Raw genomic sequence first — 183,760 nt, forward strand, 5'->3', positions numbered from 1 at the left:
AAACAACCTCTAAAAATTTAATTTGATGGTGTATATCGCTTATCTAGTTTGTCACGATGAGACTGAAAAATATCTTCGAGAGAAATATCATAGTTGTTGGCAATCACAATAAGGTTTCCTAGAACATCCCCAAGTTCTTCTGTTAATTCTTGTTTTTGTTGTTCTAATGTTCCCGTACTTTCATCTGGTCTGTCTCTACCAATTTCAAGCTCTCTTATAGCTCTTGCAACTTCCCCTGTTTCCTCAGCTAAAAAACCAATTCGAATAAAAATGTCTAATTCAGACCATCCTCGTTGTTCATAATACGCTTTAACCCATTCCTGAAACTCAATAACATTCAAGATTTCCCCCTCCTTTAATAGTCCCCTTTTAGCCTATCAGAAAAAACTATATAATGAGAAGGAAAATCAATATATTTATAGTTTATCGGAGGTTATTAATTTGGAATGTATAGCGGTTTTTTGTGGTTCAAGTAATGGAGCGTCTGATATTTATAAAGAAGGTGCCATTCAATTAGGAAAAGAATTAGTCAGGCGTAATATTACATTAGTGTATGGTGGTGCAAGTGTGGGAACTATGGGGGCGGTAGCTGATACTGTCTTAGAAGAAGGTGGGAATGTCATAGGTGTTATACCAAGACTTCTTGAAGAGCGTGAAATATCTCATCAAAATTTAACTGAATTATATACCGTAGATACCATGCACGAAAGAAAAGCGAAAATGGCAGAATTAGCGGATGGATTTATTGCATTACCCGGCGGTCCGGGAACTTTAGAAGAGTTTTTTGAAATATATACATGGGCGCAAATTGGATTACACCAAAAACCTTTTGGGCTTCTTAATATTAATGGATACTACAATCCTCTTGTTGACCTACTTGACCATATGGTAGAGCAACAATTTTTGCAGGAGAAATATCGCTCATTAGCTTTATTAAATTCAAATCCTAAAGACTTAATTGATAAATTTAATACATATGAACCACCAACAATAAAAACCTACAACAAATAAACAGTTAAGATAACAATTAGGTCATCTGTGAACAATGAACTTAAAGTAAAGGGTAGCGTATCATCAACAAACAGGAGATATTAGGGATAAAATGTAGGGAGTAAAATCATGAAAAAGTATTATTTCGCAGTGACATATGATGTTTGTGAACACAATAATATTTATATAGATATGAACGAATATCATCTAGATTCATCTGAGGAACTAGACACTCAAGTAATGGAATTAGCAAAGGTTGACGTTGCCCCCGTGGTTAAGGTTTATGAATCAGATACAAATGATTTTAATGATGTTAGACTATACAAAGAATATAAATTTAAGGAATACGACTGTGGCTGTCAAGGGTAGTCCTTTTTATACTAAACAAGTAGAAACCCTCACTATATTAGACTTATTCTAAATCGTAAACTAGCCAGTCCTTTTATGTAAACAGATTAGCTATGGAAATCAAAGAAAGGCTAGGAATCACAACATCCTAGCTCTCCCCTTCTAACTCACCGCTTAACCACATCAAAGTTCTCCCCAACTAACAACCAATTTTGAGGAAAAGCGAGACCGAGCTTCCAGTAGCTTACACCGCGCAGACCCAATCGTTTTACAAGGTCAAATTTTGCTTGGATTGATCGGGCATCTTCAAACCATACCTTGTGTGATTTTCCCTGTTCATCAACATAATCAAAGTGTGGTGCCTGTGCCTGATTGTCATATTGAATGGCAACACCATATTGCCTAGCAAGCTCGATGGCTCGCTGCGGACTTACGGCACGTGCATACGCACCTCCTGCTACATACGGTAATGTCCAGTCATAGCCATATAAGTTTTGCCCCATCATAATTTTAGAGGCTGGCATTTCGGTTAAGGCATACTGTAAAACTTTTTCCACTGGTCCTATTGGTGACACTGGCATTGGTGGACCACCAGAGTATCCCCACTCGTAAGTCATGAGCACAACGAAATCAACAATTTCCCCATGTGCCCGGTAATCATGCGCCTCATACCACTGCCCAGGCTGATCTGCTCTTGTCTTTGGAGCCAATGCACTAGAGATTAACAAGCCTTCTTTCCGCAACCTTGCTGCAGCTCTTCTTAGAAAATTATTGTAAGCCTCTCGTTGGTCTCCTGGTAAAAATTCAAAATCAAAATGCACATCGGTATACCTTCCAACACGCCGTACTTCAGCTAAGATGTTATCTAACAACAAATCTTGAACAGCTCTGCTCTGTAAAATATCTCTGCCAAGCTCTCCACTAAATTGACCGCCTTCTAGATTCGTGACAACCATCATTAAAGAAGCTCCCGTTTCGGCCGCAACTTCTGGGATCCCCTGTAAAGGCATTGGCTCTAGACTACCATCTCTTCTTGCCTCATAACTAAAAGGTGCAAGATAAGTCAAATAAGGACCACTTGCTCTAGCATCATTAATTAACGTTGGGTTCACCGTGGCTCCCCTCGGCTCGATATAGGCATTTATTTCCGCTCTTCTTTTCGGGATAGGTGGGATGAATAAGCGAAGGCCTATCGGTAATGGTGTTTCAGGGTTGATTCGATTCATTTGAGCAATGGTCGTATAAGGGATACCAAACCGTTGACCGATTGCCCACCATGTATCTCCAGGCTTCACCCAATAAAAGCTCCCCCAAATCGGAATGACTAAAGCCTGCCCAACCACTAGCTGATTCGCATCAGCTATTTGGTTCGCTTGCACTATATTTGGAATCTTCGTATGGTAAGTTTGCGCAATTCTCCAAAGATTCTCCCCACTTTGAACAACATGAATCTGCATGAAAATCCTCCCTTCTATTTATAAGCCTATGAGAGAGGGCAAGTACACTTAACCAGAAATAAAGCAGGACCGTTTACTACTGGCCCAATTCAAAAAAATGGTTTTAAATTTACCTTTTGCAATCTAATGAAGCAGCTTGATTACCCTTTGTTCAGGCATTCGAATAAGGGAAGCTTTTCATGTCGAGAAGTGAAATTATGGAGTTGTTAGCTCCTTGAGAGTTTTCAAGTAGTTTTTTATCGATGATGAGATTCAGTAATCAAACAAGCTTCAAACTTAATTATCTTCAAACCTCTTTTAATTGTATAATATTAACAAAATTTATATATACAGGAAAATGAAATCATAGTATATTAATTTTGTAGTTTACTATTTTATAGAAGAAATTGATAGAGTAAAAAAGAAAACAGTAAGAAGTTTCGTTGCATTGGCTTTTGTTTTTATTTTTAGTTTCATTGGAATATCATCTGTTCTGCTTCAGAAGAAATTAAACTGGATATAATGCAGAATATAACATAGTAACTACTCTTACTGGACCAAAAGATAAACAATACTGTACTAAATTAGTATGGCAATCTTATTATTATGGGGCTAAAATAAATCTAGGTGATAGATCACTTACCAAAATTACTGTTCCTCCAAGTTGGTTGAAGGATACAGAATATTTAACTTTCAGAAAATCAGGATTATAACTATTTAATAATAAGTAGGTGAACTAGTGACAAACTTTATTGTCGTGATAATTACAACGTTAGGTATCCTCTTTGTTGTCAAAGGGATTACTTTTATCGAAAAAAATAAGAGAGAAGGTATTCTAACAAATCTAATGTATTTAGTTTTTGGCGCCCTACTTGTAACTTGTGTTGCGCTCGCCACGTACAATACATGGTTAATGTTTGATGCTCCTAAAGACTGGAATGCGGCGTTCATCTTAGGTGGATCTCTTATAGTGAATATCTCTATAATCTTTAGTTTTTACTATTATTCTGGGAAAACAAGTAAAGCTTAGAATTTAAAGTCTCACTTTTATTCCTAACCGATGTGGTTGATGTGGAAAGAGTATACGATCTTGATGACAAGAGTTATTTCAATATCCTACTTGATGATTCTATTAGGAAATGGGTATGTCGTCTAGGTTTGGATAACACCAAGAAATATATACAATTCAATGACAAAGACCGAACTACTTATAACATTGAGAAGGTATCTGATTTGATGAAATATAAAGGTAAGATGATTGAAGTAGCTGAGAGTTTTGATTTAGTTGCTAACTAAATTCTTCTAATAATAAAAGCAAGCTCTGTATTCTTAAAGAGCTTGCTTTTTCTATTATATCGAGATTAAAAGTGAGAAGTTCTATTAAATTAACTGATCTGTTATTACCCTTCTCATCTTATTCGCAATATATTTATTTTTATCCATTTCTATTAAATTATTCATCCTCTATTTCTCCATATCGAGTCTTAATCGTATATTCATAAGACCCATCTTCCTTTAAACGATAAGGAATATCTTCAGATTGGAAGCCTTTAACTAAATAACTTTTCATTTGACTATGAGCTACATTTATTTGGTCTGACAAATGTTTCATATAATCATAGTCATAATTAGAAGTCATTCCAATTCTTTCTATCTCTCGAAGATAAATACCAATTTGCTCAGTAAACTCCACTAAACCTTCATGATGTTCCTTAAATCCTGATACAGGTTTTAAACTCTCTATTTCCTCACCAAGTCTATTATTCTCTGTTAGCATATTTTGAACCCATTCCAAATTTACATTAGGTAAATCTTGAGTCAACGGATTTACGTAGAGTGTTATAAAATTACTATATTCCTTAGTGTTATCAAGATAACTTTTCATTTTTTGATGGTGATATATCTGGTATTCATTATAAATTCTCTGAGGTAATTGAAACAGGATACTGGCTAGGATTAGAATAATTAAACCAGTTCCAAATCCTAGCCTTTTTTTATTCCGGTATTTTTTATAATTCCCTTGTTCCTTCTGAAATTCTCTAAAGTTTCTTTGTGTTTGCGTTAGGCCCATCTTCTTATCCCTCTTTATTTCTTAGTAGTTATAATTACTTACTAACTATTCGACAATAAGCCTCTAATTCCTGTACAATTTTACCAATTCAGATAAAAAAAGGGACAAAAAAATGGATGCAGTCTATAAGTAACGGGTTCAGTTCTAGGAGAGAAAACTGTAAATAAAGTATCAAATAGGAGTACAAATCGCATAGCGTTTTGTACTCCTATTTCTATTGATATAACAACATTAATTGAATTTTAACACCTAAATTCACATAGTAAATAGCAAGCCTTTTAACAAAGGTACATAATTTTATGTCCATCTTAGAATTAAGGTGCTAAATCGTGTGTTAATCACTATGTTATTTTGTGCGTGATATGTGGAGCTATATGTGCTTTGTTCTATCTTTTCGGAAGGTTTTCTGGGATTTTATGTTAAAATATAGACAAAGAAACTGGATAGTCTTGTTCAACTAACGGGCAGTAGAGTTTAATAATATTAAAGGGTATTTCAAATACAAGAAGGGGGTTATTAGAATATGGGAAAATTAAAATTTTCCTTCTATTTAAGTTCTGTATTATTGATTGTTATTCCGATATCCATTGTGCTAATGACTGATGTTCCATTCCATTCAAGTTTTAGTCATATAGTAATAGGTATAGCATTTATAATATTTACACTTGGCAAGTCGATAACCATATTTGAAAAAAGAAAAGAAGCCAAAAGTTTTGCAAAAGATGTAGGAGCAATAATAGGACTATCTATTGGATTCATTGCCTTTTTGCTATCTAATTTAACAATCTGATTATACAAGAGGTTAAAGTTTCAGGAGATATTGCCAACTTCTTGTTAAGCTAAAGGGTAGCGAATGTTTAACAGTTGATAATAAAATAAGTCATGGAAACTGTATGAAAACAATCTCTACATCCAGTATAATTAAAGAAAAAGGAGGAATACGCATATGAAGTGGCAAGAAGTCAGAGAGTTATTCCCAAATCAATTTCTTCTAGTATCAATTTTGGATTATCATGAAGAAGGCGATAAAAAGGTTGTTGATGAAGTAGCACCAATACGTCCAATAGCAGACGAAGATGCTAATAAAGAGTTTTTTAAAGCCGAAGAAGGTACTGTTGTGTACCATACTTCAAATAAAGAGTTTGTTATTCATATTCGCAGAGATCCCCTAATGAAAGTGAGACGAATTTAATGAAACTTTCATATGATGGACAACTTATTACAACATCTTTGATTGTTACTTATAGAGGGGAATCTATTAGAATTGATGATGTCATCGTTGATACTGGCTCGTCACATACTGTTATTTCACCTGATATATTAGAAATAATCGGAGTCACTTACGAGAATGGTGATGAAATCTACGAGGCATATGGAATTGGTGGCAGCGTACCATTTTATACAAAAGTAATGGATGAAATCAAAATTGATACTTTTTCTGTGCAAGACTTTGAGTTAGACGTTGGTATGTTGCCTAAAGGACATAATGGCTTGCTCGGCTTAGATGTACTAAAGGAATATAGGTTTATTGTGGATATGGATAAGTTAGAGTTATATCCTTCAACTTTGTAACCGAAATTATTATTTGTTTTAAGGATTTCTTTTGGAAAATTAAATAGTTAAAATCATTCTTGTAATTATTGTGAATTTGTTCACTTAAAGTAAAGGGTGCTTTAGTTGAAGAAGAAAAATAAATAATACGATAAAAACGCTCAGAAAAAATTTCTGAGCGTTTTTGCTTGCTGTTTATACTGTTAATTATCGTTCGGAATGTTTGCTATTATTATGTTATATCTGTTGCTATTAGCAATTTTCCCTCCCGAAACTGAACCCGTTAGTCTATAAGCATCCTATTTTTTACCGAGATATTTAGTATCGGAACAAGCAAAAGGTAAAGCTAAGATGATAATACGAAGGTGATGTAGTTCTAGTTTTTTGTAGGGTAATCTCATCACCAATACCAGGCACCCAAAATCACCCAATCACCACTGCTCCACCTGAATAAGCTCGTTACTATATTCCCAAAGCCTATCTATCTCAACTTGGTTATAGGAATATTTGGAGGAAGAAATGATTTCATTATCCTCATTGAAATATTTCCCCGTGACATGTTGTAAATCAGGGCTCGCTGCCAGATAAACATATGTCTCTGCCATCTTTTCTGGAGTAATAGAGAACTTTCGCTTCACTTTATACAGCTTCCTCATCAAAGCAGGTACGTGTTCCAATCTTCCTTCATCCAACTGTACACTAGGAACGCGAATGGCATTTATCGTTATCCCTTTTGTCTTCAAAACCTCTGCCGCTTTATAGGTAAACATTAGCTGTGCTAGCTTTGATTGATAATAGGCCTTTGTAGGAGAATAACTTTGCTCGCCATTCAAATTATTAAAATCAATCCGCATCAAAGGATAAGCAAGTAAGCCTTTGGAGGCAATCGTAATCACCCTCGCCTTTCCTTTCTCTAGTAAATCCAATAATAGATTCGTTAGCAACACAGGGCCTAAATGGTTTGTAGCAAAAATTGTCTCTACCCGATCTTCTGTTAAACTCGCTTGTTTCATAGATAAATCGAAATTCGCTGCGTTATGAATTAACACGTTAATTTCGTTCCATTGCGCTATTATCTCATTCGCAAGGTTTTTAATGCTCGCTTGATAAGAAAGGTCTCCTTTGAAAAAGTAAACGTGATTGTTTTTCGTTTCCTTAGAGATTTCCTCCACAGCCTTTTTGCCACTTCCTTCATTCCGACTGACGATGATCACTTTCGCACCTAATTGCGCTAACTGAAACGCTGCCCTTTTACCAATGCCTGCGTTAGCGCCCGTTATCACACAGACCTTACCTTGCATATCCAAATATTTTTCCATCATAGATCCCTGGATTCATTACCAGGTTACACCTCCTACGTTTTCTTATTGCTGTCTCTCCACACTCTTAACTCTATTAGACGATGTTAGAGAAATGTTCGCTCTAGCTCCTTCTTCCATTCAAAGTAACGCGCATACCTTTTTTGGTACCAGCGATCTATGTAAATACCGCCCGCTATCCATGTTGCGCCTCCAAGAATGATGATGACGATTAATGATAGTTTATTATTCATCCATTTTTTGTGGAATAATCCAGGTCCATATAAGAAAAGCTGGAATTGCTCCGAACTTAGAAACACAAATAAACCATACTGTTGAAATCATCCAATTTGGTCTTTCTTGTCGCATTTCATTTTTCAATTGTTGTTTGACTTTTAATCTTTTATTCTACTTCCTAGATTTCTTCGACATTTTCATCAGCCTTCCTTCTAATATTCTAATTTTCATCCGATTCCTCTCTGAAGGCGGTAGAGTCAAAAGACGTGTATGATAATAAATAATACGTTTTAATTAGGTATTTTGAATTATATACTCCCGTCTTCTCCCTGAGATAGTAATGCATCTATATACTCATATCTTAGTATTCTTACTGAATATCTTTAAAAGGAAATTTAACTATGGTAAAATCTTGATGTTATTTGGTGAATTTAACCATATCCATCCACTTATTACAAAATAAACTCTTCTACACTAGTAAAATTCTTCTGTTCATCCATATATCTACTATTAAACAACTCTGGATTTATAATATTTTCACTATATTAAAAGGAGGGATTAGGATTGTCTCGGATTATGTTCAACAGTAATTACATAGCTGATATATCAACAGAATTAAAATATGTAAGTAATCGTTTATCAGGTATAAAAGGGGATTTCCATTCACAAAAGCAAGCCATAGATTGGAAAATACGTTCGCGTCATGGAATTAGTTATCGCTTAAATAGGATAGATGAATCACTTAGTGACGTTGACGTTCAAATTAAGAAACTAGTTAACTTTATACAACAATCCATCGTCTATTACAACAATTGTGAACAAAAGGTAAAATCAAACTCTGTTCAATTAGAATCTACCCTAAAAGAAATTCACAATATGGTATTAGATGGTTTTTCAGGGGATGAAAATCCAAGCATGTTTAAACAGTACATGACTGCAATTGAAGGTTCAGTCATAGGTACTACTGGTATCCTTGCAAAATCAGTTTTAGAAAGTTTGAATTATAAACTAATAGAAAAAAATGGTGTTACCTATTTAAAACTATCTAGTTCAATATCGAATTACAAAGAACTTAGAAAATTATTCCTGAAAAATATTGATGCTAGTAGTCCATGGAGAAAAGAAAGCATCCGCCGAATAATGGAATCATCCAAATATGGAGATGGAATCGTACTGTATAATGAAAATCAGCCAAAGAGCCCAATCCCAAATCAAGATAGAAAAATATTTTCCGAAACAAAAGTACAGGCGCTTAATGGTTATGTAAAGAGGCTACCGTATAATCCAGCCAGAAAAGTTCTAAGTGCTGCAGGTACTGGAGCTGCTGATAGTATAAAAGGAAATGTTATGTTTTGGGATGATTTCCGTGGATGGAAAGATGCCTCTAATTTCACGAAAATCGGTAAGTCTGCTGGCGCACTTGGTAACGTATTAATGATCGGTTCAAATTGGGCTAAGGCGCATGATGAAAATGGTAACTTCGATTCATCCAAATTCGTTGTAGATACTGCTGTTGATGTTGGATCTGCTGCAGCTGCAACTGCAGCTGGTGCAGCTGCAGGGTCGCTGTTTTTACCACCACTAGGTACTGTAATTGGTGCTGGCGCCGGTTTTGCCGTAAACATGGCCTTTAATGCCCCTCTTTTGGGAGATAAGAGTGTTGTCGATGTCACTAAGGACTTTGCAAATGAAATGGTTGATGAAGCAAGTAAGGCAATTGATGATGTAACAGACACAATCGGCAATGTAACTAGCAATATCGGTAAAAAACTAGATAAGGTTTTTTGGTAGGGGGACTAAGTATGAAAACATCGGTTAAAGATAGTATTAAAAACGTATATTTATTAGAAGAAGTTGCTTATGGACGCCTAAGCCCAAAAGGAATAATAAGCTTCTTTTGGGGAGCAACCATATTTAGCCTTTTTTTAACAATTATTTCTTTTAGGGCACTTAATGTGGAAAGCATCGAACCAATATGGAGTTTAGCTGCTAAAGTAAACATAATTGTACTTGGTATTCAGATCTTAATAACACTTTTATTTAGTAATCAAAGACTCTCCTATAAACTACAAAAATTGCAATTAATACTAGGAGTAGTAACTGCATTTAAATTTTCTATAGAGTTTTACCTGATATTTTTTTTACAGAGTGCTTACAAGAACGCACCTTCCTTTATATTCTTTGTAGGGGCGATCTCATTTATTGGTGGAATCCTTTTTCTACTTCTTTCTGTAATTAGAGGAGCTATCCGCTTGAAACAAGGGCATTTCAAAAAGGGTGGTAGCGGATTATATAACTTTAAAGAATCCAAACCTTATGTCAGCATCCCTATCATTTTTGCTTTTTCCATCATGGGGGGATTAATAGGAAAGGCCTCTGCCTCTTTTTCTGATATAGGTTTACTTGCTATTCTTTTAATTACTTCTATCTTTTTACAGTTTGCTGTCGCCATGGCTCTTCCTGAATTAATTCTATTAGCCTACTGTAAATTTAAATATAAATCTTTTAACAAAATTCCAAAGTACATTCAAGGGGCGAGTTAAAAATGAATGTAAAACGTGCTCCAGTTATTTTTCATAATGTGATAAGTACAACTGCTATATGTCATGTAAGTGAATGGCATTTGTTGGCGTCAGATTTGAGAAATGCTGTCATTAGTAATGGTTTATACGGAACAGGACCAATCCTTTACCAAATTAAGGACTTGAATAAAGAAAACCAGAAAGCAGAATATACTTTCTATCTACCTATCAATCAACCTATTGATATGCCAGAAAATGATAAATTCCGTTTCATAAAAAAGTTAGAATTTAAAGATGGGTTGGTATCTAGACATGCATATCTCGATGAACCACTAGATTTCACCTATGGCCTTCTAGGAGAAACAGCAAAATTAATGGATGTTAACTTACAGGAACCTTATTTTCATATTTACTTGGATGTCTACGGAGATGGAATCATTGATGTCTATGCACCGATAACACAGGGGGATTTAAATGATTAATCCGAACGAATCCATCCGATTTACAAATGTTGTTGCTAGAAAATACGAATTTCATTACAAAGATTTCGAGATCGCAATGAAGGATTTCACTGAACAGGTCGCTAGAAACCATACCATTAAAGGTCCATTTTTTTATTCAGTAAATAATGTACCCAAAGATGAAATCATGCTAACTGAGTTTTTTATGCCTATAAAAGAACATCAAGTTAATAATTTGGAGGCTGTGGAGTTTCATAGTTATTTTAGTGTCGAGGGTATGATCTCCATTCCATTACATAGCGATTTTGAAAATAACACAGAAACTGCTTACGCATTACTCTTGGATTATATGGAAAAAAACAATTATGAACAAGTTACTCCCTTCTTCCATATTATTTCTGGAGACCGCAACTTTCCATATGTTTTTATTAAAGTTGGTGCTCAGTAATTTCCGTAGTAAATATTAAATGCAACTTAGTCCCGTCAAAAACATGTAGGTACTTAGATTTACTAAATAATACAATTCTAATTATTAAAGAACAAAACCACTGTGCACTATTATGTCACTGTGGTTTTAGTTTATATATGCTTAGTTTACATCTATATGCATGAGTTCATCCCACCATAATTAATCTGAATCCTACCACTTTGGTAATTTGAAAAAACTGGTAGATAATCTATAGGTAGAACCCTAAAAGCCCAGGCCCAGGAATAAAAAAAGAGCTTCAACTTTTCAAAATAAACCACGACCTTCATCACACCAGATTATTAACCGCCACTTGAACAATTTGTTTTTCTCCATTTTTTTCAAATGTTTTATATGTGTGCATCCTTATCTTTTGTGCGACCTTTTGTGAAGGAATATTTTTAATTGTTGTATAGGAAAACACTTTAGGATATTTCAATGTATCGAACGCATATCGCCTACAGGCAGCTGCTGCTTCCGTTGCATAACCCTTGTTCCAATATTTCTTGATAATATGAAAGCCAATTTCCGGGACGTAATCCTTATCAATTAACTGCATCGTTATACCACAATCCCCAATGAACTTATTCCCATCTTTTAAAATAACCGCCCATAAGCCATGGCTATGCTTAGCATAATTATCAATGTTCCACTCAATCCACTTCTCTACCTCTTTAATGGTGAATGGCTTGGGATAATATTGCATAGATTCTTTATCACTAAGCACCTTCGACAAATTTTCCGTATCCTCTAAAACTAATTCTCTTAAATACACTCTCTCTGTTTCTATAACTTTCAAAAATTCCACCTTCTCCTTTTGGAAATGAAAACAATCATTTCTTATACATACGACTATTTTAAAAGAAAAGATTCAAAAGGAGCTGCCACATCGACAACTCCTTCTTCTACGAGGCTTTCAACAAAACAACCCCAAATGAGACGGCTTAATTACTAATTTGCCAACTATCCTTTTACCCCCAATGAATTAGTCTGCAGAATCTACTAGTTAGCAAGAATTTGCCTCTAACTAAAACCCCTCCAATTTCATGCACCTTAAAAACACTAGTCAGTAACCTGTAGCAGTTTTATATACTCAACAACTTCTTCATCGGCACCTGGGTCAATAGATACAAGCGTTGTATTTGTAACAATATCCTCCAAGTCTTTCCGAACCTCTTCTTTATCCATATCATCAGGAGGAGTAGCGCCACCATACCAACGTCTTGGAACATTATAAACATTGATGGTACCATCCCCATTGCCACTATACGTTACAATCCCATCGACTATACGAGAACCCGTTAGCTGGATAACATCCTCGGGATAGCTAACATCGATGTCATCCTCGGGATTAAGTGGTGTGCCAGCCGGAATATGTCGAACATACAAATCAGTGATATCCTGATTTGGCCCAAGCTGCATCCAAACTCTAGCGTATTCGATTTGTTGGCTAGAATACTGGGATAGTGTTGTTTTATCCCCCTTATCACTTGCACGAAGGTCACTGTTTTCATAGTCTTGTATTAACATTACAGAAAAGTCATCAATAGTTGATACCCAATTAACGGAATCGATATGATACTGCTTGTTTATCTCAGGTACATCCCCCATAATTTGCTCAGCCATATCAAACATAGCTTTGGTTCTTTCATCCTTATAAGGCGTACCATTTTTAAATACATCATTAACCTCTCGTGCAAATGCTTTGGTTTCAGGAAGTATGTTAACAATAAATTCTGTTCTTCCAGTTTCATCATTTTTCCAGATCTTTGTTTCATAATGTGTGTTATCGATCGAATAATTTTCATTCAAATATGTTTCTATGTCAAAATCTATGGAACTACTATCCGACTCATTCTGTGCTGTATCGCTTCCTTTTTCTGATTCATCACCAGTTATAGATGATGGTGATTCATTTTCAGAATCCTGATTTACTGTACTGGATGAATCAGTAGAATCCGTATCGGTATCTTTCTGTTTGGCTGTGGTATTAGAGCATCCACTAACTATTGCCAAAAATATTACAAGCACAATTATGTAAGAAACCTTTTTCATTTTTTTGCATCTCCTAGTCATTTATTCTGGATTAACCTGCATGCTTCCATAATTAACTAACTTAACATAAGTGTACCAGATTATAGAGCAGAAAGATGGATAATTATGTTAAAATGAGAGTGACTTTGTCGAAGAAATGATTTACACTTTCAAAATACAGTAATCTTTAGAGTAAGGAGTTCCGAAATGTTATATGACGATAGATACCATATGCACTTGGGCTATTATGAAAATGGTTTTGATTTAGAGGCTATTGCTTTTAAAAGACAAGCACAAGAAATTTGGGACATCTTCTTTGACTTCGAGCAATATGGTATGAAAAAAACTATTCAAGAATCTGAATTAAAAGGATTTGGCATCAAAATTTTTTCCATTGAGATGGAGGAGCTTGATTATCATTTCGGAGCCAAAACATTTGAACAGTGGTTAACTAATCAAAGAATTATATAGAAACTTATCTTTTAGAGCATTAGTTTGCAAAATGGCAGATTTCCACCAGAATAAATAATATAAAAGGGGTTTAGGATGAAATACTTTTCGGATGAATGTAGCGATATTGATGGACATTCAGAACAATTAAAACAAATGAAAAGCCGTTTTAGTGATGAAACAAATACGTTTTTAGCTACGAACTCTTTCCACGATGCCCACATAATGGATATAAACATAAAAAATCTGTTTAATCCTGATGTCGGAGGAGAAGAGGATGATCCAACACTTATCGAGGCCCATCTATTACATTGGAATGGAGATAAGTATGTTGTTAAGTGGCATGGTGTAAACAAATATTTAATGGATTATGATATCCACAGAAACACGTATGAAGATAGTGATAAAATAGCATTTGATGGGCAGCGAGGATTGGATGACTGGATTACCGATGAAATTACAGCCTACGACGAAGTGTATCTCACACATAAGATTATCCTTGCATCAGACACAAAAATAGAAATTCGATTTAAAAAAATAGATATAAAAAAGATAGGAGTAAAGCCTAGTTAACTATTGCTTAGGAGACATCGTTAATACAGTATGGGTTTAATTTATCTATCATCCATTTTGGAGGTTATTTTTATGAATTATAGTCATCGTCCTTGGCCCGTTCCAAGGAAACCTTGGGTTATGAAACAGACATGGGAGCATTTACTTTTTGCACATTGGAAGATTGATGTAGATGTAATAAGACCCTATATCCCAGACTCTTTAGATATCGATACATTTGATGGGCATGCCTGGATTGCTGTAGTCCCGTTTAACATGAGGAATATCCGTCTAAGATACCTCCCGGAAATACCATTTACTTCAAGCTTTCCTGAAATTAACGTTCGGACATACGTTTCAAAAAATGGAAAACCTGGAGTTTATTTTTTTAGCTTGGATGCTACTAATTTCTTAGCTGTACAAGTAGCAAAACGATTCTTCTATTTGCCATATCAGCACGCAACTATTTCAACCAGACAGGACGGAGAAACTATCCATTATCATTCAAATAGACCTAAAGAAGAAGGAAAATATGAATTTACAGCCTCCTATCAGCCAACATCAGACATTTTCTTTGCACAAAAAGGCACACTAGAACACTGGTTAACAGAAAGATATTGTTTATATACGACACACCATAACAAACTATTTATCTCAGAAATTGTTCACGATCCATGGCCATTACAACAGGCAGAAGCAAAAATAACCTGCAATACGATGGTCCCAATTAGTGAATTTCAATCAGAACAAAGCGAACCATTACTCCATTATTCCAAAAGTATAGACGTATTATTATGGGGAATAGAAAAGGTATAGTCGGAGCAAGGGGACGGTTCCCTTGCTTCCATTCTTAGCTCCTAAGATATTCCTCTTTCAGCTTAGTTATCCTATTAACACTTTCATTGATTCTCTCTTCACTTATTTCCCCGTCACGAACCGCTTCTTTAATACGTTCGATTACCTGAACAACTTTAGTATAATCATGCGCAACCAAGAGAATATCACTCCCAGCCTTAATGGACTGAACGGCAGCTTCACCAATATCGTAATGCTTCATAATTGCACCCATCGTCAAATCATCCGTTATCACAACACCATCAAAGCTTAAGTCGTTTCGAAGGATATCTGTGATCACCGCTTTAGACAAAGATGCAGGGTAATTCTGATCTAGCTTGGGATTGAGTATATGCGCAACCATAACAACATCCGCTCCACTTTGAATAGCATTCTTGAACGGCACCAATTCAAACTTTTCTAGCTCTTTTAAAGGCTTAACCACTTTCGGAAGCTCCATATGAGAATCTACCGAAGTATCTCCATGGCCTGGAAAATGCTTGATAACAGCTATGATGTTCTTTGATTGTATTCCATGCATCGTTTGAATTCCCATTTTACTAACAAGACTTGGATTATCCCCATAGGATCTGTCTCCTATCACTGGATTGTTCGGATTACTATTAATATCCAGAACTGGAGCAAAGTCAACATTAAACCCAGCAGACTTCAATTGCTCCCCAAGCTTAACACCAATATCATAAGCATAATCAGCATCTCCCCTTTTGCCTATAGATGCGCTAGAAGGGATTTTTTCTACACCTGGAACCCTACTAACCTCTCCCCCCTCCTGATCAACACTTATCAATAGGGGGTGCCGATTGGACCGATTGATTTCTTTAAAACGTTGGATAAATTTAGCTGACTGTTGATAGCTTAGTAGGTTTTCAGAATAAAAAATGACTCCGCCTATATGGTACTCAGTAATTAACTGTTTATTATTGGCTTGCATAGAAGTTCCCTCTACCCCTGCAATAATCATTTGCCCTATCTTTTCATCGAAACTCATTTCAGTCTGATCAATGGATGTCTGTTCACTGTCATCTAACTGCTGCGTGCTAACTATCGATATATGATCAACAGCAGGATTATCAGCTTCCTTTGTTGGCTTAGGCAAAATCCATTTCAACTCATAATTAGCGTTAACTAGATACGAAAGGATAACCTGGTCATGTATCTCGTCTTGGTAATACTTTATTTCCTCCGCTTCCCCAAGCATTTTTATGATGTCTTTGTAATGGATCTCCTTTAGATTAGAACCCCAGGACCTCAAATCCATCACTACATTATTCTTCACACCTATTGTCGCTACATGATTTGGATAATCCTCATAAGTAATCGTATCTAGTGGAGATTCCTGTTTCGGGTCACCCCACTCCCTTGTCACTTCACTTACCTTTGTTTTACCAGCAACAAATGGGGCTATTTCAATTTTCCCTTCTTTGGCTAAGGAAACAGTATGGTTTATGATTGTTTCTGCTGATTGATTGTTCTCCTTTTCACTAGAAGAAGAATCTTGTTCCGTCGTTTCAGAGGAAAAATTTTTCTCTACTTTTACAACATGATTTTCTGTATGATTCATTATCCTTTTATCATTAGCTATGAATAGTACTAACAAGCAACCTATTAAAACGAAAGATAGAATTACTATAACTAGTATTGATTTTATCTTGGACGACTTTTTTGTTCTTCTTTTTTCAATCAATTATTTACACCACCCTTGGTATGACTTCAATCGAAAATAAAAGATCTCTATATAAACCATATCACTAACCGGTTAGTTTGTATAACAACTCCTTGAGAATACAGCATTCTCATTTTTCATTTATATGTTTATGCCCATTAGCTATCTCTTACAACAATATGTTTCCTTTGGTTAACTGATTACAGCCACAAGAATGTACCATTTCTGCCATGTTTTTTACCAGGGGTTGCCACGAATTTCACCATAATAGAACAACGAGTTTACCAATAGAAAATATACAATAAAAAGCCTATTCCTTTTTTATTAGAATAGGCTGAAATTTTTCCGTAGGATTATTTGTATTGAATAGTACACTTTTCTTGTTAAACATAGGCCCCGTTGTATTAATTCACAAACTTAATATTTTTTTATAAAAAAACATCATAGCCATCAATTCAGAGCCATGATGTTTATTGTTTAATATCTTTAAAGTTCCTAGCATTGTGGATGATTCGAACTACTTCTACTGCATCATTATTAATTCTATAAATTATCCTGTAGTTAGATAATACTTTTTCTCTAATCTTTTCATCTTTCAGTTCCGGAACAATACGACCAGAATTAGGGAAAACAGCAGTAGTTTCCATTGCATTCATAATTATTCTTGCAAACATCCATTTGTGACATCAATAAGACGAAAATGAAAAATACCCACTTCCTATAGAATTTATTATTGCTAAATTTCAAGATCTCTTTTCCGCATCTTTAAAAGAGAAAATAAGAACCAACTATCCCATAAATGCTGTCAACAAGAAAAACAAAGAGACTGACCACAGAAAAACAATAAAGCTGACGAGTGTTTTACAAGTCCATATTGGTGATGGGTATCGTCTCCTTTAATTGCCTTAATCAGTTGTAAAACAAATAAATAACCAAATATTAAAAATAATAAGACGAAGAATAAAAGCAATTCCATTAACACCCCTTTCTAAACTCAACTGTTCTTTATGTAATTGATTTTTCCCTTCTTCTAGATAAGTACCCGTTAATTTAAGATCAACACTTCACAACCTCATAAATATCTTACTAAAATCATACCAGAAGATCGCTATAATTTGGTCATTTTTTCCACAAAACAGAAATTGTTTGCTGCACAGTAAGAGTCAAATACGACAAAACGACCACCCCAAAAAGTGATCGTCTTAAATCAATTGAATTGAGTAAACAGTATCGTTGTACTGTCCAGTAATTGTAAACTTTCAAAACATTAATTATGTTAAGAGATTATGTTTCCGCATAACACATGGCACGAGACTTCATTTGGTATGTCTACGTTTGACCATATCGAGAAGTCTTAATTGGTAGCTTTCTTATTACTCTCAGTATATCTACACTTAGGAAACCCTTTACATCCATAAAAAACTCCATACTCACTTTTTCGCTCTATTAGCGGTTTTCCGCATTTCGGGCAGACCTTTGATATGTTTCCCGATAGAATCGCTACCTCGCGCTTCTTTTCCTGTGTTTTAGTTTCCATTTTTTTGACTTCAGCAGTTTGAATTACAGGTTCCAGAACTGACTCTGTATTTTCAAAACATGATAGCATTGTCATCAAATTATCCGATGATATCTCATTATTAACTGTATCGCGTGCAACTTTCACAGGCTTACAACTCCATACTTCCTTGTCTCCTATAATATATAGACGGTATTTAGCTCTTGTGGCCGCTACATTCACAATATTTTTATTTACCCAGTTTGCCGCCTTTACAGATGATTTATCGCAACCAAGTAAGAATATAACCTCATCTGTTCCTTGTCCTTGGAATGTATGAACAGTTCCGATGTTTTTATCTTTTAACCATTTGCTTACACGCGGTTCACGTCTATAGAAATCAGATTTGCGCAGTGCATCAATCATTCCCTTCTTCACGGATGTGAATGGTGTAATAATAAACATTTTTGGTATATCACTACTGTCTTTCTTGAATTTTTCTTCGAGAAGCTTTAGAACAATCTGACCTTGTGAAGGTACATAATGGTTCTTATTGCCGGACTGTTCCTCACCTTTAACATTTATCCAATATGACTTATCCAAGATAAAGGTCTTCACAGCAGTTTCCTTTGGTGGCGCTGTCTGCTGTTTCATAGTGTCATCATAAGAAAGGTGATTTGATATGCTATACATCGGATCTATACAACGTCTATGTACAGTCAGCGGACATCCAACCCACTCCTTTTCTTCATCTTCTCCGAGAAAAGTGCCATAGCTATTAATATTATCAGCAAAGCCTTGTACAGATATTTTTTTGTCCTTATATGGTGTAAGTAAATCAGAGGTAAGAAGATTTTTAATCATGTCTGTTTCTTCCGTTACAACTGGCTCAATTTGCTTAGGATCCCCAACAATTATAGCTCTTCTGCATCGCATCAAAGCTCCAACCGCCATCTGAGGTTGTGCCTGCCCTGCTTCATCCACAATAAGCGTTCCAAGTGTACCCGGACGCTTTATATCACGTAAGAAGGTCTGTGCAGACGCAAATGTAGTTGATATAACCGGGGTAATGAGAAATACATTCTGAATCAATGCTGGGAAGGCATCTATTCTGTCTTTCTCACCCATACGTTCATCACAATCATCATACATATCCCATGCGATCAAAAGATTGATAACATTTTGCCTAAATGATTTAGAAGAAATTACAAATTCCTTATGAAGTTTACAAGCATACAAGAACAGCTTTTCACGTTCCCTGTTGTAATGCTCTGTAAACCAAGGATTTGTAACCTGTGCCAACGTTGATGCCCTTTCATCAAGCGATACATATCCATCCATAAAAGATGAATTAATAGGAGTAAGCTTCTCTGCACCTTCGCTATGTCTGTTTAAAAGATTATGATAGCTAGCAATTTTTGAAAGGCCGTCTTTTTGCTTTTTCAAAACTTCAATCTCAATCTTTTTCTCTGATATCAAATTGTCTCGTGTAGAATCTTTCTTCAATCTTCCGAATAGTCCCCTAGGTCTTGATTCCTCAAGTTTCATTACATATGCATAATTTTCTTTTATTTTTTTATCAAGCTCATCCTCAGAAATATTCTCATTAGTCAATGGCAAAAACTTTGCATAGTCACACAGGATTTCCAACTCTTTCTCAAGTTCTTTCACAATCTTAAGCTGTCTAAGAAAGCATTCTCTTTGCTCTACATATTTCTTTCGATGTTTTTCACGCACATTGTTAAGCTTATAATCCTTAATAAACTTTTTAAGCACAGATACACAGTACTTGTTTATATTAGCACGTTTTCCAAACGGAGCTGATACAAGACCCCAGCAGTCATTTCTATTTAGGAGTTTATTAGCATAGCGCGTGAAATAAATATCACGCACTTCTTTTATTTCACCAGATATCTTTATTTGCTCAATATCTTCTGATTTTTCGACGTCAAACAAATTATGAACTTCATTCAATCCTGACGCCACCGATACATCATCATCTTTTGAAGGTTCAAGACTCTTGAGAATGTCATCACTTTTAGGAAGGTCTGCAGTGATATTTTCAACAGCCGAATTATTACATGATGCCACTAACATTCCATATTGATTGATTTTATCATTCTTCAGCTTAAAATAAGATGGTGCATACTGAAAATATCCCTTACTACCCAACGGTCCCTGTGTAAATGAACACCTCTCATAAGCATCATCCGGATCTGAATGTGCTGCTTCCGCTAAGAGCTCAGCTCTTTTTACTATATTACTAGATACGATTTCTTTGAGAAGTGTTGTCTTTCCGGTGCCAGGAGGACCATTAACAGAAAATACTTCCGTGTGTGCTTTTTCATCTATCGCAAGATTTACTGCCACCTGTTGCATAAGAGCAGGCATGAATTTAGCAGGCCACTTTCCTAGTGGAGCATTTTTGATATTAAGGGTATTGTGAAAGAAATTCATCATCTTCTGACGGTCTTCCTTTGGAGAAATAGATATACAATTTACTGGAGTAATTCCTGCAGTTTTATTATGTGCAGACAAAATATAATTTATCACTTTACGCTCATAATCTGAACCTTCTCCAAATTTACCTGATTTGATTTCATCTATGAGCAAAACGATATCATCCAAAAAAAAGCTTTTTCCTAAACTTGCATAATCTTCTGGATTTTCGTCTTTATCCTTTGCCTCATTATTCTTGTATCTGTCATAGATAAAGAGTCCACTATAATCAGAAGGAAGTTCCGGTGCTATTGTCTTCACATATGAATTATGAATATCTGAAAACACAGAAGGCAATACAGCAAATAACTCCTCTGCTTCCTGAAGCCAACTATCATACTTTTTGGTCTCATCCTCATAATCAATCGAGTTCAAAGAAAATCCATTGACTTTTTTATTCCATACAGAAATAGCCCACAAAAGTGGAGATAGCTGGAAGGAACTCTTCTGATAAATGCCTTCCGTATCAGTTTTAAATGAGAACCATGCAATCTCGCTTTTTTTCGGATAGGCTATGTCTGGCTGTTCATCATGATTCTTCACAAAATTAGCAAGATAATCAACCATGTCATTTCTTTTAATTCTACCAAAAAGGAATGACAAATCTGCCCCCTCGCCAGGAAATCGAGAAAATTTCTCCTTATCGTTCTTTAATTTATCAGAAAGATCAATCGAAGGCTCGTTTAGACTGGTAAATATTGAAATCTTGCCCAAACTACTATCAATCAGTTCACCTCTTGTAATCTTTTTTACTACTTTCTTATTGTCTTCACTCTCTTGTGGAATATCTACTTGATTTAAAAGTTCTATCGTCTTCCAATAATCAAGTATTTCAAGTACTTTCTTCTTCTCTATGTTTGTCATTTCTACTCTCCTAAACTGAAAAAATCACTACTATTACTTACTGTTATGACATTTTTCTTCTGATAATATCTTCATAAGGTGATGAATTTACTTAATTCTGAGGAGGTATTTTTTATAACCACTTCGAACAACTTCCACCCTATTCCTTTCCTGTGATATTTTCCATGTACAAAGAATAATACGATAGTGCTGCCCTCGCTTTTTGTTGCTATGACGCCAATAAGATCTCCATTTTCATATGCTCCATTTATTTCAAGTCCATTTATTGTGCCCTCATTGTTAATAGGCTCTGCTAAATTTGAAAATTGATAATAGAATAAGAAATAAGGAAACTCGATTGGGTTTCCTCAATTTTAATTTTCTATGGTTCACACTGAAACTGTATGTGCATCTTCATCTATCAGATAACAAATGTCATAATCCTGAAATCTAACTCTATGTGCTTTTTCATATATGCTTCTTTCAGTGCTAGGCTTTTCAGTATCGGTTTTTTCAGTATTATTTTCACCATTTGATTTGGTATCGCTTTTCTTTTCTTCTGGAAACGTATTATAAGTAATAGCTACTTCTACGTCATTAGGATACCAATCATCTGGTGAATAATCTTTATCTCCATCAACCGAAACAGATTTAACTTCGCCATCTCCTGTTACCCAACCAGTAATCAAATCATCAAGTTTTTTTGTTTTAATATTCTTGAAACCACTATCCTAAAATTCTTTTACAACATCTTTGTAATCTTTACCTTTTGTGTACTTGAACCTGATGGTGTCTGTGCTTCACCCTTGTGACTTTTCGATTCACCACCATCAGAAAAAGCTAAGTTAATAAAAACAATTAAAGCAATAAAATACCAACAATTCCTAAAATACGAAACTACGTTACTATTGATTATCTAAATAATCTTTTCTGCATGATGCCTGAAAAATTCTAATTTCACTGTTTTTTCCTCTATTTCCATTATATCAAATCAATCAGATTCTCTCTTCAAAATCCTGCTATTGTATCTAAACAGGAAAAATCCATTGACTTTAATGTGAAATTCTACATTTCCCTAAGATTAAAGGGGGTATTTGTAAAAAAGTAAACTATTTAACATTGTTTCAGAAAGTTATCTAAAAATGAAAAGCTTTACTGCACAGTAAGAGTCTACTATGTAAGAAAGAGTTAACCTGCCCCATATGGGAGAGCTTATCATATTGATTACATTTTTTGTTTTCTTATAAATCATACTCAGTCGTAAACACTCTTTCGTTCATTGATGTACTTTTTGTCATTTGGTTGTAAGTGCTATGTTAGAGGTGATAAATTTCAATGGCTGTAATCAGTTAACATGACAAAGAACAATCTGTTCGAAGTTGAAACGAAAAAGGGAGATGTGTCGTCTACTTAAGTGGAGGTGATAGTTTTGAAGAAAGCCGTTCTGTTTATTCTTTCCTCATGTCTCTTATTAGCTTTATTGGCATGTTCTAGCGAGAATAAACAAGTAAGTAATAACGATGAACAAAACGTAGTTCGTAACGAGTTGATCACAGAGGACGAAAACGAACGTGATGTAAGAGAAGTGGTTTATAATCAATTATCATCAGAACAAAAAGAATGGATTGATGGTAATTGGAAGGATGGAAAGGTCTCTAAAATTACCTTGACCAAAAATATGATCACTCAACTTGATGAGAAGTCATACGAAGGAAAAGAAGTCTATATAATCGATTTCCCTACTAAAAGTAAATCAATCCCAAATAACATGATTGTCTATGCAGATGTAAATACTTTTGACTACATCGGAAATGGTCTTGTGGATTAAAATACTTAATAAAATTCATACAAGTAAAAACAATAATATTCCCCATTGAGGCCTTGCATTAAAAATAGCACCCTCTTATTCATTTACTGTTCCAACTAAAATTGAACACAATTATTGAAACATACCGAACAGCCAAACAAACAGGTACGTTGGAATTGCCACGATAATCCCTCCTGCAAGTAAATAACTAATAGACTTTATGATGAATATAATAACATCATAGATTGCCCCTGCTAAGTCATCAACAAATCTCAACACTACTAAAACCTCCCACAACTACTACTATCTATTTTAACATTATTTTCCTATTAAATTAATTACACAGATCAATTTAAAAATGTAAACTCCCTTCATTGAAGAGCTTTAAATGTGCAATCCTCTTACCGAAGCAAAATCATTTTCACCGCACAAATACACATTTCTAGTAAGTAATAATCAACAATTTTGTTTCGATAATTCCCAAACAATCATTGTTTCTATATATCCCACTTTTTTCATACCAAGTTTTTCTAAGACACGAATTGAACCATAATTGTCTTGCATTGTATCAGCTATAACCTTTTTTACTTTAGATGTATTCAAAGCCCATTGAAATAATGCTCCAACAGCTTCCGTAGCATAACCATTATTCCAATATTCTTTAAGAAAACCATAACCAATTTCCACTACTCCGCTTTTATCTGGCTTCCCTTTAAAGCCTATATCACCAATTACTATATCGTCTAATTTACGAACAACCAACCAACTCCCCCAGTTTTGCAAAGAAGGGTCTTTATTTAACTGCTCCAAATAGGTTGAAATTTCAGGTCCATTATCGTAGTTTTGATTCCTAGCAAATTGAACTGTATCTACTGTACAAGGTATAACTTTTAATCTATTAGTTTCAAGTTCCATTAATGTGTCTCCCTTTTATTGAAAAATCACTCCTGTGAATGGAGATGATTCACAAAACATAGAACGATCCCCTTTTTTCGTCTAAGTGTAATTGATCATTATTTTCAGAGTAGTTAAATTAACATTTCTTATTCACTGACCTACGATTTTACTCAATAAGGGCAGTATCTATTGTTCCAGATACGCTCCCTATAGTTGATCAACAACTTCTCCGTCATATTTACTATATTGGTTCTGAATTCGTTTAATCTAAGCCTTTTTTGAAAATTTGAGAAATATAAACTGAAGGAACAAGTAGAACAATATAAAGTTTCCTAAGATTCCTCCCATACTAACATCCCAACGTGTAAATCTTCCAGAGAAGATATTTTGTATAAGAAACTTGGCGCCACTTTCATTATATAAAGTTAAAAATTTAAACGGAAAACCATAGGAATAGGCATATATTGTTGCGTGAAAATGTTCGGGAGTCGAGTCTGGAATTAACAATGACAATAGAACTATAAAAATAACAGAAAGCCAAAAAATTGATTTATTGAAATAATCCTTTCCCCAGCCCTTCTTTCTATATAAAAAAAACATTATAATAAATGTACCAATCGCTGCAGTCCATCCATAATAAGCTTCAGCAATATTACCGATAATTGGATATAAAATAATGTAACTAATTAAGCTTAAAGCTACTTCAAGCACAATAAATATAAAAACAAACCGAAATGATTCTAATATAACTTTCACTTTTTTCTTCCCCTTTTAAAAGATTAGATTAAAAAAGCTATATCCATCTCAACGTATTTGCCTCTCCACCACTATAGGAGCTACCACATTCGACAGTCACTTGTTAAGCTAAATAGTTAAAAACCAACCTACACTTCTGGCCGTAAGTTCCACATTGCGGTAACAGCTTGTGCACTAGAGCAACGGTCACTTTAATATACCACTTAAAAATGGCGGAGAAATAATTAAGACTACGGAACAAATTATTAGTATTTTAGAAACTTTAGGTGAGAGTTTTTTCCTACCTTTACCTTTATACCAACCAGAAAACTGCCATCTATTTCTGTAGCAAATGAAAAGGAATACATAAATCCCAAGATAGGCAGTCCACCCATACCGTTCCATGTTTATACCGAAATCAGAATATAATGTTCCAACCAGATAACCTAAAATACTGCCAAGAAATAAAAATATCAAAATAATTCGAACCAACTCTAATAATACCCGCAAATCAGAGCCCTCCTACCTAAAATAGTTCTACTCATCCAATTTTAACATAATTATCCATTTATTGATTGAGTTATTTGAATAATCTTCTTCAACATAACTCCCTCTCCTCGTTACTTTAGGTTAAGTATTTCACAAGTTCAATCATAGGGATTATGTCAAGAGGGTTTATTATACTAATACCTGCATGTCTGCAAAATTTATTATTACGCTATAATAAGTTAATTGTTTGTGGTATTTAAATAAGGAGGGAGGGGAATAGAGCGACAAAGAGTTTAGCAATGCATTTTATATTTTTTATAGTTTTTTTTATTATTTTACTTGTGAATAATTTTGATTTTAATCATCTTAATAAGACTTTTTGCTTGTTTTATTTCTTATTTGGATTGTTATAACAGTTACCCTATTTTTAAAGAATATAAATCGAGAAAGTAATTAGTTTGAAATTTTTACAATTCCACTTCATCAGTACGAAAAATGGTTGTAGTACCCCCTGTTCCTAAGCAAGGGTAAGCAGGGGGACGGTTCTCTTGCTTCCAGTAACTAAAAAAATTATGAATGAATACCATCGGAGAAAAACTACCTAACTTATATCGTAAGCTTATTCCCTAGTTCTTTTCGGCACGCTAGATATAGTGCTATTAACCAACCAATTAAAGTCCAACCGAAAAATACATTTATAGCTATAATAGAAACCCTATTCCCTTTTTTTCTTTGAATTGCTACAATAGTTGGAATGAAGTGGATTAACCCAAGTAATAGTAACGGAAGTATTCCTAATACTGCCTCCATAATGTTTCACCCCCTCAATTTTCAATCCTAATTTTCTTGAAGCTTCTTTACCATGACAATTACTATAGCTTTCTAAAGTCGAGTCAAGTATACTTCATGAAAGGGAAATTCTGTTTATTACTCTACACTACTATAACTTCAATTGCCTATCACCATTACAAAAACACTAATACTATTTTAGCGAATAACTAATCTTCCTGGAATATTACCTTTTTCCTATTTTATCCAGTCAGTTCATATAGCAACTGCCATTTAGTGAGAAAATAGCATAGGAATTCCTTTACTTTTCTTTTAGTGTAAAGCGTTTAATAAAATTGTGTGCTTATCCTGTTGGAGCACCCATTTGGGACATTAATAAGACAAAAACGAAAAATGCTCCACTCCCAAATGAGATGATTATTGCTAAAGTCGCAATGGAATTTTTTTCTATTTTTTTAGAAATAGCTATAAAACCAAGGATCAAAGAGAGAACAATGGACAATGAAACAAGAAAAAAACCGAAGTCAGGATGGATTCTCATGTCTGCAAAATTTATTATTATACTATAATTAGTAGATGACGAAGAGAGGAATTTTATAAAGTTCGCCAAATTTAAAATGAAGCCTCGATTCCAATGGGGAGCAATAGTGATGAGTTACTCGTAATGTCTGGTATTCCTTGGGGCGCTTTTAAACATTGGTAAATTTAGTTTTTGAACGATTTCTGGCTCTATTACCATCGCTCCCCACCAGTATCCTTATAAAACTTTAATTGCTCTCCACTAAAAGTAATAGGACAAACAAAATTTAGAAGGTAATTTTTGAAAATTACTCTCCATTTTTCATCCCCTATTTAACATGTCTTCTTAAATACTGCCCTTAATGCAATAATGTCTACGTTTCTTGTTCCAGATAAGCACCAGTAAGTGAAATATTATTCATCACTTGGCTTTGTTACAGTTTTTGTTATATTCACTTCCCAAGAAATGATTGTCGTACAATCTCTTACATTATTTTCTTTAATGGTTTGTAGTAATGCAAGCTGTTTCACCTTTTATTTTTTGACAATCAGCTAGAAATTGCTCTTCTTGAAATAAGTTTAGGATTGTTGCTTCAAGTCTTTTTAATGTTTGTTCATATGAAAGGGAAAATAGGATTTGTATTTCCTTTTTATACCTTGAGAATTGTTTTATTACTAACGCAGCACTTTCTGCTGAATTATGTGCATCTAAAATAACAACGAATTCCCAATTTTGCTTATTATCTAGCCATATCAAACACCCATCTTCGTTCTTATACTGTCCTGCACTTGAATTCCCACCATATCGCCCTAGAGATATTTGGTTATAATTTTTGATATTCATATCGTCTACGAAATTTATTAGACTTCCATTCCAACTGAACTCGATAATAGGTTTTTTCATCTGTTAATCATTCTCCAAATATACTTTAATCCGGTTGCATAGTTTAACAACTCAGTAATGATGATATAAAATTTATTTGTTTTTAAACAATAATTCTTCAATAGATTGATAGGCTACCTTTAAAAACAAAAATACTGAAATCAAGAACAAAATACCTAATAAAAACTCATAAAGATATTGAATATAACCACCAATAAATGGGATATCAATTATCAATGGTAAATTCATATTTCCTATCTTATGGATACCAAACACCAATATCAAACTTATAATCATCTTCATTAACAAGTTGTATAAATTATTCAATGCTTTATTTCCCCTTTAGTCTCTTCTTAAATAAATCTACCCGATAGTCTACCAGCGACTGGGTGTTACACACACAACCTTTAGTCAAACAGTTTATTCTGAACATCTGGAAAGTTATCCAGTTGGAGCACCCATTTGGGACATTAATAAGACAAAAACGAAAAATGCTCCACTCCCAAATGAGATGATTATTGCTAAAGTCGCAATGGAATTTTTTTCTGTTTTTTTAGAAATAGCTATAAAACCAAGGATCAAAGAGAGAACAATGGACAATGAAACAAGAAAAAAACCGAAGTCAGGATGGATTCTTATTAGTCCATATAACAATGCAAAGAAAAATGGCATTGAAAAAACACTCAAAAATAATGACCAGTAGCTTATCCAAGTGAACTTTTTCAATTCAATCACTCCTCAAAAAAATTAACTACTCTGCTACGTCACTTTAAAATCAACACTTCACACCTTAATAAATCTCCATACTTAAATCATACCAGAAGATACAGAGAAATTATTCATTTTTTTCCAAATTTACGGAGATTATTGTTAGCGTATTATAGGTCAAATACAACAAGACCATCACCCTAAAAGTGATAGTCTTTAACGAATGAATGGTATATAGTTACTAGTAGTTTTGTACTTCTAAGCAAATCCTTTATTTATTATTAGGTGTTCATGCTCAAAAAAAGCAACCCGTTAGTTCAGCAATCTTTCCTTATGCTTCACCCATTCCGAAACCAAGTAAAAGAAGATATCCTATGATGATAAGTGCAATAACATTAAGCAATAATAATACCCATTTACTAACACCCTTTTTACCTTTTATCGCAAAAATGGCTCCTAGTAATGGGAATAAGAACATGGAGATAATTGCTATTTTACCTAATGATTCAAAAGAAAAACCATTTATCATCAAAGAAAACAATACAATAAATATTCCTAAACAAATGGTTGAAAGAACATTGTAATTTTTCAATTTAACTCCTCCTCATTTATATCTATTTAACACGAAACTTTTTAATTACTTCCTTAACTCTTCAGCCCTTTAGTCAAGATCTTTTGCATTATCAATTTTAACATAATATTCCAGAAACCTTTAAAATCCAAAAGAAAAAGACCGCATTTTTGACGATCCTATTTTCGATCCTATAATTTAAGTATTATGTTACACAAACTAAAGTTATAAGAAAATCCAGCCTATCAATAAAAACTGAATTCTCTTCTCATGTTATTAATTTTTAGTGCCATGTTTACCTGTTTTTCCACTCAAGTAATCAACATCATATAGGATATTGTCAACCCTTTTAGATATAAAATGTAATGCACCTTCCCCATCATTTTGTGGACATTGTACGTTTTTCCAATTATCCAATTCTTTAATAGATCTCCGGTTTCGATGATAAAATCGAGAGTCTCTTCAGGAGTAACTTTAACTCTGTATTCTAGTTTTCTATACCTGGCAAAGGATAATTTACACTTGTTTACAGGTTTAGCACCTTACTAGACCAATAGTTACGAAAGATGAACCGACAATCTGTATTTCATTAAGGTTCATGTTGTATCGTGGCAGTCAACGGATGATGTTGTTTTATTTCCTGTATGGATAGATTTAAACTATAATTCCCATGTTCTAGAAGTTTATCAAGAAATAGATTCAATTGCTCTTGGGATTTAACTTTTATTTTCAAATGGTAACAACCTTTCCCTGATACTCGGTGACCTTCAACTACCTCATTCCGTTCTTTAACAAAACGAATAAACGAATCATGATTAGCTGTTTTCATATGAATAATTACAAACGCTGTATAAGGCAGCCCTAATTTCATTTCATCGATGATTAGGGAGAAGGCTTTAATCACACCACTTTCCTCAAGTTTTTTAATACGATTCCCTACTGCTTGTCCCGTCATATGAATTTGTACACCTAAGTCTTTCCATTGAATACGTGATTTTTCTGTTAGCAACTGAAGTATTTGAAAATCAATGTTATCAAGTTCCATAATAAATTCCTTTCATCATGAAATTATTTGATATAAAAGTGTTTCATCAAGGTATCGATAAAAATTAAGATATCATTTATCATTTTATTATATTAAATTTTTTGATGAGGTGAAAAGAATGAGCACAGCTTTAATCATTATAGATATTCAGAATGACTATTTTCCAAATATAAAACAGGACCTCCAGTTTTATGGAAATCCTGTTTTGTAATTTTATTGCGATTCCTCTTTATATGCTGCCGATTTTGGTTAATTTGTGAAAGATTACACTTAAGACTGTAGGAAAGCGTTTGTTTAACAAGAACATTCGTGTATTCACCTAATTGGCAGTTATATGCAATAAGCAGTAACATGATTTTCTACTTTTATGAAATCACAAAAAGGGGCTTATCCTTCTTGTAGATAAGCTCCCGTATCTTTGAGTACAACATTTCACATTTTTCTAATTCTCAACATCTGTTTTGAAAGCTGTCTAGTCAGAGATGAAAATTCACATATATTCCTCAACTAATTCATAGCACCTTTCTTTTGTAAGATTTGCTAGCACAATCACATATTCTAAGTGTTCCTGAGTACCGCCTTTGTATTCCAATGATGCTTCCAATGCACTATTATCTCTATAATCTATCCAATTCCGTTGTTCTTCTCTCAATTGTTCCATCTCTTCTGGAGGGAGCTGCTCTTCTAAAACTCCATAAATTTCATTCAGTAATCCATCCCATATTTCCAATCTATCGTTTGCCACTTTTTTCTCAGCGTAAGTCGATGGGTCTGTTGCTTTTAAATCTTCCGTTTCTTTATTGGTATCATTTAATTTTTTGAGATATTCATTTTTTAAACTCGCTTCCGCATTATCATCCTTTGCATTTGTACTACTATTTTCAGATGCGGTATCATCTGAATCCTGCTGTACGGACTCCTCTGGCTCACTTTGGGACGTACCTTCATTTGCTTTGGGTGAATCTATATCTTCTTTTATTGCTTTTGTAACAGAATCGTTTTCTGAGGAAATAGTTGTGGGTTCGTCGGATGTATTTCCACATCCTACTAGCATAAATATAGCAATATATAAACAAAGAATCTTTATTGACATCTTCACTCTTAAAATCATTCCCATCATTATAGTAAAAAATTTAAGATTTTCAGGTAGTATTTATCACAATTCGTTAGCAATTATAACATTAAGCTACCTCTTTATTTGAACAAAGGGCGACTGCTTGTTCCGCAAATGCACCCGTTTGTTTAGGTACATCACTTCACAAACTCGTGCATTTTTATACGTGTCCCTTGTTTTCCAAAGAGAATACTTAGATATCGTTATCCAAGCATTCTCTTTAATTAACTTTTCCTGATTGCATTTTTCTTACGTTGTCGTTCTATAAGTATAGGTGCTATATTTAGTAAGATAGAAACAATTGTCAAAAACCAAAATGCCCTTGCCATACCAGGTATTACATCCGATAAAGCCGCCCAATCTTCTGCTTCTACCCACCGAGTTAGATAACTGTAATCCGCACAAATTGTTAATGCTGTAAATGATAACCCCATCGCCATCGCAAGCTTATAATCCTTGCCTGCTTTATACATATAAAGGTTTATTATAGTTGCTACGATTGCAATAACCCCAAAAATTACCCACATTACTATTCCTCCATATACTTTTATATTAAGATGAATGTTTATCTAAAATATATATTAATTCTTCCGTTATCCTATTTTGAAATCCAACTGGATGGATGAGGGACAGCATTCGTTTTTTTGTTTTACGCAGTATGAGTCTACCATACGTAAAAGAAGATGAAGAGAATTGAAACTCCCATGTTATAGGTAGTTCCAAATTAACATTCGCTCAAAACATACTTCGACAAAAATTGTAAAATTCCTCCAACAAAAAATAAAGAGGTATCCGTATTTTTTTTGGTACATCGTTTTGAATTGATCTGACCTTTAATTGACAGCTTTTTACGCAAACACACTAGATTGTTATATTCTATGTATGATTGCACAGTATCGTTGTACTGTGCAGCAAATGGCTTTGTGTATTAGTTGCTCTTGTTCAACACATGGCAATATTCATAAAAAAGTGGATACAGCCTTGGGGACGTTACTAAAATTGTTTTATAAAATCGTCAATCCATTTTATATCCGTAGAAAAATCTTTATTTACTTCAACCCAATGTTGAAAGAATTTTGCTTTATCCTTTTCCCATTTAGGATACGCTTCTTTAAATCTGTTGATAAATAATGAATTTCCAGCAAGGATTGCGTGATCTTCATGAGATAATTGTAATCCCCATTCTCCGTGTGGTGAATAGAGAGAATTCTCGACCACAAAAGGAATAGATTGATAGCCTTCATAGTCAATATTACTCTCTACAACCCAATGTTGTGGTGCCAACTCAGAGTTAAAGTCCTGCGAGAGGTTAAAACTATCCCCTTCCGACTCAGACCCGAAAAATGTTCCCTGTCCAAAATATTCGATTGTTTTCATAAGGGCATCAAACTGATTTTTGTTAAGATAGTACCCGTTAGTTGGGAATATAAGCACTTTTTCGTTAAGGATTTCTTGAAATGGATAACCAAATGGGTCTGATTTAATAAATACTTTATGGAAGGCATCCTTTAACCGGGATATGCCTTCGACGCTTTGTAATCTTTGCATTTTCATCCCACTTTCCCTAAAGAAACTTTATTTTTCTAACACCTTTTATGCCTTTTATATTTATGGTAGGAGGTCCGGCACTGGATTTATGTGATGCTTAAAAGTAAGACAAATACCTTGATATAGATTATAAACTAAATTAAACCATATGAAACAAAACCTTCCAATTCAAAGTTATTGAAAGGTAATTTGGCGTGTTTATAACATTGTTATTATTTACATGTATTTCAACTTAAAAGGAAGATACCGGACCTTTTCAACAACCTCTTTTTCAACTTCTTCATCAATCATTGTACTGTGCATCGGTCTAGCAAAAAGTAATTTACCTTTTAGTTGGACATCATTTATTTTTTTACAAAACCTTGTATTTTTTGGAAATTAATGTATAGTTAATACAAACAGAATAGATATAACTAGGGGAGTCCAATAAGTTGGGCTGAGAAAGAAACACGTTGAAGTTTCTTGACTCTTTGGACCTGATCTGGATCATACCAGCGTGGGGAAGTTAGAAATATCATCATTATTGAATAAAACTTCTACATACAAAGCCGGTCCATCCTTTTATGGATCTGGCTTTTTTATGTCTTCTTATTGTATTACCCACTTGATATGTTCTTGGTCTTGTCCCTTATTATTTTGAAAGGGAGAGATTTATCTAATGTCAACATCCACACTAAACGAAAAAAACATTTCCATCATGTCTAGCTTTTCAGGGAGTAAAAAAGTATATGTAGAAGGTTCTAGACCGGACATTAAAGTACCGATGCGCGAAATCGAGTTAAGTCCGACTACAGGCACCTTTGGTGAAGAAGAGAATCCACCAGTCCGTGTCTATGATACTAGCGGACCCTATACAGATTCTAATTATTCGGTTGATATTACAAAAGGGCTTCCTAGACTTAGAAGCAAATGGATACAGGAAAGAAATGATGTTGAAGAATATGAAGGTCGAGGAATAAAGCCCGAAGATAATGGATATAAAGATGAAAATGATTCACGTGCCAAACATAACGTATTTCCCGATTTAAAAAGAAAACTATTACGTGCAAAAAAAGGGAAGAATGTCACACAACTTCATTATGCTAAAAAGGGAATTATCACTCCCGAAATGGAGTTTATCGCAATAAGGGAAAATGTGAAACCTGAATTTGTTCGTGATGAAGTAGCAAGAGGACGAGCAATTATCCCTGCTAATATAAACCATCCAGAGACAGAACCTATGATCATAGGACGAAATTTTCATGTGAAAATTAATGCGAACATTGGGAATTCTGCCGTTTCATCTTCCATTGAACAAGAGGTTGAAAAAATGATCTGGGCAACACGCTGGGGTGCTGATAATATTATGGATCTTTCAACAGGGAAAAATATTCATACAACACGTGATTGGATTATTCGAAATTCTGCTGTCCCTGTAGGTACTGTTCCTATTTATCAAGCACTTGAAAAAGTAAATGGCGTTGCAGAGGATCTAACTTGGGAAATATACCGTGATACATTAATTGAACAAGCCGAACAAGGGGTAGATTACTTCACTATTCATGCCGGTGTTCTTTTAAGATATGTACCGTTAACAGCAAAACGTTTAACAGGTATTGTATCCAGAGGCGGATCTATCATGGCACAATGGTGTCTCTATCATCATAAAGAAAGCTTTTTATACACTCATTTTGAAGAAATCTGTGAAATTATGAAAACTTATGATGTATCATTTTCTTTAGGAGATGGATTACGCCCTGGATCGATTGCAGATGCAAATGATGAAGCTCAATTTGCAGAGTTAGAAACTCTTGGAGAACTAACAAAGATTGCTTTAGAACATGATGTACAGGTTATGGTTGAAGGTCCCGGACACGTTCCAATGCATCTTATTAAAGAAAATATGGATAAACAACTAGAAGTGTGTCAAGAAGCACCTTTCTATACACTTGGGCCACTGACCACTGATATTGCCCCTGGATATGATCACATTACATCGGCTATTGGAGCTGCCATGATTGGTTGGTATGGTACTGCTATGCTTTGTTATGTTACGCCAAAAGAACACTTAGGTTTACCAAATAGAGATGATGTACGAGTAGGTGTTATAACATATAAAATCGCTGCACATGCTGCCGATTTAGCAAAGGGACATCCTGGAGCCCACAAAAGAGACGATGCCTTATCAAAAGCTCGATTTGAATTCCGTTGGAGAGATCAGTTTAATTTATCTTTAGATCCAGAACGTGCATTAGAATTTCACGATGAAACACTACCTGCAGAAGGGGCAAAAACAGCACATTTCTGTTCCATGTGTGGACCAAAATTTTGCAGCATGAGGATCTCTCAGGATATACGTAATTACGCTAAAGAAAACAAGCTGGATACAAAGGAAGCCATTGAAAAAGGAATGAAAGAAAAAGCTAACGAATTTAAAGATGCTGGAAGTAAATTATATCAGTAATTCCCTATCACATAGCGGTCCCGTGGGTACACTTATATGATCTACTGGAGAGGATATTGGTCCTCTCCTTCTTCCCACTCTCATAGATAACAAAAATCCGCTCCAAATTTTTCTGTATGTTTAAAAAGTCCTACTAATTAGTTAAGTTATTCTTAAGCGTTTATTACGCCATAAGTAAATGACGATCTCCTGATTCCACCTTACTACCACCAAAACAAAATAAGGGCTGCAACTTCGACAACTCCTCGTTCCACTTTCTCCCCATTACTACAATATTTAAAAGGTATTCTATTAAAGGAGATTCTTGCTTATTAAAGAATTTCTTATAGATCACTAGAGCTGTAAGTACAATTAGAACAGCTACCATAAATTGAAAAACTACACCCGCAATCAATTGGAAATTGTCGATTGTCATAATTCACTTCTCCCCCTAGTTAACTCAACCAGGTTCTTTTCTTTAATTATATGCCTCTTTCAGTAGCACTTGTTTATTGGTGGGAATGATTTTATTCGTGAAGTCTAGTAGAATGAACCTATCAGTCAAACAAGTAACAATGACAACGAGGTGATCACACTGTTTGAAGTAAGGACGTACCCTGAGTTTTCTTGGTCGCTGTCTCGTCATAAGACACTACTGAATTGCACGCGTAAGTATTATTATGATTATTACGCCAGTCACAACGGCTGGTTATATGACTCTTCTGCACTGGCGAAGGATGCTTATCGCTTAAAAAAACTAACAACATTAGAAATGTTCTTTGGCCAAGCTTTACACAACATTATCCATAATGTTATTAAAAACTATTTATCTAGTGGAACTATTCCCACTGAAAAAGAATTAATAGACAAGCTGCGCTATCTGCTAAATTTGGCCTTTATCGACTCTACCCAACGGAAAACCTTTTGGACAGCAAAACCAAAGCACTATACGATGTTTCATGAAATCTATTACGGTGGCTCACTTCCGCCTGAGAAAGTAAAGGATATTCAGAATCGATTAGCTGTATGTGTTACTAACTTTTTAAAGAGCAAAACCTTCCAGGACTTAACAAGCAGTAAACAGATGCGCTTTATTGAATCAGAACGATTTCGTACGATGGACTTAGATGGAACGAAAGTATTCATTGTGATGGACTTTGTCTATCGCGATATCGATAACGGAAAATGGATTATTGTAGATTGGAAGACAGGTAAAGAATCAGATGATGATAAGAGCCAGCTTGCCCTTTATGCGCTTTACTTACAAAAAGCCTACAAGGTTCAATCATTAGATGAGATTGAGATTCGAAATGAATATTTACTTACCGGTACAAACAGAAGCCATAGTCTAACCAAACAGGACCTTGATAGAGTGCAAGAGTTATCGGGGATGAGTGTACAGGAGATGCTTCGTTTTCTGGAAGATGATGAGAAAAATAAACCATTAGCTCTCCAAGCTTTCCCTAAGAATGAACACCCTAAGAAATGCAGTAGATGTAACTTTAGTGAATTGTGTGAGATGTATTGATGCATGGGGACGGTTCTTTTGCTTGCGCTTTTCTAAAAAGAAGCAAGAGAACCGTCCCTCTGCTTCTACGTTTTCTTCCCTTCCATAATGGGAATACTGTCAACGAGGTGAATTTCGTGGACAAATTCAAAATAGATAATTACCCCAATCATATTGATCTACAAATTGGTCAGCACGAGATTATTATTAACGAACGCTATGAATTCTTCTATAACCTAAACGATGTTTTTATTGCCCTATGCTTTCTAGTAGGTAGTATTCTTTTTCTATGGAATTCCTTGGAGGTCTATGCAATCTGGCTGTTCATTATAGGAAGTGCTCTGTTTTTAATTAGGCCTTTATTACAATTCACTAGAAGATTCCATTTAAAAAAGGTTCAAACAAAAAAAGACTTCCATTCATCATGAATGGAAGCCTTAGTCTACCTTTCAACTTACATATCGAACTTTGCTTTTACATCCGCAGGCAATGCTTCTGCCTGAACTTCTTCCCAACCTTTTACAAAGGCTCCTTTTGCGGTTATCTTTAAAAAGGCATGTTCCTTTAAATCTTTTCCTGCACTAAATGCTAACTCTGTTTTTTCCCCATCTTCATCGTAGCCAGTTAAATCGTAGTAATACCTTCCCTCATCTACAACAGGATCTTCATTGATTTGAACATAAACATTTCCCACATTAAGGAAAGGATTCATACGATCTTTTTCTCCTTTTGGAACAATCACAAAAAAGCTAACAAAGAGAACTACCACAACCATAATAATAATTCCTACTGACTTTTTCATTATTCCATCTCCCTTTTCTCCATTTAACTAACACTTAATCTATCTTCTTTAAAAGACCATTCTCTTTACTTGCTTCACATAGAAAAACCGGACAATTAAGAAGTAAATCACCTGAATCAAAGCAAAACTTCCTAATACAAGGGAAGATTCTACTGTTAAATTGTAATGAAACATACGGGACAAAGCAGTAAGCGCTACAGCACCATGAATTAATGCAACAACAATTGGTGCGAAAAATAGAAGGGCCACTTGGCGGTTCACTACCTTATTCAACTCAGTCTCTGTTAATCCGATTTTGGCGATCGAACGGAACTTGCGCTTTTCTTCATCTAAATCAGTAAATAAGCGGAAATAGAGAAAGCTTCCAGCAGAGACAAAGAAGACAATGCCAATAAATAAACCGATAAATAACATTGGTCCGAACGCTTTATTAATTTCATAGATGCTATAATCAATTGCGAACGTCTTATGCTGTAAATTTTTCTCTAAATCAAATTTTCTTCCAGCTTCAATGACCTGATCTGTTTGTCCTTTCTCCGCTTGCCATACAACACTATGATCACTTCTTACTGGTGAACTAAGTTGTTTAAAATTCTTGTCATTTACCACATAATACCCGTTCATCGAGGTTAATACTTTCGTTTCGACCACCTGATTAGGAACAATTTCTTGATCTCCTTCTAACGGAATACGTAGTTTCATCAGCTTTTCACTAGCCTTTGGTCCAGAGGAAATGATGGCACCACTCTGCTCTACTATAATTGCTTCCTTGTCATCTGGGTGAAGCTCCTTTTCCTCAATTAATGCCGCAAAACGATTATAATCGGAAGCTTTCACTATGAGAACTGTCTCGCTTTGTTCTGTTGTCGTAAAATAATTTAACTCCATCGCTTCCATCTTTGCATCAATACTTTCCCCTTGCAAGATAGAATTGATCTCATTTATATCTTCTTGTACAACTGCTTCACTGTCCTTTAGATACGGATTATACGTAATAGTGAATGCATTTATTTGTTTCATTTCTTTCGTTAAGTAAGATTGAAACCCATACAAGGAGCCAATTGCACTAAAAGCAACCGTAGAGATGATAGCTACCATGAAAAAGGTTCTAGCATTATCTTTCATTCGAAAGGAAAGATCAGAAAACAGTAGCATATTCGTTTTCCGCCAGAAAACCGATTTATTCTTTTTCAAAAGACGGATAACATATACACTTAATTGGGTAAATAACAGATATGTTCCTAGTGTGACAACGATAATTACTGGGATCATTGCAAAGACAACCGTTGCCCCCTTAACATAAAGAGCCGTACCATATCCTCCGATTAGTAGGAGTGCCGCTAGAATAGATAAAAGAACAGAAGCTTTCGGTTCTCCTTTCGACTGTTTATCCCCTTTGATTAAATCGACCAGCTTATTCGTGCGCAATATAAACGAAACAAAAATCGAGATACAGAAAAATAGCAAGATAAAGCTTAAAAACGTTACAACAATCGCTACTGTTGGAAAGTAAAAATTAAGTGATTCATCAATGATTAATACATTCTCTGCAACGAGGAGAATGGCTTTTGCGAATACCAAGCCAGCAAGAATTCCACTGACTGTAGAAAAAAAGCCTATGATGATATTTTCCAAAAACACCATCAGCCGAATTTGCTTACTGGAGGCACCAAGCATCATTAATAAGCCAAACTCTTTTTTCCTCGACTGTAAAAAAGAACTCATCGAGTATAGGATAAAAAAGAACGAGAACAAATAAATGATTCCACCAGCAATTCCCATACCTAATAGTACGTTGTTATTGATCTCCCCCTCTAAAAACGCAGGGTGAAAGGCGAAGATAGCAAAGGTGAAGAAAACCATTACCGTGAATAGGCTACTAAGGAAGTAGGCCATATACAATCGTTTGTTGCGCAACACATTGTTAAACGCGAACTGACGAAAAGTCACTGCCATCTCCTCCCATCAATGAAAGCATATCAATGATTTTCTGGAAAAAAGCTTGTCTACTCTCGCCACGATGAATTTCAGAATGAAGCTTACCATCCCGGATAAAAACAACGCGATCAGAGTAGCTTGCCGCCTGTGGATCATGTGTAACCATTAACAGACTCGTTTTTTCCTCCTCATTAATAGATACGAGCATTTTCATGACATCCTTTGATGCCTTTGAATCGAGGTTTCCAGTTGGTTCATCGGCCAACAGTAGTCTAGGCTCATGAATCATTGCCCTAGCAATCGCTACCCGCTGCGCCTGTCCTCCAGATATTTCGTACGTTCGCTTGTTCATAATCGATGCGATACCAAGGTTCTCCGCTATTTTCTGTGCTTTTTCCTTCATTTCACGCACACGTGTACCATCTAATGTTAGTGGTAGCACGATATTTTCTTCGACCGTCAATGTATGCAGTAAATTGAAATCCTGAAAAATAAAGCCTAGTTCGTTTCGGCGAAATTTAGCTAAATCATTTTTCTTCAGCTTATGTGGATCCTTGCCATCAATTAATACCTCCCCGGAAGTCGGGGCATCGTTAGTGGAAATAATATTTAGTAATGTCGTTTTCCCACTTCCAGAAGGGCCCATAATCGCGACAAATTCACCTTTTTCTATTTCAAGATTAATATCTGTAAGCGCTCGATAAGCTACTTTACCTTCATAAACCTTACTCACCTTTGTCAGTTTAAGCATAACCCTTTCTCCTCTCTTACAACTTATAGCCAAAGTATAGCCTAAGCTCTTGCATGTAAACTATCGATTATGCTTTCAGTAATCTTACATCGATGTAAGGTTTTGTGTTTTTGAAAAAATGATACGGATCGTGGTACCCTCTCCGACAGCTGAATCCAATTCAAGACGGTGCTCTAGCCTGTCAGCGACCTCCTTTACCAAATAAAGTCCCATACCAGTTGATTCCCGATATTTCCTGCCATTTTCCCCGGTATAAAACTTACGAAAAACCCGCTTCTGATCGACAATAGGGATACCAACGCCATAATCTTTCACTTCCAGCACCGCCTCCGCTTCCCTTTCATAAATAGAGATATCCAGTTGCTTTGTTTTTCCAGTAGAATAGTTAACGGCATTTTGGACTAACTGGGTGAAGAGGAAGAAAAGCCACTTCTCATCCGTCTCGACCGTTATTTTCTCGTTTTCTTCGTTTAATTTTGGATACACTTCATTCCGTATGTAAAAACGCTTATTTTCCTGGTTCACGTCATGTACCAGCTTGGAAAGGGTGACTGGCTTAATTTGAAAATCTTCTGTAATCGTACGGAGTCTTGCCATATAGAGGACGGTATTCAAGCCATTTCGCATCCGGTCCGTTTCTTCACGGATGCTGGACGATTCTGGTTCATCGAGTGTTTGTGCAGTTAGTTCAATAACAGAAAGTGGTGTCTTCATTTGATGCACCCAACGATCCATAAATAACAAATGCTCATCCTGTCGTTCTTCTGCTTTTTGGAGTTCATTTTGATACAAACGATACTGGTTCATTAACAACTCGTCGAGCGCTTCGGAAATAGGAGTATGATCGGTAATCTTAAGTGATTCATCCAACGTTTTTATTGGGTTCTGTAATCTTTCGTAAAAATTTTTTCTACTTCTATATCGATAAATAAGAAATCCGGTTAACAGCACTACCGATAGAAAAAAAGCGTACATACTAACCCCTATCCCGCGGTAACCATCTAACCAGAAAAGAAGCGGAGCTATTACACATTGGCAGAGCTGGATTACAATCAGCAACAGATGCTCACGAATAAATAATCTCATGCTTCCCCTTCTTTCCATGTAATACGCAAGCGATAGCCTGCCCCTCGAACTGTCTCAACAGCATGCTCAATTCCTAGCTCTTGAAACTTATTGCGAACGCGAGTTATATTAACGTTCAACGTATTTTCATCGACATACGCTTGATCATCCCAAAGCTTCTCCAATAAATCCTGCCGACCAGCAACGCGTGGATAACGCTCCAGCAAGCTTTCGATAATATCCGTTTCTTTCTTCGTTAATTGCGCCACTTTATCGTTAAATCTCAGCTCTAATCGCTCCGGATACAAGCTAAGGCCCTCTTGGGTGATGACCCTTTCCTCATGCTTAACCGCTGCATATTCTCCATATGCCCGTCGCAGCTGGCTTCGGATTTTAGCCATCACAATATCGGGATGAAATGGCTTCGTAATAAAATCATCGCCACCATTTTCTAACGCCATCACTTGATCCATCTCACCTGTCCGTGCCGAAATAAAAATCACTGGACTAATCGACTCTTTACGAATTTGCCGACACCAATAATACCCATCATAGCTAGGTAGATTAATATCTAGTAACAGCAAATTAGGCTGCACATCACGAAACGTACCCATGATATTTTCAAAATCAGTCGCAATTATCGCTTCATACCCATACTTTTCTATATACGCACGCAAATACTCTGCAATCTTCTTATCATCTTCCACAATCATAATTTTTTCCACATTTGGACTCTCCCATCCAATAGTTACTTCCAATTAAATCTAACATAAGTATCCCAAATGTGGTATTAGAGGTGCAAGGGGACGGTTCTTTTGCTTACAAAAAAGAACCGTCTCCCTGCTTCAAGTGTTGACATGTCGTTAAAAATAAATTACATTTAGTTAAAAATATATTGCATTTAGTTAAAAATAAGTTACAATTAAAACATAGTCATTAAGGAATGGATGGTGAACAAATGAATAAAAATGGCGAATTATTCAACAACATTCCTGTTCTTAGAGCTGAAAAGAAGTGGTCACAACAAGAATTGGCTAATAAAGTGGGAGTTACTAGGCAAACTATTGCATCCATTGAGGCTAATCGATACAATCCTTCGTTAATTTTAGCGTTTGAAATCGCTTCTGCTTTTGGCAGAGAGATCCAAGAAGTTTTTCAATATAAATTATGAAATGGAGGTACTACTATGCTCAACTTGATAGGTATGTTTATTTCTTTGTTAGGAATTGTTACGTTTGGTTTTGTCATTCGTTTTATGAAACAAGAAGGGAATGATGAAAGAGGTGATAAAATACTAGGAAGAGCAGGGATGCATGGACTTGTCTCCTTCTTGCTCGGCTACAATATAATCTTCCTCATAAATGCTGTTAACGTATTAAACGGAATACAATACACCTTTGCATTAACTTGTCTACTAGCCCTGGTCCTTATTACTTATAGTGGAACCATTCTCTTCCTAAGAAATAAATACTGAATCTAGGATTAAGAAACTCCGATACCGTGATGAACACAACACCATAAATAATTATGAATAACAAATAGAATGCTTGGATTTTATTTATCCAAGCATTCTGTTTGTTATTCTTTTTATTATACTAAGCTTCCGTTTGTGACCGCTGAGAGAGATTTTGCACAGTTTTTGCTTGATGAAATGAAACACTTTTTTCCAGTTAAGGACTCCCCTTTTTATGGATGGTCACGTAAAATGTATATATACTAATCATTTATGCATTTTAACGATGTTGTGCTTGTTCCACTATCGGGCAGAATTATTAAATAAGAAAAGATTATATGTAATAGTTTTTAAGGAGGAGTTTTATTATGGTAATAGATTTAAAAGATAACAAACAGGCACTTTTTAGACCATATGAGGAAAAAGACTTTGACAAAGTACAAGATTTAAATAAAGAAGAAAAATGGACTAATTTAGTTGAAAACACTTAAATACAAAGGAAGCATGGAAAAATTCAAATGTAGCGTATGTTATTGAAACAGAGAGTGATGATGTAATTGGCTATATAAGAGGCTTTACTGATAGCCGAATAAGCCTATTCATTTGTGAATTGCTAATTGCCAAAAATCATAGGGGATTAGGATTAGGAAAAGAACTTCTTTGCTATGTACATAATCTATACCCGAGTACAAGGCTTGAATTACTTGCAAATAGTTCATCTCGTTCATTTTATGAAGCACTCGGTTTTCGTGCCTTTTATGGATTTAGGAAATCAAGTCAAGAATAAGATGTTTTTCTTATTGAACAAACGGGGGGCATTAGCTAAACAGAGGAACCGAGGTGAAGAAGTGCAAATACAAATTTCATTAATCATATTAATAATAATAATTTTGTTGCTTAGAGGAACCAAAAATGGCAGTATGAAATTTACTGTTAAAAGGTTTTTATTAGGTTTAGTTGTAACTATTGTAATTATTAACACAATAATGTTTTTCATCTTGAGATAGATTAATTTGTGAACTATTGTACTTAAAGTAAAGGATGCTTATCTTTAGAACCGGTCCACTATTTAGGCAGCTTTATATAATAAAGTAAGAACTTATAATAACCTAAAGTTGGATAGTAATGTTAGTAGTTTAGAGGTGAAAACAATGCAGATATATTTTCAATCAATGAAGAAAAATGTATTTTTAATTTTAATTACATTTGTGCTATTGATTCTTACATTCGGATTTTGGTATGGATTGCCGTTATACGGATTATCTGAGTATTTTTTTGAAACCGATATACCAAGATTTATATCGTTTGTTTCTATTTGTTTGGGCGTTGGTTTTTGCTTTTCTTTATTTTTCATCCCATTTCATCTATCTTTTGCGAAAGAATACGCAACTAGTAAACAAAAAAAGATGTTAAAAGTCCTTTTCATTACACAAAGTATTTTAATTATGCTCGTTGCGATGCTTTTTTAAATTTTTTATTTAATTGTATCCTTTACAGCTATCTAAAAAAAGAGTAGTTCACAATATGTGTAGTGTTTCACTTACGCTATCGGGTGCTTATCTTCAAGAAGGATTAAGCACCTTTTTTTATTAAAGTAAAGGGAAGAAAAGTTGAACAATAACCGAGAAAAAATGTTAAACTATAACTAACAAATTCATGAATTTAAAGGAGACAAAGTAATGAAAATCAAAATGCTCATTTCTCTAACATCTTCACATGAACAAAAAGAAAATAATAGTATTGAAATGGTAATGAAAACATTTGAATCAACGATTCGCCCTGTTAAAGGAGACATTATTGATGATCCCGGATTTGACTCAAGATTTCATAATGGCTATGAGGTTGTAAAAGTTACTATAAATTATGAGACAAATGAATGCTATGTATCTCTGCAGCCACTTGCAATGGAATTAGAGGAAATTAGTATCAATGACTATATAGACAAACTAGTAGCAAATGAATGGCGTATTGTTTCAAAAGAAGAACTATTAACTCGCTAAAAGAGAAAGATTTACCGCATTTCCACTATATCTGCATCGGGTGCGATAGTGCGATAGTTCAACTTGGGGACGGTTCTTTTGCTCCCACTTTACTAAAAGAAGCAGGAGAACTGTCCCCATGCTTCTTTTTCAATTATACCTCATTAAAGATAAGCACCCGATAGTGACACAAGCAAGATAATAAAAACTTTACGTTTCTTTAACCATGCAAGAAATAGATTGCAAACATAATTAGAAGGGAAATTAATATACTCTTCAGTTTGTTCTTTCTCCACATATCAACTACTGATACAGTACCACCGACTGCAAGTATTATAATTCCAACCGTATTCACTACATCTGTTCTAAGAAAACTACCAATCTGAGCTATAAAGATACCAACAATCGGAAACCCCATTGTGAAAATAAAACGAGGTGTCTTAAAATCTCTTTTTGCAGATTCCCTATCATCCACATTCATCTTCAAATAGGTTCTAGTTATCATAAAAATAGGGATTCCCCACATAATAAAAAATGAAACCAACCTGTCAAAATCGATATTCAAAAAACCCCTCCAAGCTGAATAATCACTAATATTTATTCTAACATAAATGTCGCAACACTTTGTAAATAATGGAAGTTAAACGTTTAATAGGTACCTTACATCGAGAATGTATTGCTAATCACGCAATAATTTTAAAAAAAATGACTAATAAATTGTCCTACAATTCATTAGTCATTTTAGCCCTCGTATTTATTGTTTGCGATAGGTAACGGAACCCCTCAGGAACTGTCCCTCCGCTTTTTAACATCACATATATTTGTCCACAAATCCCCATACAGTGTTCCAGTACAAGGCAGGGTTTACGGTTACTGCTTCGCCATGGCCAGCCCCTTCAATCACAAGCTTTTCTTTTTCTACTTGTGCTGCCTCATAAACCTCATCTAGCATTTCATAAGGCACGAAGGAATCTTGATCTCCATGAATAAATAGCATTGGTGTTTTACTCTTGGCAACTTGTTCAACTGCCGAAGCCTCATACAAACCATATCCTGCACGCATTTTAGCAACTGTATCAGCTGCATTTATGACAGGAAACTCTGGTAAATTAAACAAATCCTTCAGCTGATAAGTAAATACACCGCTAACCGTAGAGTATCCGCAATCCTCTACAATCACCTTCACATTAGACGGTAGCTCTTCCCCAGAGGTCATCATAACGGTAGCTCCACCCATAGATACGCCTAACAATACAATTTCTGCTTCAGAGTCTTTTTGGATAATTTCATCAATCCATTGCAGCATATCAAGGCGGTCATGCCAGCCCATTCCAATGTAATTTCCTTCACTCTCGCCATGTCCACGAAGGTCAGGCGCTAGCACATTATATCCTTTATCATGAAAATTACGAACCCATCTTGTCATATGTGAAGCACGACCACTATATCCATGTGTGACAATCGCCCATTTATGATTAGCTTCGTCATTTTCATAAACATCTGCATGCAGCGCTAACTCCAAGTCATCCTGAGATACAATCGTAAGATCTGATGGTTCATTTTCTTTCGCAAACTCTTCATCTGCCCAGTCTTCGGCTTCAGCAACGCTAGCCACCACGGCTTCGCTTTCTTGTAAGTGTTCATTTCCCTCTAAGAAATCTTTTTCTTCCTGTGCATTTAATGCAAAATTATAAAAATAATTCCCAACAGCCCCGTAAGCAACAACCAAAAGGACAACTACGATGGATAATACAATGATGAATTTCTTCTTTTTCACGTTATTCTCTCTCCTACCAGTACTGTTTACCTATTTTTTTAAAACAGTACCACTATATTATAAAAAAAACATAAAGTCCCCATCACTAATTCCCTATCAATCCACAAGTGAGGAGATAATATATTAAACTTAATTTCTTTTATTATATAGGAAAAAAAGTCACGAATGCACGTACAAAATATTTACTTTTGTAAGCATGGGGACGGTTCTGTTGCTTCCCTTTTTAACAAACATTCTGCTTTTTCAGAAAAGGTATTACCTCCCTAAGCTCTAACAAATATTATTGTGTGTAATAGAGTCCGTGATCGACTGGCACACTTTATCTAGGCAAGACCACTTAATCAAACGTTTGTTTAATATCTCCTAAATCCCATTACAGCAGCCCAAACCACAACCTAATATATTCATATAGGCTCTTTACTTGCACCTAATATCAGAAGACCTGTACACGCAAAAAATCTAGTTCCCTTATATAAATACTGGAACTAGATTAATTGTAAACCATTCCCATTAAGGGAATTCTTATAATTTTCATATATACGTTGGAGGGGATAACTATTCCCTCGCCTCCTCCATCCTTTAGCTAAGATAGACAGTACCTTTAAACTTAATGTCTATCTTTTCTGATGTTTCTTTCATAACCTTTTTGACAAGCTCTTTCGCTTGCGATAGTGCATCTAGCATTCCGTCTGCTTCGATTTTCACCTCTTTGGTATCGGTTACATTATTTAGTAAGAAGATATATTGCTTCATGATGTGTTCCACCCTTTTCTATTTAACTAGTACGTACATTTATAATACAATAAATAGTAAGCGGTTTCAATACCTTTTTGAATTTTTTTAAAGGTTATAAGTACAAGTTACATTATCTGACTCTCGTATATACCTCTTTACTCAGTAACCACCGCTTCCCATGATTAATAGAATTCCTAAAATCACTTCTGTACACACTGAAACGATGGTCTTATTAATTTAGGCCTTTTTGTAATCATTAATACTTTTGGCAAAACTATATACACTACACAGTAAATATCATTTCACAACGAATGCTCTATATTAGTGCAGATATTTCGCTGCTGCGCACAATACCGCAACGATTCCCCTCGATTAGTGCAGATATTCGAAGCAGCAGCAGCACAATACCGCAACCATTCACTCTCAACTCTATCATTACCCAAGCAAACACAGTCCATGAAAGTAACCAATTACCCACTACCAACTATCCTCTACGCTTCACCCAAACCGCCAATTCATAAGCTCCTAGTTTAGTAGATAAATCAATTTGGCAGCTAACGATCCTGCTAGCTTTACTCAAGTTACTTAAACATTTTTGCCATCTTCCAGTAGCAGGCATTTCGACTAGCCGATCCTGGTCTGTCGGGTTAACAAAGACAACAATATCCTCCTCCACCCCCATAAGCATAAAGCCCAATACGGGGTCAGGTGCTACAATCATGTGCAAATGATCATCAATCTCCCTAACAGTTTTCATTCGAAACAAATAATATTTTTTCCGTAAAGCAATAAGGGAACGAACCCAGTCCACGTTGTCATCGTGAAACGCCCGACGCTCCCAATCTAATTGGTTAATAGCATCTCCAGATAGATAGCTATTTTCATCCCCCTGCTTCGTTCTATAAAACTCCTGCCCCGCATGCAAAAACGGAATGCCCTGACTAAGAATGACCAATCCAGTTGCAAGCTGATGCATTCGTATCCGAGCATGATCATCAAGCTCAGGATTCGATAACAGTAACCTGTCCCATAGCGTATGATTATCATGACATTCCACATAATTAACCGATTGTTTCGGATCTAGAAACATTGCAAAATTAAAGCGTGACTGGCAACATCCCGACACTAATTGGTCCATACGATTGTGATGCTTGCCGTGCCCATTTACAAAGCCCGTATCAACTGCGTCAAACTGACTCCCCTTCACAACATCCCGAAACTGATCATTGAAAAAGCTGATCCCAAGTAATTGATCCGCTTGTGCCAAACTAGCCATCTGCTCTGCAGCTAATTGCGTATCAAGCTCCCAGCCTTCTCCTAGTAAAAGAATCGGCCTATCTACCTCTAGGCAATGCTCGCGAACCATCTGCATCGTCTTCACATCGATTAATCCCATCAAATCAAAGCGAAACCCGTCCACCTGATACTCCTCGATCCAGTAATTAACACAGTCCAAGATCAACTTCCGCACCATTTTTCGTTCTGTAGCAAGGTCATTTCCAGTCCCACTCCCATTACTCAATTGGCCATCCGAATGATATCGGAAGTAATAACCAGGTACTAGTTTTTCCAATGCAGATTCTGCTTGGTCAAACACATGGTTAAACACAACATCGATAATGACAGCCAAGCCTTGCTGATGAATAGCATGAATCATTTGCTTACATTCCTTCACCCGAACAGAAGGTATCGTCGCATCCGTCGCATAACTACCCTCTGGCACAAAATAGTACAATGGATCATAGCCCCAATTATAGCCATCCTTAGGGTTCTCCTCATCAACACGTGCATAGTCCTGAATCGGCAAAAGCTGGACATGCGTACAACCTAACGAAGCAATATAAGAAAGTCCGGTTGATAAGCCTGCCTGTGTACATGTGTTTTTTTCTGTTAAACCTAAAAATTTCCCTTTATGCTTTACTCCACTACTTTCCGCAACCGTGGCATCGCGAACATGCAACTCGTAGATGACTGCTTCTTCTGCAGGGATACTTGGATAGAAAAGCTCTCGAAATTGATCAGGGTCCGTGCTAGTAAGATCCAACACAACACTAGAACCACTGTTGGCTGTCATCGCTATTGCATAGGGATCATTTACAAGCTGCTCCTTCCCATTAACCGTAACAATATACGCATACAACGCCCCATGCCAATCACCTGCGACCGTTAAGTGCCAGGCACCACAGGACTTTCGACTCATAGGGTGTGTGGTGTTGTTTAATAATAGTTTTACTTCGACTGCTGTTGGTGCCCAGACGTGAAATGATGTCTGGCTTTTCGTGTAGTGGAATCCTAGCTGCTCCTCGCTAGCGTCATATACGTCATCAAACCAGGCAGTACGAACAACCTTTCTTGGGTAAATTGGAAAAACATGATCCTCCCAAATCAGTGTTGCATCCTTCCCAAGCTCCATCGGCTTCGTTAACGTAATCTGTGCCATCCTATCATCATTAACATCAACTGAGTCGATAGCTAAGCTTGCTTCTTCGATTAACACCTTTGGTTCACAATCGTTCCATCCACTAACTTCCGATAAATCAACCGTCAGCCTATCCTTTTCATCCAGCCAGGCAATTGTCATTCCCACGGGCTAACCCCCTCGTATTTTTACAAAAAAAACACATTCTTTACCCACATATTCGATCCGATACCTTACATATACTGAACCATCTCACCTTTTATTTTTGCTGTAAAAAAATCTTACCGTATTTCCACAAACCTTCTCAGGAAAACAATCATGTATCTCACTTTCGTTAATATAATATACTATCAAAACAATTCTCTTCTTAGACTCCTCATTCCTATTTTTTTCATTTCTTACAACTACAAAGTTATTCATACGCCTATACACAACTATATTATGAACAAGGAAGGAAGCTTTTGATGCGAATTCCCATTTCAGATCAAGCGATTTACTTATTTCACCAAGGAACGAATTATTTCAGTCACCATCTACTTGGCTGTCACGAAACAACACATAACAAGCAGAAAGGATTGCGTTTTGTTGTTTGGGCACCACATGCATCAAAGGTAGTACTAGTAGGCGATTTTAATGATTGGAAAGGTGAAGAACACCAGTTAGAAAAGGTTAGTAGTACTGGTTTATGGGCGGGGTTTTTTACCGAGATAAAAGCAGGTATCCCCTACAAATATAGGATTACCGCCGCTAACGGGCAAGTGCTGTTAAAAGCAGATCCATATGGTTATCAAGCAGAGCTAAGGCCGAGAACCGCAACACTTACGCCATCTTCTGCTAAGTATATGTGGGGCGATGGAAAATGGGAATCACGAAAGAAACAGATTTCTGTCTATGAACAGCCCATCCTTATTTATGAGCTTCATTTCGGATCATGGAAAACAAAAGCAGATGGCACCTATTACACGTATGTAGAAATGGCGGATATCCTTATTCCTTATGTGAAGGAGTTAGGCTACACCTATATCGAGCTACTACCACTTGCAGAGCATCCGTTTGATTTGTCCTGGGGCTACCAAATTACTGGCTACTATGCCGTTACGAGTCGCTATGGGAAACCGGATGAATTTAAGTATTTCGTAGATGCGTGTCATCAAAACGACATTGGCGTAATCATGGACTGGGTGCCTGGTCATTTTTGTAAGGATGAGCAAGGCTTAAGGCAATTTGACGGGGAACCACTCTATGAATACGCAGATCCTAGAAAAGCAGAAAAAAAGTCATGGGGCACACTTACCTTTGACTATGGTAGACCAGAGGTGCAGAGCTTTCTGATCTCCAATGCGATATATTGGCTCGAGGAATATCATATTGATGGCCTTCGGATAGATGCTGTTGCGAGTATGCTCGATTTGAATTTTGATCGCCCTGACGACGAGGAACCACTGAAAAATGGCTACGGCGGAACCGAAAACTTAGAAGCACTGGCATTTATCAAAAAGCTAAATGAAGTTGTCTTTCAGTTCTTCCCTGGTGCGCTCATGATGGCGGAGGATAGCTCTGATATGCCCGGCGTCAGCAAACCAACCTATTTAGGCGGACTCGGCTTTAACTTCAAATGGGATATGGGCTGGATGAATGACATGCTCACCTACATGAAGTATGACCCGGTTTATCGCAAGTGGCATCACAACTTACTCACCTTCTCGTTCATGTACACCTATAGCGAAAATTTTGTTTTACCCTTGTCACACGATGAAGTCGTCCATGGTAAAAAATCGTTATTAAATAAAATGCCCGGTGATCAATGGCAGCAATTCGCTAACCTCAGACTCTTATTTGGCTACATGATCGCCCACCCAGGTAAAAAGCTCCTCTTCATGGGAGGTGAGTTTGGGCAATATATTGAATGGCGTGACGAGTATGAATTAGACTGGCTATTATTTGACTACCCCCTGCATGGCCAGCTGTTTGATTATGTGAAAGCATTGAATCATTTTTACCGCAACCAACCTTCTCTCTACAGACTAGATCATGAACCAGCTGGATTGGAATGGATTGACCCGAACAACAATGAACAGAGCATCCTTGCTTTTAAACGAAAAAGCAAACAACCTTCTGAGGACCTACTTATTGTTTGTAACTTCACTCCCTCTGTATATGAGGATTACAAAGTCGGCGTAACCGATCCAGGCACATACGAGGAAATCTTTAATTCAGACTGTTCAAGCTATGGTGGCTCAAATCAAATCAACACGAACAAGCTCATTAGTATCCCAGAACCGTGGCACGAACAAAGCGACCATATCAACATAAATGTACCGCCACTGGCAATTTGTTTTTTCAAACTGTTACCCAAGGAGGACCTGCTATGAAAAAAGAGTGCGTAACCATGCTATTAGCTGGTGGTGCCGGAACAAGATTGGGAAAGCTGACCAAAAATCTTGCCAAGCCGGCTGTTCCATTTGGCGGAAGGTATCGAATCATTGACTTTCCGTTAAGCAATTGCCTTAACTCACGTATGTTCACAGTCGGAGTCGTCACCCAATATTCCCCACTCGTACTAAACAAGCACGTTGGCGTCGGAAAGCCATGGGACCTAGACCGGATGAATGATGGCCTTACCGTGTTGTCCCCTTTTACCGGATTTAACGGTGGTAACTGGTACTTAGGTACAGCAGATGCGCTCACAAAAAACCAAGCATTCATCGAAAGCTACGACCCTGACTATGTGCTCGTCCTATCTGGTGATCATATTTACCACATGGATTATGAAAAAATGCTCGCACAGCACAAGCAAAACAACGCCGATGTGACGATCTCTGTATTAGAGGTGCCATGGAAAGAAACGTCACGCTTTGGGATTCTCAATACAACCGATGATATGAAAATCTATGAATTTGAGGAAAAGCCAACAAATGCCAAAAGCAATCTAGCATCGATGGGAATCTATATTTTTAACTGGAAGCTGTTAAAGGAATATCTCGAGATGGATCGGAATTCTACAGATTCGGATCATGACTTTGGAAAAAATATTTTACCAGCCTTATTACACGATGGCCACAAGCTATATGCCTATCCATTCAAAGGCTATTGGAAGGATGTTGGAACAGTTGAGAGCTATTGGGAAGCACACATGGATTTATTAGAAGAAGACCTAGAGCTTTTCTTGCACAACAATGAATGGCGCACCTATTCCCATGATTCTAATTTTGCCCCACAGTTGATTGAGGCAAATGCTGACGTCCATCAGTCCCTTATCAATAACGGCTGTATTGTTGGCGGTAAGCTAGACCGATCTATTTTGTTTGAGGATGTCCATGTTGCAGAAAACTCTTACGTTAAGCAATCGATTATCCATCCAGGTGTTCGAATTGGTGCACATGTCCATTTAGAACGTGTTATTGTCCAAGAAAACGTCGTTATTCCGGATAACACAACGTATATCGCCCAGGCGGATGAGGAACCTATCGTCATTTCTCCTGACTTTTTCGAACAAGCTACCTCGTCATGACGGGGATCCGAGTAGAAGGCATCCAATAGATTACTAGAAAATAAAAAGCGAGGGTGCATAGATGAAGACAATGATGGGGTTAATTAATTTAAATAATGAGCATGATTTTCTAAATGAACTTACCTATTTTCGCTGTGGTGCTGCAGTGCCGCTTGCAGGAAGATTTCGGCTAATTGATTTCACACTATCGAACATGGCTAAATCAAACATTCAGGAAGTAGCTATTTTTACAGGCAACAAATATCGTTCTTTAATGGATCATCTTGGCTCCGGTGCAGATTGGGACTTAGACAGACGCCACGGTGGCTTGTTTATTTTACCACCTGATTGGAACGATCCAACCGATATTTCCAAGGGAGATTTACGACATTTCCATAACAATCTCGACTACTTTGAACGTGGAAAATCAGATTATGTGCTGATTAGCGGAAGTCAATTTGTTTCAAACACCGTTTACCAGGATCTGTTCGACTATCACATCGAAACAGGCGCAGACGTGACGCTACTTACAACAACCTATGATTTATTACCAGAGCACCATGCCTGTGTAAAAGTAAGGGTTGACGAAAACAATTGGGTTACCTGCCTTTCCAATGATACGAAAAACAGACACGTTTTTACGAATGTTTACGTGATGCGCAAGTCGTTGCTATTAGAGCTGGTCCAGGATTGTATCGCGAATTATAAAACCCATTTCTTTTCCGACGGGGTAAAAGCAAACCTAGATCATTTAAAGGTTAATGCCTATCACTATGATGGCTACAGTGCGATTATTAATTCGGTTGAAAGCTATTACAGGCAAAACATGGCCCTCCTAGAAACCGAGTCATACAAGCAATTGTTTTCAGAAGGAGCTCCCGTGTTAACGAAAATCGGCAACCAGCCCCCTACGAAATATCGTGGAACATCCAAGGTCAACCAATCGCTAATCGCCACAGGATGCGTCATCGACGGTACAGTAGAGAACAGTATTTTGTTTCGTGGTGTGGAAGTACGTGATGGAGCAGTTGTTAAAAATTCGATCATTATGCAGCGTTGCACCATTGAGCAAGGCGTTCATTTAGAAAATGTCATCCTCGATAAGGATGTTCACATAACCGAGAATCAGGCACTGAAAGGCGCCAAGGAAAAGCCTTTTGTGATTGCGAAAAGAAAAACAATATGAGGTGCATGTCATGGAGAAAAAAATCTTATTTGTCGCATCAGAGTGCAGTCCTTTTGTCAAAACAGGTGGGTTAGCCGATGTAATCGGTTCTCTACCACAGGCTCTGAAAAATCAAGAAACAGATATAAGGGTCATCCTCCCTCTATATGAAGACATTATCACCAATTATTTTGACAACATGGAACAAGTCGCAACGATCCAAGTTTCTGTTGGTTGGCGTAAGCAAGAGGCCGTTATTTATCACTATACACATGACGATATCCCCTACTACTTTATTGGCAATGACTATTATTTTGCCCGAAAAGGAATTTATGGCTATTACGACGACGGGGAGCGATTCGTCTTCTTTTGCCGAGCTGTTGTCGATGCCTTGTCTGTCCTTGACTTTCAACCTGACGTACTGCACGGCCACGATTGGCAGGCTGGTCTTGCTTTGTCCTTCGCTAAAATTTTGCAGCCAATTGACGAGCTGAAGACGGTGTTTACGATTCACAACATTAAATATCAAGGGATTTTGCCAATCGATACGTTCGATGAGTTATTTAGCATCCCGCGTGAACATATACCTGGTATCGAGTGGAATGGACTGTTGAATTGCATGAAAAGCGGCCTATTTCATGCAGATAAAATAACGACGGTTAGCCCTACTTATGCAGAAGAAATTCAAACACCCTATTACGGGGAAGGACTGTATAGCCTGTTAAAGGAACGGCAATCCGATCTAAGTGGCATTTTAAACGGGATTGATGTGGAACAATTCAACCCAACTAAAGATCCTTATATTCCGAAAAACTACAGCGATTGTAGGGAGGATAAATCAGAAAATAAACAGCTTCTCCAGGAAAAGTTAGGACTTCCAATCGATGGCGAAATCCCACTGTATGTTTTAATTAGTCGCTTAGTGGACCAAAAAGGACTCCATCTCCTTCAAGCTATATTGGATGAATTTTTGCAGCATGATGTCCAGGTCGTCGTATTGGGTACTGGAGATTATGAATTTGAAAATTATTTCTATCACGCCCAACAAAGGAATAAGCAAAAATTTGTCGCCTATTTAGCCTTTGACGAGGGCATTGCCAGACACCTTTATGCGGCAAGTGATTTCCTACTGATGCCTTCCTTGTTTGAGCCATGTGGTTTATCGCAGCTCATTGCCCTGCAATACAAATCGGTGCCGATCGTTCGCGAAACTGGTGGGTTAAAGGATACGATCACCCCCTATAACGAGCTTACGTCGGAAGGAAATGGCTTTAGCTTTACGAATTATAATGCGCACGACCTGCTTCATGTTTTAACTTATTCCCTTCGCATTTATCACGACCAAGAGCATTGGAAAAAGCTACATGATAATTTGAATAAGTGTGACTTTAGCTGGAAAACTTCTGCTCAAAGCTACCAAGCGCTTTATGACAGCTTACTAGCGTCTGTTCACGATGCTTAAGACACGATTACTGGCTAAAAAACGCCGTAATGTGTATAGAGGAGGCTATTATACTTTGAAAATTTGGACGGTTGGAAAATTGGTACGTTTAATTACGAGCTATACTGATGACATGTACGGGAAGCAGGTACGCGATGCAACCAATCAGGAAATCTTTCAAGTCGTATGTCGATTTGTTAACGAGAAAGTGAACAAGGACTGGGAGCACACCACGAATGGATACGATAAAAAAAGGCCGAAGCAAGTGTATTACTTATCGATGGAATTTCTGATTGGACGTCTATTGGAAAGTAACTTACTAAATGCCGGTGCACTTGATACGTGTAATGAGGCACTGAAAAAGCTAGGCTTTGACCCATCAGTTGTCTACAACCAGGAGAATGATCCAGGACTCGGAAATGGTGGATTAGGCAGACTTGCTGCATGTTTTCTAGATTCATTAGCCTCCTTGAGCTACCCTGGTCATGGACACGGCATCCGCTACCAGAACGGAATGTTTGAGCAACGATTTATAAATGGCTACCAAACCGAGTTACCAGACTATTGGCTAAAGGACCCTTATCCATGGGAGACGAGAAAGCCTGATGAAGCAGTTGAAATCCAATTCGGCGGGAATGTCCAGATGATACCTTGTCAGGACGGTTCCCTAGAATTTAAGTATCAACATACAGATAGACTCTTAGCCGTTCCTTATGATGTGCCAGTTGTCGGCTACCAAAACAAAGTAGTCAATACACTACGTCTCTGGAGTGCCGAGCCAGTTGGTGCTGATGAGGATTCAACAACGAGTGAAGCTGACTATTATCATCAGTTAGATCATGACCATACGATTAAGCAAATTTCTAACAACCTTTATCCAGATGACTCGACTGAACAAGGCAAACAACTGCGTATCAAGCAGCAGTATTTTCTCGTTGCCGCTAGTCTAAGCAAGATTGTGAATGATTATAAAAAGAATGTGCGAATGTCTCTCGCTGATTTCCCAAAAAAAGTAGTCATTCAAATTAATGATACCCATCCTAGCCTAGCCATACCTGAACTGATGCGGATCTTAATGGATGAAGAAGGATTGGAATGGGAGGAGGCTTGGCAGATTACAACAAATGTATTCGCCTATACAAATCACACCATATTAAGTGAAGCATTAGAAACATGGCCAATCTCGATGATCCAACCAATCGTGCCACGGCTATATATGATTATCGAGGAGATCAATGAACGCTTTTGTCAGGGAATCTGGTTTGATCACCCTCCTTTACGTGACCAAATCCCACAAATGGCAATTATTGCGGACGGGCAAGTGCACATGGCCCGACTGTCTATCGTCGGAAGCTTTAGTGTCAATGGCGTAGCTAAGCTACATACAGATATCATTAAAAAACAGGAAATGAAAAACTTTTATAGCCTATATCCTACTCGCTTTAATAACAAAACGAATGGTATCACACACCGCCGCTGGTTACTGATGACAAACCCAAGACTGACTAATCTCATTTCAGAAACAATCGGTTCGAAGTGGATTTCACGTCCAAGAGAACTAACCCACTTACTTCGTTATATTAAGGATCGCTCCTTCCTTGAGGAGCTCGGCCAAATCAAGCAGCAAAACAAACAAGACCTGGCAAGCTATATTCATCAAACAACTGGCATTGTCGTCGATGAACATAGTATTTTTGATGTCCAAATCAAACGGTTACACGAGTACAAACGGCAGCTGCTGAACATTTTTCATGTCATTTATTTGTATAATGAATTAAAGGAAAATCCACAGCTAGCGATTACACCAAGAACGTTTATTTTTGGTGCAAAAGCAGCTCCTAGTTATTATTTTGCCAAAGAAGTGATTAAGCTAATTAATACGGTCGCCTCGATTGTGAACAACGACCACAGCATAAGGGGAAAAATAAAGGTTGTTTTCCTAGAAAATTATAACGTAAGCTTGGCCGAAAAAATTGTTCCTGCGGCCGATCTTAGCGAACAAATCTCTACTGCTGGGAAAGAAGCATCTGGCACTGGCAATATGAAAATGATGATGAATGGTGCGATTACGATTGGAACATTGGACGGTGCCAACATTGAAATCAAGCAATTAGTCGGGGATCCTAACATTTTCATGTTTGGGCTTCGTTCCGAAGAAGTGTACGATTACTATCAAACTGGTGAGTATGAGGCAAATGATATTTATCAAAATGACGAGCGGATTGGGCAAATATTAGATCAGTTAAAGGCAGACAAGTTTTTCGGAAAAGACGTTAACTTTTCAAGCATCTACTACCATCTACTTTCTAACAATGATCCCTATTTTATCTTAAAGGATTTCGATAGCTACGTGGAAACCCAACAGTTTGTTGACCTAGCCTATCGAAATCACGACAAATGGCTATCCAAAAGCTTGGTCAACATCGCCCACTCCGGCAAATTCTCAAGCGACAGAACCATCCAAGAATATGCCACCGGAATCTGGAAAATCAAAAAACAGTAGGGACAGTGGGGACAGGTCCCTTGTCCCAGTTTCTAGTAACAAGCAAGATGTAGAAGAAGGAAAAAGCATAGTAATAGGGGAGGTTGTCCCTGTTAAGCAACCTCCCCATATATCCCTTTTCGTATTAACATTTATGATCATAATTGCTATGAAACTCTTACCTATCTTTCGTTTTGAATTTCTCCTAGTGTACACTATATACGAATCCTTCCTGAATTTAGTAGGCTACTAGTTTCCATATTATTAAACTAATTTTTTTGCAAAATAATTCTATCCACTTAAAAGTTATGCCATTCTAAATGTTTTATATCAGCTATTGTAGAAACCTCATTCTGAAACCATTCCATATTACCAGCAAATTTTTCTGAGCATGAAACCGAAATTGAAGTAGCTCGTTTCCCCTGTACACATCTGACATGGCAAAGGTAAGTTGTAGAACTGTTTGGTGTTTTCTTTACGCTACTGTAATAAGGTGCAAGTTCATATCGATAATCCGCAGCAAGACTGTCAAAGTACCGAGTAGAAACCGCCTCTTTTAGCTTTGAATATGTGTACTGATCCAGTCCCCAACGAATAATTCCACTGCCATCCCCTAGCTCTATTTCTACCTTTAAATACCTTCCTATCTTGTCTTTTGATACGTCAAGAATGCGAAAATATTTCACTTAAGAACACCCCACCTAATACTTGCCTTATGAAAAATAGACCTAAAGATACTAACTATCAAGCACTCTCTTTATTTAACTTTTTCTGATTGCATTGCATAATTCCTATTTCTTACCTTTTCGTTCTAAAAGTTTGGGAGCTATTTAGTAGGATAGAAACAATTGTCAAAAACCATATTACCCTTTCATAATTAGGTACTTCCCATAATGCAGACCAATCTTCTTTTTTTACCCAATCCGATACAAGACTGTATTCTGCACAAAGTGTTAATGCTGTAAAGACAATCCCATCGCCATAGCAAGCTTATAATCCTTTCCTGCTTTAAACATACAATATATTTTTATTTATGGCGTGAAATAATTCTATTGCTAACCTTAGTTTAATATCAATACTTCACATTATCATAAGTTTCCGTAATAAAATTTTACCAGAAAATAGAAAAAAGTCAGTTATTTTCCCAAAAATTCATAGATTGTTGCTCCACAGTATTTAGGTATATACGACAAAACGATCACCCTAAAAGAGTGATCGTTTTAATGAATTTTACTTAGTTGCTAGTATCGTTGAACTATATCTGCATTTACTTCACCTTGTTAGTAATGCTTTTCAAACATAAACACGCGTTCTGCTTATTATCAATTATATACTTTAGAGACACTTAATGTCTTTAATTATACAGAGATTTAATCCTTTATACCTCAATCTGTCTTCTGCACAACGAGAATGTATAGAGCTTTCGCCGGGAAAAATTTCTCTGTTATCTGAAATCCGGCATCTTTCATTTTCTGCTCCATTCCTTCCAATGTAATTCTCGGTGCTTTCTCGGAACTTCCTTTTGGTTGTAGTTCAAGACAGATTAAATAGCCATCTTTTTTTAATACATTTTTCATTTGATCTAACAGCGGTGCCAGGGGCTGTATTTCATGTAGTACCAGAGAAGCAATTATCATATCGATAGAGCCATCAGGTAAAGGAAGTGCCTCCTCCATACTTCCCTGAACCGGGACAATATTCGTGAGCTGTTCCTTCAAGGCTTTCTCATTTATTATTTCTAGCATGGAAGGATCAATATCCAGCGAGTAAACATTGCCTTTGATTCTTTTCGCCGCAGGGATGGAAAAATAACCGGTACCTGCGCCAAAGTCCAACAAGCTGTCCGTTTCCTTTAAAGGAATCATATTTAGCAGCTGTTCCGGGGAGAATTCTTTTCTTCGTTCGGGACTTTCCAAGTACGATACTTTTCCTTTACTGTGCTTGCCATTAAGGTGATGCATATATATCCTCCTTTTTTAAGGGTGCTGTTTATCCTGGTTAAATTTCTGTTCTATAAGTTCTGCGTTCACTGACATGGCAGCCATAGAGCCCTCTGCTGCCGCAATAATTAATTGAGAGAGACCGGCAATTCGCGTATCTCCACAAGCAAATACACCTTCCGTATTCGTGCGTTGCCAGCTGTCGGTTTCAATTCCTCCATACTCGTTTAATGTATATTTAAGTGTAGAGCTAAAAGAAGCAGCCTGTTTCCAATCCGCAGTTATAAACCCTCCTTCACGGTGCACTGTCGTACTATCTTCAAGCTGAATTTTTTTCAGCATCCCGTCTTCTCCAATAAAAGTGGTGATCTTCTTTTCATTTAAACTGATTCCGTAGCCTTTGAGCAATTCTTGTTCTTCCAACGAAACTATCTTATTACCATTGGTAAAAATAATTAAATCGTTCGTCCAATTGGATACCATTTTCGCCATATGAAGCGCTCTTTGATCATTTGCAATCACTGCAAGCGGCCGATCTCTTAATTCCCAGCCATCACAGAAAGGACAGCTGAATAGACTCTTGCCATAGAACTCTTTCACCCGTGGGATATCAGGAAGCACTTCCTTAAAGCCAGTTGCGAGAATGATTTTTTTTGCGCTATATACTTCCCCATTTTGTGTCTCCATCTGGAACGAGGTATTTTCTTTATTAATACGATGCACCCGTTGCTTTTCGATCCTTACGTCTGGGTACTTGCCTAATTCTTCATGGGCGACTCTTTTGAATTCCTGAGGATCAATACCGTCCCTTGTGATAAACCCATGAGATTCTGAAACAACTGCATTTCTCGGTTTGTTGTCATCGAACAGGATAGTTTTACGTCTTGATCTTCCAAGAACTAATGCAGCATTAAGACCAGCTGGCCCTCCGCCAATCACAGCGCAGTCTAGTATCATCTAGTCCACTCCTTTCATTTTTTCCTTTTTTGTTATTTCTGTTTGGCTTCTGCCTCTTTAGCAATATTGATTAAAAGCTTTGATTTCAGTTCAGCTTTCATATTTTCCTCTGCCTGCCTCATTACGTTCTCAATCAGACAACCTTCATGATGAATGGAGCAGTCGAATAAGCTAGTATCTCCTTCAGTCGCATGAATAACATCTAAAAAGGATATTTCATGTTTTTTTCTGGAGATTTTATAGCCCCCTTTCGCACCAGGCGTCGACTCAATCAAACCTGCTTTCGCAAGTTTGGTTAATATCTTAGAAAGGTAAGTCGGGGAAAGATGCTGCATTTCGGCTAATTCCTGCACTCCCACCGCGCTGTCCTCTGGCTGCAGCATTAAATGAACCATCGTATGCAAGGCGTAGTTTGTCGCGTTTGAATATCTCATAGAACCCCCCAAATACCGATATTAAAGACTCTTAATATCTTTAATTAAAATGAGTTTATCACTGGAAGCGAAGGAAGTCAACATTGTGGTTTTTAAACTTCGACTAAACTGCTCCGTTACTTTTAAGTACAACTTTCACATATTGATTTTAACATAGTATTCCAATCATCTGTTGATATTCAAAAGAAAAAGCCAATTTTGACGATTCTCTTGTTTAACTAACGAACCCGTAACTTTAAGTGAAGACTATCATAAAAGCTCCAAAAGAAAAAGACAGATATGAAGTTTTTTGCTTCTTTACTGTCTGCTTAATCTTTCTATTTCAGATTCAACTTTATAAACTCTTTTATTCAATACTTCGGTTTTGTCATCAATATGTTCAGCAATTTTCTCTGTCAAGCCCCTAAACTTTCATTCAAGTTTTGCTGTAACTTTTGTTGCCCTACTTCTAACCTTGTTTGTCCCGTTTTTAGTTCGCCAATGTTTGTCTTAATGTCTTTCAGCTCATTTAAAATCTGTTTTAATATATCCTCCATAGAACCTACCTCCGCTCCAAATACTCTAAACTAATGATATCATCTATTAACTATTTAACCATATATAAATGAATGTATTCATGGCTTAAAATTCCAGATGTCATAAACCTGTGCTTGTTAAAGAAACGTCACCCTTTACTTTAAAATATTCATGACTCCCGTTAGTTCCATTAGGATTAGATTAATCTAAAAAAATATCACCCTTATTTAAATTTAATGTATGATTGTTAATGGTCACTATATCGTTACTATTCCATTCAATGTCAGCCTTGTGCATATTAATATCTTTATAAATATTCTTTTTAAACCACAATGGACCATCTAGTACTCCCAATACTGATATAGCACTGGCTGCTCCGCCATTTATTGTATAAAAGTCGATTTTATAATTAGAATCGGGCGACTGTGTCGTTTCAATTGGTTGTCTCGTAATTGTAATCACACCAATTCCCAATAAGAGAACTGCTGAAAGAGAGAAGGAAATTAGCACCGTCAGCCAACTCCTAACTTTCGCTCCCATACTCGCTTTGTATTTGGATCCCATAATTCCTAAAATAAAAGTGGAAACAGTCATTAACCATAGAACAGAAATAGGTGGCGCTATTGACCATATTTGGTTAATAGACGCATATAAAGAATAGAGAGAAAGAACCAAGAGAAATAAACATAAAAAGAATGACCATAAATTATATCTTTTTTCCAAAAAAAACATCTCCTCGTATAAATAAAAAAAACTTCACTTAAATTTTGTTCTTCAATTAACCTGTTAAGTCAGTAATATTTAACCCCTACTAGATAAAATGTCGTAACATCATCGTTGTTTTCAATGTTATTCGCTATAATTTCTAAACCATAAACCTTAGCAGAAAGCTTTGAAGCTATTGCTGCTACATTTACTAAACGATGTTCCGCAACGTGTTTTGCACCAGCTGCCGTATTATAAATTACTCGCTCTGATACATTAATTTTATTTAGATATAGACTACACTCCTGAAGCGCCTTTGGATGAGAATAAACTGTATCTATACTCCTTATGTCTGTGCCTTTTAAAGCTAGTAGACAGTGATGGGTATTGAGATTATATTTTTGCTTTACTATGTAATTATCTGAAAAAAGTAACTCTTTCACTTCTTTAACAAATCCAGAATTGGATGTCTTAACTGGTAGTACGGCAAAATCTGACTGATTTTTTTGTACTGATTCTAAAGCACTAGTGAAACTGTTACAGTACAAAAAAGAAACATTTTCACCAACCATTTTAATAGCTGCCGTTTCAGCATAAGAACCTTTTAAACCACAAATAGAAATAATCATTTATCTCCTCTTTTTCCTATTTAATAATATTAAGTGAGGGTTCCTATAATCTGTATCCCCTAGATCCCCACCCGTACTTTAACAAACCTTACCTTGTGATAACCAAACTAAAAAAAACACAACAATCGCAGCCCAAATATTGACCCTTCCCCTCACAATCAACAGTACAAAATACTTATTCAATAGATTCTCGTTAGGCTTTGTTCCATATTTTTCTGAAGTGGTGATAGTTTTGGATTACCATTAATTTTAAAGTGAAAACTTTTTAAAAATGATTTGATATTAAACACTAAGAACCAATACTTTTCGCTATCAATCTGCTGTTTTTGAACTTTTAATTCATTGGGTAACTGTTCGAGCAATTCTTCTATTTCTTTTACATTCAATCCTCTTTCTAGCATTTCAAGAATAGGAACTAGTAACCTTTCATCCTCATCGTGAACATAGACACTACTGGATATGAGAACCTTACTCCACAATACTCTTAATATTTCAGGATAATTTTCTTTATCTAACTTTGGATTCTTCACCAGCTCATCAAAAGTGTCAGCTACGTGTGCGATACTGTGAGCCCATCCTTTACCAGGGACATAACCTCTTATATCTTTCTCAAGCTCAATGTACTTAATCAATTCCTCTTTAGTGGTATCAATTGTAGTTTTAGGCAAAAAGTTTTCTTGACTATCCCGTCCCAATATTAATGCTATTAACAGCGTAGAAAACGCCCTTGTAAACACGGTGTCTGTTTCCTTTTCACCAATTCCTTTAAACATTAGTTCATTAATACAAGCATCTAAAAGTTCAGTTAAGATTTCCGCTTCTATTTCATTGCTTTCAATAATTAATCTATAAAAAGTGCTATATATCAACTGGTCACGGAGTTCACTATCCTTTGAACCAATATGCTCCAACATAGATTTTAATATTAAAGTTGTCTCTAACTCCTGCCATTGGCTTCTTTCATATTTGATTTCAGTTAAAATAGACTTCAGTTCACTTTCGCCCAATGAGATTTTCCCCAATGACAAATCCATTAATTTCTATCCCCTTTATTCTTAAAATTTAATAGCTATTTAGCCTGCCAGTTACATAGTTATACACTTTAATATTAACATAATATTCCAACTATCCACTCCAAAAATAAAAGATCACCTAGTTAAGATGATCTTCTTGTAATTAATTTGTACCGGTATATTTAATAGAAATCCTTTGTTGATGTATAAGATCTTACCAAATTAGCAAACAATTACACATGCTCAATAGAATAATATATTTTGAGTATCTTCCTTTGAATATCAACGTACTTCTCATAAGCTGTAATGAATTCATTGATGTTACCTATTCGGTAAAATTCTATTTTCGTTAGTTCATTAGAAAGATATTTAAGATCTTTATCAATTTGTTCATCTTCGATTAGATCTGCTGCTTGTTGCAAAGCAAAAGGTTTCTCTGCTAAAACCATAATAAGTTCGCCTTTTCTATTTTCGTTGTTTTTCTGAAACAATTCCAACAGTTCCTCATTACTCCCAGTAAAAAAAGAGTTGAGGTTTCTGGCTTTTGGAATTTCCACTTCTCCTGTTGGACTTACTGATTTTGCGGCTTTTTCAATTAATTCGATTGCATGTTTGGTTGATTCATCAATAGGGGCTCGATTAAAGTAGTTTGAATAAACTTGAGTATCAATCTCTATATCAATTTCGTTATACTTCGGTTCTGGTTTGCTTTCTTTTTCTTTATTCACAGAATCTGTTTCATTATTTTCTAGATCAATTGGTTCCTCAATTGCTTCCTCATCTGTCATTACATTTGTAGCAATTACAAAAAACAAAAATGCCAATAAAACAATTAATATTTGTTTCTTTATAATAGCCCTCCTTATTTAAAAGAGTGATTACTTTGTTCCGCATTCGTGCTTGTTAACTTAATAATTTTCTAGGGATTTTTAAACTTGCTATCAACTTTAACAAGAACATAATTTTCACTCCACATTTGTGTAGTAGCAACTAAGCGTTCTTCATTTTTTTTGAAAAATAGACCCGCACCATCTTTATTTTTAAATTCCCAACCATTTGAAATAATCATTTGTTTAATGTTTTCATCAGCTTTCCTAATACCCTCATTTTCATTTTTTGTGATATACCAAATCGTTTCATCTTCTTCTGCAATTTCTACTACCTTATTATCGGATTTCTTCAGTTTTTGAATTACTTCTTTTGCTGTTAAATTCTCTATAGGAAGGGGAGGATAGTATGACTTGTTTACAAAGATAAAACCAACAATAATAACTATTACAAACCCAAAAATAAATAAACCCTTTTTCAACTACTTACCCCCTTATTGGTTTCAAATCATTAAATCCGTTAGCTCTTCTGCTCCGTTACCTAATTACAATTATTCACATAACAATTTTAACATAAAATTCCAAAACATCTTATTACTTTCAAAAGAAAAGGAACGCCAATTGACGTTCCTCTTCAGTAAAACTTGCAACCCTTAGCTAAAAAATAAAAAGACTTTAGATTTTCTAAAACCCAAGCCTTTATTCTAGATCAAGTATATCGGTTATTTTATCTTTTAATAGTGGTATTTTTATTTTAAGAACGTTCCATACAATTCCCGTTATCTATAGCTGAATGGCTCCGTTTAACACATCTTCTTTCATACTCCAATGAATCGAATTTTCTGTTACAACATCGACTTTAATATCGAGTATGTCTTCAACCTCTTGTTTAAATCGAATCAAATCAAACAAACTTCTTCCTTGCTCAAATTCTACAAGTAAATCAAGATCACTTTTAGGTCCGTCTTCATACCTTGCAACAGAACCAAAAACACGTATATTTTGGATACCATGATTATCAGCTACTTTCAGAATTACATCACGTTTTTCTTGAAGAACATCAAATACCATAAAGAATCCCTCACATTCTTTCTCTTAACAAGATTATATCATGCCTAAAAAAACGTCTGCACATATTTAACAGTTTCTTTTGATTGACCCTCTATACTTACTTCAGAGCAATAATTGGGACTGATTCCTATGTTTTCTTTCTAACAATTCCCACATCAACCATCCGCATATAATTCCAACTAAAGGAAATATGACCAGGCTGATTAACAAATCTTTTAAAACTTCAATAGTTAAATAGGATGTAAAATTCATGCCAAAATCAAGGACACTTGTAACAATAAAAAATAATATTGCAGTTGTAACTCCCCATCCAATCACACCTTGGGTAATAATAAAATGCGTTTTACCTTTTTTCTTTATTTCGGGCCAAGACATTTTATTATTAATCATATTTATTTCTCCTTTCCGTTTATTGTACCTATTAAAACGCTTGCTGAAGCTATCATTGCTATACTTCACATAATCAAAACAAAAGATATTGTAAGCCAATCCAACACACACTAGCTTGTTTTTAGAACGACAATTTATTTATCTTTATCAGAGTTATTGATTACTTGTAAAGAGTTTGCTACCCAATAAAGTATAGTAAAACATAAAAGAGCAAATAGATTTTTAATATTTGTTTCTATATCAAAATAAAGGATGATTAAGCATCCAAACGGATAAAACATAATTGCACTGTTAATATTATAATTTTTAAAAAGCTTCTGCTTCATTTGTATCGCCCCAATATTTTATATGACTTTAATTCCATCCCTAACCAGCCTCTTTACTTTATCAAAGAAAGACGAATATCCTTGCTCAACATTTGCTCCCTAGAAGAATATATCCTTTAGATAGGTTCCGAAGTTATGCCCAGCGGAATACATAGTTTTACATAGCTGAACAGTCATTTCTATTAAAGTGGTCATTCCATACGTCCACACATATATTGATAGTACTATTGTTATCAAAAACAATAGCTGCTGTAACTGACGACTCAATATAAATACCTCCATTATCTATTAATCAAATATTTCACTATTCATTTGCAAAACTAACCTACCTACCAAGTTACTTTAGTACAACTATTCACATATTAATTTTACCATAAGGTTCTATAAAACCAGGTTGCTTTCAAAGAAAAAGGAACGCAGATTGACGTACCTCTTGTTTAACCCTTGTACCACATTTGTGATATAAGATTAGCCAGATTTTTTGCTTGACCTTCTTCTATATGGTTTTTTTAGTTTAATAAGATCTTATTACTTTCACTTATTTTTCAGTACTTTTTGTTATTTAAACTTATTACAATCTTAGCAATTCCCATTGCCATAAGACCATTAAGTAAAGCAAATAAAGAAATAATTGGATAAGCATTATCAGCGAAAAACATCATTATCAGTGTGATTATGCTAAATAGAACAAATAGAAAACCTATTATGTACAAAGAAATACCGATAAACAAATATACACCACCAATTACATATTTTAAAAAAGTACTGTAGGATTTATCCCGTCAACTAGTAAAAAAGAGAGTCTCCAGGTGTTCCTCCTTTTCACTCCTCAGGATTAAAAGCTACCTACCATCACGATGAGAGTCCCCGATTTCAAGAAAAAGCAATATGGAAAACGCAAATAAAACCCGCCACAATATTTTCCAACTAATAAAGCCGCTTTGAATAACCTTCTTCTAGCCTTTTCTGAATAGAATCAACACTAGTATTTGGGAGATTAGCGTGTTCAAATATTATTTTTGCAGCCGACGGCAATAAGGCTTTATCTGTCCAAGAATTAGGTTCCCATAACCCCGATCGTTTAAAGGCTTTTGCACAATGAATAAAACATTCTTCTACCTCAACACCAATACCCAAGAGAGGTTTTTTTCCTTTAAACGACATGTTCTCAAGCAATTCATTGTCTGTAACCAAAGTGGCTTTTCCATTAACTCTCAATGTTTCACCTAAACCAGGAATTAAAAAGAGAAGACCTATTCTTGGATTGGATAAAATATTACGCATAGAATCTATTCTTTTATTTCCAGGTCTTTCAGGTATGACTAACTGCTTGTCACTTAGAACTTTTACAAATCCAGTCTTATCTCCTCTTGGTGAAACATCACAAAATCCAGATTCATCAGAGGTTGAAATAACCACAAATGGCGATTTTGAAATGAATGTTGAACAATGGTTATCAAGATATGTTATTGCTTTGTTATTTACTAATTCACTAGGAAAACCAATAATGGAGCGTAATTCTTTTTCTGTTTGAATCGTATTTTTAAACTGATAATATTCTTTCATATTTACACCTCTATATGATCGATCTTATCCTAATAGCAACATTTCTTCTTTAACAGTTCTGACATTTACTTCAATCAGATAAGTACGATCCCCTTCTTGATGATAAGCATTACTTTGGCTTAACTACATAATTTTACAATTCTCCATAAGAGCTAGAATTGTAATTAACAAACCTGTTTTATCGATTCTTTTATAATCATATGGAATATCATATAACTTCTCATATTGTTCATTTCAAAGTATATTCATGCAATGGGATTTATTTTTAAAAATATGCTTAGGTTGTAGATAACACTCGTTTGGATATATTACATAACGTGTATAGCTACCGCCTTCATCAACTATATTATGTACACATTAAAAAGCCGCACTGTCTAAAGGATCGTGCCATTTTGCAAAGATTAGGGAATGTTTGCTTCCTCACAAATTACATTAACCTATTTTTAGGCGCAAAGATCTTTTTAGTAAGTCTTATCGTTAACATAACCATTTTACCAATTAACCAAAAAGGAAAATATAACATAAATACCATCAGACCGTTATTTACTAGCATTAACAGCAAGTGGTCTCCCTTGTTGTTTTTCTCTTGGTAATATTGGTCTACTTCTTTGTATTCTTCCCTCAAGCGTTGAATGAGTCCTTCCTCCTTTCCCATATCTTTGTTTCTTTTTCAAATTTCATAGTTCTACTATTTTGATACCTAATTACACCGGGTAAACTATTCAACTCTCTTACCGTTACTTTTTTTATAATCCTTGCTATCCCAACCCCAGTTTAAAAAAACAGAGATGGTGGCAATTATAAAGGAAGTACGTACATTATCAATCAAATTCAACTTCTGTTCGGTGATCACATCTAAGATTATAAAAAAAATGCACCCAAATATAACAGTCCCTATATACATTCTCATTTTGGACTTTCTTAAAAATTTCAACACCAAGAATTACCCCCATACAAATTACGTTGTAACATTTATTACTACATTTTATAAAAACTATTTCAACTTGGGTCAGTTAATAGAAAAAACTTTTATTCTTGAATGATTTCAATTTTCTCAGAGTCTTGATATGGAGGCGAACCCTGCATTACATATTGTTCTCTCTCAAATGTCACTTTAACTTGCTGTCCTACAACAAATCTATCAATCTCAACCTCATCCACTAAAAACCAAGAACCATTATTAAGTCTTGCTAAGGTTCCTAGTTTACTATTATTTGCAATATCCTCTTTCGTCACATCAGGAATAACTAATACTGCTGATCCTATTGAGTGATTAGATTTAATATAGCTAATAATACCTACTATCTCGACAGAATCCTTGATTTCATCATTCTTAAGAGTTTCTTCAGAACAACCGGTTATCGGTATTAAGATTCCCATAAATACAAATAAACTTCTAAGTAAATTCATTAAAATCTTCCTTTTTAAAGATAATCTTTACCCTTGTTAAGTTCATTCTACTTAGACCTAAAACCAATACTTCAAAATTCTTGGAACTCAAACCAATAAATACTCTTTCCACCATTCAAATTGCTAGTTTATTTGGAGTTCTTCTTCATAATCTTAAATATTAGCATTCCTATTGCAACAAACGCTCCTATAATTATCAATAGAAGTATTAAGCCAGGTATTCCAACAACTTACCATATTAATCCTCCTACCAATCCTTCATTTTTAATGATTTTAGATATCACTAAGTTTCTTCGTTCACTACCTCTGTTTAAATATAGATTTTTAACTTCTCATCACGATACCTTGCAAATGGACCGTGTTTATTGTTAATCCAAGCTGATATCAATTAAGTCAAATCATAATTTCGAGCTCACTTTTAAGCTAAGTTGTTCTTATGATTAAATTTTGCATAAAACTCCAAATGCACCATTTTTATTTCAAAACAAATGAAAAGGAACACTAATTGAGGTTCCTCTTGTTTATCTCTGGCATCCGTCTAGTTCAAGAACTATTTCTCCCTAATTAGATTTCCATTTTTATCATAATACTTGTAATTTCGATATTCATAGCTATGTTTATTTATTTGTGGCAGATCAACCCAAGTTATAGATGCTTGATATGGAGTAAAACTTTGATCTAATGTTTCCCCATTTATATCTACTTGCATTCTCGCAATCTCATTTTCATGATTCGTCACAAACATTATTTTCTTAGAACTTTCCATTAAATCTCCTAATGAAGGCAGAAACATACTAAACGCTTCATCCTTTCTAGATTCAATATGCTTCCAGACGTAGTTTCCTTTCTTATTTTGTTGAAACTCTATATAAGATGGACTATTGTTTGATAGAAAGCCCACTATTCTAACTTTATCGAAATCATCAATTTGAGTAACCTTAATTTGCTTATTCTCATAACCTTCAATAGACTTAATGACTCTAACTATGGAGTCCTTATCATTTCCATATAGCTTTTTTGAATGATAAAAATAGAAAGACACAAAGACAAATAACAGTGCTGCTATAATTATTCCTATTTTCTTCTTCCCCTTACACTATTAACCCTCACTCTTATTGCACAATCCTACCCAATAGTAAAATAAAGATTGCTGCTTATTCAGCATACGTTCCCTTTAGCTTAAGATTATTTCTTCGTATCTCTCAAAAATTCAATAGCCTCTTCTACTTCATAAGTTTTTAATTTTATTTTTTTCATTTCACCACCGCCAGTTTCAAAAATAAATACTGCTGGAGTGTTTTCAATTTCATAATTAGGATACTTTTCTTTAGCTCGTGCCAAACTTGTTATATATTCCACCTCAACAACAGAATATTCTTTATTAGCAAACTCACCAAACGTACCACTTATATTGTTTTCCCCTTCAACAACAAGAACATAGTAATTCGTTTCTTGATTATTGCTAGTCGAACAGCCTAAAATAGATAAAACCAATATCATATTTAACAAACCTAACGTGATTTTCTTCATGTTTCCTCCCTCCACATTACTACTATGTTAATCGGACAAGTGTGCAATTCCTTCTTTATAGAAACACTTCCGTTTATGAAAGATTACTGAATCTTAAAGTCATATCCTATATAATTAAATACTTTTTTGAATCCTATATTCTCTGCAACCGCAATCGATTGCTTGTTAGACTCCATACCGAATCTCACCGATAGATTACTCTAATTTACATCCTCCCTTTTCACTAAATATGCCCCTTTGATAAACTCCCCTTTAATTTAAAGTGTCTATCTTCACGTTGCTCTTTTTATAATCACATTTCTTTTTTATTTTTAATAAACGGGCTAATACCTGTTCCAATCGCTGTACCAATAAGAGCTGAAGCGGAATAGAACCCAATCGCCATTCCTTCCCAACGACCGATTCCAAAAATACTATATATTAAAATTCCAACAAATATAACAAAAAAAGTAGCAGATACCATATACAACACCATTCGTTTTATAAACCTTGCCAATAAGCAAATGACTAAGGCAGCAACAATACAAACTAAAATAATCGGCAACCACCCTTCCAAATAAAGAGCATCCAAGACAAACACCTCCTAACTTAAGTATGTCTTTAAACAAATTCACTCTGATTTTATTCCTTGATCCAACCGTTATAGATCTTCCTTTTATAGGTATAATTCCTTTATTCTTAAAAACAAAATACTACCCATTGTTGAATAAGTTTTACTGAGAATGAATATAGTAAGTCGTACCTAAAATTTTCTATATCAATACCAATTTTAACATAAAATTCCAGTAAACCACTGTATAAAATAGTAGTTCACCATTAATTAATCACTGAAATGAATGGCAATGATTCCTATCAAGCATGCACTTTTTAGACTTTTCAATAATAAAAAAGGTGTTTATCAATTAGTTAACACCTTTTTTTGCGATTAAAGTTAATTAAACTAAAAGCTTCAAGTGATTTTTTTCACAAATGTAATTATAAACTTATTAGCTCACTATCTATTTCTACAATGGAAGTATTCTCCGTTTTGAATTTTGTCATTTCTTCAAACGAAGTATTGGTTAAATAGCATTGAATACACATAATGACAGCACTATGTGTAACAATTCCAACATTCTCATCATTCCTATTTACTATTCCTCTAATAGTAGTTAAAACACGCTCCAGCATATCTTGGTATGATTCTCCGTTGTGCGGTTTAGTATGTCTTCGATTATTAAACCAATTATCATATTCGGAAGGAAATAATGATTGTACTTCATTCCATGTTAAGCCTTCCCACTGACCTAGATTTATTTCTTCTAACTTAAAATTTCTGCTGTTTTGATTGCCCTGTTTTGCTGACTTGAATATATTTTTGAGATTTCATAATTGGACTCTATTATTTTTTCACTTAACTGTTCTGCTTGTATAACACCATTAGAATTAAGTTCAATGTCTTTACTCCCCTGGATTTTGCCTTTTAAATTCCAATCTGTTTGTCCATGTCTAATCAAATACAGCTTCATTGTTATCCTTCTTAAGGAATCCCGTTACCATGAATGACTTGATGATTAAAGGGAATGTAATACAAAATATGGAAACATATGATACAATTAGGTAATCAAGTTTTACAATATAGACAATGTTTCTTATTCAACGAACAAGTTATGCTAACGAAAAGAAAGGGGGATAATTGTGATTTCACTAAAATTGAAAACATCAATTAGCATTATCCTTAGTCTCAGTATGTCTGCATATGTAATGATAATTCCTAATCCAAATTACTTTGTTATTGGTTTTTCTTGTTTAATTGCGGCAATTTTGGCTGGTTGGTCAATTGCAGATGTTATTAAAAATAATACTCAATCAAACGATAGCATCAGCGCAGAATAAGCTAATTAAAATTAAATGGTACTTTCTACTTTATACAATTAGAATTCCGATTTTTGGACCTAATATCAACATTAAACCTTTTTCAAGAGCCTATTATTAAAAAGGTTAATAGTAAACACCTCCTGTTGTATACACGAATTAATACTAATAAAAGTTCCCACGCATTACTTATCTGATTAACAAAGTACAATGATAAAAGGAACGTCCCAGCAGTCTTTTTTGTTGTTACAATAGATAACACCGTAAAGTTAAAGTGTCCTATTACATGAAAGCCATCTACTTTTGTATTATTATTTCCAATCAAATCAATAAATAATTTAGAGAAAGTGGGGTTATGTTTTGAATAAAAGTTTATTTTATTTGATGTTATTGATAGTTGCAGGTTCATTTATTCTTAATATTTTCGTAGATAGTGAATCTACTTCAACCACAATCAATATTATTGGGTTGATTGTTATGGTTGTTGTGGTGATTTATTCAAGGATTATGTTTAGTCGTGATTCTAAAAAGTAATCCTCTCGTTGATGTTTTGGAAAAGTTCAGAGGATCTCATTTAGGAGTTAAAAAAGAGAGTTGTAGGCACATAGTTATAGCGGTATAATAATATTTTATCAAATGAAAATAAGGGGCGGCTCTATGGATACTAAAGGCATTGATACTTCTATAACATACGAATACAGCGAATATCCAGACGTAAAAGCGGGGCGTTGTGATAATTGTGGACATACCCTATTCAAATCATCAGTCGGTAAAGGTAATTTTCTAAGAGAATGTAGAAACTGTGGCATGAAAAAGAATATATAATGCTTCCTTTATAAACTAGATTTTTTTGTAAACTATCCACTATCATTAAGTAAGACAGCCGAAGCAACCATTTGCTTCGGCTATTCGGCAGCATTTACGAAATTATTTTAAAAAATACTAAAAAACAAGAAGGAGCGATTTTGCTTCTTTTTTTTGTTCCTAATTTCACTATCCACTAATACCAGTTTAAGGATCATACTGTATTAATACTAGTGCAATTGATTGTACAAAAGTACCGGATCAGGAAAGGAGATCATATTGACAAAGAATTGACTATTAACAATAGTAGTATCTATCCTTCTGTGACCGCTAGATTGGATGATACAATTTTTGCTTGATAAAATGATACACTTTTTCCAGTTAAGGACTTCCCTATTTTATGGAAGAATGTGTATGATGGGTTAAGGATGATGCAACCACTATTTGTCTTTTCATCATCAATACTCACGAAACCGTATATATATACTAATAAATATGCATGTTAACGTATTAGTGCTTGTTGCACTAACTGGCAGTAATGTTTAATAAGAAAAATTTAATAGGGGTGAAATAATTGGATTTTCTAATATTCGCAACACCTATAGCAGCAATTATTTTATTTGTTAATTGTGTCTCATTAGCCAAAAAAATAAAAAAGGGCGATGAAAATACTACTAAAGAAACAGGTTGGGGTGCAATTTCGTTTGGGGTTATAATATTTGCATTAGTTTGGAGTATCTTAATAGTCTCCAATTTGTAGTGTTGTTCAATTAACGGGTGCTTATGTTCAATATCTCCAATATCTAGAAGAGCCAAAATATACATTGTTTTATGCATTAAACTGTATATTTTGGCTCTTTGTTTTTTTACCTTCATTAAAAAATCAGGGCACTGCTTAACAGATGTCTTGTTATAAGTGGCTGCAATTCACTATAAAATAGGGATGTTAATTTCCAGTAAAGTGTGTCAGTTATTCTAGCAGATTAAGGGTGAAATACATCAAAACCCCCGGTTAACGGGAACAAATTCTCTCCCTTAACATCGTCCTTCCTTCTACTTCCCCTTGTTTAGTTCACTCTACATTCATTAGATTACAATTTAACAATTCTTTCATTAGCAAAGGAGTATTAAATCACACTCGCTCATTGTCATGATTTTATACGGTAAGGTGAATAACAAAGAACACAAATATATACTTGTTTGAATAAAATAATGTATACTTGGCTCTTATTAGATAATAGAGTTATTGAACTAACGCATCCTTTAGTTTAATAAACCACTAGGATTAATTATCGCAAAATTAAATTAATCTATAATTTCCCCACTTAAAAACTTTGTGTCACAATAAGGACAACGGTATATATCATCTAAATCTGTGTCAATGTCAAATCGTAATGGAAGTCTATTCTTACATATTGGGCATTTCCATAAGAGAAAATACATGATGAAAAAGACTACCATTAATAAAATACCAAGGATAGTTATCCATCTAACCCCAAAAAAACTATTGATGATATTAAGAGGAATGGCGATAAATACACACAGTAATGATACTTTCCTATATTGCATTATGTCTCTAACCTTTCGTACCTTTTGTGAAATAATTATCCCCCCTGAATTAATTAGGTAAATTATATCTCATTTTAAATAACTACTAATATATGGAATTTGAAAATTACCGTTCCTTTACACCATAGAATCCTTTTTTCATTAGCAACTTTCCCTATTCTACATTATCACCCAGTTAGTTCATAGTTCAATAATGATTGTTTATCCTTAAGAATTCAAATCAGCTATTTTCTTAAATACTAAGGAATATGTTGCCTCAATATGCTCCTTTGTCTTTTCATCATTATATAATCCAAACCCTACTCTATCTGCTCTCTCCGAATTTTTTGGTTTATACACTCCTTGTATATAGGCTAATCCAGGTTGCCAATCCCATGAATCGCTATACTCAATATCTTCCACAGATGTAAATGGGATAAGACTTTTAGTAGCAATGAAAAAATATGGAATAGTAGATTTCAAGTAAATAGTTGCATATTGACTCTCTGAAGCCTCAGGAAATTTTTCTTTCATAATAAAGACTGCATCATAAGAATCAACTTGCTCTTTAGACAATTCATCAAAAGATATTTCATTAAACTCAACCTGTTCTTCTCTAACTTTTGGTGATTCTCCAATCACAGCAATTTTTAATGATTTACCGTTATATAAATTAAATTCTGTATTCGAAGAACTATTTAAAGATATTGAACCTTTATTTTCTTCAGAATTATCTTCATTTAGCTCTTTGGTTATCTCACTGTTATCCTTATTTTCGCAACCTACTACCGAAAAAAGAATTAAGATAAGAAAAATAAATAGCTTTTTCAAAATACAACCTCCTAGTAACCTTAATTTTAACGCACGCAAATCCAATAATGCATATTCAACATTACTGCTCTTTACTTTAATAAGAGAGGCGAATACCTTGATCAGTACTCGCAGCCGTTAGCTTAAAACTGAGAAATTAACCAAAACAACAATCACACAATAAATACAAAAATCAATAAACTGATTGCAAATAAAGTAAAAGCAATCTGTATGAGTATGTACATTGTAAATTCAAAGGTTGAAAGTTTATGTTGTTTTTTCGTTTTTTTAAATGCCTTAAAAAGAAAGCGGAACTAATAACAAGAACTACAATAGCAATTGTTCGTAAGACTTCTGCAAAAATGGTCAAGCTTATTAGCTACTCCTTCCCCTACTTGAAGTGCATTCCCTAACTATTGTTAGTTATTATCCTTTACTTACATATGTTCCACCCACAAAATCGTGAATTGCTCTTTTGTCTTCACGAAATATGACCATAAAAACACTAACTACTATGGATAATCCAAACGTGACAATACCAATAAGGTGAAAACCTACAAGTTCTCTCATTATGGTATTGGATAATTTTACATTACCGCCATCTATTCGTTTTAATTTGATATTACAAATTCTTTTACCAATGATATATCCAGACCATAATACGGGGATGACAATTAAGTATATTACATAAAATATATCCCAGCTCATTCCTTTGTTGACATCCATACTGTATTCACCTGTAAAGGCATAAAATAAAATCCCAAATAATATTGAAATGATGATAACATCTAAAAAACTTGCTAATAATCTTTCGCCAAACCCAGCATATCTTTTCAAAAATTGTTCTCCCCTTTTTCATTTCCTTAGTCAATTGTTCAACTAGCAAACATCGTTAAAATGCGAATTATTCGTATATATCCACTTTTTCGTGATCATCTATAATGTAAGACAAACAAATCATACAAACTCTTCCATAGAAAGGGGAAGTCCTTAACTGGAAAATAGTGTTTCATTTTATCATCATCTCTTTCAAACGGTCACTATCCTGCCATTATCTACAGTATGTTCTCCACCGTATTAACAAGCGTCATCTACTTTTCTTTTTTTTTCCAAAAATAGAACTATAAAAAGGATAATGAGAGCACATACTAGCAAAATACTTCCCAATAAAATATAATCAAAAAATGATGCTAATAAGAATCCGGCCAAAATCATAATGGTAAGCAAAAATCTCCAAACCATATATTTAAAGGTCATTTCTCCTACCTCCCTTTTATCTTTGTCTTCACTTCTAATCTAACAATCCTGTTGGTACTTTATATAAAACTTACATATATACCTCTCTCTACATACCACTTTGGTTTAATTTCCTCTTAAACATATAAACCAAATCTGACATTCCATTATATTTATTCCGAATCACATTTAAGGTACATATCACAGTTGAGAAAACGCACATAAGTAAAATTGTTCACGTTTCAATTTTAACACAAATTTCCAGTATATCTTTATAAAATCAAATGAAAATGATCTTCGAATTGCGAATCTTTTCGTAATTCAAATGGGAGTTAGAGGACGTGCTAATAAGCTCTTTCACTTGAATTCTGTCCTATAGTGAACCTTATTAAAATGAAACAGTGCAGCACTGCAAGACAGTTAACTGTTATTTTAAAGTAAAATGCAGACTCAAATAAGAGAATATCTATTTAATCATAGTCCCAATTTCAACACCAAAGAAATTAACAAAGAGCCAAAATACATTTTAGTGAATTAGATAATGTATTTTTGGCTCTTTGAAGCATTTGTTTTGTTGAGCTAACGCCTCTCTATTCGATTTCTTTATGGTCTTGACCTTCAACAATTACTTTATACTGGTCATTACGGATTGTTCTCGTTTCTTCACTACTCTCGATATACAAATCTACTTCAGACCGAATCTCATCTGCAATGTCTGAAGCATCTGGATTTTTAGCGTTCAGTGATGTTTTTATAATGATCTGAAGTGGATAAGGATGAAATGAAAATGCAAAACCTGTAACTGGGTAATGTTTAGTTTCCATTAATGCTTCTCCAATATTACTGATTGCACCTGTTCTTTTCCATCGTTTTTCTTGCTCAAGAGCTTTGTTCTGTATTTGACGAACATCTACTGTTAATTCATCACCATATGCACTAGCTTCTTCCCTGATTATTTCTTTAAGTTTATCTAATCGACTTTCCGATTCAGGGACAATAACGTTCATATAAACACCTTCAATATTATTAATACGAACTTGAATCGGATACATTAACTCATATCCTTCTGCTTCTATACGTTTTGTTAAGGAAGTAGTTAATTCTTTACTATCTTGTTGACCCTTCTTAATCTCAGCTCTACTTCGTTCCGTTTGGACTTCTTTTTCTTCTTCAAGTGGAACAAGTGTTACATCAAACCCATTAAGTTCCATATTATGTAGCTGATTTTGTATCTGATTTGACATTTCACGAACGTTACCAGACGAGCCAATGACTCCAACAAGCATTTCTTTATCTTCCATATTAAATTCTAGACCCCCGATACGCAGTCCGTTTGCAGCTATGATAGGTAGTACCTTTTCTCCCAACCTGTCTTGTTCTTTCAAACTTAATTCCTTTTCTTCTAGGAATTTACTAATATACGGAATCTTTGCAACAACATTTTCTACAGAAGGAATAAAAAAGGCACTTCCTAATAGCATCATTAAAATTGCAGCGACAGTTAATCCTCTAATTACAGATCGTTTTCTACTCTTTGGTTGTGTATTATCTAATTGACTAAGTACTTTTCTCTGATGGAGTTTTGTAAATCTTTGTTTTTTTATTTCTTCCGGGTATTCCCATTTATTTTTCAATAACATCTCCTCCTTCTATATATTTTCTTAAACTTTCGCGGGCACGGTAAAGTCTAGTTTTAACCGTACTAGATTTCACACTAAGTACATTGGCAATCTCACTTATGGACAACTCTTCATAATAATATAAGATAATTACCTCACGAAGTTTTACGGAAAGATTTAAAACTCTATTAAAAAGGACCGCATTTTCCTCTTTCTTTAAAATACCAGACACTACGGAATCTTCAACAAGGCCGCTCTCCTTTTTGATCAATGATTGTGGAAATACATGTCGGAAATACCTACTTCTTACATAATCTTTACAATAATTCACTGTAATTCTATATAACCAAGTTTTGTAGGTAGAACCATTCTGAAATGTATCAAGAGATTTATAACATTTGAGGAAGATCTCCTGCGACAAATCTTCAGCTAGCTGCCTTTCTTTCACATATGTAAAGGCGACACGAAGCACCATATCACCATACATCTCCATAAGACTGATTAAAATATCTTGATTCGATTCTTCTTTTAAATGTTTGTCATGCATAGCACCTTCTCCTTTACTTTCATTCCATTAGACGAAGATTAGGGGGTACAGGTTCCCTTGGCAATTATTTTTCTTGACTTTATTTCTTAACAAAAAAAGGCTGCACCATCTGATAGAGGTACAGCTTACTCAATTATTATTTATAAAACTAACTACTATTCATCCCTTTAGTGCCATAAGACTTTGTCTTTGCTGAATTGCTTCCGTCTGATCAAAATAGATTTCCACCTTTTACAAACGGGATAAAAACTACATAATTGGCACCAATAAAAATAAGCCAAAATAAGACCGATTGAACTCGATGCTTGAAAAGAATACTGTCTTTAATGCAACCCCAAAAATATTAAGCCATACATCAATGGATTGAAAAGCATCTGCTTTTTCCCACCATCCACTTGTAGGAAAAATACACTGCCCATTATTAATGCATACACGGTAATGGTTAAAAAGTTGTAATGCCAACTAATAAATTCACCTATAATGCAAACAGGATATAATGAAGGAACCACAGCAATATTTACGCTGTGTCTTTATCCCCCAGTTAAGTAAAATATATCGTTATCAGGTAATTAGCTAATTGGCTTTTTCAGTCTTTCCATTCTAGATGTTCTAATTGTGTAATATTCCTAATCTTGCTCATCGACTCTATACAATCTATGAATGACTTTGAACAAGGAAACTCCAAAGTTTTGTATTGCTTCCCTAAAACACATTCAAAGTACCCTGTATATTGCTTATTTTCGGGATTATACCCATATCTAATGAGCAATTTATACTCATAATCTAATCCTGGCATTTTATCGAAATACCGAGTAGATACTGCTCTTTGTAAACTTTCGTATGTAAAAGTGTCTAGCCCCCAGCGAATTATTATCTCTTCATCTGAAAATATAGTATTTACCTTAGCAAAAGCACCCTCTTCGTCTTTTGAAACACTTAGTATATAAAGCTGTGGAAGTACAGAAATGCTTGACAAAAAATCACTTCCTTCATCATTAATTAACCTGCCAAATAGTTAAATTAGATTATTAATCACCCAATACAAGTGTAGAAAATGCAAAAGTATTGCCGTCAATTTCACATCTAATCAATAAAGCATGTATTAGCTTCCCTTCTATTGCATAATCCTGATACGTATCAAAATCAATGATTTCCTCAAATGAAAATGTTGCAATACCTTCTTCAACGGTACTTACGGACAAGGGATTTACAGCATATTCAGAAATAATATTAGCGTTTTCGTCCACTACATAATCATAAATTTCAATTTCCTCTGTTTTAAAATTCAGAGCTTCGACTTGAATTTTGTCACCGTATGCAACTGTTGGTAAATCACTAAATCTTTTGCCTACCATAAAATCTTTTAGTCTCTCTTCCATTTCTTCTTGTTCCTTATTGTTTATATCCCCATAATATATTGGATTTAATTCCTCTGAACCAGAATGAATTTTGATTTTAGGTTCTTCCGTTCCACTTACACAAGCAGATAACATTGTTGCAACTAATAGAGAAACTATTATAACTAACAATCTTTTAGGCTTTTTCAACATAACACACATCTTTTCAATAAAATTTTTCAATATAAAACCACTGTCTTGGTTAGTAATCCTACTCCATTAGATAAACAATCCTTGTCCTTTCCATTGGTCAAAGCTGTTCTGGTAACCTATTCAGACATAGATTTCATTTTTTTCTATGATGATAAGTAGTTTAATGCTCTTTTGAGGTCAACGTCTTCTTTAGCCCCCTTATGATGAGTGTTATTCTATTTATTTTCCCTGCTGAAAAAAGAGGTAGTGCAATGGGCTTTATTGGGTTTGCGATGATATTTGCCCCTGCCCTCGCCCCAACCTTAGCCGGTTTTATTATTGATTATGTATCATGGCGATGGTTATTTATTGGTTTGGCACCTCTTGTATTAATTGTTATTTTATTAGCCTTAAAATTTTTAGTTAATGTTTCTGAAACTGAAAAATCAAAACTAGATTTAATAAGTGTTATTTTATCAACAATTGGTTTTGGATTTATATTATATGGTTTCAGTATCGCTGGTAATAAAGGCTGGAGTACCTCGATAGTTATATTTTCATTACTGATCGGATTATTGTGTACTGTTTGCTTCTGTATTCGCCAACTAAAATTAAAGGATCCATTGTTAAATTTATCAGTATTCAAGAATAAGGTATTTACTTTAACTTCATTACTCAATGTGTTAGTAACCATGATCATGTATGCAGATTTGATCTTATTACCTATTTACTTGCAAACAGGTAGAGGTTTTACAGCATTTGAAGCAGGTCTTTTATTGTTGCCTGGGGCTGTCATCAACGCTCTGTTGTCCCCAGTCACTGGTAAGTTATATGACAAAATTGGTGCAAAGCCACTATTTATTATTGGACTATTATTTATGATTCCTTCTATGTGGGCTGTAACAGATTTAACAGCATCGACGTCTTTCATGTATCTAATGATACGTACTATCATTTTGCGTATTGGTTTAAGTTTCATTACGATGCCACTCAATACATCTGCATTGAACGAATTACCTAAACAGTTAGGGTCACATGGCTCTGCGGTTGTAAATACTGTGCGTCAACTAGCAGGAGCAATCGGAACAGCTGTAGTGGTAACCATTTATACAGCAAAAGTTAACAATTATAGATCAGAAATGATAAATGATATTCCAGCTGCTTCTACCGGAGAAATTGAAAGTCTCTCTTCTATTCTAGGTTCGAGTGATGCATATTTCTTTATGATGATATTAGCAGTTGTCGCATTACTATTAACGTTATTTATGCCACAGAAAAAGAAAAGTACTAAAACAACAGGACCTGTCCCATCTAAATCCATCAGTACAAGCAATGCAGAGTAAAATGGATAGAAAAATAGTTGAGTACTAAAAATAAAACAAGCCTCATCTTTAAAGATGTAAGGCTTGTTTTCATTTAAATGAAAATTTCCGAAACAAAATAAAAAGTTATAGTTTTCACCTCATGGATAAAGAATCAACCCTAACTAGTAACTTAAGCATGTTCTTTTCAGTCAGCTTAAATGGAATTTATCTACTGCGCAGCAAAAAAGGATAGTTCTTGTTTACTTAAAACTTCCATTAATTTAGTGTATATGCTTACTATTCAAAATTAAACAGTTCTTCAACAGACACATTAAATACTTTTGCAATATCAAATGCTAATTTTAAAGAGGGATTATATTTTCCGTTCTCAAGTTTTCCAATCGTTTCACGTCTAACACCTACTGCAATCGCTAAATCTTCTTGTGATAGACTATGTTTTGCTCGATATTCTTTAATTTTTGTTGTAAATGCCATCTTCAATATCCTTCTTTTCTCTTCGTTCAATCAATTCCAAACTAATAATAAACGTTAATAGAGATACAGCAAATGTGATAACAAATAGTAGTCGTAGCACCGATACATTATCGATAACAAATGAAAAAGTAATTACTACTGTTGTGAAAATAAAGCCAAGGAAAAAAGCTTTCGTTGCAGCACTTTGAACATTTAGGATAAATAGTTCATCAGGTTCCACCTTTGAGTATAAAAAGAAAAAGAAAAAGACAAACATGAAATAGGCCACACTCATATCTTCTCCCATGAAACTAAAAGGTCCTAAAAATCCTATAAAACCCAAAAAACCTAAATACGCTAATTTATTTTTCATAATATGAAGCACCTCTTATGTGATATATTTATAACATTATGTTATAAATATATCACATTCGCAAGATAATTTATTGAAGAAATTAAATTATTTTAATCAACTTCCCGTTTGTTTAAGTGTACTATCTCATAATATGAGCAAAGGAAAACCCTATTTAGACTGGATTCTTTTCTCTATACTACCAAGTCTGTTTAAAACTTCTTTGAACTGGAAGTCAACTTTATCAAATCGTTCTAAGATGATTCTAAGCAATTGGTCATTATCCATTAAATCACCTCTTTACATAATTCAATTATATTATAAGAATAAAACATTATTATACTAATCAAAGATAGAAACTAAAAATTCAAGTTAATCCCCTTTAGGTAAACAACTCAATTTTGATTTAAAATAAATGATTTCAGCGTCTCCCTCATCTAAGTTATCAACCACCCCACTCTTAACGAACCCATTTTTTTCAAATACACTTTGCATATTAATATTAGAGCGATTAGTGGAAGAAAATACTTTGGTTGTTGGGGATGAACTAACCAAATAGTCCATCAATAAACTTGCGTATCCTTTTCTTCTGCTAGATGGTGAAACAATAATTAGGGAAATAAAAGCACATTCAAAGAAATTAACATTATATATCAAAAAACCGACGAAATCTTCGTTTTCTTTCGCAACTATACATTTTCCAAACTTTATTGAGTTCTCAATATAATTTCTTCTACTTGTATTGCCTATCACTTCACCGTCTATTTGTACTATTTTCTCTAAGTCATCGATACTGGCCTCAACGACATTTATCACCTCACTACCCCCTCTATGATTTTTATGATTTAGTACTCACGTGTTAAGCGCACATTGATATACAGTACCCATTCCAAAACATTGATCTAGTGCACCCTTTATCATTGTTTACATGTAGCCATAGAAAAGCTGTTTAAGGACTTGATTTGGAACCTCTGTGGTTAGATTTGTTTTGAAATTTATGTTTAAAGATGTTCTAAATACACAATCCCCATAAAAATGAACCAAGTTAATACTGGTATTGCCAAACTTTTAATTGCTTGTAAAGGCTTATAATCATCATGCTTTTTTTGCAGAAGTCTATCCGTAATAAAAAACAAAACAGAAGCACCTAAACTATAAAATAACAATACAAGACCAAAAACAATGTGTAGAATCCCAGACACAATTACTTCAGATTTATCATTTTCTATTTTTGTTGAAACAAAATGACCAATTTTATCACTCATCATAGATGCTAACACTCCATAAATTAAAATGACTGGAAAGCTGTACATCAAATAAATAGGCGTTACTAATACAACAGCAAATAAAAAATTGGGTAGTGAAGTGATAGCCTCACCAAAAGGATTTGGGTCGAATAGCCCTAGCAAAAAGGCAAATAAAGAACCGGAGATAGACGCCGAAATAATTTTTCTTGCTAACAGTTTGACCACCTCCATAATTAATTTCCCACTCTGTTACAATTTTAACATAAATATCCATACAACTTATTTTTTAATAGAAATTCCCACTACAATTAGATAGTGTTTTAATAAACACTATCTCAGTCGACAGAAGTTTATATCACCTAGTTAAATCTGGTTGTAATAAAATACGCTTTACTTCTGTTTCAAGCTCCGCGAATCAAAAAATAAGCATTCCAATGGATACGCCAATTGGAATGCTTATTTTTCACTCTTTAACCAGAACCAAATAAGAAGGTAGTAGCTAGCCGCTCTTCGAAAAGGAAATTCGCTTTTTAGTCTGTAGAAGTACTTATGTAGCATACAAAATCCTTTTGCTTTTACGAATGATGTAAAATCTATACAACCGATAGTCCTTATTTAGGCATATACCAATAGGAATTCATACCCGAAAGCTGTTGAATGGAGCCCTTCGGCATTTGGAAGGTCGCATTCCATACATTTAGATAATCTCCTATACCGAACAACAAACTGAATGATGCAAAAGAGAAAACGAGATCCGTTATTACCAAGTCATAGGGAAGAAATATCCAGATAAGCAGTGGTAACACACCGAACACAAGATTAGGCAATAATGATAAAAAGATAAACCTTGCCTTTGATATTGGTGCTGTGGAAACAACAAAAGCCATTAAAGATGCCGGACTAAACCATAGCTCCACTTCTTTATTCTTCGGAAAAACAATGGCGTGCAGAAATTCGTGTGGGAGGATCATTAGAAATGCCAATATAATTCCCCAAAAGTTAAAAATACCCATTTCAAAAATATTGTCCGTTAACAAAGATTTTAAAAATATGGCTAACCCAATTAATATAAATACTGGGATAACAAACAATGATGCTACAACATTCAGCTGCAACATAGAATCTGGTTCTTTGAATTTTACTGCATCCGGAGGTAGGTTGCCCACCGGAAGTTGATCCTTATCTTTATATATTCCTTTCCATACTAACTTCATAACACAACTCCTGACCTGAATGATTTCTTTTATTAAATGAACAAAACTAGATTAATATATTACTCGCTTTTAGCGAAAAGGGCATGGAGGTTCAATGCTTTTATTATACTAAAGCTCCTATACCAACTAAATGTTCTATCCGGATTTAGTACCAACCATCACAATCATACCAAAAATAACTTTCCACACTATAAAAAAAAGAATATATTATATTATGATATGAAACAAATCGTGCATTAAAAACGTACTAAACTTTTGATCTATAAAAAATTTGTGGTGGATGTTTTTAGTTTGTGGTATTTATTCAAAGTAATTATTACACTACTATTTATATATGTAATAGTACTACTATCCGTTAGTATTGATAAATTGAGTTCCTTTTTGGATAAAACTATATTCCATTCGTTAAGTAGAAAGACCAAGAAACTCACTTTCATTTTTCTAACAATCGTGTTTCAGTTTTCTTTCTTTAGCAATAGCTGTCTCGATCCTACTAAACTGGAATTATATTGATACACTATTTCTATTTGTATTTATATTTTTTGGGCTATTATGGTTTCTAAATATTTCCGAAACTTCTAGCCATAATGTTGCTGAGGTACAGAATAAATATTATTTAGGTGGTCACTCAGACCATTCTAAAATAAAGTCTATTTCATTTAACTTCTCTGCATATGCAACTGGCACCATAATATTTTCTACTATAAGCTTAATCATGACTTTCGTTCACTACTATTCTTATTTTTGATAAACCATTTATTTTAATTAAAAAATATTGCCCTCATTATTTCCTACATAAGTAAACTCACTGTCAAACGGAGTTCTAGTTTAAAATAAATATTTTAAGGTAGTTCAAAATCCCCCTATCTATTTAAATGGTACAGAAAAGAAAGGGACAAGGGACCTGACCCTATGTCCCTTTTTGTACTTATATCAGATTTCCAGCATCTAGATAGCCATGACCTTGAACATTGGGTGCTTGTCCTAAGTCTTCGCATGCATTTATTAGTCTTTGCTTTACATCGTCTGGTGTCAAGCGTGGTTCGTTTTGTAGTAGTTGGGCTACTACACCTGCACAAATTGGTGTGGCCATTGAGGTTCCTGACAGTGATATATAGTTGCTACCTACACGTGACATCGGATTGGTTCTATCAATATAGGATCTTGGAGAGCGTAAGGAAACAATGTTTACCCCTGGTGTTAAAAGATCGGGTTTGGTTATTCCATCAATTGTCGGTCCACGGCTTGAAAATTCAGCAACAACATCATCAGAGCGATCCACTGTATTATTATCATTTGCAGCACCTACTGTAATTACTTTAGGACTTGTTCCAGGACTTGCAATCGTTTGAGATGATGGTCCGGAGTTACCTGCTGCTGCGCAAACAACCATGCCATTATCCCATGCTCTATTTACAACTTTAACTACAGGGTCGTCATCAGCAGATTGCGTAGCATTAGAACCAATTGATAAAGACAGGACGTCAATATTAAATCTTGATTGATTCTGGATACACCATTCTATCCCGGCTATTATTGTTGAAAGGGAACCAGACCCCATTTTATTCAGAACTTTTACCCCAACAAGGTCTGCTTCTGGTGCCGGTCCTTGATATTTCCCCTGTGAGGAAGCACCACTTCCAGCAGCGTCCCCTGCACAATGGGTACCATGCCCGTTATCATCATAGGCTTCGGTTCGATTGTTAATAAAATCTTGAAAGCCTATGATTCGGCCTTCTAAATCAGCATGAGGATAAATACCAGTATCGACAACAGCGATCGTTACTCCATCACCTGTTAAACCTGACTGTTTCAGTTGATCAGCATTAATCGATGGAGATGCCGTATCAAGTAATGTCGTCACTTCCCTATCATAGTAAACCTTTTTAATATGGTTACAGTTATTTAGTAAGTGCTCAATATTTTCTATTGATAGATTTGCAGAACAACAGGAAATAGAAGGGAACTCTTTAAGCGTTTTCCCTTTCGCCTTTTTAACATCATTCAAGCCATAATCAAACGTATGATCCTCAAATTCAATTATAATTGGTAATCTTTTCGCCTTTTTCTTTACACGTTCAATAGGACGATGCAAGAAACATGGAACTTTCCTAAATGGTCGATAAAATTGGATCAGCTCTCGGCGAATGTCCTGATCTAACTTATTGCCCATTCTACGAACAAGCTGAATAATAGAGAAACCTAGCATAAACACCATTCCTTTTCTTAAAATTGCGTTCAAGACATCGTACGCAAAAGTAAGATTAGTGAATGGTTGATTCATAACAGTTTCTAGTAAAATAGGTAGAAATCTATCATTTAGAAGACTTTTAACCTATGGACAGTCCTTCGTTTTACTTACTAGTTTTAAATGTATACAAAAAACAGAGCATGGAGTCATCCTCACTCCATGCTCTGAATCAAAATAATCCATCAGTTTATATATTTCTTAGTGTATTGGATTAGCCGTAATATTTCTCTCAAACTAAAAAAGACTATGAATAAAGTACTGCTCTATAACCCCACGCAATCACTCTCCAAGAAAATTCCTTTTCATTTCTGGATAGGCTTTTACTTTTATAAAAAGTACAAATAATATAAATGGAATACATAACAGCAGCCCTAACAACACTATTGGCCCATAAATAAAAGCTCCTACTATTATAACAAAAGAATAAATAATAGGAATTAAATACACAAGTAAAAACAAAATATTCATAACAAGTAATGAAAGATATTTTAACTTCTCTGTTTTATCCTCTGAGTTGTTGCTCACTTGTTTACACTCTATAATTTCACCAATTGTAATACCAATAATTTCCACGAAAAGATTTAATCTCATAAACTCTCCCCTTGTGCCGCCTGGGAGTCGACACGCACTTTGCTCCTATAAAGCGTTTTTGCATCTGCTATCACGGACTCCATATTTGTGAAAGTCGATTTCCTTTTTGCCATTCATTAAATAATAAACAACCGCTCTGACTTATCCTGGACGTTATCACGACCAATCAGGTTTTTGTTTTTAGCGATAAATCAACGCATTGTTTTACTTGTCGAAATATTTTATGCATTCCAGTTCTTCAGTTGCTCTAACACTATTACCATGGTTTACTAGTTTTTTGTTTCCTACTTATTTTATCATTATGTAGACATCCGAAACAAAACCTTTTGATCGCATTTAGAATAAACAACTAGATTATCATGTTCCATTTCGATGTATGGTGCTTGTTCCCAATGGACTGAAGCATTTTTGCCAGGTTCACCGAAAACTGCAGAGACTAGCCAGTTTCTACCTGGTACTATTTTTGATTTAATCGTTGGAATAGTTGTTCGGGAATGCATAACGTTTGTATTCGAATTAGGGAATATCATTTCTACCGTACCCGTTTCCAATAAATTTTTAATCCCACTTATACCCCAACTGGCTTTCGCTAAAGCTTCCTGATCATTTTGCACTAATTCGATATCTATACTTTTCCCACAGTGATTATCTACATCCATGGCAAAACCACCCTCAGCACTATCCAAATAACGTTCAGAATCAATACAATGGATACGAACATGCCACGGTAAACCAGGTATTATCCATGAAGAAACAACAACATCTGACCATGGCTTCCATTTAGTATATACAATCCCATTTGCCACACTTTGTTCTATACAAGACCGTTTTACGCGAAACAGGTTATCTCCCTCTTCGCTTAACGCTAGCATCGAGTCAAAAGCACCTTGTTCTAATCCCCACTCGGCTCTAGGTACACTGAATCCAAAGTAATTGGAATAGGCAAACTTTTCATATTTTGCAGATGTATGCGTATGTTCATTTGTTTCTGAGTGACCTGTATTAAACGCAACTACATGTTCCTTGTTATCCTGCCTGCAAAAAATTAGATTTGGGCTTTGTTGAATGGACGTGTCGTTCAAACTAGGTAAAGGCTGTTCAGTTGCATCCCAAAAAGGATGATTATCGTTCAATGCCAAGATTAAGAACGTCTTTAATCCCCAATACGGAGAACCAGGAGAATTATAGTTTTCGGCCATAACTAAATTAGGATAACGATAACCGATAGTCAAAATGCCATCTCGGTCAAATATCGGCTGCTTAAACCACCAACGTAAGTTACTCAATATTAGACCTTTTAGTTCTCCATAAGAAAAAGCATCAACCTCAGCAAAAACGAATGCACTCCAAAAAGCAGATTGTGAAAAACGATATGTCATACTTCTACCATAGGGAACTGCCGAGCCGTCTTTAGCAAACCAATAAATAAAATCATTGGCAAATAGACTTGCTCGTTCTTTATACAAAATAGCTCGTTTTGGATCTTCATTCTCCATTAGTTTTGCGTAAATCAGACTGTAGAAATGAATAGCAAATGGAACATAATAATCGGAATGGCCATTAATACCATCAGCATACCATCCATCAGATAAATAAAATTCTTCGATTCTATTTAAATTTCTTTCTATCAATTCCTTGTTATAAGGGACATCAACTGTTTTGAAACCAAGATTTACAAGGATCGGGAAGAACAGCCAATTACAATCATGAACAGGATGATCGTCGACTTGTTTTAACCAATTCACCAAGTTTGTTTTTTCTCGTTCTGATAAAGGGTCCCATACTCTTTCTGGAACGAGCGCTAAGGTTAAACCAAATGCCGCCATTTCAACGATACGCTGATCATAGTCATGAATATCTCCCCAGTACTCTTCATGTGTTGGATTAGTACCATTTTTAATCCCTTCTAAATGCAAATCCCACAAATCATAATCGTCCCCACCTGCTAAAAGAGGGGCTAGCCCCCATAACACTCTGGAGAACCCTTCCATTTGTGCCACTTCATCGGGATAAGCTGCACTTGTATTGCCCAGATGGAACTGGGAACGCCCTCTACTGTATGTCGATTTAAGTGGCTCACATATTTGTTTTAAAGCAAGTTGAAGATCTTCTTTTGTTTTCAATTTATTTTCCTTAATTGGTAAGTCAAAAGCTTTCACGTTAACCTCCCTTTCTTATGGAAAGTAATACCTTTTCAATTGTCAACGTTTACAATTTATGAGTGAGCAACTTATTTTTATTTCGAGTAAAATATGATTTCACTCTTCTTCATAGAAATTGAAAGTTAACTGTTACATGTACATGCCTACTTGGCTGTTTGACTAGCAAACGAATGGCTATATATTCCTCCCTTTCACCAAAATGATTGAGAAATGTAAGCTCTTCTTTCGAGTAAGCTAGCTGTTTCTGATCAAAGTTAATCCGCAATTTATCACTCACCACGATACTCTCCGCACTCTCTATCAATGCTAGTTTAGGGATAATAAATTGCTCTATAATTGATTTGGGCTGAGTTCCAAACGAATAAGTATCCTCTACAAGCAAACTTGGCTTTTGATCTCTTACCCACGTAAACTTCCTTGTTAAGTCTGTTAGGTTGTCATTCTCAAATGCCTTGGATAAATCCAACTCCCATTCTTGGCACTGTGACTCTATATTAACCTTGTTTATCGATGCCATATATTGGCTACCAGGAAGCTGTAACTTTCCATCGATAATTGGAAGCGAATGCCCTTGTGCCCCATTACATAAATAGGAATAGCGCTCCTCTTCATGGAAATAGGCTTTTGTATATAACCCTGATCCTAAATCTTTTAATAAAACTTCTCCATTGCCATAAAGAATAAAATGGCCAACATCATTGTGATTGTGTGGTTCATCGTTATGTCCACCCTTGGCAGCAAAGGCAAATCTCCCTGCATCAGTCCATACCCTTGAAATAAACCAGTGAGCGTCTTTTAAATAATACGTTGCCTCCTGCCAAGGCTCTCCTACTACCTCATCATTTACCCATAACAAATTCCGAATAGCGGGTGCCCACCTGCCACAATGATCTATTATACTTTTATTACGAAGTTTAGCTTCTGGTACTTCTATATCTGGGTAGACTCTACTCAGGTAATGACTAAGACCTAGCATTACAGCTCCGTTTTGTAAAGAATCAGAGAAGTTGACAACAATGTCATCATCTAAAAAACATTTCTGTTGAAAAAGCGCAATCTGATGAACTTTTTCATTGTTAAATAGATTTATTTTTCCATCTGTTACTTTTATTAGTAAATCCGCAAAGTACACATAGAAACCAAATCCATACTGCCAGTACCCATAGCCTTCCTTACAAGCACCATCGTCTTCGAAGCCATCTAAATAACAATCCATCGTTTTCATAACTTTGTTTAATACGATAGACAAATCTTCCCGATCTTCTATTACATACATAGCAGCATTCCCTATCGATCCAGCACAAACTGCTGCCCAATTATGGTCTGCGGTTTCCCAATCAAATGGCCCTTGTTCTAGATAAGGGATAAAGACTCGTTTATATACCTCTTGCCTTATTCGCGTAATCAACACAGCATCTAATTTATCATTCATTACATGTGAAATTTCACTTAGTGCAAAGGCTGTTTCAGCAGCAAATAAATCTATTGTGAAGGAATCCCCCTTGTCCCCCATTTTGTTATTTAAGGAGTAGTGAAAGTTTGTTTTAAGTTCGACTTCATCCACAATATGGGCTGGTAAGCACCAAGTAAACTCATTACAAATATCCCAAATTGTTTCCTCTAGCAATCTTTTATAGTGTGCATTATCAGGCTCAATTAAGTACATCATTCCAAATGCAGTTAATCTCATTCTTCGTAAAAAATAAATTCGCTCATACTCTTGTCTTGAGCCCTCGGTTTCAAAAAGCCTAAACAAAGACAATGACAAGTGCGGATATTCAGATTGGGCTAACTTATCCGCTTCTTCTTTTAGTTCACCAACTAACGTTTCATAAAGCACGTTATGATTTCTTAATTTATCCCACGCTGCCTGCTCATATTGTCCATAAAAAAATGGATGGTCTATCTTTTCTTTCGATATAGGTATTTCCATCATTCTCACACCAGACCTTTATGCTTTACTTCTCCTGTAGTCAGAAGGAGTGCAACCAAGATGATTCTTAAACAATTTAATAAAATAACTCTGATTATCATAGCCTAGCCTTTCACAGATTTTTCCGATTGGCTCTGTCGTTTGATCTAGAAGTTCCTTTGCCCGTTCAATTTTTACAGATGTAACGTATTCCACAAACGTCTTTTTCATTTCCTTTTTGAACAATCTACTAAAATAACTTGGATTTAAGAATAAATGGCTAGCCACCTCATCTAAGCATAGTTTTTTCTCTATATTCTTTGTGACATAAACGCATGCATCCATAATTTCTTTATGCTTCGATTGATCTGTAACCTCTGTTTTGATATTTATTAAGGAATGAAAATAGTTAATTATCCATTCTTTTAATTCATGTAAATTATCAATATATAAAATCTCTTGGTGCAAAGCTTCCACATTAAAGCTAGATTGGAAATATTGTAATGCTTGCATTTTAACCTTAAGTTCAAGTAGCAATTTAAGAAACCACTCTTTGACAGATTCTAGTGAAAACTCTTTTTCTTTAATAAATTGTGTCCACTTCGAAATAGTAGGTCTAATGCTATTTAGATCTTGTTCAAAAATTAAATTTCTTAACTCCATAGATGCTTCGTCGTACCAAGAAAATAAGTCCTCCTTGTTTGTTTCTGTATAATCAAGCTTCCTGGTAATACTTCCCGTATCCATATAAAAACGTTGATGATTACTTGAAAGCAAACTTTTTAGTTCACCCTTTAATTCCTTAATCGTTACATATTCGCCAATCAAAAATGAAACAGAGATATTCAAATATTTGCTAAAGCTATACTGTATCTTCTTAAGCATCACTTGAGCATTTTCATAATTATTTTCTTTCAAGGTTTGTTGAACAGGGTATAAAATAAATGATTTATTTTCTTCAAAACTCATATAAATGATGTTCGAGTTCGTTTCTTCAATAATCTCGTTAATCACATTTTGCGCGACGAATTGAAGCGTGTCCACAGACGTATAAAGCTGCTTAGCAGATAAATAGTTGTCCATCACACATAGAATTGGCATATAGTTGGCACGTTTCAAATGAAAGCCCAAATTATGATGCTCCCCATACCAATCCTGACTACGATTAGAGTGATAGATAATCTCTCGTAAAAAATTAGACTTAGCAAATTCTTCATTCTTTTTAAGTTGATTTTTCATTTTAACATCATTTAACTTCCGCTTTTGTTCATTATCTAACCTTTCTTTATAAGTCAGCAACATAGACGATAGATCATCCGGATCGAGAGTTTCTTTTAAAATGTAATCTTGAACATTTAGTTTTATCGCTTTTTGCGCATATTTGAACTCATTATGACAGGATAGAATAACTACCTGAAGATTTGGATTCTTTTCTTTCAGTTTTTGGGTTAATTGGATGCCATCCATCTTTGGCATACCTATGTCCGTAATTAAGATATCTGGCATATCTAATTGAGCGTTTTCCAATGCACTTAATCCATTTTCATGGGTGCTTTGCAGCTGAAGTCCAAGTGAATCCCACTCTACCATCTCAGATAGAAACTCTAATGCAGGATAATCATCATCGACAAGCATTACTTTATACATAGTGTTTACTACCTCCTCTTGGGATAAGCAAGGTGATCTTTGAACCACTATCTTTTTTACTTTCAATGGTCATTTCAAATTCTGTTCCAAATGACATGACCATACGCTCATAAACATTTACTAATCCAATACTAGAAAATCCATTTGTACTTAGTTCATCCACATCAGCAAAATCATGTGAAGAAATTTTCCTCTGAAGTTTTTCCTTCGTTTCTTCATCCATTCCTTCCCCATTATCTTCAATAATAATTTTGAACTTATCATCGTCTACTCTAGCATGTAAATGAATATCACCAGTATGTTGGCTAAATCCGTGAATAATAGAGTTTTCAATAATTGGCTGTAAAATTAACCGAGGAACTTTTTGTTCGTATGCTTCATTGGACACATCTATACGTAAATTCACATTTCCTCTGTGTCGCATGTTCATTAATTGAACGTAATCTTTTACCATCGACACTTCATCATACAAAGTAATAATTGCTTCATCACTTTCAATTGTCATTCTCAACAGCTTGGATAAAGAGCTAATCATTTTAGCACTCTCTTTATCCCCACCTTTAAAAACTTTCATCCGAATCGAATTCAATACGTTAAATAAAAAATGAGGATTTATTTGAGCTTGTAGCATCGCTAACTCGGCTTTTCGTTGCCTACTTTGCGTGTCTGTTATTTCTTTAATCATTTCATTGATTTTATCTAACATTTCATCAAATGATTTCGAAAACGTCCCAATTTCATCCTTACTATTAATTTTCGATCGTATAGTTAAGTTACCTTTTCTCACTTTTGAAACAACATTCCCTAGAATGACAAGTGGTCTAGTAATTCGATTAATTAGTATGGCTAACAGTCCAAAAAATACAGCAAATAATACAAGTTGTAAGACAGAAACCTTGTTATAGATGGCATTCATTTCAGAAATTGCATTACGATACGGAATAAGTGAAACAAGCTTCCAATCCGTGTAAAACTCTTCCTGAACGGTTATAAGATAATCCTTACCAGATATATTTACTACATTTTTCAAACTATTAGACTTCATCTTCTTTAATGTAGAAAATGTCTGTCCAATCCTTGCCGTATCATTATGAGATAAAATAACATTATTCGAATCTAGCAAAAATACTTCCTCACCATTTGTACTATCTCGATTTTCAAAGATTTGGTTGATTTTATTTTCAAGAATGGTAACCACTACATATCCATATATTTGTGAGCTACCATTACGTAACGTTCTCGCTACAGAAATTTGGTAAGGGTTTTTTTTCTTCTCTGATTCAAATATTGTTGGCTGACTACCAAACCAAATGGATTCATAACCATGCATTGCTTTAAGGTCATTGAACCATTCTTCTTCAAATAGACGTAGTGGGTCATAATCATTGACTTCATAATTCGTATAATATTTCCCATTCGTTAACAGAATCGTAACGTATGATTTTTCCCCTACCAACGTAATGTTTTCTATCGTTTTCATGACAGTTTTGTCCGAGATAAATTGGTTATAACTTTGATTCCCGTTTTCATTCTCATTTAAAGGTGTTTTGGCCCGTGCTTTTAAAATTGAATTGATCTCTGAATCTAGTTGTATAAAGTTTGTAACGTATAACATATCATCCAAGAGCTTCGATACATACTCACCAGTCAATTTCAACTCATTATTGGCATTGAGAATCGCTTGATCCTTTACCGCATCTCTTGTTAAGAAATTATAAATACCTAACGTTATAACTACTGGAATGACAATACAAATGACAGATGTTAGGATAACTTTAGATCGAAATGAAAGGGGCGTAGATCTACCTGTTTCTAACCTCATATCCATCCTCCTAAAGAAAGGTGGGGGTAGAAACGGAAGACCACACCCCGTTTACATTTATTCTTGATTATTAGCTATGATTTCATCAGCCTTTGTTTTTAACGCTTCAATTGTCTTATCGATATCTTGCTCCCCGTAAATTAACTTCTCATATTCATCATTTACCAGTTGATAAATTTCCGCTTGATAAGAAGCAGGAGAAACAATCTTTGATGATTTAGCGTTAGTTAATACATTGATAAGCGATTCCTTATCCACTTTTTCAGGACTTACTGTACCACTTAAGATCGTGTCAATAATCCCTTCAAGGTCCGCATCGCTCACTTTGTTCCAAGAAGGAATACTCTTGCCTTGGACGATTTGTCCTTCTGTTGTGTACCAACGAATAAATTTATATGCTGCTTCTTTATGCTCTGAGCTCTGAGCAACGGACATAAAGTCTGTAGTAACTGGTGTATAACCTGCAGCATCACTGTCTGCATTTGTTGGATACGGAGCGACACCTACTTCAAAATTTAATGGGAACTGATCTGTACCACCTAGTTCCGTGTTCATCCAGCTACCTATTAAAATAGTACTAGCATCTTGGTTAAAAAATTGGGTACGATAGTGAAGTTTTTGAGATAAAATGTCTGTATAAGGTGTGGCAGATTTATCTTCTTTTTCCATTTCAAGACGCATTTCTAATGTTTTTCTAAAGTATGGGTGATCAAAGTTGTGTGATCCATCTTCATTGATGAATCCAGTTTCGGTTTCTTCACTTGCGAGGGCTAATTTCATATATTCCATCCATCCACCATCTTGGGGACCATGGAAGTACGTTCCTACGTGTTCATCTGTAGTTAGCTGTTTTGCATAATCCTTGAACTCATCCCAAGTCCACTCTGTTGGAACTTCAAGACCTGCTTTTGCTAGATGATCTTTGTTCAGAAGTACATACCATGGGTTAAACTTACCAGGTAGCGCGTAGTACTTATCATCAATCATTGTATCTACCTTATATTCTTCCGTTACTGTAAAACCTTCTTCATTAATAAACTCATCGATTGGTGCTACTATACCTAGCCCTACACGTTCGGCATATGACGCAGGATCACTGAACATTAAAACGTCAAGCTGCTCACCAGATGCTGCTGCCAAATCAAGCTTTTGCAAAGCCTCGTTTGTATCACCTTTCTCACTTAGAATAACTAGATCCACATTAATATTAGGATACTCTTCTTCAAACGCCGCTAACGTTTCCTTCCAATTATAACTAGCTTCGTTACCATGAGTGTGGAACTTAATCGTGACTTCCTCTCCACCATCACCCCCTGATGATTTCGATGATTCCGAATTTTCAGATGTAGATGCCTCTTCATCCCCATCGCTTGAACTACAACCTACAAGAATTCCAATCAAAAACAGAAAACTAAGTAAACCTACCAAATATTTACTTTTCAAACAAATACCCCCTATAACTATATCATATTTTGTAAGCCCTTACACAGAAATTATAGCAAACCTAATTAAATTTAAATGGAAATAATTTTACTTGTATTAGTAATAATTTTACTTTTAAATTTGTGGTTCCATTCCGATAATTTGTTGTCTTCCCTATAAATAGTTCGATTTTAATATAGTTCAGATACGTTTTCCTCTAATTGCTTAAAGATCTCTACACCGCACCTGACAAAAGACTCTTGTATCATCATACAATCAAACCACTATCCATATAGTTCAAAACGAGTTGATAGAAGTTTTTATACGATGACTGTGGCAGTTAATCTCATCCCCTGTCCTATCACGAAATGTTAACAATCCATAGGCAAAGAGGATTAATCTAGACTAGATTAACCCTCAGGTAACATAGTTAAAGCTATGTTTATCTTTCACTTCCAAGCGATTCTTGGTGACTAAGGCATCTGAAAACAACATTTTTATTACCCTTTTACACCACCTAATGCAATTCCCTCAATGACTTGTTTTTGACCAATAATAAATACAATTAATAATGGTAAGATTGCAGACACAGCCGCTGCCATTATTAAGGAATAAAATTCACCATTAATGGTTGTAAACTTTTGCATAGCTAGCTGGATTGTATATAGTTTATCGGTTCTTAAGAAAATTAATGGATTTTGATAATCATTCCATGTCCAGATAAAGCGTAAAATTGCATATGTGGCAATCGCTGGTTTGACAATAGGAACTGCAATTCTCCAAAAAATCTTCCAATGGCCAGCCCCATCAATTTTTGCTGCCTCAAGCAAATCATTGTGAATACCCATAAAGAACTGACGTAACATAAAGGTTCCTAGTACACTAAAGCTTCCTAACAATACTAATCCAAGGTGACTGTCAAATAAACCTATATTTCTAAACAATAGAAATTGTGGTACTAAACTAGCTTGAGGTGGGACCATATATGTTGCTAGCACAATGAAAAACAACCAACCTCCTGCGGGAAAACGTACTTTCGAAAATCCGTAAGCAGCCATTGCCGAAACAGTAACGGAGAGTAAAGTAGTGGAAACAGCTACTTTAATAGAATTCCAATAATAGAGATAGAATGGATAATCACCGAACCAAACATCTTTATAGTTACTTATGGCATTCCATCTTTCCGGTATCCACTCAATCGGAAACTTAAATACATCCGCTTCAATCTTAAACGACGTAGATAACATCCAAATGAACGGTAGTAAGAATACTAAACTACAGAAAAAAACAATAATAGTGATCATTATCTTTTTTATATCTAGCTTTGACCTCTTGTTCATCATGCTCCCCCCTTAATAATTAACCCATTTCTTTTGCGCAATCCATTGAATGATAGTAATGGCAAATACTACAAGGAACAATATGACCGCAATAGCGGAAGCATAACCGATTTCTAGGTTAATAAATGCTGTATCATATAAATACCAAACTAGCATACTGGTTGAATTTAATGGCCCACCACTAGTTAAGACTGCAATTAAATCAAACACTTTGAATGTTGCAATAATACCTGTAATTAATAAGAAAAAGGATGTCGGTGAAACTAAAGGTACTGTAATTTTTCGAAATTTGTACCATGTGTTTGCTCCATCAATCTCAGCTGCTTCATACAATTCTTTCGGGATCGACTGTAACCCTGCAATATATACAATTAAGTTAAAACCTACAGATATCCATAGATGAATCATCATAACAGATATTAACGCAAATTTTGGATCAGCTATCCACAGTGGTGGATTTTCTATTCCAATAGACATTAAAAATTGATTTATTGGCCCTGCTGTTGGATGAAATAATACTTGCCACACTACCGCGATAGCAACGACACTGGAGATATATGGCATAAAAAATGCTACTTTAAAGTAACTTTTTAGGTAAACATGCTTATCGATAATTATCGCTAATACAAGTGATACGATCATCGTTAAAGGAACAGTCAACACAAAAATTGCATTATTTAACAGTGACTTCAAGAAAACACTATCACTAAATAGAGCTTCAAAGTTAGCAAAACCAACCCACTTTAATTGATCCCATCCCGCAATAAATTTCCAATCAGCAAATGCTAGTATGAATGTAGCGACAATTGGTAGCAATGTAATAATTGATACACCGATAAACATGGGACTGACAAATAAAAAGCCTGCTAAATTTTCACTTCTTTGAATTTTTGATCGTTTCAACTTAATTTTTGTTTTTCCTAGTGGAAGTTGTCTCTCTTCTTTTGCTTCCAAATAAATCACCTCTTCTTTCAAATTAGGCTCTTTTCGTAACTATAGTAGCCTTCGTCACAAATTCTATAGACTCTGTAGTAATACTCTTATTTGGGTAAGTACTACTATAACTCGCTTTGGCAGAACTATTAAATTATCGAACAGTAATTTTTGATAACGTTTTCATTTATTGGGAGATTCAATGTTTTTTTCGATATGATGAAATAAATGGTGTGAGAAAAACATAATGACAAAACTTAACCCACTACCTAAATATAAAAAAGATATTGCAGGAATCACTGCACAAATAAACAATACCGATACAACAGATACAAACATTGTGATCGTACGAAGTGGATAGGTTATCCCAATAATTAATGCTGATTTAAAATGCTTGTATACACTATTTTTATATTGTGTAAGAACAGGAAAAATATATAGAATTACTAAAGAATATAGTATTGTTACAGTTGCTAGACTTCCTAGTAAAACATATTTGATAACTCCACCGAATGATCCAATTAACTGAAAATCAATAAAGATAAAAATACCAACTACAGTTAAAAGAGCCCCTACTACATTAGATTCTTTGAAATCTCTTTTATAATACTGCAGAAAAATTTTAAAAATGTTATGTCCATCATCTCCATTGATCCACTTTCTAGTTACTGCGAACATAGCAGCCGTTGCAGGAAAAATACCTAATACTACTCCTCCAGCAATAGTAAATAAAATCCAAAGCAAATTAATGTAGGCTAGTCGATAAATCCATTCACATAAACGATAAATCCCTCCTGATAATCCTGCATTTGTCTCCATGTACTCCCTCCTTTTCTTAGGTGCTGTACGTTTGTTTAGACAACTAAGTTCCTTATATTTCTTACAACCCGCCTTATTTTTTCCTATGTTTATTAAAGATTTCCTATTTCTAATTTTAGTCACTAAATAGTTTCTTAAATAGATAATTTTTTTACCTCTTATCATTATTTTTTTACTAATTTGTAAGAACAAGTACAAAATCCTGTTAGGTTCGTGGAAAAATATTAGTGAACTTTATTCATAGGAAAAGGACTATCCTGAAAATTTTAGGATAGTCCTTTTATGAACTAGAACGGTATTAAGCCTTCCTTCGCTTATGAACGAAAACCATAATTCCTGCTCCAACTAGTAGTATTGAACCTAGTAATAAGTAATTATAGATGGAAGTTGCTGTAGTAGGTAACTCTTTATTTCCATCATGATCACTCTCGCTGTTTTTATCGTCCCCAGTTTGCTGATCACTACCGTCACTCTGATCTTGGCCATCGCTCGGGGCTTCTCCATCTGTTGGTTTCTCTCCGTCTGTCGGTTCCTCTCCGTCTGTCGGTTCTTCTCCGTCTGTCGGTTCCTCTCCATCTGTCGGATTCTCTCCGTCTGTTGGTTCTTCTCCGTCTGTTGGTTCTTCTCCGTCTATCGGATTCTCTCCATCTGTCGGTTCCTCTCCGTCTGTTGGTTCCTCTCCGTCTGTTGGTTCTTCCCCGTCTGTTGGTTCTTCCCCGTCTGTCGGTTCTTCCCCATCTGTCGGTTCCTCTCCGTCTGTTGGGACATCATTTACCCCGGTAATAATGTCCATACCATCTAAAGTAAAGCTGCCACCTCTAACAACTACTTTAGCTGTATGTTCAGTATTTTCAAGACCTTTAATAGAATATGAGGTTTCACGATCACCTTTAGCATAAACTCGATAGTTATCCTCCACTAATTGATCATCAATATAAACATCAAGTAATGAATCAGACGTTGCACCAAACAAATGAAAGCCCGTGCCTTTAAAGTCAAAGATCATACTATTGTTACTTTCTTTCGGAGCGCCATAAATATTAACTCCTCGATAGTCCATGTAAGTCTCCTGGGCCTGATTATCACCTAAGGATACTTTTAACGTATGTTGTGTATCTTCAAGGTCCCTTACAGAATACCTGACAGTGCCATTTTCTGAACCAATGTTGCCTACAACTTCACCATCCAGTTCAAACTGATACTTTGTCTTATTTGAATCACCAACAAGAAAATCAATTCCTGTTCCAGTGAAGTTTACAAAGATATATGGATTGTCTGAGAATGCTGCCCAGGCATTCTTACTATTACTTCCCCATGAATGTCCATTTTCCCTGTAAGCGTACACTGTATTCTCATCGGTTCCTACTTCAGCATCGTCTGCTATTGGGACAATAGCAGTAGGTCCCAATTTATCAACTGAAGAAAGGTCTATCTCATCTTCCGTCTCGATTTCCGCTCTGACAAAGCTGGTCCAACCTTCTTTTGCTACTACTTTTAATGTGTGTTCTGCTTCTTCAAGGTTCTCTGCTGAGAAAACCTCTTTTACAACACTACTGTTGTTTATATAGCTTGTTTCTCCAACAAGCTCATCATCTAAGTACACATCAGCTATTCCATTATTAGGATTCGCTTCCCCATACAATCTGATTTCATTGCCTTTGAATTTAATCTCAAAAGATTCACCATCAGATCCCCAAGCATTTCCACTATTTGAACTCCATTCTCCAGAAAAGTAAACCTTGTTTAATGTTCCTTGTTCTGTTGTTACATCGGTATGTTTCACTATTCTTCCGTTCCAAACTGGATAATCTGAATTCGTAACCATTTGCGTACGATTATAATGTCCATACCCTGCTTGAATAAAGTCCCACTGTCCAACATAGCCAATTGGATTCATCGGATCATCATTGTTAAGGGCTTGTTCTTCTGTTTCAAATATTCTTCCTTGTGCATTATCAAATTTAACTGATTGATAGGGAAATCCAGCGATAGGAGAAATACGCAAGTTATCAATTAGTGTTTCGTAATACCCAGATCCTATTGCCACTCGCCCAGCCATTACAGTTGAGTCCTCATCCGTATAGGAAGCAATTTTCTCTCCATCCACATACAATGTAAATACATTCTCTTTTGCTTCAAATTCCATGTTATGCCAAACAGTGTTATCAAAATCAGCAATTGTACCTTCTGAAACTACTTCACCTAGCTTTAGAATTTCATAGCTTCCATCCACATGAACACGTGCGTTATATGGTGCTGTTGAATCTGCATAACCAGATTTAACTTGACGCACACCAATTAAGGCGTAATTACTCCGGCCCTCTACCATTGGTGTGTGAGTATCTAGTAGGAAGTCATAGGAAACTTTATAATTTACCCATCGATAGTCACCTAGTATAGTGTTTGGATTAACATCGGAGGCAGTGCCATCCTTTCCACCCCAAACGGACCAGTCAGCACCAATAGTGTCTACCGTCATTTTCTGCTGCAGCATATTACTATGAGCCGTTGCATCTGGAATATTTAATTTCGTAGTTTCAAAGCTTTCGACATTGGTATGTTGTCTTGCTTCTTTCACTACCTCAAACGCCCCTATTTGATCAGTTGTGTAACGTGGTGTACCACCGCGGCGTTCAACATAATCTCTACCTTCTTCATCCAGTCCATATTCATCGTACTCAAAGTCGTCTTCATAAGGTAATGGCATGATGGTATCCTTTGATAAATCAATCGGGCCTGATTCGTACCCAAAGTCCTTTACCGCTTCTTTATTCAAAGTAGTAATCGTCACGATTGAATATGGTTTAACTTCCACTTCATATTCACCGTTCACCGGAGTAATCTCGTTAATATTTTTAAACCAGTTCGCATCATAGTCTTGACCTTCGTCAGCCCCACGCGTTTCCCATACATATACTTTTTCATTTTCTTTCCCATTTAGATTTTGTGTTTTGATCGTATATTTACGGGTATCATCTGTATTATTCGTAAATACCGTTGTATAGTCATCTGTTTCAGGGTCTTTTAATGTCATATAATTATGGGTACTTGAGTCGACCTTTACTCCGCCATCTCCTTCCGTACCATCACTAAATGTTGCCCCTTTCACATACATCCAACGTTCATTTTCAGGTGTAGAGTGATCATCATACCCAACAAAGTTCATAAAATGTCTAACACCTTGTAACCCTGCATCTGCTTCATAAAAACCAGACCACGGATCAAATGCACTGATTAAGTGTTTTGGGTTATATTGAGCGCCTTGATAAAATGCTGCTACAGAAGGTTGAAAATCGAAGGACACCGCGGTCAATTGGTTTTCTCCTGCACCTTCCCAATTGTAAACAGATATAATTCGAGAAATTACATCGACCACTCCTACCGTTCCACCAAGTCCATTATAATTAGGTTGCATATTTTCACGGTATCTGGCATTAATCATTGGAGCTACACCTTCCGATACCCAAACCTCTTTTGGTTGTTTACCATCAGCAATCAACTTATTTTGTAACTCTGTTAGCTCACTTGAACCATTGATATCATAATGTGCGCTAATTACATCAATCTCATCAATTAAATCCGGGTTATCAAGTAGTACGCGACTAATCGATTGTGTATCACGATACCCATCTGCCGCTACTAGTTTAATATGCTCATAGTCAGATTCATAGTTTGGTTCTTGTTTAATAGTAGAAGTGAAGTATTTTATCCAATCAACCTCCACTCTACCATTACCATTGATAGCCCTTTCATTCTGAGAGATTCCAACATAATCAAGTTTAAAGCCATATTCATCATAAACAGCATCAATAGTTTGTTTATACCATTGATATCGGTTCTTAAAATCACTGTTGGCTACACCATTCCAAGAAAAACGCGGTTCACCCCAACGTAGAATTTCTGTTGTAATGTCAGGATTAATTGATTTAGCATCTGCTGCAAATTGGAAACCTGCACCTCTAAGAACATTAGCTGGTTCATCGGCATAGCGCATCGTTGCCGGCTCTGTACCAGAAGATGAGTTCACATCTCCACCTAACTCCACTTTTACGTGCGTTAATCCTGCACCTTTTTCTGGATTAAATAAATGATTCATTATCTCCCAATATTGATCAGGATGCTCTTCTTTATAATCTAATAAGAGGCGGGAGGTATTATTAGCTGATACTGCCCCAAAACCTTTAAAGCGATTGTATTCATCTACGTCCGTACCATCAATTGTGATTGTTTTAGTAATATCTTCTGCTTTAGACTGATTAACTTTAATAAAAGCAAACGAACCAATCAAAGCAATTACTACCGTTAAATAACCAAATAACTTAAGTAAGCTTTTTCTTTTCATTATCATTTAAATATCTTTCCTTTCCCTAATTTCGGCATAGAGATCACATAAATGCAAAAAAGTAATAGAAAACGATTACGTCACCTTTATCTAGAATTAATACATTTTGTCCACACAACGTGCGTTTTATCGTACTGACTAGATGATAAGGTAAATCCATGAATTCTGTGTTTTTCTAAGGAGAAATGAAAGGTATTTCGTTTGGATTTAAATCCCTCCTTTTTAGGAATAATGAATATGTTAGCTGAATCGGGACTTCCCTATCAGTTCTAACCCTTGAAGGTAAATTTGAACATTATACGAAAGGAATTCTAGAGGAGTTGTTGGTAGCGTTTTCATTGTTTCATATAACACGCCTTATCTTATAACAATATATTTACTTTATTTATAACTTTTTTGACTTTTTATGTTTAGCTACATTTTTATGAGCCGTATTTAAATCTCCTACTCTACTAAGAAGAGCCTATGCACCACCATCGACTGTCAAAATGTATCCATTCATTTAATTTGACGCTTGGCTTTACTAGGTAGGATTGTCAAGCTATATCCTAACGCGTCTCACATGTTACATTGGGACCGTTGGCTCTGGTCAATATTATATAAACTGGTAAACTAACACATTTCAGAAATAACAGCAGATACGTTATTCATTGCCCCCTATATAAAAGGAATTTAATGTTAAAATATAAAAGAAATAGGAGTGGTTTTGTATTTTGAAATTAAATAGTCAGTGCTTTAATAGAAGAAATCAAGATAGGAGAAATGATTATGGATACAACGCAACAAAACAGTAATGCTTGGGATAAGAAAGTTGAAGAAGGTTCTAGATACACCCAGTCTGTAAGTAGCGATATCATTGAAAAAAGTAAACATGGTGAATGGAAAATAACAGTCACCACTGAAAAAACAGTCCCAAGGAATTGGTTTCCTAAATCTATCGAAGGTTTAAAAGTACTTTGTTTAGCTTCTGGCGGAGGGCAACAAGGACCAGTTTTGGCTGCAGCTGGTGCAGATGTAACCGTTACTGATCTATCTAAAAAGCAATTGGAACAAGATGAGAGGGTCGCTGAACGTGATGGATTAACCTTAAAAACGATACAAGGTGATATGTCAGACTTAAGCGACTTTGATGATGAGTATTTTGATATTGTTGTTAATCCTGTTTCTAATTTATTTGTAAAAGATGTTCGCCCTGTATGGAATGAAGTTTCCAGAGTTTTAAAAACTAACGGCATCTTAATTGCTGGATTTACTAATCCTTTATTATGGATTTTCGATGATAATCAAGAAAGAAAAGGGATTCTTGATGTAAAACATTCCGTCCCCTCCTCTACATTGGACTACTTACCTACGAGTGAAATTCAAGACTACCTTGATTCAAGTCAAACAATAGAATATGCCCATACTCTAGAAGATCAAATACAAGGACAAATCGACGCTGGGTTTGTTATTTCAGGCTTTTATGAAGATGATTTTGGCGGAACAAGGATTTTAGACAATCACATTAAAACGTTTATCGCCACAAAGGCTATAAAGCTTAAGATTGATTAATCCTCCATCGCTCATTAAACGAGGGTTTTCATTGGAAGCAGACAAAATAAAAACTGAACGGGACAAGGGACCTGCCCCTGTGTCCCGTTAGTCTTGCTCCGATTAGCTTAGCAAGAAATGTATTTTATCTAAAACCAACATATTATTTTACTGCTTATCTTTAATAGTCTTAGAATTGAAATGCAAGAAAAAACTTAGCATAATTATCGTTAATAAGATAGCTTCATAATTAATATAATTGCCCCTGACAAGAGAGTATAAAAAAGAAGCTACGCCAAATAAAGTAAAAAATCCTGTGATTCTTAATAGCCACTTAAGACTTACTTTATTTATAAACATCATATTCTTACCTCCACGTCTATTGGAAAACAGGGCGTTGTTTTCTATTTGTTAAATCACTGAATGGAACGGGTAATAGAACGATATCACCTTGTTTATACATCATTCCAAACCTCATCATCAATGTCATTACCCCAAAAATCTAGGCCACTTTCGCTAGCCTTTGCTAAATCCTCAGATAACCTTTTTCCCTCTTTATTTTAGGGTACTCTGCAAAATCTAAAATTATATCCACTTCATGTTCAGATATCTCATCAATAATTTTAAGTAAACGCTCTTTTGCTGTATTCATGTTGCGTTCACCTCTTCCTTACATAGAGTTTATTTTTATTATATCAAGAAATGTTTCCTTTAACTGTATTTTAGGATTAAAGTGATCTTCAAGAAACGCACCCGTTAGTTGAAGAGTAGATTCAGTTCAGTTTTTCTAAGATTAAATAATCCTTAGTTTTTAATATAGATATATCGTATTCATTAGCATAATCAATCAAATCATCATAAATTTTTTCTGGATAGAAATTAACAATTCGTAAATTAAACCCTTTAGATGTTTGTACAACTACACATTTCTTACTCCAACCCACACGTTTAAACTTCATACCAACAATTTGATTAGGACAAATCTCTTTTCTGTAAATAAGTTTTGAAAAAATGCGGATTTCAAAACTTATGGAACTTTCCACTATCTTGATTTTGAATTGAATAAATAAGCATAAGATAAGATATGCAATAAGTACAATGTGAACGGATATTGTTTTTATCGGAAATGCCACAAGTATTGATAGCAAATTTAGTGCCAGTAAAAACAATAATAACCCTTTTTGTGTTGTTGCATTAAATACCATAACCATTCACCCCTCTTAATCACCTTTCTGTTCAACTATTCTGCCCTTTAGTTTAAGATCAACACTTCACAATATCACAAACCCGATACTTAACTCTTACAGAAGATACCATGGAATTAGTATGGTTTTTTGAGAATATTTTCGTCTTTAAGTAAATTACTATATTGTTTATCATTAATAATAAGTGAGTTTGCTTCTATAAAAAAACAGTCTTTGTTGTTTACCTGAAAAAAGAAATTAGTTGGGGCTGTTAAAGCTTCAATCTCTTTTAGGTCTGGATCCAAGCTTTTAATATATATTTGACCAAAACCTTCTGGCCGGTAAGTAATTTCAGACAATAGCAAATGATCATTTTCTTCGAATGAATTTAATCTAAAGCTTTCATACTCAGGTTCTTGATGTACATAGTAAGACAATACTTGATTAAATTGGATATATGTCTTTAGCAATTCCTGATTCTTAGTAGAAACCAACTTTAAACTGATCGATTCCTTCATATAGTCTATTTTGATATCTACAATTGACCAATACTCAGCATGATTAATAAAGATGTTGTTTATTTCATTATTTTCTCCGGAATTATTGTTCAACTCGCAACACCTCCTATTTTTTAAACTTGTTAATCATTTTCAATATAGTGAATTGTTTCGGTTGTAAGTTATTTATTATTATGGAATGAATACAGTTTAGCATGAGCCACTATATTCGGTATATTTAGTACTATGACAATTAGAACGACAACACCCAATATTATTGAAGCTGTTTTTTCATTGTGACAGTCCCCCTATCTTTATCAGAATAGTTGCTTCTCCCCCTCACACCATAGTTCCAACTCAAGCACTATTCCTTTACCCTGCCGCGTCAGTCTCCTTCATAAATCCACTCTTATTTTAACATAATTATCCAACTGTCTTGTTCTACAATCTGATCCTAACATTAGTACGATCTTTATAAAGGTTCACGTCAGATTACTGAATTGTCATCTAATACTTTAGTTTTTCTAACTCTTTCCATACTTCAAAAGCTGGTTGAAATTTCATCTAATTCTCTAACCCTCATCTCTTCTTTCAAATCCTTTTTGTCACATCATTTTTTTAAACTTCTAAGTTAAAAAGCAAAAAAATAAGAAAAATGGTTTACTTATTCAGTTAAACTGTATACAATAATATTAAGTTCAACTGTACAGTCAAACTGAATAGTAGGTGATTATATGAAACATAAACTTTTACCATTATCTGAAACCATGCACTATATTTTATTAGCTCTACGTGAACCACTTCATGGATATGCCATTATGCAAAAGATTGAAAAAATGAGTAATGGCACAGTTAGCTTGGCTGCTGGCACGTTGTACGGGGCGATTGAAAATTTAAATAAGCATGGTTGGATTGAACCAGTATCCGGAGAGACTGGTAGACGAAAAGTGTATAAAATTACAGACAAAGGAATAACAATTTTGAATGACGAGCGCCAAAGATTACGCCATATTATATCCCTTTATGAAATGAGTGAGATCGATGAAGAAGTTTAAATTGTTTTTTAATATTGTAGAAGAAGAGCAATGGTTAAATGAGCAATTACAAAAAGGTTATCGATGTACAAACATTAGTGGATTAGGAATATATACGTTTGAAAAAGCTAACAAAGCTTCTATTATACGATTAGATTATCAGGATTATTTATCAGCAAATAGATTTGAAGAATACAAAACGATATATGAGGATTTTGGGTGGACACATATAAGAGGTTCACGATTTGGTAGTATTCAATATTGGCAAAAAACAGCTGATAGTCAAAATGAGATTTTCTCAGATCGTCAATCATATGTACATTACTATAAACGATTAATGAATTACTCATTATCACTAGCTATTTCACTTTTGATGATTAGCTATATGATATATAAGGATTCCAGTTTGTATGAGACGAAAGGGCTTTGGGATATGGAAGGATCTTTATTTTGGAAAGCGTTCTTATTCGAGACACCGTTTGTCATTATAAAATTACTGCCCTTAATCATGGTTATATTATTTGGATTCAGCTACCTACATGCATATCGTCAATACTCCCTATTAAAAGATAAATAGTATTGCGGTGAAAAATAAGATGGAATAAGCAATAAAAAATAACTTTAACCCCTCCAATATATCAATTGTTGGAGGGGGTTAGATTTTCCTATAAATGATTCTATCAATATGACATTCATTACATATGAAACACTACTTTCCCCATGCCCATTTAATGATTACGATGAATGATATAATTCATTAGCTGCTTCAAAAATGGAGTGTCGTGAGGGATCTTTTGCAAGGACTCCAATGCTAGGCAGTATTGCTCCCACATCGCCTTCTTCGCACCTTCCATACCGAGAATCGATACAAAGGTGGACCGACTATTTGCTAAGTCCCTTCCAACTTGTTTCCCTAAAACATCTGTATCCCCTTCTACATCTAGTAAATCATCCTTAATCTGAAAGGCTATACCTGCATGATAGGCGAATGCTTTTAATGATTCGATTTCTGTATCCCCTACATTAGCGAGTATCGCTGGCATGACTAGAGAAGCCTCGAATCCTATTCCCGTCTTGTAAAAACACATCTGATTCAATTGCTCTAACGTTAGCACTTTCCCTTCAGAGTCTAAATCAACCGCCTGGCCTCTACACATCTCAGCAGTTATTTGAGAAGAGTATTTTATTAAGCGCAATACCACTTTCGGTTCGAAATCATCCAAGGAGGCTTGCTCTTCGTATGCTTTCTGTGTGAGAAAAAGGCCTGCTAATTCCGCTGTGGCTATGTTATACATTTCATGCAAGGTTTGGCGTCCTCTTCGAACCGGAGCGTTATCCTGTGATGGCAGATCATCAAAAATAAGGGAGGCTGTATGCATGTATTCCAGTGATTTAAGCAATGGGGTTATCGCTGACTTACTCAACCCGTAAGTATTAACTCCCATTGACCAAGTGATGATTGGCCTTAATCTTTTACCATCCCCTTGTAAACTATAATTTGCTGCAGCGACAATCGGTTCACCCATTAAACTATCCTGATCTTTTTTTGGGATAAACAATAGGCTATTTATATGATCTCGAACAGTTCTAACCGACTCGATAAACTCATCCCGCTCCTGCCTATCCCTTTCTAAGCTTGTAATAATATTGGTACGAAGCAGTTTATCAAAAAAGTCTACATCATTTGCTTTATGAACCATCTGTTGGATTAGACGGTTAAATTTAGCATTCTTTGGGGCAAATAAGGCCATCACCTGATTATAGGTTTTCACACCATTCTTTTCCTTAAATCGCTTCAAGCCATTAATCGCACGATTCAACATGACCTCTACGGCATGTTCACTAGAATGATAGACTTGTTCGATTAAATGAGAAATAACTGTCCAATACAACTCAAACGGGTTAATCAAATCCTGGCGTTGATTGTGATATTTCATATAGTAAGTATAGGGAGTTACGGCTTCTGCCTCCAAATCCTCAAACATATCAGCAAAATCGTCAGCCAACTGATTATATATCCCATAATAAAAGGTTCTATCCTCAATGTCTTTATTCTCGGAAGCACTAATGACACTACGAACAATCATCCGAGAGGAAGAAGATTTTAAGATAATCGGAATAAAAAGCTCTTCATTTGTATAATCTGGATTGGATATATCCTTTAGACGATCCACTTCCTGTGATTGAAAAAATAAATAGGACTGTTTGAAAAAAATATCAACGGACTCTGCATGCTGATAGTTCTTTATATATTCAAAAGCTTCATAGAGTTCAGAGTGGATGTATGTTACTAACTCTTTATTTTTCCCCGTCCAGCCTTTTAAAGAAGGGACTGTTCCTGTCACAAGTGTGGTACGTATCATGTCGGAATACTGGTGTTTCTCTTTCGGGGATAAGACGCTAGCATCTAGAAGGTCATCAATGAAGGGATATGTTAGTCCATAATAGTAACCTAGCCGAATAGCTTCGTCGAGCCTTTGTGTTCGTTCTTCTCTAGATACCTCCTCCCCCATTTCATCGAGCACATGCATGACTACACCTGCAATCAGCTTAATGAGTTTACGCTCGGCATGAACAGCATCCATCCCCTCAGGAATGTTGGAAGAAACAACTTTCAACTTCTCCATCACCCATATTAAGGCAGATTCTATACCTTCTTGCTGCGCTAATCGATACAAACCATTGATTCGAAATAAATCAGGTTGATCCTCTCCGTCTGATGACGACGAATGAAAGGAGTCTCTTATGTTTTCCACCACACGGTTAACCTTGTCATGCGTTTCTTTGGAGTCCGGGTCTTTCCCTAAGTCTCGCATAAAGATATATAAGAAACTGCGCTCCAAGTATTTTTCTAAACTACCGGTGCGATCTAGCCATTTCATATAATGCTCATACTGTTCTCCATCTGGTTTTCCTATGCTTGAAAAAAGCGATGTTAACGAAAACCTACGAACATGTTTTTTTCTCCAAGCTTCTATAGCTTTAGTCAAGCTTGGAATATAATCATGCTGCACCACCTGCTTCTGAAGTGATTCAAAATAATGAGCAGCCTTCTGCTCCTCTAAATAATAGTAATCTTCTGGACTATGTTTTAATTTATTATTCATACACTTATTACCTCTACTCCTGAGTTCTCTTCTAATTATATTCAATTAACCTATAAAAATAGTAGAGAAAACAATTCTTTATCATTAAACCAAAAATAACACCTTTCCAACCAGAAAGCGACACAAAAATGGGACATAGGGTCAGGTCCCTTGTCCCATTGAACCACTCCTTCAGCAAAATGAACTATGTTAAGCCATCGTTTATTCTCTCTAACAAAATATCTATTTACCTTGTGAATTCAATCCAACTCTTCCATTAATTCATCTTATAAAACCGGCATCATAACTCTAATCTTTGTACCTCTATTTACCTCACTTTGTACATTAATTGACCCACCATGTAATTGGATTAGTTGTTTCGTAATAGCCATTCCCAACCCTGTACCATTTTCAGAATCTGTTGTATTCGTTCCACGATAATACCTACTAAATAAGTGGCGAATAGTATCTTTGTCCATACCAATACCATCATCTTCAACATTTACACAAAACAACTGATCTTCAATTGTAAAGATTGATATACTGATGTTAGTTCCCGGTGGATTATGTTTAATTGCATTTGCAATCAGATTATCCATTACCCGCTGAAACCATTTAGGGTCCACAAATGCCTGCAAGGGTTGATCACTATTATGAAATATAAGTTTTTTATCTGCATTCTCCGGATTGTTAAGAAACTGAATAATCGTTCTCCGAATAAATTCGGTTATATCTATCCCCTCCTTCATTATAGGAAGAGATTCGTTTTTCAATCGATAAGTTAAGGTTAAATCTTCTAATAACCCTTTCATATATTCAGATTTCGCTGCAATAATGCTTGAGAATTCTCTAGTTTCCGCTTCATTCCAGGAATAGTGATCAGATTCTAACATATTTGCGTAACCCGAAATAGAAGCTAGTGGTGTTTTTAAGTCGTGAGAAATTCCACTAATCCATTCATCTCTCGTTCGACTAATTCGAGCTTGTTGGGATTCATTTGCCTTTAATGTTTCAGTTAACTGTGAGAGTATGGTAATTAAATCCTTGTAAAGACGGAATTTCTTTTTCAATTTCCCTTTTTTATTATACAAAATAGACTGATTGGTCAATGGATCGACTGGTTGGGTATAGTGACCTTCACCTAGGTTCTTGATCCACTTCATTAAAGAAAGTAATGGAGACCCAAACTTATGGCCATACCAAAAGGTACCAAATATTAATACAATGCCCACCAATACTGTGATGATAAAAAAACTTTTACTAACTAGTGTATTGTTTTTTAGCTTAGAAGACAACTTATCATTTCCAACGAGCAATATGCGGTTGGTTTGATCATCAACATGAGTAGCAACCGAATGATTATTCTTTAACTTAGTTAATTCTAACAACTTATTTATCTCATATTTCGTTGCTTCTTTTTCCCCATAACTATCTAATACTTTCCCATCTACATTAATTAGTTGAACCCAACCATTATGTTCATCTACCTCTTTTTTCAACATATCGGAAAGATTTAAAGAGGCTTCCCTAAAATTAACTTGATTCTTTATTCTGTCTAATGCCTGTACGCTCCAATGATGTTGTGCAAATATAACGATGTAAGATTTACCTTCCAACGTTTCTATATCCCAATAGGAATATTCTGTATCCGTATTGTCCAAAAGCAATAAAGGAGAAATTTGACTATTATCAAAGCTTGAAACTATTTGCTCCGGTGTTTGAAAAGACCCAATTACTTTTCCTTTCTTTGTTAACACTAGCAACCAACCATTCTGCTCCCTTGCTAATGTTTTAATATCATTATTAAAATGTACATTCCCATTTTCAATATTTATATTTCTTTCTATAAAAAAACCATCAGATTCCGCCAAATCTTCCATTGTTTTTTCACGAATGATAGAGAAACCTATAATAGCCCAAACAACAATAATTAATAAAAAGAATAGAAGAAAAGTAGACACAAACTGAAAGAGAAATTGAATAGTAAACCTCCTATGAATATTCATACCCTTTCTCTTCCTGGAACAAATTTATAACCAAGTCCTCTTACTGTCACAATATAGTTAGGATTACCTGGAGCTTCCTCAATTTTCTCCCTTAATTTCCTAATATGTACCATTACTGTATTATCTTCATCTATAAACTCTTCTCCCCATACACTTTCATAGAGTTGATGTTTGCTAAACACTTGGTTGGGGTGTTTACAGAAAAACAAAAGGAGTTGATACACTTGTGCAGGTAAATCTATATGTATTCCTTTCACATTAACCTCAGCAGCTTTCGTGTTAACGACGATATCACCATAATGGTATATATCCTGTTGTACGTGGACTGGATTGCTGCTTTTACGCCTTAAGTGCGCTTTGATCCTAGCAACTACTTCTAAAGGATTGAATGGTTTCGTAATATAGTCATCCGCTCCCACTGCAAAACCTGAAAGTTTATCCAAATCCGTAGTGCGCGCGGTAAGAAAGAAGATTGTGGCATCCGTGAATCCTCTTATTACTGGGCATATTTCAAACCCATCACCATCCGGTAACATCACATCTAATAAAATTAAATCATACTCCCTGTCCTTACATAGTCTTATAGCTTCTGCTCTGGTTGATGCCGTATCAATATTGGTGAATAATTCCTTATTCAATATCGTTTTTAACATATGTAATATTGCATATTCATCATCAATAATTAGTAGTTTTGCCTCTTCCATTTTACACACCCCTGTTCAGAGATTCCTATCCATTATGATACCATTCCTTTGCGAGGATTATTTTAGAATTAAGGAAAAATTAAGGTTGCATACGAAGCCTGTTAAGAAAGAGGCTATATAATACTTTTATGACAATAAAGTGCAATCCAATTTCTAGGATTTTAATTACGATAGTCAGAAGACCCGAAAAGGAAGAAGGAGGAAAACATAATGTTCAGTATTGGAAAAAGAGAATTTATTAGTTTATTTAAGGGGATAAAATCCATTGTTATTATTGCTATCTTATTAGTTTCTGCATATTATTCAACTAAACTTGCAGAGCTATTGTTATCTACTGGGATGAATATATCTGCAGAAGAAAGACAAAACATTTATACAGTAGGTATTCAGTTTCTCATTTTGTTGTTTGGTCAATTATTTGTAATGGGCCTCTCACATGATGTCATGAACAAGGAACTGCATGAACGAACCATCCGTTTTTTGGTATCAAGAGTAGCTAGATCCCAAATCGTAATTGGTAAATTCTTAGGTATTTGGTTATTTTGGTTAACATGTTTATTTGTCTCTTTTTTAATCGTCTGTGTGTTTGCACAGACATTTGACATAATTGCTTTTCTTCAATTGACTAGTTTGCTTACTTACCAAATTTCATTAACTATTTTACTATCTGTCCTAGTACCCAAACCTGGATTTACTATGTTCCTAGGAATTCTAGTAGGGATCGCCTTTCCAATTCTTATCGCATGGGTGACATTAACTTCAAACGTCTGGGTTGCTTGGATGAGATATATAACTCCTTTTTATTACATACAGCATCCAAATTTCGCCTTTCTCACTAATTTACTGTTATCTTGTGTCATGCTCATTATCTCTATAGAAATTTTCAAAAGGAGGGATTGCTAATGTTCGCCATTGAAACAAAGGACTTAAGTAAATCATTCGGAAAAACAACAGTTGTAAAGGGGATCAATCTACAAGTTCAGACTGGAGAAGTTTTAGGTTTCCTTGGCCGGAATGGTGCTGGTAAATCCACCTTTATTAATATGCTGACAGGGATTATTAGACCTACATCTGGCTCATTTTCCCTATTGGGCATTGATGGACCAAGTGACCATGTAAAAAAGAGGATAGGAGTGATGCCGGATTATTCCTCCCTATATGGCAATTTAACAGCAAAAAAACATTTAAAATATTTAGCTGGTGTTTCAGGAAAAACTGTTACTAATCAGCAATGTATAGACGTTCTTCGTTCTGTGGGATTAGAGGAACACGCAAACCAGAAGGCTGTAAAGTTTTCCATTGTTATGAAGAAAAAGCTAGGTATTGCACAAGCAATTATACATGATCCAGATCTGATCTTCTTAGATGAACCCACGTCCGGTTTAGATGCAGAATCTACAATTGAAATACAGCAGTAAATTACAAAACTGCAAGAACAAGGTAAGACGATATTTATGACCTCACATAACCTTGATGAGGTAGAAAAAATTTGTTCAAAAATAGCTATTATGAAGGAAGGAACAATTATTAAGATTGGTACAATGGATGAGTTAAGATCATTTTATCAATCCACCATTATCGTCACATTTAAACACTCCGTTTTTCCTAAGTCTGAACAACATACTTTAATAAACTGGCTAAAATCTATCGGAGCTCATTTAGAATTGAAAGACCACTATTTTACTATCCATGTAGAAAGCGAGAAAAAGATTGCCGAAATTATTAGGGCACTAAATAAATGTAAAATAGATATTTACCGTGTAGAAGTAGAAGAACCTTCACTTGAAGAAATATTTTTGGATGAGAGAGATAGCTATTTATAATAAGGTTATTTCTTATTAATTTTAAATCAACAAGCTATTTTCAAAATAGCCTCTGTCTGTATTTCTTTATACTTAACACAGAACACCTTTTAGAGGATCGTCAATCGGCGTTCCTCTTATTTTGAAATCCAAACGATTCATTGGAATTTCATGTTAAAATTAACACATGTGAAGTTCAAACAACAGGACAGGTTACTCCAACAAAAAAGAGAATGGAACAGGAGACTTAATGATGGAATTTTTCTTATATGATTTGGTTGTAGCGCAAAATATTGATAGTAAGAGTGATGAAGAGCTGGAAAAGCTTGAGGATAAATGGATGAAAAATCTAAGAAAATACAACGAAATCTACGGTACCTTGTCTGAAAGATTACCTCAAGATATTTTTAACCACTTTAACTCTTGGGGGTTTCATGATTATCAACTGGTTAAAATGGAAATAGAACATACGAGCCTTCTCCATTCAGATATTCATTTCACTCTTTCTAATAATAACAAATGGAGATTGAGTTTTGAAGATGTCTCTTTCTTTCAATTTAAACACTTAAATTATGATAATAATACCCCTATATTTAATCGCGAAGTAGATAGCTGGTTGTACGAGGAATTTTTACCCTTTGATGAATCAACATTATCATTTGAAGTCACTTTCTCTTCTGGTGGAAATATATTATTACACTTCCCTGATAAATCAGTCTCCTTAAAAAAAATAAACGGGACATAGGGTCAGGTCCCTTGTCCCATTCCGACATTCCAATGGTGCCTGTCACCACCCGAATTAGCTCGTTTTTTGTCGAGGCAGTGCTACTCTTCTATTTTATCGTTTCGATTGCTTCCGTAAATAGTTTGCGTAGTTCTTTGAAATCAACTGGCTTTGTTATATAAGCATAAGCGCCTTCTTTATATGCTTGTTTTATCGTTTCCTCCATAGCATCAGCACTCACTGCGATAACAGGTATTCCTTTTGTTGATGGTTGTGTTTTCAGCCTTCTTAATACCTCAAAACCATCTAAATCAGGTAAGTTTAAGTCTAATAAAACAAAATCTGGTTTTTGATCTGTTATCTTTTCTAACCCTTCTTCGCCAGAAGTAACACAGCACAACTCAATATTCCCAATAAAATCTAGCATCGCTTTCATAACGGCTATATTATCAGGATGATCTTCCATATATAGCACATAAAAAGATTGGTTGTTAGGACTCCATTTATCTTCACTATGGTCTACTCGTTTATAGTTCACTTTATTTATTTTATTAAAACAAACCCAAAAAGTAGATCCATTCCCCTCACTCGAGGCAACTCCATAACGTCCATTCATTCTTGTCGTTAATTGGGCAACAATAGCCAAACCTAATCCTGTCCCTTTCCATCCCTTTACATGGTTTTCGCTCCGATAAAAAGGCTCAAAAATTAATTCCTTTTCTTTTAGAGCAATACCAGGTCCATTATCCTTCACTTGGATGTTTACCGTTTCTTTATTTTCACCATCACAACAAATCGTCACGGAACCATTTGGATTACTATATTTAACCGCATTGTCTAAGAGATTCGTAATAATTTGATTTAACCGTAATGGATCTGCATCAATATAGACATCTTCCGCAACATTTTCTAATTGAACATCTACATGTGATGATTGCGTCTCTAGAATAGATCCTATGCATTCCTCTATGAAAGGCTTCAGTTGAATTACTTCTGTTTGAATCGGGATACGCCCCGTATCAATTGCCGTAAAGTCTAAAATTTCTTCAATTAATTGTAGCAGCTGTTCAGATGCATGATACATTTTTGTTAACTTCTCTAGATGCTTTTTACTTAAGTCGTTTAACAACAAGATCTGTGTATAACCTTGAATGGTATTCAGCGGTGTACGCAGATCATGACTCATTTGTGATAAAAATATACTTTTAGCATGATTTGCTTTTTCAGCATTTATTTTTTCGGTCTTTAAAAATTTCTCTCGCTCTTTCTGACGTGCCTTATCTATGAGAAGTTTCTCGTTCTTTTCCTTTAATGCGTTGTTTTCCTTCTCTAAATTATCAACCCTTTCTCTTTCTATAGGGCTAAAAGGAAGATACTGCTTATCATAAAATGGAGATTTTGCAATGGCATCATCGATCATTACATATTCATGTATTTTTAATAACTCATTTTGAAAAAAGGACGGTGTTGTAAGTGCATTATACGTACAAACAGATATGACTTCTTTCCCATAAATAAAAGCATCACATTTACTTTCATATTTTCTAATTTCACTAATTGATGAACGATCAACAATTACATTCCCCCATGTTCTTGTGTTTATACCGTTCTTGGTGTTCTCTAATACAATTCTTTCAAATTGACTAAAGCTTAAATCTGCATTAAAGCCTTTTTCGGAAAGATAGAAACTATCACGATGGATATAGATTAACCGTTCTAGTGATGCTCCCGTATAACCAATAGCTACTAATCTTTGTTTAATGGTACGGTAATTACTTCGAGATTCCGCCAATATAATTGATTCCCCGTTGTCCAAACCTTCCACTATATAAGCAATAGCATTCTCCATATACGACTCTTGTTCATTAAACATATATAAAATATGGGCACCTTTTCTCCCCATAACCTGGTTAGTTAATTGCAGCAGTGTATAATCTGTCTGCCTTTGCAAGTTTGATACCACTATCTTTCACCCTCCCATTCCAACAAAAACCTTCCTAGTTGTTATTGTAATAAAAACTTCGGTATCAATAAAGAAGTAAGAATCTCCTAAAAACAAAAGAAAAGAAGCATTAATTACCTGAATAAGAGTAATTAAATGCTTCTTGAATTAGGATAGTTCCCTCATTAATTCATTTTTTTGTAGTTTCGATACATGGGCATAATCCGGATAATTTTTAAAGTGAGCGAAATACGTTTCACCTTCCAACGATAGATGAGAAATAGCATGGATATTTACAATAAAAGACCGATGTGTCCGAAAGAACCTCTTGTCTAATTGATCCAACAAAGTATTCAACGATTCATTCGTCTCATATTTCTGATTATGCGTATGAATAATCGTTTTTCGATTTTCTCTTTCTATAAAAATAATATTTTTAAGATGAATAAAATAAGATATTCTATCCATTTTGATTGTGATGATATTCTTTGAATTTTGCTGCTTATTTGTAGATTCTGACGCTGATTTCACCTTATCTAAAGCCACATATAGTCGTTCTTTCTTAACAGGTTTCATTACATAATCAACAGCAGCTAAATCAAATGCCTTCACTGCATATTTATCGTAAGCTGTCGTAAAGATTATTTTTAATGCTGGATTCATTTTTAAACAAGCAGAAATTGCTTCAACACCATTTAACTTCGGCATGTCAATATCAGCTATAATCAAATCGGGACTCAGTTCCATATTTAAATTTAGCAAACTTTCTCCATCATCTGCTATACCAATTATTTCAAAAGTATCAATGGGTTCGATAAAGCTCATTAAAATGTCTTGAGCTTCTGAATTATCCTCGGCAATTACTACCTTTATTCTAGAACCGATAAACATTACCCCCGTTCTAACACAGTTATAGCATTAATACTAGTTGGCCAATAGTTATTTCTTACCTAATAAATATATATTAAGTGTACCATCAATTATCCATATATTCGCAGCTCCTAGTAAACTTTCCAAACATTACCTTGTGTATTCCTTTCGATCGTTAAATCACTTTTATTCCAGTTCGACGAAATTCTATTTCTTGTTCTAAAAGAATAATAAATTTTCTATCCAAATTCAGATCCACCGAACGTTTATATGCATCTATCAATTGGTCATAACTTAGATGATACATGTAAATTCCCCTTCATTACATTTTTTAGTAGATATTCACTATATTACATTCTTCAAAACTTACTTTCTCTTAAATCAGATACTTGTTAATCAACAAATGAGGTATTTAAAACGCAATATAGTTCATTTGGGAAGAATAAATCCGCTTTTCTCCTTTTTATCTCTATTTCGTGAATAAAGAAAAAAGGTGCCAACCATATAGAAATTGGTTAGCACCTTTTTTAATTAAAAGAGATCCAGCAAACGGGCCCAGAACCCTTTTTCTTCCTCTACCGGTTCTTTTGTCTTTTCTTTCTCTTCTACCTTAATACTTTCGGTTTTCAAAACAAATTGAACAGAATTGATTTTCACGTTCTTTGGTGAAACAAAGGATACAGCTTTAAAATCAGATTTATCATATTCCTCCATCATCTGATTCACTTCCTTTTTCATCTGTTCAGGTAAATTACTCGTAGACTCATCAAGCTCAGCTGTTCCGTTGTGAAGCTCATTCACTCCATTTTCAAGTTCTCCCGTTCCTTGAGACAAGCTTGCAATCCCATGGTCAAGTTCTGCATAATTACTAGATAACTGGCTGACTCCTCCAGTGTATTCAACTAGACCGGAATGGAACGTTCCATACTGAGAAGCTAATTGACCTAATCCTTCCTTCAGCTTCGTTAAGGACTCCGCAACATCCATGTCTTCTTGTGCAGTTGCTAACTCACTCGCCATGCCTTCTAGGTTCTTAACCATACCTAAAAGAGAGCCGTTAACCCCATCCAACGTTGTTCCTACTGCATCAAAACCTACTTGGACTTTCGCATACGTTTCTTTTGCAGTGCGTGCCGTCTTATATGTTTCTAACAATTTCCCAATCACTTCTTGATCTGCATTACTTTTTTGAAGCTGCTCGGCTTGTTCCTTAGAAAGCTCATAAGCTGGAATCGCCCCTATTGCTTTATCTAGTGTGCTATAAGCAGTAGCGAACTTATCCTTTAATGTGCCTAAGCCATCTGCTGTACCTTTAAGCCCTTTCGCCATTTTCCCGAGTCCATCTCCTAGCTTTTGCAAACCACTAAGATCGATTTCTTCTGAGCTGTTAGCAAGAGAAGCGTTCGTTTTTTCTAATGCCTGCTTGATCTGCTTCGATCCATTCACAAGCTCTGACGAAGAAGCATTAATCGCAGCAATTCCATCTCGATATTGCGCAGAGCCCCCTCGTAAACTAGTTGCTCCACTATTTAATTCTGATACACCATTTTCTAATTTTCCGACACCATTATTAATCTCATCAATGGCATCTGTTAACATCTCCATCTCACCTGTCATCTCTTCAATATTCGGAGAATCAATCGGCATCGAAGAAGGCACAGCTGAGATGTCAATACCATCTAACTCAAATTCCTCCACATCTGCTTCCAAGACTAACTCTTCTTCTTTTTCCGGCATCACAGTAAACGATACTTGTTTATTTTTGCCCGCATTGGCAAGTGTCGCTTCTGGTGCCTCGATATTGTGATAGTTATCTAAATTAAGAGATAGGGAGATTTGTAGTAAATAGTTTTCAAAAAACACTCGATCTACTGCATCATTCGCAGAAGTTGCGATTCTTATTTCAACATGCCCACCTTTTCCTGCAAGCTCTGTTGGGCTGACCTCTTTCCCATCTAACAAATAAGTAATTGAAATATCCCACGGCAAGGGTTGCTCATTCAGATTCCCTTGATAATAAAATTTTCCCTCTGGGGCATTTATCTCTACTTTATTACCTGTTTGTTCTAAAGGGGATAAATTTGTTAAGTTTTTCAAGCTCGTATACGGACCGTAATCCACGATCTTCCCTGCTTCTTTCATATTTAAAATGTTAACAACATAAATCTCTTGTCTTTCACCAGTGGCATTTAGCTTCGCATAAACCACTTCCTCTTTTGAGGAGAATTGACCATTTCCCTGTGGTCCCTTCTCCCCTTGTACACTGTCCTCCGACTCAGCCGAAACAAGAAGAGACGGCAGTACCAAAATGAAAGTGATAAAGACAAGTAGAATCTTTCTTATTCTCCTCATGATCATTTCTCCTTATAAAAATTTGCTTTCCAGGTTGTTTTCACTATCACTTTATCAAACACGACCAACATAGCTGGTAGTAAGAAAACGACCATAATAAACGAAAGCAGTGCCCCTCTACCGAGTAACAATCCAATCGATGAAACGACCGGATTAGAGGAAGTAATCCACAATATAAAGCCGACACTAGACAATATGGATGCAGAAATACCAATTGCAAAAATCTTCTCATCCAACGTTTTCTTAACCGCTTCTAGTGCAGACATTTCCTTGCGATCCTCTTTATAAGCATCTGTTAACAAAATCGCATAATCTACAGTTGCTGCTAGTTGTATAATACTAATCAGCAAATAGCCGACATATACCAAGGAGGCATCTGTAAAGTATGGAACAGATAGGTTCAACCATACGGCAGATTGAATTGTAGATAGTAGCACTACAGGTATCGATATCGATCTAAAGGTAACGAATAGGACAAGCGCAACAGTGGCAATCGTCAAGGTATTCACTAATTTATTATCCTTTTGAACAATATTTTTAATGTCATATAAGGTTACACTTTCACCTACCAAATAGACCTTTTCCTCATAATATTTCTCTGCTGTTTCCTGTACCTGTTCAATTAACTGGAATGCTTCGTCTCCTTCTGTTTTTGTATCCGTTTGAAGGATGATTCGACTATAATTTTCTGAATAAAATTGATCTGTTATATCCTCGTTCAAATATTCTGGTGGAATCACTGAACCTACTGTGTTCACATATGCAAGTGCACTGGTCACATGATCAACGTCCTCTAAGTCATTCACTAATTCCGCTTCCTTTGCGGTATCCCCTCTTGGAACAAGTAATACCATTGGGGTACTCTCACCAAACTGTTCTTTTATCGTTGCCAAATCACTGCCTGCCCTTGTATTTTCTGGCTGTTCACCTATTCCGTAGATGAAACTAGTTTGGCTTTGTGCAAGAAATGCTGGAACAATCAATAGTAATACAAGTATTAAACTAGGTACACGTAATTTCACAACGATACTTCCTTTGTTTTTTAAACTTGGAAGTAATGGCTTATGCTGCGTTTTATCGATCCATTTATAAAATAATAATGTTAATGCTGGTAAGAACACCATCACACTAATAAAGCTTAGTAGAATCCCTTTTACAAGATTAATCCCTAAATCGGAACCAATTTCAAAGTTCATAAAAGATAAGGCTATAAACCCAAAGAAGGTTGTGGACGCACTTGCCGCAATAGCTGAAAAGGATTTTTTCATAGCAAGCTGCATCGCTTCCTTAGGATCTGCTAGTTTTTTCCGATAGTCGGAGAAACTATGTAGAAGAAAAATAGCATAATCGAGTGATACGGCTAACTGTAAAATAGGTGCCACCGACTGGGTAACGAACGATACTTCCCCAAGAAAAATGTTCGTTCCCATGTTAATAAGTACGGAAACCCCAATAGCTGTTAAGAAAAGGATCGGCTCTAGCCACGACGTAGTAGAAACGATTAATATGAGAATAATAATCGGAACTAATAAAGCCCCCGCATACATCGATTCCTTTCCAGCCATCTTTTGCTGGGTAGCTGTATTAAGCGATTCCCCTGCCATCGCATTATCTTCACCAATTAAATCATAAATCGCATCGGTAATTGCCACTTCTTCCCCTTCACGGATACTGAAGGAAAATAGGGCATTGCCATCCTTATAATAATTTTCTACCGTTTCCTGATCCGCCATTTCCAGCGGTTGTTTAATATCAATCGTATCATCTAACCACGTAACGTTAGACACCCCATTGATGGCAGCGAGCTTTTCTTTAAAAGCAAGCGCCTCCTGTAACGTCAAGTCCTGCATCATGACTCTATTAGTAGGAACACTTCCATCAAATTCCTGTTCCATGACATCCATTGCTTCCGTAGATGGCGCATCCTCCGGTAAGTAATCTTTCATATCGTAGTTTACCGAAACCGTAAACTGTGCTAGCGAACAGAGAATTGTAAGCACCATAAACGTGATTGCAACGGCCTTTTTATGCTTGATAATTTTTGCTGCAATATTTATTATTACTCACCCTTTCTTGCATGTTTTTAAGACTCACTTTATCATTATAAGAACACAGTGTTGTCTATTCAACAAACAGTTTACTATCATTTGTGATTTCAACGACACATTTGGAAAATATGTTGGAAAACAGGAAAAAGAGAGGGAGATACCATGGCGTCCTCCAAATTAGACAGACGCAAAAAGTACACAAGGATGGTTTTAAAGGATAGTCTGATGAAGCTTTTAAAAGAAAAGCAGATTTCATCCATTACTGTAAAAGAAATTTGTGAGCTGGCCGACATTAACCGCTCTACCTTTTATTCCCATTACGCAGACCAGTTTGAACTGCTCGACAAAATGGAGGATGAAATAATTGAGGATATGAGAGGATATTTGAGCCAATATCCTTTTGATAAAGAAGAGGACTCTCTTCAAATAATTGAGAAATTAATCGAGTATTTTGCTTCAAAGCAGGAAATGTGTCAAACATTACTTAATGAAAAAGTAGATACAACTTTTCAGAAAAAAACGATGGTATTCGCTCATCAAGTTTTTATGAAAAATTGGAATGAGGTTAATAACCTCGACAAGGATGTTTCAGAGTACTTAAGTACCTTTATTATTAGTGGAAGCATTCATGTAATCAAAACTTGGTTGAACAGTGACATGGATCGATCGCCAAAGGAAATGGCTGAGATTATTAATAACTTAATCAATAAAGGGCTGTTAGGAATGAAGTAATTTTCCATATGCCTGGTATGAAAAGAGGCTATCTCAAAAGTTTGTTAAACCTTCGAGACAGCCTCTTCTAGTATAATCTACGACTTAAATTTTCTTCTTACAACCCACATACTAATTCCGCCTACTAAAAGTAACACCAACCCTACAAGTAGGAAGTTGAAAGTGTTGGTAGCAGTGTCAGGCAATGGTTGTTCTTCATCATCATTTGAATTGCTATCAGCTGTTGACTTATCCACGTCTGCAGCAAAAACGCCGTACGTAGAAAAATGTGATACCTCCAACGTAACATTACCGTCTTTTGCAGAACCACCTTGTTTCTCCCAGTTATCGTTTGCTTCATTCAGATAATAAATGCTCACATCTTCCGAATTAAAGCTTTCTTGATCATAATCTAGCGATAGGCTGAAAGTTCCGTGATAACTATCGTCTCCTGGGTATGTAAAGACAAAGTCATAAACATCCCCTGCTTGCTTAAGCCCATCTGGATCAGCACTTACCTTTTTAATTAAGAGCGTTGTTCCTTCTGGAAGGTCGTCAGGTAATGTTATTTTTGAATTGCTACCGTTAATAGAAATGACAGTACCAGCATGCACTTCTATTGTTTCACCTAACTCAACCGTAATCTCCTTACTAGGAGCTTCTTCTCCTGGAGTTTCATCACCTTCATCTGGTGTCTCATCTCCATCCTTAGGTGGCTCATTCCCGTCTCCCGGTGGCTCTTCTCCATCACCTGGTGGTTGTTCTTCTCCTGGCGGTTCATTCTCATCCCCAGGAGTTCCGTCTCCATCCCCTGGTGGTTGTTCTTCTTCTTTAGCTTTCGTAAAGTTAACCTCATAAGTTTTCGTAGCCTTTTCATCCTCAGATGTTACGTTTATCATAGCTTTACCTGGTAACGACGTCGGCAACACTAGCTCGTAACTTGCAAATAAATCATGCGTTACAACTTCAACACTTGGAACTGTGGCGTCTGCTTCCAGCTCCATGTCATACGCTAACTTCTCGGATTCAAATCCTTGTAATGATTCGCCATTGATTAGAATGTCGTCAAGTAAAGCATTACTGCCAAGACTAGGTGTATCGCCAATCCCCATTAATTCGATTTCCCTAATCGCAATACAAGCATCAGCCATCGCAGTTAAATTGGCCCTAACCATACTGGTCGTAAGCGGCGTCATGTTAATTACTGCTTCATCTTCTCCTTCAACATTTAACTCCGTATTAGGGATGGCAATCCATTCACTTCCATTCCAGTATTCCAAGTTTACGGACTCTGGTGGTCTCGTACCACCATTATCATCATAAAAAGTAAATTTCACCTCTGTAATTTCCTTCTCTTCTCCAAGATCAATTTGAACCCAATCATTCTCCCTCCAGCTATTCGGATCCCAATTCGTCCACCTAGCAGAGCCTTCTTTTACCCCATCATTTAGGTTATTAACATGATCCCATTCCCCTGTAAACGAGGCACTGGCCTTCGGAAACTCTGACCCAGTATTCAAAGCTAGATTTTCAATTCCAGCTTCTAATACTTGAACGTGTGCGACCGCTTTAACGCCTGTACCTTTGACAGAGCCATTTACCGTAAATTTATTCGTGTCCTCGTATAATTTTTGGTCAATATCCTCCCATGTAACTGGCACCGTTACATGCGCACCAACATGAAGTTGAGCAACCACTGTTTCTGGTAAATTTGGTCTTTTTCCTGGTATTGTCTTAACCTTACTTTCCTGAATAGTTGCGATCTCACTAACGTACACGGTAGCTTTTGCTTTAACGGATGCACCTTCAACAGAGCCTTCCACAACAAATTGACCTTCTGCTTCGTAACTTTCTTTAGCAATCTGATCCCATGTAACAGGCTTAACAACTGTTTCGCCATCTCCATACGTGGCCATTACGCTAGTCGGTAATACAGGTTCCTTACCAGGAGTCGTCCAAACCGTTTGCAATTCTATACTTGTGATTCCTACTTCAACAATTGTCCAAGTTTGATTAGCACCAGCATTCGCTTGCCACAAACTAACCGCAGCACCAGCTTCTTTGGACTGGCCTCCTACCTCCAGCAATGTACCACTTGCTTCATTTATAAAGGTATATTCGTTCCCATTTGTCGATAATATCCATCGCTGCGTACTTAAATTTTCATCAGCTGCCAAGACAACGGAACCATCTTGATTCGTTAACACATTGCCCGTTTCCGTATTAACTATTTCATACATTTCTTTATTTGAGTAACCATCCGTCACTTTTTCAAAAGTCCATTCTTGGCCCACTTTATTCCTCGAAACATTTTCTTGGACAACAGACGTTTGATCTTCCTTCTTATCAAGCACTAAGCCACTATTTTTATTCACTAGCTTATAGGCTACATCTTCTTTTACAACCCCTGCATCTACATCGACACCCGAAACGTCAGAAATTACAAATGTTGTAACAGATTTAGGCGCCACTGTGGTGGAAAGACTCTCATCAACAACTTTAACAGAAGCCTTCTCCGCAATATTATCAGTAGCTGATGTCACATATGGGGTTGCTGCTGCTGTGTCCCCGATAGTTTCAAAGCCGGATATATCAATATCAATTGGTTGTGCTGATTCTGATTGATTTGTGTACACCACAACAACCTGTTTACCTTGTTTATCAATCGCAGCCAATGTATTAGTATCATCAGCATTAATCACTTGATATCCAGGACGGATAAATTTAGAATAGTTCCCCATCGCGTAATACTTTTTGTTTTCATGCCATTCTAATGTAGAAAAATCTTCCGGGTCAAAATCTACTTGGATCAGACCCCAGTTCATATTTTCATGCTCTGCATTCATATTTTCTTCATCTTCAATCGCTTGCCAGAGTACCCAAGCTTGAGACTCTAAATTACTAAGGTCTGACGTAATCCGTTCCGATAGGGCAAGACCTGGTTCGATGTTATCAAAGTCTTGCGGAATTCCGCCTGGACCTAGGTCTACCTCAGACATCCATAATGGCTTGTCTTCAATCTTAGCTAGATCTCTAACAGCTGAACGAGCGCCAGGCCAATAAGTATGAACGTTCATTTGTCCGACATTCGCCTTAGTAGCATCATCATATTGATACCAATTATTTCGAAACTTCTCTGGATTTGTCTCATCCATCGCTGCGACATTTACATCCAGATTTAATGCTTCTATTTGTTTGCTTACTTCGTTGATCATTTTTGCCTGTGAAGCAGGATCCCAGTGTGATCCTTCTTGTCTTCCTTTTGCTCCCCAATAATCGGTGTTTGGCTCATTAACAGGAGAAAGTGTGCTTATATCGATATTCATCTCTGTTTCGAGATGCTCGACTACTCTTGTGAGGTATGTTGCAAAATTTTGATATTGATCTTGTTGAAGGTTATCTTCTGCAGAATTCCAGTTACCTGATGTAAAGCCACTTTGTGTCATAAAATAAGGTGCAGAGTTAGAAAATGCTTCAAACGTATCTGCCCCTCGTGTTTGAGCAGCTTTTAGCCACCATTGCTGATTTTTATCTTTATTAAAATTCCAATGCTCAGGATTGGTTGGATCCCACCAGTCTTCTTGTTCTACCCAATCATCTCCAGCATTGTCTGGTGGAGAAAATTCAGCTGGACGATTCCAATACCCAGGTACCGCTCCCCCTGGACGCATGTAGGGCTCTGTTTCCGGTGAATCTTGGCCACCAATATTATAGCGAGCAATGTTAAAGTTTAAGCCATCCTCACCAAACAAAGCATCCGCTAATTCATTTCTAATTTCATCTGGCCATCCACCAGTTACATTGGCAAACCAAACAAGTGCCGTACCCCATCCATCAAAAGGAGCATGCTGGTAGCTCGGGTCTAATTTAATTGTTTTGGCTTGATCTTCTGCATTTGACTCTACTGTTGTTTCAGCTGCGACTGTCATAGGCGTAACTAATCCAAATAAAAGAATAGCAATCGACCCTAAAACAGTTAATTTACTTAATAGATTCCTGAGATGCTTTCTGTACAATAGATCTCACTCCTTTATTATTCACTTTCTCTACAGCATATGTCTCTCAAAATAGGATAGCTAGATTAGTAGTAACACTATACGAAACGATAAGTTCAAACACCCCTTTCCTTGACATAAACAGTATCCTTCAGAGACCACCCCCTTTAATCCAAACCAAAATAAAGCGCTGTCATTTGCTTTTATGTAAAGAATGACACAGTTAAGATAAAATCTGCGTCACCTGGTTGCGATAATTTGCTCTGCTCTCCATTATCCGCTCTATTACAACTCAATCTTTGCGGTATTTTTCTCCACTCTCCATTATCTGCTCTATTACAACTCAATCTTTGCGATATTTTTCACCACTCTCCATTATCTGCTCTATTACAACTGAATCCCTACGAATTCACCAGTTACTGCACAATCTATCCCTATCGCAAAAATAAAAGCACCTATGTAAAAAGGGGAAAGCAATGTTCCCCCTTTTCCAGCCTCACCCTTCTGTTAAAATCAAGACACCTCTAGCCTCCAACGAAACCGTTCCTGTCACCTGATTACCTTGAAGTAGCTCTTGATATTTTTTATTCCCTAGATCAATCGCCACTTGTTCTTTATTATGATTGAGCACAAACAAGTAAGTCTGTCCGTCCTTCGCTCTTTCCGTTGTCTCGACTCCTTCTGGTACACGTAAAAGTGGCGAGATTCCCTTCTCTTCACAAATGTTATCCATCAGACCTTGAAGAAAATCACTGTCAGGACTCGAAGCCACATAATACGCTTTTCCTTTTCCAAACTGATTGGCGGTTACGACTGGCATTCCTTGATAAAAGTCGGACCCATAGGTAGCAAGCACTTCTGCCCCTTCAGAATGAATTAGATCAAACAGGAGATTGCAGCTATACTCCCCTTTTAAATTCCCCCAATTTTCCTTCATCACAATTTGATTCGTCTCATCTGGATGTAGCGCATCGATTTCCTCTGCCCAAATGCCTAACACATTCCGTAGTTCACCTGGGTAACCACCGAGCGTAACTAAATCATTTTCATTCACAATCCCACTAAAGAAAGTAGTCAGGAATGTACCACCATTTTCGACAAATGCCTCTACCTTGGCCGCATACCCGCTTTTCACCATATAAAGCACCGGCGCAATCACGACATCGTACTTCGATAAATCCTCTTCGACTCCAATCATGTCAACCTGGACATTCAGTTTGTACAAGGCATCATAGTATTTATGAACCTCTGACACATAATCTAAAGCAACAGACGGTCCACTCGTTAGTTCGGTTGCCCAACGGTTTTCCCAATCATAGACAATCGCAACCTTCGCATTCACACGCGCATCTAATAACGTATCACCTAAGCTTCCTAGTTCTTGCCCCAATTGTGCAACTTCCTTAAATACTCTCGTATGCTCATTACCAACATGTTCAATCACGGCACCATGGTATTTCTCACAGGCTCCAACAGATCGTCTTAGTTGGAAATATAAAATCGTATCCGCACCACGCCCAACTGCTTGGTAGCTCCATAAGCGCATCACACCAGGACGTTTTAAGGAATTATACGGCTGCCAATTTTGTTGACTTGGTGTTTGCTCCATCAACATAAACGGCAATCCACTTTTTAATCCACGCATTAAATCGTGTGTCATTGCTGTAAAACTAACCGGCGTATCAATCGATGGATAGTTGTCCCAAGACACTACATCCATTTCCTTCGCCCATTTAAAATAATCAAGCATCGGAAACGTTCCCATTAAATTCGTCGTGATTGGTGTATTAGGAGTATGCTTTCGAATCGCATTGTACTCTAGCTTATAACAGTCTAGTAAACTGTCAGACATGAACCGGCGATAGTCGATCGAGATGCCCTGGAAGTCAGAAACCTCCCCTTCTCGTTCCTCGCTCAGGATATTTGGTGCGACGATTTCATCCCACTCATAGAACGTATGACCCCAAAAGCCTGTGTTCCAAGCCTTGTTGACCGCTTCGATTGTTTCATATTTTTCACGAAGCCATTCACGGAAAGCATCCTGACATTGATCACAATAACAATAGCCTCCATACTCGTTCGACACGTGCCAGATAAGAACTGCGGGATGGTCTTTGTATCGTTCCGCTAGCTTCTCCGCAATTCGCTCAGCGTATTTTCGGTAAGTAGGACTATTCGGACATGAGTTATGTCTGCTACCGAACTTTCTTTTTCTCCCATAAAAATCAACACGTAATACATCTGGATATTTCTTAGCCATCCAAGCTGGATGAGCCGCCGTACTTGTTGCTAAACACGTGTAAATTCCATTTTCATGGAGTCGATTAATCTTATCGTCTAACCATTCAAAGTTATACGTATCCTCGTCTGGTTGATTTAATGCCCAAGAAAACACATTTAATGTGGCAACATCAATCCCTGCAAGCTTAAACATCCGAACATCTTCATCCCAAATTGCAGATGACTCCCACTGCTCCGGATTGTAGTCTCCACCATGCCAAATTTTCGGTAACTTATCATTAATCATAAATGCCACTTCCTTTCTCGATTTTCATTACTAGCCAAGCACTAACTAATTGAATAGATTCTTCTATCACCCTATATTCTTATGTTTACTCTCCTCTACACCTTTGTCACCTTAAATATGGTAGAGGAAAAGTCGCCAACGAAGGAATCTGATAAATATTTTTCAAGCTGAATACCAGCGTTCATTAACTCATCACCATAAAATGTCGTTTCTATTTCATTAATACGATACTCGTAGTTTGGATCTAGTCCAGCTAGAATTAGTCTCTTAAACCCAGGATTAGGATCAGCTAACACTTGGTAATACCCAACTAACGCTTCTGTCTTATCCTCTGAAACAACCATCCAACTAGTTTCATTGCTGTTGACTACAAACGGGCTTGTTAGTCTGTAAAATTCTCCTGTTTGAATTAAGCCTCGATTTTCCTTATAAAATGCTGTTTGCTTCCTAACTTGCGCCTTTTCCTTCTCAGTCATTTTTGTTATATCTAGTTCATAGCCAAATGTACCGAAATAGGCCACGTTTGCTCTCGTTTCGAGGCTTGTTATTCTACCTACTTGATGATTAGGAACAGCGGAAACATGGGCACCCATCGCACTAATCGGATAGACCATCGACGTACCATATTGAATTTTTAAACGTTCTACAGCATCTGTGTCATCACTCGTCCAACCTTGTGGGGCGTAGTAAAGCATTCCCGGATCGAAACGACACCCACCACTTGCACACGACTCAAATAGAATATGTGGGAAATCAGCTATTAGTCGTTCATATAGCTGGTAGACACCTAAAATATAGCGGTGAGCCACCTCCTTTTGTCGATTGGCAGGTAATGACAGAGAACCGATCTCTGTCATAAAGCGATTCATATCCCACTTCACATAGGAAATTGGTGCTTCCCTTAACGTCTTTGCCATTAGCTCATAAATATAATCGACAACCTCTTGACGGGAAAAATCTAAGACATACTGATTTCTACCATGAGATAGCTTGCGTTCTGGTCGATGAATAACCCAATCAGGATGCGCTTCATAAAGCTCACTCACCTTCGAAACCATTTCAGGCTCGAACCAAAGGCCAAAGTCTAATCCTAACGCAGTTATTTTCTTTGCAAGACCTTCTATACCATTTGGCAATTTACGTTTATTAACAAACCAATCCCCTAGTGATGTTGTGTCATCATCTCGCTTCCCAAACCAACCATCATCAAGAACAAATAACTCCACACCTAGCTCTTTTGACTGCTCTGCAATCTCGACTATTTTCTGTTCATCAAACTGGAAATACGTTGCTTCCCAGTTATTTATTAATATTGGTCGCTCCTGATCACGCCATCTCCCTCGTGCAAGCCTAGTGCGATACAGCTTGTGGTAAACCTGACTCATCCCATTTAATCCATTATTCGAATAAACCATGACTACTTCTGGTGCTTGAAAGCTTTCTCCCTTTGTGAGCAACCAATTAAAATCAAACGGATTAATTCCGATCATTACTCGACTAACATCATAGTGATCAACCTCTACCTGTGCCAGAAAATTTCCACTATAAACGAGACTAAAGCCGTAAACATCCCCATGCGTTTCTGTTGTCTCTGGCCTTTTTAACGCTAAAAACGGGTTATGTTGAGAACTACTCGTTCCTCTTGCACTACTTATACTCTGTATCCCTGGGACAAGCTGTCTCTCCTTCATATGCCTTTCTCTTGCCCAGGCACCTGACAGCTGCAGCATCTCAAAATTAGAATCTGGCAAATCGACACTTGCACTCATTACTCTTGTAAGATTAACCGGCTCATTTCCATGATTGATAAATGTTACAGATCTAGTAATCGCATCTAATGACTCAAATACACTATAGGAAAGCTTCATTTCTACGTTGATCACAGCATCTAGTAAGGAGATTTCTAGTGTAGTAGCTTCTTCCTCCCTTTCTACATACGTTGCTGGTAAGCCTTCTAGCTGCTTTTTCCCTTTATAAACACAATGCGTGTTGTATTCAAAATTAGTCGTTCTACTCCCGTTTTCTTGTAACAATTGAAAAGCAGGTTCTCTGAAATCGGTGTTTCCAAACGTTGGATATTCCTGTTTAATCAAATCCAACGAAAATTCCAAGTTTCCTTCATACTCATAATTCGTGTTCGGTCTATGGGAAACATGATACAGGCGTTCAAATGAGTCTCGGTGTCTCAGCCTTTTCCCATAATAGATCTGTCCCAATTGGTTATTTTCTAATCGTTTAAAAATATAACTAACATTCTTCGTTTGCAGATGGAACTCGTTTGTTTGGTTATTAAAATGAATCGTCATAAAATCCCCCTCAAAGTAACACAATGAATCGTCGTGCTTATCCTTTCACTGATCCCATCATACCTGCAACAAAGTGCTTTTGCATAATGAAGAAGACAATCGCTGTCGGTAATGTAGCAATCACGATAGCTGTCATAATCACACCATAATCTGGTGCGTAACTTGAACCGAGGTTAGAGATAAGCAGCGGAATCGTTCTCTTCTCAGGTGATTGCAAGATTACTAGTGGCCATAAATAGTTATTCCAGCTATTCATAAAGGCGATAATCGCCGCAGCTGCATACGTTGTTTTCATCGTTGGTACGTATATACGGAAAAAGATACCGAGCTCACTTAATCCATCAATTCTTCCAGCTTCAATCAATTCCTTTTGGAACATTTTCGTATTTTGACGGAAGAAAAAGATAAAGAATGCTGTCGTTACAGTCGGTAAGATTGCTGCAGCTAATGTATCAATCCCGATCCAAGGCATCGTATCGGATACTCCACCAAACAGACGATATAACGGAATCATAATCGCAGCAAACGGAATCATCATAGACACTAACAAAATCGTAAACGCGATATCTTTCCCACGGCTGCGATACATCTCGAATCCATAGCCAGCCAAGGAAGCAATTAACAAGGTTAATACAGTCGTAATTACCGCTATAATTGTTGAATTCACAAATGCCGGCACCATATCTACCGTTGCAAATAATTCTTTAATATTGGCAAAGAGGTGTGTGCCAGGTAGCAGTTTACCTTGTGTAACATCCACTGATTTATTGGTCATGCTGACGAGCATCCATAGAAATGGAAAGATAGATACAATCGCCGCTACACTTAAGAAGCAATACGTTGCTATTCTTTTTATCTTCTTCATTTGTCGTCACCTGCCACTTTAAACTGAATAATAGATAAGACTACGATCAAAATCACGACAACATAAGATACCGTTGCGGCATACCCAAAGTCAGGCGTATATTTAAAGGAAAGGTTGTAAATATATTGAGAGATCGATAGTGTTGCGTTTCCTGGGCCGCCTTGTGTAATATTCATTACCTCATCAAAAATTTGAAGTGTACCTATCGTCGAGGTAATCGATGTAAATAAAATAATTGGTTTTAATAGTGGAACAGTAATTTTAAAGAACTGCTGAATCGACGATGCTCCATCCATTTTTGCTGATTCATAAATAGATCGATCAATATTTTGCAATGCTGATAAATAAAAGATCATATTATAACCAGTCCATCTCCACGTAATCGCCATGATAATCGTCACCTTTGCCCAAAACGGATCTGTTAGCCACTGAATCGGCTCTTGTAAAAGATGTAGGTTCATTAAAAACTTATTGACCATTCCATCTGTCGCAAACAAATATTTAAAAATAACAGAGTAAGCAACCAATGACGTTACACAGGGTAAGAATATCGCCGTTCGGAAGAATCCTTTGAACTTAAGCGTTGCATCATTTAACAAAACAGAAAAGACCATAGCAAGGACGATCATAATTGGCACCTGTACAATTAAAAACGTAAACGTATTCGTAATCGCAGCGATAAAGCTCGGATCATTAAATAGTCGAGCATAATTGTCGAACCCGGTATAGGTAAGGTTTGCACCTGCCCCTGATTGAAAAGACAAAATAAAGGCCTGGATCATTGGATAAAAGTAAAATAAACAAATGGCTAAAATGGCGATAATCGTAAATAACCAGCCCACACCATTTTTCCTCCAAAAAAACCGGAAGCTACTTTTCTTCAATGGCGTACCACTTGATTTAGAAAGTTGCATGATGCTCTACACCCCTTTATAGAAAAATGCCGAGGGTATCACCTGTTAAAAGCGGGTGAGATACCCTCGGAACTATTATTTGGTACTAGCAATTATTTCACTTGCGCTTCTGCTTGTGTTTGGGCATCTTTTAAGACTTGGTCTAAGTCTTTGCCATTCAAATAATTCTGCATTTCAGCTATAAGAATATCTTCGATTGCATAGGTGTGCATCCCATAGTTAACTCCTGGAATCTCTTTCGTCCACTCAGAAAAATCTGAAATGATCTTTTGGCCACCGAAGAACTCATCTGCAGCATTGTACGCGTCGCCTTCCGCTGCAGGCTTATAAGTACCAATCGCACCAATTTCTGTAACAAGATTTTGATAGAATTCTGTGTTAGAACCAAACGTATCAGCAAGGAATTCAGCCGCAGCTTCTTTTCCATCTACATTTAATACGTACCATGAGCTACCACCTAAGTTAGATGCATTAACAGCTCCATCAATTGATAATTTTGGTGGTGGAACAACTGCCCATTTTCCAGATTGGTCTGCTGAAGCTTTCACACTAGGTGTTATCCAGTTACCTGTTGGTACAGAAGCAACTTCACCTGAGTTGAATGCCCCAACAAATTGACTCCAATCCGATACAACTTTTACTGTATCTGATTCCATTAATTCTTTATAAATCTCAAAAGCTTCTTTCAACGCCTCATTATTAGCTAAGTGAGGTGTTGAACCATCTTCATCTAAATACCAAGAACCAGCCGTTTGAATCATCATACGAAGCTGAGCTAAATCGTTTGGATCTAGGGTTAACATACTTTTCCCTGTTGCTTTTTTCACTGCTTTTGCAACTTCGATGTATTCTTTCCACGTAATATTCGTTACATCTTCCACCGTATAACCTGCTTCTTCTAAATAGTCAGTACGCACATATAAACCAGCTACACCTGAATCAAAAGGTAAACCGTACTGTTCACCATCTAAACTAGTTGTTGCGACTTTATAATCGGCAAAATCATCTGGATTAAAGTAGTCTGAAATCGGGACAAATGAATCTGGGTATGCTTGTAAAAAACTTTGTGCGCGATAATCTTCAATTAACACAATATTTGGCATTCCTTTTGTTGTCCCAGAACTAAGACCTGTATTCAATTTTTGAATAATATCATCTTGTGCATTTTCAATGACTTCGACTTCCACATCCCCAGTGTAAGCCTCTTTTGCTAGATCAAGCGCTGCAATATTGAAGTTTGGATCCCATGCCCAAACTGTAATTTTGTCAGTACTTGCAGCTTCTTTACCAGTATCTTCCCCTCCATCAGTATCCCCACTCGAATCGTCAGATGAGGAACATGCTGCAAGGATCAAAATAAACATTGCAGTAAATAAAAATAATAACTTCTTCTTCATTAACAAAACCCCCTATATTTTTATTTAATGTAAGCGTTTACTAACTTACACTTTGTAGTATATCACTGTAAAAAAAAGACCGTTAGCACGATCTTTAGTGTTTACTTTGATTTTTTTTAGGTATTTGGTCAAGTAATGTATGTGAATTTCTGAATAATAGTATTATTTTTAGAAATTGGTAATATATTTTGAAGCGCTTTCACTATTTACTAATGGCAATTCAATAACAACAGTTGTTCCTTTATCTAACTCACTTGAAATCTTCACCCCGTAGTCTTTTCCAAACAATAGTTGAATCCGCTCATGTACATTGCGCACCCCGATCCCACTAAATAGCTGACGTTTACTTTTAAAGTTTAATGGTAGGTTCTTGGCACTATTCCCTTTCGTATCCATCCCATCACCGTTATCGATTACCTCACATACAAGTCGATCTTCCTTCCGAGCAATAAGCACCTGAATGTAGCCCTCCTTCTTTTTGGAAAAAGCATGAAAGAATGCATTTTCTATAAACGGCTGAAGAACAAGCTTTGGCAGTAGATAATCCCGACAATCTGGAGATACAAAATAATTTACTTGAATTTGTTTGCCATACCTTCCATGGTTGATCTTGACATAATTTTCTAAGTTAACTACTTCCTGTTTCACCGGAATCATTTCATTAATGTTCGTTAAAGAACTTTGTAATAATGAAATTAACGAATCGATCGTTTCAGTAGCTTTTCCTTCTTGGCCTTGCTGAACCATAAACTTAACAGAAGTTAGGGTATTATATAAAAAATGCGGATTAATCTGATGCTGTAAGACTTCTAACTCTACTTTGCTTTGCTTCTTCTGCGTTTCGATTAATATACTGACATAATCATGCAGTTCATTAAGCATATAGTTAAATGCACTCGCAATCTTTTTCGCTTCGTATCCATGACTAACGCTAACCTTCTTACTAAAATTATATTTAGCCATATTGGATATCTGTTGAACAAGCTTACTCAACGACTTAGTCATTCGCCTTGTAAAAATAAACACAACAAGAACTGCTAAGATCACGATCCCAATACTAATCAATACAATTTGTTTCGGATTAACTAAGTTTTCTATTAACGAATTTGTATCAATTAAATTAACTAAATACATGTCATATGTAGGAAGATACTTAGATAACAACATATATTTTTCCCCGAATACTTCAACATTTTGATAGGTAGAAGTAGAGGTTGGATCATCGTTCTTTTTGGAGTAGTCTAGTAATTGCGTTGATTTTTCTCCAACCTTATTTTTTAAATTACTAGAAATAATTGTACCTGCTGCATCTAACAGTAGAATACTATTGGCATCGCTCGTATAGCCGTCGTAAAAACTTTGTAGTTCACTCTCTTTAATAGAAATAAACAAAGTGCCGTAAACGTTCCCAGTCGATCTCTCTGTTAGGGCTTTTGATGTCACGATCATTGGTGGGTAGGTAGCAGTACCTGGATCATATTGATAAAGTATCTTATCAGGTTGCTCCAACGCGCTTTTGTGTGCTTGATGTTCCCTTAATTGTTTTTCTGAAACAGACCAAAAGGAATAATTCATATTAAACGGATTTGGATTATTTTTTCCAAGTACAATCATATTTGCTTCATATGGTTCTAAAATCGGATAAATCGGATCCATTTGCTCCAAAATATCATGGGCAGATCTTCCCATTGCAAGCGAATTTCCCTCTGGCTCTGTTAGCACTCTTTTAATTGTTCCGTTATTCTGCACCTTAATAGCTGCACTCACGACAGCATAGCTATACGATTCAAATTTGGTCGTAATCTGGTTGAGAACTTTCGTATTTGTAATCCCAAACGTTTTAACAAAAAGAGCCCCAGACATACTAATCGAACTGTAGGTAATCAATATCGATACAGAGACAATACTAACTACCGTAACAACGAAGATCTTGACGAATAAATTATTGTTCTTGATTGTTTGAATGAATCTACTCATACCACATACCTACATCCCTTTCCGAAAGCCACTCGGGGACATGCCTTTTACTTTCTTAAAAACTTTACAGAAATAACTATGGTCGGAGTATCCAACCATCGCACTTATATCGGAAATGGAAATCTCACTGTTCTTTAAATAATCTGCTGCCTTATTAATTCGAACTTTATTAAGATACTCGCTAAATCCTTCGTGATGATGGGTACTAAAGTAGTTGGATAAATAAGAAGGGTTAAAGTGAAAATGGTTAGCTAATTCCTTTAAACTAAGCTGTTCGGTACAATGCTGCTCAATATAGTGCAACAACCGATGCATTTTTAAGTCGTCCTTCCCCTCATTCGAAATGGATAGGATTTGACTAACTTGTGCGATAAAGTCCTGTAAAGTAGCAATCGCCTCGCTGCTATGCTCTGCTTCGTTAATGGCAGAAAAATACTTATATTTATCTTTCTCTAATTGATCAGTATCGTATTTCATATTACCCATCAAAACAATCACATTGAACATTACATTACCTAAAAAGGACTTAAATTCAACGCGATCAGTCGTATATTGTTTCGTCAAGGTAGTAACGTGTCTAGATAAATATTCACATGCTGCGGAAAATTGCTCCCTTTTAAATAACTCGATAAAATAGTCTAAATCAAACTTGGGGTTCGACTGACCAACCTTTGGGATCTCATCATAAATAAGCACTTGATCGTCTAAATAAAATTGATAGTTTTCTAACATCATAAGGTTGTTGTTGTATATACTTTGTAATGCGTGAAGCGATTGAAAAGATATGCTTAATATCCCTTTAGTTCTCTCATTTCTCTTAAGAAGATCATGGACAGCATCCTTAACCTGTTGAAATTGAGTATTATCAAAGTTTAAGAGAAAGATCGTCTCTTTTTCCTCTTCTTTAATTAAATAAATAGTGATACCGCTTACAATTCGGGTTAAATATGATATAATTTCTGCTTGATTTTCACCCAATGGTTCTCCAGTCACTTTAAATATACTAAAGGTATGGTGTGCAAATTTACTTGTAATCCAACCTTCATCTAGCTGTACATCGTAGCCTAGTAGCAGCTTTTTGATAAGCGGTTCAACAGATCGGTCCTCTTCTTGATCATTAGACTCAACATCCTCCGGAAGACGCTCCACAATTTTGCTTAATACTGTCAAAAGCTCAGGTCCATTTATTTTCGGCTTTAAAATATAGTCTGACACCCCGTTATGAAAAGCCGAGCGAACATAATCAAAATCTTCAAAACTACTTAACACAATAATCTCCATTTGAGGGTAGCGTTTTTTTACTTCTTTGACCAGTTCCATCCCATCCATGACGGGCATGACAATATCAGTAAGGATAATATGAGGCTGTGACTTGTCCATCAGCTTTAAAGCCTCCTGGCCGTTCGAGGCCTCTCCAACAATTTGGAAGCCTTCTTCTTCCCATTTAATATAGTTAATAATTCCTTGTCTTATAAGCATCTCATCATCCACAATTAACACTTTCCACAACTTTTTCAACTGACACTCCCCCTTACTCGGTGTACAATCAGATGATTGTCTCGGACGCTACTAAAGTATTTTCAACAATTAAATATTGGTGATAAGACTACTACTTTTGTAAATAATGTTACATATTTAGTACAATTCTATTTTATAGTATAACATTTATTGATCTTTATTTCGGAAAAGTTTCTTGAGAGTCAAGTCCCGATTATCGTTTATGAGATTAATAGCTTATCGTTACTTTGGCGCTTAATAATTGTATTTACTTACAATGGACTCTCCTACAAATCAGGATCAGAGTAAATGTATATTAACTACCTTATAAAAGTAAAAAGGTACTAGCTAATACAATTTAGCCAGTACCATTAGAGCAGTTATCTTCTTTCGTTTTTAATAAAAAGCGCAACGATTGACGACATATTCCAATCATTACGCAAGAACCCAAATTTATTCTAACCTTTAGTTATCCGTAATTCTAATAATACCTTCCTTGTCTAGATACATCCGCTTATCCGCTATACTATATAATTGATCCATTGTTTCCCCATCGCAAGGATAGCGACTAACACCTATACTAGCAGCTATTCGTATTTGTATTTGGTTAGATAACTTTAAAGGGATTTCTAATTTATCTTTTATTTTTTCTATAATAGGCTCTGTTTGATTTTCACCTAGTAATAAAACAAATTCATCGCCACCTAATCGAGCAGCATGATGATAATCCACCGTTACCTCTTTCAATATATTCGCAAAATGTTGAATAGCTTGATCTCCAGCCTGGTGTCCGTATGTATCATTTATTTGCTTTAATTTATTCAAATCTAATAGAACAAAATCAAACTTATCTTGCTTTTCTAATAAGGAATGAACTTGTTTTTCAAATGCAGCTCGATTAAATAAATCTGTTAAAACATCATGATAGGCAAGATATTGCACCTTCTCTTCTTTCATTTTGGCTTCCGTAATATCTTTTATCATGACGAATTGAAGCGTTTTTCCATCCACAAAAATAAAATCAGAATCTATTAATAAGGTTATTTTTACACCTAATCTATTTTCAAATGATACTTCTAGGTCTTCTAGTTTTATTAAATTATCAAATAAATGATGATGTTCCTTAATAAAATGAGTCTGATTAATTCCACGTAAAAATGAAAGTAGCGATGACTGAAACAGTTCCTGTCTTTCCACTCCTAGGTACCTGGCTATTTGTGGACTCGCCTCAATAACTGTTGCCTCTTTATCCATGATAAGTATCCCTAAAGGAGATCGTTCAAATAAGATATTATAACGTTTTTCATACGAGGATAAATAATCGTATTTTGACATACTAAGAAAGATAGAAAATGCCCAGAATAAAGTTCCATGCGGGATAAAGTAAACTACGAAACTAAACGATGTATTTTGAAGAATCAAACCAGACGCTAACAAAACAACAGTCCAAACAAAAAATAACATTATTCCTTTGAACCATAACTTCGCTGCCTTATTCCCCTTTTTCATTTCTATTACCGATAAGATCAGATTAATAACAAGGTAAGCAAAATCAATTATCCATAGTAAATAGAGACCTGGTCCAGGAGTATACAATGAGGTTTGTTCATCATAGTTTTCTAGCATCCACGAATCAAATGGAATCATTGCTAACATAACGATTCCTGGGACAAATAAAAGCTTTAAATATCTGCCCTTTTTACTGTTATACATGTTCGCATTCATTAACCAGAGATGTAGGGATAATAACCCACCGATGGCGATCGATCCATTAATCCAATAATTAGAAATCTCATCGAGATAGGTGGGAGAAACAATGCTGGCTGTGAACACACCGAAAAACCAACTTGATGTAAATAGAAATAGTAAACTACAGGTAATGTGAGGAGCACTGTGGCGGTTATAGCTATAAACCATACCCGCCATGAAAATAAAAATACTAGCCGGAATGAGGTACAAGATGCTGAAAAATAATATATTCAAAAATTTCACCTAACATTTTTTAGACATTAATAAACACTAACATTATATTTTATTATAGTTCATTTTTACTAGTAGCGAAATAACTTTTTGTAACTCTTTATAGTACTATTTAGGAACTATATATGTTTTATATCTTAAATATATAAATATTGAAACCAAATTTCTTACAAATAAAAAGATACCTAGCATGATAACGAAAGCTAGATATCTCTAAAAGATATTAGTAAATAAGTCTTCGTATAAAACCAAATGCACGTAACTTTACGTAAGAAGAACTGACCTTTCTATTTTATCAAGCTCATTAATAAATGCTGGTTTTCGCTCGTATGTTTTCTTCAGTTCTGCTACAATAGTTTGGAATTTGTCTTCCCCAAAAGCATTCTTATATGCTTCTAATTTTCTGCAAACACTACGATACATTTTGCGATCAGTAGCCTCTTCTGCTTCCTTTTTTAAATAAGTAGTAAATAATTTTTCCGCTTTATCACGATAATCACCTAACAAGTATGGATAAAGCTCTAAAATAGAGATTGGTGATTCTTCACAGTAGAATAGGATTTTATCACTACGATCCTCCGTTTTCGCTATATACACATAAATGTTTGGTAAATATCCAGTATCTGCGGTTTCAAAGGTATTGAATATGTTCTCCACTGCATCTTTCCACTCCACAGGTGTATAGAGTTCCTTCAGTTTATTATAAGATTCGTATTCATTCGCAAAAACAAACTCTAAGAGAATCTCCTTTTGTTTTTCTATGTCCTCTAAACCTTCGTAAACCTGTAATCGGTATTGCTTCCACTGTTTGACAAGACCAGGGTATTTTTCATTATTTTCTTCCCCTTCCTCACAAAGTTGCAAGGCAGCCTGATAGTTTTTATTTTCTAATTCCTTCTCAATTGCTAGTTCCCTAAACTCACTATACTGCAAATTATCATGAACAAATTGACCAACCTTTTCAAATTCACCATTACGTTCCATAATTTTTAACTGGATTCGTTTGATTTCCTCTTGCTCATAACCTGCTGACCAGGAAGATGTTTTGTTTATTTGTGATAGGAGCTTTTCTAATGTCGCTTCTAGTTTCTTTCTTGCTGATTCACGTACCGAATAAATGGTACAAACATCTAACAATTGAAAACGTGTATCACTCCATCCATCATAACGCTTATGCATTGCTTCCTTTAATAGGAGCTGAAAGATGGTGTCTTGGGCATAATAATCAGAAGAAACAAGCACAAGAGAAGATGCATCTTCAAGCAGACTAATGCATTGATTGACCATGTATGCAATTTCTCCACCTGAATCATCAGTATATTGAAGCATATCTATAACGACAGAAAGTGTTGTGATCCCCAATCGGACCGTTATCTCTTCTTCGCCTGTAATGAGTTTATCTCTGCCTTTATCCAGTACCATTTCTGCCCCTTGAAGTGCAGCATGAACATTACGCCATGAGATAAATCCTCGTCTCTTATTCTCATTTATATATTTTCGAATTAATTGTTTACTAGCCTTCACTTCATCATCAGAGGCAACTATTTTATATTCCACTTTCTTTTCAACTTCTTCATCGCTCTCGATTAAATACATAACTAATTCCACCAAGTCTTGCTTTGAAAGTTTCGTAATCTTTTTATGTAGATCCAAGCTAGGACTCTCCTTCCCGGAAAAGCAATAATAATAGGTTCAGAATTAGTTTACATAATTTAATGAATCCTTAGCAAATTTAAAAAGCACCAAACTTAAATAAAGTGACTCTTCGACAAAAATCGGGTGGTGACAGGCACCTATATGATATCACCTGTCACCACATCGATATAACGTATCGATTCGCCAGTCTTTCGATCGTAAGGTTTATATACCAAGTTATAAACCTCGTCATCACTTTCATAATCCTTTTCCCATTCTAGTTTAAAGTCTAAACGCTCCAAGAATATTCGGATTGCTTCTTGTTCAGAAATAGCTGGTTTAGAAGGAATTTTCTTTAATTCCTCTAGATCGAATTTAGGACCACTATAAAGCTCCACTTTACCTGTTGTCCGATTTACAGTAACCATTACAAACCCGAACTGAACCTTGACACCATTACCGTTTTGTATAGTAAATACATAGGAGTTCTTTAACAATTCTTCCTCGTCATCTTCCCTTTCGTTCTCTACAATTAGCTTCATATATGGTAGATATTCCGGAATTGCTGTCTGCAAGAAATCAATGGCTCTCCCATAGCATTCTTCATGACTAAGGTTTAGCGTACCCTGCTGTTCCTTAAACCAGATAAAGCTGCGTACTTTTCCAGTCTGTTTCGAAATGAATGCTTTTACTGTATCATCATTCCTTCTTTTAAAGAAGTCGACAACAGATAGATCAGTCTCTTCCATTTCCCAGCCTTTTTCCCGCCAGACAATTCCAGTCTCATCTCCTACATCAGATTCACGAATAACCTCCATCGAATCTGTAATACCGATAAGGCTTTCTAGTGTAATGTCACCCTGTTCTCGCGCAGCCTGAACGGGTAGATCCACGTATGTTTCGGTCTCTTCTTGATCATGGATAATCGAAATAGTTGGATCCGTAACATCTGCTTTATATTCCATAAAGGGTTCTATATCATACACAAGGCGGAGTCCATCTTGTTTAACACGATGTAAATCAGTGTATAGCTCTACAATCATAGGTTGCAAGGATATCTTTTCCTCTACATCTTTCTTTAGCGTTTCCTTCTCTATTAATCTAGTTGGTATTTCAGGTGTAGGCTTTATCCCATTGTAAGCAAAACGAACTATATTACCTTCTGAATCAACATCAATAAAACAACCTGCTTGAGGTAACGGTAAATCCATGACTAGCTGCTCGTAATAAAACCGCTCTACATGGGATAAACTACTTGAACTATAGAATGATAAGACAGTTAAAGCTTCAGGATAATGTTCATTCAAAAACGTTTCTGCACACTGTCTTCTTTCTAAAATGGATAAAGCCGGACCTTCACTTACATCCTTATTAAGATCAATTGAAAGATCCGTTAATTTCCCATCTAAATCCAATGAGATAGAAATGCTCTCCTCTTGCTCATCATTTGCCCAAGCAAACATAGCCTCTCCTTCACCATTATCTTCTACAGTATAATCCTCTAACTCTAGTTTAAGATGATTTGGTATATCTACTAACGATAATGCCCTCTGTTTTAATGCTTTCTTATCCATCCATATCCCTCCACGTGATCTTAGTATCTTTATATACGTAATACATGAGGTTTAGTTTCGGAATAACTAACATTATCATATAGACGCTTCCTAGGTTAACTTAATATCACTAAATCTACTGGACACCTATCCAAAGAAGTAGTTATTACTGCAGAGTCTATAAACATTACGACTAAGCAACATTAGTAAAGAAAAAAGCCTAATAAAAGAAACACAACCATTCTGAAGCTAAATAAGCATTACCCAAAAATATCTGGGTAAAGTAAACATGCATATAATTTTACAAATCAATTTATTTTGATTAACATTAGCTTTGTAATTTATGGAAGGAGAGAAACTTATGAATAAAGATAATGAACAGCTATTATCTTCCTATACACTACCAAATGGGGTGGAACTTAAAAATAGGATGATTATGGCACCAATGACTAACTTCTCATCTAATCAGGATGGCACTGTGACAGATAGTGAAGTAAAATATTATGCTCGTCGTTCTGCTGGGGTAAGCATGGTAATTACGGCATGTACAAATGTAACACCAAATGGACAAGGGTTCCCAGGCGAATTCGCTGCTTACAGCGATGAGTTTATCCCGAGTTTAAAGCAATTAGCGAATGGCATTAAAGAAAAAGGTGCTAAAGCTGTACTCCAAATTTTCCATGGTGGCAGAATGTGTCCACCAGATTTAGTAGATGGCGATGTAGTCAGTGCAAGTGACATTCCTGCTGAAGGAGAAGGCAACCCAACACCACGTGCCCTTTCCGAATCAGAGGTAGAGGACTTAATCGAAGCCTTTGGCGAAACTACTCGCCGTGCAATAGAAGCAGGCTTTGATGGAGTAGAGATTCATGGCGCTAATGGATACATAATCCAACAGTTCTTCTCCCCTCATTCTAATAGAAGAGAAGACCGATTTGGAGGAAGCCTACAGGAACGAATGACGTTTCCTTTAGCAGTTGTAGAAAAGGTTAAAAGTGTTGTCGAAAAGCATGCCACTTCTCCCTTTATTGTAGGGTACCGCTTTTCTCCTGAAGAACCAGAAACACCTGGGATCACAATGGATGATACCCTTACTCTAGTAGACAAGCTAGCTGACCAAGGCTTAGATTATCTACATGTTTCCCTTCAGGAATTCTTTTCTAAGCCAAGAAGAGGCGTAGAAGATTTAACTAAATCCCGTATTGATTATTTATTAGAAACAATTAATAATCGCGTTCCCCTTATTGGTGTAGGTTCCATCTACAGCGCACAGGATGCACGTCTTGCAGCAGATACAGGAATTCCACTTTTAGCTATTGGTAGAGAAATTATTATCGATCCAGACTGGGTTCAGAAGTTAGCTGAAGGTAAGGAAGACGAAATTGTTACAAAGCTTAACAAGGATAACCAAGAACAACTAGTAGTACCTGATCCACTTTGGAATATTATCTCTAATACACCAGGATGGTTCCCAGGAGTATAAGCAGGACACTAAAAAACTATTTTTATAAAAAGGAGTCAGGTACAATCATTTGATCATACCTGACTCCTTTTTTCTTATAAGCTATTCCTTAATAATCAGTCCAAGTAATTTAGAAAAACCGATAGCTTGATTAGTAGATACCTTACAGCCAACTAAACTATCATGCGAAACATTTATTTCTTCAAAGGTACAAGTACTTATATCAATGCCCTTAAGTTCAGTATATCTAAAATCAACATCATTCAGATCACACTGATGAAGGCTGATTTTATTCCATTTAGTTTGAAAGAAGTTAGCACTTTTCAATGATGACTCCACAAAATTCACTTGTTTTAAGCGAGATTCTGCAAAGTTACTTAAACTAAGATCACAGCCTTCAAATAAAACATTCCCTAGGTTCGCATTTGATAAATCTAACCCTAAGAGTTTACTACCTTTAAACTCCACTCTATGTAAATTACCACCAACCAAACTTACATTGGATAGATTACAGTTTTCAAAAATAACATCTGTCATGTCTACATTGATAAATGTACTATTAAGAAAGGTAACATTTTTAAAAATAACAGTCGATAAAATAAGATTGTCCACAGACTCATCTTCAACTTCCGTATTAACGATTGAACTACTTATTAATTCAGGCTCTTCTTCATAAAAAACATCTTGAAAGTTAACACTTTTTAATTCTGCTGGTACTTTCGGTTTTTCAATCTTGGTTACTTTTGACATCATACACCCCTACATTATCTTATAATCTAATTATTTTACTTTACAAGAAAACCCAAAGGAATATAAGACTTTATTTTTCACCAAAACTGTGTGCAACCTGGGACACAGGGACAGGTACCTTGTCCCTGATCTTGCTAAAGACCCTTTTACTCCACAGGTTTTAACTCGTCTTCCGTAACCCACTTGTGATTAACAACTTTCTGTCCATCCTCTGTTTTAAAGTTAATCATATAAACCGTTGTTTCTTCCGAAGAAACTATCTCTTGTATCGTGCCTTCCATCCCCATCATATGATTCGCAGAGGTTTTAACTTCCGCACCTGGTTGTAGAGTATCCTCTCCCACGTCGATCAATTCTTCGTGAATAATCCACTTATGACTTTCCACCCTTAAGTGATCGTCTGAAGGGGTATAGGAAGTGACATATGCCGTTGTTTCATAGGCGCCAACGATTTCGACTTCAACACCCTCCATCATCTCTCCCATGTGATCTGCCTGGCTAATTGCTTTAGTGCCAACAGGATAAGTTGGGTTTTCAGCTACCTTTAAATTTTCTGGCACCTCTCCAGAACCTTGCATAACCATATGAGAATGGTCCATTTCTTCCTTATTATTAGTGGCACATGCGGATAAAACAAGCATAGAAGTCAATATTATAATTCCTGTTTCCCATCTAATTTCCCTCATTATTGAAGCTCCTTTTATCCAATGTTCTCGTAAATAGAGTGAAGGTAGTTTATGTGATTTTGGCTAACTGCATACTTTCTTAATAAATCAGAAAAACACCAACAATTTCATTTCCACCTTTTCAAAAAATAAAAAAATCACACAAACATTGTTAACAACAACATTTGTGCGATTCTATTTTTATAAAAATATATATCCCTTACGTTACATCTAAAAGGACTTATTTCTGTGAAACTGTCTCTTTACTAGTCGCTTTTGGATTACGGATCAGATAATCGAATGCACCTAATGCTGCAGTTGCACCTGAACCCATTGAGATAATAATTTGATTATAAGCAGTGTCTGTGCAATCACCTGCTGCAAATAATCCTGGCACACTAGTAGCACCATGCTTATCCACAACGATTTCACCGATACGGTTTTTCTCCACTGTATCGTCTAACCAATCTGTATTTGGGATTAGCCCGATTTGAACAAAGACACCTTGAAGGTCAACATGTTTTTCATCTTGTGTTTCACGATCCACATAGCTAATTCCATTTACATTTTGATCACCAGTAATTTCACTAGTTTGCGCATTTTTGATAACCGTTACGTTCGGTAAGTTAAACAGGTTATCCTGAAGGACATTATCAGCTTTTAGCTCTGGTGCAAATTCCAGAACCGTTACATGGTTCACAATACCGGCAAGGTCAATAGCCGCTTCGATACCAGAGTTACCGCCACCAATAACTGCAACATCTTTCCCTTCAAACAATGGTCCATCACAATGGGCACAATATGCTACACCTTTGTTTTTGAACTCTTGTTCTCCTGGTACACCGATATTACGCCAGCGAGCACCTGTAGAAATAATAACACTTCTACTTTTGAGAATAGCACCATTTTCAAGCTCTATTTCGAAAAGATCTTTCTTTTCAATACGACTAGCACGTTGAGAATTGATAATATCGACATTATAATCTTTCACATGCTCTTCTAGGCTCGCTACAAGCTTAGGGCCTTCCGTTTGCTTCACACTGATAAAGTTCTCAATGCTCATCGTATCTAATACTTGACCACCAAATCGATCTGTTACGATACCTGTACGAATCCCTTTACGCGCTGCATAAATTGCAGCACTTGCACCAGATGGTCCTCCACCAACAACGAGTACATCGTATGGCTCTTTGCTGGATAACTCCGATGCATCTGGTCCTGTACCTAATTTAGAAAGTATATCGGTAATTGTCATGCGACCACTACCAAATTCCTCCCCATTTAAGTGGACAGTAGGAACCGCCATGATATTTTTACGTTCTACCTCTTCTTTATTTGTCGCACCATCAATCATGGTATGGGTAATGCCAGGATTTAAAACACTCATCATATTTAACGCTTGTACAACATCAGGGCAGTTGTGACAACTTAAGCTAACGAAAGTTTCAAAATGATACTCACCAGAGACTTTTTTCACTTGGTCAATAACACTTTGATCCACTTTTGGAGCTCGTCCACTAACCTGCAGTAAAGCTAATACTAATGAAGTGAATTCGTGCCCTAACGGAATACCTGCAAATGTAACACCTGTATCTTCTCCTACACGATTAACACTAAAGCTAGGTGTTCTATCTAACGTAGTTTTCTCAATCGTGATCTTAGGTGACATGGCAGCTATCTCATCTACAAGTTCCAACATTTCCTTTGACACATCATCAGATCCAACACTCACCTTAAGTTGGATCTCACTTTCAAGTAATTGAAGGTATTGGTCTAATTGCGCTTTTATACCTGCTTCAAGCATTTATATCGCTCTCCTTAGATTTTACCTACTAGGTCTAGGCTTGGTGTAAGTGTTTCAGAACCCTCTTTCCATTTAGCTGGGCATACTTCACCTGGATTTTTACGTACATATTGTGCTGCTTTAATTTTATCAACAAGGATACTAGCATCACGGCCAATACCATCTGCATTAATTTCAACTGTTTGGATCACACCGTCTGGATCGATGATGAAAGTACCACGATCAGCAAGACCTGCTTCTTCGTTTAACACTTCAAAGTTACGAGAAATCGTTTGAGATGGATCACCAATCATTGCGTACGTGATCTTACCAATTTTCTCAGAGCTATCATGCCATCCCTTATGTACAAAGTGTGTGTCAGTAGAAACAGAGAACACTTCTACACCAAGCTCTTTCAAGCTTGCATATTCATTTTGAAGATCTTCTAGCTCCGTAGGACATACGAATGAAAAATCTGCTGGGTAAAAGCAAACTACACTCCATTGCCCTTTGAAACTTTCCTCTGTTACATCGATAAATTCACCATTTTTATAAGCTGTTGCACTGAATGGTTTTACTTCGCTTCCGATTAAAGACATAATTAATCTTCCTCCTAATGTAGATATGTTTTACAAATTAACATTTGTATTAAATGTAATTATTATAATTCATATTGTTAACTACTGATCATTCTTTGTCAAGAAAGGTGCTAATATTTTTCACTATTTTTTAGTATTCATACTACTTAAATCAAAAGTTTGTACACATTACCTTAGTGAATGCGATTACAAAATAAAAGTAATTAATCTATCTAATTGAGAATAGACGATGTTACGAGAATGACGCATTTCTTATATTAAGTGACGCACTTTTTATTTAGTCTGACGCATTTCCCACTGGATTGACGCATTCCTACTATAGTTTGACGGATTTAGCGATTGGTCCGACGCATTCCCTCTTCGACTTGCGCACACACCCCGTCTAGTTCAAATCGCTTTAGTTCAAATACATTCTAGCGAAGCACCCCTGTCTAACTTGCGCTTACTATTCTATAAAAAATTTGCAGAACCATTAAGAGTGAAAAAGATACTTATAGTCCCTTAGCACCAAATTGTACGATGAGAGCCTAATAAGTGTAAAAGTACTTGAATTGAGGAAAAGAATGGTATAACATACAATTAATAATTAACAATTTGTTAATTAAAATACAGACATTACAGCCCATTAATTATGGTTAGAATATAGAAAACCAGCCAATTGAGGAGGATTTGCATGGGTAAGTACAATACAGAAGAAGAAGCACTACAAAACTATGACTCCAAAAAGTACAGAACACCAGATGGATACACTAGTGACATTGCTATTTTCACAATTATTTCAGAAGATATGGCACCCTATAAACCTCCTAATAAAATACTAAAATTAATGTTGATCCAAAGAGCACAAACAAATGCAGAAGGCGAACTAAACATAGAGGGCGGTAAATGGGCGCTGCCAGGTGGCTTTATAAATGAAAATGAAACAGCATACGAGGCTGCCGTAAGAGAATTGCAGGAGGAAACAGGAGTAGAAGGTTTGAAAATCAAACATTTCGGCACTTATGATAAACCTGGTAGGGACAAACGAGGATGGATCATCTCTAATGCCCATTATGCGATTGTACAGGAATCTAAATTAGCTAAGAGAAAAGCAGCCGATGACGCAGCTAAAGTGGAATTGTTTGATCTACACGAAGTAGAAAAATTGAAATTAGCATTTGATCACGAAGACATCATTAACGACGCGATATGGAACATAAAAAAAGATATGGCCTTAACAACAATAGCCAAAGACTTTTTACCAAAAGAATTTGTACTATCTGAATTAAGAGGTGTGTTATCAACTGTTTTAGATGAACCTTGGTTAAAAATAGAGTCACAATTTTACCGTAAAGCTCCCTCTCTTCCATTTATAGATAAGGTTACGCTAAACGGTGAGTTGAAAAAGACGAATAAGTATTCCAAAAAGGAAGCACAGCTTTACCAATTTAATGATTATCAACCTTTTGTTTCGATCTATAATGCCAATTATTAAGTTTTATGAACATAATTAGGAGTGATAAGGATGAACAGAGCGTTAATTAACATTGATTATACCAATGATTTTGTTGCAGAAAATGGTGCTTTAACATGTGGGGAACCAGGTCAAAAAATAGAATCTAAAATAGTATCACTTACAGAGGAATTTACGGAAAAAGGAGATTACGTTGTCTTTGCGGTAGATACACACTATGAAAACGACCACCACCATCCAGAATCTACTTTATACCCACCCCACAATATATCAAATACAAAAGGGATTGAGCTCTATGGTTCACTAAAGGCTGTTTATGAAAATAATAAGGACAAAGAAAATGTTTATTATATGAGTAAAACTAGATATAGTGCTTTTGCTGGTACTGATCTAGAAATCAAACTAAGGGAACGCGGAATAGAAGAGCTTCACTTAGTTGGCGTTTGCACCGATATATGTGTTCTTCACACTGCAGTAGACGCCTATAACAAAGGCTTTAACATAGTCGTTCGTGAAGATGCAGTAGCAAGCTTTAATCAAGTTGGGCATGAATGGGCACTTGGCCACTTCAAGGGTTCCATGGGAGCAACAGTAAAATAACAGGAGAGGGTTCACCTCCTCTCTACTAGCAATCGGAGGGAAAACAATGAATAAAGCATATGAAGATGACAGCTTAGCATTGCATACAGACTTATACCAAATCAACATGGCAGAGACCTATTGGGAAGATGGCGTGCACAATCGAAATGCAGTATTTGAAATATATTTTCGACATTTACCATTCGGAAACGGGTACGGTGTTTTTGCAGGGCTAGAAAGAATCATCCACTACCTTAATGATTTCCAATTTACCAAAAGTGATATCGACTATTTGAAAGAAGAATTAGGTTATCCTGATGATTTTTTATCGTATTTAGAAGGAATGAAATTTACCGGAACCGTTCGTTCGATGGTCGAAGGGGAAATGGTTTTTGCCAACGAACCGATCTTACGAATTGAGGCACCACTTGCTGAAGCACAATTAGTTGAAACTGCCCTACTTAACATTGTGAACTATCAAACACTCATTGCCACAAAAGCTTCTAGAATAAAGCATGTTGTTGGCGACGAAACGGCAATGGAATTTGGAACGCGTCGTGCCCAGGAGATGGATGCAGCGATATGGGGCACAAGAGCTGCCTTTATCGGTGGATTCGAAGCAACTAGTAATGTACGTGCAGGTAAATTATTTCATATTCCCGTTTCCGGAACACATGCACACTCCATGATTCAAGCATATAAGGATGAATACACAGCCTTTCACAAATACGCACAAAGACATAAAGATTGCGTGTTTCTAGTGGATACCTACGACACTTTAAAATCAGGTGTTCCTACCGCCATCAAGGTAGCGAAGGAACTAGGAGATAAGATTAATTTTAAAGGGATTCGACTAGACAGCGGTGATTTGGCCTACTTGTCTAAAGAAGCGAGAAAAATGCTCGATGAGGCTGGTTTTCCAAATACCAAAATTGTAGCTTCTAATGACTTAGATGAATATACGATACTTCATTTAAAACAACAGGGTGCTAAAATTGATATGTGGGGAATTGGAACCAAACTAATTACCGCCTATGATCAACCCGCTTTGGGTGCCGTCTATAAACTAGTCGCAATTGAAGATGATAATGGGAACATGACAGATACCATTAAAATTTCTGGAAATCCTGAAAAAGTCACAACACCAGGCATGAAGAGAGTATACCGGATTATAAATCAATTAAATAGCAAATCTGAAGGTGACTATATTGCCTTAGAAAATGAACAACCGAACGAACAAGATAAATTAAAAATGTTCCATCCAGTCCATACTTTTGTTAGTAAATTTGTTACGGACTTTAAAGCTAAAGATCTTCATCAAGAAATTTTTGTTAACGGAAAATTAGTTTATTCGCTACCTGAAATTAGAGAGATTCAAGCATACGCTAAAGAAAACATGGCATTGTTATGGGACGAATATAAACGCTCAATGAACCCGGAAGAATATCCAGTAGATTTGAGCCCCGATTGCTGGGAAAATAAGATGCGTAACATTGAGCAAGTACGTAAAAAAATAGGAAAACCTGTTTAATAGTAGTAAGGAGTGACTATTATGGCGAAGATAGGAATATATGGTTCATCCTTTGACCCTATTACAAATGTTCACCTTTGGACAGCGAGTACAATTGCGAATAGATGTAAACTAGATAAGGTTATTTTCCTCCCTTGCTCTAGCAAAAGAAAAGATAAGAAATTGAAAACGACGGACGAACATCGTTGGAACATGCTACTGATGGCATTAGAGGAAGAAAAGGAAAAAGATTTTGTTGCGGACGATTATGAAATGAACAAAAATGCATGGGAAGCAACAACCTACGAAACGATGAAATTTTTTAAAAACAAATTCCCTAATGATGACGTTTATTTTATCATGGGTGCCGACTTATTAGTTGATATCGGAGAAGGAAAATGGGGAAGCTCAGAACAACTGATCAATGAAAATAAATTCATTGTGATGGCAAGAGACGGAATTGATATGTTGAAAACCATTAGCCGATCTCCGATTTTACGGAATAATGATAATGGGCATACGTTTCACCTCGTAGATAAAGGGATTGCCATGGAGATTAGCTCCAGTTACATCAGAGACGAATTTGCTTACGGTGGCGAGCCAAAACATTTGCTTCCTAATAGCTGTTATTACTATATTAAAGAAAATGGATTGTATCAGGAAATGGGCTAAATTATTAAGATAAAGTATTTAAATTAGAGGATAACTTTAATAACTGTCAAAAAAGTTCTCAAGATAATATCTCATATGTATTTAGATTAAGAAGTTTCCCTTGTTGCATATGACGCAACATCTATAGAATGCGAAGTAACTTATTTGGTGCCGCTACGGAAATTCACTACGCTTTCCGCGGGCGGAGCTTGAGCCTCCTCGGTCGCAAAAGTGCGTGCACCTGCGTCTTCTAGTAACACTTCGAAGCTGGCTTCCTGTGGGGTCTCAACGTCTTCGCTTTCCCACAGGACAAGGAATGCTTCGTAGCGTAGTCATCGCACGAAGAAAATCGGGCTGTATTTTCGAGGAGTCTACGTGAATTTCCTCCGCTCTCTGTTTATGGAGTATTAGAAATTAAGAAAACGAAATCTGACTCTCTTTAGTAGTGGATTTTCGTTACGGGCAGTTGACTCCTGTGGGAAAAGCAACAGGTGAAGACCCCATGTGATGCACCTGCGTCTACTAGTAACGCTTCGCAGCTTGCTTCCTCGGTGCAAGGACGCAAAGAAGCCAATTCAAGTAGTTCCCTGGCTGAGGCGTTACCCACGGAAAGCAACTGCCCGGAACGGAAAGGAACGTCAATATTTACACTATGACGCATTTTCTCTCAACTGTGACATCTGAGTATAACATTTTTAAAAAAGAGCTTTTGTATAAAAAGCAAATAAGAAAAGTTCAGGAGGTAATAAATATGCGAGAGACGCAACGTGAAATTATTAACGCAACAAAAGTAAAACAAGAGATTGACCCAGCTGAAGAAATTCGATTAAGTGTCGACTTTTTAAAGGACTACTTAAAAAAGCATTCCTTCCTAACTAGTTTAGTTTTAGGAATTTCTGGTGGCCAAGACTCTACCCTTACAGGTAAACTTGCACAAACAGCAGTAAATGAACTTAATAGTGAGTTAGAGGAAGATAAATACTCCTTCATCGCAGTTCGGTTACCTTACGGGACACAGGCAGATGAAAAAGATTGTGGAATGGCACTTGAATTCATTAAGCCATCAAAGGTGTTTACAGTAAATATCAAGACTGCAGTTGACGCAAGCAGACAATCCCTAGTAGATGCTGGTGTAACATTGAGTGACTTCGCAAAAGGAAATGAAAAAGCTCGCGAAAGGATGAAGGTTCAATTCAGTATAGCAGCTATGAATAATGGTGTTGTGTTGGGAACAGATCACAGTGCTGAAAATGTAACTGGTTTCTACACTAAATTCGGTGATGGTGCAGCAGACCTCGTTCCTATTTTCCGTTTAAATAAAAGGCAAGGGAAAATGTTATTGAAGGAACTAGGCTGTCCGGAAAGATTGTACCTAAAAACGCCTACAGCAGATCTAGAGGAAGATAGACCGCAATTGCCAGACGAAGTTGCTTTAGGCGTAACCTATGATGAAATCGATGATTATTTAGAAGGTAAAGAAATAAAAGAAGAAAGTGCATTAAAAATAGAAAATTGGTACAAAAAAACAGAACACAAGCGACACGACCCAATCTCTGTATTTGATGACTGGTGGAAGTGATGAATGCGGACGGAGCTTAATCCCTCCGTCCTCACTGTTCAAAGCTATAAGCAAAGACAACAAAAAACTCCGCAACCTTGTACCAGTTATGGAGTGGCCATGATAATATTAAAGATTCAATAGCTTGTTACGCTTTACAGTTTGAATTTGCATTTTATTGTAGGAAACATCTTTTTTTACTCCCCGGTTGTGTCCATTCTATCCGATTATAATACAGCACTACCTTAGATTCCATCACAGCGTAATAAATCCAGATAAAAGGGCAACACTATCTTTCCATTTTTATTACGCGACAGATCGTTTCTGTTGCAGCTGTTAAGTTGGCTTCCCCATTTTTTAACGCTTCGTCTAATGAAGATAATTCCTTTACAATCCCTACTATTGCGGTAAAGCCATTATCATATAACGATTCAACACCATCTCCAATCCTACCTGCAAAAGCAATAACAGGAACCGAGTGTTTCTTTGCAACGGTTGCTACTCCATACGGTGTTTTACCGAATAACGTTTGATGATCAATGCTTCCTTCACCTGTAAAAACGTAGTCAGCACCCTTCACAATATCCTCTAGTTGCGTATATTCAATAACAAGATCGATGCCTTTTCTTAAGTTAGCATTCAAGAAAGCCAATAATCCTGCACCAAGGCCGCCTGCAGCACCTGCACCTTCTATATCCGCAATATCTTTTCTTAAATGGCCTTTTATTACTTGGGCATAGTGTGCCAAGCTTGCATCCAAGGTCTTTACCATTGCTGGTGTAGCACCTTTTTGTGGGCCAAAAATTGCGGAAGCACCATTATCACCTATTAATGGATTTGTCACATCACAGGCTACATCAATTTGCGCTGTTTTTAACCTGGCATCTAGCCCACTCATATCAATGGAATGTAGTCGGTGGAGCTCACCTCCACCGAATGGTAGCTCTTCCCCACTTTGGTCTTTAAAGGAAACGCCGAGTGCTTGGAGCATGCCCACTCCACCGTCATTGGTTGCACTTCCTCCAATTCCAATCAAAAATTTACTTACACCCTTTTCTAAAGCATCCTTCATTAATTGACCTGTTCCGTAAGTAGTGCTTCGTAATGGGTTGCGTTCCTCTAGGCTAATTAACTCTAAACCACTAGCACTTGCCATTTCTATTACTGCTGTTTTCCCGTCACCAACAAGTCCATATTGTGCCGTAACCTTGTCCCCTAAAGGACCAATGACATCTACAAGCACGATGCGACCATTTGTTGCACTAACAAGGGATTCTACCGTTCCTTCTCCACCATCGGCCATTGGAACAATCACACATTCTGCTTCCGGGAAAACAGTCTTTATCCCTTTTTCCATTGCATGGGCGGCATGTTTCGCCTTCATACTCTCTTTAAATGAATCGGGCGCTAGCACAAATTTCATTCTAATCGTTCCTTTTCTTTTTATAATTTTTAAAAAGTAGAGATGACACGGCAGTATCAGCTAGCCAAAGAACTAACCGATAACCTACTATGCTAATTACTCACCTTTAAATTTACATGAGTAATAGTCTTTAAAGGTGACTAATTAGCTACCCTTTTGTTTATCGTACAAGACAAAGACGTTTTTATCAAACTTCCATCCTAGAATATAGTATTGCATACCTACTGAATCATCGTGAGAAATGAATCCATATTGTGTACAATTCATGTGCTTTTAAAACTTGATCCTAATCTATGTCGATTCCTAGACATGGCTTCTCAGGAATTGTTAAATAACCATCTTTAATTTGGAAAGGATTTTTCGTTATTATCAAAAGGCCTAGTATATATTTTTTCACTCCTAGTTTACATTTGTCACTCCATATCTACCTTTAAGGTTAACAATTACAACTTTAGCTGACTCTTCAAGTACTTCACGTTGGTTGAGAGTATTATTTATATTCTCTTTTAACTGTAATACCATTTAAAGAGATAGATATATCTAACGGCACAATGTTTGCAGTTTGCCAATCATTCTTTAATTTTTTCACTTTGTCCTCACCCTTAACAAAAGCAATTCCACAATCACCACCACCTGCCCCAGAAGATTTTCCACCTCCATATTTCTCGGCAATGGTTGCCAACTCTGTTAGTGCTTTAGTTTCTATCGAAGCATTTGTGTAATGACTTAACTGAAGCAAGGCTTGACGGTTTTGATAAAGACCAATTATCGCCTCATCATAATCATTATTACGGAAGCTTTCTACTAATTTAGTAACGGAAGTGTTACTTTCCTTAATAAAGTACTGATACTTTAATAGATCATTCTTTTTAATCTCATGAACTTTATCAATCATTTTTACAGTAGATGCTTCACTAGTAGTCCATCCGACACATAATTGAAGCTCTCTTGGCGGTGATATTTTTTGCACACGTAAGCCAGGCCAATTTACGTCAACCAAATGTAATACCGATATCTGTTGGTTCAATTGGTCAATAAGCCAATCACGATCGAGTCCATTATATTGAATCCACCCACCATACACAGCCGCAGCTATATCTGCACCTGAACCACTTCCCTGCGTACTGAAATGGGCAAGCACGGATAATTTGAAAATTAAATCAGATGAGGATTGAATTTGTATTTCCGTATTGAACTTTAGCATTGCCGTTACTACACCTACTACTATTGCAGCGCTAGAACCTAGTCCATACTTACGCCCAGAAGAATCATTCAATTCACTCAGAACCGTTAAATGAAACGGTTTTGATTCAATTGATTTCCCTTCCAAATAGCTTTCCACAAAAGCAATGGCTTGTTGAACAAACTGTAATCGACCATCCGATATACTATATTGCTTATAAAGCCCTTGTCCTGTCCAGGTAACCTTGTCATGACCTAGTTGAGGAAGAGAAAGAATGTTTTCATGACTTGCTTTGATTGTCACGTTTATAAAACGGTCAACAGCAACGACAATTGCTGGTTGACCTGATTCTAGCACCGCATATTCACCAGCGATCATCAACTTTCCCGGAACTTTAATATGATAAATAGGACATTTCATTCCTCTTCCTCCTTGTGCTGTTCTATCCACTAGCATTTTTCGTTACGCAAACTATTCATCTAGCTTTCCTAGTTTGTACAGGAGTGATGATGAAATTGATTTAACATTTTTTTACTCGTACCACTGAGAGATGATCTTGACAACACCTTTGCACCTGGGCCAGGATGACATAGATAAATAGATTGGACTGTCGGTATTGCTGCAAGTACCTTTTGTACGTACGCTTCATTCTCTGGTTGACAGAGCACTTTTACATTTGGGCCAGCATCTATTGTAAAATAAACAGGTACGCCTTCCGCTCGCATTTGCTTTACAGCTTCCATCACGTCTAGCGTTGCACCTTGGAAGTACGTAAAAGGTGGATCTGCTCCAAGTGTTGTCGCGTGCATCTTTAATGCGTTTGCCTCGACTACTTTACCAAGCAAACCAAAATCACGATTAATAATAGCTCCCTTGGCTATTTCAAGGTCCTCTTCTACTGTATCTAACCATCCAGAATAAAACGGAGATGTATCTACTGTTCGCTTCATACCTTCTCTGCTTAAAACCTTCTTATTCCTTGAATCAACCATCACTGATAAAATACTTAGGTCCCAAGCCTCCCCATCCATAATTGGCGAAGCATAGGAATCCGATCCATCTGCTGCCACGCCCTTCTCCCATTCTACGTAACCACCATAGACAGACCTACAAGCCGAACCTGATCCCTGACGTGCTATTCTAGAAACGATAGAATGATCTATATCCAATCCAATTGCTTTCGTTGCAGCAAGTGCTAACGCTGCAAATCCAGAAGCGGAAGATGCAAACCCTGCCGAGGTAGGAACATTATTTACTGAACTAACCATGGCATGCAGGTTCACCCCGGCTAATGCACGAACCTTATCAAGAAAATTTGAAATTTTCTTTGTCTCTTCCTCGTTCGTTAAATTTCCATTTAGTACAAACATATCGGACTTTAAACATGAACAAAATTCAACAGAAGTGGTCGTATAAAATGCATCCAACGTAATAGAAAGACTACTGTTCATGGGTAAGAACAATGTTTCATCTCGCTTACCCCAATACTTTATTAAAGCTATGTTTGTATGTGCTTTCGCCAATGCTTCCATATTATCTCTTCCTCTCTTAATTACTCTTGTGGATAGCGTGTTGCCAGGTTGTACAATTGAATTTTGTAAAAAGTGAATCTGCAATCATGGTTGCTTGATGAGTGTTCTCCGCTAAAGCTATGATGCATCCACCTCTTCCTGCACCTGTTAATTTAGCACCGATTGCTCCCAGGGACATAGAAGCTTGGACTAGTTGGTCTATCCCCTGATCACTAACTCCTAGTCTTTGTAACTCTATTTGTGCTGAATTCATAGCATTTCCAAGGCTTTTTATGTCACCCTTTTGCAAAGCAATCTCTGACGTTCTCGTAATCGAACCGAGCTGAAGAAGCGATTGATAGGTTTCCCGTGAATTTTGATCAAATTTTTCCTTTATAGAACCTACTGCTGCATGGGTGTCGCCGATGCGCCCGGTATCCGCAATCACAAAATGAAATGAACCACCTACCTGGAGTGTTTTTACAGGTTGTTTTTTTTGAAATATAATCGGGTTGGAATTGGTAACAGCATTCATGTCAATCCCACTCGGATTACCATGTGCAAATACTTCTGCTAAGTGGACAAGCTCCATTAGCTCCTGATCCTTCCAGTTATAACCAAAATAGTTAAATAGAGCTTTAACTAAAGCACTTGCAATAGCCGCACTAGATCCCAAGCCTCTACCAAGCGGAATCGTTGAATCGATTCTAATCAACAATTCTGCCTGAGGGTTCTCTAATTTCTTCAAAGTCTCCTTTATGCAAGCCGCAATTCCTAACAATTTTTCAGGCACTTTACTAATAGGTCCCTCGTAAAATTTTGATTCAAGCCAAATCCCTTTCGTATAGGCCTCGATCTGTGCTGTTACCTTAACTAACGGAAAAGGAATGGCAATTGCAGGCTGTCCATAAACGACAGCGTGTTCACCTGTTATGATTAGTTTTCCCGGTGAAATACCTACTGCTGTTTTACCTGGTAGTTGAATCATTTGCATCTCCTCATTTCTGCAAAAATCGTATTTTCCTTAAAATCCTATTAGTTGGCTTATAATCCATGGGGCTGCGTATAGCACCATGAATTGAACTCCATAATTTACTCCCCATCTATGGAGCTGTCCTGCTACTATTCCAATTAAGAATACACCTGCGATATTAATCCATCCCGCATCCATGAAAGCTAATAGCAGAACGAGTGAAAAAAATAAGCCTAATAGCGCTTCATGCGGAATTCTTTTAAATATAAATGCACAGATCTGCTCAGCATATTTTACTATAATAAAATACGTAATTACTAAAGCAACTAGCGCTCCTATAACAGATGCCCAAATAAAGTCACTACTAGACAGGACATCATGCATATTGTGATCTACTGTAAATACTGGTGGTGCATTAAATAGCGCATTAGCTGGGCCAATAGCCATTGGTGACAAAGGAATTCCTAAAGCTATCAAAGGAATCAAAGTCCCCGCAATATAGGTTGCATTGGTTAATGCGTCCATTGACGATATCGCCATTGTTGCCTTTTTAACTGGATCTTTAATCCGACTAGCAACCATTTCTCCTAAAAAGATAGTCATCCCTACTGGGCTCATCATAAATGTGAATGATCCCATTAATGAGCTAAATGCACTAGCTCCTAATTCTCTTTTCGATAAAATGGTAAATGGATTAGGAAATCCTGTCTTTTGTTTCCCTTTATGAAGCGTAATGGTTTTGTTGGGGTATCGTTTAAGTGTTCTTCTTTTTTCACCATTTAATAATTCAAAGAGCATTAATATAACTGGACCAATTGTAATTCCTAAAAAGAATGAAACAAATACGGTTTTATCCTCCGGGACAATGCCTAGTCCCCAATAAAGGTGTCTCAATCCTTGAATCAGTACAGCGAAAGGAATGATACTGACAATTGCTAACCATCTATTTTTACACATTAGCGCTAAAGCTACTGCGCCCACGAAAAAAAGTGGATTTGCATAATCTTTGATTACATTCGCTACCGGAATAAGCGCGTGAGCCAACAGAAGACTTGTTGGAATAGCTACTAATGTACCAATAACTGAACCAGATGCCATTTTTCGAATACTTAAATCCGGTACACCATGCCGTTTCAGTATTAATGCATGCTCAACCATAGGAGTGGCCATTACTCCACCTGGAATACCTGCTACAGCAACCGGAACTGAGTCCGTCAATTTCTTTGCCACGATTGCAGATATAAAAAAGGTTAGAACAACTACTGGCTCTACCCCCATCAAAACAAGAACTAAAGTAACTGGGGCCAATACAGCTGTTTCATCTGTTCCTGGTGCCACTCCAATAATAGTGTAAAGTAACGCAGCAACAATAGCGGCGCCTACCATTTCTAGAAGTAATATTGGATCCATATTCAGTCCTCGCTCTCAATTTTGTCGAATTTCCGTTTCGGCTTAATAATCAAACTAGAAAGGATAAATCCAATTAATGCTCCCCCAAGTCCATAAAACAACGGCTGTGATGCCCCATTTGGAGCTAAAAAGAAAGCAGTTAATGTTGTGAAACTGCTCACAAATAATGCTATAGCTAAATCTTTTATACTTACAAGATCCTCCCAGACCTCTATATTATTTGATGTCTGATCCGAACTAGTTGGCTGTTCTTTCACAGTAATCGTCTCCTTATTTATCTTTCTCTACCTCTTCATTATATTGATAATGATTATCATTTGCAATATGAAAGAGGTGTGATTTTTGTCACAAATGATATATTTTTCATTCTCCCTTTATGGAGCTATGCTAAATAGCACCTGCAGGATTGACGTAGCTATACTCTCTATCACTAAAATGAAAGCAATATGATGAGAACAAAGCTTTAATCAACTTTAAAAAATAAACGATTCTACAAAAAATAGAACCGTTTATTTCTTGCTTATATAATAACTTACCTGGATTATCAACTCGGGCTAAATCCACTTTGTGAAACACCAATATCAATTCCTGAACCTCTGAATTCCTCTTGCAACATTTTTAACACCACTTTATAAGCTGTAGGATTATACCACTTTTCAAGACCAAGTTGTTTATAAATGTCTTCTACCCCTAGTTTATCTGTCCTACGTCCACCACTTCCATCCCCCATCCAAAAGTCATCGATCGTCACTCTTTTAGCAATCTGTTTTAACTTGCTCGGAAACTCTCTTGTACAAGGTAGTAATGGTGCAATTGTAGCTTGTGTCATAATCCCAGCATCCGTTATCTCCTCCAGGGCTTTCATTCTTGCAGGGATTGGAGGTGCTTTCGGTGAAAAAGCTTTTCTTACTTCTTCTTTGTCGGTTTCAATTGTCATGGAAACACGGAGTTTATCTCCAAATTGTTTAAAAAGATCAATATCCCGCTTAACTAAAGGCGATCTAGTTTGTAAGTGAATGAATTCGGGTTGAATCCTAATCATTACTTCCAAAAGACTTCTTGTTAATTTAGTCTTTGCTTCAATAGGTTGGTAAGGATCGGTTGAGGATGACATAAACAACGTTACAGGTCCTTTTTTCTTAGACTTAACTAATTCCTTTTCCAGAATATCTGCTGCATTGGTTTTAATGTCAATCCATGTTCCCCACTCTTGATCACGATATAACGAAATAGGCATTTGTCGTACATAACAATATTTACAACCAAAGACACAACCAGCATAAGGGTTTAATGAATGGGTAAAGTCATCAATTGCTCCTGAAGCCTTCGTTAAAATGCTTTTAGAGACGATATCCTTTAACTCAGGTTTCACTTTGACAATCTCCTTTTTTATAAACTATTTATAACATATCACTATACATAGAATCTTACCTGTGGGAAAGGAACAGTCTGAAGATCCCACAGAGAGCGAGGGGACTACTTGAACAATCATCTTTGCGCCCTTGCACCGAGGAAGCCCACTTCGAAGCGTTACTAGCAGACGCAGGTGCATGCACTTTTGCGACCGAGGAGGCTCAGCGCGAGCCCGCGGAAAGCGTAGTATATTTCCGGAACGGTTGACCAGCATTTATTAAGATTGTAAAAAGTTAGTTACTGCAGATTCCATCTCAACTATACAATAAAGGTTTCTCTTATAAGCAAGAATAGCCATTGTTTTGCATGTATTAAATTTATCAGGAAGGTTACCTTAACAATGAGGTTATAAGGAGGTATTTCTTATGGATAGTACACATGAATTTGTAGAGAAATTTAATGAAAACAAACGAAAACAAGAAAGAAATAAAAGAAGACAAGGAAATGGTCGTCCAAGTAATAAACTTCCTAGCAAACAGCATAATGACAGCAACAGTTAATAAAAGGTATGGGTGGTTCCTCGATAACCACCCTTTACTATTTCACACCTAAAATAGCATACAGCTCTCGTAGGTGACGAATTTCATAAGTCGGTTCAACATTTAAATCGTTTGATTTGCCTATTGGATTAACCCAACACGTGTCAAGTCCTGCTCGTTGCCCACCTTTAATATCAGCACCTAATGAATCTCCAATAATCAGAGCCTCCTCTGGATTGAAATCAGGAATTCTTTCAAATGCGTAATCAAAATATTCCTTCATCGGTTTTTGGAAACCAGTATCCTCTGAAACAAAGACGCCTCTAAAAAATGGATATAATCCAGAGTCATGCAACCGTTTATACTGCGTCTTGGAAACACCATTCGTAACAATATACAAATCATAATTATTTTCAATAGTAGTAATTAAATCCATCGCACCATCCATTAGCTGCTTTCCTTGCCCTAAGTATTCGCGATAACTTTGTTCCATAACAGCCCCATCGACTTCTTTTCCATATATTTTGAAAAAGCGTGAAAAACGGGTATTAAGTAACTCATCACGAGCTATCTCGCCTTCCTCATATTGCTTCCATAATTCTGTATTGACAAGTTTATATTGCTGTTTCATTTCATCAGTTAATTCGAGCCCTTTTTCATTAAATAGAAATCGCAGTGCCGCACTTTCAGCTGCTCCAAAATCCAGCAATGTATCATCAATATCGAACAATAATGTTTTGTAGTACTTCAAATTCCTCCGTCTCCTCTACCCACTTTTTATAGCTCAATCCCCTGTTCTTCTAACTGCTTATATATTTCTTTTAATTTCGGTTTTTTGGCAATAATACTTCTCGCACTATACGCCAGATTCATCACATCACTATTTTGTTCCTTTTCAGGTAATCCTTTTTGATTGAGGTAAGTCTCCTGTAACGTAAGCTCTAACAATTGCAAAATCGAGCGTTGAGTTTTTACTGCTTGTAACAGCAATTCTTCCTTTTCGGTACTAGTACTCATACTTTCACTCCAACTCTAATATTTGTCCTGAGCAGATAATAACACATCCAACTCATCAGAGCCACAGGGACTGCTTTTTGTCATTCAGGTACCATCCCAATAAAAAAAATCAGACACCCTAGTAATTACACTAAAGTATCTGATCTATAGACTATTAGTTCTCCACTAAGGTAGGAACTACACCTTTATCATTATCACCTGAAGGCTTTGTTTCAATCGGACTATCTTGAGGTGTGGAACGTTTAATGAAGAAAGCAAGTACAAGCGCCACAACCGCGATGATCGAAGCAATGTAGAAAGCAAAATTAATTCCTTCTAGCATAGACTCAAGCATAATTTGTTGTTTCATATCCACACCTGACGCTCCGTAGCTTTTCGCAATATCCGTTGCAGCAGATTCTGATCTATTAGACATTAGCGTTACGAGTAGCGCTGTTCCAATTGCACCAGATACTTGGTTTAGTGTATTGTTCATCGCTGTTCCGTGCGGATAGAATTTTGCTGGTAACTGATTTAAACCGTTTGTAGAAACAGGCATCATAACCATTGAGATCCCAAACATACGGACTGAGTTTAATATAACTAAATATGTGTAAGTGGAATCTAAAGACAACTTTCCAAATAGATAAGTGGTTACTACTGTAATTGCTAACCCAGTTACAGCTAAGATTCGACCACCAAATTTATCAAATAATCTACCTGTAATTGGTGACATAAATGCCATCACAAGTGCACCAGGAAGCATTAATAATCCAGCATCCATCGGTGAAATACCACGAATAGTTTGGACATAAATCGGAAGTAGAAGCATTCCAGAGAACATCGCCATATTTAGAACCATCGTAATCGATGAAGATAAAGCAAACATTGGATATTTGAATATTCCAAAGTTAAGCATTGGTCGTTCTTGCTTCCTTTGACGCATGATAAAGGTTACAAGGGATACAGCCCCAATAATAATAGTGCCGTAAACGAGTGGACTATCCCAACCTTTATTCCCTGCAGAGCTAAAACCGTAAAGGATCCCACCAAAACCAACACTTGATAATAATAGAGAAAGAATGTCGAGACGGATATTAACCTTTTCCTTCTTGTCCTTCAATAAGACGATACCAAGTAGAAGAATTAGTGCTGCAATTGGAGTTACAAAATGGAATAACATTCTCCATTCATAACGCTCTACAATCCAACCAGACAAGGTTGGGCCAATTGCTGGTGCAGCCATTAAGATTAGACCGAATACACCCATAGCTGCTCCTCTTTTTTCAACTGGAAAGCTAACTAACATAACATTCATTAATAGTGGCATCATAATTGCGGTTCCGGAAGCTTGTAGCATTCTTCCAGCAAGCAACAACGGAAACACGTGTGACATACCTGCAACGATTGTTCCAATTGTAAACAGAGTCATTGCCGCTATAAATAATTTTCGAACAGAATACTTTTGAATTAAAAATGCCGTTGTCGGAATCATAATTCCGTTCACCAGCATAAATCCAGTTGTTAACCATTGCACCGTAGCAGTTTCGATTTTTAAGTCAATCATAATAGATGGTAATGCTATATTAAGCAAAGTATTATTTAAAAAAGCTATAAAAGCTCCAACCATTAGGACAGCTAGTATTCCATAGTTTGGACCACTAGTCTTTTGTGTAGTTGAATTCATGGATGTTTCCCCCTTATACTATCAGTTCATTTGTTTATACCATTTGTTCACATTGCAATATCATATACCAACAGTCCAAGGATTGCAACAATAATTTTCTCCCATAATAAAAGGGTTTGTTAGTTTCCACACAATAAGGTATGATGATCATTAGACTGACAGTATAATACGAATTTATAAATAGAAAGAAACTAAAGGTGATTTAATGAATAGTCGTAAGCAGCATGTGATAAGGAAGTCACATGAATTATTTATTGAACGTGGTTTTCAAGCAACATCTATTCAGGATATTTTGGATTATAGTGGCATTTCGAAAGGGACATTTTACAATTACTTCACATCAAAAAATGAATTACTGATCTCTATATTTAGAGAATTACACTCTAAGATGGAACAAGAACGAAATGAATTACTTATTGGCCAAGACCCATCCGATATTAATGTCTTTGTTCAGCAGTTTGAGTTACAGATGTACATCAATAAAAAAAATAGACTAACCACTCTATTTGAAGAAGTATTGATCTCAAATGATCCTGAACTGAAGCAATTTTTGAAAAGGGCACAGTTAAAAGTAGTTGAGTGGACTTATAAACGGTTCGTTGAGATATTCGGTGAGGAAAAAAAGCCATATTTGCTAGATTGCGCAATAATGTTTATTGGGATCTTACAGCAAAACATGAAGTTCTATGTATTAGATCATGATCGCCATACAGGGATTTCTAGAGTAGTACAATATAGTGTTAAGCGGGTGGAACGGATCGTTGAGGAACTAGCATTATCGAAAGATCAATTACACGATCCAAGTTCCTTAGACAAATGGCTTCCTGACCATCTTACTGCCGATCGAACCTTTCAAGAAGAGCTCAATGAAATAGTTAACGAATTAAAAACGACAATACGGAGCGATAAACCTGATGATCGTAAATATTTAGAACTAATAAATTTTATCCAAGAGGAACTACTACACGAAACAAATCCCCGACCTTTTTTATTAGAAAATGCACTACAACCACTAATAAATTCAGAGTTATTTAATCCAAAAGAAGTGGGACGGTTGAGTAAACTTGTATCTCGATTCTTTAAGAAAAAGACATGAGCCTTATCGATAGGCTCGTGTCTCTTTTGATTACTATGGGCTTTGGGAGAGTTTTTGGGCTTTGACGCATATCTCCTTTTTTTGGTGCATTTCCAGTCCATTTTGACGCATTACTTAGAGGGAATGGCGCATATATCTCCCCATTTGACGTATTCCAATTCTCGAATGACGCATATCCTTATAAAATCATTAATCAAACAGCCTCACTCCTATTTAAAAATTAAAAAATGCCAGGCTCGGGGAGAACCTGACACTAGCTACATCCATATTCGTCTACATATTTCCTCTGCTGAAATCATTACTACTGCATATTTCTTAATTCATCTAATAACTGTTCCGTTCGTTTAGCATTACCTTCTGCAAAATTTTGTAGCCGCTCTTTTAAATCAGGATTATGGTGAACTCGCTCTGCAGTTATTAAATATTCTCTCATTAACTTTACTTCCATGTCATGAGAACTTTGCAGGATATGCCTTAAATGGTCCTCACTCAAATAATCCTCACGGTCATGATCCCTATCGTAATCTTGTTCATGATTCAATCAAATCACCTCACGCTTATACTTATCAAAAAAGCCAATTTTATACACCCCATTGGGTGCCTGTCACCACCCGAATTTTGTCGATGGATATAAATATCCACACTTTTTGTCAGTATTAATATTTCCTTGGAAATATTTGCGGGTATTTGCTATTTCATGAAACAATAGTTCCACTCCCACTATCTTCTAATAGAAATGAAATATCACACGTGTTATAATTTAAATAGGCAAAGGACGAACATTGAATCAGGGGCAAGCCCTCTACATTCAGTGTTCGTCCTTTTTTTACAATATGCATACGAGCAACTCGCTATGGAGCAAATGGGAAATAGGTGAAAGCCACAATGAACACCAAAAATCCTCCACACCAGATGTATAACAAACTGAAAAATAAATCTAAAACGATTAAACCCCATCGCTGCCATGCCTGTTTCTTAAGTGCTGCTTTAATCCATCGATAATTAATCATTCCCAGTAAATAGACCCCTAACACTATAAAACAAGGAAGAACCCATTTCCCAACTGTTTGAGATGATTCATTATTAACTGTTTCAAAGAATCCAGACTGAAATTTAATAATCTGACTAACAATAATAAAAACAGTAACTAGAACTCCACCAATCCCGCCAATCCATTTCTTTTCTTTATTAGTTAAACCGATTATCAAACACCAACCAGCGACAGTAAATAACAAAAATAAAATGTAATCGATCTTTAACATCCCCCTTTAGAATTAGTACTTAAGCGCTAGAATTACTTATTCGTTAAAACGCGAATCTCCCTTAACACTGGCATTTCTTCTAACTCTTCCTCGGTTACTAGTTCCCACTTTATTCCACTAGGTTTCGCATAGGTTGAATTAGTTTGTATTAATTCTGTCTCTGTAGCGATCCAATCCACAGTTAAATCAAATGAATCTCTAGGTATATCCGCATCCGTTAATTGGGCACTATGAATGGTACCTATAACAGGAACATCTGGATTTCCAAGTTCTCTTATAATTGCATACTCCCTATCTGCATATCCTTCGCCTTTGCCAATTCTTCTGCCATCTCTATGTAAAGCCACAGATCCAACGAAAAATAGATCAATTTTCGGCATTTCAGATAAAGAGATTTCTTTCCCGTAAGATTTTATATGAGAGAGACTAGCGGCCTTTCTTTCTTCTCCCTGTGGAACCCATTCGGGCTTAACCATGATAAATCCTGCTTTTAATCGCGGAGTAGGAACAAGCAATATCTTTCCATCTTTTAATATTTGCGCACGAATCGGTAATTGTGGCGCATCAGGGTTAACCTTGATAACCTTTGCTTTCATATATTCAGGAATGGTCGTCACAAAATGTGCCGCCTTCTCTGCCCCTTTAAAATTAGGAATACGCTTGTGCAACGGGAAGGGGAATCTTCCAAGTTTATTTTCCGTAAAATAATTCCATTTCAGTTCACGAATTTCTTGTTTGGTTATTGTCATTTATTACACCTACTTTATTTTGCTATTTATACTTCATCATCGTTCAAAAGTTATTTACAAGTACGTCAACTATACCTATTATTAGTTTAACAGATTTTTACTAATACATTTAAAAAGGATGTGATTTCGTGCTGTCAAAACCAACACCAAATGAGTACCCAAAATTTTACCATACCTATATAAAACTTCTGGAGGATGAAAACTTAGAAATTCTTCTCCACCAACAAGCCAAAGAACTTACCACCCTATTATCATCTATTTCTGAAGAACAGTGGAATTTCCGTTATGAACCTGGCAAGTGGAGTGTAAAGGAGCTAGTAGGACACTTAATTGATAACGAAATTATCATGCATTATCGTCTGATCCATATCTCAAGAGGGGATGAAAAACCGATCTCTGGCTACAATCAAGAAAAGTATATTGCAGCATCAAATTATCATACATACAGCCCAGATCAACTTATCAATTATTATAAAAATGTCCGTCAAACTACACTTTTCACTATGAAAGGAATAACTGATGAACAGTGGTTAAGGACTGGTAAGATCAATGAAGGTTACCAAATCTCAGCACGTGCCATTGCCTATATTATAGTTGGGCACGAATTACACCATTTAAAAGTTTTGAAAGAAAAGTACATTTAAATATAAATCAAAGGCTAGGGAACCAATTCCCTAGCCTTTGTTTATTTCTTTTGAAATATAGTATCGACTATTTTATTAACGTGAATTTCTGTTGTATTGAACTGCGGAATAATTAAATCTTCTTCTTTTATAATCATTGGCAATTCTGTGCATCCTAGTATAATACCTTTTATACCGTCTTCTTTGATCATTCGTTCGATAATACCTAGATACTTCTGCTTCGTCTCTTCATTTACAATCCCATTTTCTAACTCAGCGACAATTGTTTCATGTATATATATTTGCTCTAGGTCAGTTGGCACTACAATATCTTTATTGCCTGAAAGGAATGGTTGTTTAAAAAAATCATTTTCCATTGTGAATTTAGTTCCAATCAGTCCTACTTTATCCAATCCTAATTGAAGCGTAGTCTTATACGTTTCTTCCACTATACTTATCATCGGAATACCTACTTTTTGTTGCACTTGGTCAAAAACTATGTGTGGGGTATTAGCAGAAATAATCGCAAAATCAACCCCAACTGCTTCTAACTTATTCACCGCTTCGATAAGATAATCAGCTAAGCCACTCAAATCGTCGTTCGTTATCAATTCAAACACTTTATACATATTAATGCTGTTAATAAATAGTTCAGGCAACACTTCTTGGCTACCAATTCTCTCTTGATATTTAGAGATGATCGATTGGTAGTAATCTACAGTTGATTCTGGCCCCAATCCCCCAACAATTCCTACTTTATTCATCAAATCCTCCTTAATCTCTATGAGAGTTTTAGACTCTATCCATAGTTATTCGGCTTTCTTATTTTTTCATGTCGTGATCTACATAACGCTCCCCATTCAGTTCACTTAATAAATTGATAGCCACTCTTGCCCCGTCACCTGCAGTAACAATCGTATGTACACTAACTCCGGCAACAGTTCCAGCTCCCCAAATGCCATTTACATTGGTCTTCCCTTGTTCATCCAAATCTAGAATCGTTTTGACACGTGGTTCTGTACCCTCTTTAGTAGCCAGACCCACTTTGTCTGCCAAATCAGTAGCAAATCCAGTAGCTAAAATAACATGCTGTGCTTGATAGGAACCTTGATCTGTTTCAACTAAAAACCCGCTATCTTCCTTTGTTATATTAGTCACTGATCCATCTACATATTCAGCACCAAAAGTCTTGGCTTGTTTACGACCAGTCTCCACAAGGTCTGGTCCATCCACTTCATTTACTCCATAGTGATTTTTAACCCAAGCACGCTTCGTTACCCCTTTATCGTTATCAACTACAATCGTTTTCTTTCCAGCTTTTGCAGTAAAAATTGCTGCACTTGATCCCGCTGGTCCTCCACCAACAATTAATACATCATACATTTTGTAGCCCCCAATATTTTAATTATTCTAATTGTAAAATAATCAAAAACACTAGTAAACTAATGTGCAGTACTCTAGAAAGCCTCACCTTACATTTCAGTGGGATATGTCGACATTTTTAGCATGATATTGGATTCTTACAGCTTATCAAATTACTATTAATTCATTTTCGTTGACCATCTTTGCAGTTTCTTGTTCATTAGTCCCACGAATAACAACGGTTGCTGTCATTTTCCACCAAACAATTAACAGTATCCCACAATTATTTCCACGGAAATAATTGTTTTGACAAAATGTTTTGTCGATTATTTTATCATTTCGAAATTAACCCATTTTATTACTCTATTTGTAGAATTTTAGCTTTATTCCCCATAAACCAAAACCTATCCTTATAAAAAACCAGAAGAGCCATTACTCTTCTGGTTTTTCAAACTGATCTACTTTTCCACCGATTCCGCCAAAGATACCTAGAATGATTAAAAGTAATACCCCTAGCATTTTCTTCCATGTACTTTTTTTCATATGAGCACTCCTTTTCAAGGCTTCCTACTAGTTAAATGGAGATTTTAACTATAGTATAACAAATCAATTTCTCAATATTAACTTTGCAAAAAGTCACGTGGCACTCTGAAGGACCACACATTTTTTTTAGATAGTCTGGCTTTGCTTCAAGCCTGATCTATTTTTCTTATGTGAAGAAATTGCCCTATATTGATAAACACTAGACTAAAGATCAACAACAATAACCAAAGACGATAGCCAAAATTCAAAGTTGCAGTATCATGATACAAAAAAACTAATAAAAACATAACACCACTTAAGAAAAAATCAGAAAATATAGATTGTATTTGTTGTTTTTTCCACTCAGTACCCATTCTCTGCTTTTCATAATGATCCACTTTCTTATAAATAGGGATGAGTGACATAGTAGACTCCCCTTTTAGTAAACTATAAATCGCTTCAAATAGCATGATAATACCAATTCCGAGGTAAAGTTGCGTGTGGGTAATCTCAAACCTATTCTCTAAAAAAAATAGTCCAGTAAAGTTAAAAACAATAAGTCCATTCATCACCAGAAATTGTACTTGTCTCATTTTCTTTATTTCTGACTTATCCACCTAACCCCTCCAATACAAAGCATTTAACCTTTTTCAGGCTAATCAAGGATTATCTCACGACTCAGTTTTGCTTCATTGTCCGAACTCATAATTAAACAAAATATAAACCATAAATAGAATCGGAGCGATAGTTGCATGTGTTTCATTTACCACCAGTTGATAAACTGAATTTCTAGTTCTTTTTCCAGTTGCAACAGTAACATCATCTAGGCTAATTTCTGTTTTAGATCCGATGCCTAGCGATTTGAAATGAAAGGAATCACCATGATAGTCCAAATAAAGACTTTCTTTTAACTTTGAGGCATTTTTCAAAGAATAGTCTGTCCGAACTGTCCCTACCTCTACCTCATTCATATAGAGGGTCCATTCATTATTTCCACGAAGCTTATTTTCTTTTTTTCCTCTAAATAAGAATTCATCTCCATTAGATAAGGAGAAGGATAGATTAAGATACCATTGTCCTGGTTTTCCCATTGTATCTGCAACTAACCGCTTCCATCGACTAGTATAAAACCGATGAAATGAACCGATATGCACGTTATGATTGTATAGCTGTTTGGGCGCCTCAGATACTCGATCACCTAGTCGTGTTACCAAATAGGTATCTTTTTCCTCAGGTTTAAAATCACGATCTTTATTATATTGCGACCTCATTATAAAGATAGCTAATAAGGCACCTATAGGGAACATAAGTAAAAGATACAGTTGATTTACATTGAATTCTCCATAAACGATGTACCTAAGAGATAACCCAACGAAACCCGCTAGAAATAAAACAAGTAGTTTAGTCATATCTATCTAACCCCTTATCATTAGATTTTTTGATTATTTATTATGTAAAAGTTGTCTCATAAACTAGTATCTATAATTAAATGAACACAACTAGATTCATTCTATTACAAACAACAGTATTTCAATTTAATTTTAACACATTTTGCCAGTACATTTCTAAACAAACCAAAAAGGCACTCCCTATAAATTGGATAGCGCCTCTTTTTATTAACTTATTTTAATATTTATAAAATATTCTTATCCTCTATACCTTAACGCCAGCCCCTTCAAAAAATTTCTAGCGTAACGATCACCGCAAGGCTTATAATTTTTATGTCCTTCTTTTCTCAACAAGGCACTCAATTCACCTTTCGTCACCATTACATCCACTGACTCTAGTATTTCTAACATATCCTCACTTGTTAGGGATAACGCTATTTTTAACTTCTTAAGCAAGACATTATTTACACTCGCATTTTTCTTTATCGACATCACAGGTTTATCTGATTGACCTTGTTTCGGATCCTGTTTCCCTCTTTTATATGTAATTAAACCATTTAAAAATGATTCTAAAGTGACGTTATCGCATTCTGTATAGTCTTCATCGATATAGCCATCTTCATCGTAGCCATCTCTAGACTTTACGAGGAGCTTTTGCAGGTCTACATCACTTATGTTAATGCCACCCAGCTTAAATATCTCTATCATTTCTCTATCTTTTAGGTCTAAACCATATCTCAAACGAATTAATATATCATTGTTATTCATATCCATCTTGTAAATCCTCCTAATATCCATCCATTTCACTCTATACAAATCTAGTATAGTTTTTGCGTCTATCTTAATTAACACTTCTGACTGAAACTAAGCTTAACACTATAATGACTTATTTTATAGGAATAAAAATCTTTAAGCTATCAACAAGCTAGAAACTTCCCCTATATGATAAAATTGTTTTAGTAATAGTTTTTAATTGGACGGTGCAAACATATATGAAAGAAACGATAAAACTGAAAGAAGCAGATTTATATAAACCAATTCAAAATCATTTTGTACGTGAAGGCTATGAAGTTTATGGAGAAGTGAAAGACTGTGATATGGTTGCTGTTCAAGATGATGAATTAATTATCATCGAATTAAAATTAAACTTAAGTGTTGAACTTCTTATCCAGGCAACAAAAAGACAACGATTGTCCGAGCAAGTTTATATAGCTGTACCAAGACCAAAAAAATATAACCCTCGTTCCAAACGTTGGCGAGATATATGTCAATTAGTTAGACGGCTTGAATTAGGCTTGATCCTGGTATCCATTACAGGAAAGTCTAAACGAATGGAGATTATCTTTGAACCTACAGCATTTAACCGAAAAAAAAGTTTAAGTCAACATAAACGGAAGCGCCAAGAAATATTAAAAGAGATTGATGGACGAAGCGCGGACTTTAATATCGGCGGTTCTAACCGTACACAAATTATGACTGCTTATCGTGAAAATTGCATCCAAATTGCAAGTTATCTCAAGCAAAATGAAGAATTATCACCAAAGGCCTTAATCGAATTAGGAACAGGTAAAAAAACACAATCCATTTTATCCAAAAACTATTATGGTTGGTTTGACCGTATTAAGAGAGGCATGTACGCTCTCAGCGAAAAAGGAAAACAGGAGCTGGAAGAGTACCCTGATCTTTTGGACTTTTATAGTACAAGTAAAGATTAAGAAAGACAACTGCCAAATTAAATTACTGGCCAGTTGCTCCCATCTTTACGATACTTTTTTTGGAAATTATTTATATTATCTATTGGACCTTTTGTCCCCAGTGGACATGTCAGAGAGCCTTTGCCGATCTGGAGCAGTTGGGGGCTCTTCCAACCACCCTTTATCAATAATTAAATTCAATCCCTTGTTTGCATATTTTGCTATGTCTGCTGTTAATAATGCAAATTGACCATGCAGATCATGCCTCATCATTTTGGAGACAGCCATGCCGTAGTTTTGAATACCAATCCCTGTTGCTAGTGAGGTATGATACAACATTAATTTATCTGAGAATGGTGGTGTAGTTGAATCTGTAATATGAGCATCCATTGTGCTTGGTGTAGGTAAGTTAGCACTCATTAGAAATTCTCCCATTTCTCTTATTTGTCTATCCGCTATTTTTGCACCTTGCTGAAAATACTTACGGACCTTATCAGAGGATGCCACCTGACTAAAGCCTAACATTAAGGCTTTACCCAAAATGTTAGTATTAATATTAAGTTGTAAATGTTTAATCTCTAAACTTGTTAATGGCCTATCCTTCCCTGCTAATAAGGAAATAAAAGATGCATTTTCAACAAAATCGACCTGTTTAGGATAAGGAATGGAAGGTGGATAGATGCTTTTCCCTTTGGAAAGTAAAAGACGGCTTCCCTTTTCATAAGTAAGCACTGTATCGTCTAAACACATTTTAAAATAATCTACGATATCCTCTCTTGAAGAACTGGAAAGGGCACTCGCATAGGTTGTAAGACCTTCAATAGCCATTTGCGTGACATAAAATACCATAAATAGATCACTAAACAGACCTGGTGCATCTTTCCTCAAGTCTTGTTCCCCAAAACCAACAGGCTTCGGTATCTGCTCCTTCGCATATATTTCTTCTAATGAATTTATGTGTTTTCGAGAAATTCTTAATGCAAACTCCAGAAAATCTTTAACCTCATCGTCTTCCACTACAGTAAGATGATGTTCAAATACACAAGTGAATAAAGAATCTCCTAAATAGTTGGAATATAAATCACCTAATTCAGATGAGATGAGCTTTTTATTTTGTTGATGTTCGTAAACTTTTTTCATTCCTCCTGTTTCTTGTTCAGATGTTTTTTCGTTATCCACACTTATCAAACCTCCAACTATCAGTTTATGGTCATTATTTTTATCATAAATACGTTTCCCCGCATCATTCCTATAAGCTTACTTATTACCTATTAACTTTCATCCTCCATTTACTCTCTACTAAATACTGAACTCCGTATAGTAAATATGCTTTGTAATGTAAGTATAGGAAGAATTGAAGGGAATTTATTCTATTTAAACCAACGATCCTCAGTTTTTTTAGTATATGAATAATCACGAAAGCAAACATTCCGTCTGCAACAATATTAAGAAACAGAAACTTCTTAAAGTTACCGAATGAGTATTTAAGCAGCCACATCGATAGAGGCATATATGGACCAATGCTAAACGGTAGTTCATTTGTCATAAATGATTTACGTTTGTCATAAAACTTCCACCAGTTACGCTTTTGTCCAAACTTGTGATTTAATATTTCAAAGACAACGATAAAAATCCCTGCTAGAGAGAAACGTTTAAAACTGCGCTTGCCAATAAAAAGTAAGGATGCCCAAGGAAATACTATAATACAAATGTTAAATAATAAATGCCTCTTTGACATCATGACTGATACCACCACCCTACCCACTTTGATATAACCACTTTTAAGATTTACATATTGTGAATAAAGTATGCACTAACTGATGAGTTAACTCTTTTAAACAAACAGACCTACTCACCACTCTTGGTTTCAGCAATTGTTCAAACGTTTGTAATAGTTCCATTTCCCAACACAAAAGTTAATGTAAAATAAGATGTACCCTATAGAAAAGACATCAAATCAAGTCCATCTAGAGTACATCTAGCAGCCTAAGGTTTCAAAACAACTTTAATACAGTTATCCATTTTTATATCAAAAATTTCATAGCCATGCTTAGCCTCACTTAATGGTAAGGGGTGCGTGATAATATCACTCAGGTCTACCTTGCCATCCGCTATTAAATCGTGTAAGTATGGCATATAGTGAATCACTTGAGCTTGTCCTGTTTCTATATTCACATTACGCTCAAAAATATCTCCAAATGGGAATCCACTTAAGCAATCCAATCGTTTTCATGTTTAAAAGTTCATGGGTATCCATTGTTTCATGGAAGGCCAAATCTTCTTTCCCCATCGGCAAACCTCCTCGCTATTCATAAAACTACCGGTATTTTGTCCACCAATACCACTTCGTATGCATCTTTTAGATTTCGTATAAATTAATTTGTATTACGCAATCTATGTATAACTATCCTTGAGGAGTGAGGGAATGACAGATAAATTAGCTCTTCATGAACGATTAGAGTTACACGAAATGTTAACATTTAGAAACTTATGCTTAACTAAATCATCCACCATGCATGGATTAGTCGGTTGTGAGGATTTAAAGGCTATCTTATCTACAGATGTAACAGAAGGAAAGCAGCATGTAGAACAATTAACAAATTTATTAAAAAATAGGGATGTGGTATCATGACCAATATGATTCAAAAGGTCGCCGGCATGGCAGGTATGACAGACCAAGTTATTGCAACAGACTTTTTAATTTCTACAAAGTCAGCAGTTCGAAATATGACATTCGCTTTGACTGAATCGGTTACGCCCGAGGTAAGAGATGTTTTACACGACCAGCTAAATTATGCAATCGAAGCCCACGAAAAAATAAGTCAATACATGATGGACAAAGGCTACTATAATCCAAGTGATCTAGAGGAACAATTAGCAGTTGATTTAAAGGCATCAAAGGCTGCAATGAAACTGGCTAAATAACATGGCATTTACAGAGAGACTTGAGAGTAACTTCCTTAATAATCTTGGTAAGCATCAATTACCAACTAATCTTTATTGAACATGAGAATAAGTTTTCCTGTATCTTTAAATAATAAGGGATGAAAAGGAGGACAAGTCATGAAACATGGTAAAGCATTACTAATAAAATTTGTGGCTACTCTAGCCCTTCTTTATATCATTCTTGACCTCATGTACGCTATGACCTTTGGTGAGGTTTTTGCCTTAACTGCAGTCTTAGGAATTGTAGCGTATCTAGTTGGAGACATGTTTGTATTACCAAGAACCAATAATACGATTGCGACCCTTGCTGACTTTGGTTTAGCTTGGCTGATTATATACTTGTTTGCAGATGGTACAACGATCGCAGACAATCCTTTTACTATCTCATTAATAGGTGCAATAGGAGTAGCAGCATTTGAAATGTTCTTCCACCGCTATTTAGCAAATAACACGTTGCCAGATGAAAAACAAAGTCCAGCAACAAGAAACCTTCAATACCAAACGGAGACATCTGAAGAGTTATTGGCAATTGTCTCTGATAATGAAAAAAAGAAAGACGAATAACATCAACAAGGGCACAGTGGATTACTACGCACTGTGCCCTTAAGTTACATAATTTTAAATAAGAATAAGAACGTAATCTATATTTTTTATTTCGGAACAAAATCCTAGTTTTAGACGTCACATTTGAACAATATGCTAATATATAATTAAGAAAAAAATACCATTTGGAGGTGTGACCTTTGGATCAAGTCTTACTATTTGGTGTATTAATTACATTGTTTTCCCTGGTAACCATTAAAAAATTAAAAGAAGAGACAAGAATACAAAAAATATTCCATCTAGGTTCCTTAGCACTAGGTATTACATTCATCATACTATTCATACTCCAATTCACTACCTATGTGTCTTATACTAGTTAATTACTAAACTAACTAAAAAGCCACTACAATTATCATCAAAGGATAAGTGTAGTGGCTGTAAAGATTTAATACGAAAAGTACAATGCCTATACTCTAAACTTTCTAATCATCTCTCTCAAATCCTCCGCCATATCAGCCAAGTTAGAAGCAGATGCAGTTACTTCTTCCATCGTAGCTAACTGTTCCTCAGATGAGGATGCAATATCCGAAGTACTTGCAGCCGATGTTTTTGCGATGTTGGATACTTCATTAATAGAAGCATTAACTTGTTCCATACTTGCAGACATTTGCTCTGATACAGCTGATAGTTCTTGCACTTCACCACTTACATTTTCAATAGAAGTTAAGATACTAGCAAAACTTTTTCCTGTATCCTCTACTAAAATCATACCCTCATCCACTTCTTGCGTACTGTTGTTCATCATTTCTACCACTTTAACTACATCGCTTTGAATGAATTGAACTAAGCTTGATATTTGGCTTGCAGAGTGTCTTGATTGTTCTGCTAGCTTACGAACTTCATCTGCAACAACAGCAAATCCCTTACCATGTTCACCAGCTCTTGCCGATTCAATCGCAGCATTCAAGGCTAGTAAGTTAGTCTGTTCTGCTATATCTGTAATAACATCAATTATTTTTCCGATCTCATTTGAATTTGTATCCAATTCCTTAATAACACTGTTCGTTTCATTTGTAGAGTTATTAATCGACTTCATTTGACCAACGACCTTCTGCAACATGTCATTACCAATAGTAGCTTGGTTTGTTGTATCTGATGCAGACTCTGCCACACTTGAAGATGTATCTGCAATACGACCAATACCAATCGACATTTCACTGATCGCTGTAGCACTTTCTTCTGTTGCTTTTCCTTGTACTTCTGATCCGCTAGCAACCTCTTGAATTGCTGTAGTAACCTGATGAGTGGCAGTCGTTGTTTGTTCTGCACTTGCCATTAGCTCTTCAGCAGAAGATGCCACTTGTTCAGATGTGCCACTTACATTGACAATTAAATCCCTTAAATTAATAGTCATTTGGTTAAACGATGCTGCCAGTTCACCAATCTCATCATTATTTTTCACTTTCAATTCGTCAATCACTAAGTTTCCACTAGCAATTTCTTGTGCAGACTTCGATATTTGTTTGACTGGTTTAGAAATGATTCTACTAATATATAAAGCGATAATTACTCCAAGAATCATGGCGAAAACGCTAATGATAATAATAGAAGTTTTACTTGCCTTTGCTTTGGCAGAAAGGTTACTACTTACCTCCTCAATGTTGGTTTCTTGATAAGTACGCGCCTTTTCTCCAACCTCAGTAATTTGTTGCGTTAATCCATTTCCTTGTTCTTTCATTAGCGTAGCTATTTCTTTCGTCTTCTCTTGCCTCTTTAATTCAATCAGCTGCTGAGCTAATTGATTATATTTGCTCTCGACTTCTATAAATTCCTCCACTACCTGCTCTACTTCTGTTGTAATGTCTAATTGAAGAAATTTATTTGCATTTTCGGAAAATATACCTGAGACTCTATTAAACTCTTCAATGTTTCCCTCGTCCCCATTCGCTAAGTATCCACGAACAGTAATCTGTTCCTTAAGAACTGCATTTTCCATATCAGTAAGAATACTTAGTTTTTTAAAACTATCATCAATCGAGTCTGAGTAGTTTTTATCTACAGTGGTAAATTGAATTACTGTAACTACTGTAACTGCGGCAAGTAAAAGTAATACAGAAAAGAAACCTGCTAATAACTTTTTGGATAGATTAAATTTCATTTAAAACGCCCCTATTCATCTTTGGTGTATTTTTATTCATGTTAGTTTTCAAGTAGGTGTTTAAAGATAACTAATTCATAACTTGTGAAAATTAAGTACCTATTTCTGAATCATAATCATTTATGTGAAAATTTCTCTATAATCTATTTATTCACCAACACTTCCTTTCCCAAAATAAAAGAACCCTATTTTATAGGGTTCCTTTAAATAATGTATCATTACTTAATTGGCAACTGGCTGACATAGAATAACTGATATTCGTTAGTCCCTCTAGTTTTGCGTCACTATTTTTCAATAGCTATGCCCCTACTTAAAGATATTCTTTTTTAATATAATATTTACTATATAGCAAGTTTATATTTTACACAATTGGACAAATTGTGACGAAATTTTCATCCTTATTAATAGTTATACACAAAAGCCTGCCATTAACCGAAAACACCCCATCTTACAAGTGTCGATACGCTGACCTCCAATTATTGGAGCTTGTTACAGCAAATTATCTCCTTTATAATTATTAACTTTTATGCATAACCTCCCTGAAATTAATAGCCGCTACTTAAAGTAAACTTATTATTTTTAATTGCATAGTTGAGACAAAATCTTCAGCAATTAACTCCTTACAATTTTTTGAGTAAATACTTGGCAACCATTCCGGAAATATACTACGCTTTCCGCGGGCGGAGCTTGAGCCTCCTCGGTCGCCAAAGTGCGTGCACCTGCGTCTTCTAGTAACGCTTCGAAGCAGGCTTCCTCGGTGCAAGGGAGCAAGATGGTTACTCAAGTAGCCCCCTCGCTCCC

Annotated in this window: 179 protein-coding genes, 5 pseudogenes and 2 riboswitches; of the genes and pseudogenes, 55 read left to right on the top strand and 129 right to left on the bottom strand. The window is 36.0% G+C overall.

What is annotated here, in order from left to right:
- Window positions 1–17 precede the first annotated feature (17 nt).
- Window positions 18–341, bottom strand: a complete 324-nt coding sequence (locus tag H7K77_RS18725) for a MazG nucleotide pyrophosphohydrolase domain-containing protein (protein WP_186579713.1) — start codon at window positions 339–341, stop codon at window positions 18–20.
- Between the two features lie 100 nt (window positions 342–441).
- Between H7K77_RS18725 and H7K77_RS18730 the strand changes: the two genes are divergently transcribed.
- Window positions 442–1,011, top strand: a complete 570-nt coding sequence (locus H7K77_RS18730; protein WP_186579711.1) for an LOG family protein — start codon at window positions 442–444, stop codon at window positions 1,009–1,011.
- 108 nt (window positions 1,012–1,119) lie between these two features.
- Window positions 1,120–1,359 (top strand): hypothetical protein, encoded by a 240-nt coding sequence (locus tag H7K77_RS18735; protein ID WP_186580171.1) that lies wholly within the window; start codon window positions 1,120–1,122, stop codon window positions 1,357–1,359.
- A 146-nt stretch (window positions 1,360–1,505) separates the two neighbouring features.
- Here H7K77_RS18735 and H7K77_RS18740 read toward each other — a convergent pair whose 3' ends face one another.
- The gene (locus H7K77_RS18740; RefSeq protein WP_186580173.1) at window positions 1,506–2,795 is read right to left on the bottom strand and encodes a glycoside hydrolase family 18 protein; all 1,290 of its coding nucleotides are present in this window, start codon (window positions 2,793–2,795) and stop codon (window positions 1,506–1,508) included.
- 736 nt (window positions 2,796–3,531) lie between these two features.
- Here H7K77_RS18740 and H7K77_RS18745 point away from each other — a divergent pair.
- Together H7K77_RS18745 and H7K77_RS18750 are read left to right on the top strand one after the other, a co-directional pair.
- Window positions 3,532–3,804, top strand: coding sequence for a hypothetical protein (locus H7K77_RS18745; protein ID WP_222599453.1), 273 nt, complete (start codon window positions 3,532–3,534; stop codon window positions 3,802–3,804).
- Window positions 3,805–3,845: 41 nt separating this feature from the next.
- Complete coding sequence (locus tag H7K77_RS18750; RefSeq protein WP_186580176.1) at window positions 3,846–4,070, top strand: hypothetical protein; 225 nt, start codon at window positions 3,846–3,848, stop codon at window positions 4,068–4,070.
- Window positions 4,071–4,227: 157 nt separating this feature from the next.
- Here H7K77_RS18750 and H7K77_RS18755 read toward each other — a convergent pair whose 3' ends face one another.
- Window positions 4,228–4,845, bottom strand: a complete 618-nt coding sequence (locus tag H7K77_RS18755) for a hypothetical protein (protein WP_186580178.1) — start codon at window positions 4,843–4,845, stop codon at window positions 4,228–4,230.
- Between the two features lie 523 nt (window positions 4,846–5,368).
- Between H7K77_RS18755 and H7K77_RS18760 the strand changes: the two genes are divergently transcribed.
- The 3 genes from H7K77_RS18760 to H7K77_RS18770 all read left to right on the top strand — a co-directional run bounded on the left by H7K77_RS18760 (window position 5,369) and on the right by H7K77_RS18770 (window position 6,417).
- Window positions 5,369–5,635 (top strand): histidine kinase, encoded by a 267-nt coding sequence (locus H7K77_RS18760; RefSeq protein WP_186580180.1) that lies wholly within the window; start codon window positions 5,369–5,371, stop codon window positions 5,633–5,635.
- A 156-nt stretch (window positions 5,636–5,791) separates the two neighbouring features.
- Window positions 5,792–6,037 carry a hypothetical protein gene (locus H7K77_RS18765; RefSeq protein ID WP_186580182.1) on the top strand — a complete coding sequence of 82 codons (246 nt, stop codon included), beginning with the start codon at window positions 5,792–5,794 and terminating at the stop codon, window positions 6,035–6,037.
- Complete coding sequence (locus H7K77_RS18770; RefSeq protein ID WP_186580184.1) at window positions 6,037–6,417, top strand: retropepsin-like aspartic protease; 381 nt, start codon at window positions 6,037–6,039, stop codon at window positions 6,415–6,417. Before H7K77_RS18765 ends, H7K77_RS18770 begins: the two co-directional genes overlap by 1 nt.
- A 410-nt stretch (window positions 6,418–6,827) precedes the next feature.
- Here the strand turns inward: H7K77_RS18770 and H7K77_RS18775 are convergent, their stop codons facing one another.
- Together H7K77_RS18775 and H7K77_RS18780 are read right to left on the bottom strand one after the other, a co-directional pair.
- Entirely contained in the window at window positions 6,828–7,718 is an 891-nt protein-coding gene (locus H7K77_RS18775) for an SDR family NAD(P)-dependent oxidoreductase (protein ID WP_222599454.1), read from the bottom strand.
- Window positions 7,719–7,801: 83 nt separating this feature from the next.
- On the bottom strand, window positions 7,802–8,014 hold the full coding sequence (locus H7K77_RS18780; protein ID WP_186580188.1) for a hypothetical protein: 213 nt from the start codon (window positions 8,012–8,014) through the stop codon (window positions 7,802–7,804).
- Window positions 8,015–8,495: 481 nt separating this feature from the next.
- Here H7K77_RS18780 and H7K77_RS18785 point away from each other — a divergent pair, with 481 nt between their 5' ends.
- Genes H7K77_RS18785 through H7K77_RS18800 form a run of 4 tightly spaced genes read left to right on the top strand, consistent with a single transcriptional unit; the run spans window position 8,496 to window position 11,362 of the window.
- Window positions 8,496–9,722, top strand: coding sequence for a hypothetical protein (locus tag H7K77_RS18785; protein ID WP_186580190.1), 1,227 nt, complete (start codon window positions 8,496–8,498; stop codon window positions 9,720–9,722).
- A gap of 11 nt (window positions 9,723–9,733) precedes the next feature.
- The gene (locus tag H7K77_RS18790; RefSeq protein WP_186580192.1) at window positions 9,734–10,474 is read left to right on the top strand and encodes a hypothetical protein; all 741 of its coding nucleotides are present in this window, start codon (window positions 9,734–9,736) and stop codon (window positions 10,472–10,474) included.
- Window positions 10,475–10,476: 2 nt separating this feature from the next.
- Complete coding sequence (locus tag H7K77_RS18795) at window positions 10,477–10,935, top strand: DUF5085 family protein (RefSeq protein WP_186580194.1); 459 nt, start codon at window positions 10,477–10,479, stop codon at window positions 10,933–10,935.
- A complete protein-coding gene (locus H7K77_RS18800) occupies window positions 10,928–11,362 on the top strand; it encodes a DUF5085 family protein (RefSeq protein WP_186580196.1) in 435 nt (144 codons plus the stop codon). The genes H7K77_RS18795 and H7K77_RS18800 overlap by 8 nt, the downstream gene beginning before the upstream one ends.
- A gap of 307 nt (window positions 11,363–11,669) precedes the next feature.
- On the opposite strand, the gene H7K77_RS18805 is transcribed toward H7K77_RS18800, so the two are convergent.
- A complete protein-coding gene (locus H7K77_RS18805) occupies window positions 11,670–12,179 on the bottom strand; it encodes a GNAT family N-acetyltransferase (RefSeq protein ID WP_186580198.1) in 510 nt (169 codons plus the stop codon).
- Window positions 12,180–12,442: 263 nt separating this feature from the next.
- Window positions 12,443–13,435, bottom strand: coding sequence for a hypothetical protein (locus tag H7K77_RS21845; protein WP_186580200.1), 993 nt, complete (start codon window positions 13,433–13,435; stop codon window positions 12,443–12,445).
- 186 nt (window positions 13,436–13,621) lie between these two features.
- Between H7K77_RS21845 and H7K77_RS18815 the strand changes: the two genes are divergently transcribed.
- The 3 genes from H7K77_RS18815 (at window position 13,622) to H7K77_RS18825 (ending at window position 15,232) form a co-directional block, all read left to right on the top strand.
- A complete protein-coding gene (locus H7K77_RS18815) occupies window positions 13,622–13,885 on the top strand; it encodes a DUF3986 family protein (protein ID WP_186580202.1) in 264 nt (87 codons plus the stop codon).
- A 75-nt stretch (window positions 13,886–13,960) separates the two neighbouring features.
- Window positions 13,961–14,437, top strand: a complete 477-nt coding sequence (locus tag H7K77_RS18820; protein ID WP_186580205.1) for a hypothetical protein — start codon at window positions 13,961–13,963, stop codon at window positions 14,435–14,437.
- Window positions 14,438–14,509: 72 nt separating this feature from the next.
- Window positions 14,510–15,232, top strand: coding sequence for a YqjF family protein (locus H7K77_RS18825; protein ID WP_186580207.1), 723 nt, complete (start codon window positions 14,510–14,512; stop codon window positions 15,230–15,232).
- 34 nt (window positions 15,233–15,266) lie between these two features.
- Here H7K77_RS18825 and nagZ read toward each other — a convergent pair whose 3' ends face one another.
- The 5 genes from nagZ to H7K77_RS18850 all read right to left on the bottom strand — a co-directional run bounded on the left by nagZ (window position 15,267) and on the right by H7K77_RS18850 (window position 22,460).
- The gene (nagZ, locus tag H7K77_RS18830; RefSeq protein ID WP_186580209.1) at window positions 15,267–16,955 is read right to left on the bottom strand and encodes a beta-N-acetylhexosaminidase; all 1,689 of its coding nucleotides are present in this window, start codon (window positions 16,953–16,955) and stop codon (window positions 15,267–15,269) included.
- A gap of 449 nt (window positions 16,956–17,404) precedes the next feature.
- Window positions 17,405–17,608, bottom strand: coding sequence for a type II toxin-antitoxin system RelE/ParE family toxin (locus tag H7K77_RS18835; protein ID WP_186580211.1), 204 nt, complete (start codon window positions 17,606–17,608; stop codon window positions 17,405–17,407).
- A 680-nt stretch (window positions 17,609–18,288) separates the two neighbouring features.
- Window positions 18,289–21,792, bottom strand: coding sequence for an AAA domain-containing protein (locus H7K77_RS18840; RefSeq protein WP_186580213.1), 3,504 nt, complete (start codon window positions 21,790–21,792; stop codon window positions 18,289–18,291).
- Between the two features lie 71 nt (window positions 21,793–21,863).
- Window positions 21,864–22,130 carry a GNAT family N-acetyltransferase gene (locus H7K77_RS21850; protein ID WP_186580485.1) on the bottom strand — a complete coding sequence of 89 codons (267 nt, stop codon included), beginning with the start codon at window positions 22,128–22,130 and terminating at the stop codon, window positions 21,864–21,866.
- 30 nt (window positions 22,131–22,160) lie between these two features.
- A complete protein-coding gene (locus tag H7K77_RS18850) occupies window positions 22,161–22,460 on the bottom strand; it encodes a hypothetical protein (protein ID WP_186580215.1) in 300 nt (99 codons plus the stop codon).
- A 740-nt stretch (window positions 22,461–23,200) separates the two neighbouring features.
- On the opposite strand from H7K77_RS18850, the gene H7K77_RS18855 reads away from it, so the two are divergent.
- The gene (locus tag H7K77_RS18855; RefSeq protein WP_186580217.1) at window positions 23,201–23,599 is read left to right on the top strand and encodes a hypothetical protein; all 399 of its coding nucleotides are present in this window, start codon (window positions 23,201–23,203) and stop codon (window positions 23,597–23,599) included.
- Window positions 23,600–23,710: 111 nt separating this feature from the next.
- Here the strand turns inward: H7K77_RS18855 and H7K77_RS18860 are convergent, their stop codons facing one another.
- From H7K77_RS18860 to H7K77_RS18920, 13 genes are all read right to left on the bottom strand, one after another.
- Entirely contained in the window at window positions 23,711–23,857 is a 147-nt protein-coding gene (locus H7K77_RS18860; protein WP_186580219.1) for a hypothetical protein, read from the bottom strand.
- A gap of 177 nt (window positions 23,858–24,034) precedes the next feature.
- Complete coding sequence (locus H7K77_RS18865) at window positions 24,035–24,493, bottom strand: GNAT family N-acetyltransferase (RefSeq protein WP_186580221.1); 459 nt, start codon at window positions 24,491–24,493, stop codon at window positions 24,035–24,037.
- A 249-nt stretch (window positions 24,494–24,742) separates the two neighbouring features.
- Window positions 24,743–25,231, bottom strand: coding sequence for a hypothetical protein (locus H7K77_RS18870; RefSeq protein WP_186580223.1), 489 nt, complete (start codon window positions 25,229–25,231; stop codon window positions 24,743–24,745).
- A gap of 186 nt (window positions 25,232–25,417) precedes the next feature.
- Entirely contained in the window at window positions 25,418–25,720 is a 303-nt protein-coding gene (locus tag H7K77_RS18875; RefSeq protein ID WP_186580225.1) for a hypothetical protein, read from the bottom strand.
- Window positions 25,721–26,305: 585 nt separating this feature from the next.
- On the bottom strand, window positions 26,306–26,509 hold the full coding sequence (locus H7K77_RS18880; protein ID WP_186580226.1) for a superinfection immunity protein: 204 nt from the start codon (window positions 26,507–26,509) through the stop codon (window positions 26,306–26,308).
- Window positions 26,510–27,506: 997 nt separating this feature from the next.
- Window positions 27,507–27,911 carry a protein phosphatase 2C domain-containing protein gene (locus tag H7K77_RS18885; RefSeq protein WP_235989011.1) on the bottom strand — a complete coding sequence of 135 codons (405 nt, stop codon included), beginning with the start codon at window positions 27,909–27,911 and terminating at the stop codon, window positions 27,507–27,509.
- Between the two features lie 72 nt (window positions 27,912–27,983).
- The gene (locus tag H7K77_RS18890) at window positions 27,984–28,217 is read right to left on the bottom strand and encodes a hypothetical protein (protein WP_186580228.1); all 234 of its coding nucleotides are present in this window, start codon (window positions 28,215–28,217) and stop codon (window positions 27,984–27,986) included.
- A 114-nt stretch (window positions 28,218–28,331) separates the two neighbouring features.
- Window positions 28,332–28,616 carry a hypothetical protein gene (locus tag H7K77_RS18895; RefSeq protein ID WP_186580230.1) on the bottom strand — a complete coding sequence of 95 codons (285 nt, stop codon included), beginning with the start codon at window positions 28,614–28,616 and terminating at the stop codon, window positions 28,332–28,334.
- A gap of 313 nt (window positions 28,617–28,929) precedes the next feature.
- A complete protein-coding gene (locus H7K77_RS18900) occupies window positions 28,930–29,190 on the bottom strand; it encodes a hypothetical protein (RefSeq protein ID WP_186580232.1) in 261 nt (86 codons plus the stop codon).
- A gap of 568 nt (window positions 29,191–29,758) precedes the next feature.
- On the bottom strand, window positions 29,759–30,214 hold the full coding sequence (locus H7K77_RS18905) for an Lrp/AsnC family transcriptional regulator (RefSeq protein WP_186580234.1): 456 nt from the start codon (window positions 30,212–30,214) through the stop codon (window positions 29,759–29,761).
- Window positions 30,215–30,704: 490 nt separating this feature from the next.
- Window positions 30,705–31,307, bottom strand: coding sequence for a lysozyme inhibitor LprI family protein (locus H7K77_RS18910; RefSeq protein WP_186580236.1), 603 nt, complete (start codon window positions 31,305–31,307; stop codon window positions 30,705–30,707).
- Between the two features lie 245 nt (window positions 31,308–31,552).
- Window positions 31,553–31,855: a hypothetical protein gene (locus H7K77_RS18915; protein WP_186580238.1), complete on the bottom strand. Its 303-nt coding sequence runs from the start codon at window positions 31,853–31,855 to the stop codon at window positions 31,553–31,555.
- Window positions 31,856–32,321: 466 nt separating this feature from the next.
- Window positions 32,322–32,876: a hypothetical protein gene (locus H7K77_RS18920; RefSeq protein WP_186580240.1), complete on the bottom strand. Its 555-nt coding sequence runs from the start codon at window positions 32,874–32,876 to the stop codon at window positions 32,322–32,324.
- A gap of 405 nt (window positions 32,877–33,281) precedes the next feature.
- Window positions 33,282–33,396: riboswitch (TPP riboswitch) on the top strand.
- Between the two features lie 138 nt (window positions 33,397–33,534).
- Between H7K77_RS18920 and thiC the strand changes: the two genes are divergently transcribed.
- Window positions 33,535–35,319 (top strand): phosphomethylpyrimidine synthase ThiC, encoded by a 1,785-nt coding sequence (gene thiC, locus H7K77_RS18925; RefSeq protein ID WP_186580242.1) that lies wholly within the window; start codon window positions 33,535–33,537, stop codon window positions 35,317–35,319.
- Between the two features lie 163 nt (window positions 35,320–35,482).
- Here the strand turns inward: thiC and H7K77_RS18930 are convergent, their stop codons facing one another.
- Complete coding sequence (locus H7K77_RS18930; protein WP_186580244.1) at window positions 35,483–35,734, bottom strand: hypothetical protein; 252 nt, start codon at window positions 35,732–35,734, stop codon at window positions 35,483–35,485.
- 150 nt (window positions 35,735–35,884) lie between these two features.
- On the opposite strand from H7K77_RS18930, the gene H7K77_RS18935 reads away from it, so the two are divergent.
- Complete coding sequence (locus H7K77_RS18935; RefSeq protein WP_328701166.1) at window positions 35,885–36,826, top strand: PD-(D/E)XK nuclease family protein; 942 nt, start codon at window positions 35,885–35,887, stop codon at window positions 36,824–36,826.
- A 116-nt stretch (window positions 36,827–36,942) separates the two neighbouring features.
- On the top strand, window positions 36,943–37,233 hold the full coding sequence (locus tag H7K77_RS18940) for a YrhK family protein (RefSeq protein ID WP_222599455.1): 291 nt from the start codon (window positions 36,943–36,945) through the stop codon (window positions 37,231–37,233).
- A 26-nt stretch (window positions 37,234–37,259) separates the two neighbouring features.
- Here H7K77_RS18940 and H7K77_RS18945 read toward each other — a convergent pair whose 3' ends face one another.
- The 5 genes from H7K77_RS18945 to H7K77_RS18965 form a co-directional block, all read right to left on the bottom strand.
- Window positions 37,260–37,607, bottom strand: a complete 348-nt coding sequence (locus H7K77_RS18945; protein ID WP_186580248.1) for a YxeA family protein — start codon at window positions 37,605–37,607, stop codon at window positions 37,260–37,262.
- A gap of 48 nt (window positions 37,608–37,655) precedes the next feature.
- Complete coding sequence (locus tag H7K77_RS18950) at window positions 37,656–39,557, bottom strand: ABC transporter permease (RefSeq protein ID WP_186580250.1); 1,902 nt, start codon at window positions 39,555–39,557, stop codon at window positions 37,656–37,658.
- Window positions 39,532–40,296 (bottom strand): ABC transporter ATP-binding protein, encoded by a 765-nt coding sequence (locus H7K77_RS18955; protein WP_186580252.1) that lies wholly within the window; start codon window positions 40,294–40,296, stop codon window positions 39,532–39,534. Before H7K77_RS18955 ends, H7K77_RS18950 begins: the two co-directional genes overlap by 26 nt.
- Before the next feature lie 84 nt (window positions 40,297–40,380).
- A complete protein-coding gene (locus H7K77_RS18960) occupies window positions 40,381–41,382 on the bottom strand; it encodes a sensor histidine kinase (RefSeq protein WP_186580254.1) in 1,002 nt (333 codons plus the stop codon).
- A complete protein-coding gene (locus tag H7K77_RS18965; RefSeq protein ID WP_186580256.1) occupies window positions 41,379–42,086 on the bottom strand; it encodes a response regulator transcription factor in 708 nt (235 codons plus the stop codon). The genes H7K77_RS18960 and H7K77_RS18965 overlap by 4 nt, the downstream gene beginning before the upstream one ends.
- A gap of 233 nt (window positions 42,087–42,319) precedes the next feature.
- On the opposite strand from H7K77_RS18965, the gene H7K77_RS18970 reads away from it, so the two are divergent.
- From H7K77_RS18970 to H7K77_RS18990, 6 genes are all read left to right on the top strand, one after another.
- Window positions 42,320–42,532 carry a helix-turn-helix transcriptional regulator gene (locus H7K77_RS18970; protein WP_186580258.1) on the top strand — a complete coding sequence of 71 codons (213 nt, stop codon included), beginning with the start codon at window positions 42,320–42,322 and terminating at the stop codon, window positions 42,530–42,532.
- A 15-nt stretch (window positions 42,533–42,547) separates the two neighbouring features.
- Entirely contained in the window at window positions 42,548–42,835 is a 288-nt protein-coding gene (locus tag H7K77_RS18975; protein ID WP_186580260.1) for a DUF2178 domain-containing protein, read from the top strand.
- Window positions 42,836–43,182: 347 nt separating this feature from the next.
- A complete protein-coding gene (locus H7K77_RS21775; protein WP_328701167.1) occupies window positions 43,183–43,305 on the top strand; it encodes a hypothetical protein in 123 nt (40 codons plus the stop codon).
- A 65-nt stretch (window positions 43,306–43,370) separates the two neighbouring features.
- Window positions 43,371–43,601, top strand: coding sequence for a GNAT family N-acetyltransferase (locus tag H7K77_RS21780; RefSeq protein ID WP_328701170.1), 231 nt, complete (start codon window positions 43,371–43,373; stop codon window positions 43,599–43,601).
- Between the two features lie 364 nt (window positions 43,602–43,965).
- The gene (locus H7K77_RS18985; protein WP_186580262.1) at window positions 43,966–44,283 is read left to right on the top strand and encodes a hypothetical protein; all 318 of its coding nucleotides are present in this window, start codon (window positions 43,966–43,968) and stop codon (window positions 44,281–44,283) included.
- Window positions 44,284–44,493: 210 nt separating this feature from the next.
- A complete protein-coding gene (locus tag H7K77_RS18990) occupies window positions 44,494–44,814 on the top strand; it encodes a hypothetical protein (protein ID WP_186580264.1) in 321 nt (106 codons plus the stop codon).
- A 199-nt stretch (window positions 44,815–45,013) separates the two neighbouring features.
- Here H7K77_RS18990 and H7K77_RS18995 read toward each other — a convergent pair whose 3' ends face one another.
- The 4 genes from H7K77_RS18995 to pulA all read right to left on the bottom strand — a co-directional run bounded on the left by H7K77_RS18995 (window position 45,014) and on the right by pulA (window position 49,886).
- Window positions 45,014–45,358: a hypothetical protein gene (locus H7K77_RS18995; RefSeq protein WP_186580266.1), complete on the bottom strand. Its 345-nt coding sequence runs from the start codon at window positions 45,356–45,358 to the stop codon at window positions 45,014–45,016.
- Window positions 45,359–45,604: 246 nt separating this feature from the next.
- Window positions 45,605–46,570, bottom strand: a complete 966-nt coding sequence (locus H7K77_RS19000; RefSeq protein ID WP_186580268.1) for an alpha/beta hydrolase — start codon at window positions 46,568–46,570, stop codon at window positions 45,605–45,607.
- Between the two features lie 579 nt (window positions 46,571–47,149).
- Window positions 47,150–47,323 (bottom strand): hypothetical protein, encoded by a 174-nt coding sequence (locus tag H7K77_RS19005; protein ID WP_186580269.1) that lies wholly within the window; start codon window positions 47,321–47,323, stop codon window positions 47,150–47,152.
- Window positions 47,324–47,789: 466 nt separating this feature from the next.
- A complete protein-coding gene (gene pulA, locus H7K77_RS19010) occupies window positions 47,790–49,886 on the bottom strand; it encodes a type I pullulanase (protein ID WP_235989016.1) in 2,097 nt (698 codons plus the stop codon).
- A 302-nt stretch (window positions 49,887–50,188) separates the two neighbouring features.
- Here pulA and glgB point away from each other — a divergent pair, with 302 nt between their 5' ends.
- The 5 genes from glgB to H7K77_RS19035 all read left to right on the top strand — a co-directional run bounded on the left by glgB (window position 50,189) and on the right by H7K77_RS19035 (window position 58,323).
- A complete protein-coding gene (gene glgB / locus H7K77_RS19015) occupies window positions 50,189–52,096 on the top strand; it encodes a 1,4-alpha-glucan branching protein GlgB (protein WP_186580489.1) in 1,908 nt (635 codons plus the stop codon).
- The gene (locus H7K77_RS19020) at window positions 52,093–53,235 is read left to right on the top strand and encodes a glucose-1-phosphate adenylyltransferase (protein WP_186580273.1); all 1,143 of its coding nucleotides are present in this window, start codon (window positions 52,093–52,095) and stop codon (window positions 53,233–53,235) included. The genes glgB and H7K77_RS19020 overlap by 4 nt, the downstream gene beginning before the upstream one ends.
- Before the next feature lie 61 nt (window positions 53,236–53,296).
- A complete protein-coding gene (gene glgD / locus H7K77_RS19025; RefSeq protein ID WP_186580275.1) occupies window positions 53,297–54,400 on the top strand; it encodes a glucose-1-phosphate adenylyltransferase subunit GlgD in 1,104 nt (367 codons plus the stop codon).
- Between the two features lie 10 nt (window positions 54,401–54,410).
- On the top strand, window positions 54,411–55,841 hold the full coding sequence (gene glgA, locus H7K77_RS19030; RefSeq protein ID WP_186580277.1) for a glycogen synthase GlgA: 1,431 nt from the start codon (window positions 54,411–54,413) through the stop codon (window positions 55,839–55,841).
- Window positions 55,842–55,896: 55 nt separating this feature from the next.
- Window positions 55,897–58,323 carry a glycogen/starch/alpha-glucan phosphorylase gene (locus tag H7K77_RS19035; RefSeq protein WP_328701168.1) on the top strand — a complete coding sequence of 809 codons (2,427 nt, stop codon included), beginning with the start codon at window positions 55,897–55,899 and terminating at the stop codon, window positions 58,321–58,323.
- Window positions 58,324–58,601: 278 nt separating this feature from the next.
- Here the strand turns inward: H7K77_RS19035 and H7K77_RS19040 are convergent, their stop codons facing one another.
- The 21 genes and pseudogenes from H7K77_RS19040 to H7K77_RS21420 form a co-directional block, all read right to left on the bottom strand.
- On the bottom strand, window positions 58,602–58,988 hold the full coding sequence (locus tag H7K77_RS19040) for a hypothetical protein (RefSeq protein WP_186580281.1): 387 nt from the start codon (window positions 58,986–58,988) through the stop codon (window positions 58,602–58,604).
- A gap of 105 nt (window positions 58,989–59,093) precedes the next feature.
- Window positions 59,094–59,318: pseudogene (locus H7K77_RS21405) on the bottom strand (hypothetical protein).
- Between the two features lie 369 nt (window positions 59,319–59,687).
- The gene (locus tag H7K77_RS19045) at window positions 59,688–60,263 is read right to left on the bottom strand and encodes a class I SAM-dependent methyltransferase (protein WP_186580283.1); all 576 of its coding nucleotides are present in this window, start codon (window positions 60,261–60,263) and stop codon (window positions 59,688–59,690) included.
- Between the two features lie 15 nt (window positions 60,264–60,278).
- Complete coding sequence (locus H7K77_RS19050) at window positions 60,279–61,199, bottom strand: NAD(P)/FAD-dependent oxidoreductase (RefSeq protein WP_186580285.1); 921 nt, start codon at window positions 61,197–61,199, stop codon at window positions 60,279–60,281.
- Window positions 61,200–61,231: 32 nt separating this feature from the next.
- Window positions 61,232–61,633 (bottom strand): RrF2 family transcriptional regulator, encoded by a 402-nt coding sequence (locus H7K77_RS19055; protein ID WP_186580287.1) that lies wholly within the window; start codon window positions 61,631–61,633, stop codon window positions 61,232–61,234.
- A 395-nt stretch (window positions 61,634–62,028) separates the two neighbouring features.
- A complete protein-coding gene (locus H7K77_RS21410; RefSeq protein ID WP_235989012.1) occupies window positions 62,029–62,169 on the bottom strand; it encodes a hypothetical protein in 141 nt (46 codons plus the stop codon).
- 181 nt (window positions 62,170–62,350) lie between these two features.
- Window positions 62,351–62,872 carry a DUF5412 family protein gene (locus tag H7K77_RS21415; protein WP_235989013.1) on the bottom strand — a complete coding sequence of 174 codons (522 nt, stop codon included), beginning with the start codon at window positions 62,870–62,872 and terminating at the stop codon, window positions 62,351–62,353.
- A gap of 68 nt (window positions 62,873–62,940) precedes the next feature.
- The gene (locus H7K77_RS19070) at window positions 62,941–63,483 is read right to left on the bottom strand and encodes a prephenate dehydratase domain-containing protein (RefSeq protein ID WP_186580289.1); all 543 of its coding nucleotides are present in this window, start codon (window positions 63,481–63,483) and stop codon (window positions 62,941–62,943) included.
- Between the two features lie 179 nt (window positions 63,484–63,662).
- Entirely contained in the window at window positions 63,663–64,517 is an 855-nt protein-coding gene (locus H7K77_RS19075) for a DUF2785 domain-containing protein (RefSeq protein WP_186580291.1), read from the bottom strand.
- A gap of 212 nt (window positions 64,518–64,729) precedes the next feature.
- Window positions 64,730–65,320: a hypothetical protein gene (locus H7K77_RS19080; RefSeq protein ID WP_186580293.1), complete on the bottom strand. Its 591-nt coding sequence runs from the start codon at window positions 65,318–65,320 to the stop codon at window positions 64,730–64,732.
- Window positions 65,321–65,415: 95 nt separating this feature from the next.
- Complete coding sequence (locus H7K77_RS19085; protein ID WP_186580295.1) at window positions 65,416–65,805, bottom strand: hypothetical protein; 390 nt, start codon at window positions 65,803–65,805, stop codon at window positions 65,416–65,418.
- Window positions 65,806–66,106: 301 nt separating this feature from the next.
- Complete coding sequence (locus tag H7K77_RS19090) at window positions 66,107–66,394, bottom strand: nucleotidyltransferase family protein (protein ID WP_186580297.1); 288 nt, start codon at window positions 66,392–66,394, stop codon at window positions 66,107–66,109.
- Between the two features lie 102 nt (window positions 66,395–66,496).
- Window positions 66,497–66,784, bottom strand: a complete 288-nt coding sequence (locus H7K77_RS19095) for a hypothetical protein (RefSeq protein WP_186580299.1) — start codon at window positions 66,782–66,784, stop codon at window positions 66,497–66,499.
- Between the two features lie 425 nt (window positions 66,785–67,209).
- Window positions 67,210–67,377: a hypothetical protein gene (locus tag H7K77_RS19100; RefSeq protein WP_186580301.1), complete on the bottom strand. Its 168-nt coding sequence runs from the start codon at window positions 67,375–67,377 to the stop codon at window positions 67,210–67,212.
- 660 nt (window positions 67,378–68,037) lie between these two features.
- Complete coding sequence (locus H7K77_RS19105; RefSeq protein ID WP_186580303.1) at window positions 68,038–68,676, bottom strand: pyridoxamine 5'-phosphate oxidase family protein; 639 nt, start codon at window positions 68,674–68,676, stop codon at window positions 68,038–68,040.
- Between the two features lie 427 nt (window positions 68,677–69,103).
- Window positions 69,104–69,331 carry a hypothetical protein gene (locus tag H7K77_RS19110; protein ID WP_186580305.1) on the bottom strand — a complete coding sequence of 76 codons (228 nt, stop codon included), beginning with the start codon at window positions 69,329–69,331 and terminating at the stop codon, window positions 69,104–69,106.
- A 374-nt stretch (window positions 69,332–69,705) separates the two neighbouring features.
- A complete protein-coding gene (locus H7K77_RS19115) occupies window positions 69,706–70,086 on the bottom strand; it encodes a DUF3221 domain-containing protein (protein ID WP_186580307.1) in 381 nt (126 codons plus the stop codon).
- A gap of 550 nt (window positions 70,087–70,636) precedes the next feature.
- Window positions 70,637–71,128 (bottom strand): hypothetical protein, encoded by a 492-nt coding sequence (locus H7K77_RS21100; RefSeq protein ID WP_222599457.1) that lies wholly within the window; start codon window positions 71,126–71,128, stop codon window positions 70,637–70,639.
- Window positions 71,129–71,271: 143 nt separating this feature from the next.
- Window positions 71,272–71,616 carry a hypothetical protein gene (locus tag H7K77_RS19125; protein WP_186580311.1) on the bottom strand — a complete coding sequence of 115 codons (345 nt, stop codon included), beginning with the start codon at window positions 71,614–71,616 and terminating at the stop codon, window positions 71,272–71,274.
- Window positions 71,617–71,908: 292 nt separating this feature from the next.
- Complete coding sequence (locus tag H7K77_RS19135) at window positions 71,909–72,187, bottom strand: YesK family protein (RefSeq protein ID WP_186580313.1); 279 nt, start codon at window positions 72,185–72,187, stop codon at window positions 71,909–71,911.
- A 404-nt stretch (window positions 72,188–72,591) separates the two neighbouring features.
- Window positions 72,592–73,124 (bottom strand): annotated as a pseudogene (locus H7K77_RS21420) (histidine phosphatase family protein).
- 220 nt (window positions 73,125–73,344) lie between these two features.
- On the opposite strand from H7K77_RS21420, the gene H7K77_RS19145 reads away from it, so the two are divergent.
- The 3 genes from H7K77_RS19145 to H7K77_RS21425 all read left to right on the top strand — a co-directional run bounded on the left by H7K77_RS19145 (window position 73,345) and on the right by H7K77_RS21425 (window position 74,295).
- Window positions 73,345–73,491: a hypothetical protein gene (locus H7K77_RS19145; RefSeq protein WP_222599459.1), complete on the top strand. Its 147-nt coding sequence runs from the start codon at window positions 73,345–73,347 to the stop codon at window positions 73,489–73,491.
- Between the two features lie 360 nt (window positions 73,492–73,851).
- Window positions 73,852–74,004: a hypothetical protein gene (locus H7K77_RS21115; RefSeq protein ID WP_222599467.1), complete on the top strand. Its 153-nt coding sequence runs from the start codon at window positions 73,852–73,854 to the stop codon at window positions 74,002–74,004.
- 102 nt (window positions 74,005–74,106) lie between these two features.
- Window positions 74,107–74,295 carry a hypothetical protein gene (locus H7K77_RS21425; RefSeq protein ID WP_407926447.1) on the top strand — a complete coding sequence of 63 codons (189 nt, stop codon included), beginning with the start codon at window positions 74,107–74,109 and terminating at the stop codon, window positions 74,293–74,295.
- Between the two features lie 504 nt (window positions 74,296–74,799).
- Here the strand turns inward: H7K77_RS21425 and H7K77_RS21120 are convergent.
- The 8 genes from H7K77_RS21120 to H7K77_RS19185 all read right to left on the bottom strand — a co-directional run bounded on the left by H7K77_RS21120 (window position 74,800) and on the right by H7K77_RS19185 (window position 81,581).
- On the bottom strand, window positions 74,800–75,111 hold the full coding sequence (locus tag H7K77_RS21120; RefSeq protein ID WP_222599460.1) for a hypothetical protein: 312 nt from the start codon (window positions 75,109–75,111) through the stop codon (window positions 74,800–74,802).
- Between the two features lie 939 nt (window positions 75,112–76,050).
- A complete protein-coding gene (locus H7K77_RS19155) occupies window positions 76,051–76,653 on the bottom strand; it encodes a hypothetical protein (protein WP_222599461.1) in 603 nt (200 codons plus the stop codon).
- 405 nt (window positions 76,654–77,058) lie between these two features.
- Window positions 77,059–77,469 (bottom strand): RDD family protein, encoded by a 411-nt coding sequence (locus H7K77_RS19160; RefSeq protein ID WP_186580319.1) that lies wholly within the window; start codon window positions 77,467–77,469, stop codon window positions 77,059–77,061.
- 989 nt (window positions 77,470–78,458) lie between these two features.
- Window positions 78,459–79,502 carry a DUF4030 domain-containing protein gene (locus H7K77_RS19165; RefSeq protein WP_186580321.1) on the bottom strand — a complete coding sequence of 348 codons (1,044 nt, stop codon included), beginning with the start codon at window positions 79,500–79,502 and terminating at the stop codon, window positions 78,459–78,461.
- A complete protein-coding gene (locus H7K77_RS19170; RefSeq protein WP_186580323.1) occupies window positions 79,492–80,034 on the bottom strand; it encodes a sigma-70 family RNA polymerase sigma factor in 543 nt (180 codons plus the stop codon). The genes H7K77_RS19165 and H7K77_RS19170 overlap by 11 nt, the downstream gene beginning before the upstream one ends.
- A gap of 249 nt (window positions 80,035–80,283) precedes the next feature.
- The gene (locus H7K77_RS19175) at window positions 80,284–80,496 is read right to left on the bottom strand and encodes a hypothetical protein (protein ID WP_186580325.1); all 213 of its coding nucleotides are present in this window, start codon (window positions 80,494–80,496) and stop codon (window positions 80,284–80,286) included.
- 124 nt (window positions 80,497–80,620) lie between these two features.
- Window positions 80,621–81,010: a hypothetical protein gene (locus tag H7K77_RS19180; protein ID WP_186580327.1), complete on the bottom strand. Its 390-nt coding sequence runs from the start codon at window positions 81,008–81,010 to the stop codon at window positions 80,621–80,623.
- A gap of 52 nt (window positions 81,011–81,062) precedes the next feature.
- Window positions 81,063–81,581, bottom strand: coding sequence for a hypothetical protein (locus H7K77_RS19185; RefSeq protein ID WP_222599462.1), 519 nt, complete (start codon window positions 81,579–81,581; stop codon window positions 81,063–81,065).
- A gap of 197 nt (window positions 81,582–81,778) precedes the next feature.
- On the opposite strand from H7K77_RS19185, the pseudogene H7K77_RS19190 reads away from it, so the two are divergent.
- Window positions 81,779–82,906, top strand: a pseudogene (locus H7K77_RS19190) (DHA2 family efflux MFS transporter permease subunit); the annotation flags it as partial.
- Between the two features lie 258 nt (window positions 82,907–83,164).
- Here H7K77_RS19190 and H7K77_RS19195 read toward each other — a convergent pair.
- The 16 genes from H7K77_RS19195 to H7K77_RS19270 all read right to left on the bottom strand — a co-directional run bounded on the left by H7K77_RS19195 (window position 83,165) and on the right by H7K77_RS19270 (window position 105,395).
- Complete coding sequence (locus tag H7K77_RS19195; RefSeq protein ID WP_186580332.1) at window positions 83,165–83,362, bottom strand: helix-turn-helix transcriptional regulator; 198 nt, start codon at window positions 83,360–83,362, stop codon at window positions 83,165–83,167.
- Complete coding sequence (locus H7K77_RS19200; RefSeq protein WP_186580334.1) at window positions 83,340–83,714, bottom strand: DUF3796 domain-containing protein; 375 nt, start codon at window positions 83,712–83,714, stop codon at window positions 83,340–83,342. The genes H7K77_RS19195 and H7K77_RS19200 overlap by 23 nt, the downstream gene beginning before the upstream one ends.
- Window positions 83,715–84,065: 351 nt before the next feature.
- Complete coding sequence (locus H7K77_RS19205) at window positions 84,066–84,509, bottom strand: GNAT family N-acetyltransferase (RefSeq protein WP_186580336.1); 444 nt, start codon at window positions 84,507–84,509, stop codon at window positions 84,066–84,068.
- Window positions 84,510–84,694: 185 nt separating this feature from the next.
- Window positions 84,695–85,171, bottom strand: coding sequence for a hypothetical protein (locus tag H7K77_RS19210; protein ID WP_186580338.1), 477 nt, complete (start codon window positions 85,169–85,171; stop codon window positions 84,695–84,697).
- A gap of 380 nt (window positions 85,172–85,551) precedes the next feature.
- On the bottom strand, window positions 85,552–86,154 hold the full coding sequence (locus tag H7K77_RS19215) for a DUF3267 domain-containing protein (RefSeq protein ID WP_186580340.1): 603 nt from the start codon (window positions 86,152–86,154) through the stop codon (window positions 85,552–85,554).
- A 928-nt stretch (window positions 86,155–87,082) separates the two neighbouring features.
- Window positions 87,083–88,363, bottom strand: a complete 1,281-nt coding sequence (locus H7K77_RS19220; protein ID WP_186580495.1) for a S8 family peptidase — start codon at window positions 88,361–88,363, stop codon at window positions 87,083–87,085.
- A 321-nt stretch (window positions 88,364–88,684) separates the two neighbouring features.
- Window positions 88,685–88,996, bottom strand: coding sequence for a hypothetical protein (locus tag H7K77_RS19225; RefSeq protein ID WP_186580342.1), 312 nt, complete (start codon window positions 88,994–88,996; stop codon window positions 88,685–88,687).
- Between the two features lie 299 nt (window positions 88,997–89,295).
- Window positions 89,296–91,155, bottom strand: a complete 1,860-nt coding sequence (locus H7K77_RS19230; protein WP_186580344.1) for a DUF2264 domain-containing protein — start codon at window positions 91,153–91,155, stop codon at window positions 89,296–89,298.
- Window positions 91,156–91,264: 109 nt separating this feature from the next.
- The gene (locus H7K77_RS19235) at window positions 91,265–93,091 is read right to left on the bottom strand and encodes a heparinase II/III family protein (protein ID WP_186580345.1); all 1,827 of its coding nucleotides are present in this window, start codon (window positions 93,089–93,091) and stop codon (window positions 91,265–91,267) included.
- 18 nt (window positions 93,092–93,109) lie between these two features.
- The gene (locus H7K77_RS19240; RefSeq protein ID WP_186580348.1) at window positions 93,110–94,717 is read right to left on the bottom strand and encodes a response regulator transcription factor; all 1,608 of its coding nucleotides are present in this window, start codon (window positions 94,715–94,717) and stop codon (window positions 93,110–93,112) included.
- Complete coding sequence (locus H7K77_RS19245) at window positions 94,710–96,539, bottom strand: cache domain-containing sensor histidine kinase (RefSeq protein WP_186580350.1); 1,830 nt, start codon at window positions 96,537–96,539, stop codon at window positions 94,710–94,712. Before H7K77_RS19245 ends, H7K77_RS19240 begins: the two co-directional genes overlap by 8 nt.
- 57 nt (window positions 96,540–96,596) lie before the next feature.
- The gene (locus H7K77_RS19250) at window positions 96,597–97,982 is read right to left on the bottom strand and encodes an ABC transporter substrate-binding protein (protein WP_186580352.1); all 1,386 of its coding nucleotides are present in this window, start codon (window positions 97,980–97,982) and stop codon (window positions 96,597–96,599) included.
- Between the two features lie 479 nt (window positions 97,983–98,461).
- Window positions 98,462–99,265, bottom strand: coding sequence for a carbohydrate ABC transporter permease (locus tag H7K77_RS19255; RefSeq protein WP_407926448.1), 804 nt, complete (start codon window positions 99,263–99,265; stop codon window positions 98,462–98,464).
- Between the two features lie 48 nt (window positions 99,266–99,313).
- On the bottom strand, window positions 99,314–100,210 hold the full coding sequence (locus H7K77_RS19260) for a carbohydrate ABC transporter permease (RefSeq protein WP_328701171.1): 897 nt from the start codon (window positions 100,208–100,210) through the stop codon (window positions 99,314–99,316).
- 207 nt (window positions 100,211–100,417) lie between these two features.
- The gene (locus tag H7K77_RS19265) at window positions 100,418–101,053 is read right to left on the bottom strand and encodes a YesL family protein (protein WP_186580355.1); all 636 of its coding nucleotides are present in this window, start codon (window positions 101,051–101,053) and stop codon (window positions 100,418–100,420) included.
- A gap of 298 nt (window positions 101,054–101,351) precedes the next feature.
- The gene (locus H7K77_RS19270) at window positions 101,352–105,395 is read right to left on the bottom strand and encodes an S-layer protein (RefSeq protein ID WP_235989015.1); all 4,044 of its coding nucleotides are present in this window, start codon (window positions 105,393–105,395) and stop codon (window positions 101,352–101,354) included.
- A 768-nt stretch (window positions 105,396–106,163) separates the two neighbouring features.
- Here H7K77_RS19270 and H7K77_RS19275 point away from each other — a divergent pair.
- On the top strand, window positions 106,164–106,946 hold the full coding sequence (locus H7K77_RS19275; protein ID WP_186580359.1) for a class I SAM-dependent methyltransferase: 783 nt from the start codon (window positions 106,164–106,166) through the stop codon (window positions 106,944–106,946).
- Window positions 106,947–107,451: 505 nt separating this feature from the next.
- On the opposite strand, the gene H7K77_RS21620 is transcribed toward H7K77_RS19275, so the two are convergent.
- From H7K77_RS21620 to H7K77_RS19290, 3 genes are all read right to left on the bottom strand, one after another.
- Complete coding sequence (locus tag H7K77_RS21620; protein ID WP_268911942.1) at window positions 107,452–107,577, bottom strand: hypothetical protein; 126 nt, start codon at window positions 107,575–107,577, stop codon at window positions 107,452–107,454.
- Window positions 107,578–107,698: 121 nt separating this feature from the next.
- The gene (locus tag H7K77_RS19285; RefSeq protein WP_186580360.1) at window positions 107,699–108,130 is read right to left on the bottom strand and encodes a hypothetical protein; all 432 of its coding nucleotides are present in this window, start codon (window positions 108,128–108,130) and stop codon (window positions 107,699–107,701) included.
- A 116-nt stretch (window positions 108,131–108,246) separates the two neighbouring features.
- Window positions 108,247–108,720, bottom strand: a complete 474-nt coding sequence (locus tag H7K77_RS19290) for a YxiG family protein (protein WP_186580362.1) — start codon at window positions 108,718–108,720, stop codon at window positions 108,247–108,249.
- Window positions 108,721–109,340: 620 nt separating this feature from the next.
- Here H7K77_RS19290 and H7K77_RS19295 point away from each other — a divergent pair.
- Both H7K77_RS19295 and H7K77_RS19300 read left to right on the top strand, forming a co-directional pair.
- Window positions 109,341–109,661: a PadR family transcriptional regulator gene (locus H7K77_RS19295; protein WP_186580364.1), complete on the top strand. Its 321-nt coding sequence runs from the start codon at window positions 109,341–109,343 to the stop codon at window positions 109,659–109,661.
- Window positions 109,648–110,217 carry a DUF2812 domain-containing protein gene (locus tag H7K77_RS19300; protein ID WP_186580366.1) on the top strand — a complete coding sequence of 190 codons (570 nt, stop codon included), beginning with the start codon at window positions 109,648–109,650 and terminating at the stop codon, window positions 110,215–110,217. Before H7K77_RS19295 ends, H7K77_RS19300 begins: the two co-directional genes overlap by 14 nt.
- Before the next feature lie 151 nt (window positions 110,218–110,368).
- Here H7K77_RS19300 and H7K77_RS19305 read toward each other — a convergent pair whose 3' ends face one another.
- From H7K77_RS19305 to H7K77_RS19315, 3 genes are all read right to left on the bottom strand, one after another.
- Window positions 110,369–112,747 carry a polyprenyl synthetase family protein gene (locus H7K77_RS19305; RefSeq protein ID WP_186580368.1) on the bottom strand — a complete coding sequence of 793 codons (2,379 nt, stop codon included), beginning with the start codon at window positions 112,745–112,747 and terminating at the stop codon, window positions 110,369–110,371.
- A gap of 266 nt (window positions 112,748–113,013) precedes the next feature.
- Window positions 113,014–114,732: a sensor histidine kinase gene (locus H7K77_RS19310; protein ID WP_186580370.1), complete on the bottom strand. Its 1,719-nt coding sequence runs from the start codon at window positions 114,730–114,732 to the stop codon at window positions 113,014–113,016.
- Window positions 114,729–115,436 (bottom strand): response regulator transcription factor, encoded by a 708-nt coding sequence (locus tag H7K77_RS19315; protein WP_186580371.1) that lies wholly within the window; start codon window positions 115,434–115,436, stop codon window positions 114,729–114,731. Before H7K77_RS19315 ends, H7K77_RS19310 begins: the two co-directional genes overlap by 4 nt.
- A 210-nt stretch (window positions 115,437–115,646) precedes the next feature.
- Here H7K77_RS19315 and H7K77_RS19320 point away from each other — a divergent pair, with 210 nt between their 5' ends.
- The 3 genes and pseudogenes from H7K77_RS19320 (at window position 115,647) to H7K77_RS19330 (ending at window position 117,983) form a co-directional block, all read left to right on the top strand.
- Window positions 115,647–116,339, top strand: coding sequence for an ABC transporter permease (locus H7K77_RS19320; protein WP_186580373.1), 693 nt, complete (start codon window positions 115,647–115,649; stop codon window positions 116,337–116,339).
- Window positions 116,339–117,259, top strand: a pseudogene (locus tag H7K77_RS19325) (ABC transporter ATP-binding protein). The gene H7K77_RS19320 and the pseudogene H7K77_RS19325 overlap by 1 nt, the downstream one beginning before the upstream one ends.
- 232 nt (window positions 117,260–117,491) lie before the next feature.
- Window positions 117,492–117,983 (top strand): hypothetical protein, encoded by a 492-nt coding sequence (locus H7K77_RS19330; protein WP_186580375.1) that lies wholly within the window; start codon window positions 117,492–117,494, stop codon window positions 117,981–117,983.
- Window positions 117,984–118,071: 88 nt separating this feature from the next.
- Here H7K77_RS19330 and H7K77_RS19335 read toward each other — a convergent pair whose 3' ends face one another.
- From H7K77_RS19335 to H7K77_RS19355, 5 genes are all read right to left on the bottom strand, one after another.
- Window positions 118,072–119,925, bottom strand: a complete 1,854-nt coding sequence (locus tag H7K77_RS19335) for an ATP-binding protein (protein ID WP_186580377.1) — start codon at window positions 119,923–119,925, stop codon at window positions 118,072–118,074.
- 147 nt (window positions 119,926–120,072) lie between these two features.
- Entirely contained in the window at window positions 120,073–120,795 is a 723-nt protein-coding gene (locus H7K77_RS19340; protein ID WP_186580379.1) for a LytR/AlgR family response regulator transcription factor, read from the bottom strand.
- A 154-nt stretch (window positions 120,796–120,949) separates the two neighbouring features.
- Window positions 120,950–121,081, bottom strand: a complete 132-nt coding sequence (sda, locus tag H7K77_RS19345; RefSeq protein WP_186580381.1) for a sporulation histidine kinase inhibitor Sda — start codon at window positions 121,079–121,081, stop codon at window positions 120,950–120,952.
- 224 nt (window positions 121,082–121,305) lie between these two features.
- A complete protein-coding gene (locus H7K77_RS19350) occupies window positions 121,306–123,126 on the bottom strand; it encodes a coiled-coil domain-containing protein (protein WP_186580383.1) in 1,821 nt (606 codons plus the stop codon).
- A gap of 2 nt (window positions 123,127–123,128) precedes the next feature.
- Entirely contained in the window at window positions 123,129–125,129 is a 2,001-nt protein-coding gene (locus H7K77_RS19355) for an efflux RND transporter permease subunit (protein WP_186580385.1), read from the bottom strand.
- A 207-nt stretch (window positions 125,130–125,336) separates the two neighbouring features.
- Here H7K77_RS19355 and H7K77_RS19360 point away from each other — a divergent pair, with 207 nt between their 5' ends.
- Complete coding sequence (locus H7K77_RS19360) at window positions 125,337–125,906, top strand: TetR/AcrR family transcriptional regulator (RefSeq protein WP_186580387.1); 570 nt, start codon at window positions 125,337–125,339, stop codon at window positions 125,904–125,906.
- Between the two features lie 77 nt (window positions 125,907–125,983).
- On the opposite strand, the gene H7K77_RS19365 is transcribed toward H7K77_RS19360, so the two are convergent.
- The 11 genes from H7K77_RS19365 to H7K77_RS19415 all read right to left on the bottom strand — a co-directional run bounded on the left by H7K77_RS19365 (window position 125,984) and on the right by H7K77_RS19415 (window position 146,552).
- The gene (locus tag H7K77_RS19365) at window positions 125,984–129,901 is read right to left on the bottom strand and encodes a glycoside hydrolase (protein ID WP_186580389.1); all 3,918 of its coding nucleotides are present in this window, start codon (window positions 129,899–129,901) and stop codon (window positions 125,984–125,986) included.
- A gap of 475 nt (window positions 129,902–130,376) precedes the next feature.
- Complete coding sequence (locus H7K77_RS19370) at window positions 130,377–132,407, bottom strand: beta-galactosidase (protein WP_186580391.1); 2,031 nt, start codon at window positions 132,405–132,407, stop codon at window positions 130,377–130,379.
- Window positions 132,408–132,502: 95 nt separating this feature from the next.
- Window positions 132,503–134,713 (bottom strand): alpha-galactosidase, encoded by a 2,211-nt coding sequence (locus tag H7K77_RS19375; RefSeq protein ID WP_186580393.1) that lies wholly within the window; start codon window positions 134,711–134,713, stop codon window positions 132,503–132,505.
- 37 nt (window positions 134,714–134,750) lie between these two features.
- Window positions 134,751–135,578, bottom strand: coding sequence for a carbohydrate ABC transporter permease (locus H7K77_RS19380; RefSeq protein WP_186580395.1), 828 nt, complete (start codon window positions 135,576–135,578; stop codon window positions 134,751–134,753).
- The gene (locus H7K77_RS19385) at window positions 135,575–136,492 is read right to left on the bottom strand and encodes a carbohydrate ABC transporter permease (RefSeq protein ID WP_186580397.1); all 918 of its coding nucleotides are present in this window, start codon (window positions 136,490–136,492) and stop codon (window positions 135,575–135,577) included. Before H7K77_RS19385 ends, H7K77_RS19380 begins: the two co-directional genes overlap by 4 nt.
- Window positions 136,493–136,584: 92 nt before the next feature.
- Window positions 136,585–137,889 carry an ABC transporter substrate-binding protein gene (locus tag H7K77_RS19390; protein WP_186580399.1) on the bottom strand — a complete coding sequence of 435 codons (1,305 nt, stop codon included), beginning with the start codon at window positions 137,887–137,889 and terminating at the stop codon, window positions 136,585–136,587.
- 168 nt (window positions 137,890–138,057) lie between these two features.
- On the bottom strand, window positions 138,058–139,866 hold the full coding sequence (locus H7K77_RS19395) for a cache domain-containing sensor histidine kinase (RefSeq protein ID WP_186580401.1): 1,809 nt from the start codon (window positions 139,864–139,866) through the stop codon (window positions 138,058–138,060).
- A gap of 9 nt (window positions 139,867–139,875) precedes the next feature.
- The gene (locus H7K77_RS19400; protein WP_186580403.1) at window positions 139,876–141,384 is read right to left on the bottom strand and encodes a response regulator transcription factor; all 1,509 of its coding nucleotides are present in this window, start codon (window positions 141,382–141,384) and stop codon (window positions 139,876–139,878) included.
- A 444-nt stretch (window positions 141,385–141,828) separates the two neighbouring features.
- Window positions 141,829–143,346 (bottom strand): GGDEF domain-containing protein, encoded by a 1,518-nt coding sequence (locus tag H7K77_RS19405; protein ID WP_186580405.1) that lies wholly within the window; start codon window positions 143,344–143,346, stop codon window positions 141,829–141,831.
- Between the two features lie 261 nt (window positions 143,347–143,607).
- The gene (locus H7K77_RS19410) at window positions 143,608–144,996 is read right to left on the bottom strand and encodes a hypothetical protein (protein WP_186580407.1); all 1,389 of its coding nucleotides are present in this window, start codon (window positions 144,994–144,996) and stop codon (window positions 143,608–143,610) included.
- A 140-nt stretch (window positions 144,997–145,136) separates the two neighbouring features.
- Window positions 145,137–146,552 carry a YcdB/YcdC domain-containing protein gene (locus H7K77_RS19415; protein ID WP_186580409.1) on the bottom strand — a complete coding sequence of 472 codons (1,416 nt, stop codon included), beginning with the start codon at window positions 146,550–146,552 and terminating at the stop codon, window positions 145,137–145,139.
- 340 nt (window positions 146,553–146,892) lie between these two features.
- Between H7K77_RS19415 and H7K77_RS19420 the strand changes: the two genes are divergently transcribed.
- Complete coding sequence (locus H7K77_RS19420; protein WP_186580411.1) at window positions 146,893–148,014, top strand: NADH-dependent flavin oxidoreductase; 1,122 nt, start codon at window positions 146,893–146,895, stop codon at window positions 148,012–148,014.
- Window positions 148,015–148,095: 81 nt separating this feature from the next.
- On the opposite strand, the gene H7K77_RS19425 is transcribed toward H7K77_RS19420, so the two are convergent.
- The 4 genes from H7K77_RS19425 to ahpC form a co-directional block, all read right to left on the bottom strand.
- Entirely contained in the window at window positions 148,096–148,743 is a 648-nt protein-coding gene (locus tag H7K77_RS19425; RefSeq protein WP_186580413.1) for a pentapeptide repeat-containing protein, read from the bottom strand.
- Window positions 148,744–148,889: 146 nt separating this feature from the next.
- Entirely contained in the window at window positions 148,890–149,429 is a 540-nt protein-coding gene (locus H7K77_RS19430) for a DUF1541 domain-containing protein (protein ID WP_186580415.1), read from the bottom strand.
- Between the two features lie 220 nt (window positions 149,430–149,649).
- A complete protein-coding gene (gene ahpF / locus H7K77_RS19435) occupies window positions 149,650–151,212 on the bottom strand; it encodes an alkyl hydroperoxide reductase subunit F (protein ID WP_186580417.1) in 1,563 nt (520 codons plus the stop codon).
- 14 nt (window positions 151,213–151,226) lie between these two features.
- Window positions 151,227–151,790 (bottom strand): alkyl hydroperoxide reductase subunit C, encoded by a 564-nt coding sequence (gene ahpC, locus H7K77_RS19440; protein ID WP_186580419.1) that lies wholly within the window; start codon window positions 151,788–151,790, stop codon window positions 151,227–151,229.
- Window positions 151,791–152,463: 673 nt separating this feature from the next.
- Here ahpC and H7K77_RS19445 point away from each other — a divergent pair.
- The 6 genes from H7K77_RS19445 to nadE all read left to right on the top strand — a co-directional run bounded on the left by H7K77_RS19445 (window position 152,464) and on the right by nadE (window position 157,562).
- Entirely contained in the window at window positions 152,464–153,264 is an 801-nt protein-coding gene (locus H7K77_RS19445; RefSeq protein ID WP_186580421.1) for an NUDIX domain-containing protein, read from the top strand.
- Window positions 153,265–153,294: 30 nt separating this feature from the next.
- The gene (locus H7K77_RS19450; protein ID WP_186580423.1) at window positions 153,295–153,843 is read left to right on the top strand and encodes a cysteine hydrolase family protein; all 549 of its coding nucleotides are present in this window, start codon (window positions 153,295–153,297) and stop codon (window positions 153,841–153,843) included.
- A gap of 46 nt (window positions 153,844–153,889) precedes the next feature.
- Window positions 153,890–155,353: a nicotinate phosphoribosyltransferase gene (locus H7K77_RS19455; RefSeq protein WP_186580425.1), complete on the top strand. Its 1,464-nt coding sequence runs from the start codon at window positions 153,890–153,892 to the stop codon at window positions 155,351–155,353.
- 21 nt (window positions 155,354–155,374) lie between these two features.
- Entirely contained in the window at window positions 155,375–156,004 is a 630-nt protein-coding gene (gene nadD / locus H7K77_RS19460; protein WP_186580427.1) for a nicotinate (nicotinamide) nucleotide adenylyltransferase, read from the top strand.
- 470 nt (window positions 156,005–156,474) lie between these two features.
- Entirely contained in the window at window positions 156,475–156,639 is a 165-nt protein-coding gene (locus H7K77_RS21125) for a hypothetical protein (protein ID WP_222599463.1), read from the top strand.
- Window positions 156,640–156,734: 95 nt separating this feature from the next.
- On the top strand, window positions 156,735–157,562 hold the full coding sequence (nadE, locus tag H7K77_RS19465) for an ammonia-dependent NAD(+) synthetase (protein ID WP_186580429.1): 828 nt from the start codon (window positions 156,735–156,737) through the stop codon (window positions 157,560–157,562).
- 268 nt (window positions 157,563–157,830) lie between these two features.
- On the opposite strand, the gene H7K77_RS19470 is transcribed toward nadE, so the two are convergent.
- From H7K77_RS19470 to H7K77_RS19500, 8 genes are all read right to left on the bottom strand, one after another.
- Window positions 157,831–158,964 carry a glycerate kinase gene (locus H7K77_RS19470; protein ID WP_186580431.1) on the bottom strand — a complete coding sequence of 378 codons (1,134 nt, stop codon included), beginning with the start codon at window positions 158,962–158,964 and terminating at the stop codon, window positions 157,831–157,833.
- Window positions 158,965–159,108: 144 nt separating this feature from the next.
- The gene (locus H7K77_RS21625) at window positions 159,109–159,231 is read right to left on the bottom strand and encodes a hypothetical protein (protein ID WP_268911943.1); all 123 of its coding nucleotides are present in this window, start codon (window positions 159,229–159,231) and stop codon (window positions 159,109–159,111) included.
- Window positions 159,232–159,454: 223 nt separating this feature from the next.
- Window positions 159,455–160,567: a phosphomevalonate kinase gene (locus H7K77_RS19475; RefSeq protein WP_186580433.1), complete on the bottom strand. Its 1,113-nt coding sequence runs from the start codon at window positions 160,565–160,567 to the stop codon at window positions 159,455–159,457.
- A gap of 68 nt (window positions 160,568–160,635) precedes the next feature.
- Entirely contained in the window at window positions 160,636–161,679 is a 1,044-nt protein-coding gene (gene mvaD / locus H7K77_RS19480; RefSeq protein ID WP_186580435.1) for a diphosphomevalonate decarboxylase, read from the bottom strand.
- Window positions 161,680–161,695: 16 nt separating this feature from the next.
- On the bottom strand, window positions 161,696–162,646 hold the full coding sequence (mvk, locus tag H7K77_RS19485) for a mevalonate kinase (RefSeq protein ID WP_186580437.1): 951 nt from the start codon (window positions 162,644–162,646) through the stop codon (window positions 161,696–161,698).
- 36 nt (window positions 162,647–162,682) lie between these two features.
- Window positions 162,683–164,041: a tripartite tricarboxylate transporter permease gene (locus H7K77_RS19490; protein ID WP_186580439.1), complete on the bottom strand. Its 1,359-nt coding sequence runs from the start codon at window positions 164,039–164,041 to the stop codon at window positions 162,683–162,685.
- A 2-nt stretch (window positions 164,042–164,043) separates the two neighbouring features.
- Window positions 164,044–164,298: a Bax inhibitor 1 family protein gene (locus H7K77_RS19495; protein WP_186580441.1), complete on the bottom strand. Its 255-nt coding sequence runs from the start codon at window positions 164,296–164,298 to the stop codon at window positions 164,044–164,046.
- A gap of 287 nt (window positions 164,299–164,585) precedes the next feature.
- Entirely contained in the window at window positions 164,586–165,413 is an 828-nt protein-coding gene (locus tag H7K77_RS19500) for an SPL family radical SAM protein (protein WP_186580443.1), read from the bottom strand.
- 406 nt (window positions 165,414–165,819) lie between these two features.
- On the opposite strand from H7K77_RS19500, the gene H7K77_RS19505 reads away from it, so the two are divergent.
- Window positions 165,820–165,954 (top strand): DUF4023 domain-containing protein, encoded by a 135-nt coding sequence (locus H7K77_RS19505; protein ID WP_186580445.1) that lies wholly within the window; start codon window positions 165,820–165,822, stop codon window positions 165,952–165,954.
- A gap of 37 nt (window positions 165,955–165,991) precedes the next feature.
- On the opposite strand, the gene H7K77_RS19510 is transcribed toward H7K77_RS19505, so the two are convergent.
- The 3 genes from H7K77_RS19510 to H7K77_RS19520 all read right to left on the bottom strand — a co-directional run bounded on the left by H7K77_RS19510 (window position 165,992) and on the right by H7K77_RS19520 (window position 168,616).
- A complete protein-coding gene (locus H7K77_RS19510; protein ID WP_186580447.1) occupies window positions 165,992–166,684 on the bottom strand; it encodes a YjjG family noncanonical pyrimidine nucleotidase in 693 nt (230 codons plus the stop codon).
- 26 nt (window positions 166,685–166,710) lie between these two features.
- The gene (locus tag H7K77_RS19515) at window positions 166,711–166,950 is read right to left on the bottom strand and encodes a hypothetical protein (protein ID WP_186580449.1); all 240 of its coding nucleotides are present in this window, start codon (window positions 166,948–166,950) and stop codon (window positions 166,711–166,713) included.
- Window positions 166,951–167,104: 154 nt separating this feature from the next.
- Window positions 167,105–168,616: an MDR family MFS transporter gene (locus tag H7K77_RS19520; RefSeq protein ID WP_186580451.1), complete on the bottom strand. Its 1,512-nt coding sequence runs from the start codon at window positions 168,614–168,616 to the stop codon at window positions 167,105–167,107.
- Between the two features lie 205 nt (window positions 168,617–168,821).
- Here H7K77_RS19520 and H7K77_RS19525 point away from each other — a divergent pair, with 205 nt between their 5' ends.
- Entirely contained in the window at window positions 168,822–169,712 is an 891-nt protein-coding gene (locus H7K77_RS19525; RefSeq protein ID WP_186580452.1) for a TetR/AcrR family transcriptional regulator, read from the top strand.
- A 301-nt stretch (window positions 169,713–170,013) separates the two neighbouring features.
- On the opposite strand, the gene H7K77_RS19530 is transcribed toward H7K77_RS19525, so the two are convergent.
- The 3 genes from H7K77_RS19530 to H7K77_RS19540 form a co-directional block, all read right to left on the bottom strand.
- On the bottom strand, window positions 170,014–170,253 hold the full coding sequence (locus H7K77_RS19530) for a hypothetical protein (protein ID WP_186580454.1): 240 nt from the start codon (window positions 170,251–170,253) through the stop codon (window positions 170,014–170,016).
- A gap of 310 nt (window positions 170,254–170,563) precedes the next feature.
- The gene (locus tag H7K77_RS19535; RefSeq protein WP_186580456.1) at window positions 170,564–170,974 is read right to left on the bottom strand and encodes a hypothetical protein; all 411 of its coding nucleotides are present in this window, start codon (window positions 170,972–170,974) and stop codon (window positions 170,564–170,566) included.
- A gap of 32 nt (window positions 170,975–171,006) precedes the next feature.
- Complete coding sequence (locus H7K77_RS19540) at window positions 171,007–171,723, bottom strand: 5-formyltetrahydrofolate cyclo-ligase (RefSeq protein WP_186580458.1); 717 nt, start codon at window positions 171,721–171,723, stop codon at window positions 171,007–171,009.
- 128 nt (window positions 171,724–171,851) lie between these two features.
- Between H7K77_RS19540 and H7K77_RS19545 the strand changes: the two genes are divergently transcribed.
- A complete protein-coding gene (locus H7K77_RS19545; protein WP_186580460.1) occupies window positions 171,852–172,367 on the top strand; it encodes a DinB family protein in 516 nt (171 codons plus the stop codon).
- A gap of 41 nt (window positions 172,368–172,408) precedes the next feature.
- On the opposite strand, the gene H7K77_RS19550 is transcribed toward H7K77_RS19545, so the two are convergent.
- The 5 genes from H7K77_RS19550 to H7K77_RS19570 form a co-directional block, all read right to left on the bottom strand.
- The gene (locus H7K77_RS19550; RefSeq protein WP_186580462.1) at window positions 172,409–173,110 is read right to left on the bottom strand and encodes an aspartate/glutamate racemase family protein; all 702 of its coding nucleotides are present in this window, start codon (window positions 173,108–173,110) and stop codon (window positions 172,409–172,411) included.
- Between the two features lie 58 nt (window positions 173,111–173,168).
- A complete protein-coding gene (locus H7K77_RS19555) occupies window positions 173,169–173,729 on the bottom strand; it encodes an NAD(P)/FAD-dependent oxidoreductase (RefSeq protein WP_186580464.1) in 561 nt (186 codons plus the stop codon).
- A 668-nt stretch (window positions 173,730–174,397) separates the two neighbouring features.
- Window positions 174,398–174,847, bottom strand: coding sequence for a hypothetical protein (locus tag H7K77_RS19560; RefSeq protein ID WP_186580466.1), 450 nt, complete (start codon window positions 174,845–174,847; stop codon window positions 174,398–174,400).
- Window positions 174,848–174,919: 72 nt separating this feature from the next.
- Window positions 174,920–175,639: a tubby C-terminal domain-like protein gene (locus tag H7K77_RS19565; protein WP_186580468.1), complete on the bottom strand. Its 720-nt coding sequence runs from the start codon at window positions 175,637–175,639 to the stop codon at window positions 174,920–174,922.
- Between the two features lie 237 nt (window positions 175,640–175,876).
- Window positions 175,877–176,392 carry a YehS family protein gene (locus H7K77_RS19570; RefSeq protein ID WP_186580469.1) on the bottom strand — a complete coding sequence of 172 codons (516 nt, stop codon included), beginning with the start codon at window positions 176,390–176,392 and terminating at the stop codon, window positions 175,877–175,879.
- 218 nt (window positions 176,393–176,610) lie between these two features.
- On the opposite strand from H7K77_RS19570, the gene H7K77_RS19575 reads away from it, so the two are divergent.
- The gene (locus H7K77_RS19575) at window positions 176,611–177,333 is read left to right on the top strand and encodes a DUF2161 domain-containing phosphodiesterase (protein WP_186580471.1); all 723 of its coding nucleotides are present in this window, start codon (window positions 176,611–176,613) and stop codon (window positions 177,331–177,333) included.
- A gap of 75 nt (window positions 177,334–177,408) precedes the next feature.
- On the opposite strand, the gene H7K77_RS19580 is transcribed toward H7K77_RS19575, so the two are convergent.
- From H7K77_RS19580 to H7K77_RS19590, 3 genes and pseudogenes are all read right to left on the bottom strand, one after another.
- Window positions 177,409–178,491, bottom strand: a complete 1,083-nt coding sequence (locus H7K77_RS19580) for a DUF3231 family protein (RefSeq protein ID WP_328701169.1) — start codon at window positions 178,489–178,491, stop codon at window positions 177,409–177,411.
- Between the two features lie 85 nt (window positions 178,492–178,576).
- A complete protein-coding gene (locus tag H7K77_RS19585; RefSeq protein WP_186580473.1) occupies window positions 178,577–179,053 on the bottom strand; it encodes a hypothetical protein in 477 nt (158 codons plus the stop codon).
- A 245-nt stretch (window positions 179,054–179,298) separates the two neighbouring features.
- Window positions 179,299–179,523: pseudogene (locus H7K77_RS19590) on the bottom strand (glutathione-dependent formaldehyde dehydrogenase); the annotation flags it as partial.
- 214 nt (window positions 179,524–179,737) lie between these two features.
- On the opposite strand from H7K77_RS19590, the gene H7K77_RS19595 reads away from it, so the two are divergent.
- From H7K77_RS19595 to H7K77_RS19610, 4 genes are all read left to right on the top strand, one after another.
- Complete coding sequence (locus H7K77_RS19595) at window positions 179,738–179,944, top strand: hypothetical protein (protein WP_186580475.1); 207 nt, start codon at window positions 179,738–179,740, stop codon at window positions 179,942–179,944.
- The gene (locus tag H7K77_RS19600; protein ID WP_186580477.1) at window positions 179,941–180,237 is read left to right on the top strand and encodes a spore coat protein; all 297 of its coding nucleotides are present in this window, start codon (window positions 179,941–179,943) and stop codon (window positions 180,235–180,237) included. The genes H7K77_RS19595 and H7K77_RS19600 overlap by 4 nt, the downstream gene beginning before the upstream one ends.
- Before the next feature lie 138 nt (window positions 180,238–180,375).
- On the top strand, window positions 180,376–180,822 hold the full coding sequence (locus H7K77_RS19605) for a YndM family protein (RefSeq protein ID WP_186580479.1): 447 nt from the start codon (window positions 180,376–180,378) through the stop codon (window positions 180,820–180,822).
- 179 nt (window positions 180,823–181,001) lie between these two features.
- The gene (locus H7K77_RS19610; RefSeq protein WP_186580481.1) at window positions 181,002–181,181 is read left to right on the top strand and encodes a hypothetical protein; all 180 of its coding nucleotides are present in this window, start codon (window positions 181,002–181,004) and stop codon (window positions 181,179–181,181) included.
- 86 nt (window positions 181,182–181,267) lie between these two features.
- Here H7K77_RS19610 and H7K77_RS19615 read toward each other — a convergent pair whose 3' ends face one another.
- Entirely contained in the window at window positions 181,268–182,959 is a 1,692-nt protein-coding gene (locus H7K77_RS19615) for a methyl-accepting chemotaxis protein (protein WP_186580483.1), read from the bottom strand.
- A 225-nt stretch (window positions 182,960–183,184) separates the two neighbouring features.
- A riboswitch (cyclic di-GMP riboswitch) is annotated at window positions 183,185–183,274 on the bottom strand.
- Window positions 183,275–183,760 lie beyond the last annotated feature (486 nt).

The sequence above is a fragment of the Aquibacillus kalidii genome, assembly GCF_014280935.1.
Taxonomy (GTDB): domain Bacteria; phylum Bacillota; class Bacilli; order Bacillales; family Amphibacillaceae; genus Aquibacillus_D; species Aquibacillus_D kalidii.

What these genes read in the sequence shown, in the direction of transcription:
- H7K77_RS19475 (WP_186580433.1), bottom strand. Translation starts at nt 160,567, where the DNA reads ATGAAATGTCCTATTTATCATATTAAAGTTCCGGGAAAGTTGATGATC.
- H7K77_RS19200 (WP_186580334.1), bottom strand. Translation starts at nt 83,714, where the DNA reads ATGAAAAATAAATTAGCGTATTTAGGTTTTTTGGGTTTTATAGGATTT.
- H7K77_RS18815 (WP_186580202.1), top strand. Translation starts at nt 13,622, where the DNA reads ATGTTATATGACGATAGATACCATATGCACTTGGGCTATTATGAAAAT.
- H7K77_RS18735 (WP_186580171.1), top strand. Translation starts at nt 1,120, where the DNA reads ATGAAAAAGTATTATTTCGCAGTGACATATGATGTTTGTGAACACAAT.
- H7K77_RS19555 (WP_186580464.1), bottom strand. Translation starts at nt 173,729, where the DNA reads ATGTATGATGTATTAATTGTTGGTGGAGGACCAGCGGGATCAAGTGCA.
- H7K77_RS19505 (WP_186580445.1), top strand. Translation starts at nt 165,820, where the DNA reads ATGGATAGTACACATGAATTTGTAGAGAAATTTAATGAAAACAAACGA.
- H7K77_RS19005 (WP_186580269.1), bottom strand. Translation starts at nt 47,323, where the DNA reads ATGAAGCAATATATCTTCTTACTAAATAATGTAACCGATACCAAAGAG.
- H7K77_RS18755 (WP_186580178.1), bottom strand. Translation starts at nt 4,845, where the DNA reads ATGGGCCTAACGCAAACACAAAGAAACTTTAGAGAATTTCAGAAGGAA.
- H7K77_RS19265 (WP_186580355.1), bottom strand. Translation starts at nt 101,053, where the DNA reads ATGGAGACAAATGCAGGATTATCAGGAGGGATTTATCGTTTATGTGAA.
- H7K77_RS19370 (WP_186580391.1), bottom strand. Translation starts at nt 132,407, where the DNA reads ATGATTAATGATAAGTTACCGAAAATTTGGCATGGTGGAGACTACAAT.
- H7K77_RS19220 (WP_186580495.1), bottom strand. Translation starts at nt 88,363, where the DNA reads ATGCTAGGTTTCTCTATTATTCAGCTTGTTCGTAGAATGGGCAATAAG.
- H7K77_RS19525 (WP_186580452.1), top strand. Translation starts at nt 168,822, where the DNA reads ATGAATAGTCGTAAGCAGCATGTGATAAGGAAGTCACATGAATTATTT.
- H7K77_RS19420 (WP_186580411.1), top strand. Translation starts at nt 146,893, where the DNA reads ATGAATAAAGATAATGAACAGCTATTATCTTCCTATACACTACCAAAT.
- H7K77_RS19615 (WP_186580483.1), bottom strand. Translation starts at nt 182,959, where the DNA reads ATGAAATTTAATCTATCCAAAAAGTTATTAGCAGGTTTCTTTTCTGTA.
- H7K77_RS18885 (WP_235989011.1), bottom strand. Translation starts at nt 27,911, where the DNA reads ATGAAAAAACCTATTATCGAGTTCAGTTGGAATGGAAGTCTAATAAAT.
- H7K77_RS19375 (WP_186580393.1), bottom strand. Translation starts at nt 134,713, where the DNA reads ATGACGATTCATTTTAATAACCAAACAAACGAGTTCCATCTGCAAACG.
- H7K77_RS18930 (WP_186580244.1), bottom strand. Translation starts at nt 35,734, where the DNA reads ATGACAATCGACAATTTCCAATTGATTGCGGGTGTAGTTTTTCAATTT.
- mvk (WP_186580437.1), bottom strand. Translation starts at nt 162,646, where the DNA reads ATGATTCAACTACCAGGTAAAACAGCAGTAGGTATTTCACCGGGAAAA.
- H7K77_RS18960 (WP_186580254.1), bottom strand. Translation starts at nt 41,382, where the DNA reads ATGAGATTATTTATTCGTGAGCATCTGTTGCTGATTGTAATCCAGCTC.
- H7K77_RS19020 (WP_186580273.1), top strand. Translation starts at nt 52,093, where the DNA reads ATGAAAAAAGAGTGCGTAACCATGCTATTAGCTGGTGGTGCCGGAACA.
- H7K77_RS19320 (WP_186580373.1), top strand. Translation starts at nt 115,647, where the DNA reads ATGTTCAGTATTGGAAAAAGAGAATTTATTAGTTTATTTAAGGGGATA.
- H7K77_RS18975 (WP_186580260.1), top strand. Translation starts at nt 42,548, where the DNA reads ATGCTCAACTTGATAGGTATGTTTATTTCTTTGTTAGGAATTGTTACG.
- pulA (WP_235989016.1), bottom strand. Translation starts at nt 49,886, where the DNA reads ATGACAATTGCCTGGCTGGATGAAAAGGATAGGCTGACGGTTGATTTA.
- H7K77_RS19240 (WP_186580348.1), bottom strand. Translation starts at nt 94,717, where the DNA reads ATGTATAAAGTAATGCTTGTCGATGATGATTATCCTGCATTAGAGTTT.
- H7K77_RS19535 (WP_186580456.1), bottom strand. Translation starts at nt 170,974, where the DNA reads ATGTTAAAGATCGATTACATTTTATTTTTGTTATTTACTGTCGCTGGT.
- H7K77_RS18825 (WP_186580207.1), top strand. Translation starts at nt 14,510, where the DNA reads ATGAATTATAGTCATCGTCCTTGGCCCGTTCCAAGGAAACCTTGGGTT.
- glgB (WP_186580489.1), top strand. Translation starts at nt 50,189, where the DNA reads ATGCGAATTCCCATTTCAGATCAAGCGATTTACTTATTTCACCAAGGA.
- H7K77_RS19300 (WP_186580366.1), top strand. Translation starts at nt 109,648, where the DNA reads ATGAAGAAGTTTAAATTGTTTTTTAATATTGTAGAAGAAGAGCAATGG.
- H7K77_RS19245 (WP_186580350.1), bottom strand. Translation starts at nt 96,539, where the DNA reads ATGAGGTTAGAAACAGGTAGATCTACGCCCCTTTCATTTCGATCTAAA.
- H7K77_RS19275 (WP_186580359.1), top strand. Translation starts at nt 106,164, where the DNA reads ATGGATACAACGCAACAAAACAGTAATGCTTGGGATAAGAAAGTTGAA.
- mvaD (WP_186580435.1), bottom strand. Translation starts at nt 161,679, where the DNA reads ATGGAAGCATTGGCGAAAGCACATACAAACATAGCTTTAATAAAGTAT.
- nadE (WP_186580429.1), top strand. Translation starts at nt 156,735, where the DNA reads ATGCGAGAGACGCAACGTGAAATTATTAACGCAACAAAAGTAAAACAA.
- H7K77_RS19045 (WP_186580283.1), bottom strand. Translation starts at nt 60,263, where the DNA reads ATGCATCACCTTAATGGCAAGCACAGTAAAGGAAAAGTATCGTACTTG.
- H7K77_RS19115 (WP_186580307.1), bottom strand. Translation starts at nt 70,086, where the DNA reads ATGAATTTACTTAGAAGTTTATTTGTATTTATGGGAATCTTAATACCG.
- H7K77_RS19585 (WP_186580473.1), bottom strand. Translation starts at nt 179,053, where the DNA reads ATGATGTCAAAGAGGCATTTATTATTTAACATTTGTATTATAGTATTT.
- H7K77_RS18865 (WP_186580221.1), bottom strand. Translation starts at nt 24,493, where the DNA reads ATGGAACTTGAAACTAATAGATTAAAAGTTATACCTTGTACAGTAGAT.
- glgA (WP_186580277.1), top strand. Translation starts at nt 54,411, where the DNA reads ATGGAGAAAAAAATCTTATTTGTCGCATCAGAGTGCAGTCCTTTTGTC.
- H7K77_RS18945 (WP_186580248.1), bottom strand. Translation starts at nt 37,607, where the DNA reads ATGAAAAAGTCAGTAGGAATTATTATTATGGTTGTGGTAGTTCTCTTT.
- H7K77_RS19355 (WP_186580385.1), bottom strand. Translation starts at nt 125,129, where the DNA reads ATGGTGCTTACAATTCTCTGTTCGCTAGCACAGTTTACGGTTTCGGTA.
- H7K77_RS19125 (WP_186580311.1), bottom strand. Translation starts at nt 71,616, where the DNA reads ATGAAGAAAATCACGTTAGGTTTGTTAAATATGATATTGGTTTTATCT.
- H7K77_RS21120 (WP_222599460.1), bottom strand. Translation starts at nt 75,111, where the DNA reads ATGCATAAAACAATGTATATTTTGGCTCTTCTAGATATTGGAGATATT.
- H7K77_RS19110 (WP_186580305.1), bottom strand. Translation starts at nt 69,331, where the DNA reads ATGGGAAAGGAGGAAGGACTCATTCAACGCTTGAGGGAAGAATACAAA.
- H7K77_RS18835 (WP_186580211.1), bottom strand. Translation starts at nt 17,608, where the DNA reads ATGTTTGCAAGAATAATTATGAATGCAATGGAAACTACTGCTGTTTTC.
- H7K77_RS19330 (WP_186580375.1), top strand. Translation starts at nt 117,492, where the DNA reads ATGGAATTTTTCTTATATGATTTGGTTGTAGCGCAAAATATTGATAGT.
- H7K77_RS19570 (WP_186580469.1), bottom strand. Translation starts at nt 176,392, where the DNA reads ATGGATATGAATAACAATGATATATTAATTCGTTTGAGATATGGTTTA.
- H7K77_RS19210 (WP_186580338.1), bottom strand. Translation starts at nt 85,171, where the DNA reads ATGGAGGTGGTCAAACTGTTAGCAAGAAAAATTATTTCGGCGTCTATC.
- nadD (WP_186580427.1), top strand. Translation starts at nt 155,375, where the DNA reads ATGGCGAAGATAGGAATATATGGTTCATCCTTTGACCCTATTACAAAT.
- H7K77_RS19145 (WP_222599459.1), top strand. Translation starts at nt 73,345, where the DNA reads ATGTCTGCATATGTAATGATAATTCCTAATCCAAATTACTTTGTTATT.
- H7K77_RS19595 (WP_186580475.1), top strand. Translation starts at nt 179,738, where the DNA reads ATGACAGATAAATTAGCTCTTCATGAACGATTAGAGTTACACGAAATG.
- H7K77_RS19455 (WP_186580425.1), top strand. Translation starts at nt 153,890, where the DNA reads ATGAATAAAGCATATGAAGATGACAGCTTAGCATTGCATACAGACTTA.
- H7K77_RS19350 (WP_186580383.1), bottom strand. Translation starts at nt 123,126, where the DNA reads ATGAGGAGAATAAGAAAGATTCTACTTGTCTTTATCACTTTCATTTTG.
- H7K77_RS19285 (WP_186580360.1), bottom strand. Translation starts at nt 108,130, where the DNA reads ATGGTATTTAATGCAACAACACAAAAAGGGTTATTATTGTTTTTACTG.
- H7K77_RS19425 (WP_186580413.1), bottom strand. Translation starts at nt 148,743, where the DNA reads ATGTCAAAAGTAACCAAGATTGAAAAACCGAAAGTACCAGCAGAATTA.
- H7K77_RS19170 (WP_186580323.1), bottom strand. Translation starts at nt 80,034, where the DNA reads ATGCATGACAAACATTTAAAAGAAGAATCGAATCAAGATATTTTAATC.
- H7K77_RS18820 (WP_186580205.1), top strand. Translation starts at nt 13,961, where the DNA reads ATGAAATACTTTTCGGATGAATGTAGCGATATTGATGGACATTCAGAA.
- ahpF (WP_186580417.1), bottom strand. Translation starts at nt 151,212, where the DNA reads ATGCTTGAAGCAGGTATAAAAGCGCAATTAGACCAATACCTTCAATTA.
- H7K77_RS18990 (WP_186580264.1), top strand. Translation starts at nt 44,494, where the DNA reads ATGAAAATCAAAATGCTCATTTCTCTAACATCTTCACATGAACAAAAA.
- H7K77_RS19380 (WP_186580395.1), bottom strand. Translation starts at nt 135,578, where the DNA reads ATGAAGAAGATAAAAAGAATAGCAACGTATTGCTTCTTAAGTGTAGCG.
- H7K77_RS19095 (WP_186580299.1), bottom strand. Translation starts at nt 66,784, where the DNA reads ATGATTAATAATAAAATGTCTTGGCCCGAAATAAAGAAAAAAGGTAAA.
- sda (WP_186580381.1), bottom strand. Translation starts at nt 121,081, where the DNA reads ATGTATCATCTAAGTTATGACCAATTGATAGATGCATATAAACGTTCG.
- H7K77_RS18915 (WP_186580238.1), bottom strand. Translation starts at nt 31,855, where the DNA reads ATGTGGGTAATTTTTGGGGTTATTGCAATCGTAGCAACTATAATAAAC.
- H7K77_RS19385 (WP_186580397.1), bottom strand. Translation starts at nt 136,492, where the DNA reads ATGCAACTTTCTAAATCAAGTGGTACGCCATTGAAGAAAAGTAGCTTC.
- H7K77_RS18795 (WP_186580194.1), top strand. Translation starts at nt 10,477, where the DNA reads ATGAATGTAAAACGTGCTCCAGTTATTTTTCATAATGTGATAAGTACA.
- H7K77_RS19600 (WP_186580477.1), top strand. Translation starts at nt 179,941, where the DNA reads ATGACCAATATGATTCAAAAGGTCGCCGGCATGGCAGGTATGACAGAC.
- H7K77_RS19315 (WP_186580371.1), bottom strand. Translation starts at nt 115,436, where the DNA reads ATGGAAGAGGCAAAACTACTAATTATTGATGATGAATATGCAATATTA.
- H7K77_RS19090 (WP_186580297.1), bottom strand. Translation starts at nt 66,394, where the DNA reads ATGGTATTTGATGTTCTTCAAGAAAAACGTGATGTAATTCTGAAAGTA.
- H7K77_RS18790 (WP_186580192.1), top strand. Translation starts at nt 9,734, where the DNA reads ATGAAAACATCGGTTAAAGATAGTATTAAAAACGTATATTTATTAGAA.
- H7K77_RS19310 (WP_186580370.1), bottom strand. Translation starts at nt 114,732, where the DNA reads ATGAATATTCATAGGAGGTTTACTATTCAATTTCTCTTTCAGTTTGTG.
- H7K77_RS19390 (WP_186580399.1), bottom strand. Translation starts at nt 137,889, where the DNA reads ATGAAGAAGAAGTTATTATTTTTATTTACTGCAATGTTTATTTTGATC.
- H7K77_RS21625 (WP_268911943.1), bottom strand. Translation starts at nt 159,231, where the DNA reads ATGAATTGTACACAATATGGATTCATTTCTCACGATGATTCAGTAGGT.
- H7K77_RS19195 (WP_186580332.1), bottom strand. Translation starts at nt 83,362, where the DNA reads ATGGCATTTACAACAAAAATTAAAGAATATCGAGCAAAACATAGTCTA.
- H7K77_RS18955 (WP_186580252.1), bottom strand. Translation starts at nt 40,296, where the DNA reads ATGCTTAAACTGACAAAGGTGAGTAAGGTTTATGAAGGTAAAGTAGCT.
- H7K77_RS21410 (WP_235989012.1), bottom strand. Translation starts at nt 62,169, where the DNA reads ATGGAGGATATATTAAAACAGATTTTAAATGAGCTGAAAGACATTAAG.
- H7K77_RS19515 (WP_186580449.1), bottom strand. Translation starts at nt 166,950, where the DNA reads ATGAGTACTAGTACCGAAAAGGAAGAATTGCTGTTACAAGCAGTAAAA.
- H7K77_RS19430 (WP_186580415.1), bottom strand. Translation starts at nt 149,429, where the DNA reads ATGAGGGAAATTAGATGGGAAACAGGAATTATAATATTGACTTCTATG.
- H7K77_RS21620 (WP_268911942.1), bottom strand. Translation starts at nt 107,577, where the DNA reads ATGAATACAGCAAAAGAGCGTTTACTTAAAATTATTGATGAGATATCT.
- H7K77_RS18880 (WP_186580226.1), bottom strand. Translation starts at nt 26,509, where the DNA reads ATGGAGGCAGTATTAGGAATACTTCCGTTACTATTACTTGGGTTAATC.
- H7K77_RS18840 (WP_186580213.1), bottom strand. Translation starts at nt 21,792, where the DNA reads ATGACAAACATAGAGAAGAAGAAAGTACTTGAAATACTTGATTATTGG.
- H7K77_RS19470 (WP_186580431.1), bottom strand. Translation starts at nt 158,964, where the DNA reads ATGAAATTTGTGCTAGCGCCCGATTCATTTAAAGAGAGTATGAAGGCG.
- H7K77_RS19215 (WP_186580340.1), bottom strand. Translation starts at nt 86,154, where the DNA reads ATGAAGTTAGTATGGAAAGGAATATATAAAGATAAGGATCAACTTCCG.
- H7K77_RS19055 (WP_186580287.1), bottom strand. Translation starts at nt 61,633, where the DNA reads ATGAGATATTCAAACGCGACAAACTACGCCTTGCATACGATGGTTCAT.
- H7K77_RS21775 (WP_328701167.1), top strand. Translation starts at nt 43,183, where the DNA reads ATGGTAATAGATTTAAAAGATAACAAACAGGCACTTTTTAGACCATAT.
- H7K77_RS19445 (WP_186580421.1), top strand. Translation starts at nt 152,464, where the DNA reads ATGGGTAAGTACAATACAGAAGAAGAAGCACTACAAAACTATGACTCC.
- H7K77_RS19225 (WP_186580342.1), bottom strand. Translation starts at nt 88,996, where the DNA reads ATGAGATTAAATCTTTTCGTGGAAATTATTGGTATTACAATTGGTGAA.
- H7K77_RS19340 (WP_186580379.1), bottom strand. Translation starts at nt 120,795, where the DNA reads ATGTTTATCGGTTCTAGAATAAAGGTAGTAATTGCCGAGGATAATTCA.
- H7K77_RS19105 (WP_186580303.1), bottom strand. Translation starts at nt 68,676, where the DNA reads ATGAAAGAATATTATCAGTTTAAAAATACGATTCAAACAGAAAAAGAA.
- H7K77_RS19305 (WP_186580368.1), bottom strand. Translation starts at nt 112,747, where the DNA reads ATGAATAATAAATTAAAACATAGTCCAGAAGATTACTATTATTTAGAG.
- H7K77_RS18905 (WP_186580234.1), bottom strand. Translation starts at nt 30,214, where the DNA reads ATGGAACTTGATAACATTGATTTTCAAATACTTCAGTTGCTAACAGAA.
- H7K77_RS19550 (WP_186580462.1), bottom strand. Translation starts at nt 173,110, where the DNA reads ATGAATAAAGTAGGAATTGTTGGGGGATTGGGGCCAGAATCAACTGTA.
- ahpC (WP_186580419.1), bottom strand. Translation starts at nt 151,790, where the DNA reads ATGTCTTTAATCGGAAGCGAAGTAAAACCATTCAGTGCAACAGCTTAT.
- H7K77_RS18775 (WP_222599454.1), bottom strand. Translation starts at nt 7,718, where the DNA reads ATGATGGAAAAATATTTGGATATGCAAGGTAAGGTCTGTGTGATAACG.
- H7K77_RS19255 (WP_407926448.1), bottom strand. Translation starts at nt 99,265, where the DNA reads ATGATCACTATTATTGTTTTTTTCTGTAGTTTAGTATTCTTACTACCG.
- glgD (WP_186580275.1), top strand. Translation starts at nt 53,297, where the DNA reads ATGAAGACAATGATGGGGTTAATTAATTTAAATAATGAGCATGATTTT.
- H7K77_RS19270 (WP_235989015.1), bottom strand. Translation starts at nt 105,395, where the DNA reads ATGAAAAGAAAAAGCTTACTTAAGTTATTTGGTTATTTAACGGTAGTA.
- H7K77_RS18910 (WP_186580236.1), bottom strand. Translation starts at nt 31,307, where the DNA reads ATGTCAATAAAGATTCTTTGTTTATATATTGCTATATTTATGCTAGTA.
- H7K77_RS19450 (WP_186580423.1), top strand. Translation starts at nt 153,295, where the DNA reads ATGAACAGAGCGTTAATTAACATTGATTATACCAATGATTTTGTTGCA.
- H7K77_RS18800 (WP_186580196.1), top strand. Translation starts at nt 10,928, where the DNA reads ATGATTAATCCGAACGAATCCATCCGATTTACAAATGTTGTTGCTAGA.
- H7K77_RS18970 (WP_186580258.1), top strand. Translation starts at nt 42,320, where the DNA reads ATGAATAAAAATGGCGAATTATTCAACAACATTCCTGTTCTTAGAGCT.
- H7K77_RS19540 (WP_186580458.1), bottom strand. Translation starts at nt 171,723, where the DNA reads ATGACAATAACCAAACAAGAAATTCGTGAACTGAAATGGAATTATTTT.
- H7K77_RS21845 (WP_186580200.1), bottom strand. Translation starts at nt 13,435, where the DNA reads ATGAAAAAGGTTTCTTACATAATTGTGCTTGTAATATTTTTGGCAATA.
- H7K77_RS19360 (WP_186580387.1), top strand. Translation starts at nt 125,337, where the DNA reads ATGGCGTCCTCCAAATTAGACAGACGCAAAAAGTACACAAGGATGGTT.
- H7K77_RS19070 (WP_186580289.1), bottom strand. Translation starts at nt 63,483, where the DNA reads ATGATTATTTCTATTTGTGGTTTAAAAGGTTCTTATGCTGAAACGGCA.
- H7K77_RS19520 (WP_186580451.1), bottom strand. Translation starts at nt 168,616, where the DNA reads ATGAATTCAACTACACAAAAGACTAGTGGTCCAAACTATGGAATACTA.
- H7K77_RS18740 (WP_186580173.1), bottom strand. Translation starts at nt 2,795, where the DNA reads ATGCAGATTCATGTTGTTCAAAGTGGGGAGAATCTTTGGAGAATTGCG.
- H7K77_RS19490 (WP_186580439.1), bottom strand. Translation starts at nt 164,041, where the DNA reads ATGGATCCAATATTACTTCTAGAAATGGTAGGCGCCGCTATTGTTGCT.
- H7K77_RS19575 (WP_186580471.1), top strand. Translation starts at nt 176,611, where the DNA reads ATGAAAGAAACGATAAAACTGAAAGAAGCAGATTTATATAAACCAATT.
- H7K77_RS18985 (WP_186580262.1), top strand. Translation starts at nt 43,966, where the DNA reads ATGCAGATATATTTTCAATCAATGAAGAAAAATGTATTTTTAATTTTA.
- H7K77_RS19050 (WP_186580285.1), bottom strand. Translation starts at nt 61,199, where the DNA reads ATGATACTAGACTGCGCTGTGATTGGCGGAGGGCCAGCTGGTCTTAAT.
- H7K77_RS19565 (WP_186580468.1), bottom strand. Translation starts at nt 175,639, where the DNA reads ATGACTAAACTACTTGTTTTATTTCTAGCGGGTTTCGTTGGGTTATCT.
- H7K77_RS19235 (WP_186580345.1), bottom strand. Translation starts at nt 93,091, where the DNA reads ATGGAAATACCTATATCGAAAGAAAAGATAGACCATCCATTTTTTTAT.
- H7K77_RS19395 (WP_186580401.1), bottom strand. Translation starts at nt 139,866, where the DNA reads ATGAGTAGATTCATTCAAACAATCAAGAACAATAATTTATTCGTCAAG.
- H7K77_RS19075 (WP_186580291.1), bottom strand. Translation starts at nt 64,517, where the DNA reads ATGGATTTGTCATTGGGGAAAATCTCATTGGGCGAAAGTGAACTGAAG.
- H7K77_RS18920 (WP_186580240.1), bottom strand. Translation starts at nt 32,876, where the DNA reads ATGCAAAGATTACAAAGCGTCGAAGGCATATCCCGGTTAAAGGATGCC.
- H7K77_RS19605 (WP_186580479.1), top strand. Translation starts at nt 180,376, where the DNA reads ATGAAACATGGTAAAGCATTACTAATAAAATTTGTGGCTACTCTAGCC.
- H7K77_RS19415 (WP_186580409.1), bottom strand. Translation starts at nt 146,552, where the DNA reads ATGGATAAGAAAGCATTAAAACAGAGGGCATTATCGTTAGTAGATATA.
- thiC (WP_186580242.1), top strand. Translation starts at nt 33,535, where the DNA reads ATGTCAACATCCACACTAAACGAAAAAAACATTTCCATCATGTCTAGC.
- H7K77_RS19295 (WP_186580364.1), top strand. Translation starts at nt 109,341, where the DNA reads ATGAAACATAAACTTTTACCATTATCTGAAACCATGCACTATATTTTA.
- H7K77_RS18760 (WP_186580180.1), top strand. Translation starts at nt 5,369, where the DNA reads ATGGGAAAATTAAAATTTTCCTTCTATTTAAGTTCTGTATTATTGATT.
- H7K77_RS18770 (WP_186580184.1), top strand. Translation starts at nt 6,037, where the DNA reads ATGAAACTTTCATATGATGGACAACTTATTACAACATCTTTGATTGTT.
- H7K77_RS18765 (WP_186580182.1), top strand. Translation starts at nt 5,792, where the DNA reads ATGAAGTGGCAAGAAGTCAGAGAGTTATTCCCAAATCAATTTCTTCTA.
- H7K77_RS21425 (WP_407926447.1), top strand. Translation starts at nt 74,107, where the DNA reads ATGAAAATAAGGGGCGGCTCTATGGATACTAAAGGCATTGATACTTCT.